Origin of the sequence: Pseudomonas sp. MPFS (assembly GCF_022537035.1) — a bacterium.
GTDB classification, from domain to species: Bacteria; Pseudomonadota; Gammaproteobacteria; order Pseudomonadales; family Pseudomonadaceae; genus Aquipseudomonas; species Aquipseudomonas sessilinigenes.
Window position 1 is genome coordinate 4,546,385 of sequence record NZ_CP066123.1, and the last position, 230,686, is coordinate 4,777,070.

The window sequence follows — 230,686 nt, forward strand, 5'->3', positions numbered from 1 at the left end:
CTTGGAACTGGACAGGCGCCTCGGTCGCTAGGCGCAACCGAGACTGGCGGATTGGCGAATCAGCGCTTGGCGGTCTTGCCGAGGGTCGCGCTGTTGTCGTGGATCAGGCGCGCAATCAAGGCATCGGCTTCGCCCAACTGACGGTCGTAGACGTTGGTGCTGAAGGAAGCCTGCTGCGGTGGCTGCTGGGCCAGGACCGGACCGCTCTGGTCCCGCAGGTTGACGTTGACCACCGTCGACAGGCCAACCCGCAGCGGGTTCTTGGCCAACTCCTCGGCATTGATATGAATGCGCACCGGCACCCGTTGCACGATCTTGATCCAGTTACCGGTAGCGTTTTGCGCCGGTAGCAGGGAGAAGGCACTGCCAGTACCGGCACCGAGACTGTCGACCGTACCGCTGTACTTCACATCGCTGCCATAGATATCCGCCTCGATGTCCACCGGCTGGCCGATGCGCATGTCGCGCAATTGGGTTTCCTTGAAGTTGGCGTCGATCCACAGCTGGTCCAGGGGAATCACCGCCATCAGGGCCGTACCCGGCTGGACCCGCTGGCCCAACTGCACAGTGCGCTTGGCCACATAACCGGTAACAGGCGCGATCAGGGTGCTGCGGGCATTGTTCAGGTAGGCCTGGCGCAGTTGCGCAGCGGCCGACTGCACATCCGGATGGTTGGAAACCACGGTGTCGTCCACCAGGGCGTTGGTGGTGGCAAGTTGCTGCTGGGCATTGGCCAGGGCATTTTGCGCGGTGGTCAGGTCATCCCGGGCATGGGACAGCTCCTCCTGGGAAATCGCTCCGCTGGCCGCCAGGTTCTTGCGGCGACTGAAGTTGTCCTGGGCTTTTTGCACCTCGGCCTTCTGCGCCGCCACCTGGGCCCGCATGCCATCGACATTGCTGTACAGGCCGCGCACCTGGCGCACGGTACGGGCCAGGTTGGCCTCGGCGCTCTGCAGGCCGACCTGGGCATCGTTAGGGTCGAAGTTGATCAGCACCTGGCCTTCGTGCACCAGGTCGCCATCATCGGCACCAATGCTGACCACGGTACCGGTGACCAGCGGAGTGATCTCCACCACGTTGCCATTCACATAGGCATCGTCGGTGTTCTCGTTCCAGCGGCCATAGAGTTCATGCCAGGCGAATACGCCCAATCCGCCCAGGATGACGATAGCGGTCAACCCCAGGAGCATCATCTTGCGCTTGCGCGGATTGGCGTTGTCCGGAGTGCTTGCAGTGTTTTGAGTGTCGGCGTTAGCCATGACAAATACCTCGAATTATGGAGTCTGCAGGACGGCGGTCGGGCTGGCCGAAGCCAGGTTCTGGGCATCGAAGCCGCCCCCCAGGGCTTGCATCAACTGGATCGACAGATCGATCTGCTGGGCATTGAGCGTGGCCAACTGGCGCTGGGCCTGCAGCAGTTGCTGCTCGATGCTCAGCACATCCAGATAGTTGCCAATGCCGGAGCCGTAGCGCTGGACCACGGTGTCGTAGGAGTCCTGGGCAATATCGGTCGCATGTTGCTGGGCACCGATCTGCCGCCCGATGTCGCGCAACTGGGCAACGCTGTCGCTGACATCCCCCAGGGCCGTCACCAGGGTCTTGTTGTATTGGGCTACCGCCAGGTCATAGTCGGCATCCCGGGCGTCGAGACTGGCCCGCAGGCGACCGCCATCGAAAATCGGCAGCGAGACCGTCGGGGCGATAGTGAAGAACCGGCTGGCCGAGCCGAACATCGCGTCTCCCAGCAACGACTCGGCACCGGCGCTGGCGCTCAGGTTGAGGTTGGGATAGAAGCGGGTCTTGCTGGCATCGATGTCCTTGCTCGCCGCCTCCACACGCCAACGGGCCGCCACCAGGTCGGGACGACGGCCCAACAACTCGGCGGGCAGGGTCGATGGCAAGGCCACGGCACTGGCTTGCAGGACTTTCGGCCGGCTGATCTCGTCAGCCCGGCCCGGGCCTTTGCCCAGCAGCACGGCCAGGGCGATCTTCGCGCTCTGCAGTTGTTTTTCAGCATCGATCAGGCTGGCCTGGGCACCAGCCTCCAGACTCTCGGTCTGTTGATACTGGTATTGACTGTCGATCCCGGCACTCAGGCGCCGCTGGCTGAGCTCCAACATCTGCCGGGTACGCTTGAGATCCTCGGCGGCCAGGTCATGGACAATATGGGCATGCCCCAGGTCGCTGTAGGCGCGGGCGACATCGGCGGCCAGGGTCAGGCTCGCGGCCTGGCGATCGACCTCGGCGGCCCGGGCCTGGCCCAATGCGGCTTCCCAAGCGGCACGCTGGCCACCCCAGAGATCGAAGTTGTAGTTGAAGCTGGCGCTGATGTTACGCACCGTGGAGTAGGCACCACCCTGGCCACGCGGGTCCTGGTCACGAGCCAGGCGCGAACGGCTGGCACCGGCCTTGGCATCCAGGGTCGGCATTCTTTCAGCATCGGCAGCGTAGGCGGCAGCGCTGGCCTGGTGGGCCCGGGCACTGGCGATCTGCATATCCGGGCTGTCCCGCAGGGCTTCCTGGATCAGGCCGTCGAGCTGGCTGTCGCCCAGGCTCTTCCACCAGTCGCTGCGGGGCCAGGCCGCTGGCGACAGCGACACGCCATTTAAGGCCTTGCCGGTGGCCAGGCTTTGCGCCGACAGGCTCACACCCTCGGTATCCAGGCCGCTGTAGTTGGCGCAACCGGCCAGGCTCATGGCCAAGAGCACCAGGCTGACACGCGTGCGCAAGACTTTACTGCTCATTTAGCACCTACCCGCTGGATGGTGATCGGGTCACCCGCTGCCAGCAAAATTTTCTTCAGGATCTGCTCTAGCGTGCCCAGCTCCTCGGGCGTGATCGCCCCCACCAACTGGTTCATCGCTTCGGCACCGATGTGTGGCAGCCGATCCGCCAGCTTGCGTCCTTCTTCCGTGAGTAACAGTTGCACTTGGCGCCGATCGCCTTCCGAGCGTTTGCGGGCAAGAAAATCCTTTTGTTCCAGGCGGTCGAGCATGCGGGTCATCGAGCCGCTGTCCAGCGACAGGTGACGGCACAGCTCGGCCGGGGTATCGACATCGAACTGCGCCATGATGATCAGCACCTTGAACTGCGCGGCCGTGATGCCATGGGGTTCCATGTGGGTGTCGATGATCCGGTCCTTGAGCAAGGCCGCACGTCCCAGCAGCAACCCGAGATGGCAATTGTGAAAGTTGTCCGGCTGGAAATGCTTCATCTGACCACCGTTAGCTGCCTAGGCAGGGATAATGTGTCGAGATGTTACTGCCTAGGCAGCGAATGTCAACGTAATAATTAGCATGCTCTTTATTTGCAGGATGAACGCAAGCTCACAGTGGCCAGGAACCACTGCGCGAGCCCTCAGGGAAATGCAATCGAGAAAGGGCCCTGGGGCCGCCGCACTGCGGATCGATACAGGTCCTGTGGACCTTGGCGCATGCGGCGGCGACAGGGAGCGCGAGGCTAGAAGTCGCGTTTGTAGAAGATGTCCAGGGAGCTGGCGAAGCCGCTCGCGGCCTCCAGGTAGACCTTCTTGCTCAACTTGTAGCGCAGGGCAATGGTGCTGGCTGGCTCGAAGACGCCCACACCGTAGCGCAGGCTGAGCTTCTCGGAGATGCTGCCACTGGCCACCACGCTCGTCGCGTTACCAGAGCCCTGGGTGTCCAGTTGGAAGTCCTGGATCCCCAGGTTCTTGGCGATACCGCCGGTCAGCTCCGCACTCCCCATCAAACCCAGGCCAAGGGCGGCCTGGGCCAGCATGTTGTTGTCTTCGCCGTTGGAGCTCAGTGGCCGCCCCAATACCAGATAAGACAGGGCCTGCTCCTGGCCCATGGCCGGTTCGGAGAAAATCTGGGTCGTCGGCTGTTCGGCGCTCCCGCTCAAGCGAATCCCGGCAATCACATTGTCGGTCTGGCGCACCGCCTCGATATCCAGGTACGGCTGGTCGATCGGCCCGGCGAACAATAGCCGCGCCCGCCGCACGGTCAGGCGCTGGCCGTAGGCGCGATAACGTCCATCGTTGAGCCACAGCTCGCCGCGGGTATCCAGGTTGTCGCCAATATGCACATGACCTTGCAGGTTGGCGGTCAGGCCGAAACCGGAAAACGCCAGCTTGTCCTGGCCGACCTCCACATCGATGTTCATGGCCATGGCCATGGGCGCCTTGCCCTCGACGGCCTGCTGGCCAACGATCACCGTGTCATCGGAAACCTTGACCGTCGATGGCGGCAGTTCACGCACGGTGATCTGCCCCTTGGGGATCAGGACCTTGCCGACGACCGCCAGCTTGTTGTCCTGCAACGAGATTTTCAGGTCGGGCGCCACTTCCAGCGCGGCATAGGGCTCGACCGTCACCGGCAGTTGGGTCCCCTTGAGATTCAGGTCCACCAGCAGTTCGCGGCCCCAGGCGATATTGCCGTTCAGGCTGCCCTGCCCGTTCTTGCCGCCTTTCCAGCCGCCATCCAGGCGTACGCTCTCCCCCATGATCTGCGCTGTGAGCTGCAAATCCTCGAGGCTGGTGGGCAGCTCGGAACCGGAGACCTGGCCTCCAGTCAGCTGCAAATTGCCATTGACCTGCGGAGCCAGGAGGCTGCCGGACAAACGGCCACTGCCATTCAAGCTGCCGCTGAGCTTCTCCACCATGGGCACGAAGGGCCGCGCCACGGACAGGTCCAACCCGCTGAGGCGAAAGTCACCCGATAGCGGCTTGTTCTTGGGTAACGGATTGATCTGGGCCTGGACCATCAGCTCCCCGAGCTTGCCACCGACGAACTGCAACTGGGTGTCGATGCGCCTTGGAGCCAGGCGGGCGTCGAGCTTGAGGGCCTGATAGGGAAAGTCCAGCCATTGGTCCTTGTCCTTGACCCGCAAGGTACCGCCACTGGCATCCAGCAGGATCTGCCCCTTCGGGCCGCTGGCCGGCAAGTCCAACTGCACATCGGCGTTGAGCAGGCCCTTCCAGGCAAAGTCCTTGGGCAACCACTGGGCCAGGCTGTCGATGGGGAAGCGCTTGAGGTGATAGCGCAGTTTCGGGTCGGGCATCAGCCGCTGGTCTTCGCCACACAGGCTGGCGTCACCGCTGATCCAGCAATGGGCACCAAAGTTAAGCGTGCCGCTGGCCAAGCGCTCCAGCTTGGCCGGGCTTTGCAAGGCCCAGTCCTGGCCACCGCTGTGCACTTCGCCGCTGGCCAGGCGCCCACGCCAGTTCCCCTGGTCCAGGGCGCCGTCCAGGCCCAGGGCCAGTTTCAATAGCGGACCTTGCAGGTCCAGTTGCAGCTTCTGCTTCTTGATATCGCCCTGGCCCGACAGGGTCAGGGTGCCCAGGGAAGTCTCTGCGACCTGGATCCCGCCACCCTTGAGATCGAGCTGGGCCTTCTGCCCCGCATCGAGGCTGGCATCGAGCTTGAGGCTCTGCAGATGGTTATCGGCAAAGGCCAGTTGCTGCCCGGAAAGATCCACCTTGCCCTGCGGGGCCTTGAGGGTTCCTGCCAGGTCGAGTCGACCGTTGAGCTGGCCACGCAACTGCGGCCAGAGCTGGCCCAGGCGCGGCATCTTGATATCCAGCTGGCCACTGATTTTCTGCTGCAGGCTCGCCGAGCCATTGACCCGGTTGTCCCCGAGGCGAATGTCCAGGTTGCCCAGTTGCCATTGCTCCCCTGCCCCATCGGCCTTGGCCAGCAGCACCGCAGGCTGGCCGCGCAGGCGTCCCTTGAGGTCCAGATCGGCATTGAGCTTGAGTTGCTGGTTCTTCAGTTCGCCCTGGCTGCGCAACGGGCCGGCCAGGGTACCGGGCAGCTCGGCCAGCCAGTAGGCAGGGTTGATCGCCGATAGTTCCAGGGCCGTATCCCAGGCCACACCGTCGGCAAATTGCAGGTTCAGGTGCCCTTCGGCCTTGCCCTGGCCGGCAGTGAGTTGCAATTGCGGCAGGTAGAGCTTGCCCAGGTCGCCACTGAAGGGGCTGGCCAGGCTGAAAGCCCCCGCCGGACCATCCAGGTCGCCCTTGAAGTTGCCCAGGTAATTGCCATCGCGATACGCCACCTCGGCGTTGAACTTGCGCAACGCCACGGCCGGTTCGTCGATCGACGGATAAAGGCGATGCCAGGGGAAATCCAGCCAGGCCAGCCGGGCCTCGGCAGCGAACCCTTCGGTCCAATCCAACTGCCCGTCGAGCCTGAGGCTTTGCTTGTCGTTGGCCACCAGCTCCAGCGTCGAGATCTGCGCGCCCTTGGCGTCGACCTTGCCTTGCAACGACAAGGCCACGGGCCCCTGCTCAGCTGGCAGGCTGGCCTTGCCTTCAAGCAGGTAGCCATTGTGCAGGTCGCCCTTGCCGGTGAGTTCCAGCTGGTTCAGTTGCAACGTGTCCGGCAAGTCGGCACTGGCCTTGAAGCCATCGGCAGTGATCCGCACCTGGGCCGGCAGGTTCTGCACCAGGGGTTGCAGCTCGCCCGTCAGCCGTCCTTGCAGGTAACCGCTACTGTCGGCGTGCAGCGTGAGGGTCTTGAGCAGCTCGCCGTCGACCTTCAAGGCCAGGTTCCAGGGGTCTTTGCCAGGGGCTGGCAGGCCCAGCCTGCCCTCGGCCGCCAGGGGCCAGTCGCCACTGGGTTGCAGCAGGCCGGACAGCTCCAGGCTCAGGTCGTCACGCTGCAGGTGCAACGTGTCGATGCGCATGCCCTCGCCCGTCCAATGCGCCGACAATTGCAGCCCCTTGAGTTGCTCGCTGCCATCGAGCAACAGGCTGCCAACCCGGACCTGGCCCAGCTCGATGGCCAGCGGCAGGCGCAACTCCGGCAGGCTGATGGGCCCGGAGCTGTCGTCGCTACCGGGAGCGAACTGCAGGCTGACCTGCTCGGCCTCCAGGCGTTCGATGCACAGGGCCATGCGCAACAGGCAGGCGGGGGACCAGGCGAACTGCACCGTATTGATCTCGACCCGGTTGCCATCCAGCTCCCACAGCAGGCGCTCGGCGTGCCATTGGCCACCCAGGCGCCCCTCGAAACGATCCACGCTCAGCCCCGGCACCTGGCCCAGGGCCCAGCGACTGCCGGCCTGGGTCCCGAGAATGGAGGCCAGTACCAAGATGACCAGGATCACCAGCGCAAGGATCGCCAGCAACGTTATCTTCAAACCACGCGTCAAAGCTCTGGCCCCATGGAAAAGTGCAAACGTATGCCGCCGTCGTCATTCATGGCGTGAGCCAGGTCGACACGGATCGGACCGACCGGCGACACCCAGCGCACACCGACCCCGACCCCGGTCTTCAAGCTCGGCAGCTCCAGTTTGTCGAAGGAGTTGCCCTGGTCGATGAACGTCGCGATCCGCCATTTTTCAGCAACGCAGTACTGATACTCGACGCTGCCGGCCATCATGTAGCGGCCACCGATACGGTCGCCCCGGGAGTTTTTCGGTGACAGGCTCTGGTAGTCGTAGCCTCGCACGCTCTGGTCGCCACCGGCGAAGAAGCGCAGGGATGGCGGTATCGACTTGTAACCGTTGGTGGCGCTGCCGCCGAACTGGATCCGCCCGAGCAAACGGTGATCGTCCCAGACGGTGGTCAGGCCCTTGAGCAGGACCGTGCCGTACAACAGGTTGGTATCGGAGCCCAAGCCTTCCTTGGCCAGCTTGGTATCGAACTGGATGCGGTAGCCATTGTGGGGGTCGATGCGGTTGTCACTGCGCAGGTACGAATAGGTGAGGCCCGGCATCAGCAGGTTGCTCAAGCCCGAGTCGTCGCCCAACCGGTACTCTTCCCGTTGGTACTTGAGCGATACCACTCGCTGCCAGCCACTGGGCAACTTGCTGTGCCATTCAGGCCCCAGGGTCACCAGCTTGCTCAGGGTGTCGGTACCGGAAATTTCTTCGTTCTGGTACCCGCCGGCAAAGCGCAGCTTGTCGGTCAATGGTGGGTCCAGCGGAATGTCGTACCACAGGCCGACGTTCTGCCGCGGCTGGGAAACCTCGGCTTCCCAACCGTAGCTGTGGCCTTGCGGGTTGACCCAGTGCCGGGTCCAGTTGGCCTTGACCCGGGGCCCGACGTCGGTGGAGTAGCCCAGGCCCAGGCCCATGGTCCTTGGCTTGCGGGTTTCGAGCTGGACGGCCACCGGGATCACCTCGTGCTCGGCGGCGGTGGGCGCGGCGTCTACCCTCACCCCCTCGAAATAACCACTGGATTGCAGGGCGCGGTTGAGATCGGCGATCAGCTCGGAGTCATAGGGCGTTCCGGACTTGAACGGCACCATGCGCCGCAACAGGTCTTCATCGAACAGCGAATCCCCGCTGAAGCTCACCTTGCCCAGGGCGTAGCGCGGCCCGCTGTCGTAGACCAGCTCGATATCCGCCACGCCGGCCTGGGGGTCCACCCGCAGTTGCTGGCGAGTAAAGCGCCCACTGAAAAAGCCATAGCGCGAAGCCTGGTTCTGGATCAGGCGCTTGGCATCTTCATAGCGCCCATGGTTGAGCACCGAGCCAGGCTTGAGCTGCTCGCTGTCGGGCGTACGAAAGGACTTGAAGGAGGCTGCCGGGCCTTCGACACGAATGGTCACATCCCGCAGGTGCACCGGCTCGCCAGGGTCGATGCGCAACAGCAGGCGCGGCTTATCGCCGCCCCGCACTTCGCTGGAGATCAATGGCTGGTAGTAGCCCAGGGCCTGGGCGGCTTTCTTGGCTTGCTCCTCAGCACCCCGGCTGAACCTCAGCAGGGCTTCTTCATCTCGATCACCAAGATCGCCGATATAACCTTCGATATTGGCCTTAAGCTCATCGTTGGCAGGTTTTACCCTGACAGCCAATTCGCTCTGCGCCAGCGCCGCACAGCTTGTGAACAACAGCAAAAAGCCGCTGGTAAATCTTCCGGAAAACTTCATAGGCGCGGATGCTATCACGAGCTTGGGAGGGCGATAGAGCGCTCAGGGACAAGGAAAGTTCGATTCAGCCCATTGCTCTTTGCAAGTGCTGCGGACTGGGGTGGAAAAACACATGCTCGCGCACCGGCCCCACCGCCACCTCACCGATCTCCTGATAACCCTGGCGCTGGTAGAACGCCAGGTAGCGGGGATTGCCGGTATCCAGCACCACTCCCCGAGAATGCTCGTCCACGGCACACCAATTGTGCACGGCCTCCAACAGTTGCTCGCCAAAATGCTGCCCCTGGAACTGCGGGTGCACTCCCAGCAGCGGCAGAACATGCAATGCATCGCTAGGCAGGCAGGCCCGGACGGCATCGTGATAGTCCAGGTAGCGCCGGGTGCATCGCAAGCCGGTGCTGAGCACCATGCGCATTCTCCAGGCCCAGCTTTCGGTGATCCCCAGCCGACGTTGTGGTGGAGCGATGAGGGCGATGCCGATCAGTCGGTCGTTGACCAACAGGCCAATGGCCGGCAGGTCCTGCATGAAGTGCTGCTTGACCAGCTCGCGTACCGTGGCCCGCACCCGCTGTTCATAACCGGCCCGCTCGGACTCGAAGATGAAGCCGAACGTCGGTTCATGGCGATACGCATGGTAGAGCAGCGACCGCGCTTCACGGGAATAGCCGCTGTCGAGCATATGGACATCGGCAATGACATTGCTGGCATCAGGCATGACGGTCACTCCCTTGGGTCCGGCGCAAATGGCCGTGTACTTGTATTACGAGCCTTGCGCGCCGCTGATCGTTCCCGCGCCCAAGGACATTAGCAGTGCATCGGCGACGCCGCCACGCTGGTCGATCCGGACGTTGTCAGCTAGCATCGTTGTTTTGCCAGGACCGCCGACCATGAAGATCGTCTCGTTCAATATCAACGGGCTGCGCGCCCGCCCCCATCAGCTGGCGGCGCTGATCGACAAACACCAGCCCGATGTCATCGGCCTGCAGGAAACCAAGGTCGCCGACGACCAGTTCCCCCTGGCCGAGATCCAGGAGCTGGGTTATCACGTGCACTACCATGGGCAGAAGGGTCACTACGGTGTCGCACTGCTCTCGCGCCAGGCACCGCTGGCACTGCACAAGGGCTTCGAGAACGACGAAGAAGACGCCCAGCGTCGTTTCATCTGGGGTACCTTCGCCGATGCCGATGGCACCCCGGTGACCATCATGAACGGCTACTTCCCCCAGGGCGAAAGCCGTGACCACCCCACCAAGTTCCCCGCCAAGGAGCGCTTCTACAGCGACCTGCAACAGTTGCTGGAAAGCCGCTTCAACAATGAGCAGCCCCTGGTGGTCATGGGCGATGTGAACATTTCCCCGGAAGATTGCGATATCGGCATTGGCGCCGACAACGCCAAACGCTGGCTCAAGACCGGCAAGTGCAGCTTCCTGCCGGAAGAGCGCGAGTGGATGGCACGCCTGAAGAACTGGGGCCTGGTGGACAGTTTCCGCCACCTGAACCCCGAGGTGGACGACCGCTTCAGCTGGTTCGACTATCGCAGCCGCGGCTTCGAGGTGGAACCCAAGCGCGGCCTGCGCATCGACCTGATCATGGCCTCCCGGGGATTGTTGCCACGGATCAAGGATGCCGGAGTCGACTATGACCTGCGAGGCATGGAGAAACCTTCTGACCATGCGCCGATCTGGCTCGAGCTGAGCTGATTGCCAGGCACAAAAAAGCCCATCTGACGATGGGCTTTTTTCTACCAGTTTACAGCTGGACGCGCTGGACTCGGTCAGTGGTGCCGGCGCTGGCAATCTCGCCGATGGCCCTCTCCAGGGACTCTTCCGAATCGTACAGGTGACTGGTGAGGATCACCTCATTGCCGGACTTGAGCTTGAAATATGGCTTGCCGCCCGCCGAAATTTTCTTGACGTAGCGCTCGGCGAAGGAGCAGTGTGCGCGGAACAGGCCGAGGGCTGCCTCGGCACTGTCCCGGCAGGGGTAGCGGTCGCTTTGAAGCATGGTCTGCGCCTCCTTTGTCTTGAGCAAGAATCTGCACGCACCACTGCCATACTGCTTCAGTTCAAACCAGGCACTCATTTGCAACTCCTTTGAAAGTCACGAGAACTGGCAGCTCCACGCTGCCGGGGCATCTGCGGGGATGACGCGTTGGCAGTCGCCCCAATCCCCTACAGACAAAGTTGTCCACTCTACGTAGGCCTCAAAGGCTGGTCTTTAGGAAAGATCTCAAAAAATCTAGAGAAAACAGCTATTTATAGCGTAGGACTTTCGCCATTTATTGAAGGCAAGCGCCCTTCGTCACATCCCTGTCACCTCCCTGACTTAATCTCGCCGGCACGTACCTCTTCCTCTATATAGAAGGCCAGTGCCACCATGCCCCGCGTTGCTTCCGCCAGTGAACGAGATATCTGGTGCAGGACCATCAGCCTGTTCCTGATCGGCTTCATTTGTTATGCCCTGCCCTGGTCGGCATTCGCTGCCCTGCCCCTGGTTGCGGATAACGCGGCGGTCCTGCGAATCCAGGGCTCCAACACCATTGGGGCACGGCTCGGCCCGGCACTGGCCAAGGGCTTGATGGAGCAGCAGGGCCTGCGCGACATCAAGATCCTGGCAAACAGCAAGGACAATGAGCAGCAGATCGTCGGCCTGACGCCCCAAGGCCGCCAGGTCCGGATAGACGTGGCCGCCCATGGCTCGAGCACCGGCTTTGCCGCCCTGAAGAACACCCGGGCCGACCTGGCGGCCTCATCGCGCCCGATCAGGGACAGCGAGCTGGTGGAACTGGAAAGCCTCGGCGACCTGAAAAGTCCTGGCGCCGAGCAGGTCATCGCCATCGATGGCCTGGCGATCATCCTGCATCCACACAATCCCCTAACCCGCCTGAGCACCGAGCAACTGGCGCGCCTGTTCAGCGGCGAGGCCAAGACCTGGGAAGAATTGGGGGGGATCGGTGGCCCGGTTCATCTCTATGCCCGGGATGATCAGTCCGGCACCTACGACACCTTCAAGGAACTGGTGCTGGGCGGACGCGGCAAAAGCCTGAGTGCCACAGCAAAACGCTTCGAGTCCAGCGAACAGCTATCCGATGCAGTCAGCCAGGACCCTCAAGGCATCGGTTTCATCGGCCTGCCCTACGTGCGCCAGGCCAAGGCGGTGGCCATCGCCGACGGTGACTCGCAGCCCATGCTGCCACTCAACAGCCTGATCGCCACCGAGGACTATCCGCTGTCGCGTCGGTTGTACCTGTACCTGCCACCCACTAGCCAAAACCCCTGGGCCGAGGCCCTGGTCAACTTTGCCCAAAGCGCCAAGGGACAGGCCATCGTGGCCGCCAATGGCTTCGTCGCCCAGACCGTACGAGCCATGAGCGTGACGCCCAGCTCGCAGATGCCCGAGGCCTACCAGGCCCTGACCCGGGAGGCCCAGCGCCTGAGCGTGAACTTTCGCTTCGAGGAAGGCAGCGCCAACCTGGACAACAAGGCCCGCCAGGACCTGAACCGCGTCCTGGACTACCTGCGCCAGCACGGCAAGATGACTCGCCAAGTGACCCTGGCCGGATTCGGCGATGACAAGAGCGACCCGAGCCGGGCCGCGCTGCTGTCCAAGTTGCGGGCCATGGCGGTGCGTCGGGAGCTGGTGAAAAGTGGTGTGGTGTTCCGCGAAATTCGCGGCTTCGGTGCGCAACTGCCGGTAGCGGCCAACACCGCCGACGAGGGGCGAATCAAGAACCGGCGGGTGGAGGTCTGGGTCTACTGAAACAACGCTCGCTACCTGTCGGCAAGTTGCACCGACAGGTAGCGCAGTCGCCTGGTCAGTGGCCGCCGCTGCGCATCAATTCGCGGGGCACGTACTTGCCGATCTCGTACTTGCCGATCGCCGCGCGGTGCACTTCATCCGGACCATCGGCCAGGCGCAGGGTACGCTGCATCGCATACATGTAGGCCAGCGGGAAGTCATTGGAAACACCGGCCCCGCCATGGATCTGGATCGCCCGGTCGATCACCCGCAGGGCCACGTTCGGCGCCACCACCTTGATCTGGGCAATCTCGCTCTTGGCCACCTTGTTACCGACGGTATCCATCATGTAGGCCGCCTTGAGGGTCAGCAGGCGCGCCATGTCGATCTCCATCCGCGAATCGGCGATCTTGTCGATATTGCCCCCCAGCCGGGCCAAGGGTTTGCCGAACGCGGTGCGGTTCACTGAACGCTTGCACATCAGCTCCAGCGCACGCTCGGCCATGCCGATCGAACGCATGCAGTGGTGGATGCGCCCCGGGCCAAGGCGCCCCTGGGCGATCTCGAAACCACGCCCCTCGCCCAGCAGTACGTTTTCATAGGGCACGCGGACATTGTCGAAGATCACCTCGGCATGACCATGGGGCGCGTCGTCGTAGCCAAAGACCGGCAGCGGACGGACGATCTTCACCCCGGGGGTATCCACGGGCACCAGGATCATCGAGTGCTGCTGGTGGCGCGGCGCATCCGGATTGCTCAGGCCCATGAAGATCAGGATCTTGCAACGTGGATCGCAAGCGCCCGAGGTCCACCACTTCTTGCCATTGATGACCCATTCATCACCATCGCGTACCGCCCGGGCCGCCATATTGGTGGCATCGGACGAGGCCACGTCCGGTTCGGTCATGGCGAAGGCGGAGCGGATCTCGCCACGCAGCAACGGTTGCAACCAGCGCTGCTTCTGCTCCTCGTTGGCATACCGCACCAGCACTTCCATGTTGCCGGTGTCGGGGGCCGAGCAGTTGAAGGGTTCCGGACCAAGCATCGAGCGCCCCATGATTTCCGCCAGAGGTGCGTATTCCAGGTTGGTCAGCCCGGCCCCCAGCTCGGACTCGGGCAGGAACAGGTTCCACAACCCTTCGGCCTGGGCCTTGAGCTTGAGCTCTTCCATGATGGCGGTCGGCTGCCAGCGGTCGCCTTCGGCAACCTGGCGCTCGAAGACCGCTTCAGCCGGATAAACATAGGCATCCATGAACGCGGTGACGCGCTCACGCAGTTCCTGGACCTTGGGGGAATAGGCGAATTCCATGGGCAGCTCTACCTCTAGGCAAACGGGTGTGGAGGGACTGAAATCGATGCTAGTTCAGCTACGAAAATTTACCTAGCCTATTCTCAGCGTGTATTAACATTCATCACCGATATATGATCGGCTGATTCTGCAGGCTCCCAAGCCGCCCCCTCACGTGCCCGTAACGGCCCCTCGCCGAGGCCAACAATAAGAGTGCAGCGCCATGAATCTGAGCAAGGTAGACCTCAACCTCTTCATCGTTTTCGACGCGATCTACACCGAAGCCAACCTGACCCGCGCCGGCCAGATCGTCGGCATCACCCAGCCAGCGGTGTCCAACGCCCTGGCCCGCCTGCGCGAAACCTTCAATGACCCGCTGTTCGTCAGGACCGCCCAGGGCATGGTGCCGACCCCCATGGCGCAGAACATCATCGGCCCGGTGCGCAACGCCCTGTCGTTGCTGCGGGTCTCGGTCCAGGAGAGCCGGATCTTCAACCCCTTGCAGGCGGTGAAAACCTACCGCATCAGCATGACCGACCTGACCGAGGCCGTGATCCTGCCACCGCTGTTCCAGCGCCTGCGGCGCCTGGCGCCGACGGTGGCGATCGAGAGCTTCCTCTCCAAGCGCCGGGAAACCACCAAGGAACTGGCGGCCGGCCGGCTGGATTTCGCCGTGGATGCGCCGCTCAACACCGACCCCCAGGTGCGGCACGTCAAGCTCATGGAAGACCGCTATGTCTGCGCCATGCGCAAGGGCCACCCTCTGGCGGGCAAGGAGAAGTTCACCCTCGACGACTACCTGTCGCTGGCCCATATCCATATCTCCAGCCGACGCAGCGGCCTCGGCCATGTCGACCTGGCCCTGGGCAAGATGGGCATCCAGCGCAAGATCGCCCTGCGCTCCCAGCATTACCTGATGGCCTCGCTGGTCCTGCAGCAGACCGACATGGTCATGACCGTTCCCGCGCGCTTTGCCCGGCGCCACGACCTGCAGGCTTTCAACCTGCCGGTCAACGATGTACCGGCGGTGGAAACCCATCTCTACTGGCACGAAAGCACCGACCAGGACCCGGCCAACCGCTGGATGCGCGAGCAGATGATCGAGCTGTGCCAGCACGTCGCCGTCCAGGAGAAGAAACTCGACCAACAGGCACTTTGAGCCTCGATGTTCGCCAACCCCGCTCCTGCCAATGCCCGCAGGAACCGGGGTGCCCGCGCAGGCGCTGCGCGGGGGATTGCTTGACGTATACGTCAACCTGCCTTTAGCTTAACGCCAAGTCCTATCTTGAGCGCCTCCATGAGCAGCCAGACCTACAGCATTTCCGACCTCGCCCGCGAGCTCGACATCACCACCCGGGCCATCCGCTTCTATGAGGAGCAGGGCCTGCTGGCCCCCGAGCGCCGGGGCCAGGAACGCATCTATTCGCCGCGGGACAAGGTCAGCCTGAAGCTGATCCTGCGGGGCAAACGCATCGGCTTCTCCCTGGCCGAGTGCCGCGAACTGATCGAGCTCTACGACCCCTCCAGCGGCAACCTCAAGCAACTGCACAGCATGTTGGCGAAGATCGCCGAGCGCCGCGAACAACTCGAACAGCAACTGCTGGACATCGAACAGATGAAGCTGGAACTCGACACCGCCGAGGAGCGTTGCACCCAGGCCCTGCAGCAAACCATCCAGAACCAGAACAGCACTGCCCAATAACCTGCGCGAGCAAACGGTTCGCACCGGCATCCGCCATCATTCAGAGAAGGTGAACCCCATGTCCCTCCCCAGCCACGTACGCCTGGTCGAAGTCGGCCCGCGCGACGGCCTGCAAAACGAAGCCCAGCCCATCAGCGTCGACGACAAGGTCCAACTGGTGGACGCCCTGAGTGCCGCAGGCCTTGGCTATATAGAAGTCGGTAGCTTCGTCTCGCCCAAGTGGGTACCGCAGATGGCCGGCTCGGCCGAGGTTTTCGCCCGCATCCAGCGCAAGCCGGGAGTGGTCTATGGCGCCCTGGCGCCCAACCTGCGCGGTTTCGAGGATGCCCTGGCGGCCGGGGTCAAGGAAGTCGCGGTGTTCGCCGCGGCCTCGCAAGCCTTCTCCCAGCGCAATATCAATTGCTCCATCAGTGAAAGCCTGGCGCGCTTCGTGCCGATCATGGACGCCGCACGACAGCACGGCATCAGCGTGCGCGGCTATGTGTCCTGTGTACTGGGCTGCCCCTATGAAGGCGAAGTGGCTGCCGAGCAAGTGGCCGCGGTTGCCCGCGAGCTCTACGCCATGGGCTGCTACGAAGTCTCCCTGGGCGACACCATCGGCACCGGTACTGCCGGCGCGACTCGCCGGATGTTCGAGGTCGTGGGTGCCCAGGTCCCCCGAGACAAGCTCGCCGGGCACTTCCACGATACCTACGGCCAGGCCCTGGCCAATATCTACGCCAGCCTGCAGGAAGGCATCGCGGTATTCGACAGTTCCGTCGCCGGCCTGGGCGGTTGCCCCTACGCCAAGGGCGCCAGCGGTAACGTCGCTACCGAGGATGTGCTGTACCTGCTCGATGGCCTGGGTATCCATACCGGTGTCGACCTGGAGCAGTTGATCCAAGCCGGGAATCGCATCAGCCAGGTAGTGGGACGCCCCACCGGCTCACGCGTGGCCAAGGCACGTAGCGCCCAATAGAAGCGATGTGCGGCCGGTGTGTTACCGGCCGCTCTGGAATGGGGCAGTAACGAGTAACACGGAAACAGTTTGTTGATTTTCTTACGATACAGATTGTCCTACAAAATCATCAAGCTATTGATTTTAAAGGACTTTAAAAAGTTGGCACGGCTTCTGCTATCTCTATGGCATAACAAGAATAAAAAGCTGCAAACCTAATAAAAATAAGACGTAACGACTCTGACATAACAAAAACAACACGGCAGAGACGCAGCTAACAGATTTTTTTGGAGAAGGTGCACTGTGCGGGACGGCTTGCAAGAGTCATCCGCAATCGGTCAGAGAACAATAAAACTACCCCTGAGGTAGCTCCCGAACCGGTTGGATCGCCCTGGCGACACATTGAATCAGCGCTCAAAAAAATACGTTTGCTCTTGATCCCGGATGGGGACCGCCAAAAACAGCGGTAAAGGGCCACGGTCGACAAAAACAACAACAGGCCGCCCCTCAATAATAAAAAAAGAGCACGCAACGACAAATTAAAGGGGAGCTTCGGCTCCCCTTTGTGCTTCCTGCCTTTCGTGTTTTCCCGCCCGGCCCGCGTCAGGGGCGGGCACCGGGAGCGATGCCAGCCCCTGAGGCGATCATCCCTTGCCCAGGTGCTCGCGCAACTCCTCGGTGCTGATTTCCCGCATGCGGAACTTCTGGATCTTGCCGGTCACAGTCATCGGGAACTCTTCGACGAACTTGAAGTAACGCGGCGTCTTGAAGTGTGCGATGCGCTCCTTGCACCAGCTCTGCAACTCCAGCTCATCGGCCGAACGCCCGGGGTGGAACTTGATCCAGGCCACGATCTCCTCGCCATATCGAGTGCAAGGCACCCCCACCACCTGCACATCGGCCACCGCCGGGTGGGTGAAGAAGAATTCCTCCAGCTCCCGCGGATAGATGTTCTCGCCACCGCGAATGATCATGTCCTTGTTGCGCCCGGCAATACGCACGTACCCCTGCTCGTCCATCGTCGCCAGGTCGCCGGTGTGCATCCAGCCGGCCGGGTCGATGGACTCGCGGGTGCTTTCGGGGTTGTTCCAGTAACCGAGCATCACGCTATAGCCCCGGGTGCAGAGCTCGCCGATGGCGCCACGTGGCAACACATTGCCGGCCTCATCGATGATCTTGCTTTCCAGGTGCGGCTGAGTGCGCCCCACGGTGGTCACCCGCAGTTCCAGTTCGTCGGCCGGGCCAGTCTGCAGCGATACCGGGCTCGTCTCGGTCATGCCATAGGCGATCTGCACCTCGCTCATGTGCATCTCGCCGATCACCCGGCGCATTACTTCGATCGGGCAGGTGGCGCCAGCCATGATCCCGGTGCGCAGGCTCGACAGGTCGAACTCAGCCCGGCGGAGCTGGTCGAGCATGGCGATGAACATGGTCGGTACGCCGTACAGCGCGGTGGCCCGCTCCTGGGCCACCGCTTCAAGGGTCAGCAGCGCATCGAAGGCATCGTTGGGGTAGATCATAGTGGTGCCATGGGTGACACAGCCCAGGTTGCCCATGACCATGCCGAAGCAGTGGTACAGCGGCACCGGAATCACCAAGCGATCGGTAGCGGTGAGCCCCAGGCTCTCCCCGACCATGTAGCCGTTGTTGAGAATGTTGTAGTGGCTCAGGGTCGCGCCCTTGGGAAAGCCGGTGGTGCCCGAGGTGTACTGGATGTTCACCGGCTGATCGAAATCCAGGCTGTCCTGGCGAGCCTGCAACTGCTCGGCGCTGGCGCCGGCAGCCAATGCACTCAGTTGCGACCACGGCAGGAACCCCGACGGTGGCTGGGCATCCAGGCTGATGACCCCACGCAGCTCTGGCAACAGTTGGCTGTGCAATTGGCCAATGGACTGTTCAGCCAGTTCCGGCAGCAACCCTTGGAGCATGCCGTGGTAATCGGACGTCTTGAAGGCCCCGGCACAGACCAGCCACTGGCAGCCGGACTGCTTGAGCACGTATTCCAGTTCGGCAGCGCGATAGGCCGGGTTGATGTTCACCAGGATCACGCCGATCTTGGCGCTGGCGAACTGGGCAATGCACCACTGGGCACAGTTGGGAGCCCAGATCCCCAGGCGGTCACCGGTCTTGAGCCCCAGGGCCAGCATGGCCCTGGCATGCAGATCGACCGTCTCGCGCAGTTGCTGCCAGGTGTAGCGCAACTGCTGGTGGCGGACCACCAGCGCCTCGCCCTGGGGATGGGCGGCGACGGTGTTGTCGAAGGCCTGGCCGATGGTCAGCGCCAGCAAGGCGCGGTCTTGCGTACCACGGGTGTAGCTGCGATCCGGCTGGGAACCCGAGTGTTCCATGACGACCCCTATTGTCTTTATTAGTGGGTGTTCAGGAGCCTGGCCGATGGTGCAGGCAAGCCGGACTCCAAGCGAAAGCCTGGTTACTCTGGCGCAAGTTGACGTTTACGTAAAGGGCGATTGACAGCCATCCGGCGCAGGTTTACGTTAACGTAAAGGTGAGAGCCAGGCAGCGCCGCTCTCCGCGTCTCGTTCCTCGATAAAAACAAATTTTGAAGGTGCCCCGCCATGAGTTACCCGACCCTGAACTTCGCCCTCGGTGAAACCATCGACATGCTGCGCCAACAGGTCCAGGCCTTCGTCAAGGCGGAGCTGGCGCCAAGGGCGGCACAGATCGACGCCGACAACCTGTTCCCCGCCGACATGTGGCGCAAGTTCGGCGACATGGGCCTGCTGGGCATCACCGTGCCGGAAGAATACGGCGGTGCCGGCCTGGGTTACCTGGCCCATGTGGTGGCCATGGAAGAAATCAGCCGCGGCTCGGCCTCGGTGGCCCTGTCCTACGGCGCCCACTCCAACCTGTGCGTCAACCAGATCAACCGTAACGGCAACCATGAGCAAAAGAGCAAGTACCTGCCCAAGCTGATCAGCGGCGAGCACATCGGCGCCCTGGCCATGAGCGAACCCAACGCCGGCTCCGACGTGGTGTCGATGAAGCTGCGCGCCGACAAGCGCGGCGACCGCTTCGTACTCAACGGCAGCAAGACCTGGATCACCAACGGCCCCGACGCCAACACCTACGTGATCTACGCCAAGACCGACCTGGAAAAGGGCCCCCACGGCATCACCGCGTTCATCGTCGAGCGCGACTGGAAAGGCTTCAGCCGCAGCAACAAGTTCGACAAGCTGGGCATGCGCGGCTCCAACACCTGCGAGCTGTTCTTCGATGACGTCGAGGTGCCGGAAGAGAACATTCTTGGCGTGCTCAATGGTGGCGTGAAGGTACTGATGAGCGGCCTGGACTACGAGCGCGTGGTGCTCTCCGGCGGCCCGACCGGGATCATGCAGGCCTGCATGGACCTGGTGGTGCCCTACATCCACGACCGCAAACAATTCGGCCGGAGCATCGGCGAGTTCCAGCTGATCCAGGGCAAGATCGCCGACATGTACACCCAGCTCAACGCCAGCCGTGCCTACCTGTACGCGGTGGCCCAGGCCTGCGAGCGTGGCGAGACCACCCGCAAGGACGCCGCCGGGGTGATCCTCTACTCCGCCGAACGCGCTACCCAGATGGCCCTGGATGCGATCCAGATCCTCGGCGGCAATGGCTACATCAATGAATTCCCGGCCGGACGCCTGCTGCGCGACGCCAAGCTCTACGAGATCGGCGCCGGCACCAGCGAGATCCGCCGCATGTTGATCGGTCGCGAACTGTTCAACGAAACCCGCTGAAGCAGCTTCAAGCAGAAAGCTACAAGCAGCAAGACAAACAGCGATGCGCGCTTGCAGCCACAACACTGAACATTCTTGCAGCTTGAAGCTTGAGGCTTGATTCTGCGCGAGGAGTCATGATGATCCTGAAGTCACAGTTGAACACTAAATCACCAGAGTTCGTGCAGAACCGGAGCGCCATGGCGGCCCAGGTCGATGCCCTGCATACCCTGCTGGCCCAGGTCCAGCAAGGCGGCGGCGCCAAGGCCCAGGAGCGCCATACCTCCAGGGGCAAGCTGCTGCCCCGCGAGCGGATCAATCGCTTGCTCGATCCCGGTTCGCCGTTCCTCGAGGTCAGCCCACTGGCAGCCTATGAGGTCTATGGCGAGGACGTACCCGCCGCCGGAGTGATCGCCGGCATCGGCCGGGTGGAAGGCGTGGAATGCATGATCGTGGCCAACGATGCCACGGTCAAAGGCGGCTCCTACTACCCGCTGACCGTAAAAAAACACCTGCGCGCGCAAACCATCGCCCTGCAGAATCGCCTGCCCTGCATCTACCTGGTGGACTCCGGCGGCGCCAACCTGCCGCGCCAGGACGAAGTGTTTCCGGATCGCGAGCACTTCGGGCGGATCTTCTTCAACCAGGCCAACATGAGCGCCCAGGGCATCCCGCAGATCGCCGTGGTCATGGGCTCCTGCACCGCCGGCGGCGCCTACGTGCCGGCCATGGCCGACGAAGCGATCATGGTCCGCGAGCAGGCCACCATCTTCCTCGCCGGTCCACCACTGGTGAAGGCCGCCACCGGCGAAGTGGTGAGCGCCGAGGACCTGGGCGGGGCCGACGTGCACTGCAAGGTTTCCGGCGTGGCCGACCACTATGCCGAGAGCGATGAGCACGCCCTGGCCCTGGCGCGGCGCAGCGTGGCCAACCTCAATTGGCACAAGCAGGGCCAGTTGCAGCAACGCACGCCGATCGCCCCGCTGTATGAGCGCGATGAGCTGTATGGCGTGGTACCGGCCGATCCCAAGCAGCCGTTCGATGTGCGCGAAGTCATCGCGCGCCTGGTGGACGGTTCGCTGTTCGATGAATTCAAGGCGCTGTTCGGCACCACCCTGGTGTGTGGCTTTGCCCATCTGCACGGCTACCCGGTGGCGATCCTGGCCAACAACGGCATCCTGTTCGCCGAGGCGGCGCAAAAAGGCGCGCATTTCATCGAGCTGGCGTGCCAGCGCGGCATCCCGTTGCTGTTCCTGCAGAACATCACCGGCTTCATGGTGGGCCAGAAGTACGAAGCCGGCGGCATCGCCAAGCACGGTGCCAAGCTGGTGACGGCGGTGGCTTGCGCCCAGGTGCCGAAATTCACCGTGATCATCGGTGGCAGCTTCGGTGCCGGTAACTACGGCATGTGCGGCCGCGCCTACGATCCACGCTTCTTGTGGATGTGGCCCAACGCGCGGATCGGCGTGATGGGCGCCGAGCAGGCCGCCGGCGTGCTGGTCCAGGTCAAGCGCGAGCAGGCAGAACGTAGCGGACAGGGGTTCGACGCGACCCAGGAAGCCCAGATCAAGCAACCGATCCTCGACCAGTACGAGCACCAGGGGCACCCCTACTACTCCAGCGCCCGGCTGTGGGACGACGGCGTCATCGACCCGGCGCAGACCCGCGAGGTGCTGGCCCTGGCGTTGTCCGCGTCCCTCAACGCCCCTATCGAACAGAGCCGTTTCGGCGTGTTCCGCATGTAATCCTGCGCGAGAAGATCATGAGCGACTTCAATACCCTGGAACTGCTGCGCGACCCTCGTGGCTTCGCCACCTTGTGGCTCAGCCGTGAAGAAAAGAACAACGCCTTCAACGCCGAGATGATCCGCGAACTGATCCTGGCCCTGGACCAGGTGCAAGGCGATCCCAACCTGCGCTTCCTGCTGCTGCGCGGCCGTGGCCGGCATTTCAGCGCCGGCGCCGACCTGGCCTGGATGCAGCAGTCGGCCGAACTGGACTACAACACCAACCTCGACGACGCCCGGGAACTGGCGGAGTTGATGTACAACCTGGCCAAGCTGAAGATCCCGACCCTGGCCGTGGTACAAGGCGCGGCCTTCGGCGGCGCCTTGGGCCTGATCAGCTGCTGCGACATGGCCATTGCCAGTGACGACGCACAATTCTGTTTGTCGGAAGTGCGCATCGGCCTGGCCCCGGCGGTGATCAGCCCGTTCGTGGTCCAGGCCATCGGCGAACGCGCCGCCCGGCGCTATGCCTTGACCGCCGAGCGCTTCGACGGCCCGCGTGCGCGAGACATCGGCCTGCTGGCCGAGAGCTACCCGGCGGCAGAGCTGGAACAGCACGTCACCCGCTGGATCGACAACCTGCTGCTCAACAGCCCCCAGGCCATGCGTGCCAGCAAGGACCTGTTGCGTGAAGTGGGCAACGGCGCCCTGACCACCGCCCTGCGCCGCTACTGCGAGAACGCCATCGCGCGGATCCGCGTCAGCCCCGAAGGACAGGAAGGCCTGCGGGCGTTCCTGGAGAAACGCCCGCCCAGCTGGCAGGCCGAGACCACGACCAAGGAGTCCCGCTGATGAGCGCGCCGATCCTAGATACCCTGCTGGTGGCCAACCGTGGCGAGATCGCCTGCCGCGTGATGCGCACCGCCAAGGCCCTGGGCCTGACCACCGTGGCCGTGCACAGCGCCACCGACCGCGATGCCCGGCACAGCCGTGAAGCGGATATCCGCGTGGACCTGGGCGGCAGCAAGGCCAGCGAAAGCTACCTGCAGATCGACAAGCTGATCGCCGCCGCCAAGGCCAGCGGCGCCCAGGCCATCCACCCCGGTTATGGCTTTCTTTCCGAGAACGCCGGTTTCGCCCGGGCCATCGAGGCCGCCGGGCTGATCTTCCTCGGCCCACCGGCTTCGGCCATCGACGCCATGGGCAGCAAGTCGGCCGCCAAGGCCTTGATGGAAACCGCCGGCGTACCGTTGGTGCCGGGCTACCACGGCGAGGCCCAGGACCTGGAGACCTTCCGCAACGCCGCCGAGCGCATTGGTTATCCGGTGTTGCTCAAGGCCACCGCCGGTGGCGGTGGCAAGGGCATGAAGGTGGTGGAAGACGTCAGCCAGCTGGCCGAAGCCCTGGCCTCGGCCCAGCGTGAAGCACAGTCGTCGTTCGGCGATTCGCGGATGCTGGTGGAGAAATACCTGCTCAAGCCCCGCCATGTGGAGATCCAGGTCTTTGCCGACCAACACGGCAACTGCCTGTACCTCAACGAGCGCGACTGCTCGATCCAGCGTCGCCACCAGAAAGTGGTGGAAGAAGCCCCGGCCCCAGGCTTGAGCGCTGAACTGCGCAAGGCCATGGGCGAAGCTGCGGTACGCGCGGCCCAGGCCATCGGCTATGTCGGGGCCGGTACCGTGGAATTCCTGCTCGACGCCCGTGGCGAATTCTTCTTCATGGAAATGAACACCCGCCTGCAGGTGGAGCACCCGGTCACCGAAGCCATCACCGGCCTGGACCTGGTGGCCTGGCAGATCCGTGTGGCCCGTGGCGAAGCCCTGCCCATGACCCAGGAACAAGTGCCGTTGCTGGGCCATGCCATCGAAGTACGCCTGTACGCCGAGGACCCGGGCAACGACTTCCTGCCGGCCACCGGCCGCCTGGAGCTGTATCGCGAGTCCGCCAGCCGCCCTGGCCGGCGCGTGGACAGCGGCGTCGAGGAAGGCGACAGCGTATCGCCGTTCTACGATCCCATGCTGGGCAAGCTGATCGCCTGGGGCGAGGACCGTGAACAGGCCCGCCTGCGCCTGCTGAGCATGCTCGATGAGTTCGCCATCGGCGGCCTGAAGACCAACCTGGCGTTCCTGCGCCGGATCATCGCCCACCCGGCCTTCGCCGAGGCCCAACTGGACACCGGCTTCATTGCGCGCCACCAGGAACACCTGCTGCCGGCAGCCCGGGAGCTGGGCGAGGACTTCTGGCAAGCGGCGGCGCACGCCTTCAGCCAGGGTCTTTCGCAGCGCGAGCGCCAGGACGATCCGCACTCGCCCTGGGCGGTGCTCGATGGCTGGCGCAGCGGCCTGCCGGCACAGATAGCCCTGCACTTGAGTGCCGATGGACAGGACCGGGCCATCAGCCTGGGCGCCCCTGGCAGCGACTACAAGTTGCAGGGCGAACGCCTGCTGGTGGAGCAACAAGGCGTACGCCGTGAGCACCGGGCCATCCGTCGTGGCGACACCCTGTACCTGCACTGGCAGGGCAACATGCACAGTGTTACCGCCTACGATCCGATCGCTGCGGTCGATGCCAGCCACAGCCAGCACGGTGGCCTCACCGCCCCCATGAACGGCAGCATCGTCCGGATCCTGGTGGAGGCCGGACAACAGGTCGAAGCCGGCGCGCAACTGGTGGTACTCGAGGCCATGAAGATGGAACACAGCATCCGCGCGCCCCATGCCGGGATCGTCAAGGCGCTGTATTGCCAGGAAGGCGAGATGGTCAGCGAAGGCAGTGCGCTGGTGGAGCTGGAACAGCCAGCCTGATGACAAACACCCGCCGCCAGGCGGGTTGTGGCCTTAGCGCACGCAACATGATCGATCGATGCACCCTTGGCTGGCGATCAGCCAGGGGGCGCATCGCGGCCGTCAGAGTGGAAACAGGTTGTCCACGATAAAGTCCACGAACACCCGGATCTTCGGTGACAGGTGGCGGCTGGACGGCCACAGTACATGGAACACCATTTCTTCCTGGATATGACCCTCCAGCACCGTGACCAGGCGGCCTTGCTGCAACTGCGCCCGCACGGCGATTTCAGGCACGCAGGCCAGCCCCAGGCCCTGCTCGGCAAAACACAACTGCGGATCCAGGCTGTTGCTCACCATGCTGGCTGGCAGCTCGAGAGCGGGCATATGGGCCGGACGACCCAGGGGCCAGGCATCCAGCTTGCCGGTACTGGGGAACCGATAGAGCAGGCAGGCATGGTGCATCAGGTCTTGGGGCTCGAGTGGAATACCCGCCTGCTGGAAATACCCTGGCGCCCCCACGACGACCCTGCGACAGGCTCCCAGGCGCCGGGCAATCAAGCGCGAGTCACTGGGTATACCCGTACGGATGACGGCATCGAAGCCTTCCTCGATGACATCCACCAGCCGATCCGAGTAGTCGATGTCCAGCTCGATATCCGGATAGCACCGCTTGAACTGCGCAAGCTTGGGCATGAACAGCGTCCCGACCGAGGGCAGGCTGATGCGCAGCCTGCCGCGAGGCGCTTCGCGGGTCTGCATCAACTCGGCTTCGGCGGACTCCACCTCGGCCAGGATACGGCGACAGCGCTCCAGGAATAGCGTGCCCTCCGGCGTCAGGCTGACCGTACGGGTGGATCGGTGGAACAACCGCACCCCGAGCCGCTCCTCCAGTCGGGCAATGGCCTTGCTGACCGCCGAGGCCGAGATGCCCAATTGCCGCCCCGCGGCCGTAAAGCTACGGGATACGCTGACCCGGACGAACATATCGAGAGAACCCAGGTTCTCCATATTGCACCGCCTTATTGATGACTCAAACATCACAAATGTTTTTAACTTTATCTTATTTCTCTTTTATTCCTAGGCTTGCAGCATAGGGCTGGCGTGCTCGATGAAGAGCCGTACCTACTTTGAATTCAGGAACGGATGGATGAATCAGATGACTGCATCTGCATTGCACGAGGGCAGCGAGCGGCTGCCGATGGGGGGACTGCTGGCCTTGGCAATGGCAGCCTTCATTACCCTGTTGACCGAAATCATGCCGGCCGGCTTGCTGTCTTCTATCGCACAAGGGCTAGCAGTATCCGAAGGCCTGGCCGGCCAGTTCATCACGGCCTACGCCGTGGGGGCCCTGGTGGCGGCCATTCCGATCACCTACCTGACCCAGGGCATGCGACGGCGGCCTTTGCTGTTGGTGGCGATCGGTGGCTTCGCCCTGGTCAACCTGGTGACGGCGCTGTCCGGCCACTACGGCATTTCACTGGTGGCACGCTTTATCGCGGGGGTGTTCGGCGGCATCGTCTGGTCGTTGCTGGCCGGTTATGCCGTGCGCATGTCACCGGCACGCTTCAGCGGCCGGGCGATCGCGATTTCGGGAGCCGGCGCAACCCTTGCGCTGGTATTGGGCGTGCCATTGGGCACACTGCTGGGGCGGGCCATCGGTTGGCAGGGTGCCTTCGGCCTGATGAGCGGGTTGGCCGTGCTCCTCATCGCCTGGGTACTGGCCGCCGTACCGGACTTCCCGGGACAGGATCACCCACAGCGCCAGTCCCTGGCTGGCGTCTTCATGAAAACCGGTATCCGCTCGGTGCTGTTCGTGGTGCTCAGCTTCGTGGTGGCCCACAACATTCTGTACATCTATATCGAGCCGCTCCTGCAATCTTCGGGCTTGTCCGCGAAGGTGGACGTCATCTTGTTTGTCTTCGGCTCGGGCTCCATCGTCGGCCTGTGGATCGTCGGGGTCATGGTCGACCGCCGGCTGGCACGCCTGTCCATCGCCAGCATCAGCCTGTTTGCCGTGGCTGCCCTGATACTCGGCCAGTGGGGCGACAGCCCGGCCATGGTCTATCTGTCCGTTGTGCTGTGGGGGGGCGCCGTCGGAGGCTTCGCGACGATCACGCAAACCGCATTGTCACGCTTTGCCGGCAATTCGGTGGACGTGGCCCAGTCCATGTACACGACCGGCTGGAACATCGCAGTAGCCACGGGCGGGATCGTCGGCGGCCTCTTGCTGGATCGCACGGGCCCCGCGTCCTTCGCCTGGGTGACGATTGGCATCCTGGTCACTTCTTTACTGGGCACGGTCCTGGCCATGAACAGGGCCTTGGCACGCCAGGGTCGATAGAAGGTCCTCCAGCGGCCTAGCCCGGAATGCAAAAAGCCCCTGCCTGAAACCAGGAAGGGGCTTTGCCGATTGATGGCGACTGCGTCTTCAGAACTTCGCGGTCGCTTGTACGACGACGCCAATGACCCGGCATTCGTCGCTGTAGAGCATCTTCGGGTAAGTGGGATTCAAAGGCACCAGGTAACGCTGGCTACCTTCCTGCACCAGCTTGCGAAAGATCGCCTCGCAACTGCCGGGGCACTGCACGACCACCAGTTTGCCCGGCTCGGCCGCAATGGCCGGATCGACCAGGATCAACATATCCTGGCTGATGCTCAGGCCACTGGGGGCGATCATCGCGTCACCGACCACCACCAGCCAGAACGCCGCGCCCTGGGACTGGTAATCGGTCAACTCGTAACGCTCCGGCACATAGGACGGCTGGCCATCCTCGCGGACTTCACCGGCATTGCGCCAATCGCTGACGGGATAACGGAAGTACGGGTTGTACTTGTGCAACAGCGAAGGCTGGTCCTCCAGGGGCTCGCCATCGTCGCCGACCATGGGTTTCTCACGAACCACCAGCACCACTTCCAGGAACCCCATGCCGATCTCTTCCAGCACTCGGTTCATGTCCTCGATCTTGGGCTGGCGCCGCTTGCTCAGCCAATGGCCGATGCCGCCTTGGGACATGCCCAGGCGCTCGGCGAGCTTTTCCTGCGTGACCTTGCGGCCTTTCATGTTGGCCTTGACCAACTCGATCCATTTATCCATGGGCGGAACAATACGTTGTGTATTTCCCGCCTCAACACACAAGTTGTAGTATTTGAAATGGCGTCACAATTACAATACGTATTAACCTACCCCCTGCCCCCTCTTTCCTTTCATCCAGACAAGGCAGAATTCATGAACACAAGCAGCAAGGACGTGCCGGAACTCGAGACAGAGGCCACATTAAGTTCGCTCAAGGGCAGCCACGCGGCGCGGCGAGCGATGGACTACTACCTCAACCCAACCCCAGGCGAAGGGGAAAAGGAGGAAAAATTCTTCGAGATCAGGAGCAACCTCAGCAGCGAGGAAGCCATGATCCATGCATCCGACCTGCTACGTTGTGCGGCCGCTACCGCCTATGACGCAGCCAGCGGCCTGCGCGGCCCCAATCGTGACCTGGCGTTCTCGGTGGTGCATATGATCGACCTGGCCAAGGCCCTGGTGGACAAATCCCTGGAAGGCCAGCGGTCGTGAGTCGAATTGACGTGCATGCCCCAGCTGGCAAGCGCCAGGAACGGGGAAATCAGGAATGGGAAAAAAATTTCCAACAGGCAGGGAAAAACATTTGACTTGCAAATGATAATGATTATTATTGCAAGCAACTGATCGCGAGATCGGTCGATAGCCCAAAGGACCTTAGGTCGGACCTTTGGATTATCTCCTCATCAGGCTAATCACGGTTTTTGACCCGGCTTTTTGCCGGGTCTTTTTTTTGGCCAGTTTCTCTGGCTTGGCTTCAGGCTAATGAAGACTGGGTACTGCTAAAAATAATGGCGGCGATGATAGCAAAAGAATGTCCTTTTGCAAGAGAACGCCTGTCGTAAACCGCTCTGGAATCTCAATGTAGCGCTTGAGAATCAATCGCATACACACTAAGCTTCACGAGCGTCAAGGACGACGCCCCCCTTCTTTTACCCCCTCCGATGTGTAGAGTAACGGTCACAACAATCCTGTACAGGAACCAACCATGACCGTGGGCAATCACTCTTCTTTCCATATCAGCGCTGATTTCGACAGCGGCAACATCGACGTACTGGACACCAGCAACCCACTACAGGTGCAACTGGCCATCCGCCCGGATACCCAGAGCCCGCATTTCCAGTGGTTTCACTTCAAGGCCAGCGGCCTGCATATCGGCCAGGAGCACTGGTTTCGCCTGACCAATGCCAGCCAGTCCTCCTATGGCAAAGCCTGGACCGGCTATCAGGCCGTTGCCTCCTATGACCACGTGAACTGGTTTCGCATCCCCACGATCTTCGAAGGCGACGCCCTGCGCTTCAATCTCGAGGCCACCCAGACCCACGCCTGGTTCGCCTACTTCGAGCCCTACAGCCGCGGTCGCCACGACTGGCTGATCGAGCAAGCGATGAACAAGGCCGGCACCGAGCTGCTGGCGGTGGGCAAGAGCGTCGAAGGCCGGGACATCCAATTGCTGCGCAAGGGCACGGGCGCCCCTGGTCAGCGCAAGATCTGGATCATTGCCCAGCAGCATCCCGGCGAGCACATGGCCGAATGGTTCATGGAAGGCGTGATCGAGCGCCTGCAGCGTCACGATGACCAGGAACTCAATGCCCTACTGGCCAAGGCCGACCTGTACCTGGTGCCGAACATGAACCCGGACGGCGCCTTCCACGGCAACCTGCGTACCAATGCCAAGGGCCAGGACCTCAACCGCGCCTGGCAGAGCGCCAGCCAGGAACTCAGCCCGGAAGTCCTGTTCGTCCAGCAACAGATGGAACAGTACGGTGTCGACCTATTCCTCGATGTTCACGGCGACGAGGAGATCCCCCACGTGTTCACCGCTGGCTGCGAGGGCAACCCAGGCTATACCCCGCACCAGGCCAGGCTGGAAGAACACTTCCGCAGTCATCTCAAGCGCCAGACCCGGGATTTCCAGACCACCCACGGCTACACCCGCGACAATCCCGGCCAAGCCAACATGACCCTGGCCTGCAATGCCGTGGGAGAGAAGTACGGCTGCCTGGCACTGACCCTGGAGATGCCGTTCAAGGACCACGACGATGCTCCCAATCCGCTCACGGGCTGGTCGGGCAAGCGCTCCATGCAACTGGGCAAGGACGTCCTGAGTACCCTGGCCGACCTGGCCGATAGCCTGCGCTGACGCCGGACGACGACTGCGCGATCCCTTCGCGCAGTCGTGCCAATCTCAAGCCACCGGTATGCGCAAACAGTCGTCCGGCCCCAGCAGCCGACCATCGGCGGAGCGCAACTCCAGGGCTCGCAGCGGTTGCCGGGTCTGGCGATCGACCAGGCGCGAATGCGCCTCCCCCTCCTCGTAGAAGAATGCCTCGCCCCATTGGCGCAAGCCAATGATCAGCGGGAACAGCCCCCTGCCCTTGTCCGTCAGCACGTACTCCTGGTAGGCGCTGCCATCGGAGGCTGGTATCACCTCCAGCACGCCATGCTCCACCAGGGTCCGCAAACGCGCGGAGAGGATGTTCTTGGCCATGCCGAGGTTGCGCTGGAATTCGCCAAAACGACGAATGCCGTCAAAGGCATCACGCACGATCAGCAAGGACCACCAGTCGCCAATGGCATCCAGGGAACGGGCCACCGGACATTCGGCGTCTGGCAGGCGGGTGCGTTTGACCATGGTGCAGGTGCTCCGATTGCGCTGGAAAGTGGTTGCAATATAAAACCATGATCACTACCGTACAACTGGTTTCATAATGAAACCCATACGGAGTGCGTCATGTCACATCCACCAGCAACGCCCCTGCTCTCGCCCAAGATCGTCCTGCTGTTCGCCACGGCCTGCGGCCTGGCCGTGGGCAACGTCTACTACGCCCAGCCGTTGCTCGATGCCATGGCCCGCTCCTTCGGCCTGGCACCTGCCACGGTGGGCATCGTCATCAGCCTGACCCAGGTGGGCTACGGTGTGGGCCTGCTGTTGCTGGTCCCCCTGGGGGACCTGGTCAACCGGCGCCGGCTGATCGTCAGCCAGACACTGCTCTCGGTCGTGGCCCTGCTGGCCGTGGCCCTGGCCCCCAATAGCGCGTGGTTGCTACTGGGCATGGCCGGCATCGGCTTGCTCGCCGTGGTGACCCAGGTGCTGGTGGCCTACGCCGCGAACCTGGCCCAACCGCAACAACGTGGGCACGTGGTCGGCATGGTCACCAGCGGCGTGGTACTGGGCATCCTGCTGGCACGCACCGTGGCCGGCACCATGGCCGACCTGGCAGGCTGGCGCTCGGTCTACCTGCTGTCTGCCGGGCTGACCCTGCTGGTGGCCCTGGCGCTCTGGCGCGTCCTGCCGACCACCGAGCAAGCGCCTGCCGTCCAGGGCTACGCGAAGCTGCTGGGCTCAATGCTGCAGTTGTTCAAGGAAGAAAAGGTCCTGCGCGACCGGGCGGTCCTGGCGATGTTGACCTTTGCCGCGGCCACCACCCTATGGACTCCGCTGGTGCTGCCGCTCAGTGCCGCACCGCTGTCGCTCAGCCACACCGAGATCGGCCTGTTCGGCCTGGCCGGCGCGGCGGGCGCCCTGGGCGCGGCGCGAGCCGGACACCTGGCCGATCGCGGCCTGGCCCAATGGACCAGTGGCCTGGCCCTGGGCCTGATGCTGCTGTCCTGGCTGCCCATCGCCTTCACCCAATCGTCCCTCTGGGCCCTGTTGCTGGGAGTGATCGGCCTCGACCTCGGCCTGCAGGCCATCCACGTCACCAGCCAGAGCCTGATCTACAGCGTGCGTCCCGAGGCCCAGAGTCGCCTGGCTGCCGGCTACATGCTGTTCTATTCCATCGGCAGTGCCAGTGGCTCCATTGCCGCCACCACCACCTACGCCTGGAGTGGCTGGATCGGCGTCTGCCTGCTGGGCGCCGGTATCACCGCCGTGGCCCTGGGCTACTGGCTGTGGAGCCTGAGCCCGCAGCAGGCTCGCGAACGCACCTGCGCAGAGCCACCTCAGAACCCCACGTCCAGCACCACGTTGTCCAGGTAGGTGCCGGCCGGCGGCGTGTTCTGGTCGGTATAGATCCTGGCGTTGTAGTTGAACACCTGGCTACCGGTGCCCAGGCCGTTGCCGGGATTGACCTCGGCATCGGTACTGGAGCGCCGGGCACTGCCGACGCTGCCCCAGCGGGTGGCCCCGGCACTCTTGAAGATGTCATAGGCCAGGTAATTGCCACTGGAGACCATGCGCCGCCGACCGCCAACGCTGATCGGGTTCTGGCCGTCGCTCAAACCCACGGTATAGGCACTGCCCTTGGTACAGGCCAGGTTGATGGTCTGGCCGCTGACCGTGGCGAAGGCACTGACCACCGGTGCGCTGCCGAAGCTGATGTTGGGTGCGGTGATCACGCAATCATTGGACACGGTCATGTTCACCGTGAGGCTCTGGGTACCACTGCCGACATCCCGCCCCAGGCAGACGCCCAGCAGGCCGATTCCCGAGCAATAGTTCCAGCTCCAGAAGATGCTCAGGTTCTCGGTATAGACCCCCGCCGCGACATTGCTGCCGGTGACGGTACCCAGGTAGATCGGCACCGTCTTGGCCACCGTGGGGCTGCCCAGCAGGCCCAGCAGGTCGATGATCGAATTGCGGGCGAAGTCGAACGCAGTGCCCCGGGTAATGGGATAGCTGGTGCTGTTGTTGGCATACAGGGTGTAGTTGATGACATCGCCGGTGGGCCCGACCATGCCGCTGGTGCTGGAGGTGATGGTGGCGTAGAAGTGGTCGGTGGTGGCCAACAGCGACAACAGCGAGCCGGTGCAGCTCAGGCCCGCATTGGTGGTGGAGGCCGGCTGGGAAGTGGTGCGCACCAGGATCGAGCTCACCGTACCGAAGCTCGCCGGGACCGTGCTGACCGTACTGCACAAGGCCTGGGCCGATGTTGCCAGCAGGCCCGCCACCAGCCCCAACAGCCCTTGCACCCCCGCTTTGCTCCCTACTCCCTTGAGATCCACCTTGCACACTCCTTCGCATCGTGTGGCGACAGTCATTGGCAGACCAACGGGCCGATCAATGGCACCTGCTGCTGTTGCATATCGATATCGAACTGCACCTGGCAGCCCTTGCCGTCCGCCAGGCCCACCTCCAGGGTGTTATGCGCCGAGAGGTTCTCCAGGTACACCAGGCCATCCCAGCCCACCACCGCCCGCGCCCCACTCGGCTGGTGAGTGACGGTACTGCCCAGGGGCAGTTCCTGCTGGTGGGCATCCACCAGGACGATGCTGGCGGCGATCACCCGGGTCAGCGGAAACTCCAGCAAATAGCCGCTGCCACGGCGTACCGCGACCCGTTGCTCGACATTCGGGCTCTGCACATTGCTCGGCAGGTTCAACGGATCGATCTCGTACTTGCCGCGGTAGTAGGCGCTGCTCCAGGGCACCAGCAGATGGCCGTTCTGGTCGGTCTGGCCCACCCGTTGGTTCTCATAGCGCACCGGGATGTCCTTGTAGCCACCGGTGCTGACCACCACGAACGCGTCGTCGATACGGTTGGCGGCGAACACCTGGCGGTCCATCCACACCAGCGAGCCACTGGCATCGGCCCAGCGCGTCTCGGCTTCACGCGTGCCATAGACCCCGGCCTGCAGGCGCACCGACTGCAAGCGCCAGGTGACATCGGCCTGGCGATAATCCGGGCCATCGCCGGTGGCATAACCGAGGTTGTAGCCCACGCCGCCCTCCAGCGGCACCGAGCGGCTGAAGTTGACCCGCTGGCGATTCTCCCCATTCTTGCTGCGCTCGTTACTCAGGCTCAAGCTGCCGTGCAGGTCGAACGGGATCACCAATTGCGCCTGCATGGCCCACTGGCTATTGCCGATTTCGCGGTTGGCCGACAGATAGAAACTGCTGTTGTGCCACAGCGGCTTGCTCCAGGTCAGGTTCAGCAAACGGGTGCGGGTCGCGTCTGCCGCGCGCACATCGAAATACCCCGCCCCCAGGCTGCCGAAGCGCTCCAGGTTGAGGCTCAGGGTCAGTTGTTCGCTGCGCTGGCTGAGGCTGGTGTAGGGCCTGTCGACCACCGTCAGGTCGGCGTATCGGTCGCGGCGCTGCATGCGCTGGTAGGCCAGGCTGTAGCGCTGGCTGTTGTATTGGTAGCCGAAGCTCAATTGCTGGCCACCGCTGCCGTCGAAGCGGCTCTGGCTGAGCGCGGTGTTGAGCACGCCGAACTGCCCCAGCCGCAGGTTGCCCCCCAACCCGCCCAGGGCCAGGGACTGCGAGCCCTCGGCATGGCTTTCCAGGGTCAGGCTGTCGCTCAAGCCATAGCGCAGGCTGGCGGACGTCACCCCCGGGCCATAGCTGAAGTCCCGCAGCGTGTAGTCCCGGCGCAAGGTCCCGGCAGCCACCGAGAAATCCGTCAGGCCCTCCTGCAACAGGGTGCTGGTGACATAGAACGGCACCGTGGTGGAGACCTGCCGCCCCAGGGCATCGGTGGTGACCACCACGGCCTCGCCGGCGCCATTGATGAAGGGGATGTTGGTCAAGGTATAGGGGCCAGGTTGCAGTTCGGTGCTGCTGGACTTGTAGCCGTTGATGAACAAGTCCACCGAGGACGGTATCGCAGCCTCCCCGGCGAACTGTGGCAAGGGATAGGTCACCAGGTCCGGGCGCACGCCGAAGTCCCGGGACACCTGCACCCCACCCAGGCGCACCGAACTGCTCCAGGGCAAGGCGCCGCTGACCACGTCGCCGGCCTCGTAGGTGAGCAAGCGCTCGTCATCGGAAAAGCGCCAGGTGGTGTCATAGCGCCGATAGCCGTTGTTCAAGGACAGGTCGCGAGCCCCGGACAGGGTCCGCCGGTACTGCCCGGTATTGGACAAGGTGCCCCAGGAGTCGAACAACCGCACCTCGTTGCCCGCTGCCAGGTAGGTCCCGCCATCGTCGGTGTCGTTCAGGTACAGGTCATAGTTGAGCACTGCGCCGAAACTGCTCAGCGCCGGGGTCCGCGGATAAACCTGGCGACTGCCGATGAGTTGCTCTGGCAGCCAATCCGGCGGCACGTCCAGCAACAAGCGCTGGCCCTGGCTGTCATAGTCGCTGTGCAAGCCCGGCAGGGCTTCGAGATCGACGTCTCGATCCAGCGCCTGTGGCAGCTTGACGCCGGTCTCCCGCAGGGCCTGGGCCTGCATGTACAACCGTCCCGCCCGCTGCTCCACCGCCACCACCTTGCCTGTGTCCATTTGATTGATCACCAGCTCCAGGAACAACTGTGCATCGGCCATCGACTCCATGTTCGCCGGTGGCGGGGGCAGCTCACCGGCCTGCAGAGGCGCGGACAGTGCCAGGCCCCACAGGCCTGCGAGCACTCCACTCCAGCACCGGAAACGACGAGCCGGGTCCTGGCTCATGGCGGGTTCAAGTCCATCTATGGACATCTCCATCCCTGGGCGGAGGCGCTACTGCGGGCGCCTCCGTCCGTACCTCCCCCTTGCCGCCAGCATCCGGGTGGCGATCAGCCCACCGCTCAGCGTGAAGGCGGCAGGTCCTGGACCTGCGGTGCACCATTGATTCGCAGTTGCAGGTTCGCATCGCTCGCCAGGGTCTGCGGCAACGGCCAGCGCATCACGGCCCCAGGCAACACGTAGCCCAACAGGCCCGGCGCCAGGGGACGGCTCTGCCCGCCCTGCTTGAAGGCAACATCCGTCAGCCGCGCATGCACAGCCCCCTGGTTACGCATTTCGAGGAAGGTCTTGCCCTCGGCGTTCACCTTGCGCCAACTCAGGTTCGGCACGCCGATGCTCTTAGGGTCCCTGGCCCGGGTCGTATCCTCCTTGCTCCACAGCCCCGCGCCATAGGCGAACAGCGGCACCGAATAACGCATCTGGAAACGGATGGCGGCCACGCTCTTGGCCTCCTCCTGGGAAGTGGCGGGCGTGGGGGAAGGAATCTCGTCGATGATGATCCGGTACGCCAGTTCCTGCCCCGGCGCAATGTCCCGGGTCCGGGTCAGGCGCACCAGTTGCTTCTGCCCGGGCTCGATCTTCGCCACCGGCGGGCTGCCGATGACATCGCGCTGGTTCTGGTACTGATCGGCAAAATCGCTCTGGCTCCAGGCGAAGACCCGGATCTGCAGGTTGGCAGTCTCGCTGCCACGGTTTTCCAGCCACAACGCGCTGGCCTGCTGGTCCGCCTCCAGCACCGGATCGATAGGCCAGATCAATACCGAACTGGCGGCCCAGGCTCCCGGGGCGCCGGACAACAGCCCGGCCAGTATCAGGTAACTGCAGGCCCGCAGGCCCCGTACAGATAAACGCATACTGCTACTCCTTGTCCGCCTGCCGGCTGGTCGTTGAATCGCCCCATCACCACGACAGCTGCACCTGCAGCACATCGCTGTACGTCCCCCCAGGCTGATTGCCCGGCAACTGCACCTGTCCATAGATCGGCAGGCTGATGTTATTGGCATCGCTGTAGGCCACCGCCACGCTCTGGCCGATCCCCAGGCTCTGGCTGTAGGCCGCATCCCGAAACAACTTGTACGCCACGCGGGCGGTACCGCTGGCGATCTGCATGTTCCGCCCGCCGTTGTTGTATTGGCCTCCATCCACCGTCATGTTCAGGGTCACCCCCGGGGTGCACTGCAATTGCACGCCACCGGTCAGGGCCACGTTCACCGTGGCGGTGGACAACGCCGACTGTGTACCGAATGCCAGGCTGCCGTAGTTGCTGACGCCCCCCACCACCAGGCAACCGGCAACGATGCTCGCGCTGACCTGGAAGCTCTGGCTCAGCGCTGCCCACACCGGCCAGGACAAGGCGCTGATGCCGGCCAGGGCCAATGCGGCAACGCCATGGCGGGCCATCGCATCAGAAACTCAACACGACCGAAACGGTATCGGTGTAGGTACCCGCCGGCAGTCCCGCCTTGCCTGTGGCCTTGCCATAAAGGTTGACGCTCTGCGCAGCCCCAGTGCTGGCGCCCAGGTTGATCACGCCATTGATCGCCACCAGCTGGGTATGGGCCGAGTCGGTGTACAGGTCGTAGGGCACGTAGTTGGCCACGCCGTCGTACAGCGCCCGGGTCCCGCCGGTGGATTTACCGTCGTTGATCCCGGCGGCAATCTTCAAGGTCGGTGAAGTGCCGCTGGAGCACTGGATCGACAAGGCCCCGCCGCCGCCCTGCAAGACCTGGGCATCCGCCTCGGTGAACAGGCTGTTGGTGGTGCCGAAGTTCAAGGCACCGAAGTTCAGGCCAGTGGTACCGCCCACTCCATTGACCAGGCAACTGCTGGTGAGAATCAGCGAAGCGCTGATCTGCCCGGTCACGGTGGTGGCGGCCTGGGCCTGGTTGAACAGGATCAGGCCCAGCAATGTCAGGCCCAGCCTGGATACGAATGCGTGCATCATGTGCGACCCCTGAGGCTTGTTCCGTCAAGCGTGAAGATCAGAGCAGGTATCGCCCCGCCCCGAATACCGGTATCAGAAGGTCAATTGCACGGACACCGTGTCGGTATAGGTACCCGCCGGCAGCCCGGCCTTGCCCACGGCCTGGCCATAGATGTTCACGGTCTGCGCCACGCCGGTGCTCGGCGCCAGGGCGATCACGCCGTTGATCGCCAGTAGCTGCGAATGCCCGGCATCGGTGTACAGGTCGTAGGGCACGTAGTTGGCCACGCCGTCGTACAGCGCCCGGGTCCCGCCGGTGGACTTGCCGTCGTTGCTGCCCCCCTGCACGGTGAGGCTCGGCGTGGTGCCGGCCGAGCACAGGATCGACAAAGCGCCGCCCCCGCCCCCCAGCACCTGGCCGCTGGCCGTGGTGAACAGGCTGTTGGTGGTGCCGAAGTTCAGGGCGCCGAAATTCAACCCGGTGGTACCGCCCACCCCGTTGACCTGGCAACTGCTGGTGAGGATCAGGGTCGAGGTGATCTGCCCGGTGACGGTGGTCGCTGCATTGGCCGTGGAGGCCATGAGCAGGCCCAGCAATGGCCAACCGATTCTGGATACAAGCGCGTGCATGGTGTACGTCCTCTCGTGGTTTACCAATCCAGCGTGATGGTCAGGGTGTCGGTGTAGACCCCTGCCGGAACCGCGCGGGTATTCGCGACCACAGAGCCGAACACCGGAATGGGGATCCGGCTGCCGCTGCTCACTGCGAAATTGCGCTGCTGGCCGATGCTGTAGCTGTCGCTACCGGAAGCATCGACGAACAATCGATAAGGGATGGTCAGGCGTCCATTGCTCAGGCGCCGGGTCGTACCGTCGCCATTGAGGCCGCCGTTGATGCTCACCGTGAAGCCGGTGACCGAGGGATTGCAAGCCACCTGCAACTGGCCGTCGGCACTGTTGGTGAGGCTCGCCTTGATCGGGTTGACCCAGGTCGGCCCCTGCTGGCCGAAGTCGAGCATGCCCGGGTCCGTGACGGGGTGGGTGGCGGAACCACCGCTACTGACCTGGCAACTGGCGGTGATCACCAGGCGCGCCTGGAACTGCCCACTGATGGCCGCTTGCGCATCGTCGACCACCAGGCACAGCGAACCCAGGGCGATGATCGTCCAGGTCTTGCCTTTCATTGCACCCATCCCGGTTCCATCAGGACTCCCATCCGAGCCGCCCAGCCACAACGGCTTCTTCCTGTTCTGCCCGGGTCCCCCGTGGCAGCGTTAACGACCCTGGCCCTACCAGGTCAAGGTCACCTTCAATACGTCGGAATAGCCCCCGGCCCGGGGAATCTCGGCCAAGGGCTCGATACGCCCGTACAGGGGCAGGTCCACCGTGCCGGAATCCGGCACCCGGCCGCTGACCGGGACATTGACCGGCAACGGGATACGTCGCGCCGGGTCCTGGTAGAGACGGTAAGGGATCGGCTTGCCGGAAGAATCATCGCCAGCCAGGTAGCGCACTTCACCGACGCCACCGTGCAGGCCGCCATCGATGCGCATCTGGTAGGGGGTATCGGGATTGCACTCCAGGCGTGGCTGGCGACTGCCACCCAGCGCCGCGCCCAATGGGCCGCGGGAATCATCCAGCCGTGCGGTGATACCGAAGTCCAGGGTGCCGAGCTGGGCCACCCCGGCGTCGCGCTGTTGCCCCACCAACTGGCAGCCACGCGCCACATCGACCCTGACCTGCACCTGCAAGTCAGCGGCTCCTGCCGTTACGCCGAGCAATGCGCTCATGACTGCCAAACCCTTACATCCATTCAAGGCCTCGATTCCCTGATGAGAAGCATTAGCTGCCATGAGGTTAGCAACCCGGGCCAAAACCGCCAGTTAGCGTATTGATACGCACGGCGGCACTGCCCGGGCGAGTTTGCCCTGCCACCCATGCCTTTTCGAGATTGCTCGGTGGCAGCTTTTCTATTGGTCAAAATGACACAGCGCTTTTAAGGTGGGCAGCCAGGAACCACCGGGGTAACCACCATTGGCCGCTTTACCGCCAACCTCCACTTCGACCCGCTCGCTCTGGCAGCGCTGGTTCGCCAGAAACTCCCGCCAACACGGGCATGGCGCCCAGCTGATCCACGACTACTTCCACCACAAGGCACAGGAACTGGGCTACACCCTGGGCCAGGGCCAACTGCGGGTGATCGACAGCCTGGCCAGCCAGGCGCAAGCCCTGCTGCACAACCCCCATCAGCTTCAGAGCCTGTACCTCTATGGCGCGGTGGGCCGGGGCAAGAGCTGGCTGCTGGACGGTTTTTTTCGTGCCCTGCCCATCGCCGAGAAACAGCGCCTGCATTTCCATGACTTTTTCACCCAACTGCACCAGGGCATGTTCCGCCACCAGCAGCGGGGCGATACCCTTGAGGCCACCCTCGACGAGTTGCTCGAAGAGTGCCGGGTACTGTGTTTCGATGAGTTCCATGTCCATGACATCGGCGATGCCATGCTCATCAGCCGGCTGTTCAAGGCCCTGTTCAAGCGCGGCATCCTGCTGTTGGTGACCTCCAACTATGCGCCCGAGGGCCTGTTGCCCAACCCGCTGTATCACGCTCGCTTCAAGCCTGTGATCGACTTGATCAACGCACGCATGCAAGTCCTGGAAGTCGGGGGCGACCAGGATTATCGAACCCAGGCCCGGACCCACGACCAACAGGCCTTCACCCGGGGCCAATACATATGGCCCGGGACCCAGGCCCAGCGCCAGGCACTGCAGCTACCCGAGCGCCATGTCCCGGCCACCCTGCTGCCGGTCGGTAGCCGCCAGTTGAGCGTCCGCCAGGTCCGCCAGCGCAGCATTCGTTTCGAGTTCGCTGATCTCTGCGAACAACCCACTGCCGTCATGGACTACCTGGAACTGAGTCGGCGCTTCGACACCTGGATCATCGACGAGCTGCCAGACCTGCAAGCCTGCTCGATCGCCGCCCAGCAGCGCTTCGTCAACCTGATCGACGTGCTCTACGACCAGGACAAGCAACTATTGCTGATCGGCCAACGCCCACTCACGCAAAGCCTGGGTGGCCAGGCCGTCGACCTGGCCCGCACCCGCAGTCGACTCGGACAATTGCAGCAGATTGGCCCAGAGCCCGTACTTGCCTGAGCAAGCGAACGCGCCAATGGCTATCATGTGCGTCCTTTCCCGGGGTTTAGGCCCTTTTCCTTTCGAGTGTTGACGCTGTTCATGGATACCCTTGCCCAACTGCGGGCCGGCCAGCTGGCCGGCATCAAGCGCCTGGACCTGTCCTGTGGCCTGACTGAATTCCCCCGGGAGATCTTCGATCTCGCCGACTCCCTGGAGATCCTCAATCTCAGCGGCAACGCCCTGCGCAGCCTGCCCGACGACCTGCACCGGCTGCCCCACCTGCGCATCCTGTTCTGCTCGGACAACCTGTTCAGCGAACTGCCCCAGTGCCTGGGCCGTTGTGCACACCTGAGCATGATCGGCTTCAAGGCCAACCGCATCGAACGGGTTCCGGCCGCCGCCCTGCCGCCCCAGCTGCGCTGGCTGATCCTCACCGACAACCGCATTGAGGAACTGCCGGACGAACTGGGGCGGCGCCCGCTGCTGCAAAAACTCATGCTGTCCGGCAACCGCCTGAGCGCGCTGCCGCAAAGCCTGGAGCAGTGCCAGCGCCTGGAGCTGCTGCGGATCGCCGCCAACCGCCTGACCGAACTGCCGCCGTTCCTGCTGGCCTTGCCGAGCCTGACCTGGCTGGCCTATGCCGGCAACCCACTGGAATCCCAGGTCGATGCCGCAGCCCTGGCATCCACACCCAGCATTCCCTGGGAGCAACTGGTGCTGGCACAGCGCCTGGGCGAAGGCGCTTCCGGGGTGATCCACCAAGCGCAGTGGCAGGCTCCCGGCCAGCCGCCACGGGCCGTGGCGGTCAAGCTGTACAAGGGCCAGATGACCAGCGACGGCTCACCGCTACACGAAATGCATGCCTGCATCAGCGCCGGGCTGCACCCCAACCTGATCCGGGTCGAGGGCCGCATCACCGGCCACCCCCAGGGCCAGGACGGCCTGGTGATGCAGCTGATCGACCCCAGCTATGCCAACCTCGCCGCGCTGCCGAGCCTGGACTCCTGCTCCCGGGACGTCTACCCGGAAGGCGTCCGCTACAACGCCACGGTCATCCTGCGCATGGCCAGGGGCATCGCCTCGGTCGGTGCCCATCTGCACGCCCAGGGCATTACCCACGGCGACCTGTATGGCCACAACACCTTGTTCGATGCCCAGGGCGACTGCCTGCTCGGGGACTTTGGCGCGGCCTCCTTCCACACCCAGGACGACACACCCCAGAGCCAGGCCCTGCAACGCCTGGAAGTACGGGCCTTCGGCATCTTGCTGGAGGAATTGCTCGATCGCCAGGATGGCTCGCTGGCCCCGGCGCAGCACCAGGGCCTGCGGGAACTGGTGCAACGTTGCCAGCAACCGCACGTCCTGGCGCGCCCGGCTTTCGAGCAGGTGATCCGCGAGTTGGACAACCTCTAGAAACGACTTCGCCGGCCAGCAGGCCCCCTTGCGGGAGCCCACTGGCCGGCGAACGAACCGTGCGGCGCGGCTTAGCCAGCCAGGCCGACGAACATATCCTGGACGTCGTCGTGGTTATCCAGGCCTTCGAGGAACGCCTCGACTTCGGCCATCTGCTCATCGCTCAGGCCACTGACCGGGTTCTTCGGCTGGTAGCCCAGCTTGGCCGACAGCACGGTGAAGCCTTGCTCCGGCAGGGCCTTCTGTACGGCGTCCAGGTCCGCAGGCTCGGTCAGGAACAGGGTCGCGCCCTCTTCGCCCGGCTCGAAATCCTGGGCGCCGGCCTCGATGGCCGCCAGCTCCGGATCGGCATCCGGGGTGTCCGGCGAGGCTTCGATCATGCCCACGTGGTTGAAATCCCAGGACACCGAACCCGAAGCGCCCAGCTGGCCCTTGCGGAAGGCCACGCGGATTTCCGCTACGGTGCGGTTGACGTTATCGGTCACGCACTCGACGATCAGCGGCACCTGGTGCGGGGCGAAACCTTCGTAGGTCACGCGGTGGTACTGCACGGTCTCGCCCAGCTGGCCCGAGCCTTTCTTGATCGCACGCTCCAGGGTTTCGCGAGGCATCGAGGCCTTTTTCGCTTGCTCGACCACCAACCGCAGGTGGGCGTTGGTGGCTACATCAGCGCCGTTGCGTGCAGCGATGGTGATCTCCTTCACCAGCTTGCCGAAGATCTTGCCCTTGGCATTGGCTGCTGCTTCTTTGTGTTTAACCTTCCACTGTGCGCCCATTACTCACTCTCTTTGATCTATGGCGTCGAGTTGGATTTGGCCGACGCGAGGCGCAAGTTTATACGTCCTCTGGGCCCTGATCGACCAAAAAGTCAGTAACCCGTCGCCTGGCCCGGGCTCGCGGCAATCGGGCCAGGCGCTCAGCAGGGCAGGACGCCTCAGGAACGCAGGGGCTTGGCCAACAGGCGCTCGCCAGGGACCGCCACAGGCTCTGGCTCACTCCCAGTGGGGCGGCTGTTCCAGAATGGCACCAGCAACAGCGCCGCCACCAGGGCGCAGCCGGCGAACAGCAGGAACACCGTCACCGTATCGAAGTAGCCCGGCAACAGGCCGCCGAGGATCGCCCCCACCGAACCGCAACCGTTGACGAAACCGGCCGCCGTGGCCCCGGCCCCGGCCGCGCCGAAATCGATGGCTGCCGCGCCGCTGATCATCGAGTCCGGTCCGTACAGGGTCAGGCCCATGACGAACAGCAGCGCCACCACCAGCGCCACGCTGCCGCTATGCAACGCACCCATGAACAGTCCCAGGCTCAGGGTCAGGGCCAGCAAACTGAGGACACAGGCCGGCATGCGCCGGGCGCCGAACAGCTTGTCCGAGGCCAGGCCGATCATGATCGGCCCAAGCAAGCCGGCCAGCTCGAAGGCCGTGGGCACGATCGCCGCGCCGACCTTGCCCACCGAGGGCATCTGCTCGTAGACGATCACCGGCCCCCATAGCAGGATCGCGTAGCGCGCCGGCTTGAGCAGGAAGTAGGCCAGCCCCAGCACCAGCACCGTGCGGTTGCGCAAGATCGCCCGCAACGGCGCCCAAACCCCAAGGCGGCAACCCTGGGCAGGTTCCTGGGCCGCGGGCTCCTCCTCAACCGCCGGGAGGCCCACGTCCTGCGGGGTATTGCGCTGGAAGATGAAGAACAGCAATGCGGTCACACCCACCACCGCGGCGCTGGAGATGAACGCCGCATGCCAGGTCCCCACCAGGGTGTAGGCCCACCAACCGGCAAAGGGCGAGGCCACCAGGCCGCCAAAGGCGTAGCACGAACTCCACAGCCCCAGGACCCGTCCCCGTTGCTCGGCGGGAAAGAAACTCCCGATGTTCTTGCACAACCCCGACCAGCCGGTGGATTGCGCCAGCCCCTGGACCAGCATGCAGGTGGCGAACACCGGCAAGGTGGCGAAACTGCCCATGACCAGCGCCGCGATGGCGGAAATCAGCAGGCCGCCCAGTACCACCACCCGCGGGCCGAAGCGGTCGGCGAACATGCCCCAGGTGAACTGCCCCACGGCGTAGGCCGCCAGGTAGATGGCATCGAGGTTGGCCATGGCCATCTTGTCGAGGGTGAAGTCGGGATCGTCGGCGATCCCCAGCTTGGCGACGGAAAAGGCTTTGCGGGTGAAATAGAACGCCGCGTAGGCGATCCAGGTGATGGCGAAAATCTGCACGCGCCAACGTTTGATGGTGCCGATCTGCTTGTTCATCGTGATTCTGACCTCAGGGTGAGTGTGCCGGCAGGATGCAAAGCAAACGCCTGTGTTTTTTGTTGTTGAGCACGGCGGCAAGGCCCTTGTGGCGGGCGCTGCCGGTCAGACGGGGCCTGTTGCGCTCCCGGGCGGGAGGTTGCGAGCGCACGCACAGGCCCCAGGCCCCGATGGCGGTCGACCGACCGGTCACCGGGCCTTGAAAGATGGAAGCAATTAGCAATTAATAAATGAAATCGATTTATCGTATTTCAAATATAAGCCCAGCTTGTAAGAGGCCCTCGCCATGTCGGTTTCCCATGCACAGTTGAAAGCCTTCCATGCCGTGGCCGTGCACGGCAGCTTCACCCGGGCCGCCGAACGCCTGTACCTGACCCAACCGGCCATCTCCGACCAAGTGCGCAAGCTGGAGGAGCGTTTCGGCGTCCTGCTGTTTCATCGCAACAAGCGCTCGGTGCAGCTCACCGACCTCGGGCAGCGATTACTGGCCATCACCCAGCGCCTGTTCGTCGCCGAAGCCGAAGCCAAGGAGCTGCTGCAGGATTCCCAGGCCTTGCAGACCGGCAGCCTGGTGCTGGCGGTGGATGCGCCAGTGCACGTGCTGGCGCAGGTCGCCCGCTTCTGCCAGTTGTATCCGGGGATCAACGTGCGCATCGAGACCGGCAACACCGACGAATCCCTGCTGCGCCTGTTCAGCTACCAGGCCGACCTGGCCCTGCTGGGACGCGAGGTGGACGATGAGCGCCTGTGGTCGCTGACCCTGTGCAATGACCCGATGGTGGCGTTCGTCTCGCGCAATCATCCCTGGGCCGGGCGCCAGTCCATCTGCCTGGCCGACCTCGACGATACGCCCATGGTGCTGCGGGAAACCGGCTCGGTGACACGCCAGATCGTGGAGGCGGAAATGCACCGTGCCGGGCTGCGGATCCGCCCGGCGATCCAGGTCGAGGGCCGGGAAGCGGCGCGCGAAGCGGTGGTGGCGGGTATCGGCGTGGGCGTGGTGTCGGCGGCGGAATTCGGTGCCGACTCGCGGATCTGCGCCCTGCCTATCGTCGACTGCCAGCAGCGCATGACCGAAACCCTGGTGTGCCTGCGCGAACAGCGCTCGCGACGGATCGTCGCCACCTTCCTCGACCTGGTGCTCGACAGCCAACCGTCCTCCCTGTAGCCGCTGTCGAGCCACGGCGAGGCTGCGCGAAGGTCCGCAGGACCTTGCCCCGCGCCTGCTACGCAGCCGTACACAGCCTGCGGCAGCGGCTATAGGGCTTGCGGGGCGAGGCCGAGGAAGGCCTGGATCAGCCGCAGTTCCCGGCGCCGCTCCAGGCAACCGATCATGTGCTGGTTGACCAGGCCCGCGCCACGAAGCGGTACCACCCGCACCCGTGGGTCGTGGCCCACTTCCTGCGAGCTGACGATCCCGACCCCCAGGTGCGCCGCCACCGCCTCGGTCACCGCCTCGCGACTGTCCAGTTCCAGCAGCACCCGGGGCTGCACCTTGGCCAGGGTGCACGCCCCGTCGAAGGTGCGGCGGGTGATGGAGCTGGGCTCGCGCAGCACCATGATCACCTGGTCCAGTTGCTCGATGGCGATGCCTTCGGCCAGCTCCAGCCACTCATGGCCCTGGGGCACCAGGGCGCACATCCGCGACTGCCCGAGGCTTTGCAGGTGCAGGCCCTTGCGCTCCTCGACCTCGGTCAGCACCGCCACGTCGGCATGCTCCGAGAGCAACGCGGCCAGGGTCTCCTGGGCGTTGCCCAGGCGCAGGTTGACAGTCACCCCCGGATAACGCTCGCGCAGGCGGGCCAGCATCGGCATGACCACGTGCGGGCCGTCCGCCGCCACTTCCAGGCGCCCGGTCAGCAGCTGGCGATTGGCCTCGAGCATGGCCTGGGCTTCTTCGGCGAGGCCGAACATCGCCCGGGTGATGGCCGCCAGCTTGGTACCCTCCTCGGTCAGCTCCACCCGCCGGGCGGTACGTCGCAGGAGGGTGATCTGGTAGTGCTCCTCCAGGGCCTTGACGTGCCCGGTGACCGCCGGCTGGCTGATGAACAGGCGTGCGGCGGCCCGGGTGAAGCTGCCTTCACGGGCCACGGCATCGAACGCACGCAGTTGGAAAAAATTCATATCTATCGGCCTCACTTATGGCAGGCATAACAACAAACAATTTGATTGATAATAAGGCAAATTGCAATTTAGTCGCCGTAGCTTGCTCCCATCATCTTCGAGGACACAGCATGAGCATCGCCGAGCCAATCCTGCTTACCCCCGGCCCCCTGACCACTTCCGCCCGTACTCGTCGGGCGATGCTGGTGGACTGGGGCTCCTGGGATCGCGACTTCAACCAGCTGACCGCCAGCCTGTGCGAGCAACTGCTGGCCATCGTCAACGGCCAGGCCACCCATCACTGTGTCCCCCTCCAAGGCAGCGGCACCTTCGCCGTGGAAGCCGCCATCGGCACCCTGGTGCCCCGCGATGGCAAGGTCCTGGTGCTGATCAATGGCGCCTACGGCCAGCGCCTGGCGAAGATCTGCAAGGTCCTGGGCCGCGCCTACAGCACCTTCGAGACCGCCGAAGACCAACCGACCACCGCCGCCGACGTCGATCGCCTGCTGGCCGCCGACAACGCCATCAGCCACGTGGCACTGATCCACTGCGAAACCAGCACCGGCATCCTCAACCCTCTGCCGGAAATCGCCCAGGTGGTCGCCCGCCACGGCAAGCGCCTGATCATCGACGCCATGAGCTCCTTCGGCGCCCTGCCGATCGATGCTGCCCAAGTGCCGTTCGAGGCCCTGATCGCCGCTTCCGGCAAGTGCCTGGAAGGCGTTCCGGGCATGGGCTTCGTCTTCGCCGAGAAACACGCCCTGGCCGGCGCCGAAGGCAACTGCCACTCCCTGGCCATGGATCTGCACGACCAACAGGCCTATATGACCAAGACCGGCCAGTGGCGCTTCACCCCACCGACCCATGTGGTCGCGGCCCTGCACGAAGCCCTGGTGCAATACAACGAAGAAGGTGGCCTGCCGGCACGTCACCAACGCTACGCCGACAACTGCCGGACCCTGCTCGAAGGCATGGCCAAGCTCGGCCTGCGCAGTTTCCTGCCCAGCCAGATCCAGGCGCCGATCATCGTCACCTTCCATGCCCCGCGTGATCCGCGCTACCAGTTCAAGGACTTCTACGAACGCGTCAAGGCCAAGGGTTTCATTCTCTATCCGGGCAAGCTGACCCAGGTGGAAACCTTCCGCGTCGGCTGCATCGGCGTGGTGGGGCCTGCGGGCATGCAATCGGCAGTGGACGCCGTGGCCCAGGTGCTGCGGGAAATGGAAGTGCTGGATATCTGATCGCCCCGACACCGTGCCCGCCGGGCACGGCCCGAACCCATTCGGCGAGCGTCCTCGCCTCTTGTACAGGTCCTTGAACGATGAACTACACCAACCCCAACCAGCTGCAAGCCGCGATCCTCGACTGGGCCGGCACCGTGGTCGATTTCGGCTCCTTCGCCCCGACCCAGATCTTCGTCGAGGCCTTCGCCGAGTTCGATGTCCAGGTCTCCATCGAAGAAGCCCGCGGCCCGATGGGCATGGGCAAGTGGGACCATATCCGCACCCTGTGCGACCTGCCGCAAGTAGCGGAGCGCTATCGCAAGGTCTTCGACCGCACCCCGACCGACGCCGACGTCACCGCCATCTACGAGCGCTTCATGCCGTTGCAGATCGAGAAGATCGCCGAGCACTCGGCCCTGATCCCCGGGGCCCTGGAGGTCATTGCCAAGCTGCGTGAGCAAGGCATCAAGATCGGTTCCTGCTCCGGTTATCCGAAGATGGTGATGGACCGGGTGGTGGCCCTGGCCGCGACCAACGGCTATGTCGCCGACCACGTGGTGGCCACCGACGAAGTGCCCAACGGCCGCCCCTGGCCCGCCCAGGCCCTGGCCAACGTGATCGCCCTGGGTATCGACGATGTCGCCGCGTGCGTGAAGATCGACGACACCGTGCCGGGGATTCTCGAAGGCCGCCGCGCCGGGATGTGGACCGTGGCCCTGACCTGCTCGGGCAACGCCCTGGGCCTGACCTACGAGGGCTACCTGGCACTGGCCAGCGATACCCTGGCCAGCGAGCGCCAGCGTATCCACAAGCTGTTCGAGCCGTCGCGCCCGCACTACATGATCGACACCATCGCCGACCTGCCCCAGGTGATCGCCGATATCAACCAGCGCCTGGCCCGGGGAGAAATGCCCCAGGGACAATAAGCCCATCGATCAAGAACGACAGAACGGCGACATTCACCCGTCGCCGTTTTTTTTCATCGACTTGAGGCCAGAACCACCGTCCAAGCGACGAAAGCCCCCGGCACGCCAGGCAAACCTAAAAAAACCGGCTTACAGTTAAAGCACTCCGTCGCTCAAGAACGGAGGCTTCAGACCTGATGACCGAGGAATCCCGTATGCCGTGGAAAAACACCGAGGCGCGCTATAGCACCATGACGATCGCCCTGCACTGGCTGATGCTGGTGCTGTTGGCCGTGGTCTACGCCTGTATCGAATTTCGCGGCATCTTCCCCAAGGGCAGCGGCGGTCGCACCTTGATCACCGAGGCTCATTTCATGCTCGGCCTGACCGTATTCCTGCTCGTCTGGCTGCGGCTGTTCGCCCGGGCCCAGGGCGTGGCACCACGGATCGAGCCCACGCCGCCGTCATGGCAGAGGCTGCTGGCGACGCTGATGCACTGGGCGCTGTACCTGTTCATGATCGCCATGCCGCTGCTGGGCTGGCTGACCACCAGTGCCAAGGGGCACCAGGTGATGTTCTACGGCCTGGACCTGCCGTTGCTGCTGCACGAGGACAAGGCCCTGGCCAAACAGCTCCAGGGCTGGCACGAGTTGCTGGGCACTCTGGGCTACTGGCTGATCGGCCTGCATGCCCTGGCGGGGCTCTATCACCACTATGTGATGCGCGACAACACCCTGCAGCGGATGTGGCGCCAGCGCGGTCAGGCCTGACCGGTAAATCCGCGGCGTCCCTGCAACCCTCCGGTGTGGACGAAGATCAACCGACAACCCGGTGCGAAGCGCCCGGCCCGGACCTGCTCGTAAAGGGCCAGCAGGGCCTTGCCGGTGTACAACGGCTCCAGCGGTAAGCCGCTGGCCTTTTCGGTCTGCTCGATGAACGCCTCCAGCTCCCGGTCCACCTTGGCGAAACCGCCACGGCTGGCGTCCAGCAAGGCATAACCTTCGAGCGCCCTGCCCGCCTCCCCCAGGATACCGGCGACTTGCTGTGGCACTCCGTGGTCCATCGGCACCGCCAGGGCACCCTGCACCGGGTGCGCACCGGCCTCGGCCAGGACCAGCCCGGCCAGCGTGGTACCCGTACCGGCGGCCAGCCACCAACCGTGATAATCGCTCCAGCCCAGGGCCGGCAGTTGCGAGCGCACCTGCTCCAGCAGCGGCACGCAGCCCAATGCACCGGCCAGGCCGCCGCCGCCCTCGGGTGCCGGGTACAGGTCGGGGTACTGGGCCTGCCAGGGTGTCCAGAAGCCCGGTTGGTGGCGCGCCCGGTAGCCGCCGTAGCCAAGCCAGTGCAACTGCATGCCGAAGCGCTCCAGGTCGAGCACGGTCGGGGTGTCCTGGCGCTGCCCGCGCAACAACCCGACCGTGGCGAAGGCGAAACGCTGGCCGGCGGCGGCCAGGGCATGCAGGTGATTGGAATGGGCGCCGCCGAGGCTGATGATGCCCCGCGCACCCTGGCGGCTCGCTGCCTGCAGGTGGTGGTTGAGCTTGAACCACTTGTTGCCGCTGATCAGCGGATCGATCAGGTCCAGGCGCAGTACCGCCACCTCGACCCCGGCCTGGTGCAGCCAATCCAGCTCCAGTCGCTGTAGCGGCGCCTGGGGCAAACGATCGAAGGACTCGGCAAGGGACATCGCGGGCAACTCGGCAGACAGGGACGCGCATTCTAGCAACCCTGGACAAGATCGCCGGCCCCAACGAGACAGGCTTCGTGTAGCCGCTGCCGAAGGTTGCGCAAAGGACCGCAGGGCCTTCAGGGGCGAGGTGCAGGGGGCGAGGATCGCCGTGCCCCTGCGGGGCAGGTAAGGAATCGCGGCCGTCAGAGGCCAAGGGGAAGGTGCAGGGATGGAAGATCGTCGGCCCCCTGCGGGGCAGGCGCAGCCTTCGGCAGCGGCGACAGGGCCGCTGCCGAGGCCGGAGGGATCAAAGTTCGGCAGCCAGGCGCGAACCCTGGTTGATGGCGCGCTTGGCATCCAGCTCGGCCGCCACATCGGCGCCACCGATCAGGTGCACGTTCTGCCCCGCGGCCACCAGGCCATCGTGCAGTTCGCGCAGCGGGTCCTGGCCGGCGCAGATCACCACGTTGTCCACCGGCAGGACCTGGGGCTCACCCGCTTCGCCGATGCGGATATGCAGGCCGGCATCGTCGATCTTCAGGTACTCGACGCTGTTGAGCATCTGCACCTGCTTGTTCTTCAAGCCAGTGCGATGGATCCAGCCGGTGGTCTTGCCCAGGCCGTCGCCGACCTTGCTCTTCTTGCGCTGCAGCAGGAACACCTGGCGCGCCGGAGCATGGGGTTCGGCCTTGATCCCGGCGATGCCACCGCGAGCCTGCAAGTGGGTGTCGATGCCCCACTCCTTCCAGAACGCCTCGCGATCCTGGCTGGTAGCCACGCCCTGGTGCACGAGGAACTCGGAGACGTCGAAGCCGATGCCGCCAGCACCGATCACCGCGACCTTCTGCCCCACCGGCTTGCGCTCGAGCAGCACGTCCAGGTAGCTCAGGACCTTGGCGTGCTCCACCCCGGGAATCGCCGGCACCCGTGGCGCGATACCGGTGGCGAGGATGATTTCATCGAAACCGCCGGCCACCAGTTGCTCGACATCCACCCGGGTATCCAGGCACAGCTCGACGTGGCTGGTCTGCAGCTTGCGCTTGAAGTAGCGCAGGGTCTCGTAGAACTCTTCCTTGCCCGGCACGCGCTTGGCGATATTGAACTGGCCACCGATCTCACTGGCCGAATCGAACAGGGTCACCTGGTGCCCACGCTCGGCGGCCACGGTGGCGGCGGACAAACCGGCCGGGCCGGCACCGACCACGGCGATCTTCTTGATCTGCTGGACCGGCAGGTAGTTGAGCTCGGTTTCGTGGCAGGCGCGGGGGTTGACCAGGCAGCTGGTCAGCTTGCCGCCGAAGGTGTGGTCCAGGCACGCCTGGTTGCAGCCGATGCAGGTGTTGATCTCGTCGGCACGGCCGGCGGCGGCCTTGTTGACGAAGTCCGGATCGGCCAGGAACGGCCGGGCCATGGATACCATGTCGGCATCGCCCTCGGCCAGGATCTGCTCCGCCACTTCCGGGGTATTGATGCGGTTGGTGGTGATCAACGGGATGCCCACCGAACCCCGCAGCTTGGCCGTGACCTTGCTGAACGCAGCGCGCGGCACCTTGGTGGCGATGGTCGGGATGCGCGCTTCGTGCCAGCCGATACCGGTGTTGATGATGGTGGCGCCGGCCTTCTCGATGGCCTGGGCCAACTGCACGATCTCTTCCCAGGTGCTGCCGCCTTCCACCAGGTCGAGCATCGACAGGCGGAAGATGATGATGAAGTTCGGCCCTACCGCTTCGCGCACCCGACGCACGATCTCCAGCGGCAGGCGCATGCGGTTCTCATAGCTGCCGCCCCAACGGTCGGTACGGTGGTTGGTATGAGCGGCGAGGAACTGGTTGATGAAGTAACCCTCGGACCCCATGATCTCGACGCCGTCGTACTCGGCCTTCTGGGCCAGGGTCGAGCAGGTGACGAAGTCGCGGATCTGCTTCTCGATGCCTTCCTCGTCCAGCTCCTTGGGCTTGAACGGGTTGATCGGCGCCTGGATAGCGCTGGGCGCGACCTGCTTGGGGCTGTAGGCATAGCGCCCGGCGTGCAGGATCTGCATGCAGATCTTGCCGCCGGCCTCGTGCACCGCGCGGGTGACGATCAGGTGCTTCTGCGCCTCTTCCTCGGTGGTCAGCTTGGCGGCCCCGGAATACACCCCGCCCTCATCGTTGGGGCCGATGCCGCCGGTGACCATCAGACCCACGCCGCCACGGGCGCGCTCGGCGAAATACGCCGCCATGCGCTCGAAGCCGCCCGGCTTTTCTTCCAGGCCAGTGTGCATGGAGCCCATCAGGGTCCGGTTGCGCAGGGTGGTGAACCCCAGGTCGAGGGGGGCCAGCAAATGCGGGTACGGGGCAGCAGCCATGGCGTCACTCCAGATCGGGCTATCACGGTAGGTGCGAAAGCTCTGCGGCTTCCGTCGGTAGTGCGGCACAGACTAAAAGCACACCGGCTGTAGGCTCAATGACCGTAACTGACAAGTTATTGATCCAAACGTACAGCAGCCCTTGGCAAGCGCCGGCTGCCGCCCTACCCTAGTCGACGAATCCTGCACACGGTTGCCAACTGTTTTCCCATGCGCAAACTTCTCTACATCACTTTCGCCCTGGCGCTGATCGCGGGCCTCACCAGCTACGGCGTGTGGACCCGCGATCGCCCGGGAGCCCATTACCTGTCGGACCTGCGTATCGAGCTGGCGGTGGACCAAGGCGTACCCAGCGAACGCGGCAACCTGCTGGCGATCCAGCCGGAGCTGTTTCCCACCGACTACCAGAACATCGAACGCCTGCACCGCAAGCTCGCGGCTTACCTGCAACAGGCCCGCGAGCGTGGCCTGGTCAATGCCAAGACCGTGGTGGTGCTGCCGGAACATATCGGCACCTGGCTGATGGTCAGTGGCGAGAAGAACGAGTTGTACCAGGCCACCACCTTGAAGGAAGCCATGAACTGGCTGGCGGTGAGCAACCCGCTGCCGTTTCTCAAGGCCTTGATTGGTGCCAAGGGCGATAGTCGCGTCGACGATGCGCACCTGCGCATGAAGGCGAAGAAAATGGCCAAGGACTACCAGCTGTTGTTCGGTGGCCTGGCCAAGGAGTTCCAGGTCACCCTGGTGGCCGGCTCGATTGTCTTGCCCGATCCCAGCGTCAACCAGGGCAGCCTGCAGATCGGCAGCGGTGCCCTGTACAACAGCACCCTGGTGTTCGGCAGCGACGGCCTGCCCATTGGCCAGCCGCAACGCCAGATCCATCCCACGGCCTCCGAAAGCGGTTATATCCACGGCGATGTGCGTGAGTCGATAGAAACTTTCGATACGCCTGCCGGGCGCCTCGGGGTGCTGATCGGCAGTGACAGCTGGTACCCCGACAACTACCGCAAGCTCGACGAACAACAGGCACAGCTGATAGCGGTGCCGGCCTTCATCATGGGCAAGGGCCGCTGGGAACAGCCTTGGCGCAGCGACAATAGTGCAGCGCTGGGAGCCATGGCGCCGGGGACCAGCGAAGGTGCTGCCTGGCATCATCTGACCCTCACCAGCCGGGCGCCACAGAGCCTGGCCGGCCATGGTGCAAGCGTGTTCATGCGCGGCCAGTTCTGGGACCTGGGGACCAGTGGCCAGAGCTTTCTCAGCAACGCGGGCCAGATCTTTGCCGACGACGGCAGCCGCGGTGCCCGCCTGCTGAACCTGTGGTTGTAGCGCCATGCGAAACACGCCGATGCGCCTGGGCGACCTGTCGGTGGGGTTTGTCCACAGCCTGGCCGATGCCATTCGCAGCCACGACCTGGACCCGGTGCCTCTGCTGGAGCAATACGGCCTGGACAATGCGCGGCTGGCCGAAGCCGGGGCGCGCTTGTCGATCCCCCGCTACATGCGCCTGGGCCACGGAGCGATCCAGCTCACCGGCGATCCGGCCCTGGGCCTGCGCATGGGGCGCCTGAGCCGCCTGAGCCAGGCCGGCCTGGCCGGTGTCACCGCCGCCCAGGCCCCGACCGTACGCGAAGCGGCGCGTTGCCTGACCCGCTTCGAAGCCCTGTACGGGTCCAACTATCGCGGCCAATCGAGTTTCTGCGAGGATGCCGACGGAGCCTGGCTGCGTTTCTACTCCATCAGCCCGTACAACGCCTATAACCGTTTCGTGGTGGATTCGATCATGTCCGGCTGGCTGCAACAGTTGTCCAGCCTGGCCGGGCAAACGGTGCATGCGCAAAGGATCGACATCGAGTTCGAGCAGCCCGACTACCACCAGGCCTATGCCCTGCTCGGCCCTACTGCGGTGCACTTTGGCGCCGAATGCAACCAGCTGCGCCTGGACCGGGCCAGCCTGGTCCTGCGCAACCCCGAGCACTGCCCGAGCACTTGGCGCCATCTGCTGCAATTGTGCGAAAGGGAACTGGAACAACTGACTCGAACTCGCAGCCTGCGCGAGCGCATCACTCAGTTGCTGGGACCGTTGCTCAGTGGTGGCCGGGAACCGGACCTGGAGGAAGTGGCCGCACGCTTGAAACTGCCGACCTGGACCTTACGCCGCAAACTGGCGGAAGAAGGCACGCAGTTCCGGGCGATTCTCAATGACACCCGGCGCGACCTGGCCATGACTTACATACGCGATACCGAACTGGCGTTCGGCGAGATTGCCTATCTGTTGGGCTTTGCCTCGGCCGAGGCATTCCAGCGGGCCTTCAAGCGCTGGAGCAACCAGACTCCCGGGGAGTTTCGTCGCAGCCACCGGCAGTTCGGCTAAAAAAAAGCCACCGGCCTTACAGCTCGGTGGCATCGTCTGCGGGTTCCAGAGGATCCAGCTCGAAAGCTTGATACTCCAGCAGCTCTTCTTGGTAATCGTCCATGGAGACTCCTTTTCCGTTGATTGAATGGACCTGCGCTCGTTAGCCGCCAGGGTCAGCATAAGTTGCCGGGATGACAGGAAAAATACTACCCCCTAGGTCAAGATTTCTGTCATTGAAACGTAACGACCCATGAAAAATTTAGCGGGCAGCCACTATCGCCCGCTTGAGCGGCAAGCGGCGACGCTGTCGACAAAGGACGTATCTGCTGGAAAAGCCAGGCCCGAGCGACCGGAAGCTGCGATGGCGGTGGACCGCCATCGCCGTGGCGCCTCAGCGCGGCAATGCCTGGATCGGCTCGGAGGGCGGTGGCAGCGTGCTGGCGGGAGGAGGAGTAATGACGGGCGCTGGAGCGAGCACATCGCTTGCCGGCGTTGGCTCGCTTGCTGGAACCGGCACTATCGGAGCCGCCTGCACCGGGGGCACCACGGGCTGCGACATGCTCGGCTCAGGCTCGGCAACCGGGGTCACCGGAGTACTTGGGGCCGGCGAAGGCACCGCCAGCGGAGCAGGTGCAGGCTGGGGCTCTGCCTTGGCCGGGGGCTGGGCCAGGCTGTCCGGCTTGTTCTCAGGGACCCCGAGATCGGCCTTGGGCTTGTCCTCGACATGGGTGGCAGCCTTGGTTTCCTCAGGCAGGAACAACTCCAACAGGGCAAAGTAGCGCTCATAGAACTTGGCGGACGACACCGTCTCGCTGGCCACCTTGACCATCGAATCGTCGGTGGAGCCGATCGGCATCGATACCGACCCCAGGACCCCGACCCCGAGACTCGCCGAGTTGTTCAGCTTCTTCAGGGCATAGCGGTCCTGCAGGGCGTTGGCGAACACCGTCGAGCGACGACCGCCGGTCCCGTCCTTGGCGCAGACAATGTTGAAGCTGATTTCCAGGTGGGTCTCGCCGGTCTGCTGGAAGCTCTTGTGACCACTGACCAGCTTCGGATCATTGCTGGTGATGATGTAGCCCTGGCTCAGCAGTGCGCGCCGCGCAGCTTCACAGGATGCCGTCTCGCTGACCGCATAGTTGCGCGAGAACGTACCCGAATCGTCGAAGCTTTCATGCTCGTAGATGGCCGTCTTGTGCGATGAACAACCGGCGACCGCGGACAACAGCAATACCCCGGCGGCCGAGCGCAGGTGAAATGATCTAAACATCGAGAATCCTGAGGAAAACGCTTCGGCGCGTATTGTGCTACAGATCAGCATCGCGCAGTTCGGCTAATTGATGGCGTTGATCTCACGCAAGGTTACTGACCACTGTTTACCGGAAAAAGTCGCTCGCTCAAATGTTCGATCAGCACTCGCAGCTTCGCAGCGGCATGCCGGCTCGACGGCCACAGCAACCAGAAGGTGCCGTTGAATTCCAGGTATTCGTCGAGTACCACCTGCAGCTCTTGGCGCTCGATGGCGGAACGCACCATGAAGTCCGGCAAGCAGGCAATGCCCAGGCCGCTGCGGGCTGCTTGCTCCAGTGCTTCGGTGGAGCTGCTGGTCAAGCGAGTCGGCAACAGCGGTTCAGGCTGGTGGAGCCGAGGCTTGAATGGCCAGGCCTCAAGCTTGCCGGTGTGATGGAAGATGTGCCGCAGGCAGGCGTGCTCATGCAGCTCCTGGGGCGATTGGGGCAACCCGCGGGCCTGGAAGTAGCCGGGGCTGCCCACCAGCACCATGCGAAAACGTCCCACCTGCCGGGCCAACAAGCGTGAATCCTTGGGGTTGCCGGTGCGTACCACCAGATCGAAGCCCTCTTCCACTACGTCCACCATGCGGTCGGACAGGTCGACATCCAGCTCGATCTGCGGGTAGCGCAACATGAACTCCGCCAGCACCGGCATCAACAGGCTATGGGCCTGGGGCGCGCTGATCCGCAGTTTGCCCACGGGGGCACTGGCCGAATCGCATAACTGGAATTGCGCCAGCTCGACCTCGGCGGCAATCCGGCGGCAACGCTCAAGGAGCCCCGCCCCTTCGGCGGTAAGGCTGATACTGCGGGTGGTGCGATGAAAGAGGCGGGTTTCCAGCCGCTCCTCCAAGCGCGCAATGCTTTTGCCCACGGCCGAGGACGACACCCCCAAGAGGCGTCCGGCCTCGGTGAAGCTGCGAGTCTCCGCCACCTGCATGAACACCGGGATACTGCCCAACCAATCCATTGTCGACTCCGGAATTAAGGACCTGGATGTCCGATAAGTTCGGAACCTTAGCCTATTTTTCCCTCATGGGCAGCGCCCTACCCTGTATCTCCCTTTCCACCATGGAGCCTTCCATGAATCGCCCAGTCGATGCCTGCGAGCTGCTGCCCCCTGTCACCGAAACCTCTGAACGCCTTCCCGTCGGCGGCCTTCTGGCCCTGGCGAGTGCAGGCTTCATCACCCTGTTGACCGAAGCCATGCCGGCCGGATTACTGCCACAAATGAGCCAGGGTCTTGAGGTCTCGCCGCCCCTGATCGGGCAACTGGTCACCCTGTATGCCCTGGGTTCGCTGCTGGCGGCAATTCCCCTGGTGACCCTGACTCAAAGTTGGCGACGGCGCCCCCTGTTGCTGATCGCCATTGGCGGGTTCGCCATCGTCAACAGCATCACCGCTCTTTCCAGCGACTACAGCCTGACCCTGGTCGCCCGCTTCTGCGCTGGGGTCTTCGCCGGTTTGCTCTGGGCCCTGCTCGCCGGCTACGCCAGTCGCATGGTGGCGCCTCACTTGCAGGGACGGGCGATCGCCATGGCCATGCTCGGTGCGCCTGTCGCGTTGTCCATCGGTATTCCGGCGGGAACCTTGCTCGGCAACATGGTGGGTTGGCGCATGAGTTTCGCCATCATGACGCTACTGACCCTGGGGTTGGTCCTCTGGGTACTCCGGCAGGTGCCGGACTTCCCAGGGCTACGCCCCCAGAAACGCCTTCCCCTGCGCCGGGTGCTGGCATTGCCGGGCGTCAGGCCGGTGTTGTTCGTGACCTTCACCTATGTGTTGGGCCACAACATTCTCTACACCTACATTGCGCCCTTTCTTGAACCCGCCGGCCTTGGCGGACAGATCGAACGTGTGCTGCTGGTATTCGGCCTGGCCGCCCTGCTGAGTATCTGGGCGATCGGCTTGCTGATCGATCGCTGGCTAAGGGCACTGGTGCTGGTCAGTTGCCTGCTGTTCATCGCCTCGACCCTGCTACTGGGGTTGCTGCCCCAGGGACCGACGACGATCTATGCCGCGACGGTGATCTGGGGCCTTTCGTTCGGAGGTATTCCCACCCTGTTGCAGACCGCGCTGGCCAAATCTGCTGGTGAACATGCCGACGCCGCGCAATCGATGCTGGTGACCTTGTGGAACCTGGCGATCGCCGGGGGCGGCCTGGGCGGCGCAATGCTGCTCCAGGGACCGGGGGTGACCAGCTTTCCCTGGGTGATCGGCGGCCTGTTGCTGATGGCCCTGCTGGTAGCGATTGGCGCCAAGCGACAAGGGTTTGCGGTTTACCGCTAACCGCTCACGGAGAGGATCATCCCCGCAAAAAAAAGGTTCTTCACGGAATCCCGGGAAACAGAAACAAGAACGCCGATTTGATAGATGATGTTAGTGCGAACAAACACATCTAAAAAACCGGCGTTCTTATGCGCGATGTTAATACGTTCCTTCCGTTTTGGGAGGGTTTTTCTGTGGTCGCCATCAAACCTGAGGGTGGCGCTTTACAGATCGATCTCGTCCCTCTGAGCACTCGCTTTCCCATCTGCAGCGGCTGCAACGAGCCCAGCACAATCACCCATGAATACTGTCAGCGCTTCATCCGAGACCTGCCCATCCTTGGACAACCGGTGCGGCTGAACGTCGAGCTCAGGCGAGTTGGATGTGCCGCCTGCGGCAAACGAATGGAGGGGGTCAGCTGGCTTGACCGCTACTCCCGGATGACACGCCGCTTGGCTGAAACCGTCATCCAGACCTGTCGACGACTGCCTACCTTGCATGTGGCTCAGCTATTCGGATTGCACTGGGATAGCGTGCGACTACTGGAGCGACGGGCTCTACAGATGGAACTGGATGCGCTGCCTGCAGCCCGCCCCAGGCGCTTGGTCATGGACGAGTTTGCCCTGTTCAAAGGGCATCGCTACGCCAGCGTCGTGCTGGATGCCGATACCCGTCGGGTGCTCTGGATTGGCGAGGGACGCAGTCGCGCCGCAATCAGGCCTTTCTTCGAGGAGTTGGGGCTTGAGGGTTGTGCACGGATTGAAGCGGTCGCGATGGACATGAATACCGCGTTTGACTTGGAGGTACGCCAGCATTGTCCCCAGGCACGGGTGGTCTACGACCTGTTTCATGTGGTGGCCAAATATGGGCGAGAAGTGATTGATCGAGTACGGGTCGATGAAGCCAACCGCCTGCGTCATGACAAGACTGCACGCAAGGTCATCAAGCAAGCGCGATGGCTGCTGTTGCGGAACCCGGAGAATCTCCAGAGTGCAGATCAACAGGTGCATTTACAGGATCTGCTGGCTGCCAACCAGTCGTTGATGACGGTTTATCTGATGAAGGCAGAGCTCAAAGCGCTGTGGTCGCCCACCACTGCTTGGGGCTGGCGATCAGCGTGGAAACAGTGGCTGTGTCTGGCCGATGAAAGCGCGATACCCGCTCTGAAGCAATTTGCCAAACGTTTGAAGGGCTACTGGCGCGGCATCGTTAGCCGGGTGTGCTGGCCGATGCATACCGGGCAACTGGAGGGGATCAATAATCGGATTAAGGTCATCAAACGGATGGCCTACGGCTACCGGGACAGCGAATTCTTTTTCATGAAGATCAAGAGTGTCTTTCCCGGTAATCCGTGAAGAACCAAAAAAAAGACCCCGGCTTTTAGGCCGGGGTCTTTTCAACACAGGGGAACAGGCATCAGTAACGCTTGATATCCGCCTGGTTTTCCAACTGCTTGCGATAGGCCGCAAAGTCTTGCTGGCCTACGCGCGAGGCCAGGAAGCGGCGGTATTGGGCCTTCTCTTCGTCGGTCGGCGCCACGGCTTCGTTGACTGCATCGAGTTGCAGGACCAGCAGGTTGCCATTAGGCAAGGTCACGCTGGTGAAGCTCGGCTTGTCCTTGGATTCAGGCTTGCTCATGCGGAACAGGGCCTGCAGCACAGTCGGGTCGATACCTTCCTGGCCACGGGTCACGGCCTTGGCGACCTTCCAGTCCTGGCCATCCACCGGCTTGTTCAACGCGACCTTGCCATCACGCAGGCTGGCGATCAGCTCTTCAGCCTTGGTCTTGGCAGCAGCACTGGCGTGCTCCTTGGCCAATTGCGTACGGATGGCCGTGGCGACGCTTTCCAGAGGCAGTTGCTCAGGCTTGCGATGCTCCTTGGCGCGCAACACCACGACGGTCTCCGGATCCAGCTCGATGGCGGTGCTGTTGGCACCTTCATCCAGGACTTCGGTGCTGAAGGCGGCCTGTACTACGGCACGATTGGCGGCAATACCGTCACCACCCTCGCGACCGAACGGCGCGGAGGTATGTATGGTGAGCTTCAGGTCCTGGGCTGGCTGGGCCAGATCGGACGCTTCGAACGACGAGTCTTCCAGTTGCTTGGTCGCATCGACGAAACGCTGCTCGACCTGCTGGGCCTTCAGCTCACGGGTCAGCTTGTCCTTGAGGCTGGCGAAGCTCGGCACTTGTGGTGCTTCGACGCCCAGCAGCTTGATCAGGTGATAACCGAAGTCGGTGCGCACCGGAGCGGAAACCTGGTCCTTGTCCAGCGCATACAGGGCCTTCTCGAAGGCTGGGTCGTAGACGCCAGGGCCAGCGAAGCCCAGGTCACCGCCATTGTTGGCCGAACCTGGATCCTGGGAAAACTCCTTGGCCAGCGCCTCGAAGCTTTCACCCTTGGCCAGGCGCGCCTGGATCTCTTCGATCTTGGCCTTGGCCTGGGCCTCGTTCATCTTGTCGTTGACTTCGATCAGGATGTGCGCGGCACGACGCTGCTCGGACAGGTTGGCGACTTCCTTCTGATACAGCGCTTGCAGGTCCTCGTCCTTGACGCTGACCTGGTCGAAGAAAGCGGCCTTCTTCAGCTCGATGTAGTCGATCACGACCTGGTCAGGCGTCATGAACTCCTTCGCGTGCTGGTCGTAGTAGGCCTTGACCTCGTCATCGGTCAGCTTGATCGCGGCCGGGTCGGCCTTGACGGTCAGGGAAGCGAAGTCACGGGTCTGCTTCTCCAGGCGGGCGAATGCCAGCACCTGGGCATCCGTGACGAAGCCACTGCCTGCCAGCCCAGCGCGCACCTGACCGATCAGCATTTCCTGGCTGAGCATCTGGCGGAACTGTAAGCGGGTGTAACCCAGTTGGCGGATAACCTGGTCGAAACGATCAGGGCTGAACTTGCCCTCGACCTGGAATTCCGGCGTCTGCAGGATCACCTGATCCAATGCCCCTTCAGAGAAGGCGAACTTGGAGTCCTGGGCACCTTGCAACAACAGCTTGCGATCGATCAGCCCCTTCAGGGCAGCTTCACGCAGCATCTTCTCATCGAGCAGAGAGGCGTCGAAGTCCTTGCCCAACTGTTGCATCAGCTGACGACGTTGCATGTCGACGGCTTGGCTCAACTCGTTCTGAGTGATCTCCTCACCGTTGACCTTGGCCGCATCCTGGTTATGGGTAGTGGCCTTGAAAATGGCATCGAAACCGGTCAACGCCAACAGTGCGACGATGACCCCGATGATGGTTTTGGCAATCCAGCCTTGTGAATTGTCCCTGATATTCTGCAGCATGCGTCCCCCAGAAACGGCTGTACTTCTGTTTTGAGCAACCGTGGAGCGTGGGTAGAGTCCGGATAGAAGAAAGGCGCATCCGAGGATGCGCCTTCTCGTAACTGGCGGAGCGGACAAGAGCTGAACCTGCGACCCTCGGCGTGAACCGGTTATGTACCGGTCAACTGGCGCCCCGCTGCCAGATCAGGCATGACCCGACCCGGATGGGCAAAGACCCTTGAAGAAACTTAGTTAACGGCTTCTTTCAGTGCTTTACCGGCTTTGAAACCTGGCTTTTTAGCAGCAGCGATTTCCAGAGTCTTGCCGGTCTGTGGGTTGCGGCCGACACGAGCTGGACGATCAGTTACGGAGAAAGTGCCAAAACCAACCAGAACAACAGAGTCACCGGCCTTCAGAGCGCCAGTAACGGATTCGATTACTGCATCCAGCGCACGGCCAGCAGCAGCTTTCGGGAGATCAGCAGATGCAGCGATAGCATCAATCAGTTCCGACTTGTTCACTCTAAGTCCCCTTATATATCTATGAGTATGATTCTAAGTTTTTTGGTGAAAGCAAAAACGAGTGCTGAATGGCCTACAGGCACTTAAGAGCCGCTTTATAACAAGGGCTCTAAAAAGCTGTCAAGGAAGCCCCCCAGGCTAATGCGTATTAATGCGTGCTAATTCTTTCCTTAGAGTCAGACTCGCGTTTTTCGTCCTTTGCAACTATCTCGGGAGCCACATCCGGCAAGGGCTCCGGCGCGTATTGCAGCGCAATTTGCAGGACTTCGTCAATCCATTTAACGGGTTTGATCTGAAGATCCTGCTTGATATTGTCAGGAATTTCTTTCAAATCGCGAACATTCTCTTCAGGAATGATCACGGTCTTGATTCCACCCCGATGCGCCGCCAGTAGTTTCTCTTTCAAACCACCGATGGCCAATACCTGACCACGCAGTGTGATCTCGCCGGTCATTGCCACATCGGCTCGCACTGGAATGCCGGTCAAGGCCGATACCAGTGCAGTGCACATGCCTACGCCCGCGCTTGGGCCATCTTTCGGGGTAGCCCCTTCCGGCATGTGGATATGGGTATCGCGCTTCTCGTGGAAGTCCAGGGGAATCCCCAGGCTCTTGGCACGGCTACGCACTACAGTCTGTGCGGCGGTGATCGACTCGACCATGACATCGCCCAAGGAGCCGGTCTTGATCAGTTGCCCCTTGCCAGGCACTACTGCGGCCTCGATGGTCAGCAACTCACCACCGACCTGGGTCCAGGCCAAACCGGTGACCTGGCCGATCTGGTCTTGCTGCTCGGCCAATCCATAACGGAACTTGCGCACGCCCAGGAAGTGCTCCAGCAGGTCGGAGGTGACCTTCACCGAGAAGCGTTTCTCCATCGCATGCTCTTTCACCGCCTTGCGGCAGACCTTGGCGATCTGGCGCTCCAGGCCCCGTACGCCGGCTTCACGGGTGTAGTAGCGGATGATGTCGCGAATCGCGTCAGAATCGAACTCCAACTCGCCCTTCTTCAAGCCATTGGCCTGAATCTGCTTGGGCGAAAGGTACTTGATCGCGATATTGATCTTCTCGTCCTCGGTGTAACCCGGCAGACGAATCACCTCCATCCGGTCCAGCAGGGCTGGCGGAATATTCATCGAGTTGGAGGTGCAGAGGAACATCACATCGGACAGGTCGTAGTCGACTTCCAGGTAGTGATCGTTGAAGTTGTGGTTCTGCTCGGGGTCCAGGACCTCAAGCAGGGCCGAGGCTGGATCGCCACGCATATCGCTGCCCATCTTGTCGATTTCATCGAGCAGGAACAGCGGGTTGCGTACCCCAACCTTGGTCATTTTTTGAATCAATCTTCCCGGCATCGAACCGATATAGGTTCGACGATGGCCACGAATCTCCGCTTCGTCCCGCACACCGCCCAGGGCCATGCGCACGAACTTACGATTGGTGGCATTGGCGATCGATTCCGCCAGGGAAGTCTTGCCGACCCCAGGAGGACCGACCAGGCACAACACCGGGCCGCGAATCTTCTTCACACGTTTTTGGACCGCGAGATACTCGAGAATCCGTTCCTTGACCTCTTCAAGGCCATAGTGGTCGGCATCGAGGATATCTTCGGCACGCGCCAGATCGAGGCGTACCTTGCTCTGGGCCTTCCACGGCACCTGAACCAGCCAATCGATATAGGAACGAACCACTGTCGCCTCGGCAGACATCGGCGACATTTGCTTGAGCTTGTTCAGCTCAGCCTGGGCCTTGGCCATGGCATCCTTTGGCAGGCCAGCAGCATCGATGCGCTTTTTCAGCTCCTCGATTTCGTTGTGGCCTTCGTCACCATCGCCCAACTCTTTCTGAATGGCCTTCATCTGCTCATTCAGGTAGTACTCGCGCTGGCTGCGTTCCATCTGCTTCTTGACGCGGCCACGAATGCGTTTCTCCACCTGCAGCAGGTCGATCTCGGCATCCAGCAGTGCCAGGACATGCTCTACACGAGCGGAGAGATCGATGATCTCGAGAATTTCCTGCTTCTGCTCGATCTTCAGCGCCATATGCGCGGCCATGGTGTCCACCAGGCGGCTTGGCTCATCGATGCTGTTGAGAGAGGACAACACCTCGGCAGGGACTTTCTTGCCCAACTGTACATATTGCTCGAACTGCGACAGCAGGCTGCGCACGAACACTTCCGACTCGCGGTCGGGAGCATCCACTTCATCAATCAGGGTCACTTCGGCGCGGCAATGACCGTCGACTTCGCTGAAACGCTCGACAGCGCCACGTTGCTCGCCCTCAACCAGCACCTTCACGGTGCCATCAGGCAACTTGAGCAATTGCAGGACGGTGGCAATGGTACCTACGCGATAGAGTGCATCCTCACCGGGATCGTCATCAGCAGGGTTTCTCTGAGCCAGCAGGAGAATCTGCTTGTCGCCCGTCATCGCTGCCTCAAGGGCTTCGATCGACTTCTCGCGCCCCACGAACAGCGGGATAACCATGTGCGGATAAACCACGACATCACGCAATGGCAGGAGAGGCAATTCGATGGTTGTCTTCATGATTTCGCCTCTACGGCGGCCTTACGGCCGAAAACTGGTGGAAGTAAGCTTGAAACCAAGATGGGGGCTGCCTGGAAAAAAAACAAGCTAAAGACAGCACTTTAAAGACGCTAAAAACAAAGGGGCCCGAAGGCCCCTTCTTTCAATCCGACAGCATGCCGCTTAAGCGTCTGGCGCTGCCTTGGCCGTCGGCTCACTGTTCTCATAGATGAACAGTGGCTGGGACTTGCCTTCAATAACGCTTTCGTCGATCACTACTTTACTCACCTCGGATTGCGAGGGGATCTCGTACATAGTGTCGAGCAGTACGCCTTCGAGAATCGAACGCAGGCCACGAGCACCTGTCTTGCGCTCGAGAGCCCGCTTGGCTACTGCCTTCAAGGCGTCAGAGCGGAACTCCAGATCGACACCTTCCATCTCGAACAACTTGCCATACTGCTTGGTCAAGGCGTTCTTCGGTTCGGTGAGAATCTGGATCAAGGCTGCTTCATCCAGCTCATCCAGCGTCGCCAGAACCGGCAGGCGGCCGACGAACTCAGGAATCAGGCCGAACTTGACCAGGTCATCAGGCTCCACTTCACGCAGTGATTCGCCGACCTTCTTACCCTCTTCCTTGCTACGCACTTCGGCATTGAAACCAATGCCGCCGCGGGTGGAGCGGTTCTGGATAACCTTCTCCAGGCCAGAGAATGCACCACCGCAAATGAACAGGATATTACGGGTATCGACCTGCAGGAATTCCTGCTGCGGATGCTTGCGACCACCTTGAGGCGGAACGGAAGCGACCGTGCCTTCGATCAACTTCAACAGGGCTTGCTGAACACCTTCACCAGAAACATCCCGGGTAATCGAAGGGTTATCAGACTTGCGGGAAATCTTGTCGATTTCATCGATGTAGACAATACCCATCTGGGCCTTTTCCACATCGTAGTCGCACTTCTGCAGCAGCTTTTGAATGATGTTCTCGACGTCCTCACCCACGTAACCGGCTTCGGTCAGGGTGGTGGCGTCGGCGATAGTGAAAGGTACGTTCAACAGGCGTGCCAGGGTTTCCGCCAATAGCGTCTTGCCCGAGCCTGTAGGGCCGATCAGCAAGATATTGCTCTTGCCAAGTTCGACTTCGTCGTTCTTTTTGTCACGCTGGTTCAGACGCTTGTAGTGGTTGTAAACCGCTACTGCCAGAACCTTCTTTGCACGCTCCTGACCAATCACATACTGATCAAGGATGCCGCTGATTTCTTTAGGCGAAGGCAATTTATGCGCGCTGCTTTCGGCCTGTGCTTCCTGCACCTCCTCACGGATGATGTCGTTGCACAAGTCGACGCACTCGTCGCAGATAAAGACCGAGGGGCCGGCAATCAATTTGCGTACTTCATGCTGGCTTTTGCCACAGAAGGAGCAATAAAGCAGTTTGCCGTTGTCCTCGCCGTTGCGGGTGTCAGTCATTCGATCGATCCAAATCCGATAGGCTTGCAACACAAGATGAAGGCAATTGCGGGCTTTTTCAAGTCCGCAGGCGGCCGGTCAAACCAGCCGCCTACATTTGAGTTGCTTAGGCGGGCATTTGACGCTTGCTGATAACGGAGTCGATCAGGCCGTACTCCGCTGCGCGCTCAGCGCTCATGAAGTTGTCGCGCTCGGTGTCACGCTCGATGGTTTCCAGGCTCTGGCCCGTGTGATGGGCCAGCAGCGAGTTCAAGCGCGAGCGGATGTGCAGGATTTCCTTGGCGTGGATGTCGATATCCGACGCCTGGCCTTGGAAACCGCCGAGCGGTTGATGGATCATCATGCGCGAGTTGGGCAAGCAGTGGCGCTTGCCTGCCGCGCCGCCTGCAAGCAGGAACGCACCCATGCTGCACGCTTGGCCAATGCAGATAGTGGAAACATCAGGCTTGATGAACTGCATGGTGTCGTAGATCGACATCCCGGCGGTCACCGAACCACCCGGCGAGTTGATGTAGAGATGGATGTCCTTGTCCGGGTTCTCCGCTTCAAGGAAGAGCAGCTGCGCCGCGACCAGATTGGCCATGTAGTCTTCTACCGGACCGATCAGGAAGATCACTCGCTCCTTGAGGAGGCGCGAGTAGATATCGTAGGCACGCTCGCCGCGAGCGGACTGCTCGATAACCATCGGGACCAGGCCGCCTGCGGCCTGGATGTCAGAACTCTGCTGATAATAAGAATTGCGGGACATGTCCTGCAGTCACTCCCAAATAGTCATGTCTTGAATACGCATAAGCCAGCGCGAAGGCTGGCTTATGGTGTTTGCTTCGAACGAGAAAAGATCAGTCGGCTTGAGGTGCTTCTACCGGCTTGACCGCTTCTTCGTAAGAGACCGATTTGTCGGTCACGCTAGCTTTCTGCAGAACAGTATCCACAACTTGTTCTTCCAGCACAACCGAACGGACTTCGTTCAATTGCTGCTCGTTCTTGTAGTACCAGGACACGACCTGCTCAGGCTCTTGGTATGCCGAAGCCATTTCCTGGATCAGTTCGCGAACACGAGCGTCATCAGGCTTCAGCTCGAACTGCTTGACCACTTCGGCAACGATCAGACCCAGTACTACGCGGCGCTTGGCCTGCTCTTCGAACAGCTCAGCTGGCAGCTGATCCGGCTTGATGTTGCCACCGAACTGCTGAACAGCCTGGACGCGCAGACGATTGACTTCGTTTTCCAGCAGCGCCTTCGGTACTTCGATCGGGTTGGAGGCCAGCAGACCGTCCATAACCTGATTCTTCACTTTCGACTTGATCGCCTGGCGCAGCTCGCGCTCCATGTTCTTGCGAACTTCGGCACGGAAGCCTTCCAGACCCGCTTCCTTGATACCGAATTGCGCGAAGAACTCTTCGGTCAGTTCAGGCAGTTTCGGCTCGGAAACGCTGTTGACGGTAACAGTGAACTCGGCGGCCTTGTTGGCCAGGTCCAGGTTCTGGTAGTCCTCAGGGAAAGTCAGGTTCAGAACACGCTCTTCACCAGCCTTGGCACCCACCAGACCATCTTCGAAGCCCGGGATCATGCGACCCGAACCCAGAACCAGTTGAGTCCCCTTGGCGGAGCCGCCAGCGAACGCCTCGCCGTCGATCTTGCCAACAAAATCGATATTCAGCTGGTCGTCTTTCTGGGCAGCGCGGTCGGCCGCTTCGAAACGAACGTTCTGCTTGCGCAGGATTTCCAGCATGTTGTCCAGATCGGCATCAGCCACGTCCGCGCTCAGGCGCTCAACAGCGATACCTTCGAAACCGGCAACAGTGAACTCAGGGAACACTTCGAAAGTGGCGACGTATTCCAGGTCCTTGCCCTTTTCCAGCACCTTAGGCTCAACCGAAGGAGCGCCAGCCGGGTTCAGCTTCTGCTCGACAACGGCCTCGTAGAAGGAAGCCTGGATCACATCACCTACTGCTTCTTGACGTGCGTCAGCCTCATAACGCTGACGAATCACGCTCATTGGAACCTTGCCAGGACGGAAGCCTGGAATCTTGGCCTTTTGGGCAGTCTGCTGCAGACGCTTGTTGACCTGGCTCTCGATGCGCTCAGCTGGCACAGTGATGCTCATGCGGCGCTCAAGAACAGAAGTATTTTCAACAGAAACTTGCATGGATATTCCTCGTTGCACAGACGATTAGCCGGCCGTTTTCCGACCCCAGAATCAAGGGCATGCATTCTAGTGGGTCAAACTCAAGAAGTCACCCTACTGAAAAGGGGTAAAAAGCGGCCAGCAACATGAAGACGGGGACAAAGGCTTCAGCCCCACCATAAGAGCAAACACTACAGATCAAACCCAGCCCCTGCACCAGCCCCTCTATATATAGAAGCAACCAGCCAGCCTCTCGAATACACCGGGTAACAACACCATCAAACCAGAGCAGCTAGCGACCGGAGGAAAGCCGCCTCATCACTTGGACAACCCACCATGCGCACCGCGCGATGCAAACACCCAGAAACGAAAACGGCGCAGCCCCTTTCAGGTGCTGCGCCGTTATCTGCTATTAACTAGCTACTTTATTGGTGCGGACGAAGAGACTCGAACTCTTACACCTTGCGGCGCTGGAACCTAAATCCAGTGTGTCTACCAATTCCACCACGTCCGCGTAACACGCCTCTTAAAGCAAAGGCGCCAGACTATTAATCTGGCGCCTTTTTCGAATATGGGGTGGACGATGGGGATCGAACCCACGACAACAGGAGTCACAATCCTGTGCTCTACCAACTGAGCTACGCCCACCATATTGCGTTACTTGTGCCAAAGCTGCCTAATGGCGCACCCGGCAGGACTCGAACCTGCGACCATCCGCTTAGAAGGCGGATGCTCTATCCAGCTGAGCTACGGGCGCCTTATTAATCTGTACTCTAACTAACGACTACAAACTAATTGCTTCCAGTCGCTGCGAGTTGATCAACAACTCCGCCCGACCTTCTTAACCAGTGCTAGGCTGTGCCCGACAAGTGCGACGAATGTTATAGACGAGCCGTTAGGTCGTCAACTCTTTTTTAAAAAAAATTCATTTAATTAAAGGAGTTAGGGCAATTTGCAGAGCAAGCGCCTTTGCCCTCACGCCCCGGCATGCGAGAATGTGTTCTCTTTTTCTTTCCCTCTCGATGGTTAATCACGCGTCATGACTGCACAACTAATCGACGGCAAAGCGATCGCCGCTAGCCTGCGCCAGCAGATCGCCAAGCGTGTCGCCGAGCGTCGCCAGCAAGGCCTGCGCACTCCCGGCCTCGCAGTGATCCTGGTCGGCAGCGATCCAGCCTCTCAGGTTTATGTCTCGCACAAGCGTAAAGACTGCGAAGAGGTCGGCTTTCTTTCCCAGGCCTACGACCTGCCCGCCGACACCACCCAGGAAGACCTGGCAGGCCTGATCGATCGCCTGAACGATGACCCGAACATCGATGGCGTCCTTCTACAATTGCCACTGCCCGAGCACCTGGACGCATCACTGTTGCTCGAGCGCATCCGCCCGGACAAGGACGTGGATGGTTTCCATCCTTATAACGTCGGCCGCCTGGCACAACGCATCCCACTGCTTCGCCCCTGCACGCCAAAGGGCATCATGACCCTGCTGGAAAGCACAGGTGCCGACCTGTATGGCATGGATGCGGTGGTGGTCGGTGCGTCCAACATCGTTGGTCGCCCAATGGCCATGGAGCTGTTGCTGGCCGGCTGCACCGTGACCGTGACCCACCGTTTCACCAAGGACCTGGCCGGTCACGTCGGCCGCGCCGACCTGGTGGTTGTAGCAGCCGGCAAGCCTGGCCTGGTCAAGGGTGAGTGGATCAAGGAAGGTGCCATCGTCATCGATGTCGGCATCAATCGCCAGGAAGACGGCAAGCTGGTGGGCGACGTGGTTTATGAAACCGCCCTGCCCCGCGCAGGCTGGATCACTCCAGTGCCCGGCGGCGTAGGCCCCATGACACGTGCCTGCCTACTGGAAAACACCCTGTACGCAGCCGAGTCGCTGCACAGCTGAGTGTCCTTGCGCACACAAAAGCCCGCCATCGGCGGGCTTTCTTTATTCTGTAACACCACAGTATTTACCTCCCCTTATCGCTGGCGACTTCTAGCCCGGCGCCTGCCATTCGATCCAGACCGACAATGCACTACCGTTCAGGAGAAAATCGGTTTTTTTCTTGGTTTTTAAGGGTTTTCGGCTGACTGCTGAAGAGCAATCGACAGTTCTTCCGCCATACTCATAGAATGTAACGTTTTTCCCAAAAAGCCCGTTGCAAAACGGCATATCCATTCTATCGAGTCCACCGGCGTGAAAATTCGTCTCTCCATCCTCAGCTTGTTGTTTGCTGTGTCCGGCACCCTACTCATGCACAGCGTCGACGCCGCCGAAACTACCGCGGTCCCAAGAGACACGTCACAACTGCACATCGCCTCTGGTAGCGCCCTGCTGCTCGACCTGCAAACCAACAAGGTCATCTATTCCAGCAACCCTGACGTCGTGGTCCCCATCGCTTCGGTCACCAAGCTCATGACCGCCATGGTGGTGCTGGACGCCAAGCTGCCCATGAACGAATACATTTCCGTGAACATCAGCGACACCCCGGAAATGAAGGGCGTGTTCTCTCGAGTCAAACTCAACAGCGAACTGAGCCGCCGGGAAATGCTGCTGATCGCCCTGATGTCCTCGGAAAACCGTGCAGCCGCCAGCCTCGCCCATCACTACCCAGGGGGCTATGCCGCGTTCATTGCGGCGATGAACGCCAAAGCCAAGTCCCTGGGCATGACCCACACTCGCTATGTGGAGCCCACCGGCCTTTCGATCCATAACGTTTCCACCGCACGGGACCTGAGCAAGCTACTGGTGGCAGCGCGCAAGTACCCCCTGCTGAGCGAGTTGAGCACCACCAAGGAAAAGACCGTGGCATTTCGCAAACCCAACTACACGCTGGGCTTTCGTAATACCGACCACCTGGTCAACAAGGAAAAATGGGACATCAAGATCACCAAGACCGGGTTCACCAACCAGGCTGGCCATTGCCTGGTGCTGGTCACCAGCATGAGCAATCGCCCGGTAGCCCTGGTGATTCTCGATGCCTTCGGCAAGTACACGCACTTCGCCGATGCCGGCCGAATCCGCAACTGGGTGGAAACCGGCAAGAGCGGCTCGGTACCGGACGTAGCCTTGCGCTACAAAGCGGAGAAAAACCTCAAGAACCGCCAGGCCGGAGCCACCCAGGCATCCCACTGAGCTCCCCTCGCATGATCACAACGGCGCCCATGGGCGCCGTTGTCGCGTTCAACCGATCAGTGACCGTCCAAGGCCTTGGTGGCCCGTGCCGCCGCTTGCTCCTGGCCCGCCTGGGCCAATTCGTCAGCGGCCTTCAGCCAACGCTGGCGATCGACGGCCGCTGGCAACTGGTTCGGTGCCTGGATCAGGACTGCAAAGCTGCCAGCGTCCTTCCAGGCCGATTCGAACGCACCGAACTCCATCAACTGGCGGCGACTCTTCGCCCCGCGCAGCAGCACCGTCTGCTTGTCTCGGTTATAGCCGGCCAGTACGGCGTAGCGCGGTTGCGCCCAGAATGCCGCCCCCTCGGTGAACCGCACCATCACTGGATACCCTGCCGCAACCTGGGCCAGCAGCGCAGGCAGGTTGTCATCCAGGGGATAAACCACCATGCCGTATTCCCTGGCCAGTTTTTGCATGTTCTGTGGCAGTTGTGCCTCGGCACCCGGCAAGTGCAGGGGTTTGTCCAGCAGCCCCGGGGTGATCACGATCCCCTGTTGCGACAGCATCCCGGCCAGGGCCCCCGGCCCGCTCTGATACATCTCGCCACTGAAGAACGGCACACTGTTGAGCTCCACTCGCTCCGGCAGGCGCTGAATCTGCGGCTGCACGCTGCCTGTACAACCGACAAGGCCCAACACACAGGCACTGGCCAGCAGCGCCGCTCGAAATCCAGGAAATACCCGCACCATCATTGCTCTCTATATCAGGCGCCGGGCAGTCCTCTTCCGGCTGGGGCCCTGATCATAGGGCGCTTGAGGACGGGGGTATAGCGTTTGACGACAGTTAATCGAAAACCATAGAGCGAACTGTTCGAGGACTCTCGACTATTGGTCAATAGCCTGAAACACAGAGACTACTAGACTGTCTTCTAGTAAGAATCGTGCCCCGCCAAGGGGTATGGAAGGAGGCACACATGAGCCTGACAACGACGATCCTGATGCTGATCCTGGGCTGGCTGGCAGTTGCCGGTGCCATGCTCTGGGGCGTACTGCGCATCGTCCGCCGCCATCACCCGCCCCGGCAGTCGCCCGCAAGCATCACCCCAGCAGAGAAAGAGCACCGAAATCCCGCGACCGCTCACTGACCGAACGTGCCCCCCCATGAAACGACCGCCTGGCTCCAGGGAGCACAGGCGGTCTGCCGTGGGCTAGATCCTGCGATCAAGCCTCGGACTGTGCGGCCTGGCGCTTTTCCCGGGCCCGACGAGCCAGCATGTTCAAGCATTCGATAGCCGCCGAGAAGGCCATCGCCGCATAGACATAGCCCTTGGGCACATGGGCGCCGAAACCTTCGGCAATCAGTGTCATGCCGATCATGATCAGGAAGCCCAGGGCCAACATCACGATGGTCGGGTTGTCATTGATGAACTTGGCCAGCGGCTCGGCAGCCAGCAACATCACGATCACCGATGCCACCACGGCAATGATCATGATCGGCAAGTGCTCGGTCATCCCCACCGCAGTGATGATGCTATCGATGGAAAACACCATGTCCAGCAGCAGGATCTGGCCGATGGCAGCGGCAAAGCCAATCGCCACGCCAGGAGTCGCGACTTTTTCCTCCTCTGGCTTGGAATCCATGCTGTGGTGAATTTCCGTGGTGGCCTTCCACACCAGGAACAAGCCACCGGCAATCAGGATCATGTCCTTCCAGGAGAAGCTCTGCCCCAGCACCTCGATCACCGGCTCAGTGAGCTGGACGATAAAGGCCACGGTGCTCAGCAGCGCCAGGCGCATGAACAGGGCCATGCCGATCCCCAGGCGCCGCGCCTTGGCTCGATGCTGCTCCGGCAACTTATTGGTAAGGATGGAGATAAAGATCAGGTTATCGATGCCAAGCACGATCTCCATCACCACCAAGGTAGCCAGGGCCACCCAGGCAGTGGGGCTGGCGGCGAGCTGTAAAAGGTAATCCATGGGTCAATCCCGACTCGGTTGCATGAAAGATCAGATTTCCTGGGACGACTCGGCCTGCTTGGCGCTGTCATCGGTTTTCTTGTCCTTGCCGACACCACTACCAGCCGCATCGCTCAATGCTTGCTCTGCTGCCTTGTGGGTATCGTCGATCGCTTGCTTGGCTGACTGTGCCGCCTTGTCCAGCACCTGCTGGGCACTCTTTTCTGCCTGCTCGCAGCCCGCCAGGGTCAGCATAGACAGGGCCAGCACGATAGCTGAGCCCAGGGGTTTGAATGACATGCCGATTTCCTCGATAGAACGCACAGGACCAATGAGAGCCCTGTCGATGGCGAGGCATTCTATGGAGCGTAACAGTTCAGGAAAATTCGTATTTATTGCAGCTATACTTCGGTTTTTACGAATAGTTAATCGTCATGCTCAACTACCGCCAACTGCACTACTTCTGGGTTGTAGCCAAGACCGGCAGCATCGTACGGGCCTGCGAGCAGCTGAACCTGACCCCGCAAACCATCAGCGGACAGATCAGCCTGCTGGAGCAAACCTATGGCGTCGAACTGTTCCGCCGCGTAGGGCGCCAGCTGGAACTGAGCGAAGCCGGGCGCCAGGCCCTGCCCTACGCCGAACAGATGTTCCAGCTCGGTAACGAACTGCAAGCCATGCTCCGCGCCCGTCCCGACGAGCAGCAGATCCCGTTCCGGGTCGGGGTCGCGGACGTGGTGCCCAAGTCCATCGTCTATCGACTGGTCGCTCCGACCATGGAGCTCAGCGAGCCGATCCGCCTCACGTGCCGCGAAGACAAGCTCGAACGCCTGCTGGCCGACCTGGCCATCCAGCGCCTGGACCTGGTGATTTCCGATAGCCCGATGCCGCCCCACCTGGATATCAAGGGCTACAGCCAGAAACTGGGGGAATGCGGAATCAGCTTCTTTGCCACCCAGGAACTGGCGCGCCTGCACGGCGCCAACTTCCCTCAAGGACTGCATGGCGCCCCCTTGCTGATCCCCGGCCAGGAAACCGTGGTCCGCAGCCGCCTGTTGCGCTGGTTCGCCGAACAGCAGCTACAACCACGAATCATCGGTGAATTCGACGACAGCGCCCTGATGCAGGCCTTCGGCCAATCCGGCAGCGGGATCTTCATTGCCCCCAGCGTGATTGCCGATGAAGTCCAGCAGCAATACGGCGTGCAGTTGATAGGCCAGACCGACGCCGTGGCCGAATCGTTCTATGCCATTACCGTGGAGCGCAAGGTCAAGCACCCCGGGATCGTTGCCATTACCGAGGGCGCGCGACGGGAACTGTTCACGCCCCTCGGCCACTGATCAGGAAGCGCAGGCCTGTGGCGCCTTCACCTTCATCAACACCAGCGCCAGGGCAATCGACAGCAGGATGAAGCCTGCCGCCGCGAACCCCAGGTGCCCCAGGCCCAGGGTATCGATTACCCGGCCGCCGACCATCGCCCCCAGGCCGACCCCGATATTGGCTCCGGCGATGTTCAAGGACGCGGCGAAAGCCGGAGCTTGTGGGGCTGCCTTCATCATCCGCACATGACTGACCAGGAACATCGCCGCCTGGGTCATGCCCCAGATACCCATGGCCGCGGCCAGCCCCAGGGTCGAATGAATGCTCGGTACCAGGGCCACCATGCCCCCCATCATGAGGGCACAGAACACCATCGAGGCAATCAGCGGATGGCGATCGACAAAACGCCCCCCCAGGGAGTTGCCGATCAGGCCTACCGCACCGAAGCCCATCAGGCACCAACCCACCAGCGTGCCGTTGAAACCGGCCAGGCGCTCAAGGATATCCGCCAGGTAGGTGTAGGCCGTGAACATACCGCTGAATACCAGGATCGACAGCAGCACATGCCCCTGCATCAGCGGACTGCGCAGGATAGCGAACTGCGAGCCCAGGCTGGCCTGTTCGTTGTGCACCGAAGTCTTCGGCAGATAGAGATACAACAGCAGCGCCTTGGCAAAGGCCACCAGCGCCAGGATGGCGAATGCACTGCGCCAGCCGAAGAGATCGGCGATCAGGGTCCCCACGGGAATTCCGAATACCGTGGCACAGACGATGCCGAAACCGATCTTGGAAATAGCCCGCCCGGCCTCGTCCGGCCCGACGATATCCACCGCGGTTTCGCTCGCCAGGGCCCAGAACACCGGCAAGCCCAAGGCCGGCACCAGCCGTGCCAGGGCCATCACCCAGATGTTCGGTGCCATCGCGGCGACGGTATTGGACAGCCCGAACAGCACCAGCACGATGATGAACAGCGGCTTGCGCGGAAAACGCGCGCAGTAAGCGGTCAGGAACGGACCGAAGGCGGCGACGGTGAAGGCGAACAGCGTCACCAGCAAGCCGGCCTGGGACACACTGACCTGCAAGTCCCGGGCAATGGCTGGCAACAGGCCAACGATCACGAATTCCGTGGTCAGGATGGTAAAGCCCGCAGCCGATAACAGCAGGATGGGAAACAACATGCAAAACTCCAGCGACGACGGATGACAGCGACGGCCCGGAGGGCGCGCTGACCGGATAGGAAAAATGGGGATGGCGAATCTTAACAGAGTGGATACAGGTCAAGGCAACCGCGTTATCCAACTGATCGACACGGCAAGTGGCAGATCGTCACATCCACACGGGAAGCCGGGCCTGCTGTGATAAAGTCCGCCCCTGCCCCCAAAACAGGCGGCTCGACACTCGATGGTCGTCCTGCCTGCCTGTTGCTTGTCCGACCGCGGCCTTGCGTGGCGGTTCCACTTTGGGTCAGTTTCCGGCCCAGGGTCGCTGCATGCACTGCACATTAAAAAAATAGAGATACCGTTTATGAACGCTTCACCACCGTCCTTCCTGCAATCCCTCAAGCGCCTGAGCCTGGTGACGCAGATCGTCATCGGCCTGATTGCCGGTATCCTCCTGGCACTGCTGGCGCCTGAGGTGGCCAAGTCCACCACTTTCGTCGGCAAAGTGTTCGTCTCGGCGCTCAAGGCCGTGGCACCGATCCTGGTATTCGTGCTGGTAATGGCCTCGATCGCCAACCACAAGCATGGCCAGGAAACCCATATCCGCCCGATCCTGGTCCTCTATCTGCTCGGCACCTTCGCCGCCGCGGTGGTGGCCGTGATCGCCAGCGCCCTGTTCCCCTCTGCCCTGGTGCTGTCCACCCACGACGTGACCATCAGCGCACCGGGCGGCATCAGCGAAGTGCTGCAAAGCCTGCTGCTGAGCGTGGTGGACAACCCGGTCAGCGCCCTGATGAACGCCAACTTCATCGGCATCCTGGCCTGGGCCATCGGCATGGGCGTGGCCATCCGCCATGCCGGTGAAACCACCCGCAGCGTGCTCGAGGACCTGTCCAACGGCGTCACCCTGATCGTGCGGGTGGTGATCCGCTTCGCGCCCCTGGGGATCTTCGGCCTGGTGGCCTCGACCCTGGCCACTTCGGGCTTCGATGCGCTGCTCGGCTACCTGCACCTGCTGGCCGTGCTGATCGGCTGCATGCTGTTCGTGGCCCTGGTGATGAACCCGCTGATCGTCTACTGGAAGATCCGCCGCAACCCGTTCCCGCTGGTACTGACCTGCCTGCGCGAAAGCGGCATCACCGCGTTCTTCACCCGCAGCTCGGCAGCCAACATCCCGGTCAATCTGGAGCTGAGCAAGCGCCTGGGCCTGCATGAGGATACCTATTCGGTATCCATTCCCCTGGGCGCCACCATCAACATGGCCGGTGCGGCGATCACCATCACCGTGCTGACCCTGGCTGCCGTGCACACCCTGGGTATCGCCGTGGACCTGCCCACCGCCGTGCTGCTGAGCGTGGTGGCCGCGATCTGTGCCTGTGGCGCTTCCGGCGTCGCCGGCGGTTCGCTGCTGCTGATCCCCCTGGCTTGCAGCCTGTTCGGTATCCCCAGCGAGATCGCCATGCAAGTGGTGGCCGTGGGCTTCATCATCGGCGTCCTGCAAGACTCGGCAGAAACCGCACTGAACTCCTCCACCGACGTGCTTTTCACCGCAGCAGCCTGCATGGCCCAGGAAGACAAGGCACAAGCCTCGGCCTGATCCGCAGCACGAAAAAGCCCGGCCAGGTCGACCCTGGCCGGGCTTTTTTCATTCATCCAGAAAAGGCGCTAACGCCTCAGAATGCCCCCATGTAGTCACGCTTGCCGACCTCTACGCCGTTGTGACGCAAGATCGCGTAGGCAGTGGTGACATGGAAGAAGAACTGCGGCAGGCCATAAGTCAGCAGGTAGGACTGGCCGCTGAAGCGCTTCTCTTTCGGCGTGCCCGGACGGGTGACGATCTCGATGCCTTCCTTGCCGTCGACCTGGGACGGCTGGATGCCATCGATAAAGGCCAGGACCTTGGCCAGCAGCGCCTGCAGGTCAGCGAAGCTGGTCTCGCTGTCGTCGTACTTGGGCAGCTCGACCTCGGCCAGGCGCGCCGAAACGCCCTTGGCGAAGTCCACGGCGATCTGCACCTGGCGCACCAACGGGAACATGTCCGGGTACAGGCGCGCCTGCAACAGCGCATTGGGCTCGATACCCTTGGCCGTCGCATGGGCCTCGGCCTTGTGCAGTACATCGCTCAGGGCCTTGAGCATTTGCTTGAAGACAGGAACGGAAGCGGCGTACAGGGAAATAGTCATGACAATCTCGATCAGAGGTGGTGGGAATACAGCGCGCGAGGATTATAGCCGCAGCCATTGCCCGGGTGGGTTTATCCGCCCGGCCCCTGGCGATACTGGCTTGGAGCGACGCCGAACCAGCGCTTGAAGCTCTGGGAGAAACTCGACAGGTCGCTGAAGCCGAGCCTTTGCGCCACCTGGGTCAGGCTCAGGCCAGGATTGCCCAGCAGTTCCAGGGCCTGGCGACGCCGATGCTCGGCCAGCAATTGACGATAGCTGCTGCCCTGCTCCTGCAAGCGTCGTTTCAAGGTCCGTACGCTGGTGCGGTTCAGGCGAGCCATGGCTGGCAGGTCCGCAACGGCCCCCGCTGGTAGCGCATCCAGATGCTGGCGCACCTGGGCCACCACCCCCGGGTGCATTTGCCGCTGCTCCAGCAGCTGCCTGCACATCTGTTCGCACATCGATACCGTCACCGGATTGGCCTGGGGCAAGGAGCGGTGCAACAAGCGCCGGTCGAATACCAGGCTGTTGCTCTGCGCCCGATATTCGGGACCCACGCCGAAAATCTTCCGCGACTCTCCAGCCCCCCGTGCACAGGCGGCGCACCGCAACGGGTGATCCGCAGCAAGCGGAAATCCTCGCCGACAATCTCCTTCATCAACACGGCCGCGGCCGCCATGTCCCGCTCCAGCAGAAAGCTTTGCAGCGCGACATCGGCCACTGCCGGCTCACCGAAGGTCAACACGCCCACCCCCGGCTCCTGGTGATAACCAATACTGGCGAAGGCATAGGTCAACGGCAGGAAACGCAAGGCCAGGCTCAACGCATCCGCCGGGGTCGCACTGCTGATCAGGCCGTAGCCGAACAAGCCATAGGTGGAAAAGTGATAGCGCAGCCCTACTTCGTGGCCCAGCCCTGGTGGATCCCCCAGCAACTCCAGCAGATTACCCACCAGCCGCAACTCCTGGGCCGCCGACAACAGACTGTTGGGGTCCTGCAGTTGCGCCATGGACAGCCTCGAACCCGCCAGCAGGCGTGCCAGGGGCAGGCCCCGCTCACGACCGAAGTTAACCAGCAGCAAAGCGCTGGAAGGTCCGCGAGTGAACGACTGAATGCTCATGGGCTGACTCATCCGGTGACGATTTGGCCCAAATACTAAAGCACTTGTCACGTTGCAGCATGGGGTCCATGAGCGATTGCCTCCATGCTTGACCCCCATCGGCGCCGCACTCTCGATCCAGGGGCGCGGTACCGCACCACACAACAAGAACAACGAGGTCGTCATGCCTGCACCCATCACTGCCAAGAACCCGGAGCACGACTCCAGCATCCCCCTTGAAGCCATCATCATCGGCACGGGCTTCGGCGGCCTGGGCATGGGCATTGCCCTGCGCAAGGCCGGGGTCAGCCGCTTTCTCATCCTGGAAAAAGGCCAGGACGTCGGGGGCGTCTGGCGCGAGAACACCTACCCCGGAGCAGCCTGCGACGTGCCTTCGCACCTGTATTCGTTTTCCTTCGAGCCCAACCCCAACTGGTCCCGGGTGTTCGCGCCCCAGGCCGAGATCCACGACTACCTGCAACACTGCGCCCGACACTACGCCCTATTGCCCCACATCCAGTTCGACAGCGAAGTCAGCCATGCCGAATTCGACGACAGCCAGTGCCTGTGGAAAGTCAGCTGCCGCAATGGCCAGTCGTACCTGAGCCGGCTGCTGGTCAGCGCCACCGGCCAGCTGAGCCGCCCCGCCCTCCCCAGGCTGCCAGGCATGGAGAGCTTCACCGGTCATGTGTTCCACTCCGCCCACTGGGATCATCACTATCCCCTGGCCGGCAAGCGGGTCGCGGTGATCGGTACCGGAGCCTCGGCCATCCAGTTCGTGCCACAGATTGCCGATCAGGTCGCGACGCTCAAGGTCTTCCAGCGCTCGCCGGCCTACATCATGCCCAAGGCCGATCGCCCCTACAGGCCAGAAGAACTGCAACGCTTTGCCCGCCATCCCCTGTGGATGAAGCTGGTACGCGCGGCTCACTACCTGCATTTCGAATCCCGCGCCCTGGGCTTCACCCGCCTGCAAGGCCTGACCCGCTGGGCCGTCGGCATACCTTTCCAGAAACTGCTGAAGGCCTCGGTGTCCAGCCCCGAACTGCGACGCCAGATGACCCCGGACTATCCCATCGGCTGCAAGCGCATCCTGCTGTCCAACGACTACCTGGCCACCTTCGACAAGCCCCATGTCGAACTGCTGACCCAAGGCATCAAGCGAATCACCGAACAAGGCATCGAGACCCTGGACGGCCAACGGCACGAAGTAGACGCCATCATCTATGGCACCGGCTTCGCCGCCACCGAGTTTCTCTCGCCCATGCGCATCACCGGACGCCTAGGGCAAGATCTCAACCAGGCCTGGCAGCAAGGTGCTGCCGCCTACCTGGGACTGAGCGTGCCGGGCTTCCCCAACTTCTTCATGCTCTACGGCCCCAACACCAACCTGGGGCACAACTCCATCATCTACATGCTCGAAAGCCAGATATCCCACGTGATGAAGGCTCGCCGTGCGCTCCTGGCCAATACCGCCCGGACCCTGGAGGTGGACCCACAATCCCACCAGCGCTTCCAACAACGAATCCAGCGGCGCCTGGCCACCTCGGTATGGAGCGGGTGCCAGAGCTGGTACGTAGACCCGAACGGCCACAACAGCACCAACTGGCCGGGTTTCACCTGGAGCTATCGCTGGCAGACCCGCCATGCCGGGCTGGCGGCCTACCAGTTCTCCAGCCCCCTGGATGGCGACCGAGCAACCGACGGGCAACGAATAGCGGCCCCCGGGGATTGGCTGGAACGAGGCAATGCGGCCTTCCTGCGACTCTTCCTGCGGGCCAGCTTCAGGGCCTTGATCGGCCCGCCCCGGCTTCTGGCCAGCCAGCGCAAGATCGTTGCCGGCCTGTCCAGGCTGATGCCTGGAGGTTGGGGAGTGAACCGTCACCGCAGCCGGCTGGGACATATGGCACTACAGATCGTCGAACCCAAGGCCAGCGCCGCCAAAGGGGTCATCCTCTACCTGCACGGCGGCGCCTTCTGCCTTGGCAGCCCCGACACCCACTACAGCATCACCAGCCGACTGGCCAAAGAAAGCGGCTGCGCGGTATGGGCACCGGATTACCGGCTGGCCCCGGAGCATCCCTACCCTGCTGCGCTGGAGGACTGCCTGGCCTGCTACGACGCCATCCGCGCCCAGGGCTACCCGGTAGAGCGGCTGCTGATTGCCGGGGACTCCGCCGGCGGTGCCCTGGCCCTGGCACTGGCCCTGGCCTTGAAGGAGCGCGGCGAGGGCATTGCCGCCGGCTTGCTGCTGCTCTCGCCGGTGACCGATCCGACGCTGGCCGGCGTCAGCATGCAAAGCCGCCAGGCCACGGACCCGATGATCCGCCGCGACTGGCTGGAGCAGGCCTTGCAGGCCTATGCCGCAACGCCACAGACGCTGCTGCACCGCCCCCTGGAAGCCGACCTGCGAGGGTTGCCGCCGATGCTGATCCAGGTCGGCGACCAGGAGGTGCTGCTGTCCGATTCCACACGCCTGGCCGAACGCGCCAGGGCATCGGCGGTGCCTTGTCAGTTGCAGATCCACGAAGGCCGTTGGCATGTCTTCCAGTTGCAGGCCTTCTACCTGCGTTCGGCCAGGGCCGCCCTGCGCGACCTCGCCCGCTTTGCCCGCCAATGCCTGAAGCGGGACAGTACAGACACCAGCGCACAAGACCGGGCGCCCAAGGCACAAACCCTGCCGACGCCATGACGCCCATTCGCGCGCCCCTGGCCAGGGGCGCGGCTTTTTTTAAGGCACGACCACGCGCCCTTGGAGGCGCCAGCACCCCGTGTAACCAAGTTCTGATGGCCAGGGGCCGCTTCTACAGGTAAAACAGAGCCCCTCGCAACCGGCCACCACGGCCATGGACCGCCCAGCCCACCCAACCCCACAGGCTGGGGTCGCCGCGCCTCTCTCCATCAGTTACCAAGGGACCTGTACTCATGAGCAGCGAACACGAAACTCCCAGCGAAGCACTGCGCCTTGGCAATGCCGAAATCCGCATCCTGGGCTCATTGATCGAAAAACAGGCCACCAGTGCGGAAACCTATCCCCTGACCCTCAATGCCCTGGTGATCGCCTGCAACCAGAAGACCAGCCGCGAGCCGGTGATGAACCTGACCCAGGGACAAGTCGGCCAGAGCCTGCGGACCCTGGAAGCCCAAGGTTTTACCCGCCTGGTGATGGGCAGTCGCGCCGACCGCTGGGAGCAGCGCCTGGACAAGGCCCTGGAACTGGTGCCAGCGCAATTGATCCTGTGCGGCCTGATGTTCCTGCGGGGCCCGCAGACCGTGAACGAACTGCTGACCCGCAGCGGGCGCATGCATGACTTCGAAGATGCCGAGCAAGTGCTGCATCAGCTCGAACGCCTGGTGGCCCGGGGCCTGGCCCTGCATCTGCCGCGCCAGTCCGGCCAACGCGAGGATCGCTACACCCACGCCCTGGGCGACCGCGCGGAGATCGAAGCCATTCTCGCCGCCCGCGGCAGCCCGGTGGAGCGCAGCACCGGTGGCGCAGTCGCCCTGGAACGCATCGAGGAACTGGAGGCGCGGATCGCCGCCCTCGAGGAGCGCCTGGCTCGCCTCGAAGGCTAGACCGTCAACAAACCGAAGGCGGCGCCAAGGGCGCAGGCCTTCGGTGGCCTGCACCCGTTGTGCCGGGGATCAGGCCCGGGCGTAGGCCACGGCCTTCTGGAACTGCTCCTGGCTGGGACGCACGCCGGTGTACAACACGAACTGCTCCAGCGCCTGGATGGCGATCACTTCCAACCCGGTGATCACCCGCTTGCCCTGGGCCCGGGCCTGTACGATCAACGGTGTTTCGGCCGGGATCGCCACCACATCGAACACCGTGTCCGCCGCGGCGATCGCCTCGGCCTCAAAGGCCAGCTGCTGGGCTTCGGGCCCGCCGCTCATGCCGATCGGCGTGACATTGACCAGCATCTGCGGCCGCAGCGCCCCCAGTTCGGCTTGCCACCGATAGCCCAGGGAGCTGGCCAGGGCACGCCCGGCCACCTCGTTGCGAGCAACGATCACACCGTTGTCATAACCCCCATCGCGCAAGGCACTGGCCACGGCCTTGGCCATGCCACCACTGCCACGCAAGGCGAAACTGCACGTCCTGGGCACGGCATGGGCCGCCAGCAACTGCGCCACGGCAATGTAGTCGGTGTTGTAGGCCTTCAAGTGGCCATTGGTGTTGACGATGGTATTGATCGAGGCAATGGCCTGGGCCGATGCATCCAGCTCATCCACCAGGGCGATGCAATCCTCCTTGAACGGCATGGAAACGCCGCAGCCACGAATGCCCAATGCACGGATTCCACGGACCGCACCCGGCAGGTCCTGGCTGCTGAAGGCCTTGTAGTAGAAGTTCAGCCCCAATTGTTCATACAAGTGGTTGTGAAAGCGCAGGCCGAAGTTCCCCGGACGCCCGGACAACGACATGCACAACTGGGTGTCTTTATTGGGGTTCATTTGCATCTTCATCTCCTCGCTTGGCACTTTCGGATAGACGGGATTGGCCAGCCACCCCGCTTGTGCCTGATCATATCGGCGCTTGTTCAACGGCCTCGAACCGTCCAGGGATAACGGTAAAGAGACCGGTACAGACCTTACACAACATTTACTCAGCGACTGTGCAGAATTTGCGATAACCGCTGTCTTAGAAGTATCCCCGCGTCAGTTCTTGGGTCTGGTGCAGACCATAAACGCAGGGGTTGAACCGAGGAAAAACCATGATCTCCAAAATCCCAAAGATAGCCCTGCTCATGGGTGCACTCGCTGTCGCAGGCCAGGCATCCGCCCACGGTGGTGGCTGGGTCGGCCCCGCTGCATTGGGTGCTGTTGTCGGCGCTGCCGTCGTGGGTTCGGTGATCGCCAACCAGGATCGCCCCGTCTACGTACAGCAGGCACCGGTGTATGTGCAACCGGCGCCGGTGTACGCCGCCCCGCCGCCCCCTCCGGTCTACTACCAGCCGGCACCGGTCTATGTGCAACAACCGGTGTACTACCGCCCGGCACCGGTCTACTACGGACCACCCCGTGGCTACTATGGCCACCCGCATTACTACTACGGCCCCGGTCGCTGGTAAGCGACAGCAGGATCAAACGACAGGCCCCGCCCCACAAGCGGGGCCTGTTGCATTCTGCCATCAGCCAGATGTCTGAATAATTCTGGAAGATGTCGTGACTGGAACAGTACTTGCGTTTAAATCCGGCAATAGTGTGCCGATCCCAAGGCCGCCCAGCTCGACACGGGATTGTCATGTTTGTGTCATTTGCGGGCTGCAAGATCGATCCAGTCCGATCATCCAAGGCCCATAACAACAAGGACGCCCCCCATGCCTACGCAAAATCCGCACCGCGTTGCCGGCCTCTGCACTTCCAGCCGGGTCTATGACGCCCTGACCGAACTCAAGCACCTGGAAGGCCATCGCAGCGCCAAGTTCCTCTCGCTGCTGGCACAAAACCTGGTGCGCAAGGGCCTGCTCAACGAACAGGAAGTGCTGCATATGCTCGACCAGGTCGTGGACTGAGCGCGACCTGTTGCCGATCATCACCTGCGCCCAATCGATGTCCACTATCGACCAGGGTGATTTTTCGTAGCACTGGGCGCTTTGTAAGGTAACCCCCACGCAAAAGGAGGTTCCCATGTACAAGCACCAGATCATGTCCGTCGTCGGCAGCGCCGTCCCCGCCCCACTGAGGGCCATGGGGTTGCTCGCCTGCTGGTACTTGGTACGCGATGGCGAAACCATCAGCGGCCCGCTGATGTCCCTGCCCGCCGCCCAGGCCCTGTCCCGCCAGCTCGACACCAGGGTGTTGCACGCCTAGCCAACCGACGAGGCCGGATGACCGTCGCACCCAAGGCTTTTTCTGCTCCAGGCATAGACGCAGGTCAATAAACCCGAGCGAGCACTGGCTTACCCTCGCGACCTTTTGCGATCGACAGCCCCATGACGCTCCTGGCCAAACCCGAACTCCTGGCTCCCGCCGGCACCCTGAAGAACATGCGCTACGCCTTCGCCTACGGCGCCGATGCGGTATACGCCGGGCAACCGCGCTATAGCTTGCGGGTACGCAACAACGAATTCGACCACGCCAACCTGGCGCTCGGCATCCAGGAGGCCCAGGCCCAGGGCAAGCGCTTCTACGTGGTGGTCAACATCGCCCCGCACAATGCCAAGCTCAAGACCTTCCTCAAGGACCTGGCTCCGGTCATCGAAATGGCTCCCGATGCACTGATCATGTCCGACCCCGGCCTGATCATGCTCGTGCGCCGACACTTTCCGGCCATGCCCATCCACCTCTCGGTCCAGGCCAATACGGTGAATTGGGCCAGCGTCGAGTTCTGGCAGCAGCAGGGCCTGAGCCGGATCATCCTGTCCCGGGAACTGTCGCTGGAAGAGATCGAGGAGATCCGCCAGCAAGTGCCGGGCATGGAACTGGAAGTCTTCGTCCATGGCGCGCTGTGCATGGCCTACTCCGGCCGCTGCCTGCTCTCGGGCTACATGAACAAGCGCGATGCCAACCAGGGTACCTGCACCAATGCCTGTCGCTGGAAATACAAGGCCGAGCCGGCCACCCAGGACAATCTCGGAGACATCGTCCAGACCTGTGAACCCGAGCCGACCCTGGGCCTTGGGGCGCCCACCGAGCAGGTCTTCCTGCTCAGCGAAGCCAACCGCCCGGATGAGCTGATGCCAGCCTTCGAAGACGAACACGGCACCTACATCATGAACGCCAAGGACCTGCGGGCCGTGCAGCACGTAGCCCGCCTGACCCGCATGGGCGTGCATTCACTGAAGATCGAGGGCCGCACCAAATCCCACTTCTATTGCGCACGTACCACCCAGGTCTATCGCCGGGCCATCGATGATGCCGCCGCCGGGCGCGAATTCGACCGCAGCCTGATGAACGATCTGGAGTCCCTGGCCCAGCGTGGCTATACCGAGGGTTTCCTGCGCCGCCATGTGCACGACGAGTACCAGAACTACCAGAACGGCAGCTCGGTCTCGGAGCGCCAGCAGTTCGTCGGCGAGCTTACCGGAGAGCGCCGTGACCGCCTGGCAGAAGTGAAGGTGAAGAACCGCTTCGCCCTGGGCGACCACATGGAATTGATGACCCCCAAGGGCAATTTCCACTTCGACCTGCACGAACTGCAGAACATCCAGGGCCAGGCCATCGAAGTCGCACCGGGGGATGGCCATACCGTCTACCTGCCGATCCCCGACCAGGTGGACCTGCGTTTCGGCCTGTTGATGCGCGACATCGGCGCTTGAGCCCCTCTCGTCGACCCCTTCAGGGTGCCGCCGGCCGCTAGCCGGCGGCGCTCACGCCACCAGACGCACACCGATTTCCCACGCCAGGCTCGCACTGGGCGCGCTGGGCTGGATATGCTTGGCTCGAAAACGCATGGCTCACGGAACACCAAACCGTGCCAGCGTTGCAGAACAACAACGACCACTGCCCAGGAATGTTGTGCTCATGCCCGACACCATCGTGCCCCGCCCCGCCGCAGAAGCGCCGGCCAAACCCATGGAGCAACGGCTGGAATTGCGCCACCTGCGCTATTTCAAGGCCGTGGCCGAAGAGCTGAGCTTCACTCGGGCCGCCGCGAAGTTGCACATGGCACAGCCGCCCCTCAGCCAACAGATCAAGCAATTGGAAGAAGACCTGGGAGTCGTCCTGTTCGAGCGCCAGGGCCGCCCCTTGCGCCTGACCGCGGCCGGCCGGCAATTCCTGCTCAAGGTCCGGGGCATCCTCGACGATGTCCAGTCCAGTGTCAGGGAGGTCCGCGAACTCGCCGAAGGCCATGGTGGGCGGCTGTCCATCGGTTTCGCCGGTTCGGTCATGTACAACAAACTGCCGGAGCTGCTCGGCCTGTTCCGCCAATGTTATCCAGGCGTGGAGCTGGAGTTCAGGGAACTGCTGGCGGCACAGATTGGCCCGGCGCTGCTGGCGCGTGATATCGACCTGGGGCTGGCCCGCCCGGCCCTGGAGGACGACCCGGCATTTCAGCAACGCCTGTTGCTCCAGGAGCCGCTGGTGGTGGCCGTACCGACAAGCCATCGCCTGGCAGGCCGCGAAGACATCGCGATCCAGGACCTGGACCAGGAACGAACCGTACTCTACCCGCGCTTCCCGCTGCCCAGCCTGACCGACCTGATCCAGAGCACCCTGGAACGGCTCGGCGTACACCTGCACCTGGTGCAGCACGTCGAGAACCTGCAGGCCGCCCTGGGCCTGACCCGGGCCGGGGTGGGACTGACCTTCGTGCCGCAGAGCGTCGGGGCCGAGTTACGCCAGGGCATCGTCTTCCTGGCTATCCGCGACAACCCGCTGTTTTCGCCACTGAGCGCGGCCTGGCTGGCAGGCACCAGCAGCGCCCCGCTGCGTAACTTCCTGCCCTTGTTGAACCTGGTAAGCAGCGTCCCATCCCCCCTGCCCTAGGCAACCCTGCCCATACCTCGATCGTCTGCAAGCATATGCAGCCGATATTGGACGCCACCGCAGTGGCTACATAACCTGCAGGTCAGTTCCCCGGGCCCTTGATATCCCAGGACCAGGCCCTCGCTACCCGCCAGCCCTCAATCACGGAGCCGTAGATGCAGGCATTGCCAATCGCCCACCGGACAGGAATCGAGCCTGACGAACGCCTCGACGCAGGCATTGTGTGAGCGGCTTGCCTGCCACCCTGGGCAATCGGCCGGATCGACTGATCTGCGCGCTGTTCCTCGTGCTCTGGTCGTCCGGCTTCGCCATCGTCAAGGTCGGGCTGCAATACAGCAGCCCGATGATGTTCCTGTGGTTGCGCTATGTAATCGTGGTGCTGGTGCTATTGCCCGTGGTGCTGGTGCAGCGCCCGCCCCTGCCCCGGGGCCGGCCCCTGCTGGCGATGATCGCCAGTGGCGTGCTCATGCAGTGCGTGTACTTCGCCGGGACCTACCTGGCCATCGACGCCGGGATCAGCGCCGGCCTGCTGGCACTGATCGTCTCGCTGCAGCCGGTGGTGATCGGCGTCGCCTCGCCCTTGCTGCTGCGCACGCCAGTAGCCGGTCGCCAATGGCTGGGGCTGTTGCTGGGATTTTTCGGGGCGGCGGTGGTGATCCTGGCCAAGTCCGGCGTGGAACGCTTCACCGCGCTGGGCATGGGCCTGGCCTGGCTGTCGCTGCTGGGCTTGAGTGCCAGCGTACTGCTGGAGAAGGCCTCGACCCCGCAGCCCATCGTTCTTTCGCTGTTCAGCCAGTACCTGCTGGGCATGCTGCTGGTATCGCCCCTGGCCTTGACCTTCAACGCCCAGCCGCTCCAGTGGAACTGGGCCTTCGTCGGCGCCCTGGGCTACCTGTCGTTCTTCAATTCGTTGCTGGCGATCGCCTTGCTGATGCTGCTGGTACGGCGTAACGAGGCCGCCAGGGTGTCGGCGGTGTTTTTCCTGGTGCCGCCCGGCGCGGCCCTGGTGGCCTGGCTGCTGTTGGGCGAACCGATGCCCTGGCTGGCGTGGGGCGGTGTGGTACTCGCCGCCCTGGGCGTGCGCCTGTGCAGCGCGCCCTCGCCAGGCAAGCCATTGCTCAAGTGATCGGCAGGACGGCCTGAGGCCAAAGGGGAGCCAGCGCGGCTCCCCGGGCGGGAATGCTGCTCAGAGCACCATGGCCGCGACCCAGCCGAAGGCCAGCAGCGGCAGGTTGTAGTGCAGGAAGGTCGGGACCACGGTGTCCCAGATGTGGTGGTGCTGGCCGTCGATGTTCAGGCCCGAGGTCGGCCCCAGGGTCGAGTCCGAGGCCGGCGAGCCGGCGTCGCCCAGGGCCCCGGCGGTGCCGACGATGCAGACGATGGCCACCGGGCTGAAGCCCAGTTGCACGCACAGCGGCACGAAGATCGCCGCCAGGATCGGCACGGTGGAGAACGACGAGCCGATGCCCATGGTCACCAACAGGCCCACCAGCAACATCAGCAGCGCGCCCACGCCCTTGCTGTGGCCGATCCAGCTGGCCGAGGCTTGCACCAGGCTGTTGACCTCACCGGTAGCCTTCATCACCTCGGCGAAGCCCGAGGCGGCGATCATGATGAAGCCGATCATGGCCATCATCTTCATGCCTTCGGTGAACAGCTCGTCGGTCTCGCGCCAACGCACGATGCCCGACATCGAGAAGATCAGGAAACCGCACAGGGCACCGATAATCATCGAGTCCAGCAGCAGCTGGATGACGAACGCGGCGACAATGGCCAGGCCCGCCACCATCAGGGTCCGCGGGTTGTACTGCACCTCCACCTGCTCGACCTTCTCGATCCGGCCCAGGTCGTAGACGCGCTTCTTGCGGTAGCTGACGAACGCCAGCAACAGGCCGCAGACCATGCCCAGGGCGGGAATGCCCATGGCGTGGGTGACGTTGACCTGGCTGATGTCGACACCGCTGCGGGCGACGTTGGCCAACAGGATCTCGTTGAGGAAGATGTTGCCGAAGCCCACCGGCAGGAACATGTAGGGGGTGATCAGGCCGAAGGTGATGACGCAGGCGATCAGGCGCCGGTCCAATTGCAGCTTGGTCAGCACATAGAGCAGCGGCGGCACCAGCAGCGGGATGAAGGCGATGTGGATCGGCAGGATGTTCTGCGAGGCGATGGCCACCACCCACAAAAGGCCGATCAGCAACCATTTGACCTGGCCGCCGCCATTGGCATCCTGGCGATCCACCAGCAGCAGGATCTTGTCCGCCAGGGCATGGGCCAGGCCGGACTTGGCGATGGCCACGGCGAAGGCCCCGAGCAAGGCATAGGACAGGGCCACCGTGGCCCCGCCGCCCAGGCCGCTGTTGAAGGCCTTGAGCGTGGCCTCGATCCCCAGGCCGCCGGTGAGGCCGCCCACCAGCGCGCCCACGATCAGGGCGATCACTACATGCACGCGGGACAGGCTGAGCACCAGCATCACGCCTACCGCGGCAATTACTGCGTTAATCATCGTTACCTCATTACTGCGGGCAAAAGCCGCGCAAAAGCCAGTGACCGACCGGAGGGCAGCACGCTGCCGACATCGGGATGAAAGAGCTTGTTATTAGAGGGCGCGCACTTTGCAGCAGTGGGCCCGGCTTGTCAAAACCGCGGCCCGGCGCCCACCGGCACCCGGCTTCGTGTAGCCACTGCCGCAAGCTGCGTAAGGCCCGCAGGGCCGCATGGGTCGCAAGAGCGCTGAAGGTCCTGCGGACCTTGTCGCAGCCTCGCGGGCTCGGCAGCGGCTACACAGATGAGGGGTGACGGATTTCGAACGCCCGTTTAAAGAAACCCGACCAACGGCCGCTACAGTGCAAAGTCTCAGATATTTATCGAATAAAGGACGTCTCCATGTCGCTCAGACAACTCTCCATCCAATGGAAGATCACCTTGCTGGCCGGACTCTGCCTGTTGGGCATCGTGTCGCTGTTGGTGGGGCTTTCGCTGTATCGCATGGAGCACAGCTCCGAGATGGTCAAGGCCTCGAGCATGGAGATGCTCAACGAAGCCGCCCAGGCCCGGATCGAAGCCCAGGGCGAAGTCCAGGCCCTGGGGATTCGCCAGCAGTTCATGGACGCCTATCAGTACGGCCACGGCTTCTCGCGCCAGGTGCTGTTCCTGCGTGAACAGGCCGAGAAACGCTTTCTCGACGCCTTCGACCTGCGCGAAGACCTGACCCGCCAGGTCAAGTCGGCACTGCAGGCCAACCCCGACCTGCTGGGCCTGTCCCTGGTGTTCGAGGGCAATGCCCTGGATGGCAAGGACAGCCTGTTCAACGGCCAGACCGAACTGGGCAGCAACGAGAAAGGCCGCTTCGCCCTGTACTGGTCGCAGCCGACCCCGGGCCAACTGACCGCCATGGCGCTGCCGGAAAGCGACATGAGCAACACCCGCACCGGCCCCAGCGGCCAGCCGGCCAATGCCTGGTTCACCTGCCCGCGCAGTACCCTCAAGCCCTGCGTGATCGAACCCTACTTCTATGACATCAACGGCCAGAAGGTGCTGATGACCAGCATCGTCTTCCCGCTGCGGGTGGACGGCAAGGTCATCGCCTCGCTGTCGGTAGACATCAACCTCAACAGCCTGCAAGCGGTCAGCCAGAACGCCAGCCGCAAACTCTATTCCGGCCAGACCAGCGTCAGCATCATAAGCCCCGAGGGCCTGCTGGCCGGCTACAGCCCCGATGCCAGCAAGCTCAGCCAGCGCCTGGACAGCGTCGACAGCGCCAACGGCGCCGAGCTGATCCGCCAGCTGGCCAGCAGCACCCAGACCCGCAGCCTGCACAACAACCACGAACTCAAGGTGCTGGCGCCGTTCACCCCGATTCCTGGCGGCAAGCCCTGGGGCGTGCTGCTGGACGTACCGGAAAAGGTCCTGGTGGGCCCGGCCGAGGCGCTGAAAAACGAACTGGATGCCAGCAACAGCAGCGGCACCCTGATGGAGCTGGGCCTGGGCCTGCTGGCCGCGGTGATCGGCCTGCTGCTGGTGTGGCTGATGGCCCGCAGCGTGACCCGGCCGATCCTCGGCGTGGCCAGCATGCTGGAAGACATCGCCAGCGGCGAAGGCGACCTGACCCGCCGCCTGGCCTACGACAAGCACGACGAACTGGGACAACTGGCCGGCTGGTTCAACCGTTTCCTGGACAAGCTGCAACCGATCATTGCCGAGGTCAAACGCTCGGTGCAGGATGCCCGGGGCACCGCCGACCAATCCTCGGCCATCGCCACCCAGACCAGCGCCGGCATGGAACAGCAGTACCGCCAGGTGGACCAGGTGGCGACCGCGTCCCACGAGATGAGCGCCACGGCCCAGGACGTGGCCCGCAGCGCCGCCCAGGCAGCCCAGGCCGCACGGGATGCCGACCAGGCGACCCAGCAGGGCCTGACCGTGATCGACCGCACCACCCGCAGCATCGACCTGCTGGCCGCCGACATGAGCACCGCCATGGGCCAGGTCGAAGGCCTGGCCAGCGACAGCGAACAGATCGGCTCGGTGCTGGAGGTCATCCGCACCATCGCCGAACAAACCAACCTGCTGGCTCTCAACGCCGCCATTGAGGCAGCCCGGGCCGGGGAAGCCGGTCGTGGCTTCGCGGTAGTGGCCGATGAAGTGCGCAACCTGGCCCAGCGTACCCAGGAGTCGGTGGAGGAAACCCGCCAGGTGATCGAACAGTTGCAAAACGGCACCCGCGACGTGGTGGCCTCCATGGGCAACAGCCATCGCCAGGCCCAGGGCAGCGTCGAGCAGGTGGAACAGGCCGTGACCGCCCTGCGCCAGATCGGCGATGCGGTGACGGTGATCAGCGACATGAACCTGCAGATCGCCAGCGCCGCCGAACAGCAGAGCGCCGTGGCCGAGGAAATCAACAGCAACGTCGCCACCATCCGCGACGTCACCGAATCGCTGTCGGAACAGGCCAACGAATCGGCACGGGTCAGCCAGTCGCTGAACAGCCTGGCCAACCAGCAACAAAGCCTGATGGATCAGTTCCGCGTCTGATCCCCGTAGCCGCCGCCGAGCCCGCCAGGTTGCGACAAGACCCGAAGGGCCTTCGGTGCCATCGAAGGCGGCGTCCCCTTCGGGATCGATCGCCGCCTTCGACAGCGGCGACACCCCCAGCCCGCCACCCGGCAGCAGCGGACAGTGACACCTGGCAAGCTCAGCGCCGGGGCAGCTCGATCTCGACCCGCAAGCCGCCCAGGGGGCTTTGTCCCAGGCTCAGGCGACCGCCCCAGGCCTCGACGATATCGCGCACGATCCCCAGCCCCAGCCCATGGCCGTCGGTCTGCTCATCCAACCGGGCGCCACGGCTGAAGACCTCGTCCCGGCGCTGTTCCGGAATCCCCGGGCCGTCATCGTCCACGGCCAGGCAGAAACCCGCGGCTCGCTCCTCGACACTCAGTTGCACCTGCGCATCCGCCCACTTGCAGGCGTTGTCCAGCAGGTTGCCCAACAGCTCCAGCAGGTCCTCGCGATCCCAGGGCAGGCGCAGCCCCGATGCCGCGTGGTAGCTGAGTTCCAGGTGCTCGCCATGGATCATGTTCAAGGTCGCCAGTAACCCCGGCAACTCGGCATCGCACTCGAACAACGCGCCGGGTAGCGCATCGCCGGCCAGCCGCGCCCGGTTCAATTCGCGGTTGAGCCGCGACTGCACCTGCTCCAGCTGCTGCAAAAGAATCCGCCGCACCTCCGGCTGGGCCGCCAACTTCGGCCCCGACGCCAGGCTCAGCAACACCGCCAGGGGCGTCTTCAGGGCATGCCCGAGGTTGCCCAGGGCATTGCGCGAACGCTTGAGGCTGTCCTCGGTGTGGGTCAGCAAATGGTTGACCTGGGCCACCAGCGGCTCCAGCTCCACCGGGACCTGGGCATCGAGTTGCGAGCGCTGGCCCATCTGCAACTGGGCGATTTGCTCACGGGCGGTTTCCAACGGACGCAACGCCCGGCGCACGGTCAGGCGCTGCAACAGCAGGATCAACAGCAAGCCTGCCAGGCCCAGCCCGAGGCCGATCTGGCGCATGCGCTGGAAACTCTCGCGCACGGGGGTGTAGTCCTGGGCCACGCTGATGGAAATCGATTGCCCCAGGCGCTTGTAGTCACTGCGCAACACCAGCAGCTGCTGGCCTTCAGGCCCCAATTGCAAGTTGCCTTGCAGCCCGGCTTGCTCCAACTGCGGCAGCTCCTGGTCCCACAGCGAACGGGAACGCCAGTGCACATCGGCGAAGTCGATGCGAAAGTAATGCCCGGAGAACGGTCGCTGATAGGCCGGCGACAACCGTCGCTCGTCCAGTTGCAACCCTTGCGGGCCACGCACCAGGGCCAGCAGCAGGCTTTCGCTGTCGTTGCGCAGCCCGGCCTCCAGGTAGCGTTGCAGGCCTACCTCGAACAGCCACAGGCTGGTCTGTGCCAGCGCCAGCCCGACCACCAGCATCACACTGACCAGGCCCAGGCTCAGGCGGCGCTGGATCGACCTCACGAAGCCGCCCCGCCGAACAGATAGCCCTGGCCCCGACGGGTTTCGATGACGCTGCGCCCAAGCTTGCGCCGCAGGTGGTTGACGTGGACTTCCAAGACATTGGAATCGCGCTCGGTCTCACCGTCGTAGAGGTGTTCGGCCAAATGCCCCTTGGAGAGGATCTGCTGCGGATGCAGCATGAAGTAGCGCAGCAGGCGAAACTCCGCAGCCGTCAGTTGCACGTCCTGGCCATCGCGGACCACGCACTGGCGCCCCTCGTCCAGGTGCAGGCCGGCAGCCTGCAGGGTTTGCTGGTTGGCCTGGCCATGGGAACGGCGCAGCAGGGACTGGACCCGCAGGTGCAGTTCCTCGGGATGGAACGGCTTGCTCAGGTAATCGTCGGCACCGGCCTTGAGCCCTTCGATACGCTCGGCCCAGGAGCCCCGGGCCGTCAGGATCAGCACCGGGGTGGCCAGGCCCTCGGCACGCCATTGGCGCAGCACATCCAGGCCCGGTACACCGGGCAGGCCCAGGTCGAGGATGATCAGATCGTAAGGCTCGCTGGCCCCCTGGTACAGGGCATCGCGCCCATCGGCCAGCCAGTCCACGGCATAGCCTTGGCGATTCAGCCCTTCGAGCAATTCGTCGGCCAGGGATACATGGTCTTCCACCAGGAGCAGGCGCATCAGTCATCTTCCTCGTCTTTCAACAGGCGCCCGGTGGCGGCGTCCAGGTCCAGCTCGCGGACCACGCCGTCCACGGTCAGCAGTTCCACTTCGTAGATGTACACATCGTGCTTTTCCTCCAGCTCGGCCTCCAGCAACTTGGCCCCCGGATAACGATCCATGGCCTGCTGCAGCAACTGTTCCAGAGGCAGGATCACCCCCTGCTGGCGCAGGCGCAGGGCCTCGTCCTGGTCCAGGTCGCGGGCCAGGGCCAGCGAGCAGCACAGCCATAACGCCAGGGCTGCCCGGCTGCCGATGTGCAATCTGCGATTCATTAGGTGTCCTGATGATCCTTGAGTACCTGGCCGCTCACGGCGTCCAGCTCCAGGTCCCATTCCAGCCCCTGTGGGTCACGCAGCTCGACCTGGTAGATGTACTTGCCGTACTCCTCTTCCAGCTCGGTTTCGCCGATGCGTGCTCCAGGGTGCCGGGCCAGGGCCGTGGCATTGAGTTTTTCAAAGGACACAATGGTACCAGCGTCGCGCAGCCGCAGGGCCTCGTCGGGCCCCAGGTCGCGGGCATGGACCAGGCCCACGGTCATGGCAATCAGGCTGGCGCCCAACAGGGCACTGAGGGTTTTCATGGCAAGTCTCCAGGTCGGTGGCCAATGGCGCCAAGATACCCGTGACAACTTAATTGAAACTGAATGGCCATTTGCGCCTGACAGAACTTTCATTCGGCCCGCGGTGCCAGGGTTCTCTATACTCGACGGCTGATCCGTAAGCGAGCCCGGTATGCCTGCCATCCATATCAAGTTTCCCGCCCTGACCCTCAAGGCCGGCCCCCGGGCCCTAGCGCGCATCCGCCGCCAAGGTCTGCACGCCGGGGAAGTCGGCACCTTGCCGGGGGCCGCCGGCGGCCCCAAGGCCCTGGGCATCCAGGGCCTGGACCTGGCGCTGTTCGGTGAGTGGCTGCCCGCCGTCCCCCGCGAGCGTTCGCTGATCGGCGCCTCGGTGGGCTCCTGGCGGTTCGCCAGCGCCTGCCTGCCCGATGCCGCCGAAGGCATCCGCCGCCTGGGCCAGCTGTACAACGCCCAGAGCTTCGCCAAAGGCGTGACCATGGCGCAGATCAGCCAGAGCTCGCGACAGATGCTCGACGACCTGCTCGAAGGCCGCGATGCCAGCATCCTCGACAACCCCCAGTACCGGCTGAACATCATGGTGGTCAAGAGCCACGGCCTGCTGGCCGATGACCATCGCGGGCGCCTGGGCCTGGGCTTGTCCTCGGTGATCGCCGACAACCTGCGGGGCCGCGCGCGCCTGTCGCGGCACTTCGAGCGCCTGGTGCTGCACGACCCGCGCCTGGCGCCGCCGCTGCACGCCCTGGAAGACTTCCCGTCGCGCTTCGTCCCCTTGGATCGCGGCAACCTGCGCCAGGCCCTGCTGGCCTCGGGCTCGATCCCCATGGTCATGCAGGGCGTACGCGAGCTGCCTGGCGCCGGGGCCGGCACCTTCCGCGACGGCGGCCTGCTGGACTACCACCTGGACCTGCCCTACAGCGGCAGCGATATCGTGCTCTACCCCCACTTCACCGACCGGGTGATCCCCGGCTGGTTCGACAAGACCCTGCCCTGGCGCCGAGCCAGCCCCGAGCGCCTGCGGGACGTACTGCTGCTGGCTCCCTCCCGGGAGTACCTGGCGCGCCTGCCCTACGGCAAGCTGCCGGACCGCAACGACTTCAAGCGCTTCATGGGCGACGACGCCAGCCGGCAGAAATATTGGCGCAGCGCCATGGACGAAAGCCGGCGCCTGGGCGACGAGTTCCTCGAACTGGCCAGCCAGGATCGCCTGGGCGAACGCCTGCAAAGCCTCTGATGCCCGGCATGGCTGCGGATTGACCCTTTAGTCAGGGTTTTTCCGCAAGCGGTGGGGCAAGCTGATAGACTCGCCGCCTGCCTCATTTCGCCCCAGGGCGATGCCATCCGACAGAGCTGACCGACACCGTGGAAATCTTCAAAGAATTTACCTTCGAATCCGCCCACCGCCTGCCTTTCGTGCCCGAGGGCCACAAGTGCGGCCGCCTCCATGGCCACTCGTTCAAGGTGGCGATCCACCTGAGCGGCGAGGTGGACCCACACACCGGCTGGATCCGCGACTTCTCGGAAATCAAGGCGATCTTCAAGCCGCTGTACGAGCGCCTGGACCACAACTACCTGAACGACATCCCCGGCCTGGAAAACCCTACCAGCGAAGTCCTCGCCAAATGGATCTGGAATGAGCTCAAGCCGCTGCTGCCGGAACTCAGTGCCATTCGTATCCACGAAACCTGCACCAGCGGCTGCATCTATCGCGGCGAATAAGCCCGCAAGGGCCGGGGAGCAAGCGCCTGGCCCAGCCCACCGTACGGCAGGCTCACACGTACCGACGTTCAGGCCTATGCTTGCCCCGTCTCCTCGACTGCCGAGCATCCGCGCCATGCCATCGATCATTCGCCCAGCCGTACCCGACGATCTCCCGGCCATCGAAAGCATCGCCAAGAGGGCCTATGCCCCCTACATCGCTCGAATCGGTCGCCAACCGGCACCGATGCTCGAGGATTATTCGTGCCTGGTGCTGGCAGCCCAGGTCTGGGTACTGGAGGACCAGCAAGCCATCGCGGGCTTCATTGTGTTGCTCGATGCCCAGGAAACGCTGCTGCTGGACAACCTTGCGGTCAGCCCCGAGGCCCAGGGGCGTGGCTATGGCCGCCAGCTGCTGGCCTTCGCCGAACAGCAGGCCCTGGCCGCCGGCCACAGTTGCGTGCGCCTCTACACCAACCAGGCCATGAGCGAGAACATTGCCCTGTACGGTCGCCATGGCTACGTCGAGACCCATCGCGCAGTGGAGAACGGGCTGCACCGGGTCTACATGAGCAAGGCCCTGGACTGATCCGCTCGATCGCGACAAGCAGGCCTGCCGCCCCGGCCACGGCCGCCAAGGCTTGATCCTCGCCTCTTGAACCCTTAAAACAACGACCTTCGCCCTAGACCCTCCAGGAGCCCATCATGGAAAGCAGTTGGCTGACCCATGCCAAACGCTTGCAAGCCATCGCCTCGACCGGCCTGCATTTTTGCAAGGACATTCACGACCGCGAGCGCTACCAGGAGATCGCCGATATTGCCCACCAGATGCTCGCGCAACTGGGCAATGTGCCGCTGGAGCGCATCACCGGGCTGGTATCGGACTTCGCCCAGCGCTATTCGACGCCCATGGTGGAAGTGCGCGGCGCACTGATCGAGGACCACAAGATCCTCCTGGTACGGGAGATGGCCGACGGTCTCTGGGCCTTGCCCGGCGGCTTTGCCGACGTCGGCCTGTCGGCCAGCGAGAACGTGATCAAGGAAATCCACGAAGAGGCCGGGATCGAGGTGGCCGTACGCGGCCTGTACAGCGTCCGGCACAAGGCCAAGGGCCCCTACAAGGCCGACCATCGCGACTTCTACAAGCTGTATTTTCTCTGTGAGCGCCAGCACCGTGCTGCGCCAGTGGCCGGCAGCGAGGCGAGCGAGGCCGCCTTCTTTGCCCTGGACCAACTACCGCAGCTATCCCAAGGACGCACGGTGGAGCGGGATATCCGCGAGGCGTTCGACTTCCACCAGGGCAAGACCGTGCAGGTGCAATTCGACTGAGCACCCTCTGATGTAAAGTGAGCTTGACACCGTCATTCGCCCCACCTAATGTAAAGCTCACTTTACATAAGGAGATCGCTCATGGGCGCCAAGCGCTATATCGTGGAATTCACCCTGACCCTGCTGGCCTATATCGCTTGTGTCTTGCTCAGCAGCCATTGGCTGGCGGATATGGAGCCAGGCCCGGGCAAGATCGCCCTGGCCCTGGTACCGGTAGTACCGATGATCGCCATGGCCCTGGCGGTCGTCCGGCAGTTGCGGCGCCTGGACGAAATGGTCCGGCGCGTCCAGCTCGAGGCCCTGGCCCTGTCCTTCGTCTGCACCGCGCTGATCACCTTCAGCTACGGTTTCCTGGAGACCGTCGGCCTGCCCAGGCTCTCGATGTTCTACGTGTGGCCGCTGATGGGCCTGATCTGGGCCCTGGCCACGGTGGCCGGCATGCGGCGCTACCAATGAACAACCAGGTACGCGAACTGCGCACCCGGCAAGGCTGGTCCCAGGCTGAACTGGCTACCCGGCTCGGGGTTTCACGGCAAACGGTGAATGCCATCGAGACCGGCCGCTACGACCCCAGCCTGCCCCTGGCCTTCAAGATCGCACAGGCCTTCCAGATGCCCATCGAAGGCATTTTCAGCCCTGACCCGGATTGACCTGGCGTAGGGCACGCCAAGCCGATCCAGCCCGGGTTGCACCGTTTTACAGCGACAGAATCGATCGCACCGGCCCGGGCATTGGCTATAACTGCTGGGTCGCCCTGAACCCGGCGGCGAGCACCGGCCATCGCTTCCCAGGATTGGCACGGCACCTGCAAAAGCGTGGTACCACTCAGACCAGGGACAGGCCATGACCCAGCACGCACCCGGCAACGACTACCCCTTGAGCGAAGTCCCGCAGCATGCCCGCAAGGGCCTGGCCTCCATGGCCATGGTGCTGCTGGGGTTCACCTTCTTCACCGCGACCATGTTCGCCGGCGGCAAGCTGGGGGTGGCCTACGACTTCACCACCCTCTTGACGGTGATCGTCCTGGGCAACCTGCTGCTGGGGCTGTATGCCGCGAGCCTGGGCTATATCGCCTTCCAGAGCGGGCTCAACTCGGCACTGATGGGACGCTTCTGCTTCGGTGAGCGAGGCAGCAAGCTCAGCGACCTGATCCTGGGATTTACCCAGATCGGCTGGTACGCCTGGGGCACCGCCACCGCGGCGGTGGTGCTGGGCAAGTACCTCCACCTGGACCAGGGAGCGGTGCTGGGCTTGATGCTGCTGTTCGGCATGGGGTTCTGTGCCACGGCCTATATCGGCTACCGCGGGCTGGAGATTCTCTCGTGGATCGCCGTGCCGGCCATGGGCCTGTTGCTGATCCTGTCCATGGGCGTCGCCACGGCCAGGATCGGTGGTCTCGACGGCCTGCTCGCGGTCGTGCCCAGTACCAGCCTGGACCTTTCCACCGCCATCACCCTGGTCTTCGGCACCTTCGTCAGTGGCGCCACCCAGGCCACCAACTGGACCCGGTTCTCGCGCTCGGCCAAGGTCGCCATCAGCGCCAGCCTGATCGGCTTCTTCATCGGCAACGGCCTGATGGTGCTGATCGGGGCCTATGGCGCCATCGTCTACCAGCAGCCGGACGTGGTCGAAGTGCTGCTGTTGCAGGGCTTTGCCATGGCCGCCATGGCCATGTTGCTGCTGAATATCTGGAGCACCCAGGACAACACCATCTACAACTTCGCGGTGGCCGGCTGCAACCTGCTGCGCACCGACCGACGCAAGACCGTGACCCTGTTCGGTGCCGTGATCGGTACCCTGCTGGCGATGCTCGGCATGTACGACCTGCTGGTGCCCTACCTGATCCTGCTGGGCACGGTGATCCCACCCATTGGCGGCGTGATCATGGCCGACTTCTTCTATCGTTGGCGCGGTCGCTACCCGCGCCTGGCCGAGAGTTCGCTGCCTGCTTGGAACTGGCCTGGCCTCGGGGCCTACGCTGCCGGCACCCTGGCGGCCTTCGGCTCGCCCTGGATCGCGCCCCTGGTGGGCATCGGCGTCGCAAGCCTGGGTTATGTCCTGCTCAGCGCGATGCTCGGCGGCCGCGCACCGGTGGTGGTCGATGCCGGTTGAACCCGAGGTTGCACGCAGGCTTGTTCCCTCGCCACGCCACGGGTCTATCATGGCCCGCACTTGTCCAATGATCGCCGGACCAGGGGCTAGCCCCGGATCTGGCGACTGACCGCCTGATCCAAGGAGCCGTCCCGATGTTGATCACCAACGCCCGCCTGCGCCACCGCGAAGGCCTGCACCAACTGCACCTGGAGCATGGCCGCATCGCTCGCATCGTCCGCCAGGCCCCCGATAGCCCAAGCCCCCTCCCGGCCTTTGGCCCGGAGCACCTGGATGCCGGCGGCAACCTGGTGGTGCCGCCTTTCGTCGAGCCACACATCCATCTGGACGCCACCCTGACCGCTGGCGAGCCACGCTGGAACATGAGCGGCACGCTGTTCGAAGGCATCGAGTGCTGGGGGGAGCGCAAGGCCAGCATCACCGCCGAAGACACCCGCGCCCGGGCCCACAAGACCCTGCGTGCCCTGGCGGCCCATGGCATCCAGCATGTGCGCACCCATGTCGATGTCACCGATCCCGACCTGACCGCGCTCAAGGCCATGCTCGAAGTCCGCGAGCAGGCCCGGCACCTGGTGGACTTGCAGATCGTCGCCTTTCCCCAGGAAGGCATCGAATCGTTCCGCAATGGTCGCCAACTGATGGAACAAGCCATTGGTCTTGGGGCCGACGTGGTGGGCGGCATCCCGCATTTCGAATACACCCGCGACCAGGGCGTGAGCTCGGTGAAGTTCCTCATGGACCTGGCCGAACGCACCGGCTGCCTGGTGGACGTGCATTGCGACGAGACCGATGACCCGCACTCGCGCTTTCTCGAGGTGCTGGCCGAAGAGGCCCGCAGCCGCGACATGGGCTCGCGGGTCACCGCCAGCCACACCACGGCCATGGGTTCCTACGACAACGCCTACTGCGCCAAGCTGTTCCGCTTGCTGGGGCATTCCGGGATCAGCTTCGTCTCCTGCCCGACCGAGAGCATCCACCTGCAGGGCCGCTTCGATACCTTTCCCAAGCGCCGCGGGCTCACCCGGGTCAAGGAGCTGCTGGATGCGGGCATGAACGTCTGCTTCGGCCAGGATTCCATCGTCGATCCCTGGTACCCCCTGGGCAACGGCAACATCCTGCGAGTGCTGGAAGCCGGTTTGCACATCTGCCACATGCTCGGCTACAGCAACCTGCAAAGCGCCCTGGACCTGGTCACCGACAACAGCGCCAAGGCCCTGGCCCTGGGTGAGCGCTACGGCCTGGAGGAAGGACGCCCGGCGAACCTGCTGATCCTGTCCGCCGACAGCGACTACGAAATGCTCCGCAGCCAGGGCCTGCCGCTGTACTCGATCCGCCACGGCAAGGTGCTGATGCAACGCCAGATGGCCCAGGTGCAGTTGCAGGACACCGCGCTGTAGCCCCAGGGCCGCGGCGCAGCCTCGCCAGCTCGGCAGCGGCTACAGGGGAATGCGTTGGGCGGTGCCGAACAGGCTCACGCGATGCAGGACTGCGTCGCGCTCCTCCAGGCGCAGCGGCGCGGTGCCGCCCGGCATCACCACCTGCACCTCGCCGGCCTTGACCCAACCCACTCGCCAGGCGGCGCAGGCCACGGCACTGGCACTGGTGCCGGAGGACGCCGTCGGCCCCTCGCCCCGCTCGAACACCCGGGCCACGATGCGCTGCGCCGACTCGCGAACCGCCCATTGCAGGTTGACCCCGGCCGGGCACGGCTCGCCACTGCCCACCGGCAAGGCGAAGGCCGTGGCGGTCAGGCCCTCGGCCAAGGGCGGCTCAAGCATCTGCCGGTTGTCCGGCAAGGCGCTGGGCTCATCCACCAGGGTCACGCAATGGGGATTGCCGACCCGCACGAACTGGCTGTATTCCCATTGCGGGTTCAGCGCCTGCAACGGACCGACCTGGCTCAGTTGGCGTCCATTGAACGTCACTGCCTCGACGCCCAGGGCCGCCACCGCCTCGGGGCCGAACGCCGGTTGCCCGAGATCCAGCCAGAAGCCCTGCACACCCGCCACCTGGGCTGGCTCCACGGCCGTGGTCACTGGCGAGAGGCCGGCGCCCTGGTCGTGATGGACCTGCAACAGGGTCTGCCCCGGGTCCTGCAGCAGCCCTTGCTCGGTCAGGGCCTGGGAGAAGATCGTCAGGCCGTTGCCGCTGCGCTCGGCCAGGGTGCCGTCGGTGTTGACGATCAGCAGGTCGAACGGCGCCGCCTCCTGGAATGGCCCCACCAACAGGCCATCGCTGCGGTGGGCCTTGGCTCCGGCCGGGCGGCTGCCCGGCGCCCAGTCGCACAAGGCGGCGATGGCCTGCTCGGCCCATAGCCGTCGGTCCCGCGCCGCCTGGGCCGCTGTGCCCGGCAGGGCCACCCCCAGGCGCCGCAACGCCGCCGGCGAGACCACGCCATAGATATTGCCCCGTGCATCGTAGAACGCCGCCATCGCCCATCTCCGGAAAAAACCAGCCGCTGACAGTACGGCCAATGCCACGGCTGTACCAGAGGGGAGATCAGCGAATCGGCAGGGCCATCGGCCGGATCGGCGCCGCATCGGCACCACGCAACTTGAGCGAGGCACCGATAAAGGCGAACTGGTAGACCTTGTCCCGGGCCAGGCCCTCGAGATTCACCAACTCCATGATCGGCGCGCCCTGCATCGCCAGCAGGTAGGTGTGCAATGGCAGGTAGTTGCCCTCGATCTCGGACGGGAAGGTCTCGAAGCTCAGGTTGTCGGCCCCCACCACCATGGCACCGCCCTCTTCCACCAGGAACTTGGCGGCATCCAGGCTCAGGCCCGGCGGGTTGGCCATGTACACCTGGGCGTTCTCGTAGTCACGCATGCGCCCGGTACGGATCAACACCACATCGCCCTTCTCCAGGGCCACCTTCTGCTTGGCCAGGGCCTGCTGGAGGTCGGCGCGGGTCACCCGATAGCTGTCGGCCAGCTGGTCCAGGCCCTTGGCCGCGGCCACATCGATCATCACCCCGCGAGCAATGATCGGTGGCAGCTTCTCGGCCCCGGTGACGTTCCAGCCCCGGTCGCCCAGGTGTTGGTCGGCGCGGAAGCCGTTCCAGATCTTGCCGTTGAGCCCGAAGTGGTTGAGGGCGTCGATATGGGTGCCCATGTGGGCGTACATCGACACCGCCGAACCGCTGTAGCTAACGTGCTGGTTCATTGGCTCGCCGACCTGCATCGGGTCGGCGATCACATTGCCGTGGGGGGTGTGGGTCATCCACATCTGGTACGGCGGATCGCCGGCAGCCTGCCAGCTGGGCATGCCGACGAAGTAGTCCACCGCCAGGTCGTAGGCCTGCTCGCCACTGACCCGGGACATGATCGCCGCCCGCGATTGTGGGGTGATCAGGTTCAGGCGGCCGATCTCGTCCTTCGGCCCCCAGGGGCTGATGCCCACGTCTGGCTGCTGCGCGGTGGCGGCGCTGCAGGCGGCACTGATGAGCGACAGGGCCAGGACCCCGGGAAGGATTTTCGACATTGCGCGGATACCCATGACAACACTCCTTTGAAGTAGAGGTGGCCATGGTATTGGTCGCTTATTCAGAGATAATCAGCCAATTGGTGAATAGATATTCAACTTAAGGGAAACAATATGGATGTACTGATGGCCATGCGCACCTTTCGCCGGGTGGTGGAACGCGCCAGTTTCAGCCTTGCCGCCACCGACCTCGGGCAGTCCACCGCCGCGGTGAGCAAGCAGGTCCGGCAATTGGAGGAACGCCTGGGCAGCTTGTTGATCTTGCGTACCACTCGACGCATGAGCCTGTCGGAAGCCGGGCAAAGCTACTTCACCGAGTGCTGCCACCTGCTGGACGAACTGGACGCCCTGGAGCGCGCCACCCAGGCCGGGTCGAGCGAGCCTGGCGGGCGCCTGCGGGTCAACGCGCCGCTGTCGTTCGGGCTCAAGGTGCTGTCGCCGATCCTGGTGGCCTTCATGCAGCGCTATCCGCAACTGCACGTGGACCTGACCCTCAACGATCAGGTGCTGGATGTGGTGGGTGAAGGGTTCGACGTGTCGCTGCGGATCCGCCGCCAACTGGAAGACTCATCGCTGATCGCCCGCCACCTGGGCCAGGTCGAGCAGGTGATCTGCGCCGCGCCGGGCTATCTCCAGGCCCAGGGCACGCCAGTGGGCATCGCCGACCTGCACTCGCATCGCTGGCTGGCCTATCGCCTGGCCGAGCATCCCGGGCGCTGGCAACTGGAAGGTCCCGAAGGCCACACCCGGCTGGAGCTGCCGGTGCATTTCGCGGTGGACAACAGCCTGATGCTGGCCGACATGCTGGTGGCCGGCCTGGGCATCGGCGCCCTGCCCGGTTTCGTCGCCCAGCCATTGCTCGACAGCGGTCAATTGTTGCGGGTACTGCCCGACCAGAGCCTGCCCAGCCGGCACATCTACGCCCTGTATCCTAGCCAGCGGCACCTGTCGCAGAAGGTCCGGGTATTCGTCGACTTCCTGGTCGAGGCCTTGCAGCAGCCTTGAAGATCAATCAACGGTGGGCACCTCCAGCCCGACCTTGACCCGGTTCATCGCCACCAGGGTCTTGAAGCGCTTGACGTTGTGGTTGTCGAAGAACAGCTCGCGGGTCAGCTGGTTGTACTGGGCCATGCTGCGCACGCAAAAGATCAGCACGAAGTCGCACTCGCCCGCCACGTAGTAGCACTGCTGGACCTGGGGGCAGGCCTGGAAGCTGCGCTTGAGCGCATCGTGCTGGTCGATCCGCTCGCTCTCGACTTCCACCTCGACGATGATGCTCAGCTCATGGCCCAGGGCATCGGGGGCGACCACTGCGGTATAGCGTTCGATCACCCCCTCCTCGGCCATGCGCTTGAGACGGCGGTTGACCGCCGCGGTGGACAGGTTGACCCGCAACCCCAGTTCGCTCTGCGCGGTGCTGGCATCGCGCTGCAGCTCGGCGAGCAGCTTCAAGTCGTAGGCGTCGAGGCTGGTGGTCATGGCGGGGCTCCGGATACGGCACGGGGGAAGTGGAATGATATTGCGCAAAAGCGCGCGATTATGCGCAACGAACGCGCTGCCTGCGCAAGTTTGTTCCGGCCTGCCGCAGCGATCCAATGACAACCTCAGGGCGCTCGCCAATTCCTGGGCCTCCCCCTGGGAATACTTGCCCGGGCGAGACTGCCTCTGCTCGACGCCCCTGGGGTGATCAGCCACGAGGCGAATCGCGGTCAGGCCCCATAGGGTTATTTCTGCAACCTTGGCTCGCCAGATTTGTCACAATCCCCGACTCGACCGCACGGGTGACCTGCGCTACCTGGCGACCGGTGGCGGATTACCCTGGTATCCGTTCGCCCATGCTCCTGACCAATAGTGAAGACGCCACCGACACCGGGCCCTACCAGCACAGGGTCGGCGAGACGGCACGATCGGCGGTCCCCCGCACGATGCCCGGCCAGCAAGGATTTTTATGACTGCCAGCAACACCCACTTCCAGGCCACCCCCGGCCGCCTCGAACAGATGTCCACCCGCGTGGCTTATTTCATCGCCGGTTTCGGCATCGCCGCCTGGGCTCCGCTGGTGCCCTACGCCAAGAGCCGAGCCGGACTCGACGAGGGCACTCTGGGCTTGCTGCTGTTGTGCCTGGGCGTAGGCTCGATCCTGGCGATGCCCATCGCCGGCGCCCTGGCCGCGCGCCATGGCTGCCGGCGGGTGATGGCCGTTGGCACCTTGCTGATCTGCATTGCCCTGCCCTTGCTGGCGACCCTGGCGTCGGCGCCGTCGCTGATGTTCGCCCTGTTCATGTTCGGCGCCGGGCTCGGCACCGTGGACTCCACGGTCAACCTGCAAGCGGTGATCGTCGAGCGAGCCAGCGGCAAGACCATGATGTCGGGGTTCCACGGCATGTTCAGCCTCGGCGGGATCGTCGGCGCCGCTGGCGTCAGCGCCCTGCTGGGCCTGGGTTTGTCGCCCCTGGGAGCGACCCTGGCGGCGGTGGTACTGATGCTCCTGGCCCTGGCCAAGTCCGCACCGCACATGCTGCCCTACGGCAGCCAGAGCTCGGGACCGGCCTTTGCCGTGCCCCACGGCGTGGTGCTGTTCATCGGGTGCCTGTGTTTCGTGGTGTTCCTGGCCGAAGGCGCGGTGCTGGACTGGAGCGCGGTGTTCCTCACCGCCGAGCGCGGCCTGGACACCGCCTACGCCGGCCTGGGTTATGCCGCCTTCGCCCTGACCATGACCGCCGGGCGCCTGACTGGCGATGCCATCGTCCATCGCCTGGGCGCCCGTCGGGTGATCTTCATCGGTGGTGCCACCGCGGCGGCCGGCATGCTGCTGGCCACCCTGGCCCCGGCCTGGGAAGCGGCGCTGCTGGGGTACGCCCTGGTGGGCGCGGGGTGCTCGAACATAGTGCCGGTGCTGTACACCGCAGTGGGCAAGCAGAAAGTCATGCCCGAGGCCATCGCCGTCCCGGCCATCACCACCCTGGGTTACGCCGGCATCCTCGCCGGGCCGGCGGTGATCGGCTTCATCGCCCATGGCAGCAGCCTGAGCGCAGCCTTCGGCCTGATTGCCGCGGCGCTCTTGGCAGTGGCCGCCAGCAGCAAGGTGCTCAAGGTCTGAGCCCCCGGCCATGTAGCCACTGCTGAGCCTGCAAAGCTGCGCACGGGGCGCAGCACCCGCAGGCCTCGCACCCCGCGTACCAGGCCCGACGCGCCGACAACACCAGCGTCTGCTGCGCAGCCGTACGCAGCCTGCGGCAGCGGCTACACGAATCCAGCAGCGGCGGCACGTCTCAGAAGCCGACGCTGGCCTGGATGAAGAAGGTCCGTGGCGCGCCGACGTAGATCCCCGAGTTGTTGTCGCTGGAGCGGGTGAAATACTGGCGGTCGAAGACGTTCTTCACCCCGGCTCCCAGCTTGAGGTTCGACAGCTGCGGACCGAAGTCATAGCCACCACGGATGTTCCACAACACGTAGCCGGGCATGTCGCCATACTGGCCGTCGGCGCTGCCATCGGTGATGTAGTTGCCGCTGAAGGAGCCGTTGGCATTCACGCCTGTACCCGGAGAACGTTGCCTGGACTGGGCGAAGGCATCGATGTTGTAGGTCCAGCGATTGATGTCGTAGCGCAAGCCGGCAGTGGCCACTTGGCGCGAGTAGAACGGCAGGTCGCGGCCCTTGAAACCAGGAATCTCACCTTCGTAGCTGGCCCGGGTGTAGGTGAAGCCGGCGTTGGCGCTCAGGCCCTCGAGACGCGGGTCCAGGCTCCCCAGGTTGTAGTGCACAGAGGTTTCCACACCCTGGTGCTTGGTAGCACCGAGATTGGTCCAGCCCACGTCGTTACTGATGTACTGCAGCTCGTCGTCGAAGTCGATGTAGAACAGCGTCACCTCGCCCCCCCAGACATCATCGTTGTAGCGCGTGCCGATTTCGTAAGTCTTGGCCTTCTCCGGGCTCAGGCCGTTGGCGGTCTGGTCACCCTGGCCGCCCTGGCCCAGTTGGAAGTACTGCAGGCTGCCAAAGGACGTCTCGTAATTGGCGAACAGCTTCCACGCATCGGACAGGTGATACATCACGCTCAGGGCCGGTAGCGCCTCGTTGCTGTCGATGCTGCGGCGCTTCTCCTGAACGCGTATGCCGTTGGTTCCCGGCACCGGTCGGTCATGCCACCGAGTGCTGATGTCCTCGAAGCGGATCCCAGGGGTGATGGTCCAGTTGCCGACGTCGATCTTGTCGTCGATGTAGTAGGCATGGGCCTCGGTGCCGCCGGTACGGTCCTGGTAGACGTGACCATCGGAATCCTTGGTCGGCACCGGCTGGTTGTTCACCAGGGCGACGCGGCTGGCTTGCTCATGCATGCCTTCCTTCAGGTAGCGATAACCCACACTCACCTCCTGGGTGGTGGGCCCGAGGTCGAACACATGGGACACCCGGGGCTCGATGCCGAAGGTGTAGTAGGTGCGCGGATAGGACACCAGGGTCTTCTGGTCGCGGGCAGCGATGTTGCTGCCGCGGAAACTGTCGGAGTAGTAGGTCAGCACCTCGAACTGGGTGCGGTCGTCCACCTGGCGCAGGTACTTGAAGGACAAGTCCTTGCGCCGGCCACTGAAGTTGTCCCAGTCCCGGTCGGAGTCGTAGGGGTGGGCATCGTACTGCTTCTGGGTCAGGCCGCCGGGCATGTCGGCGGTGGCATCGTAGTAATGCAGGTTCAGCGAGAAATCGTCCTGGTCGGTGGGCGCCCAGTGGGTCTTGAGGATCACGTCGTCGATGTCGTTGCCGTTGTTGCGCTCGCGATAACCGTTGCCATTGACCCCGGAATACAGCAGCGCCACCCCCAGGCCGTTGTCGGCGGTGCCGCCGAGAAAGGCCGTGTCGATATGCTTCCAGCCGCCACGCTGGGAGGTTTCCAGGGTCGTGCCGATTTCCCCGGTGGCTTTCTCCGGGATGGCCCGGGTCACGAAGTTGATCACCCCACCGACGTTCTGCGGCCCGTAGCGTACCGAACCGGCGCCACGCACCACATCGATGCTGTCCAGGTTGCCCGAGGAAATCGGCGCCATGGACAGCTGCGGCTGGCCGTAGGGCGCGAAGGCCGCCGGCACGCCGTCGATCAGCACCGTGGAGCGCGGCGACAGGCGCGAGGTCAGGCCGCGCACACCGACGTTCAGGGCGATATCGCTGCCGCCGGTACCGTTGGCGTCCTGCACCTGCACCCCCGGCACCCGGCGCAACACATCGCCGACGTTCATCGCGCCCTGCTCGACCATGGCCTCGCGGCGGATCACCGTACGTGCCCCCGGATGGTTCTGGACTTTCTCGGCATCGGCATCGGCCAGCCAGTCGCCCACCACGCTGATGCTGGTGGAGTCCAACTGCAAGGTACCGGCGGCGGCAGCCGGGGCCGGGCTCAAGGTCACCGAACTGCCGTCGATCCGGTACTGCAGGCCGCTACCCTGGAGCAACTGGCCCAGGGCCTGCTCCGGGGAGAGGTTGCCATCCACCGCCGGGGCCTGCTTGCCAGCCACCAGCTCGGGGCTGAAGAACAGTTGCAGCGAAGTCTGCAAACCCAGCTGGCCCAGGGCCTGGCCCAAAGGCTGGGACTGGATATGGATGGCATTGGCGCCCTGTGCGGCCTGGGCCTGGGGCAATGCGGCCGACACCGCCAGGGCCAGCGCCAGAGGCAGCCAGCGGCGGGTGGGCAAGGGTGATACGGCAGGAAGAACGGTTATTTTTGTCACGTCGGCGGCTGTCCTGTGGATCGCACCAGGGTGCGTCTGTTAATGCAAACCAGTTGCGTTGGACAAGAAGACGACGAACTGAAAAAAAACCTGAATCTAACGGGAAAAAATTTCCTGGCTACCGTCGGCCCGGGTGCGTACCGCCACCGGCAGGATGCTCGGCAGGGCTTTGAGCAGGGCGTCGGTGTCATCGGACTTGAATACGCTGGTCAGGCGCAACTCACCCAGCGCCGGACTGGCCAGGTGCAGCGGCGGCTGGCGGTAGCGCGCGACCTCGGCCAGCACATCGGCCAGCCGGGCGTTGTCGAACACCAGCTTGCCGTGGCGCCAGGCCGTCGAATTCTCGGGATTCACCGCGTAGGCCGTGGCCACCCGGCCCTGGGCGTCGACATGGGTCCCAAGGCCCGGAGTCAGGGTGATGAAGTCATCGGCGCCAGCCTGCCGGCCCTGGACCTTGACCCGCCCCTGGGCCACCACGACCCGGGTCTGTTGCGGATCGCGGCGCACGTCGAAACGGGTCCCGGTCACCGTGACCTTGCCCGGGCCGGCATTCACCACGAAGGGTCGGGCGCTGTCGTGCTCGACGCTGAACAGGGCCTCGCCCTCCTCCAGCTCCACCAGGCGCTGGTCCTGGGCATAACGGACCTGAAGCCGGCTGCGGCTGTTGAGTTCGACCTGCGAACCGTCGGGCAAGGCCACCAGGCGCCGCTCCCCCAGGGCGGTGGCGAAGCTGGCGCTATAGGAAGTCGTCGGGCCCAGGCCGCTGAACGTACCCAGGGCCACCGCCACGACCAGCACCGCAGCCGCCGCGGCCACACGCAACCACGGGCGCCGCCTGCCGGTAGCCGCAGGCTCGGCGCACAGGGCCTGCAAGCGCGCCGCTGGCACCAGCTCCGCAGCGGCCCATAACGACTGCAACACTTGCCACTCATGGTGGTGTTGCGGGTGTTCGGCCAGCCAGTGCTGGAAATCCGCCTGTTGCTCCTGGCTCAGCCCGGGCTCTTGCAGACGCACGAACCACTGCGCCGCCTCATCGCGAACCTTGGCCTGTCCACAGGCACAAGCGCGGCTGTCCATCATGCGGATTCCTGTTTGGCAGAGGGTGAAGAAGCCTTGCGACTCATGGCAGCGGCCCATCCAGGCGCTCGCGCAGGTGCCGCAGGGTGCGGATCATATACTTTTCCACCATGTTTTTTGACAGCCCCAGGCGCTCGGCGATCTCGGCCTGGGTCAGGCCCTCGATCTTCTGCCAGACGAACACCTTGCGGCAGTTCACCGGCAATTCCCCCAGGGCCCGTTCGACCGACGCAGCCAACTGCAACGCCTGCATGAAATGCTCGGGATCGCCGCTGGGCGACACGCCAAGCTGGGCCTGGTGTTCTTCCAGGCCCGCGCGCCGGTCTTCACGGCGAAAGGCATCCACGGCGATATTGCGCGCGGTCTGGTGCAGGTAGGCCCGCGGCTGTTGCACGCTGGCGGCGTCGGACTCCAGCACCCGGACGAAAGTGTCATGGGCCAGGTCCTCGGCCTGCTGGCGATTGCGCAAGCGCCGGGTCCAGGTGCCGATCAACTCTTCGTAATGCTCGAAAAAGCCTGGTCTGCGGGGCGGCTTAGCTGTCATCGCGATGCGCTGGAAAGGTGGGGCGTGAATAGTAATGCTTCGCATTAATGCCGGCAATGGACTTGCCGACCGCTCGCCTCCTAGCGGCTATAGAACCTTGGTGGTTCGACAAACAGGTGGGTCTGCCCGGCCACCAGCCAATCCCCCAGGCACGGTTGCAAGTGGGCCAGGCAATGCAGCAGTTGCCACGCCTGGGCATAGGGAAAGTCCAGCAGGCGCAGGCTCAGTCCCATGTCGCCCTCCCCTGGCGGATGCTGCGCACGCGCAGGTTCCAACCGAGATTGAGCCCGGCGGCGGCCAGCAGGATCGCAGCGCCGCCCAGGACCTGTAGCCAGCCCAGTCGGTGGCCGAAAACCAGCCAGTCCACCAGCACCGCCACCAGCGGATAGATAAACGACAGGGCCCCCACCAGTACCGTGGACAGCCGCTGGATGGCGCCATAGAGCAAGGTCGACATCAAGCCGGTGTGGACCACGCCGATGGTCACCAGGTAGAACCAGGCCTCGCCGGCGGGCGCTGGCAGCGAACCCAAGGCGAAAGGCGCGCTGAGCAGCATGCCGAGCAGCATCTGCAGCAGCACGATCAACGGCGCCGGGACTTCGCGCAGATGCTTGGTGGTAGCCGCGGCGATGGCATAGAAGAAGGCCGCGCCCAGGGCCAGGAGGATGCCAAGCAGGTAGTCGCCGCCGACCATTCCCGAGGCAGGCCGGGCACCGACGATGAACAGCATTCCGGCGAAGGCCAGGGCCAGCCAGCCGAGCTTGCCCGGCGTCAGGCGCTCGCCGAACAGCAATGCCCCCAGGCCCACCAGCATGAACGGCTGGGTGTTGTAGACCACGGTGGCCACGGCGATCGAGGCCTGGCTGTAGGCACTGAACAACAACACCCAGTTGAGCATCAGCGCACAACCGCCCAGGGCGATCAGCGCCACCTGGCGCCCGCTCAAGCGCAAGCCACGCAACAAGCCCAGGCCGGCGCAAGCCAGTAACATCGCCAGGGCGCCGAACACACAGCGCCAGAACACCACCACCCAGGGGGACTGGCCGGAACCGACCACCAGCCAACCCACAGTGCCCGAAATCAGCATGGCCCCAAGCATTTCCAGGGTTCCGCGAGTCTTCACCTTCATCCCATCCCTCTCGATCACAGGCGCTCGGACATGGACGGGTGTGAGAAACTCCGACGCAGGGCCAGCGAAATCCATTAAAACGAACAATTATTCGACATAATGAACACCGACATTTATGCCCGTCAAGGATCTCAAGGATGATTTAATAGACGTTATGAACGATAAAACGAACGAAATGAACGAACTCTCCCCCATCGGCCTGCTGGCCCATGCCATCAAGCGCGAGCGCCTGAACGCCGGATTATCCGTTTCGGAACTGGCCAAGCGGGCCGGGGTGGCGAAATCCACCCTGTCGCAACTGGAAGGTGGGGTGGGCAATCCCGGCATCGAGACACTGTGGGCCCTGGCCATGGCCATGGGCCTGCAAGTCACCAAGTTCCTGGAACAGCCCGCCCCGCAACTGAAGGTGATCCGCGCGCACGAAGGCGTGACCGTGCACGCCGAGGACGCGCCCTATGCCGCCACGTTGCTGGACAACTGCCCGCCGGGGGCGCAGCGCAACCTGTACCGGGTGCTCGCCCAGCCCGGTCGGCCACGGCAGTCCAGCGCCCATCCACCGGGCACTGTGGAACATGTCTTGCTGTGCCGCGGACGAGCGCTGGCCGGTCCGCTGGAGCAGCCCCTGAGCCTGGAGCCCGGGGACTACATCAAGTACAGCGCCAGTACCCCGCATCTGTTCGAAGCGCTGGAACCGGACACCCTGGCCCTGGTGGTGATGGAACATCCCTGATCAGCGCAACCCAGTCCCACGGCGCAGGTATTTATCTGTGCCGTCGAGTCTGGAATCATGCCCCCTCTCCCTACAGGATCGAGCCCCGATGCCACTTCTACCGCGCCTGGCCAGCACCCTGCTCGGGGTGCTGCTGGGCAGCCTGGCCGCCCACGCCGCCCAGGCTCCTGAGCCGCATATCTACTACAGCCTGGTGCCCGGGCATTACCTGTTCATCGGCAAGGAGCCGGACGGTGGGCCGACATATTCCGGCACGGCGGTGATCCGCTTCGAAAACCAGGCCCTGACCCTGGTCAAGACCCTCAATGGCCAGACCACCACGGCCATTGGCAAGGTGGAGCGGGCGGTGATGGGCGAGGCCGAAGTGTTGCGCTTCAGCTGGCCGGGGCACAGTTCCACCTGCCTGGTGCGGGGTGACCTGGACAACTACTCGCGCCTGACCTGCTACTGGGTCAAGGCCGGGATCGAACACCTGGAGCCGGGCCTGGAAGCCTACTTCCCGACAGAAACCTGGCCTGGCCACCAGCCCGAGTGATGGCCGCCCCCGCCCCTACCAGTTGTGCTGGTTATTGCGCGACGGGGCGAGCAACTGGCGGGCCAGGTTGGCCGCTGCCAGGGGCGATGCGCTGTGCAGCAACGGATACCCCCAGAACTTTTCATAGTTGCCGGCAAAGGCCTCGACCCCGGCCTGGGCCTCAGGCTCCGGGGCGATCACGATCATGGCCTTGATCCAGCGCTGGATCGCGGCCTTGTTGCGCTTCATCCACAGCGCCCCTTGCTTGAGCAAAGCCTTGCTCTGCTCGCTGGCGCGCTCCTGTGGATCTGGCATGCCCTCGCTCAACAGGACGAAGGCATGGCCGCGCTCCATGAGTTGCTCGAGTTGCTGGAAGGGGTCGGTTTCAAGATCCGGACCGGGGGCGACGTTGCGCATCCAGACCAGTGGGAAATGCTGGTGATCGAAGTACATGGGACACCTCATGATGGCTTTCAAACAAGAATGCTTATCATCTTCGAGAGGCAATCTGTCCGCATCAGTCAAGATCGACAAGTTATTGATCAATCCAGCCAAAGATCGCCGCCAGGCCGTCGCTTCGTGTAGATACCGTCTTGCCCGTTACCGGGCAAGCGCCAATTTCGGGTCATAAGGATGACCCGACTTGAGCACGCCAAATACGATGTGCAGCATCTTGCGCATCACCGCACAGACGATCTGTTTGCCCGCTTTACCCTTGGCGCGCAGCCGCTCTTTCATCGCCATGAGGGGCTCACTCATGTTCATGGCGGTGATGCTGGGTAGGTACAACGCTCGGCGGATACGCCCCGAACCAGCCTTGCTGATCAGCGTGCGGCCCTTGAATTTGCCGGATTCGGCCAACTGCGGATTCAACCCCGCAAACGAGACTACGGCCCGGGCGCTACGAAACTCCTTGAGATCGCCCAGTTCGGCCAGGATCACTGACGCGGTCTTCTCGCCGATACCGTCGATGCTCAACAGCAGATCCCGTTTGCCCCGCAAGTCGGGATCATCGTCGACATGCTGCTTGATCATCTGGCGGGTCTGGACGATGTCTTTTTCGATGTGGCTGATGTGCGACTGGATCGATTCCTGAACCACCGTATCCGCCACTTCCTGGCGATTACGTTCCATCTGCAGCATCTCCTGCAGGTCGTCCAGGCGTCGCAGCAGGACCCGTAGCCGGCGGATCGCCACAGGCTCCGGCGCCCAGGGCGTCAAGGGTGACTCGTGCTTGGCCTGGGCAAAGGCGGCCAGCAACTTGGCGTCCACCTTGTCGGTCTTGTAGTTGATTCCTTCGCTTTTCTTGAAGTAATGGACCCGGGCTGGGTTGACCACGATGACTTCGTAACCCTGGTGGTACAGGTGCTCTGCCAGGGCTTCGTGATAAACGCTGGTGGCTTCCATGACGACCCTGGCGTCGGGCTGCGCATGCAACTTGAGCCACTGGTCGAGCTGGGCGAAGCCCTCGGCATTGTTGGGAATCTTGCCGCGTGTGCGGTACTTGCCGTTGGGCAGAGGCGTGGCGACATCGAATGTGTTCTTGGCGATATCGATCCCGATGACGTTAGACATATTCTCTTCCTCGTATGCGCGGGTTGAGGATCATCCATCACTCGGTCTCAGCCTTGTTGATGCGAGCTACCGTGCGATGCAGGGCTCAGGATACCGTTCGGACTTAGCGAGTGAGGTTGAAGAGGAGGAGCTCAATCTACAGTGCAGGCTCAAGGCCTTAGCCGCTGCCCGGCTTCATTCCTCTTCCTCGATGATCAGTCGAGAACTATCGCGTGTGTAGACGCGATAGTCGAGATACAAGCCGCTGCCGCAGGCTGCGCACGGGCGCGTAGCGCTCGCAGATCCCGGGTGGTCGGGCGAGCGCTGAAGGCCCTGCGGGCCTTGGCGCAGCCTCGCAAGCTCGACCGCGGCGACAGGAATAGGCGTGAAGCGCAATTACAGGTCGCTGTCCAGGGCCTGGCGGCGCTCGGCGAAAAAGCGTCCCGGCGGCTGGCCCACCGCCTTCTTGAACATGCGGATAAACGCACTGGCGCTGTCGTAGCCCAGGGTCAGCGCCACCCGCTCCACCGAATCACCACGCCCCAGTTGCTTGAGCCCCAGCAAGATATGCAACTGGCGCTGCCAACGGCCAAAACTCAACCCGGTTTCGGCCAGGATCAGGCGGCTCAGGCTGCGTTCGCTAAGACCGATCAGCTCCCCCCACCGCTCCAGGCTATGGCGTTGCTGCGGCTGTTCGAGGATCTGCTGGGCCAGGCGGCGCAATTGAGCATGCCCAGGCATGGGCAAGTGGATCTGCTCGCGCGGGGCAACGGCCAGCTCGTCCAGGGCCACCGCCATCAACCGCCCCTCGGCGCCGTCCAGGTCGTAGAGCTGCGGCAACTGCGCACAACGGCGCAAAAGCTCCTGCAGCAACGGCGACACCGCCAGGGTACAGCAGGCATCAGGCAACTCCCGGGCCTGCTCCGGCTCGACGAACAGGCAGTAACCCTGGGCATGCTCCAGCCCCTGGACCCGGTGCGCGACCGCGCTGGGAATCCAGACGGCGCATTGCGGTGGCGCCAGCCAGAGACCCTCGGCGCTTTCGCAACTGAGCACCCCGGCCAGGGGGAACAAGAACTGCGCCTTACGGTGGCTGTGCCAGGGTCGCTCCCAGCGCTCCTCCTGGGCCGAGATGCGCAAGGCGCACACCGGACGCGCGATGGCGTCCGGGTCCTGGATCTGATCCTGCTGGTCGAACTCGGGCATGTCGGTCCCTGCAACGGTTGTCTCGGTTGCCCGCCGCCCCAGTGGGCGGTATGGCAAGGCCGGCCATTGTGCCGGGGGGCCAGTCCTCAGCCAACCGCGGCACGACCCCAGGCAGGCCTAGCGGTAGTAACCATAGCGGTAGCAGCAATGATGATAGTGCCCGGGGTACACCACGCAGCCGCCCAGGGACAGCAGAGTGGCCATGACCAACAGCAGTGCGATACGGCGCGTCATGATCGATTCCTCATGGGTTCGTCGAGATGGCCGGGGATGTGCCCCGGATATCGCTTGAACGTGATGAGCACGGTATTTCCGTCGCCCTGGCCAGAACATTCCCAGCCACGTGCCTGGCTGAACCCGGGTTGAATCATCCGCCGAAAAATATTTCATCGCGCCGCGACGGATTGCGCCGCCATCTATCGTTGAACCCATCAGCTGCGTGCATCAGCCAACGCAGGCCTGAAGGAGTCATCATGAAGCTTGCCCGTTTCCTGTTGCTGGTCCCCCTAGCGCTCAGCGCCTTGGCCAGCAGCCCCTCATTCGCCCAGACCGTGATCATCCAGCAGGCCCCACCGCCCATGCGCTACGAAGCACCGCCCATGGCTCGCCCCGGCTACGCCTGGGACCGCGGGCATTGGCGCAGCCTCGCAGGCTCGGCAAGCGGCTACAGGCTGGCCTGCTCCAGCAACCAGCCCTTGAACGCCCCCATCGCTGCGGTTTCCGCCCGGGACTGCAGGCGGGTCAACCAATAGCTGCCCGTCACGATGCCAATGGCAAAGGGTTGCTCGATTGCGCCACTGGCCAGTTGACGCTCGAACATCAGGGGTGGCGCCAGGGCTACGCCCAGGCCTTGCAGGGCGGCCTCGAGCATGCCCAGGGACGAATCGAAGACGATGCTCTGGGGCAACAGTGCCTGGGCTCCCAGGCCGGCTGCCTGAAACCACTGCGGCCACTCATCGGTACGGTAGGAGCGCAATAGCGTCTGCCCCAGCAAGTCCGCCGGGGCCTGCAAGTGCTGGGCGATCTCCGGAACGCACAACACCGACAATGGCGCCTGCATCAACTGCACCGCATCGGTGCCATGCCAGGCCCCGCTACCGAATCGAATGGCGTAGTCCAGGCCCTCGGCCGCCACGTCCACCCGATTGTTATTGGTGCTCAAACGCAGGTCGACATAGGGAAAACGCGCCTGGAAGTCACCCAGGCGCGGCAGCAGCCAGCCCACCGCGAAGGTACCCACCGCCCCCACCGTCAGCACCTCGCGGTAGTGCCCGCCATCGAAACGACCCAGGGTCTGGGCGATGCGGTCAAAACACTCACGCAGCACCGGCAGCAACGTCTCACCCTCACTGGTAAGCATCAGCCCACGGGGCAGGCGCTTGAACAACGCGACATTGAGCTGGGCCTCCAGGCTCTTGACCTGGTGGCTGACAGCCGCCTGGGTCACGCACAGCTCGATGGCCGCGCGAGTGAAACTCAAGTGGCGCGCCGAGGCTTCGAAGGCCCGTAGCGCATTTAACGGAAGATGTGGACGCAGCATGCTCATACCTTAGTTTTTCTAATAGCTCCTGCGAAATATCGTCGTTTGTCGACGCTACGCAGACGGCCTAAATTGGCCTCGCTCGACCAGCGCCTCCCCCACCAGGAAACCTGCTCGAGCCTGCCTCCAGGAGGCTATCCAGATTTTTCGAAAGCTAAAGGACAGCGAAGGTTCCTGCGGCAAAAATAACCAAAATACAGGGAAAAACACACAATCATGCGACAAATAACCTTGAGCGGACTGACCATGGCCAGCGCCCTCACGCTGCTCATCGGCTCCTCCCAGACCCTGGCCGGGACCCACCTGAACAGCCCGTTGAAATCCGGCATAGACGCCACCATCCGCCCATTGATGCATCAGCAGGGCATTCCCGGCATGGCGGTGGCGGTCATTGTCGATGGCCAGCGACATTACTTTAACTACGGCGTTGCTTCCAAGGACAATCAGCAGCCGGTGGACAACGACACCCTGTTCGAGGTGGGTTCGGTGAGCAAGACCTTCACCGCGACCCTCGCCGGCTATGCCCAGGCCAACGGCAAGCTGGCCCTGCAAGACCCTGCCAGCCAGTACCTGCCGGCCCTGCGCGGCAGCGTCCTGGACACGGTCACCCTGTTGCAGTTGGGCACCTACACCGCCGGCGGCCTGCCCTTGCAGTTTCCCGACGAGGTTCAGGGAGAGGCCAAGACCCTGGACTACTACAACACCTGGAAGCCCACTTTCAGCCCAGGCACCCAGCGCCAGTACTCCAATCCCAGCCTCGGCCTGTTCGGCTACCTGGCTGCCCGCAGCCTCGGCCAACCGTTCGACGAGCTGATGGAGCACACGCTGTTCCCTGGCTTCGCCCTCAAGCACAGCTATATCAACGTGCCCAAGGACCAACTGGATCACTACGCCCAGGGTTACGACAAACAGAACCGTCCAGTACGCGTCGGCCCTGGCCCCATGGACGCCGAAGCCTACGGCGTGAAGACCAGCGCCCCGGACCTGCTGCAGTTCGTTGCCGGCAACCTGCAACCGGAACACCTCGACCCGCTCCTGCAAAAGGCCGTGGCCAGCACCCAAAGCGGCTACTACCAGGTCGGCGACATGACCCAGGGCCTTGGCTGGGAGCGCTACGCCTACCCCGTCTCCCTGGTCCGACTGATGGCCGGCAACTCGTCGCAGATGGCCCTCGAACCCCACCCTGTGCAGTGGCTGACCCCCGCCCAACTCCCCAAGGCCAACGCGCTGTACAACAAGACCGGCTCCACTAACGGTTTCGGTGCCTACGTGCTGTTTGTCCCAAGCAAGCAGATCGGCATCGTGCTACTGGCCAACAAGAACTACCCCAACGAGGAACGGGTCAAGGCTGCCCATGCGATCCTCGGTTTGCTGGAGAGCGCCCGCTAGCGAACACACCGCAACCGATCGCCGGACACCACGGGGCCAGTAGCGCCTCGTGGTGTTTTCCTTGTGTCGGCGTCCACCAGGCCTAGAATCAATCCAGCACTGTCGACCACGGGCCTGCGCCGGGTGATGCCGCGCTGAACCTTCCACGGCGTTTTCCGGTCGATAACTGCAACCTGGCCAGGGTTGCCGGCGCACATGCGCAGGCAATCACCCAGGCACCTCAGCCGCCGGAGAGACGCCCTGTGATAACGACAATGCAAATCGCCAGAATCAAAGCCTGGGGCGCCCATGGCTTCACCGCCACCGGGGTGGTCAGCGCCCTGCTGGCGACCCTGGCGCTGTTCGACAACCAGCCCAAGGCCTGCCTGTTGTGGCTGGGGGTGGCACTGTTGGTGGACGGTGTCGACGGTTCCCTGGCCCGCAAGGTCAAGACCAGTTCGGTGCTGCCCAACATCGACGGCTCGGTGCTGGACCTGGTGATCGACTACCTGACCTACGTGTTCATCCCGGCACTGTTCATCTATCGCTACATTCCGCTGCCGGAATACAGCGCCTTGCTGGCCACCTCGCTGATCCTGCTGTCGTCGCTCTTGTGTTTCTGCAACGTCAACATGAAGAGCCACGACAACTACTTCCAGGGCTTTCCCGCCGCCTGGAACGTCGTCGCCCTGTGCTTCTACCTGATCGAACCCGGTCCCTGGACCACCCTCTTGAGCATCTTCGTCCTGGCCCTGCTGACCGCGACCCGGGTGCAATTCCTGCACCCGTTCCGGGTTCGCAAGTGGATGCCGGTGAACATCATCGTGACCTTCGTCTGGCTGCTCAGCGGCGCCTTGCTGATCCTCGGCCATCCGCAGCACAACCCGGCGATCATGGGCCTGTGGCTGGCGGCCTCGGCCTATTTCCTCGGGATCTGCCTATGGCGCTCGGCACAGGAATGGCTGGGCAAGGGGGCTTGAAGCGACACCGGGCCTGGCGCCCGGTGCGAATGATCGCCAGGCACGAACGGCCCGGCGCGACAACTCAGAACGCCAGTTTGTAGCCGATGGAGAACAGCATCACCGCCAGGCATGGGCGCAGGATTTCATCGGATACCCGGCCCGTCATATGGCTGCCAAGCCAGATCCCGGGCAGCGAGCCCATCAGCAGGAAGCCCAACAAGTGCCAGTCCATGTTGCCCATGCTGGCGTGGCCCAGGCCAGCCACCAGGGTCAGGGGTACGGCATGGGCAATCTCGGTGCCCACCAGGCGCTTGGTGGCCAAAAACGGATAGAGCAGGAACAGCGCGACGGTACCCAGGGCCCCGGCACCGATGGAGGTCAGGGCGACCATGGTGCCCAGGATCAGGCCTGTGACCACGGTCAGGCCATTGAGCCCGCCTGGGCTGGGACGGTAGTCACCGCCATGGCGCTGGGCAAAGGCCATGAGTTTCTTCTTGAAGACAATGGCCAGGGCGGTCAGCAGCAGGACCACGCCCAGGCCTTGCTTGATCACCGCGTTCAGGGCCTGGGGGTCGGTATGCAGGTTCTTCAGGAACCAGAGGGTTACCACCACTGCCGGTACGCTGCCCAAGGTCAGCCAGCCCGTGATGCGCCAGTCGATATTGCGGTTCTTCTGGTGCACCAGTACCCCGCCGGACTTGGTGATGGCGGCATACAGCAAATCGGTGCCCACGGCAGTGGCTGGATTGATCCCGAACCAGAGCAGGATCGGGGTCATCAGCGAACCTCCCCCCACCCCGGTCATACCCACGATGAACCCGACAATCAGGCCGGCGACGACAAAACCCAAATTACCCACATCCATCAAATAAAGCCCTACAGATCACGCGGCCAGGTAAAAAACTGGCGCAGCATAGCGGCTAAAACTTATGACCATTTATATGAATAAAATCTAACGTTATAACCAGCCCTTGAAACGCAATGCACCCAGAGCATGGAAAAGCCTTTTGCGTTGCGCCCGCCACAACCCCTGGCAATCGACAGCGGCCTCGCCCCTTGCGCCTGACTGGCGCCGTTTTCAGTCCTGCAATGAGCTTGCGTACCTCTGCTCCCTGGCATCCGGTATTCTGCTGGGCGCTCGCCGGGGCAGGCCCATCGCCGCGCCCGGGCTCGCCCCATTCCCCCAAGGAAGGTCCATGACAGCCGACGAGACCCCGTACCAGACCGAACAGCAGCGCATTCGCTTCAGGCGCCTGAAACTGCACCAACACGCGCCCGAAGCAGGCAACCGGGGGCTGGCACTGTCCGGTGGCGGCATCCGCAGCGCCACGTTCTGCCTGGGGGTCCTGCAGGCGATGGCGCGAGCCCAGGCCCCCGGCCAACCAGCCGCCAGCCCGGGGGCTCCTCCTGCGGAAAACAGCCTGCTGTCGCGTTTCGACTATCTCTCCACGGTCAGTGGCGGTGGCTATATCGGCAGTTTCTTCTCCAGCCTGTTCCTGCCCGGGCGCCTGCGGGACAAGGCTCCCCTGGAGCCGGAAACCCAGGCCGCCCATGACGCCTACCAGGCGCTGCGTTTCGAGCCACCAGGGCGTATCAGCACCGGCGTCGACTACAGCGAACGCCCGGTAGGCCAGGGCCCTGCGGCCTGGCTGCGGGAAAATGGCCGCTACCTGACGCCTACCGGTTCCGGCGACATGCTCTACGCCCTGGCCATGACCTGGCGCAACTGGCTGTCATTGCATGCCATGCTCGGGATGCCGATCCTGCTGCTGCTCAGCCTGCTGAGCCTGTTCCAGGTGCTTAGCCAGGCCAGCCTGTTGCTGTGGCCGCTGATGGCTGCCCTGCTCTTCGCCTTGCCCTGCGCCGTGGCCTACTGGCTGGTGATTCCCCATGGCGACCTGGACCAGCCCCCGCGACTGGACAACGGCGCATACCGCAGCTTGCTGGTCATCGTCGCCGGCCTCTGGGTTGGCGGCGGCCTGGCCTATGCCCTGGCTCAATGGCAGGCAGCGGGAGGCCTGGCCCTGGCTGCCGCCCTGGTGGGTAGCAGCGCACTGCTGATCACCCGGCAACTGGTGCGCCACCTGGCCAACGATCGCGACCCGGGCCGCAACAGCACGTGCAGCAATTGCGTGCGCAACTATCGGGTACAGGTCACCCGGGCCCTGGGCCGGGCCATGGCGGCAGTGCTGGTGCTGGGTTTCCTGGCATTGCTGGTGACCGCTGCCCAGGCCCTGTACGAGTACCTGCAGGCTTACCAGGCCCTGGGCACCATGGCATCGCTGGCCCTGGTGATGTGGCTGGTCCGGCGCCTGGTCGTGCTCAAGGACGAGAAGCCGCTTCCGGGCTGGATGCGCAAGCTGCCCCTGGATGTCCTCGCACTGATCGCCGGAGGCCTGCTGCTGACCTTGCTGTGCCTGTGCTGGGCGTTGCTGGTGCAATGGGTCGCCCACGATGGCGGCACGCCGTCCTACAGCACGGCCACGGCCTGGCGCCTGTTGCTCCTGAGCCTGCTGGCCGCCTCGCTGGTTTGCGTCAGTGGACGCTTCATCGGCTTTCTCAACACCTCCTCACTGCACGCCTTCTACAGCGCCCGGCTGACCCGTGCCTACCTGGGGGCGTCCAATGGCCGGCGCTTCAACGGGCCGGCACGGCAACGCCGAACCTACCTGAGCGTGGCCGAACCGATGTCCAGCGACGACCTGTCGTTGCAGCAGTACTACGCCACGCCCAGCGCCGGGCCGGTGCACCTGATCAACGTCACCATGAACCTCACGGTGGACCCTGCCGAACAGCTGGTCCAGCGCGACCGCAAGGGCCAGCCGCTGTGCATCGCGCCGAATTGGGCCCCGGCCCTGGAGGGGACCTCCGGCCTTTGCGAAGGCCCGGCGGAAGGCTACACCCTGGATGGCAAGCCCTACCGCCGCGACCTGCACCACACGCCCTCCTCGGAGATCATGCAGCCCCTGAGCCTGGGCCAATGGATCGGGGTGTCCGGCGCGGCCTTCAGCACTGGCCTGGGCCGTGCCACCAGCCTGGGCATGTCGCTGGTGCTGGGCCTGGCCAACGTGCGCCTGGGGATCTGGTGGCCCAGCCGCTTCCTCGACCCTGGCCAGCAGCATTGGGTCCGGCAGGACCTCAAGCCCTGGACCTACTACAGCACCCAGGCCTATCTGTTCTATGAGTTGACTGCGCGCTTCCACGGCTACCGTCGCGACTACCAGTACCTGTCCGACGGCGGGCATTTCGAGAACACCGCCACCTATGAACTGCTGCGCCAGGGACGCCAGGTAAAGCTGATCGTTACCTGCGATTGCGGCTGCGACCCCGACTACCGCTTCGATGACCTGGCCAACCTGGTGCGCCTGGCGCGTATCGACCAGGCCCTGGAGATCCGCGAGGACCCGGGCGTGCTCCAGCATCCACTGCTCAAGACGGTGTTCGCCAGCCAGGAGCAGTTCCGCCAGCCACCTGGCGCCGACAGCCGCCAATGCGCGCTACTGCTCAATGTGCATGCCCATGCGCCGGGCTGCGAGAGCGGCATCGCCGCCCAGCCCCATTGCCGGATTCTGGTGCTCAAGCCGCGCCTGATCGCCGGGCTGGCCCCCGACGTGTGCAATTACGCCCGCAACAACCCGGGCTTTCCCAACCAGAGCACCGTGGACCAGTTCTTCGACGAAGCGCAGTTCGAGAGCTACCGGCAACTGGGCCTGGAGATCGGCCGGACGCTGTTCGGCCAGGAGGGACAAGCCAACGAGATAGCCGAGGCCCTGTGGCGCTATCTCGAGGGTGAAGCAGCGCTCTAGCTCAGCGTGGCTGGTACGCCTTGACCGCCTCCAGCCATTGCGCCTGAAGGCGCTCCTGCTGCGGGTCGATGCCCTGTTCGGCCAGCAGCGCCAGGTGCCGCTCCACCTCGCCGAGCATCTGCCCATGGGCACTGGAGTTGGCATCGAGCTGGTGCATCTGGCCCAGCCCCAGGTGATAGAAACGCAGCAATTTGAGGGCCGCCGGATCGCGGGCGGCCACCCCGGCGGTGACCTGGTGCATGACGTTGGTCACCCGCATCAGGCTGCGCTTGAGGCGCCAGCCATAGACCGCCGCCGCCATCCAGGGTTGGCTCCAGAACACACTGCGCACCAGGGCGATGCACACCAGCAGGCCGACGCCCACCCCAGTAGCGTTCCAGACCAGGTTATCGCCGCCACCCTGGCCGAACAGGGCCACGGCGGCACTGGAGAACAGCATGGCCAGGGCCATGAACACCAGGGCGACGATCAGGGTGCTGCGCCGGGTCTGCCGACGGTAGAGCTCAGGGTCCTGGGGGGTGATGACGAACATGGGGCGATGGACTCCACTGGCAAGGAAATGGGCGGGCATTATCACCGCTGCCGATCGTTGCGGTGACGAAAATCGCCAGCCTGGGCAGAAATATCCCCTCGGCTTGATCCAGGTCGGTATTCACCGCTATCGCTCCCGGGGCCGACGGGGGCGCAATGCGCGCCCCAGGCGCCGCCAGCCCAGCACCACGCCACTGACGCTGATCAGCAAGCCACCGGCACTGAACAGCAACATCCACAGGTCCCACAGTGGTCGCTTGCTCAGCAGCGGCAGCCAGTCCCAACTGTGCAACAGGGCGAACAGCCAGCGCGAGGCACGCCGTGGCTGGTCCAGCTGGCCCACCACGGCGCCGGTGTAGAGATCCAGGTGCAACCAGGTCCGGGCCGGATCGTCGAAGCGCACCCGCAGTGCCGGCAAGCGCTGCTCCAGATGGCCGAGCATGCTCTGGGGCTCCCGGGCGTAGTAATAGAAGTCATAGGCCTGCAGTTGCTCGACCTGCAACGGTTGACCAGGGCTGATGGCCTGGGCCGCCTGTTGCAGGGTGCGGGGCTCGAACCGCAGCAGCACCCGGTCCGCGGCCATGTCCAGGATCCGCGTGCGCCCGGCGCCGTCGTAGCCGATCACATAACCCTGGCCGGCAATCATTCGCCACTCCAGCTCCCGGGCCTGCAGGCCATCGTCGGCGAAGCGCTGCAAGACCTGCCCGGCGGTCACGGGGAACGCCCCGGCATCGAGGCTTGCTCCCTGATAAGCCGCAAGCGACAGCGGTCGGGCACTGCTGAAGACCGTCCACGGGTTCATCGACATCAGGCCACTGAAGATCCAGGTGATGGCGAGTACCCCGAACAGCAAGCCGCCCAGGTGATGCCAACGGGCAAAGCCCTGGTAGGGCGAGCGCGAGCCATTGCGATAGGTACGGCCAAAGCGCCAGCGCATCAGCCCCACCGCCAATCCCAGGACCGCCATCAATGTCGCCCCCAGGGACAGGTAGGTGACGATCGGCCCCCAGGCACCATCGATACCGATGCCACGCAATGCATACAGCCAATGCAGCCAGGCACCGATCCAGTTCCAGGCCCGTTCGTTGGCGGTGGCATCGCGCACCACTTCGCCGGTGCTACCGGAGACATACAGCAACCGATCCTCGGCATCGGCCACCGCCACCCGATGCAGCGGCCGGTCGCCATCCAGGGCCCGGGACAGGCTCCAGGTGTCCTGCTCGACCACGCCACGCTCGCTCGCCGCCACCCCGGGAGCGAACTGGTGGGCCGCGGCCAGCGCCTGGGGCCAGTCGGTGGGTGGAATCAGCTGCGCGCTCCGGGCGTCCACCGCCAGCTTGCGCGCTCCGGGATATTCCAGGACATAACGCGGGGTTCCGACCACCGTGAGCAGGCGCAGGCTGGTCGGCGCTTGCCCGTTGCCGGCGGCCGCCAGCACCCGCTCCAGGCTGGCCCCCGCCTCGTCCAGGACCAGGGGCGGCAAGTGCGCCAGGCGTTCGGCGGGAGTCAACTTGGGATAACCGACATACAGCATCACGGCGCCGGAGATGAACCACAGGGCCATGAACAGGCAGGCGACGATCCCCAGCCAGCGGTGCCAGAGGTACAGGTAACGCTTCATCACATCGATCTCGCAGCGATGCGGGACACCACGGGCGCCCCGCCGGTTCAGGTCAGAAGCGCGTTTGCAGCGCCAGCTCGAAGGTCCGCGGCGCCCCCAGGTACAGCTGGGTCGGCGCGGTGCTGCGGGCGTACACCCGGTCGGTGAGGTTGCGTACCCGGGCGGTGACCCGGGTATCGGCATCGACCCGATAGCCGACGAAGGCGCCGAAGATCGCGTAGCCCGGTGCATAGCGGGTGTTGGCCGCGTTGGCGTACATCGACGACACATAACGGCTGTCGGCCCCCACCTGCCAGGACGGGGCCAGGTCGTAGGTCAACCACAGGTTGGCCACCTTCTCGGGAATGTTGGTGGGACGGTTGCCCTTGCGCGATACCGGCCGGCCGCCGACGTTTTCATAGAACTCGTCGTACTGTGCATCGACATAGGCGAAGTTGCCTTCGGCCAGGAGCTTGGGCGTGACCCGCAACGACGCCGCCAGCTCGACCCCTCGGGAAGACTGCTGGCCCACCGGCTGGCTATTGCCGGGGTTGGCCGGGTCGGTGGTGGACAGGTTCTTGCGTTCGATACGGTAGGCCGCCAGGGTGGCCGAGCCGCGCCCTTCGAGGAAGTCGAACTTGCTGCCGATTTCCCACTGGTTGCCGGTGCTCAGGTCGAAGTCGCGCACCTGGCCATAACTGGCGGTGGTGAGGACCCCAGAGGGCGGATCGGCGGCAGTGCTGTATTGCACATAGACATTGGCCGTCGGGGTCAGCTCGTAGACCAGCCCCAGGCGTCCGGTGGTAGGCCGGTACTTGCGCTGAAAGAACGCCGGGTTGGCAGCGTTGACGGCCCGGTAGTGGGTCACTTCCAGGTCGATCTGGTCATGGCGCAGGCCGCTGAGCAAGGACAGGCGCTCGCTGAGTTGCAGGCGGTTTTCCAGGAACAGCGCCCAGGTATCCACCTGGTTGCGCCGGTTCTTGTCGAAGCCGCGGCGCACTCCGGGCAGTTTCCAGAAGCTGCCGGGCTCGAAGCGGTCCGGGTCGACCTTGTCCACCGGGTCTGGCAGAGACAGCGGGTAGTTGCTCATGACGTTGTGGCTGTAGTCGATGCCCGCCGACCATTGGCTGTCCAGGCCGAACACATTGTTCTGATGCAGCAGTTCGAAGCGATTGCCGTTGAGCTCCTGGGCATGGCGCTGGAGCAAGATGCCGGAACGGATCACCTGGGAGTTGTCGGCGTTGTAGGCGTAGTTCTCGACGTTGCGGTATTCGCGATCGGCGTTGTAGTGGTACAGGGTGTTGCGCAGCGAGGTGGCGTCATCGACCTGGTAGTCGATGATCGAGCGCAACCAGCGCACCCGCTGCTCGTAGCGACCGTCGTCGACGTTGTAGTTCTCGAAGCGCCGGCTGCGCTGCACTTGCATCTTGCCCTCCAGCGGTGCCAGGGCCGGGGTCCCCCAGTAGGGACTGTCGACGCGCTCGTCCTGGTATTCGAAGGCCAGGGTGTGGGAGAGCTGGTCGTTGATATCCGTCAGCAGGGAAAAGGCCAGGGTCCAGGCATCGCGTTGCTCGCGGTCGATGTAGCCGTTGCTGGTGCTGTGGTTGAAATCCAGGCGCGCGTAGTGCCGGGGGCCTGGCCCGGCGTTGAGGGCGTGGTTGAAACCCAGGGACAGGTCACGGCTGTCGTAGGAGCCGTAGCTGATCCGCCCTTCGTTGAACGACTCGCTGCGCGAGGCCAGCTTGGTGATGTAGTTGATGGAGCCGCCCACGGCCCCAGCGCCGTAGAGAAAACTCGAGGGCCCGCCCACCGCCTCGACCCGATCGTAGATCCAGCTGTCTACCGGTCGCGCGGCGATGGAGTCGTACTGCACGCTGATGCCATTGAACAGCTGGGTGATTTGCGGACCGGAGAAACCGCGATAAGACACGAACCCCGGGATACCCGGCGACGAAGCGGCGTTCATGCCCGGCATGCCCAGTAGTACATCCTGGGTCGTGGCGGCGCCGCGCTGCTCGATCTGCTGGCGCTCGACCACGCTGACCGACGCCGGGGTCTGCCTGGGAGTCAGGCCCAGGCGCGAACCGGTGGTGCCCTGGGTATCGAGTTGCAGGCCGAACTTCTTCTGTTCATCGGCGCTGATGCGCATCTGCGGCAATTCCAGCGTGCCCTCGGCCAGGGCGTTGAAAGACAGGGCGCAGCACAGCGCCGCGCAGCTTGGAGAGCGATACAGGTACTTCATAGTCTCGGACTCGGAAAAGACCATCGAATGCCGCCCGCCCGTGGCCACGCGAACGCGCGCATGGCAACAGGCCAGGGACGGCAGGGAGGCGACCGTGATGGGGCGCCGGGGAGCCAGGTCAGCTCAGAGGGGGAGCCCGAGGGTTGAGAGGCGGCCAGCCATAGCGTGGCGGCGCCTTGTCATGTTGCGCGACCTTGGGTCGTTGCGGGCGCTGGCGGCGCAACAGCCAGGCCAGGCAGAACAGCAGCCCCAGGCCCAGGGTGACGGCCGAGCACAGCGGGCAGACCAGGGTATTGAGCCAACCGGCACCGGCCTGGTCGCTGAAGTCGGTGTCCACCGCCGGGCCCTGGTTGCCCAGGGCGGAGCAGAACTGCCCGCCTACGCCATTGAGTTCCAGCCCGGCCACCTGGCCATGACCCAAGCCGCAGACGAACACGTTGAACAGCACGCAGAAATACAGCGTCCAGGCAACGTGGCGGCGATAGGGCGAGGTGCGAGTCATGGGGCGCAAGGTTAACAGCCGGCAACGCCGTGGAAAATCACCGTTACATTTTTCCTGAGCACGCTCCCCAGCGCTTCGTGTGGCGGCTGCGTACGGTTCGGTACGAGCCGCCAGGGCTTACGCGGTCAACCTGAAACACCGCGCTGGCGGGCGCTCATTCGCGGTCCAGGGATTTTACCGCCAGGATGCTGCCCGGCATCGAGTACAGCGCTCGCTCGGTGGTACTGCCGATCAGCCGGCCGAAGCCGCTGCGGTGCACGGTGCCCATGACCACGGCGTCCACCAGGTATTCATCGACGAACTGGGCGATGCCCGGGACCGGTGGCCCCATGATGAAGTGGCGGAATTCCTGAGGTACGTTGTGCTCATCCCCCAGGCGCTCGAACTCCTGGTGCAGGGAGTCGCGCAACTCGTCCAGGCAACTGACGCTCCAGGCCGTGGAAGCCACCGGCGCCACGCCGTCGAGCATTGGCATCAGGTCATAGGCGTACAGCAGGTGCAGTTGCGCGTCGCACTGCAAGGCCAGGGCATGGGCGGTGCGGATGATCTGGGCATTGAGGCCGCTGATCTGGGTATCGGACTGGGCCGGGTCCACCGCCGCGACGATCCGCCGTGGCAGGTTGTTCGGCGCATCGTTGACCAGGTGCACCGGCACCGGGGCGTCGCGCAGCAGGTGGCAGTCCAGTGGTGTGACGAAGACCCGCTTGAGCGCCGATTCCAGGGTCACGTCCTTGATCAGCAGGTCAGGCTTGAACTCGGCGATGTAGTCCAGCATGTCCTTGAGCACCTGGGTGCTCCAGATCACCTGGGTGCTGACTTCCACGCCCTGCTCGCGCATCCATTGCGCCTCCACCTGTAGCCAGCGCTCATGGCGTTGCAGATAAGCCTGGCGCTCGCTGTCCTCCAGGTGTTCTTCCCACAGGTAAGTGCGCGCTGGCGGTTCGACGAACACCAGGGCATGCAGCTTGGCGCCACTGGCCCGGGCCAGGGCGGCGGCCCGCCGGGCCGCGGGAGACTGGTGCTGCTGGGGATCGGCGATCAGCAGCAAACGCTGGTACTGGCTCATGGTGCACCTCCTTGTTGGGCAGTGGCCTTGAGTGTCGAGCCTGGCAGCCACGGACGCCTTGATACGCATCAACGGCGCCAGCGCTTCTCCATAAAGACTAGCGGCGCAAGCCCGGCAAGCACAGCAACAGGGCCATTGCGCCGCATAGGCACAGGCTCGCCCCCAGGGCCTGGCCCCAACCCACCAGCAGCAATCCGGCACCGATCAACAAGTAATAGAACAACCCGAACAGGGCCCCGGCGCTGCCCAGTCGGTCGCTATAGGCCGCCAGGGCCGAGCCGAGGATATTCGGGATTGCCAGGCCGAAACCCAGCACCACTGCGCCCATGGGCAACACCAGCCACAGGCTGTGTTGCAAGGCCAGCACCCCCAGGCCTCCGGCCAGCACCGCCAGGGCCGCCAGCACCAGCAGCCGGGCACTCTGCCAGCCGCGTCCGAGCAACCAGCGATTGCACCAGGCACCACAGCCGGAGCCCAGGGCCAGCAACGCGCCGCTGTAGCCGAACCATTGCTCGCCCTGGCCCAGTTGGCGGAACAGGAAGGGGCCGAGGCTGTAGTAGCTGAGCAAGGCAATGTTGAACGCCGCCACCAGCAGCGCCGAACGCCAGATACCGGTATCGCGCAGCATCTGCCACAGGGTCCCGGCCAGGGGCGCCAGGGGCTGGGCCGGCGGACGGGTTTCCGGCAGCGCTCGGACACAACAGGCCAGCAATATCAGGGCCAGCACCAACAGCGCGCCCAAGGCTCCGCGATACCCCAGGGCCTGGGTCAGGCCCGAACCGACGAACAGGCCAATGGCCGGGCTGGCCGCCAGCACCATGCCCACCATGGAGAACACCCGGGCCAGTTCACGCCCCTGGAACAGGTCCCGCAACAAGGTCTGGGTCACCACCGAGCCAGCCGCCACGCCCATGGCGGCCAGGGCCTGGCAACACAAAAAGGCAGCGAAGTCGTTGGCCAGCAGCCCCAGGCACTGGGCCAGGGCATACAGGGCCAGGCCGCCCAGCAACGCCGGGCGTCGGCCCCAGCGATCGCTCAGGCGGCCCCACAATACAACGCCCGGGGCAAACCCCAGGATGAATACCGAAAGGCTCTGGGCCGCCTGTTCCGGGGGCACGCCGAAGGCCTGGCCGACATCGGCCAGGGCTGGGCTGTAGAGGGTCTGGGCGATCTGCGGGAACATCAGCAAGATCATGGCCAGGGGCATTAAGGTACGGGGATTCATCAGAGTGCTCGGCAAGAAAAACATGCCGGCGATTCTAGGCAGGCAGCATTGGCGTATTATCGAAGCCCTGCCAATAAACATCGGAAATCAGACAACCATGGCATGGATCGAGCCCCAGGCCCGCTTCGACCCGGACGCCTTCACTGCCCCGGTGGTCGGCATCGCCGCAACCCTGGGCGACCACGATTCCGGCCTGCACCAGCACCGGCGCGGCCAGTTGCTGTACACCCGCCAAGGCTGCACGCGCATTACCCTGGCCGACCGCCTGTGCCTGCTGCCGCCCTCGCGAGCGGCATGGATACCGTCTGGGGTCCGGCATCGCGCCCAGATGCAGCAAAGCGTGGATTACCGCTCACTGTACTTCTGCCCCGAACTGGCCCCGCGGCTGCCCGCGGAGGTGGCGGTGATTGAGGTCACCCCATTGCTGTACGCGGTACTGGAGCCCATGGCCCAGGCTGCCTTCGATTGTGACTGGGGCCAGGGGCGCTACCCGCACCTGCTGGGCTTGTGCCTCGAGGAAATCGCTACGGCTTCGCGCCAACCGCTGTCCTTGCCCCTGCCCCGGGACAAACGCCTGCAACCTCTGCTGGACGACCTGCAAAGCCTGCCACCGGAACTGCAAGTGCTCTCGACCCGGGTCGGTGCCAGCAGCCGGACCATCGGCCGCATTTTCCAGCGCGAGACTGGCCTTGGTTACCAGCAATGGCGGCAGCAATGGCGGTTGATGCGCGCTATCGAATTGCTCGCCACCGGGCGCAGCATCAGCTACAGCGCCTTCGAATTGGGTTTTGCCAGCGACAGCATCTTCATCGCCTTCTTCAAGGCCATGACCGGTACCACGCCCCGCGCCTACTTCAAGTGAAACTCGACGCTTCAGGCCTGGGGCAACTTGCGAAAGCCCACCGCCAGGCGATTCCAACTGTTGATGGTGGAAATCGCCATGCTCAGGTCGACGCATTCGCTGGGGCTGAACTGGCTGGTCAGCAACTCGTAGTCGGCGTCCGGTGCCAGGGTCTCGGCGAGCCGGGTCAGGGCTTCGGTCCAGGCCAGGGCGGCACGCTCGCGAGGGGTGAAGAACGGGCTTTCGCGCCATACCGCCACGGCGAACAGGCGACGCTGGGTTTCGCCATGCTTGAGGGCATCGACGCTGTGCATGTCGACACAGAAGGCACAGCCATTGATCTGGGACGCTCGCAGCTTGATCAGTTCGACCAGGGATTTCTCCAGGGGCAGTCGCGAGACCGCAGCCTCCAGGGCGAGCATGGCCTTGAGGGCCTCGGGCGAGGCGGTATAGAAATCCAGGCGTGGTTGCATGAGGGGAAACTCCGGGTCAGTGAGGATGCCGCCACGTTACGCCAGCCCCTGGTCATGACCCATGACCAATCCCTGGGAACTTGGCTAGACCAATACCTGGTGCTTCGTGTAGCCGCTTGACCTGCTGGCCCGTGTCGCCCGCTCGGTTTATGCAATAGGCCCGCGAGCGCGTACCGGCAGGCGCTGCCTCGCCAGCTCGGCAGCGGTTACAGGGATTGACGCGGCTGCGAAATGGTCGGTCGGCGTGCCTCAGGTGCGGCTACGCAGCCATTGCATGAAGCCTTTCCTGGCCACTGGCTTGGGCAGTGCCTGGGTCAGGCTCTGGGCCATATGCCGGCGGAAATCCAGCAGGTTCTTCATGGCGTCGTTGATATCGTGGCGGGCATCCAGGCACGGCTTGAGGAATTCATTGTCGATGCGATACAGGCTGCAGAAAGTCTTGGCCGAGAACTGCGCCAGGGTCGCCTCCTCGGACACCACCCCGGCCTCGCCGATCACCTCGCCCGGCCCCATGCGCCCGGCCTCGAACGGCTGGCCTTCGCGCTGCATGGTCACCGACACCACCCCGGACTCGATGATGAACAGATGATCGCTGACCTCGCCGGCCGGCAAGATGGTCTCGCCGGAGCGAAAGGTCTGCAATTGCATGTTCTGGCTGAAGGTGTCCTTCTCCTCCTGGCGCAGGGTGGAGAAGATGCTCGAGGTATCCAGCAATGCCCGGGGCCGGGACAAGGCCACCGGCTGGCTGGTTTCGGTACTGGACAACAATCTGACGCCACTGGCCTGCAGATGACGGAACGCCAGGTCGAACAGTTGGTTACGCACTTCACGCTTCTGCCCCATGCTGGCGACGAAACCGCTGATCTCGTATTCCGCGCCACTGCTGCTGGTGCTTTTCATGGCCACGCTGGCAGCCGGACTGGCGAGCAGGAAGCGGCAACCCAGGGTCGCCCGCTCCAGGGCCTCGATCACTTTCTGCGGGCGGGCATGGGGGCTGACCTGCAAGCTCACCGACAGTCCGTGGACATCGCTGGGCCGGCTGAAATTGGTGATCTTGGCCTTGGAGGCCAGGGAGTTGGGAATCACCACCATGCTGCCCTGGGAGGTCTGCAGCCGGGTCGCGCGCCAGTCGATGTCCACCACCCGCCCTTCGGTGCCGTCGATGGCGATCCAGTCATCGATCTGGTAGGGCTTGGTGGTGTTGAGCACGATCCCGGAAAACAAGTCGCTGAGGGTGCTCTGCAGCGCCAGGCCGACGATGATCGCCAGCGCCCCGGAGGTGGCCAGCACCCCCTTGACCGGCAACTCCAGCACATAGGCCAGGGCCGCGATGATGGCGATCAGGAAAATCACCGCCCCCATCAGGTCCTGCAGCAAGCGTCCGGTATGGCCGACCTGCTGCATCATCAGGGTCCCCAGCAGCACCGTCAGGGTCCGTGCGCCGAACAGCCACCAGCCAATCTCCAGGCCGGTCGCGGCCAGGTGCAACGGTATGTCGTCCGGCCAGGGCGCGGCCTGCAAAGGGTTCATGCCCTGGTTGAACAACATCAGGCTGTAGAGGCAGAAGATCAGGACCCGTACCGCCAGCTTCCAGTACTCGCCGCGGGCGCCTATCACTCGCCACAGCACGATATCCAGGAACAGCAGGAACAGCGCGGCCAACAACGGATGGTCGGTGAACAGGGAAAACATCGAGGCGCTCCGGCAAGACGAGGACGGCAAGATCGCACGAAAGGGCTTGCAGCAGGTATAGCCGCAAAAACCGGGCATGGAGGGGAAGAGGTAAGCCGCCGGGATACGACGGCTTCAGGGGCCTATCAGGTGTAGCCGCTGCCGCAGGCTGCGCACGGCCCGGCACGAGTCGCCCAACCTGCCTGCGCGATGAACCGGGGTACCGCGCAGCGACGGGTGCTGCCAGCCTCGCGGGCTCGGCAGCGGCTACCAGGACTGGCTTACTTGCCCTGGGTCAGGGTGTTGTAGCTGGTCATCAGGTTGCGGTAGTCGGGGATGTGGTTGGAGAACAAGGTGCCCAAGCCCTCGATGTCGTTGCGCCAGTCACGATGCAGCTCGCAGGCCAGGCCGAACCAGGTCATCAGTTGGGCGCCGGCGGCGGACATGCGGTTCCAGGCCGAGTCGCGGGTCAGCTCATTGAAAGTGCCGGAGGCATCGGTGACCACGAATACCTCGAATCCCTCCTCCAGGGCCGAAAGCGCCGGGAAGGCCACGCAGACTTCGGTCACCACTCCGGCGATGATCAGCTGTTTCTTGCCGGTGGCCTTGACCGCCTTGACGAAATCTTCGTTGTCCCAGGCATTGATCTGGCCAGGACGGGCAATGTACGGCGCATCGGGGAACAGCGTCTTCAGTTCGGGCACCAGCGGGCCATTGGGGCCAGTTTCGAAACTGGTGGTGAGGATGGTCGGCAGCTTGAAGTACTTGGCCAGGTCGCCCAGGGCCAGGACGTTGTTCTTGAAGCGATCGGGGTCGATATCGCGCACCAGCGACAGCAAGCCGGCCTGATGGTCTACCAGCAGAACGGCAGCGTTGTCCTTGTCCAGGCGTTTGTAAGCAGTAGTCATGATGAAGTCCTCGCTAATGATCGATGCCGGGCAATCCGGCCTGAGTGAAGCCCGTGCCCACACCACCCGAAGGTGGCGGGCGCCGGGGTGTAGCGCGCGACTGGCAGAGCCTAGTTGCCCCTGGTCGTCGCGCAAGCGCTGCCGATCAGTGATCGTCAGCGTCCATCTGGCCGAAGCGTCCCGATTGGAAATCGACGAAGGCCTGATGAATCTCCTCTTCGCTGTTCATCACGAACGGACCATGGCCGACGATGGGCTCGTCGATGGGTTCGCCGCTGAGCAACAGCACAATCGCATCGTTGTTGGCTTCCAGACTGAGCTGCTGGCCATCGCGGGCCAACAGCGCCAGCTGCCCCTCACGCACCGGTTCCTGGCCGTTGACCAGCAAGGTGCCACGCAACACTACCAATGCCGTGTTACGTCCCGAGTGCAGCTCCAGGTCCAGATGCTTGCCGGCCTCCAGGCGGATGTCCCAGACATCGATCGCAGTGAAGGTCCGGGCCGGCCCCTGGCGACCAGCGAACTGGCCAGCGATCAGGCGCAGGCTGCCGGCATTGCCCGGCAACGGGATCTGCGGGATGTCGCTGGCCAGGATGGTCTGGTAGCCGGGCGCCGCGAGCTTGTCCCGGGCCGGCAGGTTGACCCACAGCTGGACCATCTCCAGGTTGCCGCCGCGCCGGGCGAACTCGGCCGAATGAAACTCCTCGTGGAGAATCCCCGAGGCGGCGGTCATCCACTGCACGTCGCCGGGGCCGATCTTGCCGCCGCTGCCGGTGGAGTCGCGGTGCTCGACCTCACCGTCGTAGACGATGGTGACGGTTTCGAAACCGCGATGGGGATGCTGGCCGACCCCGCGCCGGGCGCCGGTAGGGCTGAACTGCGCGGGACCGGCATGGTCGAGCAACAGGAATGGGCTGATGTGCTGGCCCATCTGGTCGTAGGAAAACAATGTGCGGACCGGAAAGCCGTCGCCGACCCAGTGAGGCCTTGGACTGGTGTAGATACCGATGATGTTTTTCATGTGGTCCTCCAGAACTTTCTGATGGACACACCTTAAAACCGATACCTTTGCCACGCTAGACTGCAAAAATCGCCCTTAGCGTTCTATTTGGAGAACGATGTTGGAAGATCTCAATACGCTCTATTACTTCACCCAGGTGGTGGAGCATCGTGGTTTCGCCGCCGCCGGGCGGGCCCTGGACATGCCCAAGTCCAAGCTCAGCAGGCGTATCGCCCAACTGGAGGAACGCCTTGGCGTACGCCTGATCCAGCGCACCAGCCGGCACTGCTCGCTGACCGAGATCGGCCAGGAGTACTACCAGCGTTGCCTGGCCATGCGCGTGGAAGCCGAAGGCGCGGCGGAAGTCATCGAGCGCAATCGTTCCGAACCCCAAGGCCTGGTACGGGTGGCTTGCCCCACGGCGCTGTTGAACTCCTGGGTGGGGCCGATGCTCACCCGCTTCATGCTCAAGTACCCGTTGGTGGAATTGTTCATCGAGAGCACCAATCGCCGGGTGGACCTGATCCACGAGGGGTTCGATATCGCCCTGCGGGTGCGTTTTCCGCCCCTGGAAAATACCGATCTGGTGATGAAGGTCCTGGGCAATAGCACTCAGTGCCTGGTGGGGCACCCGGATGTACTCCGGCATTTTTCGAACCCGCCCTCACCCGCCGATCTCAGCGGCCTGCCGAGCCTGCATTGGGGCGCGGCGCAGCGTGACTACCAATGGCAACTGCTGGGTCCGGAGGGCGCCGAGGCGCTGATCCGCCACCACCCCCGAATGGTCACCGACGATCTGATCGCCTTGCGCCATGCGGTGCTGGCCGGCATTGGCATCGCTCATTTGCCCAAGGTCGTGGTACGCGACGACCTGGATGCCGGGCGCCTGCGGGAACTGGTGCCCGGCTGGGCGCCACGCTGCGGGATCGTCCATGCCATTTTCCCTTCACGCCGGGGCCTGCTGCCGTCGGTGCGCAGCCTGATCGACTTCCTGGGCGATGAATTCAGCCGTAGCGACATGGCGTGAGCAAGACACGGCTGGAAATGGCCGGTCCATGGCGGAAATGCCCCTGTGCAGATAAATATTTCAATCATAATATTTCTTCGAGACATCAGGACCCCATCGAGGAAACGCCATGCAAAGCCCATCACGCGACACCCTGCTAGCCCAATGGCAAGATCAGGAACTGGCCATGCGCACCCGCCTCGCCGGCCCTGGCAGCCTGCCCCTGGCCCAGGTCAGCGAGCTGACGCCACAAGAGTTCTTCGAGGGTATTGGTAACGGTGAGCTTCCCTCGCCGCCTATCGGCACCTTGCTGGACTTCGTGCCCATCGAATGGTCCAGCGGCCTGTTCGTGTTCCAGGGCACCCCGGATGCACGCCACTACAATCCACTGGGCACTGTCCATGGCGGCTACGCCGCGACCTTGCTGGACTCCTGCATGGGTTGTGCGATCCACACCCGCCTGCAAAAGGGCCAGGGCTACACCACCCTGGACTTGCGCATCAGCTACGTGCGGGCCTTGACCGCAGACAGCGGCCCGGTACGGGCCGAAGGCAAGATCGTACACCTGGGCCGCAGTACGGCCCTGGCCGAAGGGCGCATCTATGACGTGGACGGCCGCCTGTACGCCACCGGCAGCACGACCTGCATGATCCTCCAGCCCAGGGGCTGAACTAGCTCGGACTCGGGCCTGCCAGGGCCCGATACCCGGGTGGATCGATCAACCGCATCAGTTGCCCGAGCGCCTCGCGATCCGGCAACTGGGCATGGCTGACATGGAGACTCTGGCGCCGGTGGCTGGCCAGCTTGGGCCAGCCCGGGCAGTCGTAGATCAGCACCTGGTGCAATTGCCGGTTGTCCATGCAGAAGTCCAGCAGGTCGAATGCGCCCGGCACGCTCAAGGTCGCGCTGATGATCGCCAGGTCGAACGGGGCGCTGGCGTACTCCACCAGGGTCAGCAACTCCTCCAGCCGATGCACGGGGGCGATCCGGTAGTAACTCAGCTGGTTGAGGGCTCTCTCGATTTGCAGCCGATGAAAATGCTGATTGTCGGCAATCAGTATGCGCAGTGTGGTGTTGGCCATTCTTCTGATCCTGTGGCGAAGTAGCGACCGGCCGAGGCCGGCCTGTCCTCCTGAACCGGTAGAAGGCTGGAGCAAGCGTCCACGGGCTTGCCATGAGATCGTTCTGAAAACCGCTCCGGCTCGGTCCTGCCATCGGCCTTGCGCACAGGCCGAAGAGTCACGGTCCCACGTCGTCTGGATATGTTACAAAAGATCCGAACCTACACTCACTCGGTGGTGCTGGGGCTCCAGAAGGCCTGTTGCACCAAGGGCGATCCCGAGAGCCGGGCCACCAGCGCATCCAGTTCGTCACCGTCCACCGAGGTGGTGGCCAGGGTCGCTTCGATCTCCACCTCCTCATTGCCAAAGGCGTGCACATCGACATCGCTGGCCGGGTAGTTGCAGCGCGCCAGTTCGGCCTCCAGCAGGGCAAACACGGCCTTCTGCTTGGAGCGCTGGGCAATCACATAGACGATATTGGTCACCTCCGCAGACACCACATCCAGAGGCTGGCGGTTGATGTTGTTGACGATGGGCCGCAGCAGGGTATTGGCCGCCAGCACGAACAGGGTGCCGAGCAAGGCCTCGAGGATCAGGTCGGCACCGGCACAGGCCCCTACCGCCGCCGATGCCCAGAGCGTGGCAGCGGTATTCAGCCCTCGTACATTGCCCTCCTCGCGCATGATCACCCCGGCGCCGAGGAAACCGATGCCCGAGACCACATAAGCCACCACCCGTACCGCGCCCTCGGCACCGCCCAGGCGGTTGGCCATGTCGACGAAGATCGCCGCCCCCACCGCCACCAGCACGTTGGTGCGCAACCCGGCGGTGCGCTGGCGGAACTGGCGCTCGAAACCGATCAGGCCGCCAAGGATGAACGCTGCGCTGAGGCTGACCAGGGTATCGATCAGCGAATCCAGGTTGATGTTGTGCAGGGCTTGCATGGAAAAAATCCTCTTGGCTACAAGCGGCAAGCTACAAGCGGCAAGTTACAAGCAATGCGCCGCACACTTGAAACTTGCCGCTTGTAGCTTGCCGCTGCCCTGCTATTGCCAGCCGAAGCGCCGTACGTAGAAACCCTTCACCGCCTGGGTCAGGGCCATGTAGGCCACGAGGATCAGCGGCAGGAACAGGAAGTACAGCGGTGGCAAGGCCTGCAGCTTGAAGTAATGGGCCAGCGGGCCCATCGGCAGGAAGATTCCCACGGCCATGATGATCCCGGTCATCACCATCAGCGGCATGGCCGCCCGGCTTTGCAGGAACGGTATCTTCGGCGTGCGGATCATGTGCACGATCAGGGTCTGGGTCAGCAGCCCCACCACGAACCAGCCGGATTGGAACAACGTCTGGTGCTCCGGAGTGCTGGCGCCGAACACATGCCACATCAGGGCAAAGGTGGTGATGTCGAAGATCGAGCTGATCGGCCCGAAGAACACCATGAAGCGCCCGACATCGGCCGGCTGCCAGCGTTGGGGCTTTTTCAGCATCTCGTCGTCGACGTTATCGAAGGGAATGGCGATCTGCGAGATGTCGTACAACAGGTTCTGCACCAGAAGATGCATGGGCAGCATCGGCAGGAACGGAATGAAGGCACTGGCCACCAGCACCGAGAACACGTTGCCGAAGTTGGAGCTGGCGGTCATCTTGATGTACTTGAGCATGTTGGCGAAGGTCCGGCGCCCTTCCAGCACGCCCTCCTCCAGCACCATCAGGCTCTTTTCCAGGAGGATGATGTCCGCCGCTTCCTTGGCGATATCCACCGCGCTATCCACGGAAATACCGATGTCGGCGGTACGCAGCGCCGGCGCGTCGTTGATGCCGTCGCCCATGAACCCCACCACGTGCCCATTGGCCTTGAGCAGGCGGACGATGCGCTCCTTGTGGGTCGGGGTCAGCTTGGCGAAGACATTGGTGGTTTCCACCGCCTTGGCCAGTTGCTCGTCACTCATGCGCTCGATGTCGTTGCCCATCAGCAGGCCCTGTTGCTCCAGGCCCACTTCTCGGCAAATCTTGGCGGTCACCAGCTCGTTGTCGCCGGTCAGCACCTTCACTGCCACGCCATGCTCGGCCAGGGCCTTGAGGGCCGGGGCCGTGCTTTCCTTGGGCGGATCGAGGAAGGCCACGTAGCCAATCAGGGTCAACTCACGCTCATCGGCCAGGCTGTAGGTATCGCGCCCCTCAAGCATGGGCCGTGCGGCTACCGCCACCACCCGCAGGCCTTCCTCGTTGAGGTCGGCGGTCACCTGGCGAATCCGCGCCAGCAGCGTATCGCTCAGGGCCTCTTCGGCATCGCCATGACGCACATTGCGGCACACCGCCAATACCTCCTCTACCGCACCCTTGCAGATCAGCAGATGGGGCTGGCCCTGCTCCGCCACCACCACCGACATCCGCCGGCGAGTGAAGTCGAAGGGAATTTCATCGACCTTGTGAAACGCCGTACCGACCGCCAGTTCACGCTGGATCTCGACATGTTCGAGCACCGCCACGTCCAGCAGGTTCTTCAGCCCGGTCTGGTAGTAGCTGTTGAGGTAGGCCAGCTCCAATACGTCGTCGGACTCCTCGCCCCACACATCGACATGGCGCGCCAGGAAAATCTTGTCCTGGGTCAGGGTGCCGGTCTTGTCGGTGCACAGCACGTCCATGGCGCCGAAATTCTGGATTGCATCCAGGCGCTTGACGATGACCTTCTTGCGCGACAAGAACACCGCGCCCTTGGCCAGGGTCGAGGTGACGATCATCGGCAGCATTTCCGGGGTCAGGCCCACGGCGATGGACAGGGCGAACAGCAGCGCCTCCATCCAGTCGCCCTTGGTGAAGCCATTGATGAACAGCACCAGCGGCGCCATGACGAACATGAAGCGGATCAGCAGCCAACTGACCTTGTTGACCCCGTTCTGGAACGAAGTTGGCGCACGGTCGGTGGCACTGACCCGCTGGGCCAGGGCGCCGAAATAGGTGCTGTTGCCGGTGGTCAGGATCACCGCCGTGGCGGAGCCGGACACCACGTTGGTGCCCATGAACAGGATGTTGTCCAGGTCCAGGGGGTTGCTGGTGTCGGCATCCTGCTGGCGCGGGAATTTCTCCACCGGCATGGACTCACCGGTCATTGCCGCCTGGCTGACAAACAGGTCCTTGGCACTGAGCACCCGGCAGTCGGCGGGAATCATGTCGCCGGCCGAGAGCGCGATCAGGTCACCCGGCACCAGCTGCTTGATGGGCAGCTCGATGCGCTGCGGTCCCTTGGCCTCGGCAGCGGCCCCCAACAGGCGACCGAGCATTGGCGCGGCCTGGGACGGCGTATCCGGACGCATCACGGTGGCGGTATTGCTGACCATGGCCTTGAGGGCATCGGCTGCCTTGTTCGACTTGGCCTCCTGCCAGAAGCGCAGCAGGGTCGAGAGCACCACCATGGAGAAAATCACCGTGGCCGCCTTCATGTCCTCGGTCAGCCAGGAGATCACTGCCAGCAGGGTCAGCAGCAGGTTGAAGGGGTTCTTGTAGCAATGCCACAAGTGAGTCCACCAGGGCAGCGCCTGCTCGTGCTCGACTTCATTGAGGCCATGGCGCTCACGCAGGACCTCGGCTTCCGCGGTACTCAAGCCATCGGTATGGCTGCCGAGCTGGTCCAGCAGTTGCGCCGCGTCGCTGTTGGCCGCCGCGACCAGGGTTTGCGCCAGGGTTGGCGGTACATCGCGACTGACACTGGCGTCGCTAAAGCTTTCCAGCAGGGCCAGGCGCCGGAAGTGCCGGGCGAAATGCCGGGTCCGCAGGAAACCGGCGAAGAATTCTTTCAACAGGGTGAGCTTCATGATGACTCCTGCACGGCCGGTGCTTGGCACAAGAACGGCCGCGTTGAAACGAAACAGTCAGGGAGATGGAACAAGGCAGGATCGGGCTCACGCCCGAGGCAATCGCCCCATCAGGGATGGGCGATGTTGCTGGCGATGCTGACGGGTAAATCCCATGGCTGTTCCCCTGGACGGACGGCACTGGAAACACCACAGGCAGGTACCGCCGGATCAGGTGCAAGGCGCATCGAACGCCCACCCAAGACCGGCCCGCAGGTCCGTGGAACCTGCGCGTCGAAGCAGCCGCGACACAGCACCAGGCCGGGTCGGACATCGATCGGAGTCATCAAGAAGGGAAATCGGGACGACCAGAACAGGTCGCGACCGGAATGCCGCCTCTCGCTGGATGGCGAGACAACGGCAGGAATCAAGGCTGCGCGTTATCTTGCCGGGACCGCGCCGGTTATCGAGACCGGCTGACTCCTGTCACTCGAACAAGTACCCACACTGGGCCTCCATTGATTGAAAACGCGCGCAGCTTACGCCGCACCTTTTATAGAGTAAACCTGGGAAAAAACCTTGCCGGGGGGAATTGAAAAATTCTTCAGCGCAGGTTCAGGAAGGGATAAAACATGAAGCTTTCATGACCACGGCGGCCGCTACCGCAGGGCTGCGGCAGCGGCCGGCGCATCAGCTGGCGGTGGCCAGCAGCATGTCGCGAACCGAGCGGCTGTGACCGCGGGTCTTGCCATGCTCGTACAGCGAATCGGCGATCTCCTGGGCGCGGATCGGCAGCACCGACAAGAGGGTATCACTCAAGCCGTGGCTGGCCTGGCTGAAGCCCTGCAGGTAGACACCGGCCTTGCAGCGCTCGTCAGTGATCAGGCGGTAGTTGCGATCCACCTCGAAGTCACCCAGGTAGGCCTGCAGCGGCGCCAGCAGGTCGCGGTACAGGTTGCGCTCGTAGCCGGTAGCCAGGACCACGGCGTCGTAGTGGCGCACCTCACGCTCGCCACTGGCGCCATGGCGCAGGATCAGCTCGATGCCCAGGTCGGTGGCGGTGGCCTTCTCGACGGTGGTCAGGGTGCGGAACGCATGGCGCGGAACACCGGAGACCTTCTGGCGATAGAAAATCCCGTAGATGCGCTCGATCAGGTCGATGTCCACCACCGAGTAGTTGGTGTTCTGGTACTCGCTGACCAGACGCTCGCGCTCGCTGTCGTTCTGCTGGAACACCAGGTCGGTGAAGGCCGGGGAGAACACTTCGTTGACGAACGGACTGTCGTCGGCCGGCTTGAGGGCCGAGCCACGCATGATGATGTCGGCCTGCACCGAGGGGAAGCTGTCGTTGAGATCGATGAAGGCTTCCGCGGCGCTTTGCCCGCCACCGATGATGGCGATGTTCATCGGTTTGCCGTTGACGCAAGGCTGTTGGGCCATGCGCTCCAGGTACTGGGAATGGTGGAAGACCCGCGCATCGCCCTTGAGCCCCTTGAACAGTTCCGGAACCCGCGGCGTGCCACCGGTGCTGACCACCACCGAACGAGTGGTGCGCACCTGCTCGGCGTCCTGGGCGTCGCGGGAGATCACCCGCAGCGCCTCGACCTGCTGGTTATGCAGCACGGGCTCGATGCCCAGCACTTCTTCACCGTAGCGACTGTGCTCCTGGAAATGCCCGGCCACCCAGCGCAGGTAATCGTTGAACTCCATGCGGCACGGATAGAAGGTGCCCAGGTTGATGAAGTCCACCAGGCGCCCGTGGTGCTTGAGGTAGTTGACGAAGGAATAGGGACTGGTTGGGTTGCGCAGGGTCACCAGGTCCTTGAGGAAGGAAATCTGCAGCTCGCTCTGGGTCACCAGGGTGTTGCCATGCCAGCGATAGTCCGCCTGCTTGTCGAGGAACACCGCGTCCAGGGGGCCGTGCTCCTGCCCGCGCTCTTGCAGCGCAATGGCCAGCGCCAGGTTCGAGGGGCCGAAACCGATACCGATCAAATCGTGAACGTGGGCCGATGCAATTGCCTGTGTCATTTCCAGTGTCCTCTGGATAAACCGCCTCAACGCGGGGGATAAAGTGTCACGGTGACCCGACTGGCCCGCGAAGGTCAGCAGATCGTCTGTTGAGTAGGGACGAGGACAGTGAAAAAAAATTTAACTAAATAAGACGCACTGCGCTTGGCCTATTGGGCCTCCCACTGGCGCAGGCGAACCCGGCAGTGTTTCATCGCATTGACGATGTGTTTTTCCACCAGGCTGCGGGAAATGCCCAATTGCTCGGCGATCTGCGAGTGGGACATGCCCTCGAGCTTGCGCAGCAGGAAACTCTCGCGACACAGCCGGGGCAGTTCCGCCAAGGCCCGCTGCAGCATGTCCAGGCGCTGGCCCTGGTCCAGGCTGGTTTGCGGCGACGGGTTGAAATAGCGCTCTTCGTTGTCCAGCACCTCAAGCGGCTCCGACTGGCGCAAGGCATTGCGCCGATGGCCATCGATCACCAGGTTCAGCGCCGTGCGGTAGAGAAACGCCCGCGGCTGCTCGATGGGCGTATCGCTCGTACGCTCCAGCACCCGGACGTAAGCGTCGTGCACTACATCCTCGGCCACCTGGCGGTTACCCAGCTTGGCATGGAGGAAGCACATCAGCTCGCGATAGTAACTTTCCAACATGGCTCCCAACCGCCCCCATGACGGTTATTTCCTTGAGCGAGACCGACGTTAGCCGGTTGGCCCGGTGATTCAATGATGGCAGTTTTGAACCAGCGTAATTTATAGTAATTCTCATATAGATTTAAAGTACCGCAGAGTCGCAGTGGGTTTATTTCGCTATCCGGGCAGCTGTAACGCCATATGTCGGCAGTTAAATTCCCCCTGCGGCCTCTCGTTTACCTGACAGCTTCCCGTCCCTGCCATTTGCCCGGCAGTCGGCAACCGGCCCGCAACACGCGGCCCACTGCCCCGACGGGCCAATACCTCTGGCCGGAACCCTGCATGAAACGTCCTCGAAACTCCCGACGCGCCCTGCTTGCCGCACTCTGTGTGATCCCCATCGTCGCCATCGCCGCCTGGAAGTTCATTCCGTCAGGGCGCGACCAGTTCAGCACCGTGCAAGTGCGCCGGGGCGATATCGAAAGCAGCGTCACAGCCCTGGGCACCTTGCAACCGCGCCGCTATGTGGATGTCGGCGCCCAGGCCTCCGGGCAGATCCGCAAGATCCATGTGGAAGCCGGTGACGCGGTAAAAGAAGGCCAGTTGCTGGTGGAAATCGACCCCTCCACCCAACAGGCCAAGCTCGATGCCAGCCGCTTCGCCATCGAGAACCTGCAAGCCCAGTTGCAAGAGCAATACGCCCAGAACCAGTTAGCCCGGCAGAAGTACCAACGCCAGCAGAACCTTGCCGCCGGCGGTGCGACCCGCGATGAGGACGTACAAACCGCCCAGGCCGAACTCAAGGCCACCCAGGCGCGGATCGACATGTACAAGGCGCAGATCCGCCAGGCCCAGGCCAAGTTGCGCAGCGACCAGGCCGAACTGGGCTATACCCGCATCTATGCGCCGATGTCCGGCACCGTGGTGGCGGTGGATGCCCGTGAAGGCCAGACCCTCAACGCCCAGCAACAGACCCCGCTGATCCTGCGGATCGCCAAGCTGTCGCCGATGACGGTCTGGGCCGAGGTGTCGGAGGCCGACATCGGCCACGTGAAACCCGGCATGAGTGCCTACTTCACTACCCTGAGCGGCGGCGGCCGGCGCTGGACCAGCACCGTACGGCAGATCCTGCCGATCCCGCCCAAGCCATTGAATGAAACCAGCCAGGGCGGGGGCAGCCCCAGCAGCACCAGCAAGCGTGGCAGCGGCCGCGTGGTGCTCTACACCGTGTTGCTGGATGTGGACAACTCCGACAACGCGCTGATGGCGGAGATGACCACCCAGGTGTTCTTCGTCGCCGACTCGGCCAAGGACGTACTCACCGCGCCCATCGCCGCACTGCAGGACGGCGATGCTCCCGGCCAGCAGATTGCCCGGGTCGTGGCCAGCAACGGCGCCATCAGCGAGCGCAAGGTCCGGGTCGGCATCAGCGATCGCCTGCGGGTGCAGATCCTCGAAGGCTTGAGCGAAGGTGACCACCTGCTGATCGGCCCTGCCAACGGCAGCGGAGGTTGAATGCAAACGCCCCTGATCGACCTGCGCAGCATCCGCAAATCCTATGGTGGCGGCGACAGCCCGCAGGTGGATGTCCTGCGCGGCATCGACCTGTCGATCCATGCCGGGGAATTCGTGGCCATCGTCGGTGCCTCGGGCTCCGGCAAGTCGACCCTGATGAACATCCTCGGCTGCCTGGATCGACCGACCTCCGGCGAGTACCTGTTCGCCGGCGAGAACGTCGCCCGGCTCGACAGTGACGAACTGGCCTGGCTACGCCGGGAGGCCTTCGGCTTCGTGTTCCAGGGTTATCACCTGATTCCTTCGGGCTCGGCCCAGGAAAACGTCGAGATGCCGGCGATCTATGCCGGCACCCCGGCCGCCGAACGCCACGCCCGCGCTGCCGCCCTGCTGGAGCGCCTGGGCCTGGGCAGCCGTACCGGCAACCGCCCGCACCAATTGTCAGGTGGCCAGCAGCAGCGGGTGTCCATCGCCCGCGCGCTGATGAACGGCGGCCACATCATCCTCGCCGACGAACCCACCGGCGCCCTGGACAGCCACAGCGGCGCCGAGGTCATGGCCCTGCTGGACGAACTGGCCAGCCAGGGCCACGTGGTGATCCTCATCACCCACGACCGCGAAGTGGCTGCCCGGGCCAAGCGCATCATCGAGATCCGCGACGGCGAGATCATCAGCGACACCGCCGATACCGACCCTAGCGTGCAAGCCAGCGCCAACGCCGGCGCCCTGCAGGCCGTGGACCTGCGCCAGCGCCTGGCCGATGGCAGCGAACCTACTGGAGCCTGGAAAGGCGAGCTGGTGGAAGCGGTGCAGGCGGCCTGGCGAGTGATGTGGCTCAACCGCTTCCGCACCGCCCTGACCCTGCTGGGGATCATCATCGGCGTGGCCTCGGTGGTGGTGATGCTGGCGGTGGGCGAAGGCAGCAAGCGCCAGGTAATGGCGCAGATGGGGGCCTTTGGCTCCAACATCATCTACCTGAGCGGCTACTCGCCCAACCCCCGAACCCCAGAGGGCATCGTGACCCTGGATGACGTCGCGGCCTTGGCCGCCCTACCACAGGTAAAGCGCATCATGGCGGTCAATGGCGCAAAAGCCGGGGTACGCTTCGGCAATGCCGACTACATGAGCTACGTGGGTGGCAACGACACCAACTTCCCGGCGATCTTCAATTGGCCCGTCGTCCAAGGCAGCTATTTCAGCGAAGCCGACGAACGCTCTGCCGCGGCCGTGGCGGTCATCGGCCACAAGGTCCGGGAAAAACTGCTCAAGGATGTGGCCAACCCCATTGGCCAGTACATCCTGATCGAAAACGTGCCCTTCCAAGTGGTTGGCGTATTGGCGGAAAAAGGTGCGAGTTCCGGCGACAGCGATAGCGACGACCGTATCGCTGTGCCCTATTCCGCGGCCAGCATTCGCCTGTTCGATAGCCGCGATCCGCAATACGTGGCAATCGCCGCGGCCGATGCAAGTCGGGTCAAGGAAACCGAGCGTGAAATTGATGAGCTCATGCTGCGCCTGCACCACGGCAAGCGCGACTACGAGCTGACCAACAACGCCGCGATGATCCAGGCCGAGGCCCGGACCCAGAACACCCTGTCGCTGATGCTCGGCGCCATCGCCGCCATCTCCCTGCTGGTCGGCGGTATCGGCGTGATGAACATCATGCTCATGACCGTGCGCGAGCGCACCCGCGAGATCGGCATTCGCATGGCCACCGGTGCCCGCCAGCGGGACATCCTGCGCCAGTTCCTCACCGAGGCGGTGATGCTCTCGGTGGTCGGCGGACTGACCGGCATCGGCGTGGCCCTGATCATCGGCGGCGTGCTGATCCTCAGCGAAGTGGCGGTAGCATTTTCCCTGGCCGCGGTACTCGGCGCCTTCGCCTGCGCCCTGGTCACCGGCGTCGTCTTCGGCTTCATGCCGGCCCGCAAAGCTGCCCGGCTCGACCCGGTCACGGCCCTTACCAGTGAATGATCGATCGATGAAGACCACCCTGACCCTGATAGCCGCCAGCGTCTTGCTGGCGGCCTGCAGCAGCTCCACCCCACACCCGGATAGCGGCCTGCAAGCACCAAAGGCCTGGCAGGCCCCCTCCCATCGCGAAGGCCAGCAGCAAGACCCACGCTGGTGGGCCCGTTTTGGCAGCCCGGAACTGGACCGCCTGATCGCCGAAGCGCGAACCGGCAGCCATGACCTGGCAGCGGCGATGGCCCGAGTGCGCCAGGCCCAGGCCAGCGCCATCGTGGCCGGCGCCCCGCTCCTGCCCTCGGTCGAAGGCAGCTTCAATGCCAGCCGGCAAAAGCGCATGGGTGGCAAAGGCAGTAACCAGCAGGACAGCACCAGCAGCGACAGGACCGTGAATACGTTCGACGCCGGGCTGAGCGCCACTTATGAAGTCGATTTCTGGGGTGGCAGACGCGCGGCCCGCGATAGCGCCGTGCTCGGCGCCCAGGCCAGCGAATTCGACCGGGCAACGGTAGAGCTGACCCTGCTCAGCGGCGTGGCCAACAACTACGCCCAGCTACTTGCGCTGCGGGAACAGACCCGGATCGCCGAGCTCAACCTGGCCAACGCCCAGCGCGTCCTGCGCCTGGTCCAGACCCGCTACGACTCAGGCTCGGCCACGGCCCTGGAACTGGCCCAGCAAAAGAGCCTGGTGGCAGCCCAGCAACGCCAGGTACCGCTGGTGCAGCAGCAGGCCGAAGAAGCCCTGATCACCCTCGCCACCTTGCTCGGCCGGCCAGTGCAGAGCCTGGCCCTGAACGCACAACCTTTCGCCGAGCTGACCTGGCCGGACATCGATGCCGGGGTGCCCAGTGAGTTGCTGACCCGCCGCCCGGATATTGCCAGCGCCGAAGTCCGGCTCGCGGCAGCCCAGGCCGATGTGAGTGTGGCCCGGGCTGCCATGCTGCCCACCGTGACCCTGACGGCAAGGCTGGGCTCGAGCGCCAACAAATTCGACGACGTCCTGCGCAACCCCTTCTACAACCTGGCTTCCGGCCTGGTGGCACCGATCTTCAATGCCGGGCGCCTGAGCGCGGAGCGCGACCGGGCCACGGCGCGCCAGGAAGAGCTGCTGGAGACCTATCGCGGGGCGATCATCAACGGCTTCGCCGATGTGGAAAAAGCCCTCAACAGCATTCGTGGCCTGGACCAGCAACGGCAATGGCAGAGCGAGGAGCTGGAACAGGCGCAACGGGCGTTCGATATCGCCCAGAGTCGCTACCAGGCCGGGGCCGCAGACCTGCTGTCGGTCCTGGACACCCAGCGCACCCTCTACGCTGCACAGGACCAGAACGTGCAACTGCGTCTGTCGCGATTGCAATCGAGCGTCGCGCTGTACAAGGCACTGGGAGGCGGTTGGCAGGCATCCACACCAGCCACGCGCTAGGTCCTGCGGAGCAAGTCGCTGGGCGGCTGGCGAAGCCTTGTGCATCGCCAGCCACCAGGACAACCGGTCGGTTGTTCGCCTAGAATCGACGGTTCGCCACCCCTCCCAGGAAGAGCACCCGATGCCCCTCAGAACCGAGCTGGACGAGCCATTGGCAGAAGCCGTATCAGCGCTGAAAGAAGCCTTCCCGGACGGTGTCGCGCCCTCCGACTACCACGCCCTGCTGGCCGTCCTGTATGAACACTTTTCAGATCGCAACCTGGCGCAAGTCGTTGCGCAGCTGACCCAGCGGGACCCCGCACTCGTGCTGAACGACATCCACCAGGCCGTGACCCTCGCGAAACCCAGTCCGCAGGCGATCGCATCGCTGAACACCCACCTGCACCACCACGGCGTCGCCAAGCTCCTGGCTGACGACTGAATACCCGACGCATCGACGGACCGGCCAATGGATTTCGACGACTTCAAGCAACTGCTGGACCACCAGCGCAAGGCCAACCCCATCTGGTTCGAACTGCCCTCGGACAGTCTCGCCAGCGAAGCTGCAATCATCGAATTTGAAAAGGCCATGGCGCTGCGCCTCCCTGCTCAATACCGGCATTTCCTCAAGGTATGTGGCGGCGGTTACTTTGCCTTGGGAATCGTGTACTCGCTGGACCAGGCCAGCGATTTCAACCTGGGTAGAAACAACAGCGCCGGCAGCAGCCATTTGCTGTTTTCAGACAATGGCTGCGGCGACTTCTACGGCTTCGGGATAGAAAACGGCCAATGCCTGGAGCAGGTGCTGTTTTTCGACCACGGCCTGGAACAATGGCAACAGACCCGGTACCCAGGACTGTTCAGCTTCCTGGCCGACACAGCCCTTGCCAACTAACTCCTCTGCCTGCCAGCACCTCAGAGCTTCAGGTGCTGCGCATACCAGGGCCGCCGCGGGGCGCGCTTGAGCAGCTCCGGTACCTCTTCATCGCGACTCAGGGCAATCCGCAACGCCAGCTTCATGACCTCCTGGTCCATCTCCAGCGACATTTCCCCAGGGGCATTACCCAGCGGCCCACAGCCATGGGTCGAGGCCCCCAACCACGGATCGTCTACCTCCACCCAACGCCCCGGCGCGAACCAAGGCACGCCATTGACCTCACGCCGTAGTACTTCACCCGGGTGATAGCGTTCGTGGGCACGAAACCAGTCGTCGATCCGGTCATCGATCCAACCATGAAACTTCCAGAACACCGGATGGACGTGGGACGAAAACGGGTCACCAAGGAAATCATTCGGCGCCAGGTACCAGCGCCCGGCGAAGTCCGAGGACATGCGCGCCTCCATCACCGGCATACCATTGGAAGGATCACGAGCAACATCCGCCCAGCGCATATGCAGCCAGTCATGCATGCCCAGCTCGATCTCGGAACCAAATTCGCCCAAGGTCATGCGACTCAGATATTCCGGATCCTGGTACTGCGACTCCCAAACCTGGAAGTTGCCATAGAAGGCCGCATCACTCTTGAGACCATGCAGCCACTGGGTGAACTCTTCATCATCCTCGGATACCCAGGCAGGGGGCACCGAGCAGCCATCACGGTTCTCGTAGTAACGAATGAAAGCCTGTCGATCCTGCTCAAGGCGAGCTGATGGCTGCGGTATCTGGCGCCACGACACCAAGTCAGGTTGTAGCGAGCGTGCATGCAACAACATGTGCCGATGCATGAACAGAAAATCGATACCTGAGGCATTGCGATGCTTGCGCCGCCCGCGAGCGCCGCGCTCATGCTTCACCGGCCCCGGCTGCCAACCAAGCCCGCGCAGGCTGTTGCGCTTTTCCTTGGGCAAGGTATGCCAGCGATCACGAGAGGCGTGCCAGAGCTGATGAAACAATCGGTGCTGTGCAGAGACCAACCATGCCAACAAGGCGGGACTCAGGCCAGCCTGCTCTCGTGCCGCGGGGAAAGGCCGCTTGCGAGCGACGAAACGCCCGGCCGGTACGGGAGCCAAGGGAGCAAGCTGCAAGGACTGCACACTACCACTCAAGGTACCAGCGCCAGCATTACCCCAACTCGCCCAGACTTCATCGAGCACTACCCGGCACTCATGAGAGGGAGAACCGGCAATCTGTCCATCGGGATACAGCCGCCAACGCAGCTTCGCAGCGTCCACCGAGGCCAGGTCACCCAAGACCAGGAACGCCTCTCCCTGATCATCACGCAGACTTTCAGGACGTCCCAGGAAGCCCCGCAGGCCACGCCCGGCAGGCCCAGCATCGAGCAACAGCTCACAACCACGGCGAGGCAGGGCGTGAGGGCCATCGGCGTCCAGGAACTCGATATCCCAGATACCTCGCAAGTGATCGGCAAGGCGTATCCCTGGATCCTGGGCCACCTCCAGCTTGGCTTCACCTGGGGTGATTTCCTGCTCTTCCTTACGGCGAACATCCTGACGCAGCAGTTCCTTCTGGGTATAGATCGCCACGGGGATAGCCGCCCCCGTCACCGCCAGACCGGTCAAAAATCCTCGTCTCGAAAACCTCATCGCTCTACCTTTATCCAGTGGCGCGTCACGCATCTAGCTAGAACGTTGGATTTGCAGGGAAATTTACCGGCGCGCCGAATCCGGATGGCTAAATTTGCCACCCACCAGCTCGTTTATCGCGGATAGATGTGCACAAAAAGGTCGGGCCTGTAAGCGCAGCCTCCTCACGCCCGACCCCGTCATCAGCCCGCCTGCGACTGGGATAGCAATGAGCAAAATATCTGGAAAGAAAACCCTCTACCTGAGCCTGCTGATACTGATCGTCGCCGCCCTCGGGGTTGGGGCCGGAACGGCCTGGCATTACTACTGGAAGGATCGCGTGTCCTACCCCAATGAAATCGTCAAGCACGCCAACGACCTGCAAGAACGCATCATCTCTTTCGACAGCCATATCACCGTACCGCTGGACTTCGGCACCGAGGGCAGCGAAGCGGACAAGGACACTCATCGTCAGTTCGACCTGGTAAAGGCCGGACGCGGCAGGATGTCCGGAGCCGCCCTAAGCATCCTCGCCTGGCCGGAGATGTGGAACGGCCCCAACGCCCCCCACCATCCCACTACTGGCTTCATCGAAGAAGCTCGTCACCAGCGCGAGACCCGTTACCGGATCATCCAGGGCATGGTGCGCGACTTCCCCAACCAGGCCGCCATTGCCTACACCCCCGCTGACCTGCGCCGCATCGCCTCCGAAGGCAAACTGGCTGTCGTGATCAGCCTGCTCAACGCCTATGCCATGGGGAACGATCTCGACGAGCTGGACAAGTGGGCCGCCCGCGGCATGCGCCTGTTCGGCTTCAGCTATGTCGGCAACAACGACTGGGCTGACTCTTCGCGCCCCTTGCCATTTTTCAATGACACCCGGGACGCGCTCGGAGGTCTCTCGCCCATCGGCAAGCAGGCTGTGGAGCGGCTCAATGACCTGGGAGTAGTAATCGACGTTTCGCAAATGTCCAGCAAGGCCCTGGAGGATGTTGCAGCCCTGACCCGAGCTCCGATAGTGGCCTCGCACTCCGCCCCCAGGTCGTTAGTGGATATCCCACGCAATCTCAGCGACAAGGAACTGCAAGTCATCAAGGCTACAGGAGGCGTCATTCAGGTAGTGGGGTTCTCCACCTACCTGCGCCCACTCAGCCAGCCGACCCTGGACAAGCTGAACGCACTGCGCCAGCGCTTCGATCTGGGCCCACTGCAAGGACTGGAAAACGCCCTGATGCCAGGAGACGCTGTCATCACTATCTGGCCGGAACAACGCTTTGGTGAATATGCCAGTTCGCTGTACGGCATCCTCGACGAAGAACCCAAAGCGAGCCTCAAGGACTATGTCGATGCCATCGACTACACGGTGAAAAAGGTCGGAATCGATCACGTGGGCATCAGCTCCGACTTCAACGAAGGTGGCGGCGTCAACGGCTGGATGAGCGTGGCGGACAACCGCAACGTCACCGCAGAGCTGATTCAACGCGGCTACACGGACATCGAGATCGCCAAGCTCTGGGGTGAGAACTACCTGCGCGTCTGGGAACAAGTGCAGAAGCTGGCCAAGCCCGTCAAGACCTCCATACAACCCGGCACCGCCGGTTGAACCATGACCATGAGAATTCCCGTGACCAATCGCCGGACCTTCCTCAAGCAAGCAGGCCTGCTGGCCGCAGCCATGCCTCTGGGCAACCTAGCGTTAGCCTCCACACAGGCGGCCCGTCCGCCAGCAACCAGCACTTCGACATGGAACCAGCTGCGCCAACTATTCGATCTTGACCCTGACTATATCCATCTCTCCAACTTCCTGATCACCTCACACCCCAGGCCCGTACGCGAGGCCATCGAGAAATACCGCGCGGTGCTGGACCGCAACCCTGCGCTGGCGATGGACTACGACACTGAGTACACCTGGCAGCGCGAAGCCCAGGTACGCGAAAGTGTGGGTCGTTACCTGCAGATCAAACCCACCCAGATAGCCCTGACCGGCAGCACCACCGAGGGCCTGGCCATGCTGTATGGCGGCATCCACGTGCGTCCTGGACAGGAGATACTGACGACAGTGCATGAGCACTACTCGACCCGGAATGTGCTCAAGTACCGGACCCAGCGCGAAGGTACCCAGGTGCGTACGATCGAGCTGTTCAAGTCTCCCCACCACATGTCCACCGATGAAGTACTGGGGAACATCGAGCGCAATATTCGCCCCAACACTCGCGTACTGGGCATGACCTGGGTGCAATCGGGCAGCGGCGTCAAACTGCCCATAGGCGAGATCGGCCAACTGGTGGAGCGTCACAACCGCAACCGTAACGAACACGAACGGATCCTGTACTGCGTCGACGGTGTACACGGGCTCGGCGTGGAAGACATCAGCTTCGCCGACCTCAATTGCGACTTCTTCGTTGCTGGCACCCACAAATGGATGTTCGGCCCCCGGGGCACCGGGATCTTCTGCGCCCGCTCGGAAAAACTCGAGCACCTGACCCCGATTACGGCGACGTTTTCCGAGAACAAGGATTTCGCCACCATCATGACCCCCGGCGGCTATCACAGCTTCGAGCACCGCTGGGCCGTGGATCAAGCCTTTGAACTGCACATGCAACTAGGCAAGGCCAATATCCAATCACGCATCCATGAGCTCAACAGTTATCTCAAGCAGCGACTGCTGGAGTATCCCGGCATAGAACTGGTGACCCCACTGAGCCCAGAGCATTCGGCCGGCTTCACCTTCTTCCGCGGCAAGAACCTGGACACCGATGCCACTGCCGCCTGGCTGATCAAGAACCGCGTCCTGGTCGACGCCGTGTACCGCGATGCAGGGCCGGTGGTTCGCATGGCCCCCGGACTACTCAACAGCGAGGAAGACATCGACCGCACCATAGACCTGCTAGGCAAGCGCTTGCGCGGCAAGACCTCCTGACCCTGTCTTTTTCTTACATTGAAGGTTATTGATTGATGAAACCCGTCGCCTACTCCTCCCTGGCCGCGCTGATTGGTTGCCTGATCAGCCTCAACGCACAAGCAGTGGAACCACCCAAGCCCGGCAGCGTGTTCAAAGACTGCAAGAACTGTCCGGAAATGGTAGTGCTGCCCGCCGGCAGTTTTGTCATGGGCACCCCCGAAGACGAAGTCGGCCGCGAACCCGATGAAGGCCCACAACATACCGTGACCTTCAAGAAAGCCTTCGCCATGAGTCGCTTCCACGTAACCGCCGCCGAGTTGGATGCCTATATCCGCGAAGCGGGGGCCGTGGTCAAGGATGGTGATGACCGCCCCGGCCGCCTGTGCAAGGCCAGCAAACCAAGCTACGCACAAGGACCGCGCCAGCCCGCCGTATGCGTAGACTATTCCGACGTCCAGGCCTATGCCCAATGGCTATCGAAGAAAACCGGCAAGCATTATCGAATGGTCAGCGAAGCCGAACGTGAATATGCCGCACGGGCGGGCAGCACCGGCTCCTTCCCTTTCCCATTCGATGAGGAAGGCCAGTACCAAATCACCAAGCATGCCAATACCTATGGCCCCAAGGACGGGTACAGCTATAGCGCCCCAGTGGGCAGCTACCCACCCAATGCCTTCGGCATGTACGACATGCACGGTAATGTCTATGAGTGGGTGGCCGACTGCTGGCATCCGGACTATGTCGGAGCTCCCACCGATGGCAGCGCCTGGATGGAGGCATCGGGAGGCGTTTGCCTTGACGCCCAGATCCGCGGCAATGATTGGGGTGAAGCACCGGTATTTTCACGCTCGGGCAATCGCAACAGTCGCAAGCGCGAAGTCCGTGGCGATTGGCTGAGTTTCCGGGTGGTGCGCGAACTTGAACAACCAGGGGCCAGCCACCCGTGACAAGCTCGCTCGACGGTGGTCAAGCGCGATACAGCGCTTGACCACCGTCAGCCTCAGACCTAGGCCAGGGGCTGGGCAACCTGTTGCGGCTCAAGCTGCTTGGCCAACAACGCCAGCCCCTCGTGCAAGGCCGGGAACAGGCTGTTGTTGAAGTTGTTCCAGCGCAATTCGAGGATGGTGTCTTCAGGGGAAATCTCGGTATTGAGCACGTCGTGGAAGACCTCGCCGGAGTCGATACCATTGTCCACGTAGTGGAAGGAAGCCCCGGTCAGGTACAGCGGCTCGGTCGGTACGGTCTCCCGGGTCGCCCAATCCACCACCTTCTCGCCCCGGGCGCCATACAAGGCATTCCAGGTGGCATAGGCACCGCGGCGCTCATAGGGCGACTCGATGCGGGTAATGCCCGGGTGGATGTTCATGATCCGCCGGGCGAACGGCGCACCCGGGCGCACCAGCTCGTCGAGGATCACCAGCAAGCCATCCAGCACCACGATATCGGCCTTGAGCTCCACCAGGGTGTCGTACAGGCGACGCTCGAAGTCCTGCTTGCCGGCAATGTGCTCGGCGCTACCGCGCGGATGGCGGCGATAGGTAGACGGCACGCTCAGCAGCAGGTCGTTGACCAAGCGCCCCTGCACGGCGAGGTCCGCCGGATACAGCCACTGGCGCCCCGGCTGGTAGGCGAAGCCATAGTCGCTTACCAGCTTCTGGTCCCGTGGCGACTGCTCGTCATCGTCGTAGACCACGCCCACCAGGTTGTAGGCCTCGCCCAGGGGCGTCTGGTTCAACGCCTCCACCAGGGACTCCAGCACCGATTTCATGTAGCGCTCGTGGTCCTTGTAGGCCACCGGCTGCCCCGCCTTGTCGGCCGCGGCGTTTCGCAGGGACCAGACATACACCAGATTCTTCTTCGTCATTCGTTCGCTCTCGCTCAATGGATCAGGCACTGCGTCGATACACGTGCGCCCACAGAACTAGAACGAACCAGGCTCCGGGCAATTTATCCGGGACGCCTGCGCCCGGCGGTGGCCGACAAAGCTAAATAGTCGCCGCGACGCTTCGTTTGTTCAGGGGTAAGGGTCCGTGTGCCCGACCCTCTATCCACTCTCTGGGAAGTACTTATGACCGACCCCAAGCGCGGCGCCTTCAAAGGCCTGCTCGCATTGCTCAGGCCCTTTCGCAGCATAGTGCTGGTTTCCGTTGCCCTGGGCATGGCCGGTGGCCTGGCTATCACCCTGCTGCTGGCCACCATCAACAACGCCTTGCATTCGGCCGGTGGCATGACCCAGGGCGTGGTCCTGACCTTCGCCGCACTCTGCGCATTGGCCCTGGTCAGCTCGATCGTCTCGGACGTCGGCACCAACTACGTGGGCCAGCGGATCATCGCCGCCCTGCGCAAGGACCTGGGAGAGAAAGTGCTCTCGGCGCCCATCACCCAGATCGAGCGCTACCGCTCCCACCGCCTGATCCCGGTACTGACCCACGACGTCGACACCATCAGTGACTTTTCCTTCGCCTTCACCCCCCTGGCCATTGCCGCCACGGTCACTTTGGGCTGCCTGGGCTACCTGGCCTACCTGTCGGTACCGATGTTCCTGATGATGGTGGTAGCCATCATCATCGGCACCAGCGTGCAACTGGTGGCGGGTGGCAAGGGCATCAAGGGTTTTGATGAGGCCCGGGACCACGAGGACGAGTTGCAGCGGTATTACAACGCCATTGCTTCGGGCGCCAAGGAACTGCGCATCCACCGACCACGGCGTTTCCGCATGAACACCCATCGCATCCAGGAAACCGCAGATCGCATCAGCGATATCCAGGTGCGCTCGGTGAACATCTACATCCTGGCCAAGAGCTTCGGTTCGATGCTGTTCTTCGTCGTCATCGGCCTGGCCCTGGCCATGCAGGCCTACTACCCGAACCCGGACCCCGCAGTCATCACCGGCTTCGTACTGGTGCTGCTGTACATGAAGGGGCCACTTGAACATGTGGTCGGTTACCTGCCTATCGTCGGCAAGGCAAAGATTGCGTTCGCCCGCATCAGCGAGTTGTCCGAGCGTTTCTCCTCCCCCGAACCGCACCTGCTGATGGACGACAGCGAAGCGCCGCAAGCGGTAGTGCACAGCCTGGAACTGCGCGAGGTGCGCTACAGCCCTCCAGCGGTCGAGGGCAGCGAACCGTTCCACCTGGGACCGATCAACCTGAGCATCAAGCAGGGCGACATCGTGTTCATCGTCGGCGAGAACGGTTGCGGCAAGACTACCCTGATCAAGCTGTTGCTGGGCCTGTACCAGCCCCAATCCGGGGAGATCCGCCTCAACGGTGAAACCGTGACCGACCAGGCCCGGGACAACTACCGACAACTGTTCACCACGGTATTTGCCGACTACTACCTGTTCGACGACCTGGTCCAGGGCAACGCCGGCAAGTCGCTGGATGTCGCCACCCAGTACCTGAACCGCCTGGAAATCGCCCACAAGGTCAGCGTCAAGGATGGCGCCTTCACCACCACCGACCTGTCCACCGGCCAGCGCAAGCGCCTAGCCCTGGTCAATGCCTGGCTGGAAGAGCGCCCGGTGCTGGTGTTCGACGAATGGGCCGCCGACCAGGACCCGGCCTTCCGGCGGATTTTCTATACCGAGCTGCTGCCCGATCTCAAGCGCCTGGGCAAGACCATCATCGTGATCAGCCACGACGATCGCTACTTCGACATTGCCGACCAGTTGGTGCGCATGAAGGCCGGACGAGTCCTGACTGAACTGCAACCGGCGTGATTGTTTCCGGTTTATGGCAAGTGGTGCGTCCTATTACAGGAATTGAGAATCACTAGCATTAGCAACCATTACATCTGCCGGATCTACAAGAGCATATGAGCATGCCCGCACAACATCGTTTGTCTCCTTTGACGAAAGCGCTACTTTGCCAAGCGTTCTCGCCAAAAATGGCTTCCCGCACCTTGGGTCTGGCCTTGACCTTGCCCTTGATGGCGCAGGTTCAGGCCCAGGAAATCCAATTCAGCATTGCCTCGCAATCCATGGCCTCTGCCCTGCAAGAATTCGGACGCCAGGCCAACATGCAAGTGCTCTACAGTCCCGACGATGTGGAGGGCAAGCGCAGCAACGCCCTCAGCGGCAGCTATTCGCCGGAGCGGGCCATCGCGGCCATGCTCAATGGCACGGGGGTGGCCTACACCCTCAAGGGCAACTCGATCACCATTCTCAATCGTGCCACCGTCGGCTCGCTGGAGCTGGGAACCAGCACCATCAGTGGCCAGAGCCTGGGAGTCACTACCGAAGACACTGGCTCCTACACCACGGGTCAGATGCAGACCGCCAGCAAACTCGCGCTATCGGCCCGGGAAACCCCGCAGTCGGTCACGGTCATCACCCGCCAGCGCATGGATGACCAGAACATGAAGTCCCTGGAAGACGTACTCAGGGCTACCCCCGGCATTGCGGTGACCAAGGCAGGCCCGCAACGCTCGACCTTCTATTCCCGCGGTTTCGCCGTCGAAAACCTGATGACCGACGGCCTGCCCAACGACTTGAGCCACTACCTGACCCGAGACATGAACTCCGCTCCGGACATGGCAATCTTCGATCGAGTAGAGGTAGTGCGTGGCGCTACTGGCATGATGCAAGGTTCGGGTAACCCGTCTGCGGCGATCAACATGGTGCGTAAACGTCCAACCGCCACACCACGGGTCACCATCACCGGTAGCGCCGGCAGCTGGGACAACTATCGTACTGAGTTCGATGCTTCCAACGCGCTCAACGAAAGCGGCACCTTGCGCGGTCGCGTGGTGACCGCCTATCAGACCAAGGACAGCTTCCAGGACTTCGTCAGCTCCGAGCGTTCGGTGTTCTATGCCATCACCGAGGCGGACCTGAATGAAAATACCACCTTCACCTTCGGCGCCTCCAACCAGAACGCTAACAACAACAGCGCCTGGGCCGGCCTGCCCGTTGGACGTGACGGCAGCGACCTACATCTTAAACGCTCCAGCTACCTGGGCAGCGACTGGGAATATTGGGACCAGGACAACACCACCGCGTTCACCCGACTGGAATACCGCTTCGCCAATAGCTGGAAAATGCTTCTGGCCGCCAGCAAGAGCTGGTCGGACCTGAAAATGCACGGTTCCATTCCGCTGCGTATGGGTACCAACTACGACGAATTCGGCCAGAACATCGGGCGTTACGAATACGAAGACCAGCAGAACAGCTATGACGGTTATGTCACCGGTCCCTTCTCGCTGTTCGGGCGTACCCACGAGTTGGTGGTCGGTGCCAGCAGGCGTGATCTTTCGTTCAAGGGCAAGGGCAACCCCATCGACCTTGCGACCCATACCAACATCTACAACCCCAGCGGCATCCCCAAGCCAGACATGAGCGCCACTCCCTGGGTACAACGCCGTACCAGCGACGAAGAAGCGGCCTATGTCACTACTCGCCTGAGCATTACCGACGACCTGAAACTGATTCTCGGCGGCCGACTGGACTGGTACGACTATGACGTCTACACCGCCTGGAACGGCAAACCCTACTCTTCCAGCCGCCCCAATAAAGTGACGCGTAATCTGACCCGCTATGCAGGCGCCATCTATGACCTGGACCAGCACCATTCGGTCTACGTCAGCTACACCGATATTTTCAAGCCGCAGACCGAGCTCGATGCGTCCAACAGCGCAATCAAGCCTATCGAGGGCAAGAACTACGAGATCGGCATCAAGGGCGAATACTTTGATGGCAGCCTGAATGCCAGCGCGGCGATTTTCCGTATCGATCAGCAAAATCGCGCCAAACAGCTGAACTCCAATCAATGTACTCCGCGGGGAACCACATGCTATGAGGCAGCAGGTGAAGTACGCAGCGAAGGCATCGACCTGGAAATCAACGGTTCGCTGATACCTGGCTGGGAGTTGGGCGCCGGCTATACCTATGCTGCCGCCAAGTACACCAAGGATAGCGACAAGAACAAGGAAGGACGCCTGTTCAGTACCGACATCCCTCGACACATTTTCAAGGTGTTCACCACCTATCAGCTTCCAGGCGACCTCAATCGCTGGACCATTGGTGGTGGCATGTATAGCCAGAACACCATCTACAACAAGGGCACCAACAGTGCAGATGGCCCACCACCATACGACTACCGCATAGAACAGAAGGCCTACACCCTGGTCGACCTTATGGCCAGCTACAAAGCCACGGAAAACCTGGACGTTCGCCTGAACCTGAACAACATCTTCGACAAGCGCTACTACCGGACCATCGGTAGCAACACTGACTATGGCAACAACCTGTACGGCGATCCGCGCAACGCCATGGTCACCGTCCGCTGGTCCCTCTGATCCCTCCAACCTCGCCAGAGACCGCCCTCGACCAGGGCGGTCCCCATGGCACCGCACCAACGGCATCAGCCTGATACCGTCCTCGAACGGTCTGCGGCCTCTGCTCCTTAGCGATCTATCTCCCTGTTTTCGATTCCCGGGACAAGCGCTCAATACAACGCGCTAGCGCCTTCGTTGCCGGAGGTTGCAAGTAGCCGACTGCACGCGGGATGAATGGCTATCGGCTCAGCATCCAAACCACTCCAGTGCCTGAATGAAAGAGAAGGTGTGCGACCTACTCCACCTGCAGCCGGTGCCATACTCCAGAAACGACAAAGGCCTGGATCGTTGCCGATCCAGGCCTTTGTCGGTGGCTCAGTTCAAGCAGCTCAACAACCGCTCCTCGAAGCTCTCCAGCAAGCGAAGATCAGCGACCATTTCCTCATGGCGGGCCAACGTCCTGAACGAATCCAGGACCTCTCTGCCAAGCACTTCACTTCCCATGGCCCGCTCCATTCGCACAATCTGCTTATCCTGATAATCACGGGACCACCACAGTTGTGGCACAACCTGCAATGGACGATAAACATAAGCTGCGGACAAGCTGCTCAAGTCATTGAATACGCTACTGACCAACGAAGCATCGAACTCGGCCTTGAACAGCCCCACCACCCGATCCAGCTCGCCGGGAGCCAGGGGGATATTGCCGGCTACCCAGCCATGGATGCTCTGCCAGTCGAGCTCGGCTTCGCGCCTCAAGCGGCTTTCGATCATCTCCGCACTGCCCGGGAACTGCTGGCAGAGCTTGTCGATGATCGCCTGCCACTCGGACTCGGCCGTCACAGTGACTGGCATCTCCTGCGTCTGGACCTGATCGTCCCCGGCGCCCTGAGGCGGTGTCGGGTCGAGCAGGCCGAGGAAACGCACCGTCTCTCCCGCCGCCTCCAGTTCGCTGGCCACGTCCATGGCAATGGAGCCGCCCAGGGACCAGCCTGCCAGGTAGTAAGGACCTGTCGGCTGCACCTGGCGGATGTTGGCGACATAGCGCTCGATCATGGCCTGCCATGAAACCTCGCTCCAGTCGGTTTGCAGGTAGGCCTGGTGCAGCACGCCATACACCGCGCAACGGTCGCGCAACTGCGCCGCCAACGGCAGGTAGCCATACACGCTGCCCCCCGCCGGGTGGAAGCAGAACAGCGGCTGGCCAGAACCGCCCAGGGCGATGACATTCTGCGCACTGTCGGGATGACCGGCTGCGATCAGGCCAGCCAGTTGCCCCACGGTCGGCGCAGTGAACAGCGCATTGATGCTCAGTTGCACAGCCAGTGCCTGGTTGATGGCGCCGATCAGGCGCAAGGCATCCAAGGAATGCCCACCCAGCTCGAAGAAGTTGTCGTCCAGGCCCACCTGATCGACGCCCAGCACCTGGCTCCAGAGGGCGGCGACCTGCTGTTGCAGCTCGCTCTGTGGAGCGATGTAGGCGTGCTGCAACAGGCTGGCATCGGCCTTGGGCAGGGCCTTGCGGTCCAGCTTGCCATTGGGGCTCAATGGCAGCATTTCGAGGAACAGCAGGTGCGCCGGCAGCATGTAGTCCGGCAGCACCTCCTTGAGGGCCCCCTTCAATTGCTCGCGCAATTGCGCCTGGGCCTCGGGCGTATCGGCCGCCACCTGCGCGGCTGGCACGACGTAAGCCACCAGTTGCGGCCCGCTCGCACCGTCCTGGGCCAACACAATTGCCTCGCGTACTTGAGCCAGCTCCAGCAGCCGCGCTTCGATCTCGCCCATCTCGATGCGGAAACCGCGGATCTTCACCTGGTGGTCGATGCGCCCGGCGTAGTCGATCACGCCTTCGGCGTCATAACGGGCCAGGTCGCCGGTGCGGTACAGACGACCGCCATCGCTGCTGAACGGATCGGGAATGAAACGCTCGGCGGTCAGGCCTGGGCGGTCGTGGTAACCCCGGGCCAGCAGGTCGCCACCAATCATCAGCTCGCCAATCACACCGTTGAGCGGCAGGTTGCCGCTGTTGTCCAGCAGGTAGATGGAACGGCCTGGCAGGGCCTTGCCCAGTGGAATCACCGCCGGCAGCGGCTCGGTCCCCTTCAGGTAGGCACCGCAGTCATGGGCCGTGGCACTCACGGTGGCTTCGGTAGGCCCGTAGGTGTTGAGCAGGCAGACCTGATCCAGGCCGGCCTGTTTCCACGCCGCCACGCCTTCCGCCGGCATGGCCTCGCCCCCCAGGTTGAGCTGACGCAGGCGACCAAAGTCCCGCGGCCCCTTGGCGGCGAAGTCCTTGCCCAGCATGAACCAGTAGGCAGTGCTCAAGTCAACGATGCTGATGCCTTGCTCGATCAGCTCGCGGTAGAAGGTCTCGCTGTCCCACAGCTCCTTGCCGCGAATCACCACCGAAGCACCACGGATCAGCGCCGGGTACAGCTGCTCGACAAAGGCATCGAAGTTGAAGGTGGAGAACTGCAAGCCACGGTCCGCAGCCGTCATGTTGAAATAGTTGGCGGTGGCCCGTGCGTGCTGGCTCAAGGCATTGTGGGTAATCCCCACGCCCTTGGGCCGGCCGGTGGAACCGGAGGTGTACATCACGTAGGCCAGGTTTTGCGCGCTGCTGCGTTCAGGCGGGTTGCCCTGCGCCATACCGGCCAGCCAGACGGGAGCCTGGTCCAGGCACAGGTACGGCACCGCGAGGCCATCCTGCAAACGCTCCAGCAGCGGCGACTGGGTCAGCAGCAACTGGATGCCACTGTCCTGCATCATGTAGTGCAGGCGCTCCTGGGGGTACTCGGGGTCCAGCGGCACGTAGGCGCCGCCCGCCTTGAGCACCGCCAGCAGGCCGACAATCATGTCCAGCCCGCGCTCCACGGCGATACCCACCCGCACATCCGGGCCCACGCCCTGCTCGATCAGCTTATGGGCCAACTGATTGGCCCGCTGGTTGAACTGGTCATAGCTCAGTTGCTCACCGGCGCACAGCAGCGCCACGGCATCCGGAGTGCGCGCGGCCTGGGCTTCGATCAACTGGTGGATATTCAGGTCCCGGCCCACTTGGCCGGCCGCCCGGCGGGACTCTTGCTCAACCGCCGCCCGTTGCCCGTCGCTGAGCAGCGAAAGATCTCCCAGGCACTGTCCGGGGTTACCGATCATGGCCAACAGCAGATGCTGCAGGCCCTCGGCCAGTTGCCGGATCACTGCGCCACTGAAGTGCTGGTACGAATAGCTGTAGTCGAACGACAAGCGTTCAGCGACGAACACCGACAACGTCAGCGGGTAGTTGGTCTGCTCATGATTGCCTACCGCGCCAAATTGCAGCTGTGCCGGCGAGCCTTTCTCCAGGGCTTCGGACACCGGGTAGTTCTCGAACACCAGGATGTTGTCGAACAGCGCCTCGCCCCCAAGGCCGGCCCAGCGTTGCACGTCATACAGCGGCGTGTGTTCGAAATCGCGCAGGGCCAGATTGCGCTCCTGAACAGCCTGCAACCAGTCGCTGACTGACAACTGCGGACGCGGCGCGGCCACCACCGGCAAGGTGTTGATGAACAGCCCGATCTGCTGCTCCACACCCTTGAGTTCTGCCGGCCGGCCAGACACGGTGGCGCCGAACACCACCGTGTCCTGTCCGGTGCAGCGTTGCAGCAATAACAGCCAGGCGGCCTGCACCAGAGTGTTGACCGTGACCTTCTGCTGGCGGGCAAACTCGCCCAGGCTGCGGGTCTGGGCCTCGTCGAGGGTACAGCCATGGCTGCCATGGCCCTCCTCCAGCGGTGCGCGTGCACCGCCAGCAAAGGCCTGGGCCAGACGGGTCGGCTCATCCAACCCCAGCAGTTGCTGTTTCCAGAAATGCTCACTGAGGGTTGCGTCCTGGCGTTGCAGCCAGGCGATGTAGTCGCGGTAGCGCCCGGTCAGGTGCTGCGGCAATTGACCGGCATAGCGTTGCAGTACTTCACCGAGCAACTGCGAGTTGCTCCAGCCATCCATCAGGATGTGGTGGTTGGTGTAGATCAGGTGGTAGCGCTGCTCGCCAGTGCGCACCAGGGCCAGGCGCAGCAGGGGCGCAGCGGCCAGATCGAAACCCCGTTGACGCTCGGTCGCCGCCAAGGCGTCCAAGGCTTGCGGGGTCTGCTGCGTCGAGCGCCAGTCGTGCTCGGCACACTCCAGGCCGACCTGCTTGTACACCACCTGGATCGGCGCCGGCAGTTCGCCTTGCCAGAGGAAACCGCTGCGCAGGATGTCATGGCGCTCGATGGTTGCCTGCCAGGCCTGGCGGAAGCGCTGGGGATCGAGTCCGTCCACGTCCACTCGTAGCTGGTTGATGTAGTCGCCACCCTCCTCTTGATAAAGGGTATGGAACAGCATGCCTTGCTGCATCGGCGACAGCGGATAAAGGTCCTCGACCTTGGCCAGGGCCAGCGGCAAGCGGTCCAGCTGTCGCTGGCTCAGGCCGGCCAGAGGGAAGTCCGATGGCGTGGCGCCACGGTGCTCGGGCTGGCTGCAGTGCTCGATCAGCGCCTTGAGCTCCCGGGTGTAGTCATCCGCCAGGTGCTGGATGGTGGCGCTATCGAACATCGCCCGGCTGAAGTTCCAGCCCAGGCTCAGCTCACCGCCATAGACCTGACCATTGAGGGTCAGCCAGTTGCCCTGGGGTGCGAGCAGGCTTTGGTCGTCGCCCTTGGCCTCATTGGCCGGGGCAAACCATGCCTGCTGGTCATCGAAACTGCCGTCGAACTGACCCAAGTAGTTGAAGGTGATGCGCGGCACCGCCAGCGCAGCCAGGGTCTGTTGTGCGGCCTCATCACCCAGGTAACGCAAGACGCCAAAACCTAGGCCCTTATTCGGTACCGCGCGCAGTTGCTCCTTGATGAACTTGATCGAGTCGGCCAGGGCCGGCTGCGGCGTCAGCTTCACCGGGAACACGCTGGTGAACCAACCCACGGTGCGGCTCAGGTCGATGCTGTCGAACAGCTCCTCACGGCCGTGGCCTTCCAACTGCACCAGGGCGCTGTCCTGGCCGGTCCAGCGGGTGATGACCCGGGCCAGGGCGGTGAGCAGCAGATCGTTGATCTGGGTGCGATAGGCCGCCGGCGCGTCCTGCAACAGGCGCTGGGTATCACCCTTGTTCAGCCGGGTTTCGACACTGCTCGCGTGCTGATTCTGCAACCCGTCGTGGCCGTGATCGCAGGGCAGGTTCGATTCGACACCCTGCAACTGCGCCTGCCAGTAACCCAGCTCTTGCTGCAACGCCGCGCTGCTGGCATAGGCCTGCAACTGCCCGGCCCAGGCCTGGGTCGAGCTGGACTTGGCCGGCAGCACCTGATTGCCCAACAGGGCTTGCAGATCCTCCAGGAGAACTCGCCAGGACACCCCATCCACCACCAAGTGATGGACGATCAGCAACAGGCGCTGGCTCTGGTCGGCCAGGGTGAACAACACGGCCCGCAGCAGCGGCCCCTCCTGCAGGTTGAGACTGCGCTGGGCCTGCTCGGCAAACTGTTGCAACGCCTGGGCGTCGGCGACATTGGCCTGCCACAGCAGTTGCACCGGCTCATCGGCATCGGCAAAGGCTGCGCTCCACGTGCCCTGATGTTCGGTAAAGCGCAGGCGCAGAGCATCGTGCTGCACCGTCAGGGCCTGCAAGGCGCTTTCCAGGGTCTGGGCTTGCAGCGCCTGTAGCGGTTTGAGCAGCACCGACTGGTTCCAGTGATGCCGTTCCGGCACCGGTGTCTCGAAGAACCACTGCTGGATCGGCAGCAGCGGCATCTGCCCACGCACCGGACCCTGGTCGATCTGCAAACCGCCCTCGCCCTGCTCCGCCACCGTGGCCAGCCCCTGCACCGTCTGGTGCTGGAACAAGTCCTTGGGGGTGAAGCGGATACCGGCCTGACGGGCCCGACTGACCACCTGGATCGAGATGATCGAGTCGCCACCCAGCTCGAAGAAGTTGTCGGTGACGCCCACCTGCTCAAGCTTCAGCACATCGGCCCAGATCGCCGCGATCTGTTGTTCCAGTTCGTTCTGCGGCGCCACATAGGTCTGCTGCATCAACTGCGCATCGACCTTGGGCAGTGACTTGCGATCCAGCTTGCCGTTTGGCGTCAGCGGCAGCGCTTCGAGGAACAGCAAATAAGTCGGCACCATGTAGTCCGGCAGGCTCTCGCGCAGGCGCGCCTTGATGCTTTCGCGCAACTGCGCCTGGCGCTCGTTGCTCGACGCCACGTCAGCGTCCACCGGCACGATGTAGCCCACCAGTTGCTGACCGCTCGGCCCGGGCTGGGCGATTACCGCCACTTCCAGCACCGGGTCCTGCTCCAGCAGGCGTGCTTCGATCTCGCCCAGCTCGATACGGAACCCCCGCACCTTGACCTGATGGTCGACACGGCCCACATATTCCACCAGGCCGTCGGTACGGTAGCGCGTCAGGTCACCGCTGCGGTACAACCGGGCACCGGTGGTGCTGTAGGGGTCAGGGATAAAACGCTCGGCCGTCAGCCCCGGACGATCCAGGTAACCCCGGGCCACGCCCAGGCCCCCCAGGTACAGCTCACCCGCTACGCCCACCGGCAACAGGTTGAGGTTGGCATCGGCCACATAGGCACTCCGATTGCCGACGATATTGCCGATAGGCGCATAGGCCGCATCGCACGGATCGCCCGCCTTGGCCTTCCAGATCAATGGCGTAACCACCGTCTCAGTCGGGCCGTAGCCGTTGAAGATGTACTTCGGACGCAGCACTCGCCATGCCAGATCGTAACTGGCCTGGGGCACCGCATCGCCGCCAAAGCAGTAGACCCGCACCGCCGGCGGATTGCCGTCGCGCTCGGCGTGCACCGCCAGTTGTTGCAGGTACACAGGCGGGAACACGCCCACGGTGACGCCGTAGCGATGCATCTGTTCGTAGGTGAATTCCGGCGACCACACACTATCGTCGCGGATCAGCACGCTGGCACCGTAGATGAGCGGGTGCATCCAGCCTTCGTGGGAGCCGTCGAAGGCGAAGGACATGAAGTGCAGCTCGCAATCCGCCGGGCTCATTTCATAACGCTCGCCGGTGGCCAGGCTGTGCATGGCCAGCGGGCCGTGGGACACCGCCACGCCCTTGGGCAAACCGGTGGAGCCGGAGGTGTAGATCACGTAGGCGAGGTTTTCCTCGGCCAGTTCCACCTGCGGACTGGTCACCGGGTAAGCCGCAAAATCAGCCGCGCCTTCGACGCTGAGGGTCGGCAGACCCTCAGGAATCGGCAAGCGATCCAGCAAGTGGCTCTGGGTCAGCAGCAGCCACGCGCCACTGTCTTGCATCATGTAGCGCAGGCGGTCCTGAGGGTACTCGATGTCCAGCGGCACATAGACCCCACCGGCCTTGAGCACGGCCAGGAAAGCCACCATGATTTCCGCGCAGCGCGGCATGGCGATGGCCACCCGCACCTCCGGGCCAACGCCCTGTTCGATCAGCTTGTGCGCCAGTTGGTTGGCCTGAATATCCAGCTCGCGATAGCTCAGGCGCTGCTCGGCGAAGAACACCGCTGGCGCATCCGGGGCCTTGGCCGCCTGATCGGCGAACAGCTGGTGGACGAAACGGTGGGTCGGGTAGACCACATCGGTGTGGTCCCAGTCCTCGCGGATACGATGCTGCTCGTCCTGCGTCAGCAATGGCAACTCACCCAGGCCGGTTTGCGCATGCTCCATCAGGCTCAGCAACAGGCCCTGCAAGTGCCCACCCAACTGCACCATTGAAGGTTCGGAGAAAGATTCACGGGCATAGATGAACTCGAACGACAGGCTCGCCCCCAGGTTCACCGCGACGGTCAGTGGGTAGTTGGTCTGCTCGTGGTTGCCCACCGCGCCAAAGCGCAGTTGCGCCGGAGCGCCTTTTTCCAGGGCCTCGGACACCGGGTAGTTCTCGAACACCAGGATGTTGTCGAACAGCGCATCCCCACCCAGCCCGGCCCAACGCTGCACTTCGTACAGTGGCGTGTACTCAAAGTCGCGCAGGGCCAGGTTGCGGTTCTGCACCGCCTGCAACCACTGGCTCACGGTCATGTCCGGGCGTGGCGTGGCCACCACCGGCAAGGTGTTGATGAACAAGCCCACCTGCTGCTCTATGCCCTTGAGCTCCGCGGGGCGCCCCGCCACCGTGGCGCCGAACACCACGCTTTCCTGCCCGGTGCAACGTTGCAGCAACAGCAGCCACGCCGCCTGCACCAGGGTGTTGACCGTGACCTTCTGCTGCCGGGCAAATTCGCCAAGCCGAGCCGTCTGTGCCAGATCCAGCTCGCGATGGTGCTTGCCGTGGCCGGTGCCGGCCGCAATGTCCGCGACCCGGGACAGCGCCTGGGTCAGGCGGGTCGGTTCATCCAGCGTCTGCAGTTGTTCTTTCCAGAAGCTTTCACAGGCCTGGGCATCCTGGCGTTGCAGCCAGGCGATGTAATCCCGGTAACGGCCCGGCGCGTGGCTCGGCAGTTGACCGGCATAACGTTGCAGCACTTCGCCGAGCAACTGCGAATTGCTCCAGCCGTCCATCAGGATGTGATGGTTGGTGTAGATCAGGTGGTAACGCTGCTCGTCGATACGCACCAGGGTCAGGCGCAACAAGGGCACCGCATCCAGCTCGAAGCCACGCTGGCGCTCGGCGGCGGCCAGGGTCTCCAGGGCTTCCTGCTGCTGCGGCTGGCCGCGCCAGTCATGTTCGGTGCAGTCCAGGGCAATGTGCTTGTGCACCACTTGCAGCGGCGTCGACACCTCGCCCTGCCAGATAAAGCCGGTGCGCAGGATGTCATGCCGATCGATGGCCGCCTGCCAGGCCTGCTGGAAGCGCAGCGGATCGAGGCCGTCCACGTCGACCCGCAGCTGGTTGATGTAGTCGCCCGCCGCCTGCTCGTAGAGGGTATGAAACAGCATGCCCTGTTGCATCGGCGACAGGGGGTAGAGGTCTTCGACACCGGCCATCGACACCGGCAGGCGATCCAGTTGCTGCTGGTTCAGGCCCGCCAGCGGGAAGTCCGACGGGGTCGCGCCCGCCTGCTCCGGTGTGCAGCAATGCGCCACCAGCGCCTTGAGTTCCTCGGCATAGTCGTCGGCCAGCCGCTGCACGGTGGCGGTATCGAACATCTGCTGGCTGAAGGTCCAGTTCAGGCTCAACTCGCCGCCATAGACCTGGCCATCCAGGCTCAGCCAGTTGCTCAGCGGGGCGAGCGGGCTCTGGTCGTCGCCCTTGGCTTCACCGCTGGGTTTGAACAGGGAATCCTGCTCGTCGAAACTGCCGTCGAACTGGCCCAGGTAGTTGAAGGTGATACGCGGTACAGCCAGGGCTGCCAGGGTCTGCTGCGCCTGAGCATCCCCCAGGTAACGCAGGGCGCCAAAGCCGATGCCCTTGTTCGGCACCGCCCGCAGCTGTTCCTTGATGAACTTGATCGAATCAGCCAGGGATGCCTGGGGCGTGAGCTTCACCGGGAACATGCTGGTGAACCAGCCTACGGTGCGGGTCAGGTCGATGCTGTCGAACAGGTCTTCGCGGCCGTGGCCTTCCAACTGCACCAGGGCACTGGCTTCACCGGTCCAGCGGGTGATGACCCGGGCCAGGGCCGTGAGCAGCAGATCGTTGATCTGGGTGCGGTAGGCCGCCGGGGCATCCTGCAGCAGGCGCTGGGTATGGGCCTTGTCCAGACGTGAACTCAGGCTGCTGGCGTGCTGGTTCTGCAATGCGGTCACCGGGCGGTCCAGCGGCAGGCTCGACTTGACACCCTGCAACTGGGCCTGCCAGTACTTGAGTTCTTCCTGTAGCGCCGCACCTTGGGCATAGGCCTGCATCTGCTCGGCCCAGGCCTGGGTCGAGCTGGTCTTGGCCGGCAACGCCAGGGTCTGGCCGGCGCTGAGTTGAGTGTGGGCCAGTTGCAGATCCTCCAGCAGGATCCGCCAGGACACGCCGTCCACCACCAGGTGGTGGATCACCAGCAACAGACGCTGGCTGCCGTCCGCCAGGCTGAACAACACGGCCCGCAGCAGCGGCCCGTCCTGCAGGTTCAGGCTGCGCTGCGCCTCGATCGCCGGCTGCTCCATGGCCTGGGCGCTATCCACCGCAACCTGCCAGAGCAGCTCCGGCCGCTGGCTGGCATCGGCAAAACGCGCCGACCAGCCATCAGCCTCCTGGCGGAACTGCAACCGCAAGGCGTCATGCTGCACCCGCAGCGCCTGCAAGGCGCTCTCTACCACTTCGGCACACAGCGGCTGGACCGGTTTGAGCAGCACTGACTGGTTCCAGTGATGACGTTCGCTCATGGGCTGCTCGAAGAACCACTGCTGCACCGGCAGCAGCGCAGTCGCGCCACGCACCGGGCCCTGGTCGATCTGCACCCCGCCTTCGCCCTGCTCGGCCACCGCCGCCAGCCCCTGTATCGTCTGGTACTGGAACAGATCCCGCGGGGTGAAGCGGATACCGGCCTGCCGCGCGCGGCTGACCACCTGGATCGAGATGATCGAATCACCGCCCAGTTCGAAGAAGTTGTCGGTCGCACCCACCTGTTCAAGCTTCAGCACATCGGCCCAGATCGCCGCGATCTGCTGCTCCAGTTCGCTCTGCGGCGCCACATAGAGCTGCTGCATCTGCTGGGCGTCGACCTTGGGCAGGGCCTTGCGGTCGAGTTTGCCATTCGGGGTCAGGGGCAGCGCTTCGAGGAACAGCAGGTACGCCGGCACCATGTAGTCCGGCACGTGTTCCTTCAGCGCAGTCTTGATGCTTTCGCGCAGGGCAGCCTGGGCTTCCCCTGCCACCGCCATAGCGGCATCGCTCGGCACGATATAAGCCACCAATTGCTGGCCGTTCTCACCGTCATGAGCCAGGACAAAAGCCTCGCGCACCGCTGCCTGCTGCACCAGCCGCGCTTCGATTTCCCCCAGTTCGATACGGAAGCCGCGAATCTTCACCTGATGGTCGATACGGCCGATGTACTCGATCACCCCATCGGCGCGGTAACGGGTCAGGTCGCCGGTGCGGTACACCCGGCCACCGTCGCTGGAGAACGGATTGGGCACGAACTTCTCGGCGGTCAGCCCTGGGCGTGCCAGATAACCGCGAGTCACCCCGGCACCAGCCAGGTACAGCTCACCGGCACTGCCCACCGGCATCGGTTGCAGGTCCGGGCTGAGGATGTAGCTCTGGGTATTGCTGATGGCCCGGCCGATATTCGCCTGCCCTCCCGCCTCGCGCCGGGTGTAGGTCGAGTAGGTGGTGTCTTCCGAAGGGCCATACAGGTCGTAGACATGCACCAGCCCCGCCTGTTGGTAGAGGCTGTCCACCAGGGCCTGTTTCAGCGGCTCACCCGCCAGGTTGATGATCCGTACGCTAGGCGGAATCTGCCCGCTGCGCTGCAGCGCGGCAATCGCCGAGGGCACGGTGTTGATCAAGCGCACCCGATCACGATCCACCAGCTCCGGCAGCTCCAGGGCGTTGCGGGCCAGGACGATGGAGCCGCCGCTGGACAGGGTCACGAACAGCTCCCACACCGACAGGTCGAAGCAGATCGAAGTCGAGGCCAGCACCCCTTGCAGGTCTTCGCTGCTGTACACACGTTGCGACCAGTCGATCAGCGCCAGCACGTTGCGGTGGGCAATCGCCACGCCCTTGGGCAGGCCGGTGGAACCGGAGGTGTAGATCACGTAGGCCAGATTGTCTGGCGTACCTCGCGGCGCCGGATTATCTATCGAGTAGCCGTCCAGCCAGCCCGGCTGGGCATCCACTTGCAGGGTCTGCAAGGACTCCACGGACGGCAGCAGCGACAGCAATGCGCTTTCGGTCAGCAGGATCTGCGCCTGACTGTCGCGCAGCATGTGCTCCAGGCGATCCTGTGGATAGTCCGGGTCCAGGGGCACATAGGCGCCACCGGCCTTGAGCACCGCCAACAGCGCCACGACCATTTCAGGGGTGCGCTGCAAGGCCACGCCGACCCGCACTTCAGGCCCCACACCCAGCTCGATCAGCTTGTGCGCCAGACGGTTGGCCCGGGCATTGAGCTCCCGGTAGCTCAGGCACTGGCCGGCAAATAGCAGGGCTTCGGCGTCGGGAGTTTTCTGGACCTGGGCTTGCACCCACTGGTGTACAGAGTGCTCGCCGACAAACTCGCCGGTGGCCGGGGTCCACTCGTGCAGCAGCCGGTTCTGCTCGGCAACCCCCAGCAGCGGCAAGTCCCCCAGGCGCTGCCCGGGTTGCTGGACAATGCCCTGCAACAACTGCAGCCAGGACTGGGCCAGACGCTCGATGGTGGATGCCTCGAACAGGTCGGTGGCGTAAGTCAGCGAGGCCCACAGGCCGTCCTCGGCTTCGAAGGTATCCAGGGTCAGGTCGAACTGCGCGGCGCGCCCCTGCCAACTCAGGGTCTCGATGCTGAGGTCGTCCAGGCGCTGGCTCTGCCCGCCCTTCTTGACCGCGGTCTGGTGGTTGAACATCGCCTGGAACAGCGGGCTATGGCTCAGGCTACGCTCGGGACGCAAGGCTTCCACCAACTGCTCGAAAGGCAAGTCCTGGTGGGACTGGGCCATCAGCGCGGTCTGCTTGACCTGTTGCAGGAAATCTCTGAAACCCAATTGCCCATCGATCTCGGCCTTGAGTACCTGGGTATTGACGAAGAAGCCGATCAGGCGCTCGGTCTCGACCCGATTGCGGTTGGCGGTTGGCACGCCGACGCGGATGTCCGCCTGGCCGCTGTAGCGGTGCAGCAGGACCTGGAACGAAGCCAGCAACAACATGAACAGGGTCGCCCCCTCACGTTGCGCCAGTTGCTTGAGAGCGACCCGCAGATCTTCCGGCAACGGGATATCGAGCAACGCTCCGCGATAGCTCTGGATCGCCGGACGAGGATGATCCAGCGGTAGCATCAGCAGCGGCTGCTCTCCGGCCAGTTGTTCCAGCCAGTAACCCAACTGCCGCTCACGCTCGCCGGCATCCATCCACTGGCGCTGCCAGTTGGCATAGTCGGCGTATTGGATCGGCAGGTCCGGCAGGCTGACCGTACGTCCTTGGCGGTAACCGGCATAGAGCTGGATCAGTTCGTCAACCATCACCCCCATCGACCAACCATCGGAAACGATGTGGTGCTGGGTCAAGACCAGCACATGTTCGTCTGCCGCTACCCGTAGCAATCTGGCCCGCAACAGCGGGCCATTACGCAGATCGAAGGGCGGCTGGCTCTTGCTATCGGTCAGTGCATGGACCTGAGCCTCGTAAGAAAGGCCGCCGGCGTGCAATTCGATGATCTCGATAGCCAACGGCGCAGGCGGATGGACCACTTGTACTGCAATGCCATCTTCTTCGGAAAAAGTAGTACGCAGGGTTTCATGCCGGGCAATCAAACTATCGAATGCATGATGCAAGGCTTCAAGGTCCAGTTGCCCCGTCAAGCGCAACGCCGTGGTGATGTGGTAGGCGGTGCTATCGGGCTCCAATTGCCAGAGAAACCATTGGCTTTCCTGGGTATAGGAGAGAACCGGCGCCTCATCGGCGCCACGACTGCAGATAGGAGCGATACCAAAGAGGTTGATGCCCTTTTCTTTAAGCAAAATCGCCAGGGCTTTTCTTTCTTTGGCAGAAAGCGTGCCTACCGAGTCGATTAAAGCTTGCATGTACTACCTCTCCTAAGAAATTATTTTTTCAAGATCATCGGGAGATAAACGTTTGAGAGCCTCCAAAGATTTAGCTAATTCGTCCTGCAGCGAAGAAGTTGTCTGCCGCAGGGCCTGAACCTTCTCGACAAAGGCCGCGAGGCTCTCCGCACCGAACAGCGACTTGATGGGAATATCCACGCCGAACTGCTGCTTGACCCGGGTCACCACCTGGGCCACCAGCAGGGAATGGCCGCCCAGCTCGAAGAAGTTGTCGGTCATGCCCACCCGATCCAGCTTCAGCACATCGGCCCAGATCGCCGCAATCTGCTGCTCCAGTTCGCTCTGCGGCGCCACATAGACTTGCTGCATCTGCTGGGCGTCGACCTTGGGCAGGGCCTTGCGGTCGAGTTTGCCATTCGGGGTCAGGGGCAGCGCCTCCAGGAACAGCAGGTACGCCGGCACCATGTAGTCCGGCACGTGTTCCTTCAGCGCAGTCTTGATGCTTTCGCGCAGGGCCGCCTGGACTTCCCCTGCCACCGCCATTGCGGCATCGCTCGGCACGATATAAGCCACCAGTTGCTGGCCGTTCTCACCGTCATGAGCCAGGACAAAAGCCTCGCGCACCGCTGCCTGCTGCACCAGCCGCGCTTCGATTTCCCCCAGTTCGATACGGAAGCCGCGAATCTTCACCTGATGGTCGATACGGCCGATGTACTCGATCACCCCATCGGCGCGGTAACGGGTCAGGTCGCCGGTGCGGTACACCCGGCCACCGTCGCTGGAGAACGGATTGGGCACGAATTTCTCGGCGGTCAGCCCTGGGCGTGCCAGATAACCGCGAGTCACCCCGGCACCAGCCAGGTACAGCTCACCGGCACTGCCCACCGGCATCGGTTGCAGGTCCGGGCTGAGGATGTAGCTCTGGGTATTGCTGATGGCCCGGCCGATATTCGCCTGCCCTCCCGCCTCGCGCCGGGTGTAGGTCGAGTAGGTGGTGTCTTCCGAAGGGCCATACAGGTCGTAGACATGCACCAGCCCCGCCTGTTGGTAGAGGCTGTCCACCAGGGCCTGTTTCAGCGGCTCACCCGCCAGGTTGATGATCCGTACGCTAGGCGGAATCTGCCCGCTGCGCTGCAGCGCGGCAATCGCCGAGGGCACGGTGTTGATCAAGCGCACCCGATCACGATCCACCAGCTCCGGCAGCTCCAGGGCGTTGCGGGCCAGGACGATGGAGCCGCCGCTGGACAGGGTCACGAACAGCTCCCACACCGACAGGTCGAAGCAGATCGAAGTCGAGGCCAGCACCCCTTGCAGGTCTTCGCTGCTGTACACACGTTGCGACCAGTCGATCAGCGCCAGCACGTTGCGATGGGCAATCGCCACACCTTTAGGCAACCCGGTGGAGCCGGAGGTGTAGATCACGTAGGCCAGATTGTCTGGCGCACCTCGCGGCGTCGGATTGTCTATCGAGTAGCCGTCCAGCCAGCCCGGCTGGGCATCCACTTGCAGGGTCTGCAAGGACTCCACGGACGGCAGCAGCGACAGCAATGCGCTTTCGGTCAGCAGGATCTGCGCCTGACTGTCGCGCAGCATGTGCTCCAGGCGATCCTGTGGATAGTCCGGGTCCAGGGGCACATAGGCGCCACCGGCCTTGAGCACCGCCAGCAGCGCCATGACCATTTCAGGGGTGCGCTGCAAGGCCACGCCAACACGTACTTCAGGCCCGACACCGAGTTCGATCAACTTGTGCGCCAGGCGGTTGGCCCGGGCATTAAGCTCCCGATAACTCAGACACTGGCCGGCGAACCACAGGGCCTCTGCCTCCGGGGCAGCCTGCACCCGGGCCTCGACCAGTTGCTGCACGCAGCCATCGCTAGGGAACTCACCGGCGACCGGGGCCCACTCGTGCAGCAGTCTGTTCTGCTCGGCAGCACCCAACAGCGGTAAGTCTCCCAGGCGCTGGTGCGGCTGCTGGACAATGCCTTGCAACAACTGCAGCCAGGACTGGGCCAGACGCTCGATGGTGGACGCCTCGAACAGGTCGGTGGCATAGGTCATGGAAGCCCAGAGGCCATCGTCGGACTCGAAGGTATCCAACGTCAGATCGAACTGGGTACTGCTCTCCTCGCCACTGAGCATCTGCACTTGCAAGCCGGGAATCACCAAGCCCTGGTCATCCTGACGGACAGCGGCCTGATGGTTGAACATCACCTGGAACAATGGGCTGTAACTCAGGCTACGCTCCGGTTTGAGGGCCTCCACCAACTGCTCGAAGGGCAGGTCCTGGTGCTCCTGGGCATCCAGGGCGCAGCCTTTGACCTGACGCAGAAAGTCGCTAAAGCTCAGTTGCCCGTCGACCTCGGCCTTGAGCACCTGAGTATTGACGAAGAAGCCGATCAGACGCTCGGTCTCGACCCGGTTGCGGTTGGCAGTCGGCACCCCGACGCGGATGTCCGCCTGGCCACTGTAGCGATGCAGCAGTACCTGGAACGAGGCCAGCAACAGCATGAACAGCGTGACCCCTTCGCGCTGGGCCAGCAGTTTCAGGGCTCCCGGCAAGGCGCCGTCCAGGCTGATGCCATGGCGCGCGCCCTTGTGGCTTTGCTGCAACGGCCGCGGATGATCCAGGGGCAGGTCCAGCACCTGGGCGCCGCCTTCCAGTTGCTGCAACCAGTAATCGAGCTGCCGCTCGCGCTCACCGGCCTCCATCCATTGCCGTTGCCAGGCCGCGTAGTCCGCGTACTGCACCGCCAGCGCCGGCAACTCGGCCTGCTGCCCCTGGCTATGGGCGCCATAGAGCTTGATCAGTTCCTCCACCATCAACTGCATCGACCAGCCATCGGAAACGATGTGGTGCTGGACCAGCACCAGTACATGCTCGTCCGCTGCCAGGCGCACCAGGGTGGCCCGCAGCAACGGTCCCTGGCGCAGGTCGAACGGCTGACGTACCTGGGTGTCGATGACCTGCTTGATCAAGTCATCGGTGTTGCCGGCCTCCACTAGCAGGGACAAGTCCTGCTGGCTGATGGGCAAGCGGGCCTGGGCCGCGATCACCTGTGTCAGGCCCTGGGCGCTCTCGACAAAGTGCGTGCGCAAGCTTTCATGGCGGGCGATCAAGGCATCGAAACTGCTTTGTAGGGCCTGGCTATCCAGATCGCCACGCAGGCGCAGGGCCATGGGGATGTGATAGGCGCTGCTGTCAGAATCCAGCTGCCAGAGGAACCACTGGCGTTCCTGGGCATAGGACACCGCCAGCGGCTGTTGCCGATCTACCAGGGAAATCGACTGGAGTTGCTGGGTGGTTTCCGGCCCCAGCAGGCGGACGAAATCTTCCAGCGACTCACCTTCGAACAGCAGCTTGAGCGGCGCTTCGATCCCCAGTTCCTGGCGGATACGCGACATCACCTGGGTGGCCAGCAGCGAATGGCCGCCGAGCTCGAAGAAGTTATCGCTCAAGCCAACCTGTTCCAGTTTCAGTACCTGGGCCCAGATTCCGGCCACTTGTCGTTCGCGCTCGCTGCGCGGGGCCACATGAGCCTGCTGCAACAGGCTGCCATCAATGGGCGGCAAAGCATTGCGATTGAGCTTGCCGTTGGCAGTCAGAGGCAACGCCTGGAGGAACAGCACATGAGCCGGAACCATGTAACCCGGCAGATGCTCGCGCAGCCCGGCCTTGATATCGTCCCGCAGCGGCAGTTGCTCCGAGACCAGATCCTGGCTGTTCCAATCCAGGCCAGCGGGCACCACATAGGCCACCAACTGCGGACCGTCCGGCCCCTCCGGGGCCAGCACCACCGCCTCGCGTACCCTAGGCAATTCCAGCAGCCGCGCTTCGATCTCCCCCAACTCGATGCGGAAACCGCGGATTTTCACTTGATGGTCGATACGACCGATGTAGCCGATCGAACCGTCTGCCTGGTAGCGCGCCAGATCGCCGGTACGGTAGAGCCGTCCACCAACCTCACCAAACGGGTCCGGGACAAACCGCGCTGCGCTCAAGTCACCGCGATTCAGGTAGCCCCAAGCCAACCCGGCACGCCCGATATACAACTCACCGACGCAGCCCTTGGGCACCGGTTGCAGGTTGCCGTCCAGCAAATACCAGGACATGTCGGGAATCAGCTCGCCGATTGGGCTTGCTCCCGCCAGGCTCAGGTCCGCCCGGGACAATGGACGGTAGGTCACATGCACCGTGGTTTCGGTGATGCCGTACATGTTCACCAGCTGAGGACGCTGATCGCCGAAACGCTGGAACCAGGGGTGCAGGGTATTGACCTCCAGGGCCTCGCCACCGAACACGATGTAGCGCAACCGATGCTCCGGCTCGGCGTTACAGGCCACGTGCATCAATTGACGGAACGCCGACGGCGTCTGGTTGAGTACGGTCACGCCCTCGGCGCAAAGCAACGGGTAGAAGTCCTGGGCCGAACGCGCCACCTCTTGAGGCACGATCAGCAACCGCCCGCCGTACAGCAAGGCACCGAAGATCTCCCAGACCGAGAAATCGAACGCATAGGAGTGGAACAGGCTCCAGACATCCTCGGAGCCGAACTGGAACCACGCCTGGGTAGCCGCGAACAGACGCAGGACGTTGTGGTGCGGTTGCAAGGTGCCCTTGGGCTTGCCGGTGGAGCCGGAGGTATAGATCACATAGGCCAAGTCCTCGGGTGTTACCCCAACTTCGGGGTTGTCGGTCCGATAGCCGTCCAGTGGCTGCTCCAGCAACCAGGTGCGGCCGGCAAACGCCGGCAAACCCTGCTGCAGGTGCTCCTGGGTGAGCAGCAGCGCAATGGCGCTGTCATGCATCATGTGCTGCAGACGATCCTGGGGATAAGCCGGGTCCAGCGGCACATAGGCACCGCCAGCCTTGAGAATCGCCAGCAAGCCGATGACCATCTCCAGGCTGCGCTCCACCGCCAGCCCCACCAGGACATTGGGCCCCACGCCCTGTTCAATGAGCTTGTGCGCCAGGCGGTTGGCCCGCTCGTTGAGCTGCTGGTAGTCCAGGCTCTGTCCGCCGAAGGTCAGAGCCATGGCCTGAGGCGCCCTGGCGGCCTGGGCCTCGATAAGCTGATGGACACAGGCCCGGGAAGAGAATGCCTGCTGCTGCGGGTTCCACTGGCCAAGGATCTGCGCCTGCTCATCGGCCTCGAGCAAGGGCAACAGGCCGATGCGCTGCTGCGGCTGGCGGACCACGCCTTGCAGCAACTGACGCCAATGGGTGGCCAGGCGCTCGACGGTGGCGGCGTCGAACACATCGCAGGCATAGACCAGGGACGCGGCGATCCGGCCCTGGGTTTCCACGGTGTCCAGGGTCAGGTCGAACTGCGCCGACTGCCCCTGGGAATCCAGGGCCTCGATGCTCAGGCCCGGCAGGTTTAGGGGTTTACCTGTGCCCGCCGCTTCCACCTGATGATTGAACATCACCTGGAACAGCGGGTTGTGGCTCAGGCTGCGCTCCGGCTGCAAGGCCTCCACCAATTGCTCGAAAGGCAGGTCCTGGTGCGCCTGCGCCGCCAGGGCGGTCTGGCGCACCTGCTGCAGCAACTGGCTGAAGGACATCTGTCCGTCGATCTCGGCCTTGAGCACCTGGGTGTTGACGAAGAAGCCGATCAGGCGCTCGGTTTCGACCCGGTTGCGGTTAGCAATGGGCACACCGACGCGGATATCGGCCTGGCCGCTGTAGCGGTGTAGCAGAGTCTGGAAAGAAGCCAGCAACAGCATGAACAGGGTCACCCCTTCCCGCTGGGCCAGGCTGCTCAGGGCTGCACTCAACGGCTGCTCCAAAATCAGCTCCAGGCGCCCGCCCCTATGGCTTTGCACCGCGGGGCGCGAGCGATCCAGAGGCAGCTCGAGCAAGGGTTGCTCGCCACCCAGTTGCGCAGTCCAGTAGGCCAGTTGTCGCTCCTTTTCACCGGCCTCCATCCAGTGGCGCTGCCAAATGGTGTAGTCGGCATACTGGATCGGCAGCGCCGGCAACGGCGCCGGCTGCCCTTGGCAGTAACCGATATAGAGCGCGATCAGCTCCTCCACCATGACCTGCATCGACCAACCATCGGAAACGATATGGTGTTGGGTCATGACCAGCACATGGTCATCCTCGGCCACTTGCAACAGGCCGACCCTGAGCAGCGGCCCCGCCAGCAGGTCGAACAACTGCCGGGTCTGGACCTGGACGAAGTCCTGCACGGCCGTGTTGATCTGCAGCTCGCTCGACTGTGCCGGCAGCGACTGGCGCACCAACTCCAGGGACGCCTCGGGGGCGACCACCTGTGCTGCCGCATCTTCATCCTCGACAAAATGCGTACGCAGGCTTTCATGCCGGGCGATCAGGCTGTCGAAGCTGCGCTGCAGGGCCTCGACATTCAATTTTCCACGCAGTCGCAGAGCCTTGGGAATGTGATAGGCAGTGCTCTGCGGCGCCAGTTGCCAGAGGAACCACTGGCGTTGCTGGGCATAGGAAAGCGGTATGCGCTCCTGGCTCAGCCGTACCTCGGGAATCGGCAGGTTGGCCGGGGAGATGCCCTGTTCGAGCATTTTCTGCAGGTAGACCTGGCGCTTCTCCAAGGGCAAGAGGATGAAGCCCTTGACGATTTTCAACGCGGTGGTGTTGTCCATTACACAGCCTCCATTTCGTCAAGTAACAGCTCCAGCGCACTCAGGTCGGCGCTTTGCACCTGACCAGCAGCCTGTTGCAACTGGTTGACGAACAGCCCCAGGGTTGGAAATTCAAACGCCATCTGCACGCTGACCTGACGTCCAAGCTTGAGCTGGACTCGAGAGACCATCGAAGTTACCAACAAGGAATGTCCACCTAGTTCAAAGAAGTTATCGTTCATACCCACCTGCTCGACCTCGAGCACTTGGGCCCAGATCGCCGCGACCTGTTGTTCCAGCTCGCTCTCTGGGGCTATGTAGGCCTGCTGCCACAAGCTGGCATCTGCCTGTGGCAGGGCCTTGCGGTCCAGCTTGCCGTTGGGGCTCAACGGCAAGGCCTCGAGGAACAGCAAGTGGGCCGGCAACATGTAGTCCGGCAACACCTCTTTGAGCGCCGCTCTCAGTTGCTCGCGCAACTGCGCCTGGTCTTCCTGGCTATCCGCTGCGACGCCGGCGGCCGCCACCAAGTAAGCCACCAGTTGTGGCCCACCAGCCGCCTCCTGGGCCAGGACCACTGCTTCGCGCACCTGCATCTGTTCCAACAACCGCGCTTCGATCTCGCCCATCTCGATACGGAAACCGCGGATCTTCACCTGATGGTCGATGCGCCCGGCGTACTCCACCACGCCATCGGCGTCATAGCGGGCCAGGTCGCCGGAACGGTACAGGCGCCCACCATCGGTGCTGAACGGGTCAGGAATGAAGCGCTCCGCCGTCAACCCCGGACGATCGTGGTAACCACGAGCCAGCAGCTCACCGCCAATCATCAGCTCGCCGGTGGCACCGCTGAGGGTCAGGTTGCCACTGTTGTCCAGCAGGTAGATGGAGCGACCCGGCAAGCCCTTGCCCAGAGGGATCTGGCTTGGCAGGGCTTCACCGTCCTGCAGGTAGCGACTGCAGTCATGGGTGGTAACACTCACCGTGGCCTCGGTGGGCCCATAGGTGTTGAGCAGGCAGGCGTGCTTCAAGCCGGCCTTCTTCCAGGCCGCCACACCTTCGGCCGCCATCGCTTCGCCACCCAGGTTGAGCTGGCGCAGGCGCCCGAAGTCACGGGGTTCACCAGCAGCAAAATCCTTGCCCAACATGAACCAGTAGGCGGTGCTCAAGTCGACGATGCTGATACCCTGCTCGATCAACTCGCGGTAGAAGGTTTCGCTGTCCCACAGCTCCTTGCCGCGAATCACTACCGAGGCGCCGCAGATCAGTGCCGGATACAGCTGTTCGACAAAGGCGTCGAAGTTGAAGGTCGAGAACTGCAGGCCACGATCTGCTGCACTCATGTTGAAGTAATCACGAGAAACCTGGGCATGCTGGCTCAAGGCGCTATGACTGATACCCACGCCCTTGGGCCGGCCAGTGGAACCCGAGGTGTACATCACATAGGCCAGATTGTCGGCTTGCGCCCGTGGCGATGGATTTTCCAGGGAATAGCCTTCAAAGCCCTGCTGATACGAGTCCAGGCACAGATGGGGTATTTCTACGGCCCCGCGCAGGCGCTCCAGCAACGGCGACTGGGTCAGTAGTAGCTGGATCCCGCTGTCCTGCATCATGTAGTGCAGGCGATCCTGGGGATATTCAGGGTCCAGGGGTACATAGGCGCCGCCCGCCTTGAGCACCGCCAGCAGGCCGACGATCATCTCCAAGCCACGCTCCACCGCGATACCAACCCGGACATCCGGACCGATGCCCAGTTCGATCAGCTTGTGGGCCAACTGATTGGCCCTCTGGTTGAGCTGGCCGTAACCCAGTTGCTGGCCGGCGCATAGCAGTGCCAGCGCATCCGGAGTCTGCTCGGCCTGGACCTCGACCAACTGCTGGACGCAGAGCGGCGACAGATGTCGCGCCGGGATACGACTACGCTGCTGCTCGATCAAGCCACGTTCGGTGGCGCCGATCAAAGACAGTTCGCCAATGCTGCATTGCGGCTGCTCCACCATGACCATCAGCAACTGCTGCAGATAAGCCGCCAATTGCTGGATATTCGCCTGGCCGAAATGCTCCAGGGCATAGCTGTAGTCGAACGCCAAGGTCTGCCCCAGGTAGACCGACAGCGTCAGGGGATAGTTGGTCTGCTCATGGTTGGCAGCTACGCCAAAGCTCAATTGCGCCGGAGCGCCTTGCGCAAGGGCCTCGGATACCGGGTAGTTCTCGAACACCAGGATGTTGTCGAACAGAGCCTCGCCTCCCAGACCGGCCCAGCGCTGTACTTCGTACAACGGTGTGTGCTCGAAGTCGCGCAGGGCCAGGTTGCGCTCCTGCACCAATTGCAGCCAATCGCCGACCGGCATGTCCGGACGTGGCGCGGCCACCACCGGCAAGGTATTGATGAACAGGCCGATCTGCTGCTCCACGCCCTTGAGTTCCGCCGGGCGGCCAGACACCGTGGCACCGAACACCACCGTGTCCTGTCCGGTATAGCGCTGCAACAGCAGCAACCAGGCCGCTTGCACCAATGTGTTGACCGTGACCTTCTGCTGTCGAGCGAACTCGCTCAAGCGCTGGGTCTGTTGCAGGTCCAGGTGCTGCTGATAGGCGGCGTAGCCTTGGCCAGTCGGAGCCTGATCGCTACGGCTAATGGCCTGGGCCAACCGGGTCGGTTCATCCAGGGTCGCCAGTTGCTGCTTCCAGAAATGCTCGCTGAGCGTTGCATCCTGACGTTGCAGCCAGGCGATGTAGTCGCGATAGCGCCCGGGCACCTGGCTGGCGAACTGTCCTGCATAGCGTTGCAGCACTTCACCCAGCAATCGCGAGTTGCTCCAGCCATCCATCAGGATGTGGTGGTTGGTATAGATAAGGTGGTGGCGTTTCTCACCGGTACGCACCAAGGTCAGGCGTAGCAGCGGCGCGGCCAGCAAGTCGAAGCCACGCAGGCGCTCTTCCTCGGCCAAGCCATCCAGGGCTGCTGGCGCGAACTCGGTTGCCCGCCAGTCATGCTCGACAAAGTCCAGGTGGGCGCGCTTGCTCACTACCTGGATCGGCGCGGGCAATTCGCCCTGCCAGAGGAAACCGCTGCGCAGGATGTCATGGCTGTCGATGGCCGCCTGCCAAGCCTGGCGGAAACGCTCAGGCTCCAGCCCATCCACGTCCAGCCGCAGTTGGTTGATGTAATCGCCCGCGCCCTGCTCGTAGAGGGTGTGGAACAGCATGCCCTGCTGCATCGGCGACAGTGGATAGAGGTCTTCGACCTCTGCCAGCGCCAATGGCAGTTGGTCCAGTTGCTGCTGGTTCAGGCCCGCCAACGGGAAGTCCGAAGGGGTTACACCGCGGTGCTCGGGCTGGCTGCAATGCTCGATCAGCGCCTTGAGCTCTCGGGCGTAGTCATCCGCCAGGCACTGGATGGTCGTGCTATCGAACATGGCCTGGCTGAAAGTCCAGCCCAGTTTCAATTGGCCGCCATAGACCTGGCCGTTGATGCTCAACCAGTTGCCTAGTGGAGCCTGGGCGTCCTGATCGCGACCCTTGGCTTCAGCGCTCGGGGCAAACCAGGCATCCGGCTCGTCGAAGCTGCCGTCGAACTGACCCAGGTAGTTGAAGGTGATGCGCGGCACCGCCAGCGCAGCCAGGGTCTGTTGTGCGGCCTCATCCCCCAGGTAACGCAAGACGCCAAAACCTAGGCCCTTGTTCGGTACCGCGCGCAGTTGCTCCTTGATGAACTTGATCGAGTCGGCCAGGGCCGGCTGCGGCGTCAGCTTCACCGGGAACACGCTGGTGAACCAACCCACGGTGCGGCTCAGATCGATACTGTTGAACAGCTCCTCACGGCCGTGGCCTTCCAACTGCACCAGGGCGCTGTCCTGGCCGGTCCAGCGGGTGATGACCCGGGCCAGTGCAGTGAGCAGCAGGTCATTGATCTGGGTGCGGTAAGCCGCTGGGGCATCTTGCAACAAACGCTGGGTATGAATCTGGTCCAGCTCGGTGCTGACGCTCAGTGCATCCTGGAGCACTGTCTGGCCGGTGGCCCGATCACAGGGCAAGTCCGACTCTACGCCTTGTAGCTGCGCCTGCCAGTAACCCAGCTCCTGCTGCAACGCCGCGCTGCCGGCATAGGCCTGCAATTGCCCAGCCCAAGACTGGAAAGAACTGGTCTTGGCCGGCAGCTTGATGGCTTGCCCGGCAGCTTGCTGCGCCAAGGCTTGCTGCAGATCCTCCAGCAGCACTCGCCAGGACACTCCATCCACCACCAGGTGATGGATAGCCAGCAACAAGCGCTGGGAGCCGTCTTGTAGAGTGAAGAGCACTGCACGCAGCAAAGGCCCCTGTTGCAGCTCGAGGCTGCGTTGCGCCGCATCGCACAAGGATGGCAGCGAACCTTCGGTGACATTGTCCGCCAGCCACAACAACGCATCGGTTTGCATCGCTGCCAACGGCGCCGAGGTCACTTGCCCCAGCGGCGTATAAGTTGCGACCCAGGCTGGGGTTTTCTCAACAAAATTCAGCCGCAGGCCGTCGTGATGTTCGAGCAAGGCATGCAACCCCTGCTCCAATGCCTTGGCGCTCAGGGTCTTCAATGGCTTGAGCAGCACCGACTGGTTCCAGTGATGCCGTTCCGGTACCGGTGTCTCGAAGAACCACTGCTGGATCGGCAGCAGCGGCATCTGCCCACGCACCGGGCCCTGGTCGATCTGCAAACCACCCTCGCCCTGCTCCGCCACCGTGGCCAGCCCCTGCACCGTCTGGTGCTGGAACAGGTCCTTGGGGGTGAAGCGGATTCCCGCCTGGCGGGCACGGCTGACCACCTGGATCGAGATGATCGAGTCGCCACCCAGCTCGAAGAAGTTGTCGGTGACGCCCACCTGCTCAAGCTTCAGCACATCGGCCCAGATCGCGGCGATCTGTTGTTCCAGCTCGTTTTGCGGCGCCACGTAGGTCTGCTGCATCAGCTGCGCATCGACTTTCGGCAGCGACTTGCGGTCCAGCTTGCCGTTCGGTGTCAGCGGCAGTGCTTCGAGGAACAGCAGGTAGGTCGGCACCATGTAGTCCGGCAGGCTTTCCCGCAGGCGGGCCTTGATGCTCTCGCGCAGTTGCGCCTGGCGCTCGTTGCTCGATGCCACCTCGGCGTCCACTGGCACGATGTAGCCCACCAGTTGCTGGCCGCTCGGCCCTGGCTGGGCGATCACCGCCACTTCCAGCACCGGGTCCTGCTCCAGCAGGCGCGCTTCGATCTCGCCCAGTTCGATACGGAAGCCCCGCACCTTGACCTGGTGGTCGACACGCCCCACGTACTCCACCAGGCCGTCAGTACGGTAGCGCGTCAGGTCACCGCTGCGGTACAACCGGGCACCGGTGGTGCTGTAGGGGTCAGGGATAAAGCGTTCCGCCGTCAGCCCCGGACGATCCAGGTAACCCCGGGCTACGCCCAGGCCACCCAGGTACAGCTCGCCCGCCACGCCCACCGGCAACAGGTTGAGGTTGGCATCGGCCACGTAGGCGCTGCGGTTGCCAACGATGTTGCCGATCGGCGCATAAGCCGCATCGCACGGGTCCCCCGCCTTAGCCTTCCAGATCAACGGCGTAACCACCGTCTCGGTCGGGCCGTAGCCGTTGAAGATGTACTTCGGACGCAGCACCCGCCACGCCAGGTCGTAACTGGCCTGGGGCACGGCATCGCCGCCGAAGCAGTAGACCCGCACCGCCGGTGGGTTGCCGTCGCGCTCGGCGTGTACCGCCAGTTGTTGCAGGTACACCGGCGGGAACACACCGACGGTGACGCCGTAGCGATGCATCTGTTCGTAGGTGAATTCCGGCGACCACACACTATCGTCGCGGATCAGCACGCTGGCGCCGTAGATCAGCGGGTGCATCCAGCCTTCGTGGGAGCCGTCGAAGGCGAAGGACATGAAATGCAGCTCGCAGTCCGCCGGGCTCATTTCATAACGCTCGCCGGTGGCCAGGCTGTGCATGGCCAGCGGGCCATGGGACACCGCCACGCCCTTGGGCAAGCCGGTGGAGCCGGAGGTGTAGATCACATAGGCCAGGTTTTCCTCGGCCAGATCCACCTCCGGGCTGGTCGCAGGATAGGCCGCAAAATCCGCCGCGCCTTCGACGCTGAGGGTCGGCAAACCGTCCGGGATCGGCAAGCGCTCCAGCAGGTGATCCTGGGTCAGCAGCAGCCACGCGCCGCTGTCCTGCATCATGTAGCGCAGGCGATCCTGGGGGTATTCGATATCCAGCGGCACATAGACCCCGCCGGCCTTGAGCACCGCCAGGAAGGCCACCATGATCTCCGCGCAGCGCGGCATGGCAATGGCCACCCGCACCTCCGGGCCCACTCCCAGCTCGATCAGCTTGTGCGCCAGTTGGTTGGCTTGCGTATCCAGCTCGCGATAGCTCAGGCGCTGCTCGGCGAAGAACACCGCTGGCGCATCCGGGGCCTTGGCCGCCTGGTCGGCGAACAGTTGATGGACAAAGCGGTGAGTCGGGTAGACCACATCGGTGTGGTCCCACTCCTGGCGAATGCGCCGCTGCTCGTCCTGGTTCAGCATCAGCAGCTCGCCGATCGCTTGCTGCGGCTCGAGCATGCCCTGCAGCAGGTTTCGCCAATGATCGGCAAGACGCTCGATAGTCGAAACCTCAAACAGCTCGCCGGCGTAGATGAACGATGCATTGATCCCCGCGTCAGTCTCCAGGGTCTCCAGGGTCAGGTCGAATTGCGCCGTGCCGCCCTGAAGGACCATTTCTTGCGCCACAAGCCCTGGCAGGCTGGTGCCATCGGTACTTTCTCCGGCGATGCTCAAATGGTTGTACATCACCTGGAACAGCGGGTTCTGGTCCAGCGCACGCTGCGGCTTGAGGGCATCCACCAGGCGATCGAATGGCAGGTCCTGGTGGGCCTGGGCGGCCAACGCGGTCGCCTTCACCTGGCGCAGCAACTGCCCTACGACGAGGCTCGGCGCCAGGTCGACGCGCATGACCAGGGTGTTGACGAAGAAACCCATCACGCCTTCCATTTCCTGGTGGCGTCGATTGCTCACCGGAACCCCGATGCGGATATCCGGTTGATCCGAGTAGCGATGGAGCAAGAGCGCGAAGGACCCGAGGAACAGCTGGAACAGCGTCATGTCGTGGGCCTGCGCCAAGCGGCGCAGCCCTTGCTCCAGATCCACCGGCAAACGCAACCCCAAACGCTCCTGCCGATGGCTGACCAGCGCCTGGCGCGGGTGATCCACCGGCAGCTCCAGCACCGGGTGCTCCAACCCCAGTTGCTCGCGCCAGTAGTCCAGCTGGCGCTGCTGCTCTCCTTGCTCGAGCCAGGCCCGATGCCAGCTGGCATAGTCGGCGTACTGCACGCTCAACTCATCGAACTGCGCAACATGTCCCTGGACGAAGCCGCGGTAGAGCGCAACGAATTCCCGCGCCAGCACACTCATGGATGCACCATCGGAAATGATGTGGTGCAGCGTCACCACCAACAGGCAGTCCTGCTCCGCAATCTGCAGGACGCGGGCCCGACACAGCGGCCCGCGCTCCAGATCGAACAACTCCTGGGTCTCTGCCAGGGCGCGAGCCCGGATCGCCTCGTGGGACAGGCCCGGGGCAAGACTCTCCCAAGCCAGGGCAATCTCGCCCTGAGGGTGTACGACCTGGCACAGGGAGTCCTGGTTCTGGGTAAAAGTGGTGCGGAAGGCTTCATGACGCTGCACCAGGACCTGGAAGGTCTGCCGCAGTGCCTCCGGGTCCAATACCCCCTGGAGCCGCACGATGATCGGTGTGTGATAAGCAGTGCTGTGCGGGTGCATCTGCCAGAACAACCACTGCCGCTGCTGGGCATGGGACACCGGCAGCGGCACCCCACGCTGCACGGCCTCGATGGCCGGCAGGCTAGCGGCGGCACAGTTCTGCACCTGCTCGACGAACTCGTCCAGGCGCGCCGTCTCGAACAGCACGCGCAAGGGCACATCAGCCGACAACAGCCGCCGCACGCGAGAGATAATCTGGGTCGCCAGCAATGAATGGCCGCCCAGGGCAAAGAAGTTGTCACCCAGGCCTACGCGCTCGACCTTGAGTACCTCTTGCCAGATCGACGCAATCCGCTGTTGCAGTTCGCTGACCGGCGCCACATGGACCTCGACCGATACCTGCTGTTGCAACGCAGGCAGTGCCCGCATATCCAGCTTACCGTTCGGAGTCAGTGGCATGTGCTCCAGCGCCACGAAATGCATGGGCACCATGTAGTCCGGCAACGTTGTGGCCAGTTGCCGGCGAATCTCCTGCCAGGCCTCCTCCGCCACCAGCCCCCCGGCCAGTACGACATAGGCCGCCACTTGCGGCTCATCGGCCGGCCGCACCACCTGCGCCACCGCATCCTCGACCCCGGGCAGTTGCTTGAGGGCAGAGGTGATCTCACCCAGCTCGATACGGTAACCACGAATCTTCACCTGATGGTCGATTCGCCCCAGGTAATCGAGCATGCCATCGTCCAGGTAACGCGCCAGATCCCCGGTCCGGTACAGGCGTTGGCCATCGCTGAAGGGGTCAGGGACAAAGCGCTCGGCAGTCAATGCCGCCCGGCGATGATAGCCACGCGCCAGCCCAGCTCCGCCCACGTAGAGCTCGGCAGGAGTGCCAGCGGCCACCGGTTGTAACGATGCATCCAGTACATGGGCACGCACGTTGGCCAGGGGCAATCCCAGGGGCACCACAGCCCGCGCATCATCCACCACGTCAGCGGCCATGGTCAGGGCGCCCACCGTGGTTTCCGTCGGGCCGTAGTGGTTGAACACCGCGCATTCTGGTGCCAATGCCTTGATTCTCGCGACCAGCCCGGTGGGGCAAGCCTCCCCTCCCAGTACCAGGCACTGCCTTGGCAAGGAACGCGCCGGCTGCTCGCACCCCATCAGCGCCAGCAGATGCGAAGGGACGATCTTCAACACGTCGATCTGCTGCACATGCAGATAGGCCGAAAAGGCCTCGGCATCCAAGCCGGTATCCAGATCGATGATATGCAGGCAACTACCGGAGCACAGGGCGCCGAACAACGTGGTATGCCCCAGGTCGGCGGCAATGGTCGAGACCACCGCCATATTGCGCGCAGCCCCCAGGGGCAGGCGCTGGATGATCGCCTGCACGTAGTTGGCCAGGGCTCCATGGGAAATGCTGACCCCCTTGGCCGTGCCAGTGGAACCTGAGGTGTAGATCGAGTACGCCAGGTTCGCCGCCTCGACCCGCGGTAGCGTGGCCGAATGGCCGACAATCGGGGCCCAGTTATCCGGGCGGTCCAGCAACAGGACACCGACCTGGCTCGCCACGGGCAAACGATCCTGGACCCGGGACTCGCTCAACAACAGACGCACGCCACTGTCCTCGAGCATATGGCCCAGGCGTTGTTCGGGATATTGCGGGTCCAGCGGCACATAGGCACCACCGGCCTTGAGTACCGCCAGCAAACCGACCACCATTTCCAGCGAGCGCTCCACGGCGATGCCCACCGGCACCTCCGGCCCCACTCCACGCGCCAGGAGAGCCACGGCCAGTCGATCGGCTTGCTGTTCCAGCTCGCGGTAGGTCAATACGCGCTCACCGAATACCAGGGCCGGCGCATCGGGCTGCAAACGAACCTGCTCACTGAACAGGTCGAGCACCGAATCGGCGCTGAATGACTGGACCATTCCGGCGCCCCGATCCAGGGTTTCGCGGACCTGGCCGGCATCGAGTAGCGTCAGCTCGGCAATCGCCGAGTGCGGCTCGCGCACCATCGCCCACAGCAGGTTCTGCCAATGCCCCGCCATGCGCTCGATGGTCGACTGCTCGAAGAGCTGGCAGTCGTAGGTAAAAGCCGCTTGCAGGCGACCACCACGCTCGAAGGTATCCAGCGTCAGGTCGAATTGTACGGTTCGCTCGTTGCGTGGCAGTGCCTGTACCTCCAGCCCCGAACGACTGCGCAAGGCGGCCAGTTCGGTAACTTGCGGCTGATGGTTGTAAAGCACTTGGAACAAGGGGCTGTGGCTCAGGCTGCGCTCCAGCTGCAACGCCTCCACCAGGCGTTCGAAAGGCAACTCCTGATGAGCCTGCGCACCCAGGGTGGTCTCGCGGATATCGGCCAGCAATTGCTCGACCGTCACCTGCAGGCTCAACTCCGTACGCAACACCTGGGTATTGACGAAAAAGCCGATCAAGCCTTCGGCTTCCTGGCGCGTGCGGTTGGCGATCGGCACACCGACACGGATATCCTGCTGACCGCTGTATCGAGACAGCAGCAGCTTGAACCCAGCCAACAATACGGCAAACAGCGTCACTCCCTGCTTGCGGGCCAAGCCCCCCAACTGCTGGGCCAGGGAAGGGTCCAGGTCGAGGTCCAGACGGCGCCCCTGACGGCTGGAATGGGCCTGGCGCGGATGATCGGTCGGCAGTTGCAGAACCGGATGCTCGTCCCCAAGCTTCGCCCGCCAGTACTCCAACTGCCGCTCCTGCTCTCCCGCCTCCAGCCAGCTGCGCTGCCACAAGGCATAGTCGCGGTACTGGATCGGCAAGGCCTGGACATCAAGGGATTCACCCTCGACCAAAGCATCGTAGGCACGCAGGAATTCCTCGATCAGCACCCCCATCGACCAACCATCAGCAACGATGTGGTGCAAGGTCAGGAGCATGACATGCTCCTGCGCGCCCAACTCCAACACACAAACCCGTAGCAACGGCCCTTGCTGCAGATCGAAAGGCCGGCGAGCCTCGGCATCGGCCCGCAGCTGTACTTCAGCCTCGCGCTGCTCGGGAGCGAGCCCACACAGATCCTGGTGGTCGATAGCCACCCGGGCCTCCAGGATGACTTGCCGAGGCTCGTCTTCTTCCAGACGAAACACCGTGCGCAGACTCTCGTGGCGGTCCAGCAACCAATCGAAGGCCCGGGCCAGCAGCCCGCGATCTAAAGGCCCTCGCAGGCGGACAGCGTTCGGCAGGTTGTAGGCGGCACTCTGCGGATCGAGCTGCCAAAGGAACCACATGCGCTGCTGCGCATAGGACAGCGCCTGGCGGCCAGGTACAGCGACCTCCGCAGGAATAGGCAGCAGAGAGAAATCGACACCTTCCTTGTCCAGCGCCTTCAAGAACAGCCGACGCTTTTCCAGCGGCAGTTCAATGAATCTGCGGGCGAGCTTCAAGGAGTCTTCTGCATTCATCGGGAGTCATCCGTACTTACTTGTTGGGTATCGGGCACTAGCCCAGTCATCCCTACGGAACGGATGAAGCCCCGGAAAAATTAACTCCGCGCACCGCCCAAACGACCAATGCGCATGCCTCTACAGGCCACTGGAGGGTCAGCGGCGGCGGTAAATCCACCCAGTAATCCTTCGTTTCTTCTTCAATCCTTCCAGCAGCAGGTAATGCTCATGTCTTCCGCCCAATCGCTGACCGACATCCTCGCCCAAGGCTTGCGCAAACTGACCGGTATCGACCGACCAAAACCCAAGGGCTACCGGGTGATCAACGTCGAACTCAAGCAGCGCATTGCCCTCAGCCCCTCCCTGGTGCGCCTGGTATTCAGCGGCGATGACATCGCCCAGGCCCGCACCCTGGCCCCGGACCAGCGCATCAAGCTGCTGTTTCCCGCGGCCGACGGCAGCCCCCCGCAATTGCCGGTGGAGGGCGACTGGCATGCCGTGCGGCGCAAGCTGCCGAGCGAGCAGCAACCACCGATGCGCACCTACACCATCCGAGCGCTGCGCCTGCAACCGGCGGAGCTGGATGTGGACTTCGTGCTGCATGGGATCAATGGGCCGGCTTCGAGCTGGGCCACTTGTGCCCGACCAGGCGACCACCTGCAAATGGTGGTGCCGAACAAGGCCTTCAGTGGCGACCCCGGCGGTTATGAATGGATTCCACCAAGCGGCATCCGCAAGGTTTTGCTGATGGGTGATGAAACCGCTCTGCCTGCCATTGCCGGGATTCTCGAAGAACTCAAGCAATACCCGGACTACCCGGATGTGCAGGTGTTCATCGAGGTCCCCCACGAACATGACTGCATCGAGCTGGGCTGCCACCCGCTAACCCGGTTGAACTGGCTGCCTCGCGACCTGCTCGACGCCCAGCATGGCGAACCCTTGATCCATGCCGCTCGGGAGCTGGCCGAGCTGCCACCACCCAGCGCTGGAAGACGACCGGTCAAGAATGCCGGGCGCGACGAACAGGAACGTCCTTGGGAAACCGCAGCGCCAGCGGACAACCAGTTCTATGCCTGGGTCGCCGGCGAATCGGCCACGGTGATGAAGATCCGCCGCCACCTGATCAACGAACGCGGCCAGGAGCGGCGCAACCTGACCCTGATGGGTTATTGGCGCATGGGCACTTCGCTGGGTTGATCCGCGTCGCAGGGCCACGCCCTGCGACGCTTGAACCGCCTGTAGCCCTTAGCGGCTACAGGGACATGGCGACTTGTGGCTGGTGGCGGCGCCGATGCACCTCAAGGTGCCCCTTGATCAGGCTCAGCACCCTGGCCTCATGTTCATGGATGAAGAAATGCCCACCGGCGAGCATGTCCACCGAGAACCCGCCATGGGTCTCCTTGCTCCAGCCGATCAACTGTTCGGTGGTGGCGCGATCGGCCCTGCCGCCCAGCACGTGCACCGGGCAATTGAGCAGCGGGCGTTGCAGTGGACGGAAGCGCCCGCACAACAGGAAGTCGGCCCGCAGGATCGGTAACGTCAGGTTCATCAACTCCCGGTTGGCCAGCACTTCCTCACTGGTGCCGTTGAGGGTGCGCAATTGCTCGATCAGTTGCGCATCGGTCTTGGGTTCGGCAAAACCTCGGTCGTATTCGGTGCGCAAGGTCGGTGCTGCGGTTCCCGAAGCGAACAGCGCCACCGGTTCCGGGCAACCCAGGGCCCGCAGGGCATGGGCCAGTTCACAGGCCAGCAAGGCCCCCAGGCTGTGGCCGAACAAGGCATAGGGCGCACGCAAAGTGTCCCGGATTTCCAGGGCCAATTGCCCGGCCAGCTCACGCATGTCGGTGTGAAAGGGTTCGGCGAAGCGGGCGCCACGCCCGGGTAGCTCTACCGGCGACAGGTGCAGCCACTCCGGCAATTTGCGCCGCCAGCGGCTATAGACCATGGCACTGGCTCCGGAATACGGCAGGCACAGCAGGTTCAACTGGGTCACGGTTATCCCTCGACAAATGATCGCTCGGCACGCCCCTGAAAACCGATTGGGCCAGCCCAAACCGGGGGTGATTCACCTCGGTGGCTCGGGACCTTTTTCCAGGGGCTGCACAAGCAAAACGCGATACGCCCGAGACAAATTAGTCCCGATTGCCCTCAACGCAAACGCCGATAGCTTTGCAGCGCCGCGCCCAACACCACCCCTCCACCGGCCAGGGCCAGCCAGAAACCGCTGCGGGCACCGAAGTGATCCACCAGGGCGCCGGAACCCGCCGCCCCCAGGGCCACGCCAATACCCAGGCCGGTGACCAGCCAGGTCAAACCCTCGGTGAGCTTGGCCGGCGGCACGATACGCTCCACCAGGGCCATGGCCACGATCAGGGTCGGAGAAAAGAACAGCCCGGCGACGAACACCGCCAGCGACAGGCCGAGGACGTTGCTGGCCAGCAACAACGGCAAGGTGGTGACGGCCGTGGCGATGCCGCTGTACATGAACAAGCGGGGCAATGGCGTGGACAGTTTCAAGGCCCCGAAGGCGATACCCGCCAGGCACGAACCGGTGGCGTACATCGACAGCACGATGCTCGCCGCCGCCGGTTGCCCCTGTTGCTGGGCAAACGCCACGCTGACCACGTCCACCACGCCGACAATGGTGCCCATGGCCGTCATCAGCAACAGCAACATGCGGATCTGCCCGGAACGGATGATCGACCCCGAATGCTCTTCGTCATGGGGATGGACCGGCGGCTCGGTGGATTTCTGCACCACGAACAGCCCTACCCCCAGCGCCAGCATCAGCAGCGCCACTAGCGGCCCGGCCTCGGGAAACAGGCCGACGCTGAGGCCGACCGAGATCGGCGGGCCGACGATGAAGCACACCTCGTCCAGCACCGACTCCAGGGCGTAGGCGGTCTGCAACTGCGGCTGCCCTCGGTACAACTCGGTCCAGCGGGCCCGGACCATGGCCGACATGCTGGGCATGCAACCGGCGAGGGCGGCAAAGAGGAACAAGGTCCAGTGCGGGGCCTGCAGGCGCGTACACAACAACAGCGCCAGCAATGCGCCGCCACCCAGTCCGGCCGCCACAGGCAAAACCCGGCCCTGGCCGAAGCGGTCCACCAGGCGCGAGACCTGGGGCGCACAGAATGCCGTGGCCAGGGCGAAGGTGGCCGCCACCGAACCGGCCAGGGCGTAGCCGCCGTGCAACTGCGCCAGCATGGTGATCAGGCCGATGCCGGTCATGGAGATCGGCATGCGCGCGATCATCCCGGCCAGCACGAACGCCCGGCTGCCGGGGGCCTTGAACAACTCGCGGTAGGGGTTTGCCATGTACAACGACTCCTTATGGGTCCTCAGGGCGGCTTTGCAGTAGCTACACATACGCCGCGTATGTTAAAAAGCATGAAAACATACGCCACGTATGTCAATCCATCATGTGTTGGAGAATTGTTTTCATGAGCAGCCGCCCGCGCGCCGAAATGATCGAGGCCACCCGCGCCAAGCTGATTGCCAGTGCCCGCCTGGCCTTTGCCCGCCTGGGCTACGCCAAGACTTCCATGGACGACCTGACCGCTGAAGCCGGGTTGACCCGAGGTGCCTTGTATCACCACTTCGGTGACAAGCAAGGCCTGCTGGCCGCGGTGGTGGAGCAGATCGACAGCGAGATGGACGCCCGCCTGGACCAGGTCAGCGACCAGGCCGGTGATCCCTGGGAGGGTTTTACCCAGCGTTGCCGGGCCTACCTGGAGATGGCCCAGGAGCCGGAAATCCAGCGCATCGTCCTGCAGGACGCCCGGGCCGTCCTGGGCGAACGCCTGCCGGACCAGGAACACTGCATCGACTCCCTGGGCCAGCGCCTGCAAGCCCTGGCCGAGGCCGGGATCATCAGCCCCGCACCGAGCCAGGCCTTGGCCCGCCTGGTCAATGGCAGCCTTGTGGATACCGCGCTGTGGATCGCCGCCGACGCAGCGCCCGGAAAACGCCTGGAACAAGCGCTGCAGGGCCTGGAACTGCTGTTGCGGGGATTGCGCGCCAAGCCCTGAGTGAACTCCCGGGGCGCTGCGCAGGTCAGCTCAACAGAAGCCGGGCGTCCTCGCCCGGCCTGACCTTCGCCCCGCCCATCGCCTGTGGCATGGGCCTGAACCCGGAGTCTTGCGACCATGGCCGAGCAGCATCCTGCGACCCAGCGTCCCATCGACGCCCACGGCATCATCGGCGACATGCGCAGCGCCGCCCTGGTGGACGACCAGGGCAGCATCGACTTCTTCTGCTGGCCGGAATTCGACAGCCCGACGATCTTCTGCGCCCTGCTGGACAGCCCCAGCGCCGGGATCTTCCAGCTGGCGCCGGCGCTGGCCAATGCCCGCCGCCAGCAGATCTACCTGCCCGACAGCAACGTCCTGCAGACCCGCTGGCTGGGCAACGAAGCGGTGGTGGAAGTCACCGACCTGCTGGCCATCGATGAAGACGTCGAGCTGTTGCCGCTGCTGATCCGCCGGGTCCGAGTGGTCAGCGGCCGGGCCAGGCTGCACCTGCACTGCGCGCCACGGCTGGATTACGCCAGGGCCAGCACCCAGGCGCGGATGGACGGCGCCGCGGTGTGCTTCCAGGCCCCTGGACAGCCCGGCCTGCGCCTGGTGGGCGACCGGCCGCTGCAGTTGGAGCAGGACGCGGCCGTGGCCGAATTCGAGCTGGAACAAGGCCAGAGCGCCGAGTTCATCCTCGGCGGCAGTGACGATCCGCGGGTACAGTGCGGCGCCGGCGACCTGCACCTGAGCCGCACCCTGAGGTTCTGGCGCGACTGGATCGGGCGCTCCAACTACCGCGGGCGTTGGCGCGAGATGGTCAATCGCTCGGCCCTGGCGCTCAAGCTGCTGACCTCCAGGCGCCACGGCGCGATTCTCGCCGCGGCGACCTTCGGCCTGCCGGAAAGCCCGGGCGGGATACGCAACTGGGACTACCGCTACACCTGGGTCCGCGATGCGTCGTTCACCGTCTACGCCTTCATGCGCCTGGGCTACGTCGAGGAAGCCAACGCCTACATGCGCTGGCTGCGCGGACGGGTCAGCGACTGCCATGGCAAGCCGACGAAACTCAACGTGCTGTATGGCATTGACGGGCGCCAGGAACTGCCGGAAATGGAGCTTGCGCACCTGTCCGGCCACGGCGGCGCACAGCCGGTACGCATCGGCAACCAGGCCTACGAACAAGTGCAGCTGGACATCTTCGGCGAGCTGCTGGATGCGGTGTACCTGGTGAACAAGTACGGCGAAGGAATCTCCCACGAGGGCTGGAAACACACGGTGCAGGTGGTGGACCGGGTCTGCGCCGGCTGGCAGCACAAGGACGTGGGAATCTGGGAGATGCGCGGCGAGCAGCATCACTTCCTGCATTCGCGGCTGATGTGCTGGGTGGCGGTGGACCGGGCCATCCGCCTGGCCTCCAAGCGCTCGCTGCCGGCGCCCTTCGCCCGCTGGGACCAGGCCCGCCAGGCCATCTACGACGACATCTGGAGCCAGTTCTGGAACGAAGAGCGCGGGCACTTCGTCCAGCGCATCGGCAGCACCGCCCTGGACGGTTCGATGCTGTTGATGCCGCTGGTACGCTTCGTCGGTGCCCGTGATCCACGCTGGCTGTCCACCCTGGAGGCCATCGAGAACAGCCTGGTGCGCGACGGCATGGTCTATCGCTACCGCAACGACGACAGCCGGATCGACGGCCTGGACGGTACCGAGGGCGCGTTCGCCGCCTGCTCGTTCTGGTACGTCGAATGCCTGGCCCGGGCCGGGCGCCTGGAGCAGGCGCACCTGGAGTTCGAGCAATTGCTGCGTTATGCCAACCCCCTGGGCCTGTACGCCGAGGAGTTCGACCCCCACGGCCGCCACTTGGGCAATACGCCCCAGGCCCTGACCCACCTGGCGCTGATCAGCGCGGCCTGTTTCCTCGACCGGCGCTTGAGCGGCGACAAGGAGGTCTGGCAACCTTGAGCGCCGCCTGTGAGCACAGGCGCCCTCCTCCCCGGCCCAATGGATGTGCCCATGCCCGACTCACCGATCATCGCCGTGATGATCCACGCCGCCGACTGGCGCGCCGCCACTGACTGGTACGCCCAGGCGTTTCCCCAGGCCCGCCGGGTGCGGCATGAGCCCGATGATTTCGGGCACCTGCAACTGGGCGAGCTGGCCCTGGAAATCGTCCCCAGCGACGCCAAGGTCGGCCAGGGCCCGGCGGGCAGCGTGGTGTACTGGCGCGTCGCCGACCTATCCGGTGAACTGCAGCGCCTGGAGGCCCTGGGCGGTCGCTTGTATCGCGGCCCCATGGCCATCGAAGGTGGCGAGTGGATCTGCCAGGTGCAGGACCCCTGGGGCAACTGCATCGGCCTGCGCCAGCCGGCGCCCTTGGCCTGAGGTGAAAAATGGCGCTCCTCCTTCAAGCAGCGTGTCCACAGCACCGACCTGCAAGTGAAGCCGGTGCGGCGAGCGACACCGCGCTAGAATCCGCCCCTCGACTTTCCCCTGGAGCCCCCTCATGAGCCTGGAGTTGCACCTTGAAGCCGACAAACGCCTGACCACGGCGCTGCTCGGCCGTCTGCTGGAGGGTCTTGCGGGAGCCGAAATGGCCCCAGCGTCCGGAGGCCTGCAGGCGACCTTCCCATCAGGGCTGAGCCTTGACAACGAGGATTCGAACCTGGAGCCCGAAATCCGCGCCGAAGACCGCAAAGGCTGCGACTTCGCCGTCGGCCTGCGCTGCTACTTGCGCATCAAGGGCCCCGAACCCGAGGGCCACAGCGCCCTGGATGACCTGCGACGACTGCTGGACAGCATTGCCCAGAACAGCGAGGCGCTGTTCATCCTCTCGTTCCAGTACGAATCCACGCTCTACTGGCGCGACGCCGACGGTCTGCATGAAGCCTGAGCCACGAAACCACCACGAGTGACACCACCCCGATGAAAACACTGGTCGCCCTGTTTGCCCTGCTGTTCAGCAACGTCGCCCTGTGCGCCTCGTTCAGCGACTCCCCCGAAGCTCTGGTGCGCCAGTTCATTGCCGACTATCAGCAGTGGAGCGACAACGCCAGCGCACGCCAGCCGGTGGACGCGCCCCTGCAATCGCTCGACCTGGCGCAGCAGGAGTACGCCCGGTTGCTGGCCAAGTTCTGCCTGCCGGGCTTCCAGGGCCAGCCGATTGCCTTCACCTCCCCGGCCAGCCACGGCACGGGCTATGAGCAAGTTCTCTCGAGCAGCCGTACCGGTGATCGCGCGCTGGTGAAAACCCGGGCGATCACGCCCGGTACGGGGTTTGCCGCCGATTATCACTACCAGCTGATCTTCCGTGACCAGCGCTGGTACCTCAGCGAAGTGTTCTACGTGGACGATGAGGGCCAGTACGAATCGCTGTAGATCACCTGCAAGCCATTTTTGCGCTAGGGTGTTGCGAGCCACCGAATACCGGAGTCGCCATGCCCAGCCCAGCCGCCCTGCATCACGCCACCACTGCCAGCCTGCATATCGCCTACGAGGAACACGGCCCGCGTGGTGGCGAGCCGGTGATCCTGCTGCACGGTTTTCCCTACGATCCACGGGCCTACGACGAGATCGCGCCGCCCCTGGCCGAGCGCGGTTATCGAGTGATCGTGCCGTACCTGCGCGGCTATGGGCCGACGCGCTTCACCCACCCGGGGATCATGCGTTCCGGGCAACAGGCGGCACTGGCCCAGGACCTGCTGGAGCTGATGGATGCCCTGCAACTGCCCACGGCCACCCTGGCCGGCTACGACTGGGGCGGACGCGCGGCGTGCATCGTCGCGGCCCTCTGGCCGCACCGGGTGCGCGGCCTGATGAGTGCCGACGGCTACAACATCCAGGACATCGCCAAGGCCTGTGAGCCCCGGGCTCCGGAAACCGAGCTGCGGCTCTGGTACCAGTACTACTTCAATACCCAGCGCGGGGTGGATGGCCTGTGCGCCAACCGCCGGGAATTCTGCGAGCTGCTGTGGCGCCTGTGGTCGCCGACCTGGCAACAAGGGCCCGGGCTCTATGGGTTGAGCGCGCCGTCCTTGGACAACCCGGATTTCGTCGAGGTGGTGATCCACTCCTATCGCCATCGCTTCGGCTACGCCCCGGGCGATCCGGCGCTGGAACCCATCGAGCAGGCGCTGCTGGCCCAGCCGCCGATCCAGGTGCCGACCATCGCCCTGTGCGGCGCCGACGATGGCGTCGGCGCGCCGCTGGTGCCGGACCCCGACGGCCCGCAGTTCACCCGCGGTTATGAACGGCGGATCTTGCCCGGGGTCGGCCACAACGTGCCCCAGGAGGCGCCGCAAGCCACCCTCGAGGCCCTGCTGGAGTTGCTGCAAGACGCTTGAAGAGCGCGACTGGCGCACGCCATGGCGGGGGAAAAATCGGTACACTGCGCGGCCTCGATCCCCCCACAGGACATGGAATGTTATCCGCCGCCTCTTCTTCACGCCCTGGCCTGCGCCGGGGCCTGGTGCTCTGGCTGTACGCCGCCGGCGCCGGCCACTTGCTCGCCGGCCTGCTGCTGACCTGGGCCGACCACCAGGCGCTGTTCAACGACTACCTGGCCAGCATCGAACAAGCCTTCTGGGGCGCCGCCGCCCCGGCGCCGGCCCGGGCCCAGCAGGTCTGGTGGCTGGGCCTGTTCGGCGCCACGCTGCAAAGCTACGCCCTGTACCTGCTGGCCCTGGTGTACCTGGGCGATCGCCTGCGCGCGCCGGCGGCCTGGGCCTGGCTGATGGTCGGGATCGTCCTCTGGGCGCCCCAGGACATGTGGCTGTCCTGGCAGGTGGGCATGTCGTCCCATCTGTGGATCGACAGCTTCGCCCTGCTGGTGCTGCTGCCACCTTTGGCCTGGCTGTACCGCCACGACCGCCTTACCTCTCGCTCTCTTTCGTAAAAGGATTTCATCATCGTGGCTGACTTGCCGTTCCTGCAGTGGGCCGTCGCCCTGCTGCTCGCCCAAGGGGTGCTGGGCGCCCTGGACACCCTCTACCACCACGAACTCACCGTGGCCCTGCCGCAACGCCACAGCGCGCGCAAGGAACTGAGCATCCATGCCCTGCGCTCGTGCTTCTACGGCGTGCTGTTCATGGGCATCGCCCACCTGGCGTTCCAAGGCATCTGGGCCTTGGTGATCGCCCTGCTGTTCGCCCTGGAGATCGGCCTGACCCTGTGGGACTTCGTGGTCGAGGACCGTAGCCGCAAGCTGCCGGCCATCGAGCGCATCATGCACACGGTGCTGGCGATCAATGCCGGCGCCTTCTTCGCCTTGTACGGCCTGCAACTGCTGGAATGGTCGCGCTTGCCCAGCGCCCTGGCCCCTATCGACCTGGGCTGGCAGGGCTGGGCCCTGAGCCTGTTCGCCGTGGGCGTGAGCGCCTCGGGGATTCGCGATGGCCTGGCGGCCCTGCGCTTGCAACGCCAGGGGCAGGCGATCAATCCGTTCACCGGCGGCGCAGGCAAGCGGGTGCTGGTCACCGGCGGCACCGGCTTCATCGGCGAAGCGCTGGTCAACCAGTTGCTCGACGCCGGCCACACGGTCAGCGTGCTGGCCCGGGACCCCTTGCGCGCCGCCTACCTGTTCGACGGTCGCGCCCGCTGCCTGCGCTCTTTGGACAAGCTGGGCCACGGCGAAGCGTTCGACGTGATCATCAACCTGGCCGGCGCCCCGGTGGCCGGGCCGCGCTGGTCGGCCAAGCGCCAGGCACAGCTGCTGGCCAGCCGGGTCGGCACCACCGAAGGCCTGCTCAACTGGCTGCAACACGCCCAGCACAAGCCGGCGCTGTGGATCCAGGCCTCGGCCATCGGCTTCTACGGGGTGCGCGATGCCAGCCAGGAACTGGATGAAGACGCCGCGCGTGGCGAAGGCTTCATGGCGGATTTGTGCGCCCGCTGGGAGTCTTCGGCCGAGCCCGCCAAACGCTTCGGCGTACGCCAGGTGGTGCTGCGCCTGGGTATCGTGTTCGGCCCCGGCGGCGCCCTCAAGCCGTTGCTGATGCCCTTCTACTTCGGTTTTGGCGGGCGCATGGGCGATGGTCGGCAGATCATGAGCTGGGTGCACCGCGACGATGTGCTGCAAGTGATGGCCCGCGCCATGCGCGATGAATCCCTGGAGGGCACCTACAACCTGGTGGCCCCGGATGCCGTGAGCCAGGGGCAGTTCGCCGAGAGCGTCGGCCAGTTGCTCAAGCGCCCGGTATGGCTGCATGTACCCGCAGCGCCGGTGCGGGCCCTGGCCGGGGAAATGGCCCAGCTGTTCTTCGATGGCCAGAAGGTGGTGCCGGCGCGGCTGTTGCAGGCCGGCTACCGCTTCCGCTACCCGACCCTGGACAGCGCCCTGCGCGATCTGGCCTGAACCGAGGAGCCTCGATGAGCAAGCCCCTGTTGTACTTGCTGGCGGGCAACGGCAGCGCCAGCGACTGGTGGGACGATGCCGTACCGCACTTTCGCCGTTATCGAGTGCAAACCCTGGAACTGCCGGGGTTCGGCGACAACCCACAACCACCGTGCGACGACCTGGGGCAGTACGCCGAGGCCCTGCTGGCGCTGACCGCCCCGGGCAACGCCATCGTCGCCGTGGGCATCAGCGCCCTGGTGGTGCTGCATGCCTTGCAGCGCCGTCCCGGGCACTTCTCCCGCAGCGTGCTGCTGTCGCCGGTGGGGGCCTTCCTCTGGCAACGGCGCCTGCCGGCGTTGATGTCGCCACTGCCGGTGCGGCTGTTGATCCACCGTTTGCTCGGCCAGCGTCCGGCCTGGTTCGCCCACAAGTTCTCGCGCCAGCGCTGGAGCCCCCAGCAGTACCGGCGCATGGGTGCAGGTTATGCCCGCTGCCGGGCCTTCGTGCCGCTGTGGGAGCAATTGCGGGCCGACACCGCGCTGCCGCTGCTGGAATGGATCGAAGACCCGGTGGAGCTGGTCTGGGGTGATCAGGACCAACTGCTCGGCAGCGCCCAGGCCGCAGCCTGGAGCGCGATCCTGGCCCGCGCCGACCTGCGGATCAGCCTGCGCCCGGGCTGGGGCCACTACCCGTGGATCGATGCGCCGGCCGAGTTCGTCGCCTGGATCGAGGCGCCCAACGATGGCTTCGTCGCCCACACCAAGGGCGGGCGCCTGCATCTTGCACAATGGGCCGGCCAGCCGGTGCCGGCCGCCCTGAGCCTGGACAGCGCCGAGGACCCGCGCCTGCCATCGCTCCTGGCCAGCCAGCCCGATGCCCTGTGGGCCGTGCGTTCCTCCAGCTATGGCGAAGACCAGGCCGACTCGGCCAACGCCGGGCTCAGCACCACCTACCTACGGGTGGCCGCCAGCGAAGTGGCGCAACGCATCAGCGAACTGCGCCGGAGCGGGGTCGAGGAAGTGGTGGTGCAGCGTTTCGTCCAGCCGGTGCTGTCGGGGATCGCCTTCGTGCGCCACCTGGCGGTGGAACTGGAATGGGTCGAGGGCCACCTGGAAAGCCTCGCCGATGGCCAGGCCAGCCCCGAGCGGGCGGTGCTGTCGCGCCTGGGCCAGGCTTGGGAAAGCGGCACCTTTACCACCCGCCACGGCCTGTCTGCCAAGGCCTTGTGGGACTTTCTGCAAGGGGTGCTGAAGGTTTTCCACTACGTCCCCGGCGACATCGAGTGGGCCTGGGATGGCCAGCAACTGTGGCTGCTGCAATACCGCCCAATCAGCGACTACGGCTGGCGCCGGCACCTGACCGCGGCCAACATCGCCGAGATCCTGCCACCACAACCCAGCCGCTTCGTCGAGTACGGCCAGCGCCGGGCAGCGGCCAGCATCCCGGCGATCATGGCCCGCTGGGACAGCCGGGTACTGGAGAACAACGAGCCGTTTACCGCCCTGTTCGGCGGCGCCTCCTACATCAACAACGACCTGTTCCTGGCGCGCCTGGCGGATTGGGGCCTGCCCTCCTCCGGTTATGCCGCCGAAGTCGGTGGCGCGGCCCCGGCCCTGCCCTTGCGGCCCCTGCGCCTGCTGCGCTCGCTACCACGCCTGCTGCGCATGCAATTCATCGCCCGCAGCCACCTGCTGACCCTGGAACCGGGCCTGCGGCGTTTCGAGCGGGAACTGGCGCAACTGCGCGAGGCCGGGGCCTCGGGCCAGCAACTGGCGGACTGGTTCAGCCGCTTCTACGTGTTCGTGGTCCAGGGCAACCTGTGCATCGCCACGGCCTTGGCCAGCAGCGGTGGCGCCCTGCTCGGTCGCCCGCCCACCGCCTACGACAACCTGGAGCACAGCCCCCATCGGTTGCCCTGGGAAACCGATCCCGGCACTGCGCGCCCGGCATGCGCGCCGCTGCCATTGCAGGCGTTCCCAAGCTGGAGCCCGGCCGTCGCCCTGGCCCATCGCCTGGGCCTGCCGGGCATGCGCGGCTACTACCTGCAAGTGCGCGAATGGTACCGGGACAACCTGATGCGCCTCTTCATGGGCCTGCACCATGCACTGCCCGAGGCCGATCGCGACTACTGGTTCGCTCCCCACGAACAGGTGCGCAGTCGCGGTGGCAGCTTCTGGCAGGACGGCCGCGAAGGCAGCGAGCAGGCCAGTGGCTTCATGATCTACCCGGGCCAGGCCCAGGGCATCCTCGGGGTGGACATTCTCCTGGAGGACACCCTCGACCCCGGCCGGCATGCCCACTACCAGCAGGCCCGGGCAGTGATCGCACGCATGGGCGGGCGCCTGTCCCATGGCTCGACCCTGCTGCGGGAACTGCGCAAGCCCTCGGCGGTGCTGCCCCAGGTGGATCCGAACTGGATGGGCCGCGAAGTGCACTATGTCGACGGTCAACTGAACCTGGTCCAGGACTGAGGGTGGCTCAGGAGGATTCCTGGGTGGCGGCGAAACGTTCGCGATAGGCCTGGGGCGTCACGCCCAGGGCCCGCAACACGCTGCGGCGCAGGGTCTCCTCACTGCCAAAACCGCACTGCACGGCAATGCGCTTGATCGACAGGCCAGTGTCGGCCAGCAAACGGCGGGCGGTTTCCACCCGGATCAGCTCGATCGCCCGGGCCGGGGTCTGGCCGGTGTCGGCACGGTAGTGGCGCACGAAACTGCGCTCGCTCATGGCCGCTTGCTCGGCCAGCACCGGCACCGTCAGTTCCCGGTTGAGGTTCTCGGCGATCCAGGCGTGCAGCCCATCGAAACGCCCGCCACCGTTCTGCAGCGCCAGGGTCACGCTGAACTGCGCCTGCCCGCCCGGGCGCTTGAGGAACACCACCAGTTGCCGGGCCACTTCCAGGGCTGCCTCGCGCCCCAGGTCAGCCTCCACCAGGGCCAGCGCCAGGTCGATGCCGGCAGTGACCCCGGCCGACGTCCAGACCGGACCGTCGTTGATGAAGATCGGGTTGGCCTCGACCCGCAATTGCGGATAGGCCTCGGCCAGTTGCTCGCAGCGAGTCCAGTGGGTCACCACCCGCCGGCCATCCAGCCAGCCGCTGGCCGCTAGCAGGAAAGCCCCGGTACAGACCGAGGCCACCCGCCGTGCCGACCCCGCCCGGGTCGCGACCCAGGCCACCAGCTGAGGGTCACGGGCAGCCGCGTAGACCCCGCCGCCACCGGCCACGATCAAGGTATCGCAAGCCTGCTCCAGGCCCGGCAGGGGGTCGGCCAACAACGCCAGGCCCGACGAACTGAGGGTCGCCCCGCCGGGGCTTGCCACCACCCGGGGGTTATAGGGTAACGGCAGCCCCCGCTCGCGGGCCCGGTCATTGGCCGAGGCGAACACCTGCAAGGGCCCGGTGACATCCAGCAACTGGGCGTTGGCAAAAGCCAGGACAAAGACGTTTTTCGCGGTGCTGGGCATGATTGGCGTAAATCGAGGGCAGGTTGGCGTATGCGCCAAATCCTAGAAGGCTAGAGTCAGCTCGTCCACCCCATCGATACAAGGAGCTCGCAATGGCCGTGCAGATCGGTTTTCTGTTGTTCCCAGGCGTCCAGCAACTGGACTTGACTGGCCCCTATGACGTGCTGGCGGCGCTGCCGGATACGCAAGTGCATTTGCTGTGGAAGGAGCCAGGGCCGATCAGCTCCAGTGCCGGGATGCTGCTGCAAGCCACCACTGGCTTCGCCGCCTGCCCGCCCCTGGACGTGCTCTGCGTACCGGGCGGGGCCGGCGTCGGGGCCTTGATGGAAGACCCACAGGTGCTGGATTTTCTCCGCCAGCAGGCCACCCAGGTGCGTTACCTGACCTCGGTCTGCACCGGTTCCCTGGTGCTCGGCGCCGCCGGCCTGCTACAGGGCAAGCGGGCCACCACCCACTGGGCCTACCACGAGTTGCTGGCGCTGCTGGGGGCTATTCCCGTCCATGAACGAGTGGTGCGCGATGGCAACCTGTTCACCGGCGGCGGCATCACCGCGGGCATCGACTTCGCCCTGACCCTGGCCGCCGAGTTGTTCGACCCACAGACTGCGCAGCGGGTGCAGCTGGATCTGGAATATGCCCCGGCCCCGCCCTTCGACGCTGGCAGCCCGGACACCGCCCCCGCCCCCCTGGTGCAACAAGCCCGCCAGGCCACCACGGCCTCCCTGAACAAGCGCCGGGAAATCACCCTGCGCGCCGCCGCCAGGTTGCAGGCCGGCTGATCCGGCACCCTCAGGCGCGGCGTACCGGGCCGTGGCGGTCGCTGGCCAGCAAGGAGTCAATGCCGCCATCGCCATAGACCCGCTCGACCCTGGAGATCACCACCTGGTAACCGGCGTACCAACGCCGGTACTGGCGCTTGGCGGCAAGGTGCCGGGGGTCGCGGGCGAAAGCCTGGATCGATGCCTCGTCCTCCCAGTAGTAGCTGGCGTTGACCAGGCCCTGGCCAGCGTTGGTCCAGGACTGGGCACCGACGAAACCCGGCAGGCTGGCGGCAACTTCGTCGATGGTCGCGCTCAAACGCTGGAACTCTTCGTCGGCCTGGCCGGGCTTGTAGATAAAGGCGGCGATGTACATGCTCGGACTCCATTGGGGAAAAATCAGCTCGGCTGGGTCATCAGCGCCAGGCGCAAGGCCAGGGCCAGCAACACCGCCGCCAGCAGCCAGGACTGCAACCTGGCAACACCTGCCGTACGAGCGGCCAGGCCACGGCCCAGCGCGGCACCAAAGACTCCCAGGCAGGTATGAAAGACGCCGCTGACCAGGGTCAGGACCAAGCCCAGGACCCCCAATTGCCAGGCGATGCTGCCCTGTCCGGGGCTGACGAACTGCGGTAAGAAGACCATGAAGAACAACAGCGCCTTGGGGTTGAGCAGGCTGTTGCCCATGGCCCGGACGAACACCGTGGCCAGCGGCGCCCGGGGCGTGTCGGCAAGGTTCAAGCCCGCCCTGCTGCCCAGGGCCTTCCAGGCCAGCCACAAAAGGTAGGCGACCCCGGCATAACGAATCAGGTCCAGGGCCGGCGGCCAACTGGCCACCAGGGTGGTGACGCCGGTGGCGGTGAGCAGGGTCAGGCAGATATCCGCGACCCCGATCCCCAGCCCCGAAGCTATCCCTCCCCGCCAGCCATAGGCCATGCCCTGGCTGAGGACGAAGGCCATGTTCGGCCCCGGTGACAACAGCAACAACAGTACGGCACCGATGAAGATCGATAGGGTCGTCCAGTCCGGCATGCTTGTGCGCTCCTGCGGGAAAGCCGGTAGATTAGGGGCCCTTCCTGATACAAACAAAAAACTGTTCTAGATACACCGGGAGCCCAGCAATGCGCCGCACTCGCTACAAGGCCATCGTCGATGATTTCGCCCTGCGCATTCGTGCCGGGCAGTTGCCGCCCGGCACCCAGTTGCCCACGGTCCGGGCGCTGATGGCCAGGGAGCGGGTAGCCCTGGCCACCGCCTTGCGGGTCTACCAGGAGCTGGAAGCCATTGGCCTGGTGGTGGGTGAGGCCGGGCGCGGGACCTTCGTACGCGATAGCAGCCTGTGCCGGGGGATGGGCCTGGAGCAGCAACCGGCCAAGGACTGCGAGGTGGACCTGTCCTTCAACTACCCGGCCCTGCCCGGCCAGGAACAGAACCTGCGTGAGGGCCTGCGGGCCATCGCCGCCTCCGGCGACCTGGATGCCCTGCTGCATTCCGCTCCCCAGGGCGGGCGCCTGCACGAACGCCAGACCGCGGCCCGGCACCTGCGCAATCGCGAGATCCGCGTCGGTGCCGAGCAGGTGCTGATCGTCAATGGCGCCCAGCAGGGGCTGGCGGTCAGCCTGCTGGCGCTGCTGCGGCCCGGGGATGTCCTGGCGGTGGACGCCCTGACGTACCCGGGCCTCAAGAGCCTGGCCCTGGTCCACCGCCTGGACCTGGAACCCCTGCCGCAGATCGATGGCCTGACCGACCTCGACGCCTTGGAAGAGCTGTGTCGCCGGCGGCCGGTGCGCGCGCTGTACTGCATGCCCACCCTGCACAACCCCCTGGGCACGGTGATGCCCCTGGCCCAGCGCCAGCGCCTGGTGCAACTGGCCCGCGAGCATGACTTCTGGCTGATCGAGGACGGTGCCTATGCCTTTCTCGCCGAACCGGCGCCGCCACCACTGCAGACCCTGGCGCCGGAGCGCACCTTGTACATCTCGGGTTTGTCCAAGAGCGTCGCCTCGGGGCTGCGCATCGGTTTCATCGTCGCGCCCCCGGCGTTGATCCCGGCCCTGGAACGGGCGATTCGAGTGTCCAGCTGGAGCACCCCGACCCTGACCGTGACCTTAGGTTGCCTGTGGATAGAATCGGGGCTGGTGGACAACCTGGAAGAGCAGAAGCGCCACGACGCCCGCCAACGCCAGCACCTGGCAGCACGGGTGCTGCAGGGTTGCGATTACCTGGCCAACCCTTCGTCCTACTTTCTCTGGTTGAAGCTGGAGGACGGTCGTCGGGCCGACAGCGTGGTGGCGGCCCTGGCCCGGCAGAAGGTAACCGTGACCTCGGCAGATCCCTTCGCCACCACAACCCACACACCCCAGGCGCTGCGCCTGGCCCTGGGTTCGATCAGCCCGGCGCTGCTGGAGCAGGCGCTGCACAAGGTGCACAGCGAAGTCACCCGGTGACCGACCGGAGCCTCGCCGTTGCGGGCTCCGGCCCGATGAAAACCCAGGCGAAAAAAAACCCGCCGAAGCGGGTTTCTTTCAAGACCATCATGACATCCTGTCTGCAGCATCCGTGCTAATGGTCGATCTTCCGTAATCCTGAAGCGCGTCCTGCGCTGCAGTTGTGGGAAGAGATATTAAACATGTACCTGGGTAGGCAGAAGGCGCATTGAAATACAGCGCGTGTAGGAAATTGGCTATAGCGCACCTACGCAATCCCCTAGATCAGCCCGCCAGGGCCTGAACCGCCAAAGCCGCGACCTTGAGCTGGTGCCGGGCCCCCGCTTGATGATCGTCCTGGAGAAACCAGGCGGCGGACAAGCCGCTGAAGGCCAGCACCCACTGCACCAGCCGCTGGGGTTCCAGATTGGCCGCGCAGGCGACCACCCGTACCTGGCGCTCGAAACGCAGGGGATCGGTGGCACTGGGCAGGTCCGGGTTGCAGATCAGGTTGGCAAAGTCGAACGTGCGCTCGCCGTACACGCGCTTGGGGTCGATTACCAGCCAGCCACGCTCGCCGAAATCCAATACGTTGTCGTGATGTACATCGCCATGCAGGACCACTTCATCCCGAGGTGTTGCGAGCAGGTGCTCGGCCATGGCCAGGCTCTGGACGAACAGGCCGCCCTGTTGTCGTGCCGCCTCATGCAGGTCCTTGAACCAGTGGTCCAGCGCCAGCAAGGGTGGCCGGGGGTCAGGCCGTGGCGCATGCAGGCGCGCCAGGGTGGCGCAGACGATCTGGCTGACCGCGTCGTGGTCACCGGCCAGGGCCATGCGCATCAGCGAACCCGGCCCCATGGCCCGCTCCATCAGCAGCGCAACGTCTTGCTGGGCATGTACCCGCGCCGCGCCCTCACCGCCCCACCAGGCCATCAGCCGGTTACCGGCCTGTTCGTCTTCATCCAGGGCGATCTTCAGCATCGCCGGTGCGCCCGTCTCCAGGCGCACCGGCAACAGGCGACTGCCGGGGGTCACGATGGGTTCGCCATCGGCCAACAGGCGCCAGCGTTCAATGTAGGTTGCAAACACAACAGCAGCTCCGAGCGGTCAGCGACAAGCTGCAAGTTTCAAACGGCCCGGGCACCAGCGCAAGGTTGATGGCCCGGCAATCATTGCTGGCGCAGGTAGTTCTCGATGTTGCCCATCTGCTCGTCCCAACCGCGGCTGTTCATGCGAAAGGCCTTGAGCCGGCGCTCGGCGGGAATGGCGTCGAACCCCGATTCGCTGACCCGCAGCAAGGTGCCTTCGGCGTGTTCGTCCAGCTCGAAGCGCACCAGGGTGGTGGGCTCGCTCGAGTAGTCGTGGCCCGGCTCCACGGCATAAGGGTGCCAACGGAAGGAGAACAGCTCCTCGGGCAGCATCTGCTCCACCTGCACCTCCAGCACCAGGTGCTCGTAACCGGGGTAAGTGATGGCGCCACGGGTCCGCTGGCCCGGAGCGAAATGCTCGCCAGCGAGTGTCACGCCGAACCAGCGGCCGAAGCTCTCGGCCTCGCTCAGCGCGGCCCAGACCTGCGCCGCACTGGCCTGGAGCAGGATCTTGCGTTCGATACGATCTGAAGAATTCATAAGCCACCTCCAGTGATGAACACTAGACCGCCCTGGGTCGAGCGCAACCGTCAGTTGCTTGCGGACCGGCCCGGCGGCCATGGATAAAAATGCTAATGTCACCCACCCAACGCTTTTGCAAAGGACCTGCTATGCCCCTCGCCCTCCTCGACCGCTATCGCGGCAGCCTGCTGGGCCTGGCCTGCGGCGATGCCGTCGGTACCAGCGTCGAATTCAAGCCTCGTGGAAGCTTCCCACCCGTTACTGACCTGCAAGGTGGCGGACCGTTCAACCTCAAGCCCGGCCAGTGGACCGACGATACCTCGATGGCCCTGTGCCTGGGGGAAAGCCTGCTACGCAAGGACGGGTTCGATGCCGCCGACCAGATGGGCCGCTACCTGAACTGGTGGCAGTGGGGTTATCTGAGCGCCACCGGCGAATGCTTCGACATCGGCATGACCGTGCGCCAGGCCCTGGCCGACTATCAGGAACATGGCCAGCCCTTCGCCGGTTCCAGCGATCCCTATACCGCCGGCAATGGTTCGCTGATGCGCCTGGCCCCCGTGGTGCTGTTTTTCTACCCTGACCTGGCCCGGGTCCGGCAGTTCGCTGGCGACAGCTCGCGCACCACCCATGGCGCCGCCGAAGCCATCGAATGCTGCCAACTGTTTGCCAGCCTGATCGCCAGGGCCCTGGCCGGCGCCTCCAAGCAGGAGTTGCAGGTGGTGGAGGACATGCGGTTCGAGCAAGCCAAGGTGGCGACCCTGGCGCGCGGTAGCTACCTGAGCAAGGGCCGCGAAGAGATTCGCGGCAACGGTTACTGCGTGGACTCCCTGGAAGCGGCGCTGTGGTGCTTCCAGCACAGCGACAACTACGCCGATGCGGTGCTGGCCGCGGCCAATCTGGGGGACGATGCCGACACCACCGCCGCCATCGTCGGCCAACTGGCCGGAGCCTTCTACGGCATCCAGGGCATACCCGGGCCCTGGCTGGCCAAGCTGCACATGGGCCAGGAGATCCAGGCCATGGCCGACGACCTGCTGGCCGCGGCCCAACGCCAAGCGCCCGCCCGGCCGTTGCACGGCAGTTGCCTGTGCAAGGCCGTGCAATATCAGGTCGAGCGCCTGGACATGCCCATCGGCCACTGCCATTGCCAGACCTGCCGCAAGGCCCACGCCGCTGCCTTTGCCTCCACAGCCGGGGTGATGCGCGAACACTTCCGCTGGCTGCGGGGCCAGGAACACCTGAGCAGCTACCAATCGTCCCCGGGCAAGCTGCGGCACTTCTGCTCGGTCTGCGGTTCCCACCTTCTAGCTGAACGTGCAGGACAACCCCATGTGATCCTGCGGGTAGCGACCCTGGACGATGATCCTGGGCAGATGCCGCAGATGCATATCTGGACCTCCCACGATGTGCCCTGGCTGGCCCATGCAGGCCTGGACAGCTGGCCCGAATGGCAACCCGGCCGCGACTAGACTGCGATTCTTCCCACTGACCGATTGCGAGACCCTCCATGCGCCCAACCCTGATCCTGGCCCTTGCGCCCCTGCTGCTGGCGCCATTGGCCCACGCCGACGAATGCAGCGATGCTCCCGACCAAGCCGCCCTGAACCAGTGCGCCAGCGTCCAGTACAAGGCTGCGGACAAGGAGCTGAACAGCCTGTACCAACAGATCAGCCAGGGCCTGAAGAACCAGGCGCACAGCAAGCAGCGGCTGGTCAGCGCCCAGCGCGCCTGGGTGGCATTCCGCGATGCCGAGTGCGGCTACGCTACCTCGGGCGTGGAAGGTGGCAGCCTCTACCCATTGGCCTATAGCCAGTGCATGACGGCACTGACCAAGGCCCGGGTGGAGAACTTCAAGAACTACCTGAAGTGTGAGGAAGGTGATGTGAGCTGCCCGGTGCTGGGACGGTAGAAGGCGCCTGTCTCCAGCCTCGTTGGACTGTTGCCCCACGCGCCATGTCGTGAAAAACGTCTGGGCCTTGTACGGCGCAGTGGGCTGTACCGGTGGTTTTCTTTGCAATTGGATCTTGCATTTATCCGTCGCCACCGCAGAATCACCCCGCTTTGCCTGGCCGCTTGCGCAGGCAGTGCAATTCCCCCCCTATTGCAAAGGAACCTTCGTTCATGGATAGAAGCGCCAGCGCCCGTCTCGGCTCGCTGATCCTCTCGTTGTCTGCTCTGGCCCTGACCGGATGCAAGGAAGAATCCAGTCCCAAGACCGTGGCCGCCGCGCCTGCCCCGGCACCCGCCGCCATGGTGATTCCCGTGTGCGCCAACGGCGAATGCGCAGTGCTGGACCAGAACGGCTCGGTGCTGGTCGGTGCCGACAACGACTATGAGGCTGTCGTCACCCTGCCCCTGGACAAGAGTTTCCTGTTCGCCAAGGACGGGACCTGGAACCTGGCCAGTGCCGACGGCAAGCAGATCCTGCTGGCCAATTTCACCGATGACCTGCGTCTGTTGACCCCTGGCTACTTCGGCTTTGGCAAGGACGGCAAAGTGGGCGTCATCGACCAGAGCGGCAAGGAAGTCCAGCCGCCGCGTTTCGATGACCTGTACGTCGGAGGCCAGAACGACTTCATCGTCTATGAATTGAACGAGAAACGCGGCCTGCTGGACGCCAAGGGCCAGGAACTGACCCAGGCGCTGTATGACAGCAGCGTGGTGCGCGACGACTTCGCCAAGCGCGGCTGGTGGATGACCGCCGAACGCGGCGAAGAAAAGTGGGCGTTCAACCTCAAGACCCACGAGCAAAAGAAAGTCGCGTTCGACAACATCGACAGCGCCGCCAACGGGTACCTGGTGGTCAGCAACGACCAAGGCAAGTTCCTGGCCGATGCCCAGGCCCAGCTGGTCGGCGGTACCCAGTACTACTGGCTGGGCGTGCCGGGCGAAAGCCGGGTGGCCTTCAGGGAAAAATACGACAGCCCCTGTGGCTACCTGGACTTGCAAGGCAAGACGGTGATCCAGGCCCAGTTCAGCACTTGCGAAGTGTTCGGCAAGCAAGGAGCGCTGGTCACGGCCAAGGGCGCCGATGGCGAAAGCGGCAAGATCGGCATGATCGACCCGCAGGGCCAGTGGAAAGTGCAGCCGGTATACGACTCGGCGGAACCGGCAGGCTTCAGTCCCTACGGCCTGTTCCCCCAGGTGGCCGGCCTGAACCAGATCGGTACCCTGCAAAGCGCGTTCACCGCGACCTACGGCATCTTCGATGTGGACAAGGGTGTCGAACTGTTCAAGCCGACCTACACCAATATCGGTGCAATCACCCCCGACCTGTTCGCCTTCAGCACGCCTGACAGCCCGACCAAGCCGGTCACCCTGTTCGGTGAGGCGACCAAGACCGCCACCGTCGGCCTGATGGACGCCACGGGCAAGGTACTGATGGAGCCAGGCCAATACGTGGACATCCACCTGGACAGCACCGGTCACTACCTGCTGGCCAGCGAAGACACCTCGCCGCTGGCCACCGTAGCGCTGCTGGACATGAAGGGCCAACGCCTGATTCCCGGCAAGTGGCAGGAGCTGGTCATCGATGAAGCCCGTGGCGCGATCTTCGGTTATGCCGTGGAAGGCCTCGGCGACGACCAGACCCGCACCATCAAGGCGCTGTACCGCATGGACGGCACCCCGAGCTTCCAGGTGACCCAGGTCGAATGCGGTGCCGAACAAGTGCTCGATGGCCAGGGCAAGGTGCTGTGGCCAACCAACCCACAAGAGCACTGCCCACAGCCCGACGAAGACGGCCCAGCCGAGGGTTGACCCTTAGTTGAGCGGCCACGGCTGCGATCAAGCCTGCTAGGATGCGGGCTTGATCGATTCAGCCAACCGGCCCAGATGGGGCCCGACAGGAACTGTCTCCCATGCTCAACGCTTTGCTCTTCGACCTTGACGGCACCCTGGCCGACACCGATGCCCTGCACCTGTTGGCCCTGCAACAACTGTTGCAGGAGGAAGAAGGCCGGGACTTCGGCCATGAGGAATTCATGGCCCATGTCAGCGGCCAGGCCAACGCCAACATGTGCCGCTACCTGTTCCCCGAACGCAGCGTGAACGAGCACGAGGCCTTTGCCGAGCGCAAGGAACAGCGCTTTCGCCAACTGTCAGCACAACTGGAACCGATGCCCGGACTGTTGCGCCTGTTGGATTTCGCCGAGCAGCACGGCATTGCTACCTGCGTAGTGACCAACGCTCCACGGGCCAACGCCGAGCACATGCTCAAGGCCCTGGGCCTTGAACAACGCCTGCATCAAGTGCTGGTGGCCGAAGAACTACCCCGGGCCAAGCCCGATCCCCTGCCCTACCTTCGCGGCCTGGAATGCCTGCGTGCCAGCGCCAGTGCAGCCCTGGCCTTCGAAGACTCGGTCCCGGGGCTGACAGCCGCGGTCGGGGCCGGTATCCCCACCTTCGGCCTGGCCACCAGCCAACACCCCCGGACCTTGCTGGAGGCGGGTGCCCACCGGGTTATCCGCGACTTCGACGACCCGCAACTGTGGTCGGAGATCCATCATCGGCTCGGTCTGCCTGCCTAAGGAGCTGCCAGAGCCTGCGCCAGCCACCACTGCAGGCTCTAATGACCCACCACCTGCCAACCACGCACCTCGCACCTCGCACGTCAGCAGCCTGTCCGGTTACGCCGGGTGGGTATCCGCAGCGCCGGCGCTGAACTGCACGGTTTGGCAGGCACGCCGTACAGGCGATGAACTGGCGGTGCAGGGCAAAATACGAAGGAAGTGGGGATTCAAGCGAGGAGTCGGGAGGGAGAAAGGGTGCTCGCCCATTACTTCGGCAGTGGTATCTAAGCCGAAGCCCCCCTTTGGCTGGGCGAGCAGGGAGCCATGTTACGTGGGAGGCCGCAACTGGCTACATCAGATAATTCCTAAAGACCTGTGGGATTCTGGAAAAAACCAATGCGCGTTTTCCTAAACGCGACCTTTTTTTCACAGCTCTTTCACCTCGCCAGCATTAGATTGAGAGCCACTCCTTAACGAATCCCATTTGGCCCGCTCATCGCGGGCTTTTTTTTGCCTGGCGTTCTGCTGCCACCACGCTTGTCAGCGGCCTACGTTGAAATCGCGGATTATCGGCAGCAACTGAGACTACGGCAGCAAGTGCTCTTTCATTGTCTCGAAATGGACATTGCACTTTATGATGGACACCCTTTGTCCTGCCTGGAGGCGATGCATCCATGTCCGACCTGCTTGTAGTTTCGTCCATCGACAGCCTGGCGGTACCGGTCACCAGCATTGCCGTGGATTATCCCAACGGCCATGTGATCCCCTCCCACAGCCATCCCCGCTCGCAACTGGCCTATGCCATCGAAGGCGTGTTGGTGATCGATACCCAATCCGGACGCTGGGTGGTGCCGCCCAGCCGCGGAGTCTGGCTGCAGGCCGGGGTCGAGCACCGGGTGCGCATGCGCGGGGCTGTGCGCATGCGCAGCCTGTTCGTCAACGTCGACGCCATCAGCGACCTACCCGAGAACGACTGCGTGATCGAGGTCTCGCCGTTGCTGCGCGAATTGATCCTGGCCGCCTCCCAGGTCGATGAGCACTACCAGGCCGATAGCCGCGATGGCCGGCTGATGCGCCTGATACTCGATGAAATGCGCTCGCTGCCAGTGTTGCCATTCAGCCTGCCCTGGCCCCAGGAACCGCGCATGCTCCAGGTCTGCCAGGCCCTGGCCGAAGACCCGGCGGACAACCGCACCGCCGAGCAATGGAGCGACCGCCTGGCCATGAGCGCCAAGACCTTCCACCGCCAGTTCCAGCGCCACACCGGCATCACCTTCGGCCGCTGGCGCCAGCAGGCGCGGTTGTTGATGTCCCTGGAGTGCCTGGCCCAGGGCATGCCCGTGGTGCAGGTGGCCCTGCAACACGGCTACGACAGCCAGAGTGCCTTCGCCGCCGCCTTCAAGCGCCAGTTCGGCACCCCGCCATCGGAGTTCTACCGCTGAGCATTCAGGCCCGGCGCAGGAGCAATCCGGCCAGCACGCACAACAACATCGCGGCCCCAGCCAGCAGGAAGGCATCGCTGTAGGCCATGAGCAGGGCATCGCGATGCAACACCCGGTTCATCAATTCCAGGGCCTGTCGGCGCAAGGGCGCGGCCGCCGCCGAATGCAGCGCGCTGGCGTAGTCCAGCGGCACCTGGGCGAGCATCCGCACCCACTCCACCAGACGCTCCTGGGTGGCCTGGGCGAACAGGCTCACCGACTCGCCAATGCGCTGACCATGGAATTTCTCACGCTCCACCACCACCTGGCTGGACAGGGCGATACCAATGGCGCCACCGACGTTGCGCACCATGGAGAACAGCCCCGAGGCCGAACCCACCTGGTCTTTTTCCAACCCCTGGATGGCCATCACCCCCAGCGCCACCACCACCAGCGACTGACCGATGCCACGGATCACCAGCGACGGCACGATGACGTTGACCGAGGCATCGGGGTTCAGGTGCATGTTCATCAGGCAACCGATGCCGGTAATGGCAAAGCCGGCGATGATGATCGTTCGCGCGCTGGTCCAGCGCATCAGGTGCGGTGTAGCGAAGGACATGGCGAACTGCACCAGGCCGTAGGGAATCATCATCAGGCCGATCTGCCGGGCGTTGTAGCCGTGGATCTCGGCGAAGTAGTTGGGCACCAGGAACACCACGCCGAATACCACCGCACCGAAGGTAAATTGCATCAGGCTGGCGATGCCGAAGTTGTAGCGAGCCAGCAGCCGCAGGTTGATCAGTGGCTGCGGGCGACGCAGTTCGATGACCGTGAAGGCCAGCAGGCCGACGCAGGCCAGCACCGCGCAGTTGACGATGAACGACGAGGCCAGCCAATCATGGCGCCCGCCCTCCTCCAGCATGATCTGCAAGGCCGCCAGGCCCACCGCCATGCTGGCGATGCCGCCCCAGTCTCCCTGGCGCAACTTCTCCAGGACCATGGGCTGCGGGCGCACCGACCAGCCGATGGCTGCCAGCAGCAGCAACCCCGGTGGCACTTGCAGGTAGAAGATCCAGCGCCAGGAGTAAGCATCCGTGAGCCAGCCGCCCAGGGATGGGCCCGCCGCCTGGGCGACGTTGTTGGCCACTGCGAACAGCGCCATGCCCAGGGGATGGCGGGCCGCCGGCAGCTCGGTGACGATCAGTTGGAACGACAGCGGGATCAGTACGCCGCCAAAGGCTCCCTGCAGCACCCGCGCCAGGATCAGGCTGTGGATGTTCGGCGCCAGGGAACAGGCGATGGAGAACAGTACGAAGCCGGCGGTACCGACCATCAGCACCCGGCGCATGGAGAACACTGACACCAGCCAGCCGGTCATGGGGATGATGATGATCTCGGCCACCAGGTAGGCGGTGGTGATCCATGAACCCTCCTCGAACGTAGCGCCCAAGGAGCCGCGCACATCCGGCAGCGAGGCGTTGGTCACGTGCACGTTCATTCCGGCCATGAAGCAGCCGACCACGCTGCCCAGCACCGCCACCCAGGTACGCAGGCTGATCGCCGGCACTGCCTCGGCCGCTGGCTCGGCCAAGCGCTCGGCACTAGTCATGGCGGGTATCCACGGTCACCACCACCGACATGCCTGGGCGCAACTCGGCCTGGCGCGGCTGCCCGGGGTCCAGGTGGATGCGCACCGGCATGCGTTGCACGATCTTGGTGAAGTTGCCGGTGGCGTTGTCCGGTGGCAGCAGGGCGAACTGCGCGCCAGAAGCCGGGGCGAAGCTCTCCACCCGACCGCTGAGCCGTTGGCCACCCAGGGCGTCGACCTCGACCTGGGCGACTTGCCCGGGGCGCATGCCGTCGACCTGGGTCTCCTTGTAGTTGGCCACCACGTAGGCCTCCTGGGGCACGACCGCCAGTAGCGGCGCCCCCACTTCCACATACTGCCCCGCGCGCAGGCTGCGTTGCCCGGCGACCCCATCCACGGGGCTGCGCAGCTCGGTACGGGCCAGGTCGATACGGGCCAGGCGCAACTGGGCCTCGCTGCGGGCCACGCCGGCTTCGAGCTTGTCCAGCTGGGCCCGGGCACTCTGCTGCTCGGTATCGAGCACCGCCACTTGCTGGCGGCGCGCGGCCAGGCTGGCCCGGGCAGCGACCAACGCAGCGTCGGCCTGGCGCGCCAGGGCATCGGCGCTTTCCAATTGCTGCACACTACTGACCTGCTGGCTGGCCAGGTGCCGTTGCCGGCGCCCTTCCTGGCCAGCACGCAACGACTCGGCCTGGGCCGCGCTCACTTGTGCCTGGGCTTCGCCGATCAGGCTCTGCTGTTGCTGCTGGCGCGCCCCCAGGTTGGCCAACCGGGCTTGCCCCGTGCGCAATTCGGCACGGGCTTCGCGCAGCACGGCCTCGGCCTGCTCCACCCGTGCCGAGTAATCGCTGTCGTCGATCCGAGCCAGCAGGTCGCCGGCCTTGAGTAGCTGGTTGTCACGTACCTCGACACTGGCCAGGTAGCCGGCCACCCTGGGCGCGATGGTGACGATATCGGCACGCAGGTAAGCATTGTCGGTCACCACCAGGAAACGACCGTTGAACCACCAGTACAGGCTCCAGGCCAGGATCAGCAGCAGGCCCAGGACCAGCCCGGCGTACAGCAACAGGCGGCGTCGGGTCAGGCCATGGATAGGGGAAGCGGAAGTAGAAGCGGTATCGGTCATTGCAGGGACTCGCCAGTGGCTTGAGAGGAGGAAGAGCGAAAGGACGATGCGTGGCTGTCACGGTCCACGGTGGGCAGGATCACCGGCGGGGCATCGCGCCAGCCGCCACCGAAAGCCTTGAATACCAGGACCTGGGCGTCGATCAGTTGGCCGTCGGCCCGCGCCGCCGCGGATCGGGAAGCCACATCGGTGCGCTGGGCATCGAGGTAGTCCAGGGCACTGGACGCTCCGGCGGCGCGGGCCAGGCCGGCCAGGCGCAGGGCCTCGTGGTTGCGTTCGGCCGCCAGCTGCAGGTCCTGCTGGCGCTGCCCGGCGGCCTGGTAGTCGCTCAGGGCCTGGCGCTGCTCCTTGAGCGCCACCAGGATGCTGCGGTCGAATTCCGCCAGCGCCACGCTTTCACGGGCATCGGCCTGGGCGATCCGGGCACGTACTGCGCTGATATTGGGAAAGCTCCAGGACAGCAACGGTCCCAGGCGCCAGACCGAGGCGTCGCGCTCGTCGAAACCGTCAGGATGATGGGCCGAACTGGCGATCCCGACACCCAGGCTGATACGCGGATAGAGCTCGGCCCGGGCTACGCCGATACGCGCCGTGGCCGCCGCCAGCCGACGTTCGGCCTGGCTCACGTCCGGCCGCCGACGCAACATGGCCAGGGCATCATCGCCCGGCAGGCTGGCAATCAGCGCCGGAGGCTGGCGACAGGCTTGCGCCCGGGCCGGCACATCACCCGGCAGGCGTCCCAACAGTACCGCCAGTTCGGCCAGGGCCCGCTGGCGCCCGGCCTCCAGTGGCGGCACGGCGGCGCGCACCTGGCCCACCAGCCCCTCGGCCCGGGCCACGTCCAGGGGCAGCGCGGCGCCGGAACGATGCAGCTCGGCAGTCAGGTCACGGCCCTGCTCCACCAGTGCCAGGGACTGGCGCGCCACATCCAGGCGCTGGCCATAGCTGCAGGCTTGCAGCCAGGCGCGGGTGGTCTCGGCGGCCACCACCACCCGCAGGCCGTCCTCGGCAGCCCTTGCGGCGTCGGCATCGGCCCGGGCCGCTTGCTCCAGGCCATGCAAGCGACCGAACAGGTCCATCTCCCACTGCACATCCAGGCCGATGCCGTAGCGAGTACCGGTGCGGATACGTCGGTTGTCGCCCAGGGCCGCTTCCAGCTGGTCGTCCGCCGTGCTGCCATAACCGGCGTTGGCCGACAACTGGGTCTGCGGCTGGTCCAGGGTATCGGCTTCACGCAACAGGGCCCTGGCTTGCAACAGGTTGGCCGCCGCCGCCCGCAAGTCGCGGTTCTGCCCCAGGGCTTCCTGCACGGCGGCATTCAGCGCCGGGTCCCGGTACAACCGCCACCACTGGTCGTCGGGTTCCGGGGTCGCGGCTGGCGTGGCGGGCAGCTCCAGGGTGGTGCTCGGCGGCCGTTGCGGGCCGACGCTACAGGCGCCCAGCAGGGCGCACAGGGCCAGCACGGGCCCACGATGAATAGGCATGAGGGGGTACTCGATGGTTCGATGCACCTCACTTTAAAAAGGCCCCTGACGACCGTCTAACGAGAATTTCCTTTTAACCATCGCAAAATGGTCATTTTCTGCCGCTCGTCCGACGCTGTGCTATCGAACTGGCATCCCAGGCCTGCCCCAAGGCTGTCGCCCAGCTGAACGAACGTGCGCCAGTCCAGCCACCCCACGAGGCCGTGGATACACTTTGCCACTCCTCCTTTCCCTCCTTTCGATCGATCGCCATGACCGAAGATTTCGAAGTGCCCAGCCCCCACGAACAGCATGTGGAACACGTGAGCGAACAGGCCCATGCCCGCAATGACAGCTTCGCCAGCAAGATCGCCGTCACCACGGCGATCATGGCCACCCTCGGTGCCTTGCTGAGCTACCAGGCCGGCTCCAGCGAGAGCCTGGCGGCGATGGACAAGAACAATGCGGCGATGAAAAAGACCGAGGCGGCCAACCAGTGGAACTACTACCAGGCCAAGTCCAGCCGGCAGAACCTGGCGGAGCTGGCAGCCCACATCCCCGGGGTCGACGCCAAGCACTACAGCATCGAGGCCCAGCGCTACCAGAAGGAAAAGGAAGCCGTGCGCCTCAAGGCCGAAGCCCTGGAAGCCCAGGCCCAGGATTGGGATGAACAGTCCGAAGCCGCCTTGCACCAGCACCATCGCTGGGCCCAGGCGATGATGGCGATCCAGATCGCGATCTCGATGGCGGCCATCACCCTGCTGACCCGCAAGCAATGGCTGGCGCGCCTGGCCTATGGCACGGCCGGGGCCAGCGTGCTGCTGGGGTCGTTGGCCTGGTTGCATATCTAGCGGCGCGCCTGGAAATCCTCGAGGGCTGCCTGCGTTTGCCAATCCGCCCCCCAACCAACCCCGCCACGGGCCGGCGCAGGACCGGGCCGCTCCTGGCAATGGGCCAGCTCGCCCGGCGAACGGCTGCTACGCTCAGCGCGAGCCGGATCCTACCTGCCCGTGCTCCTGGCTCATGGACCTTTACCCCTCAAACCACCAAGAACCTTGAGGAACGCATCATGGGATCAAATGGAAATGATCACGACTACATCCAGTGCGGATGCCACAACCCGGTCTGGGAAGCGCTGAAGCACAGCCTCGACCCGGCCCGCTACATGGCCGGGCTGCCCCGCGAAGCCCATGGCCCGCTGCAGGAGCCGGACGGCGCATCCATCGTCTTCACCAATGGCACCATCTATCCCCTGCGCGAGGGCAATATGGACGACCGGGTCGATGCCCTGGGCATCCATGCCGGCGATGTGGTGGCCGTCGGCACCCTGGCCGAGGTCAAGGCGCGCATGCAGGACTTGAAGCTCGCCTACACCACCCAGGACCTGGGCGGCAGGACACTGCTCCCCGGCCTGGTGGAACCCCATGCCCATATCGTGCAGAGCTGTGCCATGGATGGCTGGTTGAACCTGGGCGCCATCGTCAATGACGTCGATACCGACCCCGACAGCAAAACCTTCAACCATGACGAGCGGCAGAACCAGCGACTGCGCCCCGTCTATGACTGGAACTGGCTCAAGAGCACCATCCAGGCCCAGCTCCCCAAGGACAACTCGACCTGGATCCTCGGGCACATGGTCGACCCGGCGCTGATGCCGTTCAAGGTGGTGCCCGGGGGCCAGAACCAGCTCATCACCCTGGGCTGCGGCTTCGACGAAGAAGTCGGCAACCTGGACAGCATCGACAAGCTGCACCCGATGCTGCTGGTCAGCGCCTCGATGCACACCGCCTACCTGAACAGCGCCGCCAGCGAACGGGTCACCCAGGCCGGGATCACGGTCACTAACGGCACGGTGCAGGAAGAGGATGTGCTCAAGGCGATCCTGGTCATTCCCCTCAAGCAGCAACTGGAGATGCTCAACATCTTCAAGCGCCTGGACCACTACTTCGCCACCGCCGCGCGGCGCGGTATCACCCTGTTGTACGACGCCATGATGGACCCCATCTCCAAGCTGCTGCTGGATGCCTATTTCCTCAACCATCCGCGGACCCTGCGCATCGGCTACGCCGCGGCCTGCAACGGCACGGCCAAGAGCATCAGCCAGCTACCGGCCTATCAGGCGGCCACCCGCGAACAGGCCAAGCGCATGTACCAGGGCTCGGTGAAACTGGTCTCGGACGGCTCCAACCAGGGGCTGACCGGTTACCAGACCGCCGATTACTGCTGCAATGCCGGTACCCGCCCCAAGGGCAACTTCAACTTCTGCGATGAGGGCGAGCAGGATCCGCAAGACCTCCCCGTCACCTACCAGGACCTGGTCCAGGCCGTCGCCGCCAAGGGCTGGCCGCTGATGATCCACGCCAATGGCGACCGGGCCATCGACTTCACCCTGCAGGCCTACCAGAAAGCCTTCGAGCAGGGTGTGGGCCTGAACAAGCGCCACCGCATCGAACACTGCTCGCTGCTCAGCGAAGATCGCCTCAAGACCATGGTCAAGCTGGGGCTGTCGCCCAGTTTCCTGGTGGGGCATGTCGGCTACTGGGGCTACGCCTTCCAGCAGGCGATCTTCGAGAATCGCGCCGACACCATGCTCGACCTGTGCCAGATGGCGCTGGGCAAGGACCTGCGGATCTCCCTGCACAGCGATTGCACGGTCACGCCGCTGGGCCCGCTGCGCTCGATGGAGCAGGCGGTGACGCGCAAGATGGAAGGCCTGCGCCTCCCAGGACAGACGCCTTATGTGCGGGACCCGCAACAGTTGCCGGTGCTCAACCCCGAAGAGTGCCTGACGCGTAAACAAGCGCTGAAGGCCATCACCTACGATGCCGCCTGGCAGTGCAATGCCGAAGCCTGGACCGGCTCCCTGGCTGAGCGCAACTTCGCCGACTTCGTGATCCTCGAGCAGGACCCGCTGGACGAAAACGTCCCAGCCACCAGCCTCCGCGACATCACGGTGCATGAGACCTGGAAAGGCGGCCAGCGGGTGTACTCCAGCAGCGCCAGCTGACACCTCGGCAAGCCCTCTCCCGCAGCACCGGCGATGGTGTTGCGGGACACTCGGGCCGTTGCAGATGCCAACACTCAGGGAAAGGTAAAGGCTCGCGCCAGAGGGCGAGTGCCGTCCAGCCGCTCCCCTGGCAAACACACAGCCAGCGTCTGATCCGGTCAGCAGGCCCAGGCAGCGGCGTCGGCGAAGAAGGCCCGGGCGTTGTCTTCCAGGCTTTCCAGGTGATAACCGCCCTCCTGGACGATCAGGCATGGCAGGCCTAGGCCGCGGATACGCTGGCCCAGGCTGGCGAAGCCGGCACGGGTTACCGCCACCTTGCTTTGCGGGTCCAGCTCGAAGATGTCGAAGCCCAGGGACAGCACCAGCACCTGGGCATCGAACGCCCGTACCGCGGCCAGGGCCTGCTCCAGCCGCGCGAGGAAATCCTCTTCGCTGGCACCGTGGGCCATGGGCAGGTTGAGGTTGTAGCCCTGGCCCGCGCCGCTGCCACGTTCCTCGGCAAAACCGGCGATGCCCGGGTAGAAGTTGGTGGGGTCGCCGTGCACCGAGACATACAGCACGTCGCTGCGCTCGTAGAAGATTTCCTGGATGCCCTGGCCGTGGTGCATGTCGGTGTCGAGCACCGCGACCCGGCTGTATCGCTCCCGCAGCACCTGGGCGGCGATGGCCGCGTTGTTCAGGTAGCAGAAGCCACCGGCAGCCTCGGCCCGTGCATGGTGCCCCGGCGGGCGGCACAGGGCGTAGGCCACCGGTTCGCCATCGAGCAGCGCCCTGGCCCCGGCGATGGCGCTCTGGGCCGACCAGTAGGCCGAGCGCCAGGTCCACTCGCCCACCGGGCAACTGCCGTCGGCCAGGTAGCGCGCGGCCTGGGCCAGGACACCACGCAGGGCATTGGGCTCACGCACGAAGATGTTGGACATGACCTCCTCGCCCCAGTCCTCGGGGATGTCCTTCCAGCGCCGATGGGCCTGTTCGAGGAACTCCAGGTAGGCCGCACCATGCACTGCTAGCAAGGGTTGCAGGCCGGCATCCAGCGGTTGCTCCAGGGCGAAACCCAGGGTGTGTACCGCCTGCACCAGGCGCCGGGCTCGCTCGGGCACTTCCTGGGGCGTGCGCATCTGGCCCCGGGAGAAATAGCTCCGGGGATGGTGAAGCAATTGTTCGGGGTGGAAAAAACTGCGCATGCAAGGCTCCTCAGGCGACCCGGCCGGCACGGGCCAGCACGGCGTTAAGCAGGACATCGGCGCCCTGGCGCACGTCCTCGGGCAAGACATCTTCGGCTTCGTTGTGGCTCAGGCCGCCGACACAGGGAATGAACACCATGGCGGTCGGGCAGTAACGCGCCAGCAGGATCGCATCATGGCCGGCGCCGCTGACGATGGACTGCTGAGGGTAGCCCAGGCCGTCCACTGCCTCCTGCACCGCTGCCACGCAGTCGGCGTCGAACGGCGTGGCCGGGCTGATCCAGTGGCGGCTGATGCGCACCTTGAGCCCCCGTTGCCGGGCGATCTCCTCCAGGCGCTGCTGGACCTGTTGCTCCATGGCGACGATCTGCTCGTCCTGGTGATGGCGCAGGTCGACGGTGAATTGCAGCAGGCCGGGAATGGTATTGCGCGAGGATTTGGCGATGCTCAACTCACCCACGGTGGTCAGGCCCTCGGGAGCGAAATCGGCGGCCAGTCGCTCCACCGCCAGGATCATCTGCGCCGCGCCATACAGGGCGTCCTTGCGCAATGGCATCGGCGTGGTTCCGGCGTGGGCGGCCATGCCTTCGACCTGGATGTCGAGCCAGCGGATGGCCTGGCCACCGCTGACCACACCGATGCTCTTGGCGTTGTCTTCGAGGATCGGTCCCTGCTCGATATGCGCTTCGAAGTAGGCATCCACCGCCCCGCCCAAGGGCCGCTGGCCGGCATAACCGGTGTTCTGCAAAGCCTGGGCGACACTGATACCCTCGGCGTCGCGCACCGCCAACGCTTCTTCCAGGGCCATCGCCCCGGTGAACACCGCCGAGCCGAACATCGCCGGGGTGAAGCGCGCGCCCTCTTCGTTGGTCCAGACCGCCAGCTCCAGCGGCTTGCAGGTGGCAATGCCCTGGTCGTTCAGGCTGCGCAGCACTTCCAGACCCGCCAGCACCCCGTAGACCCCGTCGAAACGGCCGCCTTCGGGCTGGGTGTCCAGGTGGCTGCCGATCATCACCGGCGCAGCCTGCGGGTCGGTCCCGGGGCGCCTGGCGAACAGGTTGCCGATGGGATCGACGCTCAGGCTCAGCCCGGCTTCGCGGCACCAGTGGGCGAACAGTTCGCGACCGGCCTTGTCTTCCTCGCTCAAGGCCAAGCGGCAGCTACCGCCACGGGCGGTGGCGCCGATCTCGGCCATGGCCATCAGGCTCGCCCACAGGCGTTCGCCATTGATCTTCAACATCTTCAGGTTCTCCAGACAGTCAGGCGTGGGATGCCATTTCCAGGCGATGGGCAGCGGCGTGCCGGCGCGCCAGGGCTAGCACGCACAGCAGCGATACAGCGGCGATCAGGCTGTAGAACAGCGCCATCGGCCACCATTGGCCGAGAAAACGATGGGCCAGCCAGGTGCCGATCAAGGGCGTCAGGCCACCGGCCACAGCGCCGCAGACCTGGTAGGCCAGGGAGATCGCGGTGTAGCGCACCCGGGTCTCGAACATGCCGCTGACGTAGCCGGCGATCACCGCATAGAAGGACGCCATGCACACCACCGCCAGGGCGATGCCGAGGATCATCAGCGGCGCCTGGGCCGAACTCACCAGCACGAACATTGGGTATGGCGAGGCCATGGCCAGTAGCGCCACCAGGCACAGGAAGCGCGTGGCGCCGATCTTCTCGGCAACCCAGGCGGCCAGGGGCTGGATGCAGAACTGGATGATCGCCACCACGAATAGGCACTCGAGGATCAGCGACCGGGGAATCTGCAGCTGCTGGGTGCTGTAGGCGATCATGAAGGTGTTGGTGAAGTACACCCCGGCGATTCCCAGGGTGTTGGCGCCGATGCACAGCAGCAACGGCCGCCAGGCGCTGTGCAGGACTTCCAGTACCGGCGCCTGCTCATGGCGGGCAGCCTTGGCGGCGCGCTCGCGGCTGGCGAGGAATTCCGGCGACTCCTCCACCCCCAGGCGAATCGCCAGGCCCACCACCAGCAACAGCGCACTGGCCAGGAACGGCAGGCGCCAGCCCCAGCTCATCAGGGCTTCCTCGGGCAAGCGGGTCACGGCGCTGAACGCCAGCAGCGAGAGGATCAACCCGGCCGGGCTGCCCAGCTGGGCGAAAGAGGCGAAGAAGTTGCGTCGGCCCTTGGGCGCATGCTCGCCGGCCATCAGTACTGCCCCGCCCCACTCGCCACCCACGGCGATGCCCTGGACGATGCGCAACAGGATCAGCAGCACCGGCGCCGTGGCACCGATCTGCGCGTAGGTCGGCAACAGGCCGATGCACACCGTGACCACGCCCATCATCAGCAACGTGATGACCAGGGACTTCTTGCGCCCGATGCGATCGCCGATATGGCCGAAGATGATGCCGCCCAGGGGCCGGGCGAAGAAGCCCACGGCGAAGGTGCCGAAGGCCGCCATGGTGCTGAACAGCGGGTCGCTGGAGGGGAAGAACAAGGCGCCGAATACCAGCGCCGCGGCCGTGGCGTAGATGTAGAAGTCGTACCATTCGATCATGGTGCCGATGAACGCGGCGGCAGCGGCCCGGCGCGGTTGAGGCGAGGCGGAGGACATGGATCAGGCTCCCTTGATTGTTGTTCTGGCAGGAGGACGGTGCAGCACAGGCGCCTTCTGCGGGCGCCGTTGTGGAGTGGATTTATCCGCGGCCGGGGATAATCAGTCAATTTTCTATTGGTTATCTCGATTATTATCCTGGCTTATTATCAAGCCCTCGCCCGCCCCAGAGCCTTCGCCATGTCCGACCACGATGCCCGCCGCTTGCTCAACGACCGCCTGGACTGGAACCTGCTGCGCACCTTCCGGGTGATCGGCCAGGAACTGAGCATCAGCCGTGCGGCGGCGCGCCTGCACCTGACCCAGCCCGCGGTGAGCCAGGCCCTCAAGCGCCTGGAGGAACAACTGGGCCGGCAGTTGATCGCCCGCCGCGGCCCGCGCTTTGCCCTGACCGAAGTGGGCGAGCAGATCTTCGCCCTGGCCGGGGAGATCTACGGCCAGGTGTCCCAGGTCGGCAGCGTGCTGGAGCAGCCCGCCGACGAGGTGATCGGCAAGGTCCGGCTGCTGATCATCAGCCGCATCTGCAACGAACGCTTCGACCAGTTCCTGGCGGACTTTCATCGCCAGCACCCACGGGTCGACCTGGAGGTGGACGTGATGCGCAGTTCGGACATCGTCAGCGCCCTGCAAGAAAAGACCGCGACCCTGGGCCTGAGCCTCAACCGCCGGCCGCAGCCGCGCCTGGAGCAACGCTTGTTCCTGCGCCAGCGCTATGCGTTCTTCTGTGGCAAGCACCACCCGCTGTTCGGCCACGCGGATGTGGCCGAGGGCGACCTGCAACGGGAGAACTTCGTCAGTTTCACCAGCGACCAGATCGGCGGCATGCTCTCGCCGTTGACCATCTTCCGCGACCAGCAGGGCTTCAGCGGACGTATCGTCGCCTCCTCCCCCAGCCTGGAAGAAGTGCGCCGCCTGGTGATCGCCGGGTTCGGCATCGGCTGCCTGCCGGAGCATGTGGTGGCGGCCGATGTCGACAGCGGGTTGCTGTGGCGGCTACCGCCCCACGAGGGCATCGCCGATGTCGACATCCACCTGCTGTGGAACCGCGAGCAGCGCCTGAGCCGCGCCGAGGCGTTGTTCCTCGAACACTTGCAGGCGTGCCTGGACGCTCAGTAACCCAGGCGGCGGTCGGCCAGGTTCAGCAGCGGTTCGCCCGCCTCCAGGCGGCGCAGGTTCTCCGCCACTTGCCGGGCAATGCAATCGTGGGAGGCGGCCGAGGCCATGTGCGGGGTGACGGTGACCCCGGGCAGACTCCACAGCCGATGCTCCGCCGGCAGCGGCTCCTGGTCGAAGACATCCAGCAAGGCGCCGCGCAGTTGGCCACTGGCCAGGGCCTGTTGCAGGTCGTCGATCCGCAGGTGCCCGCCACGCCCGCAATTGACCAGCGCCGACCCTGGCGCCAGCCGGGCGAAGGTGGCATGACCGAGGATGCCCCGGGTCTCGGGCGTCAGGGGCAGCAGGTTGACCAGCAGGTCCAGGCCGTCGAGGAAGCCATCCCGCGCCTCGGCGCCGGCAAAGCACCGCACCTGGGGCAACTGCTTGGCGCTGCGGGCCCAGCCACGCACCTGGTAGCCCGCGCCGGCGAGGTCCTGGGCGATGGCTGCGCCCAGGGAACCCAGGCCCATGACCCCGACCTTGAAGTCCTGCGCCGGCACTTGCAGCGGCCGCTCCCAGCAGTGCCCGGCCTGTTGCCCAAGTACCCGGTCGAAGCCCCGGTGGTAGTGGATCACCGCCCAGCGCACGTACTCGGTCATGCCCTGGCGGTGTCCGGGGTCCACCACCCGGCACACCGGCAATGGCGGGCAGCCTGGATCGTGTTCCAGGTGATCGATGCCGGCCGCCACCGAATGGATCAACTGCAATGCCGGCAAGGCTCGCAGGCTGCCCGGCGGCGGGAACCAGCAGGCCGCCAGCCGTGCCTCGGCAGCCCCGGGGTCATCCGCCAGCAATGCCTGCACCTGCGGCGCACTGCGGGCAAAGGCCTGCTGCAGTTGTTGCAGCAACAGGCGGTCACGGGACAGCAGCACCACAGGGCTCATGACAGGTAGGACTCGCGCTGGTGTTCGATCAGGGTCAGGGCCGCGTCCCAGGCCAGCTCGATGATGTGGTCGGCCTCGTCGCGCTCGAACTGCTCGGCGGTGTGGGCACAGACCTGTGGCGAGGGGTAGTTGAGCACCGAGCCACCGGCCAAGGCCTGTACCTGGGCCTGGCAGGCGCGCTCCAGGAAGTGGATCTCGTGGAAGGCGTGGGCCACGCTGGCACCGCCCACCAGCAGGCCGTGGTTGCGCAGGATCATGGCCTTGTGCGGGCCCAGGTCGGCGATCAGGCGCTGGCGCTCGTCCAGGGACAGGGCGATGCCTTCATAGGTGTGGTAGGCCAGCTTGCCGTAGAACTTCAGCGCGTGCTGGCTGATGGGCAGCAGGCCCTGCTGCTGGGCCGCCACTGCCATGCCCGCGGCGGTGTGGGTATGGATCACGCAATTGAGGTCGGGACGGGCCATGTGGATCGCCGAGTGGATGACGAAGCCCGCGGCGTTGACCCGGTGTCCGCTGTAGTGGGGATCGACGATGCGCCCCTCCTGATCGATGCGCACCAGGTCGCTGGCACGCATGCGGTCGAAGATCACCCCATAGCGGTTGATCAGGAAGTGGTGCTCGGGCCCGGGGATGCGCAAGGTGATGTGGGTGTCGATCAGGTCGGTCATGCGAAAGTGCGCCACCAGGCGATACAGCGCCGCCAGTTCGCAACGGGCTTGCCATTCGACGGCACTCATGTGTTCAGGTTTGCTCACGGATACACCTCTTGGGGAGCGGGTTGGACCACCGGCTTGGCGCGCATGCGCGCCAAGCCGCAGACGCCGATCAGCGACAACGCCGACAGCAGGCTGAAGAACAGCGCCAGGGGC

General features: G+C 63.8%; 181 protein-coding genes, 3 tRNA genes and 1 pseudogene (1 of these 185 only partly in view). 86 read left to right on the top strand and 99 right to left on the bottom strand.

From position 1 onward, the window contains the following. Positions 1 to 59: 59 nt before the first annotated feature. The 6 genes from I9018_RS20845 to I9018_RS20870 form a co-directional block, all read right to left on the bottom strand. Positions 60 to 1,259, bottom strand: a complete 1,200-nt coding sequence (locus tag I9018_RS20845; protein WP_068582558.1) for an HlyD family efflux transporter periplasmic adaptor subunit — start codon at positions 1,257 to 1,259, stop codon at positions 60 to 62. Between the two features lie 15 nt (positions 1,260 to 1,274). Continuing rightward, a complete protein-coding gene (locus I9018_RS20850; protein WP_241107396.1) occupies positions 1,275 to 2,744 on the bottom strand; it encodes an efflux transporter outer membrane subunit in 1,470 nt (489 codons plus the stop codon). Further along, positions 2,741 to 3,214, bottom strand: a complete 474-nt coding sequence (locus I9018_RS20855) for a MarR family transcriptional regulator (protein ID WP_068582552.1) — start codon at positions 3,212 to 3,214, stop codon at positions 2,741 to 2,743. The genes I9018_RS20850 and I9018_RS20855 overlap by 4 nt, the downstream gene beginning before the upstream one ends. 245 nt (positions 3,215 to 3,459) lie before the next feature. Further along, positions 3,460 to 7,131 (bottom strand): translocation/assembly module TamB domain-containing protein, encoded by a 3,672-nt coding sequence (locus I9018_RS20860; RefSeq protein ID WP_241107397.1) that lies wholly within the window; start codon positions 7,129 to 7,131, stop codon positions 3,460 to 3,462. Then, positions 7,128 to 8,855 carry an autotransporter assembly complex family protein gene (locus tag I9018_RS20865; RefSeq protein ID WP_241107398.1) on the bottom strand — a complete coding sequence of 576 codons (1,728 nt, stop codon included), beginning with the start codon at positions 8,853 to 8,855 and terminating at the stop codon, positions 7,128 to 7,130. The genes I9018_RS20860 and I9018_RS20865 overlap by 4 nt, the downstream gene beginning before the upstream one ends. Before the next feature lie 64 nt (positions 8,856 to 8,919). Further along, the gene (locus I9018_RS20870) at positions 8,920 to 9,570 is read right to left on the bottom strand and encodes a GNAT family N-acetyltransferase (RefSeq protein ID WP_068582542.1); all 651 of its coding nucleotides are present in this window, start codon (positions 9,568 to 9,570) and stop codon (positions 8,920 to 8,922) included. Positions 9,571 to 9,742: 172 nt separating this feature from the next. Here I9018_RS20870 and xthA point away from each other — a divergent pair, with 172 nt between their 5' ends. Further along, positions 9,743 to 10,555, top strand: a complete 813-nt coding sequence (gene xthA / locus I9018_RS20875; protein ID WP_068582538.1) for an exodeoxyribonuclease III — start codon at positions 9,743 to 9,745, stop codon at positions 10,553 to 10,555. A gap of 49 nt (positions 10,556 to 10,604) precedes the next feature. Here the strand turns inward: xthA and I9018_RS20880 are convergent, their stop codons facing one another. Continuing rightward, positions 10,605 to 10,859, bottom strand: coding sequence for a YegP family protein (locus I9018_RS20880; protein ID WP_225926507.1), 255 nt, complete (start codon positions 10,857 to 10,859; stop codon positions 10,605 to 10,607). A gap of 372 nt (positions 10,860 to 11,231) precedes the next feature. Between I9018_RS20880 and I9018_RS20885 the strand changes: the two genes are divergently transcribed. Continuing rightward, positions 11,232 to 12,614 (top strand): phosphate ABC transporter substrate-binding/OmpA family protein, encoded by a 1,383-nt coding sequence (locus I9018_RS20885; RefSeq protein ID WP_241107399.1) that lies wholly within the window; start codon positions 11,232 to 11,234, stop codon positions 12,612 to 12,614. Positions 12,615 to 12,669: 55 nt separating this feature from the next. On the opposite strand, the gene I9018_RS20890 is transcribed toward I9018_RS20885, so the two are convergent. Continuing rightward, complete coding sequence (locus I9018_RS20890; RefSeq protein WP_241107400.1) at positions 12,670 to 13,902, bottom strand: acyl-CoA dehydrogenase; 1,233 nt, start codon at positions 13,900 to 13,902, stop codon at positions 12,670 to 12,672. Positions 13,903 to 14,104: 202 nt separating this feature from the next. Between I9018_RS20890 and I9018_RS20895 the strand changes: the two genes are divergently transcribed. The 3 genes from I9018_RS20895 to I9018_RS20905 all read left to right on the top strand — a co-directional run bounded on the left by I9018_RS20895 (position 14,105) and on the right by I9018_RS20905 (position 16,541). Further along, positions 14,105 to 15,040: a LysR family transcriptional regulator gene (locus I9018_RS20895; protein ID WP_068582529.1), complete on the top strand. Its 936-nt coding sequence runs from the start codon at positions 14,105 to 14,107 to the stop codon at positions 15,038 to 15,040. Between the two features lie 138 nt (positions 15,041 to 15,178). Beyond that, entirely contained in the window at positions 15,179 to 15,583 is a 405-nt protein-coding gene (locus I9018_RS20900; RefSeq protein WP_068582526.1) for a MerR family DNA-binding transcriptional regulator, read from the top strand. Between the two features lie 58 nt (positions 15,584 to 15,641). Beyond that, the gene (locus I9018_RS20905; RefSeq protein WP_068582523.1) at positions 15,642 to 16,541 is read left to right on the top strand and encodes a hydroxymethylglutaryl-CoA lyase; all 900 of its coding nucleotides are present in this window, start codon (positions 15,642 to 15,644) and stop codon (positions 16,539 to 16,541) included. A gap of 623 nt (positions 16,542 to 17,164) precedes the next feature. Here I9018_RS20905 and I9018_RS20910 read toward each other — a convergent pair. After that, the gene (locus I9018_RS20910) at positions 17,165 to 18,868 is read right to left on the bottom strand and encodes an AMP-binding protein (RefSeq protein WP_124348084.1); all 1,704 of its coding nucleotides are present in this window, start codon (positions 18,866 to 18,868) and stop codon (positions 17,165 to 17,167) included. 228 nt (positions 18,869 to 19,096) lie between these two features. On the opposite strand from I9018_RS20910, the gene I9018_RS20915 reads away from it, so the two are divergent. The 4 genes from I9018_RS20915 (at position 19,097) to I9018_RS20930 (ending at position 24,772) form a co-directional block, all read left to right on the top strand. Continuing rightward, positions 19,097 to 20,260: an isovaleryl-CoA dehydrogenase gene (locus I9018_RS20915; RefSeq protein ID WP_241107401.1), complete on the top strand. Its 1,164-nt coding sequence runs from the start codon at positions 19,097 to 19,099 to the stop codon at positions 20,258 to 20,260. A 116-nt stretch (positions 20,261 to 20,376) separates the two neighbouring features. After that, complete coding sequence (locus I9018_RS20920) at positions 20,377 to 21,984, top strand: carboxyl transferase domain-containing protein (protein ID WP_241107402.1); 1,608 nt, start codon at positions 20,377 to 20,379, stop codon at positions 21,982 to 21,984. A 17-nt stretch (positions 21,985 to 22,001) separates the two neighbouring features. Then, a complete protein-coding gene (locus I9018_RS20925) occupies positions 22,002 to 22,817 on the top strand; it encodes a gamma-carboxygeranoyl-CoA hydratase (protein WP_068582585.1) in 816 nt (271 codons plus the stop codon). Continuing rightward, entirely contained in the window at positions 22,817 to 24,772 is a 1,956-nt protein-coding gene (locus I9018_RS20930; protein ID WP_241107403.1) for an acetyl/propionyl/methylcrotonyl-CoA carboxylase subunit alpha, read from the top strand. The genes I9018_RS20925 and I9018_RS20930 overlap by 1 nt, the downstream gene beginning before the upstream one ends. A gap of 102 nt (positions 24,773 to 24,874) precedes the next feature. Here the strand turns inward: I9018_RS20930 and I9018_RS20935 are convergent, their stop codons facing one another. Beyond that, positions 24,875 to 25,762 carry a LysR family transcriptional regulator gene (locus tag I9018_RS20935; protein WP_241107404.1) on the bottom strand — a complete coding sequence of 296 codons (888 nt, stop codon included), beginning with the start codon at positions 25,760 to 25,762 and terminating at the stop codon, positions 24,875 to 24,877. A 139-nt stretch (positions 25,763 to 25,901) separates the two neighbouring features. Between I9018_RS20935 and I9018_RS20940 the strand changes: the two genes are divergently transcribed. Beyond that, the gene (locus I9018_RS20940; RefSeq protein ID WP_241107405.1) at positions 25,902 to 27,095 is read left to right on the top strand and encodes an MFS transporter; all 1,194 of its coding nucleotides are present in this window, start codon (positions 25,902 to 25,904) and stop codon (positions 27,093 to 27,095) included. An 87-nt stretch (positions 27,096 to 27,182) separates the two neighbouring features. On the opposite strand, the gene I9018_RS20945 is transcribed toward I9018_RS20940, so the two are convergent. Further along, complete coding sequence (locus tag I9018_RS20945) at positions 27,183 to 27,848, bottom strand: LexA family transcriptional regulator (protein ID WP_068582575.1); 666 nt, start codon at positions 27,846 to 27,848, stop codon at positions 27,183 to 27,185. 132 nt (positions 27,849 to 27,980) lie between these two features. Between I9018_RS20945 and I9018_RS20950 the strand changes: the two genes are divergently transcribed. Together I9018_RS20950 and I9018_RS20955 are read left to right on the top strand one after the other, a co-directional pair. Beyond that, positions 27,981 to 28,319: a DUF3077 domain-containing protein gene (locus tag I9018_RS20950; RefSeq protein ID WP_068582572.1), complete on the top strand. Its 339-nt coding sequence runs from the start codon at positions 27,981 to 27,983 to the stop codon at positions 28,317 to 28,319. A gap of 493 nt (positions 28,320 to 28,812) precedes the next feature. Further along, positions 28,813 to 29,967: a M14-type cytosolic carboxypeptidase gene (locus tag I9018_RS20955; RefSeq protein WP_241107406.1), complete on the top strand. Its 1,155-nt coding sequence runs from the start codon at positions 28,813 to 28,815 to the stop codon at positions 29,965 to 29,967. 45 nt (positions 29,968 to 30,012) lie between these two features. On the opposite strand, the gene I9018_RS20960 is transcribed toward I9018_RS20955, so the two are convergent. Then, complete coding sequence (locus I9018_RS20960; protein WP_068582566.1) at positions 30,013 to 30,459, bottom strand: helix-turn-helix domain-containing protein; 447 nt, start codon at positions 30,457 to 30,459, stop codon at positions 30,013 to 30,015. A 99-nt stretch (positions 30,460 to 30,558) separates the two neighbouring features. On the opposite strand from I9018_RS20960, the gene I9018_RS20965 reads away from it, so the two are divergent. Beyond that, positions 30,559 to 31,806: an MFS transporter gene (locus tag I9018_RS20965; protein ID WP_241107407.1), complete on the top strand. Its 1,248-nt coding sequence runs from the start codon at positions 30,559 to 30,561 to the stop codon at positions 31,804 to 31,806. On the opposite strand, the gene I9018_RS20970 is transcribed toward I9018_RS20965, so the two are convergent. The 8 genes from I9018_RS20970 to I9018_RS21005 all read right to left on the bottom strand — a co-directional run bounded on the left by I9018_RS20970 (position 31,770) and on the right by I9018_RS21005 (position 38,929). Further along, complete coding sequence (locus I9018_RS20970; RefSeq protein WP_241110183.1) at positions 31,770 to 32,738, bottom strand: spore coat U domain-containing protein; 969 nt, start codon at positions 32,736 to 32,738, stop codon at positions 31,770 to 31,772. The two genes, I9018_RS20965 and I9018_RS20970, sit on opposite strands and share 37 nt — an antisense overlap. A 65-nt stretch (positions 32,739 to 32,803) precedes the next feature. Then, the gene (locus I9018_RS20975) at positions 32,804 to 35,161 is read right to left on the bottom strand and encodes a fimbria/pilus outer membrane usher protein (protein WP_241110184.1); all 2,358 of its coding nucleotides are present in this window, start codon (positions 35,159 to 35,161) and stop codon (positions 32,804 to 32,806) included. A 116-nt stretch (positions 35,162 to 35,277) separates the two neighbouring features. Continuing rightward, positions 35,278 to 36,069: a molecular chaperone gene (locus tag I9018_RS20980; RefSeq protein ID WP_241107408.1), complete on the bottom strand. Its 792-nt coding sequence runs from the start codon at positions 36,067 to 36,069 to the stop codon at positions 35,278 to 35,280. Between the two features lie 46 nt (positions 36,070 to 36,115). After that, positions 36,116 to 36,616, bottom strand: coding sequence for a spore coat U domain-containing protein (locus I9018_RS20985; protein WP_068583023.1), 501 nt, complete (start codon positions 36,614 to 36,616; stop codon positions 36,116 to 36,118). A 4-nt stretch (positions 36,617 to 36,620) separates the two neighbouring features. Beyond that, entirely contained in the window at positions 36,621 to 37,157 is a 537-nt protein-coding gene (locus I9018_RS20990; protein WP_068583051.1) for a spore coat protein U domain-containing protein, read from the bottom strand. Between the two features lie 75 nt (positions 37,158 to 37,232). Continuing rightward, a complete protein-coding gene (locus I9018_RS20995; RefSeq protein WP_068583020.1) occupies positions 37,233 to 37,769 on the bottom strand; it encodes a spore coat protein U domain-containing protein in 537 nt (178 codons plus the stop codon). Positions 37,770 to 37,789: 20 nt separating this feature from the next. Then, the gene (locus tag I9018_RS21000; RefSeq protein WP_068583048.1) at positions 37,790 to 38,323 is read right to left on the bottom strand and encodes a spore coat U domain-containing protein; all 534 of its coding nucleotides are present in this window, start codon (positions 38,321 to 38,323) and stop codon (positions 37,790 to 37,792) included. A 105-nt stretch (positions 38,324 to 38,428) separates the two neighbouring features. Next, positions 38,429 to 38,929 (bottom strand): spore coat U domain-containing protein, encoded by a 501-nt coding sequence (locus I9018_RS21005; RefSeq protein ID WP_164487335.1) that lies wholly within the window; start codon positions 38,927 to 38,929, stop codon positions 38,429 to 38,431. 244 nt (positions 38,930 to 39,173) lie between these two features. Between I9018_RS21005 and zapE the strand changes: the two genes are divergently transcribed. Continuing rightward, positions 39,174 to 40,292, top strand: a complete 1,119-nt coding sequence (gene zapE / locus I9018_RS21010; protein ID WP_241107409.1) for a cell division protein ZapE — start codon at positions 39,174 to 39,176, stop codon at positions 40,290 to 40,292. 81 nt (positions 40,293 to 40,373) lie between these two features. Beyond that, the gene (locus I9018_RS21015) at positions 40,374 to 41,687 is read left to right on the top strand and encodes a leucine-rich repeat-containing protein kinase family protein (protein WP_068583010.1); all 1,314 of its coding nucleotides are present in this window, start codon (positions 40,374 to 40,376) and stop codon (positions 41,685 to 41,687) included. 71 nt (positions 41,688 to 41,758) lie between these two features. Here I9018_RS21015 and I9018_RS21020 read toward each other — a convergent pair whose 3' ends face one another. Next, positions 41,759 to 42,463 (bottom strand): YebC/PmpR family DNA-binding transcriptional regulator, encoded by a 705-nt coding sequence (locus tag I9018_RS21020; protein WP_068583007.1) that lies wholly within the window; start codon positions 42,461 to 42,463, stop codon positions 41,759 to 41,761. 158 nt (positions 42,464 to 42,621) lie between these two features. Beyond that, complete coding sequence (locus I9018_RS21025; RefSeq protein ID WP_068583002.1) at positions 42,622 to 43,941, bottom strand: MFS transporter; 1,320 nt, start codon at positions 43,939 to 43,941, stop codon at positions 42,622 to 42,624. A gap of 286 nt (positions 43,942 to 44,227) precedes the next feature. Between I9018_RS21025 and I9018_RS21030 the strand changes: the two genes are divergently transcribed. Then, positions 44,228 to 45,109, top strand: coding sequence for a LysR substrate-binding domain-containing protein (locus I9018_RS21030; protein WP_241107410.1), 882 nt, complete (start codon positions 44,228 to 44,230; stop codon positions 45,107 to 45,109). An 89-nt stretch (positions 45,110 to 45,198) separates the two neighbouring features. Here I9018_RS21030 and I9018_RS21035 read toward each other — a convergent pair whose 3' ends face one another. Then, on the bottom strand, positions 45,199 to 46,065 hold the full coding sequence (locus I9018_RS21035; RefSeq protein WP_241107411.1) for a LysR substrate-binding domain-containing protein: 867 nt from the start codon (positions 46,063 to 46,065) through the stop codon (positions 45,199 to 45,201). A 110-nt stretch (positions 46,066 to 46,175) separates the two neighbouring features. Between I9018_RS21035 and I9018_RS21040 the strand changes: the two genes are divergently transcribed. The 3 genes from I9018_RS21040 (at position 46,176) to I9018_RS21050 (ending at position 48,942) form a co-directional block, all read left to right on the top strand. After that, positions 46,176 to 47,285, top strand: a complete 1,110-nt coding sequence (locus I9018_RS21040; RefSeq protein ID WP_068582992.1) for a 2-aminoethylphosphonate--pyruvate transaminase — start codon at positions 46,176 to 46,178, stop codon at positions 47,283 to 47,285. Positions 47,286 to 47,365: 80 nt separating this feature from the next. Further along, on the top strand, positions 47,366 to 48,193 hold the full coding sequence (gene phnX / locus I9018_RS21045) for a phosphonoacetaldehyde hydrolase (RefSeq protein WP_241107412.1): 828 nt from the start codon (positions 47,366 to 47,368) through the stop codon (positions 48,191 to 48,193). A 194-nt stretch (positions 48,194 to 48,387) separates the two neighbouring features. Further along, complete coding sequence (locus tag I9018_RS21050; RefSeq protein WP_068582987.1) at positions 48,388 to 48,942, top strand: cytochrome b; 555 nt, start codon at positions 48,388 to 48,390, stop codon at positions 48,940 to 48,942. On the opposite strand, the gene I9018_RS21055 is transcribed toward I9018_RS21050, so the two are convergent. Together I9018_RS21055 and I9018_RS21060 are read right to left on the bottom strand one after the other, a co-directional pair. Next, the gene (locus tag I9018_RS21055; RefSeq protein ID WP_241107413.1) at positions 48,933 to 49,862 is read right to left on the bottom strand and encodes a pyridoxal-phosphate dependent enzyme; all 930 of its coding nucleotides are present in this window, start codon (positions 49,860 to 49,862) and stop codon (positions 48,933 to 48,935) included. The genes I9018_RS21050 and I9018_RS21055 overlap by 10 nt on opposite strands. Positions 49,863 to 50,151: 289 nt before the next feature. Continuing rightward, positions 50,152 to 52,191 (bottom strand): NADPH-dependent 2,4-dienoyl-CoA reductase, encoded by a 2,040-nt coding sequence (locus tag I9018_RS21060; RefSeq protein WP_068582980.1) that lies wholly within the window; start codon positions 52,189 to 52,191, stop codon positions 50,152 to 50,154. Positions 52,192 to 52,401: 210 nt separating this feature from the next. Between I9018_RS21060 and I9018_RS21065 the strand changes: the two genes are divergently transcribed. Both I9018_RS21065 and I9018_RS21070 read left to right on the top strand, forming a co-directional pair. Continuing rightward, positions 52,402 to 53,520, top strand: coding sequence for a carbon-nitrogen hydrolase family protein (locus I9018_RS21065; RefSeq protein WP_241107414.1), 1,119 nt, complete (start codon positions 52,402 to 52,404; stop codon positions 53,518 to 53,520). Between the two features lie 4 nt (positions 53,521 to 53,524). After that, a complete protein-coding gene (locus I9018_RS21070) occupies positions 53,525 to 54,565 on the top strand; it encodes an AraC family transcriptional regulator (protein ID WP_241107415.1) in 1,041 nt (346 codons plus the stop codon). 373 nt (positions 54,566 to 54,938) lie between these two features. On the opposite strand, the gene I9018_RS21075 is transcribed toward I9018_RS21070, so the two are convergent. Then, on the bottom strand, positions 54,939 to 55,817 hold the full coding sequence (locus I9018_RS21075; RefSeq protein WP_241107416.1) for a DUF2242 domain-containing protein: 879 nt from the start codon (positions 55,815 to 55,817) through the stop codon (positions 54,939 to 54,941). A gap of 92 nt (positions 55,818 to 55,909) precedes the next feature. Beyond that, on the bottom strand, positions 55,910 to 56,809 hold the full coding sequence (locus I9018_RS21080) for a LysR family transcriptional regulator (protein WP_068582967.1): 900 nt from the start codon (positions 56,807 to 56,809) through the stop codon (positions 55,910 to 55,912). Positions 56,810 to 56,922: 113 nt separating this feature from the next. Here I9018_RS21080 and I9018_RS21085 point away from each other — a divergent pair, with 113 nt between their 5' ends. Both I9018_RS21085 and I9018_RS21090 read left to right on the top strand, forming a co-directional pair. Then, on the top strand, positions 56,923 to 58,128 hold the full coding sequence (locus I9018_RS21085; protein WP_241107417.1) for an MFS transporter: 1,206 nt from the start codon (positions 56,923 to 56,925) through the stop codon (positions 58,126 to 58,128). 128 nt (positions 58,129 to 58,256) lie between these two features. After that, positions 58,257 to 59,462, top strand: coding sequence for an ISL3 family transposase (locus I9018_RS21090; protein ID WP_241107418.1), 1,206 nt, complete (start codon positions 58,257 to 58,259; stop codon positions 59,460 to 59,462). Positions 59,463 to 59,523: 61 nt separating this feature from the next. Here the strand turns inward: I9018_RS21090 and I9018_RS21095 are convergent, their stop codons facing one another. The 9 genes from I9018_RS21095 to I9018_RS21135 form a co-directional block, all read right to left on the bottom strand. Then, positions 59,524 to 61,395 (bottom strand): SurA N-terminal domain-containing protein, encoded by a 1,872-nt coding sequence (locus I9018_RS21095; protein ID WP_124348099.1) that lies wholly within the window; start codon positions 61,393 to 61,395, stop codon positions 59,524 to 59,526. Positions 61,396 to 61,622: 227 nt separating this feature from the next. Continuing rightward, entirely contained in the window at positions 61,623 to 61,895 is a 273-nt protein-coding gene (locus I9018_RS21100) for an HU family DNA-binding protein (protein WP_022639715.1), read from the bottom strand. A 148-nt stretch (positions 61,896 to 62,043) separates the two neighbouring features. Beyond that, positions 62,044 to 64,440 carry an endopeptidase La gene (lon, locus tag I9018_RS21105; protein ID WP_068582956.1) on the bottom strand — a complete coding sequence of 799 codons (2,397 nt, stop codon included), beginning with the start codon at positions 64,438 to 64,440 and terminating at the stop codon, positions 62,044 to 62,046. A gap of 162 nt (positions 64,441 to 64,602) precedes the next feature. Continuing rightward, a complete protein-coding gene (clpX, locus tag I9018_RS21110; protein ID WP_068582953.1) occupies positions 64,603 to 65,886 on the bottom strand; it encodes an ATP-dependent Clp protease ATP-binding subunit ClpX in 1,284 nt (427 codons plus the stop codon). Between the two features lie 106 nt (positions 65,887 to 65,992). Further along, a complete protein-coding gene (gene clpP / locus I9018_RS21115) occupies positions 65,993 to 66,634 on the bottom strand; it encodes an ATP-dependent Clp endopeptidase proteolytic subunit ClpP (RefSeq protein ID WP_068582950.1) in 642 nt (213 codons plus the stop codon). A gap of 91 nt (positions 66,635 to 66,725) precedes the next feature. Further along, complete coding sequence (gene tig, locus I9018_RS21120) at positions 66,726 to 68,036, bottom strand: trigger factor (RefSeq protein ID WP_068582947.1); 1,311 nt, start codon at positions 68,034 to 68,036, stop codon at positions 66,726 to 66,728. Positions 68,037 to 68,444: 408 nt separating this feature from the next. Then, positions 68,445 to 68,529 (bottom strand) — tRNA-Leu (locus I9018_RS21125). A 58-nt stretch (positions 68,530 to 68,587) separates the two neighbouring features. Then, positions 68,588 to 68,663, bottom strand: a tRNA-His gene (locus I9018_RS21130). 32 nt (positions 68,664 to 68,695) lie between these two features. Then, positions 68,696 to 68,772: transfer RNA gene (locus I9018_RS21135), tRNA-Arg, on the bottom strand. Positions 68,773 to 69,054: 282 nt separating this feature from the next. Here I9018_RS21135 and folD point away from each other — a divergent pair. Beyond that, positions 69,055 to 69,909 (top strand): bifunctional methylenetetrahydrofolate dehydrogenase/methenyltetrahydrofolate cyclohydrolase FolD, encoded by an 855-nt coding sequence (gene folD / locus I9018_RS21140; RefSeq protein WP_068582944.1) that lies wholly within the window; start codon positions 69,055 to 69,057, stop codon positions 69,907 to 69,909. Between the two features lie 90 nt (positions 69,910 to 69,999). Here the strand turns inward: folD and I9018_RS21145 are convergent, their stop codons facing one another. Beyond that, positions 70,000 to 70,182: a hypothetical protein gene (locus I9018_RS21145; RefSeq protein WP_241107419.1), complete on the bottom strand. Its 183-nt coding sequence runs from the start codon at positions 70,180 to 70,182 to the stop codon at positions 70,000 to 70,002. Positions 70,183 to 70,200: 18 nt separating this feature from the next. Here I9018_RS21145 and pbpG point away from each other — a divergent pair, with 18 nt between their 5' ends. Further along, positions 70,201 to 71,139 carry a D-alanyl-D-alanine endopeptidase gene (pbpG, locus tag I9018_RS21150; RefSeq protein ID WP_241107420.1) on the top strand — a complete coding sequence of 313 codons (939 nt, stop codon included), beginning with the start codon at positions 70,201 to 70,203 and terminating at the stop codon, positions 71,137 to 71,139. Between the two features lie 56 nt (positions 71,140 to 71,195). On the opposite strand, the gene I9018_RS21155 is transcribed toward pbpG, so the two are convergent. After that, positions 71,196 to 71,870 (bottom strand): peptidase C39 family protein, encoded by a 675-nt coding sequence (locus I9018_RS21155; protein WP_241110185.1) that lies wholly within the window; start codon positions 71,868 to 71,870, stop codon positions 71,196 to 71,198. A 224-nt stretch (positions 71,871 to 72,094) separates the two neighbouring features. Here I9018_RS21155 and I9018_RS21160 point away from each other — a divergent pair, with 224 nt between their 5' ends. Continuing rightward, positions 72,095 to 72,265: a hypothetical protein gene (locus I9018_RS21160; RefSeq protein WP_164487336.1), complete on the top strand. Its 171-nt coding sequence runs from the start codon at positions 72,095 to 72,097 to the stop codon at positions 72,263 to 72,265. A 76-nt stretch (positions 72,266 to 72,341) separates the two neighbouring features. On the opposite strand, the gene I9018_RS21165 is transcribed toward I9018_RS21160, so the two are convergent. After that, the gene (locus I9018_RS21165) at positions 72,342 to 73,097 is read right to left on the bottom strand and encodes a TerC family protein (protein ID WP_068582938.1); all 756 of its coding nucleotides are present in this window, start codon (positions 73,095 to 73,097) and stop codon (positions 72,342 to 72,344) included. 30 nt (positions 73,098 to 73,127) lie between these two features. Beyond that, a complete protein-coding gene (locus I9018_RS21170; protein WP_068582935.1) occupies positions 73,128 to 73,376 on the bottom strand; it encodes a hypothetical protein in 249 nt (82 codons plus the stop codon). 134 nt (positions 73,377 to 73,510) lie between these two features. Here I9018_RS21170 and nhaR point away from each other — a divergent pair, with 134 nt between their 5' ends. Beyond that, a complete protein-coding gene (gene nhaR, locus I9018_RS21175; protein ID WP_068582933.1) occupies positions 73,511 to 74,416 on the top strand; it encodes a transcriptional activator NhaR in 906 nt (301 codons plus the stop codon). On the opposite strand, the gene I9018_RS21180 is transcribed toward nhaR, so the two are convergent. Continuing rightward, a complete protein-coding gene (locus I9018_RS21180; RefSeq protein WP_241107421.1) occupies positions 74,417 to 75,574 on the bottom strand; it encodes an MFS transporter in 1,158 nt (385 codons plus the stop codon). It lies immediately after the preceding gene. A 346-nt stretch (positions 75,575 to 75,920) separates the two neighbouring features. Between I9018_RS21180 and sstT the strand changes: the two genes are divergently transcribed. Next, the gene (gene sstT, locus I9018_RS21185; RefSeq protein WP_068582928.1) at positions 75,921 to 77,153 is read left to right on the top strand and encodes a serine/threonine transporter SstT; all 1,233 of its coding nucleotides are present in this window, start codon (positions 75,921 to 75,923) and stop codon (positions 77,151 to 77,153) included. Between the two features lie 76 nt (positions 77,154 to 77,229). On the opposite strand, the gene I9018_RS21190 is transcribed toward sstT, so the two are convergent. From I9018_RS21190 to I9018_RS21200, 3 genes are all read right to left on the bottom strand, one after another. Beyond that, positions 77,230 to 77,739, bottom strand: a complete 510-nt coding sequence (locus I9018_RS21190) for a DUF1993 domain-containing protein (RefSeq protein WP_068582925.1) — start codon at positions 77,737 to 77,739, stop codon at positions 77,230 to 77,232. Positions 77,740 to 77,810: 71 nt separating this feature from the next. Then, positions 77,811 to 78,275 carry a helix-turn-helix transcriptional regulator gene (locus tag I9018_RS21195; protein WP_241107422.1) on the bottom strand — a complete coding sequence of 155 codons (465 nt, stop codon included), beginning with the start codon at positions 78,273 to 78,275 and terminating at the stop codon, positions 77,811 to 77,813. Then, positions 78,188 to 78,838 carry an AraC family transcriptional regulator ligand-binding domain-containing protein gene (locus I9018_RS21200; RefSeq protein WP_241107423.1) on the bottom strand — a complete coding sequence of 217 codons (651 nt, stop codon included), beginning with the start codon at positions 78,836 to 78,838 and terminating at the stop codon, positions 78,188 to 78,190. Before I9018_RS21200 ends, I9018_RS21195 begins: the two co-directional genes overlap by 88 nt. Before the next feature lie 163 nt (positions 78,839 to 79,001). Between I9018_RS21200 and I9018_RS21205 the strand changes: the two genes are divergently transcribed. Next, positions 79,002 to 81,509, top strand: coding sequence for an alpha/beta hydrolase fold domain-containing protein (locus tag I9018_RS21205; RefSeq protein WP_241107424.1), 2,508 nt, complete (start codon positions 79,002 to 79,004; stop codon positions 81,507 to 81,509). 233 nt (positions 81,510 to 81,742) lie between these two features. Next, positions 81,743 to 82,393 (top strand): DUF480 domain-containing protein, encoded by a 651-nt coding sequence (locus I9018_RS21210; RefSeq protein ID WP_241107425.1) that lies wholly within the window; start codon positions 81,743 to 81,745, stop codon positions 82,391 to 82,393. 69 nt (positions 82,394 to 82,462) lie between these two features. On the opposite strand, the gene I9018_RS21215 is transcribed toward I9018_RS21210, so the two are convergent. Then, positions 82,463 to 83,281 (bottom strand): shikimate 5-dehydrogenase, encoded by an 819-nt coding sequence (locus tag I9018_RS21215; RefSeq protein ID WP_068582915.1) that lies wholly within the window; start codon positions 83,279 to 83,281, stop codon positions 82,463 to 82,465. A 254-nt stretch (positions 83,282 to 83,535) separates the two neighbouring features. Between I9018_RS21215 and I9018_RS21220 the strand changes: the two genes are divergently transcribed. The 6 genes from I9018_RS21220 to I9018_RS21245 all read left to right on the top strand — a co-directional run bounded on the left by I9018_RS21220 (position 83,536) and on the right by I9018_RS21245 (position 88,379). Then, positions 83,536 to 83,892, top strand: coding sequence for a hypothetical protein (locus tag I9018_RS21220; RefSeq protein ID WP_068582912.1), 357 nt, complete (start codon positions 83,536 to 83,538; stop codon positions 83,890 to 83,892). Between the two features lie 249 nt (positions 83,893 to 84,141). After that, the gene (locus tag I9018_RS21225) at positions 84,142 to 84,336 is read left to right on the top strand and encodes a hypothetical protein (RefSeq protein ID WP_011062291.1); all 195 of its coding nucleotides are present in this window, start codon (positions 84,142 to 84,144) and stop codon (positions 84,334 to 84,336) included. A gap of 115 nt (positions 84,337 to 84,451) precedes the next feature. Beyond that, positions 84,452 to 84,634, top strand: coding sequence for a hypothetical protein (locus I9018_RS21230; protein WP_241107426.1), 183 nt, complete (start codon positions 84,452 to 84,454; stop codon positions 84,632 to 84,634). A gap of 122 nt (positions 84,635 to 84,756) precedes the next feature. Next, the gene (gene yegQ / locus I9018_RS21235; protein ID WP_241107427.1) at positions 84,757 to 86,082 is read left to right on the top strand and encodes a tRNA 5-hydroxyuridine modification protein YegQ; all 1,326 of its coding nucleotides are present in this window, start codon (positions 84,757 to 84,759) and stop codon (positions 86,080 to 86,082) included. 205 nt (positions 86,083 to 86,287) lie between these two features. Next, on the top strand, positions 86,288 to 87,253 hold the full coding sequence (locus I9018_RS21240; RefSeq protein WP_241107428.1) for a LysR substrate-binding domain-containing protein: 966 nt from the start codon (positions 86,288 to 86,290) through the stop codon (positions 87,251 to 87,253). A 223-nt stretch (positions 87,254 to 87,476) separates the two neighbouring features. Further along, on the top strand, positions 87,477 to 88,379 hold the full coding sequence (locus I9018_RS21245) for a DMT family transporter (RefSeq protein WP_241107429.1): 903 nt from the start codon (positions 87,477 to 87,479) through the stop codon (positions 88,377 to 88,379). 60 nt (positions 88,380 to 88,439) lie between these two features. Here I9018_RS21245 and I9018_RS21250 read toward each other — a convergent pair whose 3' ends face one another. After that, on the bottom strand, positions 88,440 to 89,756 hold the full coding sequence (locus tag I9018_RS21250) for a Na+/H+ antiporter family protein (RefSeq protein WP_164487374.1): 1,317 nt from the start codon (positions 89,754 to 89,756) through the stop codon (positions 88,440 to 88,442). A 383-nt stretch (positions 89,757 to 90,139) separates the two neighbouring features. On the opposite strand from I9018_RS21250, the gene I9018_RS21255 reads away from it, so the two are divergent. Then, the gene (locus I9018_RS21255; protein WP_241107430.1) at positions 90,140 to 92,287 is read left to right on the top strand and encodes a methyl-accepting chemotaxis protein; all 2,148 of its coding nucleotides are present in this window, start codon (positions 90,140 to 90,142) and stop codon (positions 92,285 to 92,287) included. Positions 92,288 to 92,447: 160 nt separating this feature from the next. Here I9018_RS21255 and I9018_RS21260 read toward each other — a convergent pair whose 3' ends face one another. The 4 genes from I9018_RS21260 to I9018_RS21275 are packed head-to-tail and all read right to left on the bottom strand — an operon-like array spanning position 92,448 to position 95,048. Then, positions 92,448 to 93,761: a sensor histidine kinase gene (locus tag I9018_RS21260; protein ID WP_241107431.1), complete on the bottom strand. Its 1,314-nt coding sequence runs from the start codon at positions 93,759 to 93,761 to the stop codon at positions 92,448 to 92,450. Then, positions 93,758 to 94,426: a response regulator transcription factor gene (locus I9018_RS21265; protein ID WP_068582895.1), complete on the bottom strand. Its 669-nt coding sequence runs from the start codon at positions 94,424 to 94,426 to the stop codon at positions 93,758 to 93,760. Before I9018_RS21265 ends, I9018_RS21260 begins: the two co-directional genes overlap by 4 nt. After that, positions 94,426 to 94,740 carry a PepSY domain-containing protein gene (locus I9018_RS21270; RefSeq protein WP_068582893.1) on the bottom strand — a complete coding sequence of 105 codons (315 nt, stop codon included), beginning with the start codon at positions 94,738 to 94,740 and terminating at the stop codon, positions 94,426 to 94,428. Before I9018_RS21270 ends, I9018_RS21265 begins: the two co-directional genes overlap by 1 nt. Then, complete coding sequence (locus tag I9018_RS21275; RefSeq protein ID WP_068582891.1) at positions 94,740 to 95,048, bottom strand: PepSY domain-containing protein; 309 nt, start codon at positions 95,046 to 95,048, stop codon at positions 94,740 to 94,742. The genes I9018_RS21270 and I9018_RS21275 overlap by 1 nt, the downstream gene beginning before the upstream one ends. A 151-nt stretch (positions 95,049 to 95,199) precedes the next feature. Between I9018_RS21275 and I9018_RS21280 the strand changes: the two genes are divergently transcribed. The 8 genes from I9018_RS21280 (at position 95,200) to codA (ending at position 101,581) form a co-directional block, all read left to right on the top strand. Continuing rightward, positions 95,200 to 96,279: a patatin-like phospholipase family protein gene (locus tag I9018_RS21280; protein WP_241107432.1), complete on the top strand. Its 1,080-nt coding sequence runs from the start codon at positions 95,200 to 95,202 to the stop codon at positions 96,277 to 96,279. Positions 96,280 to 96,407: 128 nt separating this feature from the next. Continuing rightward, positions 96,408 to 96,764: a 6-carboxytetrahydropterin synthase QueD gene (gene queD, locus I9018_RS21285; protein ID WP_022639769.1), complete on the top strand. Its 357-nt coding sequence runs from the start codon at positions 96,408 to 96,410 to the stop codon at positions 96,762 to 96,764. A gap of 115 nt (positions 96,765 to 96,879) precedes the next feature. After that, complete coding sequence (locus I9018_RS21290; protein WP_124348111.1) at positions 96,880 to 97,332, top strand: GNAT family N-acetyltransferase; 453 nt, start codon at positions 96,880 to 96,882, stop codon at positions 97,330 to 97,332. A gap of 116 nt (positions 97,333 to 97,448) precedes the next feature. Beyond that, positions 97,449 to 98,072: an NUDIX hydrolase gene (locus tag I9018_RS21295; protein ID WP_241107433.1), complete on the top strand. Its 624-nt coding sequence runs from the start codon at positions 97,449 to 97,451 to the stop codon at positions 98,070 to 98,072. An 81-nt stretch (positions 98,073 to 98,153) separates the two neighbouring features. Continuing rightward, positions 98,154 to 98,528, top strand: a complete 375-nt coding sequence (locus tag I9018_RS21300) for a hypothetical protein (protein WP_124348113.1) — start codon at positions 98,154 to 98,156, stop codon at positions 98,526 to 98,528. Then, entirely contained in the window at positions 98,525 to 98,722 is a 198-nt protein-coding gene (locus I9018_RS21305; RefSeq protein WP_068582874.1) for a helix-turn-helix transcriptional regulator, read from the top strand. The genes I9018_RS21300 and I9018_RS21305 overlap by 4 nt, the downstream gene beginning before the upstream one ends. Before the next feature lie 193 nt (positions 98,723 to 98,915). Then, complete coding sequence (gene codB, locus I9018_RS21310) at positions 98,916 to 100,184, top strand: cytosine permease (RefSeq protein WP_241107434.1); 1,269 nt, start codon at positions 98,916 to 98,918, stop codon at positions 100,182 to 100,184. Positions 100,185 to 100,318: 134 nt separating this feature from the next. Next, complete coding sequence (gene codA / locus I9018_RS21315) at positions 100,319 to 101,581, top strand: cytosine deaminase (protein WP_241107435.1); 1,263 nt, start codon at positions 100,319 to 100,321, stop codon at positions 101,579 to 101,581. Between the two features lie 39 nt (positions 101,582 to 101,620). Here codA and I9018_RS21320 read toward each other — a convergent pair whose 3' ends face one another. Then, entirely contained in the window at positions 101,621 to 102,616 is a 996-nt protein-coding gene (locus I9018_RS21320; RefSeq protein WP_241107436.1) for a diaminopimelate epimerase, read from the bottom strand. A 67-nt stretch (positions 102,617 to 102,683) separates the two neighbouring features. After that, positions 102,684 to 103,682, bottom strand: a complete 999-nt coding sequence (locus I9018_RS21325) for a cyclase family protein (RefSeq protein WP_241107437.1) — start codon at positions 103,680 to 103,682, stop codon at positions 102,684 to 102,686. 99 nt (positions 103,683 to 103,781) lie between these two features. Between I9018_RS21325 and I9018_RS21330 the strand changes: the two genes are divergently transcribed. Further along, the gene (locus I9018_RS21330) at positions 103,782 to 104,672 is read left to right on the top strand and encodes a LysR family transcriptional regulator (RefSeq protein WP_068582862.1); all 891 of its coding nucleotides are present in this window, start codon (positions 103,782 to 103,784) and stop codon (positions 104,670 to 104,672) included. 3 nt (positions 104,673 to 104,675) lie between these two features. On the opposite strand, the gene I9018_RS21335 is transcribed toward I9018_RS21330, so the two are convergent. Then, a complete protein-coding gene (locus I9018_RS21335) occupies positions 104,676 to 105,146 on the bottom strand; it encodes an Lrp/AsnC family transcriptional regulator (protein WP_241107438.1) in 471 nt (156 codons plus the stop codon). A gap of 469 nt (positions 105,147 to 105,615) precedes the next feature. Between I9018_RS21335 and I9018_RS21340 the strand changes: the two genes are divergently transcribed. Next, complete coding sequence (locus tag I9018_RS21340) at positions 105,616 to 106,767, top strand: MFS transporter (protein WP_068582857.1); 1,152 nt, start codon at positions 105,616 to 105,618, stop codon at positions 106,765 to 106,767. A gap of 172 nt (positions 106,768 to 106,939) precedes the next feature. Here I9018_RS21340 and I9018_RS21345 read toward each other — a convergent pair whose 3' ends face one another. The 5 genes from I9018_RS21345 to I9018_RS21365 form a co-directional block, all read right to left on the bottom strand. Further along, a complete protein-coding gene (locus I9018_RS21345) occupies positions 106,940 to 109,384 on the bottom strand; it encodes a TonB-dependent receptor (protein WP_241107439.1) in 2,445 nt (814 codons plus the stop codon). Between the two features lie 96 nt (positions 109,385 to 109,480). Next, positions 109,481 to 110,464, bottom strand: coding sequence for a FecR family protein (locus tag I9018_RS21350; protein WP_241107440.1), 984 nt, complete (start codon positions 110,462 to 110,464; stop codon positions 109,481 to 109,483). A 40-nt stretch (positions 110,465 to 110,504) separates the two neighbouring features. Next, positions 110,505 to 111,005 carry a sigma-70 family RNA polymerase sigma factor gene (locus tag I9018_RS21355; protein ID WP_185698906.1) on the bottom strand — a complete coding sequence of 167 codons (501 nt, stop codon included), beginning with the start codon at positions 111,003 to 111,005 and terminating at the stop codon, positions 110,505 to 110,507. An 80-nt stretch (positions 111,006 to 111,085) separates the two neighbouring features. Then, positions 111,086 to 111,238 (bottom strand): hypothetical protein, encoded by a 153-nt coding sequence (locus tag I9018_RS21360; protein WP_022639787.1) that lies wholly within the window; start codon positions 111,236 to 111,238, stop codon positions 111,086 to 111,088. Further along, positions 111,229 to 112,134: a DMT family transporter gene (locus I9018_RS21365; protein WP_068582847.1), complete on the bottom strand. Its 906-nt coding sequence runs from the start codon at positions 112,132 to 112,134 to the stop codon at positions 111,229 to 111,231. Before I9018_RS21365 ends, I9018_RS21360 begins: the two co-directional genes overlap by 10 nt. 154 nt (positions 112,135 to 112,288) lie before the next feature. Here I9018_RS21365 and I9018_RS21370 point away from each other — a divergent pair, with 154 nt between their 5' ends. Both I9018_RS21370 and I9018_RS21375 read left to right on the top strand, forming a co-directional pair. Continuing rightward, positions 112,289 to 112,864 (top strand): helix-turn-helix domain-containing protein, encoded by a 576-nt coding sequence (locus tag I9018_RS21370; protein WP_124348119.1) that lies wholly within the window; start codon positions 112,289 to 112,291, stop codon positions 112,862 to 112,864. A gap of 88 nt (positions 112,865 to 112,952) precedes the next feature. Continuing rightward, positions 112,953 to 113,399: a hypothetical protein gene (locus I9018_RS21375; RefSeq protein ID WP_241107442.1), complete on the top strand. Its 447-nt coding sequence runs from the start codon at positions 112,953 to 112,955 to the stop codon at positions 113,397 to 113,399. A gap of 15 nt (positions 113,400 to 113,414) precedes the next feature. Here I9018_RS21375 and I9018_RS21380 read toward each other — a convergent pair whose 3' ends face one another. From I9018_RS21380 to I9018_RS21395, 4 genes are all read right to left on the bottom strand, one after another. Continuing rightward, on the bottom strand, positions 113,415 to 113,831 hold the full coding sequence (locus I9018_RS21380) for a hypothetical protein (RefSeq protein ID WP_068582838.1): 417 nt from the start codon (positions 113,829 to 113,831) through the stop codon (positions 113,415 to 113,417). A 147-nt stretch (positions 113,832 to 113,978) separates the two neighbouring features. Further along, complete coding sequence (locus I9018_RS21385) at positions 113,979 to 114,953, bottom strand: transposase (RefSeq protein WP_241106977.1); 975 nt, start codon at positions 114,951 to 114,953, stop codon at positions 113,979 to 113,981. Between the two features lie 375 nt (positions 114,954 to 115,328). Then, positions 115,329 to 116,138, bottom strand: coding sequence for a helix-turn-helix transcriptional regulator (locus tag I9018_RS21390; protein ID WP_241107443.1), 810 nt, complete (start codon positions 116,136 to 116,138; stop codon positions 115,329 to 115,331). Positions 116,139 to 116,802: 664 nt separating this feature from the next. After that, positions 116,803 to 117,678 (bottom strand): LysR substrate-binding domain-containing protein, encoded by an 876-nt coding sequence (locus tag I9018_RS21395; RefSeq protein ID WP_124348124.1) that lies wholly within the window; start codon positions 117,676 to 117,678, stop codon positions 116,803 to 116,805. 216 nt (positions 117,679 to 117,894) lie between these two features. On the opposite strand from I9018_RS21395, the gene ampC reads away from it, so the two are divergent. Both ampC and pcsA read left to right on the top strand, forming a co-directional pair. Next, complete coding sequence (ampC, locus tag I9018_RS21400) at positions 117,895 to 119,067, top strand: class C beta-lactamase (RefSeq protein WP_241107444.1); 1,173 nt, start codon at positions 117,895 to 117,897, stop codon at positions 119,065 to 119,067. Positions 119,068 to 119,309: 242 nt separating this feature from the next. Then, the gene (pcsA, locus tag I9018_RS21405; protein ID WP_053137528.1) at positions 119,310 to 120,026 is read left to right on the top strand and encodes a phosphatidylcholine synthase; all 717 of its coding nucleotides are present in this window, start codon (positions 119,310 to 119,312) and stop codon (positions 120,024 to 120,026) included. A gap of 64 nt (positions 120,027 to 120,090) precedes the next feature. Here pcsA and I9018_RS21410 read toward each other — a convergent pair whose 3' ends face one another. Then, positions 120,091 to 120,873, bottom strand: a complete 783-nt coding sequence (locus I9018_RS21410; RefSeq protein WP_241107445.1) for a sulfite exporter TauE/SafE family protein — start codon at positions 120,871 to 120,873, stop codon at positions 120,091 to 120,093. A gap of 331 nt (positions 120,874 to 121,204) precedes the next feature. On the opposite strand from I9018_RS21410, the gene I9018_RS21415 reads away from it, so the two are divergent. Further along, complete coding sequence (locus I9018_RS21415; RefSeq protein WP_241107446.1) at positions 121,205 to 123,814, top strand: hypothetical protein; 2,610 nt, start codon at positions 121,205 to 121,207, stop codon at positions 123,812 to 123,814. A gap of 1 nt (position 123,815) precedes the next feature. On the opposite strand, the gene I9018_RS21420 is transcribed toward I9018_RS21415, so the two are convergent. From I9018_RS21420 to I9018_RS21445, 6 genes are all read right to left on the bottom strand, one after another. Next, positions 123,816 to 124,346 (bottom strand): DUF3087 family protein, encoded by a 531-nt coding sequence (locus tag I9018_RS21420; protein WP_241107447.1) that lies wholly within the window; start codon positions 124,344 to 124,346, stop codon positions 123,816 to 123,818. 126 nt (positions 124,347 to 124,472) lie between these two features. Next, entirely contained in the window at positions 124,473 to 125,966 is a 1,494-nt protein-coding gene (locus I9018_RS21425; protein ID WP_241107448.1) for a PepSY domain-containing protein, read from the bottom strand. A gap of 52 nt (positions 125,967 to 126,018) precedes the next feature. Next, positions 126,019 to 128,187, bottom strand: a complete 2,169-nt coding sequence (locus tag I9018_RS21430; protein ID WP_241107449.1) for a TonB-dependent receptor — start codon at positions 128,185 to 128,187, stop codon at positions 126,019 to 126,021. Positions 128,188 to 128,305: 118 nt separating this feature from the next. Next, a complete protein-coding gene (locus I9018_RS21435; RefSeq protein WP_085600105.1) occupies positions 128,306 to 128,689 on the bottom strand; it encodes a DUF2946 domain-containing protein in 384 nt (127 codons plus the stop codon). 154 nt (positions 128,690 to 128,843) lie between these two features. Then, positions 128,844 to 129,755 carry a universal stress protein gene (locus I9018_RS21440; RefSeq protein ID WP_241107450.1) on the bottom strand — a complete coding sequence of 304 codons (912 nt, stop codon included), beginning with the start codon at positions 129,753 to 129,755 and terminating at the stop codon, positions 128,844 to 128,846. Positions 129,756 to 129,852: 97 nt separating this feature from the next. Continuing rightward, positions 129,853 to 130,980, bottom strand: a complete 1,128-nt coding sequence (locus I9018_RS21445; protein WP_241107451.1) for an MFS transporter — start codon at positions 130,978 to 130,980, stop codon at positions 129,853 to 129,855. A 97-nt stretch (positions 130,981 to 131,077) separates the two neighbouring features. Between I9018_RS21445 and I9018_RS21450 the strand changes: the two genes are divergently transcribed. Further along, the gene (locus I9018_RS21450) at positions 131,078 to 131,842 is read left to right on the top strand and encodes a helix-turn-helix transcriptional regulator (protein WP_241107452.1); all 765 of its coding nucleotides are present in this window, start codon (positions 131,078 to 131,080) and stop codon (positions 131,840 to 131,842) included. A gap of 11 nt (positions 131,843 to 131,853) precedes the next feature. Here I9018_RS21450 and I9018_RS21455 read toward each other — a convergent pair whose 3' ends face one another. From I9018_RS21455 to I9018_RS21470, 4 genes are all read right to left on the bottom strand, one after another. After that, on the bottom strand, positions 131,854 to 132,294 hold the full coding sequence (locus I9018_RS21455; protein ID WP_241107453.1) for a carboxymuconolactone decarboxylase family protein: 441 nt from the start codon (positions 132,292 to 132,294) through the stop codon (positions 131,854 to 131,856). A gap of 249 nt (positions 132,295 to 132,543) precedes the next feature. After that, complete coding sequence (locus I9018_RS21460) at positions 132,544 to 133,986, bottom strand: mechanosensitive ion channel family protein (protein WP_241107454.1); 1,443 nt, start codon at positions 133,984 to 133,986, stop codon at positions 132,544 to 132,546. 260 nt (positions 133,987 to 134,246) lie between these two features. Continuing rightward, on the bottom strand, positions 134,247 to 134,873 hold the full coding sequence (gene ycaC, locus I9018_RS21465) for an isochorismate family cysteine hydrolase YcaC (RefSeq protein ID WP_022639815.1): 627 nt from the start codon (positions 134,871 to 134,873) through the stop codon (positions 134,247 to 134,249). 145 nt (positions 134,874 to 135,018) lie between these two features. After that, on the bottom strand, positions 135,019 to 135,894 hold the full coding sequence (locus I9018_RS21470; RefSeq protein WP_241107455.1) for a pirin family protein: 876 nt from the start codon (positions 135,892 to 135,894) through the stop codon (positions 135,019 to 135,021). Positions 135,895 to 135,991: 97 nt separating this feature from the next. On the opposite strand from I9018_RS21470, the gene I9018_RS21475 reads away from it, so the two are divergent. Together I9018_RS21475 and I9018_RS21480 are read left to right on the top strand one after the other, a co-directional pair. Further along, positions 135,992 to 136,900, top strand: coding sequence for a LysR substrate-binding domain-containing protein (locus I9018_RS21475; RefSeq protein ID WP_068582779.1), 909 nt, complete (start codon positions 135,992 to 135,994; stop codon positions 136,898 to 136,900). Positions 136,901 to 137,009: 109 nt separating this feature from the next. Next, positions 137,010 to 137,549, top strand: a complete 540-nt coding sequence (locus I9018_RS21480) for a PaaI family thioesterase (RefSeq protein WP_241107456.1) — start codon at positions 137,010 to 137,012, stop codon at positions 137,547 to 137,549. A 1-nt stretch (position 137,550) separates the two neighbouring features. On the opposite strand, the gene I9018_RS21485 is transcribed toward I9018_RS21480, so the two are convergent. From I9018_RS21485 to I9018_RS21505, 5 genes are all read right to left on the bottom strand, one after another. Beyond that, complete coding sequence (locus tag I9018_RS21485; protein ID WP_241107457.1) at positions 137,551 to 137,961, bottom strand: response regulator; 411 nt, start codon at positions 137,959 to 137,961, stop codon at positions 137,551 to 137,553. 206 nt (positions 137,962 to 138,167) lie between these two features. Further along, a complete protein-coding gene (locus I9018_RS21490; RefSeq protein ID WP_241107458.1) occupies positions 138,168 to 138,884 on the bottom strand; it encodes an MgtC/SapB family protein in 717 nt (238 codons plus the stop codon). A gap of 102 nt (positions 138,885 to 138,986) precedes the next feature. Then, the gene (gene mgtA, locus I9018_RS21495; protein ID WP_241107459.1) at positions 138,987 to 141,752 is read right to left on the bottom strand and encodes a magnesium-translocating P-type ATPase; all 2,766 of its coding nucleotides are present in this window, start codon (positions 141,750 to 141,752) and stop codon (positions 138,987 to 138,989) included. A 669-nt stretch (positions 141,753 to 142,421) separates the two neighbouring features. Then, positions 142,422 to 143,759: a SidA/IucD/PvdA family monooxygenase gene (locus tag I9018_RS21500; RefSeq protein WP_241107460.1), complete on the bottom strand. Its 1,338-nt coding sequence runs from the start codon at positions 143,757 to 143,759 to the stop codon at positions 142,422 to 142,424. A 149-nt stretch (positions 143,760 to 143,908) separates the two neighbouring features. Beyond that, the gene (locus tag I9018_RS21505) at positions 143,909 to 144,391 is read right to left on the bottom strand and encodes a sigma-70 family RNA polymerase sigma factor (RefSeq protein ID WP_277398077.1); all 483 of its coding nucleotides are present in this window, start codon (positions 144,389 to 144,391) and stop codon (positions 143,909 to 143,911) included. Between the two features lie 321 nt (positions 144,392 to 144,712). On the opposite strand from I9018_RS21505, the gene I9018_RS21510 reads away from it, so the two are divergent. The 5 genes from I9018_RS21510 (at position 144,713) to I9018_RS21530 (ending at position 150,150) form a co-directional block, all read left to right on the top strand. Then, positions 144,713 to 145,885: an efflux RND transporter periplasmic adaptor subunit gene (locus I9018_RS21510; RefSeq protein WP_241107461.1), complete on the top strand. Its 1,173-nt coding sequence runs from the start codon at positions 144,713 to 144,715 to the stop codon at positions 145,883 to 145,885. Beyond that, complete coding sequence (locus tag I9018_RS21515) at positions 145,886 to 147,859, top strand: MacB family efflux pump subunit (RefSeq protein WP_124348139.1); 1,974 nt, start codon at positions 145,886 to 145,888, stop codon at positions 147,857 to 147,859. It abuts the gene before it with no gap. Between the two features lie 7 nt (positions 147,860 to 147,866). Beyond that, positions 147,867 to 149,276: an efflux transporter outer membrane subunit gene (locus I9018_RS21520; protein ID WP_241107462.1), complete on the top strand. Its 1,410-nt coding sequence runs from the start codon at positions 147,867 to 147,869 to the stop codon at positions 149,274 to 149,276. Positions 149,277 to 149,397: 121 nt separating this feature from the next. After that, positions 149,398 to 149,697 (top strand): DUF3349 domain-containing protein, encoded by a 300-nt coding sequence (locus I9018_RS21525; protein WP_124348141.1) that lies wholly within the window; start codon positions 149,398 to 149,400, stop codon positions 149,695 to 149,697. A 27-nt stretch (positions 149,698 to 149,724) separates the two neighbouring features. Next, positions 149,725 to 150,150: an SMI1/KNR4 family protein gene (locus I9018_RS21530; RefSeq protein WP_241107463.1), complete on the top strand. Its 426-nt coding sequence runs from the start codon at positions 149,725 to 149,727 to the stop codon at positions 150,148 to 150,150. Positions 150,151 to 150,170: 20 nt separating this feature from the next. Here the strand turns inward: I9018_RS21530 and I9018_RS21535 are convergent, their stop codons facing one another. Beyond that, the gene (locus tag I9018_RS21535) at positions 150,171 to 151,799 is read right to left on the bottom strand and encodes a twin-arginine translocation signal domain-containing protein (RefSeq protein ID WP_241107464.1); all 1,629 of its coding nucleotides are present in this window, start codon (positions 151,797 to 151,799) and stop codon (positions 150,171 to 150,173) included. 208 nt (positions 151,800 to 152,007) lie between these two features. Between I9018_RS21535 and pvdM the strand changes: the two genes are divergently transcribed. Genes pvdM through I9018_RS21550 form a run of 3 tightly spaced genes read left to right on the top strand, consistent with a single transcriptional unit; the run spans position 152,008 to position 155,627 of the window. Then, positions 152,008 to 153,381, top strand: a complete 1,374-nt coding sequence (gene pvdM, locus I9018_RS21540; protein ID WP_241107465.1) for a pyoverdine-tailoring dipeptidase-like protein PvdM — start codon at positions 152,008 to 152,010, stop codon at positions 153,379 to 153,381. A 21-nt stretch (positions 153,382 to 153,402) separates the two neighbouring features. Then, complete coding sequence (locus tag I9018_RS21545) at positions 153,403 to 154,698, top strand: aminotransferase class V-fold PLP-dependent enzyme (RefSeq protein ID WP_124348433.1); 1,296 nt, start codon at positions 153,403 to 153,405, stop codon at positions 154,696 to 154,698. A 35-nt stretch (positions 154,699 to 154,733) separates the two neighbouring features. Continuing rightward, a complete protein-coding gene (locus tag I9018_RS21550; RefSeq protein WP_124348145.1) occupies positions 154,734 to 155,627 on the top strand; it encodes a formylglycine-generating enzyme family protein in 894 nt (297 codons plus the stop codon). A 59-nt stretch (positions 155,628 to 155,686) separates the two neighbouring features. Here the strand turns inward: I9018_RS21550 and I9018_RS21555 are convergent, their stop codons facing one another. Then, positions 155,687 to 156,544, bottom strand: coding sequence for a N(5)-hydroxyornithine transformylase PvdF (locus I9018_RS21555; protein WP_124348146.1), 858 nt, complete (start codon positions 156,542 to 156,544; stop codon positions 155,687 to 155,689). Positions 156,545 to 156,748: 204 nt separating this feature from the next. On the opposite strand from I9018_RS21555, the gene I9018_RS21560 reads away from it, so the two are divergent. Together I9018_RS21560 and I9018_RS21565 are read left to right on the top strand one after the other, a co-directional pair. After that, positions 156,749 to 158,401, top strand: coding sequence for a cyclic peptide export ABC transporter (locus I9018_RS21560; protein ID WP_241107466.1), 1,653 nt, complete (start codon positions 156,749 to 156,751; stop codon positions 158,399 to 158,401). A gap of 95 nt (positions 158,402 to 158,496) precedes the next feature. Next, positions 158,497 to 160,977, top strand: a complete 2,481-nt coding sequence (locus tag I9018_RS21565) for a TonB-dependent siderophore receptor (protein WP_241107467.1) — start codon at positions 158,497 to 158,499, stop codon at positions 160,975 to 160,977. A gap of 354 nt (positions 160,978 to 161,331) precedes the next feature. Here the strand turns inward: I9018_RS21565 and I9018_RS21570 are convergent, their stop codons facing one another. Genes I9018_RS21570 through I9018_RS21580 form a run of 3 tightly spaced genes read right to left on the bottom strand, consistent with a single transcriptional unit; the run spans position 161,332 to position 192,317 of the window. After that, the gene (locus I9018_RS21570; protein ID WP_241107468.1) at positions 161,332 to 174,570 is read right to left on the bottom strand and encodes a non-ribosomal peptide synthetase; all 13,239 of its coding nucleotides are present in this window, start codon (positions 174,568 to 174,570) and stop codon (positions 161,332 to 161,334) included. A gap of 12 nt (positions 174,571 to 174,582) precedes the next feature. After that, entirely contained in the window at positions 174,583 to 181,170 is a 6,588-nt protein-coding gene (locus I9018_RS21575; protein WP_241107469.1) for a non-ribosomal peptide synthetase, read from the bottom strand. Next, entirely contained in the window at positions 181,170 to 192,317 is an 11,148-nt protein-coding gene (locus I9018_RS21580) for a non-ribosomal peptide synthetase (protein WP_241107470.1), read from the bottom strand. The genes I9018_RS21575 and I9018_RS21580 overlap by 1 nt, the downstream gene beginning before the upstream one ends. A gap of 210 nt (positions 192,318 to 192,527) precedes the next feature. Here I9018_RS21580 and I9018_RS21585 point away from each other — a divergent pair, with 210 nt between their 5' ends. Then, positions 192,528 to 193,496: a siderophore-interacting protein gene (locus tag I9018_RS21585; RefSeq protein ID WP_241107471.1), complete on the top strand. Its 969-nt coding sequence runs from the start codon at positions 192,528 to 192,530 to the stop codon at positions 193,494 to 193,496. A 55-nt stretch (positions 193,497 to 193,551) separates the two neighbouring features. On the opposite strand, the gene I9018_RS21590 is transcribed toward I9018_RS21585, so the two are convergent. Together I9018_RS21590 and I9018_RS21595 are read right to left on the bottom strand one after the other, a co-directional pair. Next, on the bottom strand, positions 193,552 to 194,292 hold the full coding sequence (locus I9018_RS21590) for an alpha/beta fold hydrolase (RefSeq protein ID WP_068582609.1): 741 nt from the start codon (positions 194,290 to 194,292) through the stop codon (positions 193,552 to 193,554). A 155-nt stretch (positions 194,293 to 194,447) separates the two neighbouring features. Next, positions 194,448 to 195,620: an MFS transporter gene (locus tag I9018_RS21595; RefSeq protein WP_068582612.1), complete on the bottom strand. Its 1,173-nt coding sequence runs from the start codon at positions 195,618 to 195,620 to the stop codon at positions 194,448 to 194,450. Positions 195,621 to 195,745: 125 nt separating this feature from the next. Between I9018_RS21595 and I9018_RS21600 the strand changes: the two genes are divergently transcribed. The 9 genes from I9018_RS21600 (at position 195,746) to I9018_RS21640 (ending at position 205,117) form a co-directional block, all read left to right on the top strand. Continuing rightward, positions 195,746 to 196,333 (top strand): TetR/AcrR family transcriptional regulator, encoded by a 588-nt coding sequence (locus I9018_RS21600; RefSeq protein WP_241107472.1) that lies wholly within the window; start codon positions 195,746 to 195,748, stop codon positions 196,331 to 196,333. Positions 196,334 to 196,450: 117 nt separating this feature from the next. Next, a complete protein-coding gene (locus tag I9018_RS21605) occupies positions 196,451 to 198,277 on the top strand; it encodes a glycoside hydrolase family 15 protein (protein ID WP_124348155.1) in 1,827 nt (608 codons plus the stop codon). A 51-nt stretch (positions 198,278 to 198,328) separates the two neighbouring features. Continuing rightward, complete coding sequence (locus tag I9018_RS21610) at positions 198,329 to 198,697, top strand: VOC family protein (RefSeq protein WP_124348156.1); 369 nt, start codon at positions 198,329 to 198,331, stop codon at positions 198,695 to 198,697. 121 nt (positions 198,698 to 198,818) lie between these two features. Next, positions 198,819 to 199,205, top strand: coding sequence for a hypothetical protein (locus I9018_RS21615; RefSeq protein ID WP_068582625.1), 387 nt, complete (start codon positions 198,819 to 198,821; stop codon positions 199,203 to 199,205). 32 nt (positions 199,206 to 199,237) lie between these two features. Then, positions 199,238 to 199,690 (top strand): hypothetical protein, encoded by a 453-nt coding sequence (locus I9018_RS21620; protein WP_053138859.1) that lies wholly within the window; start codon positions 199,238 to 199,240, stop codon positions 199,688 to 199,690. A 59-nt stretch (positions 199,691 to 199,749) separates the two neighbouring features. After that, positions 199,750 to 200,655 carry an alpha/beta hydrolase gene (locus I9018_RS21625; protein WP_241107473.1) on the top strand — a complete coding sequence of 302 codons (906 nt, stop codon included), beginning with the start codon at positions 199,750 to 199,752 and terminating at the stop codon, positions 200,653 to 200,655. Between the two features lie 77 nt (positions 200,656 to 200,732). Beyond that, positions 200,733 to 201,206, top strand: coding sequence for a hypothetical protein (locus I9018_RS21630; RefSeq protein ID WP_241107474.1), 474 nt, complete (start codon positions 200,733 to 200,735; stop codon positions 201,204 to 201,206). Between the two features lie 15 nt (positions 201,207 to 201,221). After that, positions 201,222 to 202,664 carry a TIGR01777 family oxidoreductase gene (locus I9018_RS21635; protein ID WP_103327053.1) on the top strand — a complete coding sequence of 481 codons (1,443 nt, stop codon included), beginning with the start codon at positions 201,222 to 201,224 and terminating at the stop codon, positions 202,662 to 202,664. Positions 202,665 to 202,678: 14 nt separating this feature from the next. After that, entirely contained in the window at positions 202,679 to 205,117 is a 2,439-nt protein-coding gene (locus tag I9018_RS21640) for a PEP/pyruvate-binding domain-containing protein (RefSeq protein WP_241107475.1), read from the top strand. A 7-nt stretch (positions 205,118 to 205,124) separates the two neighbouring features. Here the strand turns inward: I9018_RS21640 and I9018_RS21645 are convergent, their stop codons facing one another. After that, positions 205,125 to 206,111, bottom strand: coding sequence for a GlxA family transcriptional regulator (locus I9018_RS21645; RefSeq protein WP_068582638.1), 987 nt, complete (start codon positions 206,109 to 206,111; stop codon positions 205,125 to 205,127). A gap of 92 nt (positions 206,112 to 206,203) precedes the next feature. On the opposite strand from I9018_RS21645, the gene inhA reads away from it, so the two are divergent. Continuing rightward, on the top strand, positions 206,204 to 206,890 hold the full coding sequence (gene inhA / locus I9018_RS21650) for an isonitrile hydratase (protein ID WP_241107476.1): 687 nt from the start codon (positions 206,204 to 206,206) through the stop codon (positions 206,888 to 206,890). A 10-nt stretch (positions 206,891 to 206,900) separates the two neighbouring features. Here the strand turns inward: inhA and I9018_RS21655 are convergent, their stop codons facing one another. Continuing rightward, the gene (locus I9018_RS21655; RefSeq protein ID WP_241107477.1) at positions 206,901 to 207,245 is read right to left on the bottom strand and encodes a DUF4188 domain-containing protein; all 345 of its coding nucleotides are present in this window, start codon (positions 207,243 to 207,245) and stop codon (positions 206,901 to 206,903) included. 23 nt (positions 207,246 to 207,268) lie between these two features. After that, entirely contained in the window at positions 207,269 to 207,901 is a 633-nt protein-coding gene (locus I9018_RS21660; RefSeq protein ID WP_241107478.1) for a LysE family translocator, read from the bottom strand. 89 nt (positions 207,902 to 207,990) lie between these two features. On the opposite strand from I9018_RS21660, the gene I9018_RS21665 reads away from it, so the two are divergent. Next, positions 207,991 to 209,316: a PLP-dependent aminotransferase family protein gene (locus I9018_RS21665; RefSeq protein WP_241107479.1), complete on the top strand. Its 1,326-nt coding sequence runs from the start codon at positions 207,991 to 207,993 to the stop codon at positions 209,314 to 209,316. A gap of 264 nt (positions 209,317 to 209,580) precedes the next feature. Here I9018_RS21665 and I9018_RS21670 read toward each other — a convergent pair whose 3' ends face one another. Both I9018_RS21670 and I9018_RS21675 read right to left on the bottom strand, forming a co-directional pair. Beyond that, positions 209,581 to 210,384: an aminoglycoside phosphotransferase family protein gene (locus tag I9018_RS21670; protein WP_241107480.1), complete on the bottom strand. Its 804-nt coding sequence runs from the start codon at positions 210,382 to 210,384 to the stop codon at positions 209,581 to 209,583. 80 nt (positions 210,385 to 210,464) lie between these two features. Continuing rightward, positions 210,465 to 210,923 carry an SRPBCC family protein gene (locus I9018_RS21675; protein WP_068582651.1) on the bottom strand — a complete coding sequence of 153 codons (459 nt, stop codon included), beginning with the start codon at positions 210,921 to 210,923 and terminating at the stop codon, positions 210,465 to 210,467. 131 nt (positions 210,924 to 211,054) lie between these two features. On the opposite strand from I9018_RS21675, the pseudogene I9018_RS21680 reads away from it, so the two are divergent. The 6 genes and pseudogenes from I9018_RS21680 to I9018_RS21705 all read left to right on the top strand — a co-directional run. After that, positions 211,055 to 211,870: pseudogene (locus I9018_RS21680) on the top strand (ADP-ribosylglycohydrolase family protein); the annotation flags it as partial. Between the two features lie 57 nt (positions 211,871 to 211,927). Then, positions 211,928 to 212,377: a GFA family protein gene (locus tag I9018_RS21685; RefSeq protein WP_346780112.1), complete on the top strand. Its 450-nt coding sequence runs from the start codon at positions 211,928 to 211,930 to the stop codon at positions 212,375 to 212,377. Between the two features lie 38 nt (positions 212,378 to 212,415). Continuing rightward, on the top strand, positions 212,416 to 212,817 hold the full coding sequence (locus I9018_RS21690) for a lysozyme inhibitor LprI family protein (RefSeq protein WP_068582674.1): 402 nt from the start codon (positions 212,416 to 212,418) through the stop codon (positions 212,815 to 212,817). 212 nt (positions 212,818 to 213,029) lie between these two features. Further along, on the top strand, positions 213,030 to 214,667 hold the full coding sequence (locus tag I9018_RS21695) for a WG repeat-containing protein (RefSeq protein WP_068582676.1): 1,638 nt from the start codon (positions 213,030 to 213,032) through the stop codon (positions 214,665 to 214,667). Between the two features lie 101 nt (positions 214,668 to 214,768). Then, positions 214,769 to 215,437 carry an HAD-IA family hydrolase gene (locus tag I9018_RS21700; RefSeq protein ID WP_068582679.1) on the top strand — a complete coding sequence of 223 codons (669 nt, stop codon included), beginning with the start codon at positions 214,769 to 214,771 and terminating at the stop codon, positions 215,435 to 215,437. Between the two features lie 665 nt (positions 215,438 to 216,102). Next, positions 216,103 to 216,861: a helix-turn-helix transcriptional regulator gene (locus I9018_RS21705; RefSeq protein WP_228022328.1), complete on the top strand. Its 759-nt coding sequence runs from the start codon at positions 216,103 to 216,105 to the stop codon at positions 216,859 to 216,861. 4 nt (positions 216,862 to 216,865) lie between these two features. On the opposite strand, the gene I9018_RS21710 is transcribed toward I9018_RS21705, so the two are convergent. The 3 genes from I9018_RS21710 to I9018_RS21720 are packed head-to-tail and all read right to left on the bottom strand — an operon-like array spanning position 216,866 to position 221,041. After that, positions 216,866 to 218,452 (bottom strand): DHA2 family efflux MFS transporter permease subunit, encoded by a 1,587-nt coding sequence (locus I9018_RS21710; RefSeq protein WP_068582688.1) that lies wholly within the window; start codon positions 218,450 to 218,452, stop codon positions 216,866 to 216,868. Next, a complete protein-coding gene (locus I9018_RS21715; RefSeq protein ID WP_241107481.1) occupies positions 218,445 to 219,557 on the bottom strand; it encodes an HlyD family secretion protein in 1,113 nt (370 codons plus the stop codon). Before I9018_RS21715 ends, I9018_RS21710 begins: the two co-directional genes overlap by 8 nt. Continuing rightward, positions 219,554 to 221,041: a TolC family protein gene (locus I9018_RS21720; RefSeq protein WP_241107482.1), complete on the bottom strand. Its 1,488-nt coding sequence runs from the start codon at positions 221,039 to 221,041 to the stop codon at positions 219,554 to 219,556. The genes I9018_RS21715 and I9018_RS21720 overlap by 4 nt, the downstream gene beginning before the upstream one ends. Before the next feature lie 251 nt (positions 221,042 to 221,292). Here I9018_RS21720 and I9018_RS21725 point away from each other — a divergent pair, with 251 nt between their 5' ends. Both I9018_RS21725 and I9018_RS21730 read left to right on the top strand, forming a co-directional pair. After that, the gene (locus I9018_RS21725; RefSeq protein WP_185702191.1) at positions 221,293 to 221,871 is read left to right on the top strand and encodes a DUF4337 domain-containing protein; all 579 of its coding nucleotides are present in this window, start codon (positions 221,293 to 221,295) and stop codon (positions 221,869 to 221,871) included. 218 nt (positions 221,872 to 222,089) lie between these two features. Then, complete coding sequence (locus I9018_RS21730) at positions 222,090 to 224,027, top strand: amidohydrolase family protein (RefSeq protein WP_241107483.1); 1,938 nt, start codon at positions 222,090 to 222,092, stop codon at positions 224,025 to 224,027. A 158-nt stretch (positions 224,028 to 224,185) separates the two neighbouring features. Here I9018_RS21730 and I9018_RS21735 read toward each other — a convergent pair whose 3' ends face one another. Genes I9018_RS21735 through I9018_RS21745 form a run of 3 tightly spaced genes read right to left on the bottom strand, consistent with a single transcriptional unit; the run spans position 224,186 to position 227,781 of the window. Then, positions 224,186 to 225,211: a histone deacetylase family protein gene (locus I9018_RS21735; RefSeq protein WP_241107484.1), complete on the bottom strand. Its 1,026-nt coding sequence runs from the start codon at positions 225,209 to 225,211 to the stop codon at positions 224,186 to 224,188. A 10-nt stretch (positions 225,212 to 225,221) separates the two neighbouring features. After that, on the bottom strand, positions 225,222 to 226,451 hold the full coding sequence (locus I9018_RS21740; RefSeq protein WP_241107485.1) for a Zn-dependent hydrolase: 1,230 nt from the start codon (positions 226,449 to 226,451) through the stop codon (positions 225,222 to 225,224). A gap of 19 nt (positions 226,452 to 226,470) precedes the next feature. Next, positions 226,471 to 227,781, bottom strand: coding sequence for an MFS transporter (locus tag I9018_RS21745; RefSeq protein ID WP_241107486.1), 1,311 nt, complete (start codon positions 227,779 to 227,781; stop codon positions 226,471 to 226,473). A 180-nt stretch (positions 227,782 to 227,961) separates the two neighbouring features. Here I9018_RS21745 and I9018_RS21750 point away from each other — a divergent pair, with 180 nt between their 5' ends. After that, positions 227,962 to 228,897: a LysR family transcriptional regulator gene (locus I9018_RS21750; protein WP_241107487.1), complete on the top strand. Its 936-nt coding sequence runs from the start codon at positions 227,962 to 227,964 to the stop codon at positions 228,895 to 228,897. Here the strand turns inward: I9018_RS21750 and I9018_RS21755 are convergent. The 3 genes in view from I9018_RS21755 to I9018_RS21765 are tightly spaced (each overlapping or abutting the next) and all read right to left on the bottom strand, a layout consistent with a single transcriptional unit that may run on beyond the window. Further along, positions 228,891 to 229,820, bottom strand: a complete 930-nt coding sequence (locus I9018_RS21755) for a glyoxylate/hydroxypyruvate reductase A (protein ID WP_241107488.1) — start codon at positions 229,818 to 229,820, stop codon at positions 228,891 to 228,893. The genes I9018_RS21750 and I9018_RS21755 overlap by 7 nt on opposite strands. After that, complete coding sequence (locus tag I9018_RS21760) at positions 229,817 to 230,572, bottom strand: class II aldolase/adducin family protein (protein ID WP_241107489.1); 756 nt, start codon at positions 230,570 to 230,572, stop codon at positions 229,817 to 229,819. The genes I9018_RS21755 and I9018_RS21760 overlap by 4 nt, the downstream gene beginning before the upstream one ends. Then, positions 230,569 to 230,686: the final stretch of an MFS transporter gene (locus tag I9018_RS21765; RefSeq protein WP_241107490.1), read on the bottom strand. Its footprint extends 1,184 nt past the window's final position; only the last 118 of its 1,302 coding nucleotides appear in the window; the start codon falls outside the window, past its right edge; the stop codon is at positions 230,569 to 230,571. Before I9018_RS21765 ends, I9018_RS21760 begins: the two co-directional genes overlap by 4 nt.

Excerpts from the sequence above, each read along its gene's own strand:
- I9018_RS21215 (WP_068582915.1), bottom strand. The coding sequence starts at position 83,281 with ATGCAAATGAACCCCAATAAAGACACCCAGTTGTGCATGTCGTTGTCC.
- I9018_RS21415 (WP_241107446.1), top strand. The coding sequence starts at position 121,205 with ATGACAGCCGACGAGACCCCGTACCAGACCGAACAGCAGCGCATTCGC.
- I9018_RS20960 (WP_068582566.1), bottom strand. The coding sequence starts at position 30,459 with ATGGTCAAACGCACCCGCCTGCCAGACGCCGAATGTCCGGTGGCCCGT.
- I9018_RS21385 (WP_241106977.1), bottom strand. The coding sequence starts at position 114,953 with ATGTCTAACGTCATCGGGATCGATATCGCCAAGAACACATTCGATGTC.
- I9018_RS21370 (WP_124348119.1), top strand. The coding sequence starts at position 112,289 with ATGAACGATAAAACGAACGAAATGAACGAACTCTCCCCCATCGGCCTG.
- I9018_RS20885 (WP_241107399.1), top strand. The coding sequence starts at position 11,232 with ATGCCCCGCGTTGCTTCCGCCAGTGAACGAGATATCTGGTGCAGGACC.
- I9018_RS21515 (WP_124348139.1), top strand. The coding sequence starts at position 145,886 with ATGCAAACGCCCCTGATCGACCTGCGCAGCATCCGCAAATCCTATGGT.
- I9018_RS21065 (WP_241107414.1), top strand. The coding sequence starts at position 52,402 with ATGCGCAAACTTCTCTACATCACTTTCGCCCTGGCGCTGATCGCGGGC.
- I9018_RS21290 (WP_124348111.1), top strand. The coding sequence starts at position 96,880 with ATGCCATCGATCATTCGCCCAGCCGTACCCGACGATCTCCCGGCCATC.
- I9018_RS20850 (WP_241107396.1), bottom strand. The coding sequence starts at position 2,744 with ATGAGCAGTAAAGTCTTGCGCACGCGTGTCAGCCTGGTGCTCTTGGCC.
- I9018_RS21710 (WP_068582688.1), bottom strand. The coding sequence starts at position 218,452 with ATGACTAGTGCCGAGCGCTTGGCCGAGCCAGCGGCCGAGGCAGTGCCG.
- I9018_RS21155 (WP_241110185.1), bottom strand. The coding sequence starts at position 71,870 with ATGGTGCGGGTATTTCCTGGATTTCGAGCGGCGCTGCTGGCCAGTGCC.
- I9018_RS21530 (WP_241107463.1), top strand. The coding sequence starts at position 149,725 with ATGGATTTCGACGACTTCAAGCAACTGCTGGACCACCAGCGCAAGGCC.
- I9018_RS21040 (WP_068582992.1), top strand. The coding sequence starts at position 46,176 with ATGAGCATCGCCGAGCCAATCCTGCTTACCCCCGGCCCCCTGACCACT.
- clpX (WP_068582953.1), bottom strand. The coding sequence starts at position 65,886 with ATGACTGACACCCGCAACGGCGAGGACAACGGCAAACTGCTTTATTGC.
- I9018_RS20855 (WP_068582552.1), bottom strand. The coding sequence starts at position 3,214 with ATGAAGCATTTCCAGCCGGACAACTTTCACAATTGCCATCTCGGGTTG.
- I9018_RS21050 (WP_068582987.1), top strand. The coding sequence starts at position 48,388 with ATGCCGTGGAAAAACACCGAGGCGCGCTATAGCACCATGACGATCGCC.
- I9018_RS21350 (WP_241107440.1), bottom strand. The coding sequence starts at position 110,464 with ATGATGGACAGCCGCGCTTGTGCCTGTGGACAGGCCAAGGTTCGCGAT.
- I9018_RS21300 (WP_124348113.1), top strand. The coding sequence starts at position 98,154 with ATGGGCGCCAAGCGCTATATCGTGGAATTCACCCTGACCCTGCTGGCC.
- I9018_RS21325 (WP_241107437.1), bottom strand. The coding sequence starts at position 103,682 with ATGGGTATCCGCGCAATGTCGAAAATCCTTCCCGGGGTCCTGGCCCTG.
- inhA (WP_241107476.1), top strand. The coding sequence starts at position 206,204 with ATGGCCGTGCAGATCGGTTTTCTGTTGTTCCCAGGCGTCCAGCAACTG.
- tig (WP_068582947.1), bottom strand. The coding sequence starts at position 68,036 with ATGCAAGTTTCTGTTGAAAATACTTCTGTTCTTGAGCGCCGCATGAGC.
- I9018_RS21725 (WP_185702191.1), top strand. The coding sequence starts at position 221,293 with ATGACCGAAGATTTCGAAGTGCCCAGCCCCCACGAACAGCATGTGGAA.
- I9018_RS21560 (WP_241107466.1), top strand. The coding sequence starts at position 156,749 with ATGACCGACCCCAAGCGCGGCGCCTTCAAAGGCCTGCTCGCATTGCTC.
- I9018_RS21715 (WP_241107481.1), bottom strand. The coding sequence starts at position 219,557 with ATGACCGATACCGCTTCTACTTCCGCTTCCCCTATCCATGGCCTGACC.
- I9018_RS20845 (WP_068582558.1), bottom strand. The coding sequence starts at position 1,259 with ATGGCTAACGCCGACACTCAAAACACTGCAAGCACTCCGGACAACGCC.
- I9018_RS21740 (WP_241107485.1), bottom strand. The coding sequence starts at position 226,451 with ATGTTGAAGATCAATGGCGAACGCCTGTGGGCGAGCCTGATGGCCATG.
- I9018_RS20920 (WP_241107402.1), top strand. The coding sequence starts at position 20,377 with ATGATGATCCTGAAGTCACAGTTGAACACTAAATCACCAGAGTTCGTG.
- I9018_RS21435 (WP_085600105.1), bottom strand. The coding sequence starts at position 128,689 with ATGACTCGCACCTCGCCCTATCGCCGCCACGTTGCCTGGACGCTGTAT.
- I9018_RS20975 (WP_241110184.1), bottom strand. The coding sequence starts at position 35,161 with ATGAGCCAGGACCCGGCTCGTCGTTTCCGGTGCTGGAGTGGAGTGCTC.
- I9018_RS21625 (WP_241107473.1), top strand. The coding sequence starts at position 199,750 with ATGCCCAGCCCAGCCGCCCTGCATCACGCCACCACTGCCAGCCTGCAT.
- I9018_RS21440 (WP_241107450.1), bottom strand. The coding sequence starts at position 129,755 with ATGAGCCAGTACCAGCGTTTGCTGCTGATCGCCGATCCCCAGCAGCAC.
- I9018_RS21190 (WP_068582925.1), bottom strand. The coding sequence starts at position 77,739 with ATGACTATTTCCCTGTACGCCGCTTCCGTTCCTGTCTTCAAGCAAATG.
- I9018_RS21450 (WP_241107452.1), top strand. The coding sequence starts at position 131,078 with ATGGCATGGATCGAGCCCCAGGCCCGCTTCGACCCGGACGCCTTCACT.
- I9018_RS21255 (WP_241107430.1), top strand. The coding sequence starts at position 90,140 with ATGTCGCTCAGACAACTCTCCATCCAATGGAAGATCACCTTGCTGGCC.
- I9018_RS21485 (WP_241107457.1), bottom strand. The coding sequence starts at position 137,961 with ATGGCCAACACCACACTGCGCATACTGATTGCCGACAATCAGCATTTT.
- I9018_RS21055 (WP_241107413.1), bottom strand. The coding sequence starts at position 49,862 with ATGTCCCTTGCCGAGTCCTTCGATCGTTTGCCCCAGGCGCCGCTACAG.
- I9018_RS20945 (WP_068582575.1), bottom strand. The coding sequence starts at position 27,848 with ATGGATAAATGGATCGAGTTGGTCAAGGCCAACATGAAAGGCCGCAAG.
- I9018_RS21355 (WP_185698906.1), bottom strand. The coding sequence starts at position 111,005 with ATGACAGCTAAGCCGCCCCGCAGACCAGGCTTTTTCGAGCATTACGAA.
- I9018_RS21200 (WP_241107423.1), bottom strand. The coding sequence starts at position 78,838 with ATGAGCATTCAGTCGTTCACTCGCGGACCTTCCAGCGCTTTGCTGCTG.
- I9018_RS20880 (WP_225926507.1), bottom strand. The coding sequence starts at position 10,859 with ATGCTTCAAAGCGACCGCTACCCCTGCCGGGACAGTGCCGAGGCAGCC.
- sstT (WP_068582928.1), top strand. The coding sequence starts at position 75,921 with ATGAACGCTTCACCACCGTCCTTCCTGCAATCCCTCAAGCGCCTGAGC.
- lon (WP_068582956.1), bottom strand. The coding sequence starts at position 64,440 with ATGAAGACAACCATCGAATTGCCTCTCCTGCCATTGCGTGATGTCGTG.
- I9018_RS21745 (WP_241107486.1), bottom strand. The coding sequence starts at position 227,781 with ATGTCCTCCGCCTCGCCTCAACCGCGCCGGGCCGCTGCCGCCGCGTTC.
- I9018_RS21655 (WP_241107477.1), bottom strand. The coding sequence starts at position 207,245 with ATGTACATCGCCGCCTTTATCTACAAGCCCGGCCAGGCCGACGAAGAG.
- I9018_RS21685 (WP_346780112.1), top strand. The coding sequence starts at position 211,928 with ATGGCCGACGACCTGCTGGCCGCGGCCCAACGCCAAGCGCCCGCCCGG.
- I9018_RS21395 (WP_124348124.1), bottom strand. The coding sequence starts at position 117,678 with ATGCTGCGTCCACATCTTCCGTTAAATGCGCTACGGGCCTTCGAAGCC.
- I9018_RS21375 (WP_241107442.1), top strand. The coding sequence starts at position 112,953 with ATGCCACTTCTACCGCGCCTGGCCAGCACCCTGCTCGGGGTGCTGCTG.
- I9018_RS20995 (WP_068583020.1), bottom strand. The coding sequence starts at position 37,769 with ATGCACGCGCTTGTATCCAGAATCGGTTGGCCATTGCTGGGCCTGCTC.
- I9018_RS21505 (WP_277398077.1), bottom strand. The coding sequence starts at position 144,391 with ATGTTGGAAAGTTACTATCGCGAGCTGATGTGCTTCCTCCATGCCAAG.
- I9018_RS20890 (WP_241107400.1), bottom strand. The coding sequence starts at position 13,902 with ATGGAATTCGCCTATTCCCCCAAGGTCCAGGAACTGCGTGAGCGCGTC.
- I9018_RS21035 (WP_241107411.1), bottom strand. The coding sequence starts at position 46,065 with ATGAATTTTTTCCAACTGCGTGCGTTCGATGCCGTGGCCCGTGAAGGC.
- I9018_RS21660 (WP_241107478.1), bottom strand. The coding sequence starts at position 207,901 with ATGCCGGACTGGACGACCCTATCGATCTTCATCGGTGCCGTACTGTTG.
- I9018_RS20980 (WP_241107408.1), bottom strand. The coding sequence starts at position 36,069 with ATGCGTTTATCTGTACGGGGCCTGCGGGCCTGCAGTTACCTGATACTG.
- I9018_RS20985 (WP_068583023.1), bottom strand. The coding sequence starts at position 36,616 with ATGGCCCGCCATGGCGTTGCCGCATTGGCCCTGGCCGGCATCAGCGCC.
- I9018_RS20965 (WP_241107407.1), top strand. The coding sequence starts at position 30,559 with ATGTCACATCCACCAGCAACGCCCCTGCTCTCGCCCAAGATCGTCCTG.
- I9018_RS21320 (WP_241107436.1), bottom strand. The coding sequence starts at position 102,616 with ATGGCGGCGTTCTACGATGCACGGGGCAATATCTATGGCGTGGTCTCG.
- I9018_RS21420 (WP_241107447.1), bottom strand. The coding sequence starts at position 124,346 with ATGTTCGTCATCACCCCCCAGGACCCTGAGCTCTACCGTCGGCAGACC.
- I9018_RS21095 (WP_124348099.1), bottom strand. The coding sequence starts at position 61,395 with ATGCTGCAGAATATCAGGGACAATTCACAAGGCTGGATTGCCAAAACC.
- I9018_RS21525 (WP_124348141.1), top strand. The coding sequence starts at position 149,398 with ATGCCCCTCAGAACCGAGCTGGACGAGCCATTGGCAGAAGCCGTATCA.
- I9018_RS21295 (WP_241107433.1), top strand. The coding sequence starts at position 97,449 with ATGGAAAGCAGTTGGCTGACCCATGCCAAACGCTTGCAAGCCATCGCC.
- I9018_RS21430 (WP_241107449.1), bottom strand. The coding sequence starts at position 128,187 with ATGAAGTACCTGTATCGCTCTCCAAGCTGCGCGGCGCTGTGCTGCGCC.
- I9018_RS20930 (WP_241107403.1), top strand. The coding sequence starts at position 22,817 with ATGAGCGCGCCGATCCTAGATACCCTGCTGGTGGCCAACCGTGGCGAG.
- I9018_RS21365 (WP_068582847.1), bottom strand. The coding sequence starts at position 112,134 with ATGAAGGTGAAGACTCGCGGAACCCTGGAAATGCTTGGGGCCATGCTG.
- I9018_RS21750 (WP_241107487.1), top strand. The coding sequence starts at position 227,962 with ATGTCCGACCACGATGCCCGCCGCTTGCTCAACGACCGCCTGGACTGG.
- I9018_RS20940 (WP_241107405.1), top strand. The coding sequence starts at position 25,902 with ATGAATCAGATGACTGCATCTGCATTGCACGAGGGCAGCGAGCGGCTG.
- I9018_RS21225 (WP_011062291.1), top strand. The coding sequence starts at position 84,142 with ATGCCTACGCAAAATCCGCACCGCGTTGCCGGCCTCTGCACTTCCAGC.
- I9018_RS20925 (WP_068582585.1), top strand. The coding sequence starts at position 22,002 with ATGAGCGACTTCAATACCCTGGAACTGCTGCGCGACCCTCGTGGCTTC.
- I9018_RS21335 (WP_241107438.1), bottom strand. The coding sequence starts at position 105,146 with ATGACCACCAGCCTCGACGCCTACGACTTGAAGCTGCTCGCCGAGCTG.
- I9018_RS21610 (WP_124348156.1), top strand. The coding sequence starts at position 198,329 with ATGCCCGACTCACCGATCATCGCCGTGATGATCCACGCCGCCGACTGG.
- I9018_RS21555 (WP_124348146.1), bottom strand. The coding sequence starts at position 156,544 with ATGACGAAGAAGAATCTGGTGTATGTCTGGTCCCTGCGAAACGCCGCG.
- I9018_RS21205 (WP_241107424.1), top strand. The coding sequence starts at position 79,002 with ATGCCTGCACCCATCACTGCCAAGAACCCGGAGCACGACTCCAGCATC.
- I9018_RS21070 (WP_241107415.1), top strand. The coding sequence starts at position 53,525 with ATGCGAAACACGCCGATGCGCCTGGGCGACCTGTCGGTGGGGTTTGTC.
- I9018_RS20905 (WP_068582523.1), top strand. The coding sequence starts at position 15,642 with ATGTCCCTCCCCAGCCACGTACGCCTGGTCGAAGTCGGCCCGCGCGAC.
- pvdM (WP_241107465.1), top strand. The coding sequence starts at position 152,008 with ATGAGCAAAATATCTGGAAAGAAAACCCTCTACCTGAGCCTGCTGATA.
- I9018_RS20915 (WP_241107401.1), top strand. The coding sequence starts at position 19,097 with ATGAGTTACCCGACCCTGAACTTCGCCCTCGGTGAAACCATCGACATG.
- I9018_RS21330 (WP_068582862.1), top strand. The coding sequence starts at position 103,782 with ATGGATGTACTGATGGCCATGCGCACCTTTCGCCGGGTGGTGGAACGC.
- xthA (WP_068582538.1), top strand. The coding sequence starts at position 9,743 with ATGAAGATCGTCTCGTTCAATATCAACGGGCTGCGCGCCCGCCCCCAT.
- I9018_RS21620 (WP_053138859.1), top strand. The coding sequence starts at position 199,238 with ATGAAAACACTGGTCGCCCTGTTTGCCCTGCTGTTCAGCAACGTCGCC.
- I9018_RS21665 (WP_241107479.1), top strand. The coding sequence starts at position 207,991 with ATGCGCCGCACTCGCTACAAGGCCATCGTCGATGATTTCGCCCTGCGC.
- I9018_RS21270 (WP_068582893.1), bottom strand. The coding sequence starts at position 94,740 with ATGAATCGCAGATTGCACATCGGCAGCCGGGCAGCCCTGGCGTTATGG.
- nhaR (WP_068582933.1), top strand. The coding sequence starts at position 73,511 with ATGCTCAACTACCGCCAACTGCACTACTTCTGGGTTGTAGCCAAGACC.
- I9018_RS21340 (WP_068582857.1), top strand. The coding sequence starts at position 105,616 with ATGACTGCCAGCAACACCCACTTCCAGGCCACCCCCGGCCGCCTCGAA.
- codB (WP_241107434.1), top strand. The coding sequence starts at position 98,916 with ATGACCCAGCACGCACCCGGCAACGACTACCCCTTGAGCGAAGTCCCG.
- I9018_RS21085 (WP_241107417.1), top strand. The coding sequence starts at position 56,923 with ATGAATCGCCCAGTCGATGCCTGCGAGCTGCTGCCCCCTGTCACCGAA.
- I9018_RS21015 (WP_068583010.1), top strand. The coding sequence starts at position 40,374 with ATGGATACCCTTGCCCAACTGCGGGCCGGCCAGCTGGCCGGCATCAAG.
- I9018_RS21170 (WP_068582935.1), bottom strand. The coding sequence starts at position 73,376 with ATGTCATTCAAACCCCTGGGCTCAGCTATCGTGCTGGCCCTGTCTATG.
- ampC (WP_241107444.1), top strand. The coding sequence starts at position 117,895 with ATGCGACAAATAACCTTGAGCGGACTGACCATGGCCAGCGCCCTCACG.
- I9018_RS21730 (WP_241107483.1), top strand. The coding sequence starts at position 222,090 with ATGGGATCAAATGGAAATGATCACGACTACATCCAGTGCGGATGCCAC.
- clpP (WP_068582950.1), bottom strand. The coding sequence starts at position 66,634 with ATGTCCCGCAATTCTTATTATCAGCAGAGTTCTGACATCCAGGCCGCA.
- I9018_RS21605 (WP_124348155.1), top strand. The coding sequence starts at position 196,451 with ATGGCCGAGCAGCATCCTGCGACCCAGCGTCCCATCGACGCCCACGGC.
- I9018_RS21090 (WP_241107418.1), top strand. The coding sequence starts at position 58,257 with ATGCGCGATGTTAATACGTTCCTTCCGTTTTGGGAGGGTTTTTCTGTG.
- I9018_RS21275 (WP_068582891.1), bottom strand. The coding sequence starts at position 95,048 with ATGAAAACCCTCAGTGCCCTGTTGGGCGCCAGCCTGATTGCCATGACC.
- I9018_RS21645 (WP_068582638.1), bottom strand. The coding sequence starts at position 206,111 with ATGCCCAGCACCGCGAAAAACGTCTTTGTCCTGGCTTTTGCCAACGCC.
- I9018_RS21630 (WP_241107474.1), top strand. The coding sequence starts at position 200,733 with ATGTTATCCGCCGCCTCTTCTTCACGCCCTGGCCTGCGCCGGGGCCTG.
- I9018_RS21000 (WP_068583048.1), bottom strand. The coding sequence starts at position 38,323 with ATGAAAGGCAAGACCTGGACGATCATCGCCCTGGGTTCGCTGTGCCTG.
- I9018_RS20910 (WP_124348084.1), bottom strand. The coding sequence starts at position 18,868 with ATGGAACACTCGGGTTCCCAGCCGGATCGCAGCTACACCCGTGGTACG.
- I9018_RS21410 (WP_241107445.1), bottom strand. The coding sequence starts at position 120,873 with ATGGATGTGGGTAATTTGGGTTTTGTCGTCGCCGGCCTGATTGTCGGG.
- I9018_RS21030 (WP_241107410.1), top strand. The coding sequence starts at position 44,228 with ATGTCGGTTTCCCATGCACAGTTGAAAGCCTTCCATGCCGTGGCCGTG.
- I9018_RS20865 (WP_241107398.1), bottom strand. The coding sequence starts at position 8,855 with ATGAAGTTTTCCGGAAGATTTACCAGCGGCTTTTTGCTGTTGTTCACA.
- I9018_RS21305 (WP_068582874.1), top strand. The coding sequence starts at position 98,525 with ATGAACAACCAGGTACGCGAACTGCGCACCCGGCAAGGCTGGTCCCAG.
- I9018_RS21700 (WP_068582679.1), top strand. The coding sequence starts at position 214,769 with ATGCTCAACGCTTTGCTCTTCGACCTTGACGGCACCCTGGCCGACACC.
- I9018_RS21480 (WP_241107456.1), top strand. The coding sequence starts at position 137,010 with ATGCAAAGCCCATCACGCGACACCCTGCTAGCCCAATGGCAAGATCAG.
- I9018_RS21475 (WP_068582779.1), top strand. The coding sequence starts at position 135,992 with ATGTTGGAAGATCTCAATACGCTCTATTACTTCACCCAGGTGGTGGAG.
- I9018_RS21265 (WP_068582895.1), bottom strand. The coding sequence starts at position 94,426 with ATGCGCCTGCTCCTGGTGGAAGACCATGTATCCCTGGCCGACGAATTG.
- I9018_RS21080 (WP_068582967.1), bottom strand. The coding sequence starts at position 56,809 with ATGGATTGGTTGGGCAGTATCCCGGTGTTCATGCAGGTGGCGGAGACT.
- I9018_RS21210 (WP_241107425.1), top strand. The coding sequence starts at position 81,743 with ATGAGCAGCGAACACGAAACTCCCAGCGAAGCACTGCGCCTTGGCAAT.
- I9018_RS21535 (WP_241107464.1), bottom strand. The coding sequence starts at position 151,799 with ATGAGGTTTTCGAGACGAGGATTTTTGACCGGTCTGGCGGTGACGGGG.
- codA (WP_241107435.1), top strand. The coding sequence starts at position 100,319 with ATGTTGATCACCAACGCCCGCCTGCGCCACCGCGAAGGCCTGCACCAA.
- I9018_RS21565 (WP_241107467.1), top strand. The coding sequence starts at position 158,497 with ATGAGCATGCCCGCACAACATCGTTTGTCTCCTTTGACGAAAGCGCTA.
- I9018_RS21230 (WP_241107426.1), top strand. The coding sequence starts at position 84,452 with ATGTACAAGCACCAGATCATGTCCGTCGTCGGCAGCGCCGTCCCCGCC.
- I9018_RS20955 (WP_241107406.1), top strand. The coding sequence starts at position 28,813 with ATGACCGTGGGCAATCACTCTTCTTTCCATATCAGCGCTGATTTCGAC.
- I9018_RS21060 (WP_068582980.1), bottom strand. The coding sequence starts at position 52,191 with ATGGCTGCTGCCCCGTACCCGCATTTGCTGGCCCCCCTCGACCTGGGG.
- I9018_RS20950 (WP_068582572.1), top strand. The coding sequence starts at position 27,981 with ATGAACACAAGCAGCAAGGACGTGCCGGAACTCGAGACAGAGGCCACA.
- I9018_RS20895 (WP_068582529.1), top strand. The coding sequence starts at position 14,105 with ATGAATCTGAGCAAGGTAGACCTCAACCTCTTCATCGTTTTCGACGCG.
- I9018_RS21690 (WP_068582674.1), top strand. The coding sequence starts at position 212,416 with ATGCGCCCAACCCTGATCCTGGCCCTTGCGCCCCTGCTGCTGGCGCCA.
- I9018_RS21695 (WP_068582676.1), top strand. The coding sequence starts at position 213,030 with ATGGATAGAAGCGCCAGCGCCCGTCTCGGCTCGCTGATCCTCTCGTTG.
- yegQ (WP_241107427.1), top strand. The coding sequence starts at position 84,757 with ATGACGCTCCTGGCCAAACCCGAACTCCTGGCTCCCGCCGGCACCCTG.
- I9018_RS21380 (WP_068582838.1), bottom strand. The coding sequence starts at position 113,831 with ATGTACTTCGATCACCAGCATTTCCCACTGGTCTGGATGCGCAACGTC.
- I9018_RS21445 (WP_241107451.1), bottom strand. The coding sequence starts at position 130,980 with ATGAATCCCCGTACCTTAATGCCCCTGGCCATGATCTTGCTGATGTTC.
- folD (WP_068582944.1), top strand. The coding sequence starts at position 69,055 with ATGACTGCACAACTAATCGACGGCAAAGCGATCGCCGCTAGCCTGCGC.
- I9018_RS21180 (WP_241107421.1), bottom strand. The coding sequence starts at position 75,574 with ATGTTGTTTCCCATCCTGCTGTTATCGGCTGCGGGCTTTACCATCCTG.
- I9018_RS21755 (WP_241107488.1), bottom strand. The coding sequence starts at position 229,820 with ATGAGCCCTGTGGTGCTGCTGTCCCGTGACCGCCTGTTGCTGCAACAA.
- I9018_RS21460 (WP_241107454.1), bottom strand. The coding sequence starts at position 133,986 with ATGTTTTCCCTGTTCACCGACCATCCGTTGTTGGCCGCGCTGTTCCTG.
- I9018_RS21735 (WP_241107484.1), bottom strand. The coding sequence starts at position 225,211 with ATGCGCAGTTTTTTCCACCCCGAACAATTGCTTCACCATCCCCGGAGC.
- I9018_RS21585 (WP_241107471.1), top strand. The coding sequence starts at position 192,528 with ATGTCTTCCGCCCAATCGCTGACCGACATCCTCGCCCAAGGCTTGCGC.
- I9018_RS20870 (WP_068582542.1), bottom strand. The coding sequence starts at position 9,570 with ATGCCTGATGCCAGCAATGTCATTGCCGATGTCCATATGCTCGACAGC.
- I9018_RS21675 (WP_068582651.1), bottom strand. The coding sequence starts at position 210,923 with ATGAATTCTTCAGATCGTATCGAACGCAAGATCCTGCTCCAGGCCAGT.
- I9018_RS21020 (WP_068583007.1), bottom strand. The coding sequence starts at position 42,463 with ATGGGCGCACAGTGGAAGGTTAAACACAAAGAAGCAGCAGCCAATGCC.
- I9018_RS21615 (WP_068582625.1), top strand. The coding sequence starts at position 198,819 with ATGAGCCTGGAGTTGCACCTTGAAGCCGACAAACGCCTGACCACGGCG.
- I9018_RS21005 (WP_164487335.1), bottom strand. The coding sequence starts at position 38,929 with ATGAGCGCATTGCTCGGCGTAACGGCAGGAGCCGCTGACTTGCAGGTG.
- I9018_RS20900 (WP_068582526.1), top strand. The coding sequence starts at position 15,179 with ATGAGCAGCCAGACCTACAGCATTTCCGACCTCGCCCGCGAGCTCGAC.
- I9018_RS21580 (WP_241107470.1), bottom strand. The coding sequence starts at position 192,317 with ATGAATGCAGAAGACTCCTTGAAGCTCGCCCGCAGATTCATTGAACTG.
- ycaC (WP_022639815.1), bottom strand. The coding sequence starts at position 134,873 with ATGACTACTGCTTACAAACGCCTGGACAAGGACAACGCTGCCGTTCTG.
- I9018_RS21575 (WP_241107469.1), bottom strand. The coding sequence starts at position 181,170 with ATGGACAACACCACCGCGTTGAAAATCGTCAAGGGCTTCATCCTCTTG.
- I9018_RS21220 (WP_068582912.1), top strand. The coding sequence starts at position 83,536 with ATGATCTCCAAAATCCCAAAGATAGCCCTGCTCATGGGTGCACTCGCT.
- I9018_RS21390 (WP_241107443.1), bottom strand. The coding sequence starts at position 116,138 with ATGCCCGAGTTCGACCAGCAGGATCAGATCCAGGACCCGGACGCCATC.
- I9018_RS21520 (WP_241107462.1), top strand. The coding sequence starts at position 147,867 with ATGAAGACCACCCTGACCCTGATAGCCGCCAGCGTCTTGCTGGCGGCC.
- I9018_RS21455 (WP_241107453.1), bottom strand. The coding sequence starts at position 132,294 with ATGCAACCACGCCTGGATTTCTATACCGCCTCGCCCGAGGCCCTCAAG.
- I9018_RS21160 (WP_164487336.1), top strand. The coding sequence starts at position 72,095 with ATGAGCCTGACAACGACGATCCTGATGCTGATCCTGGGCTGGCTGGCA.
- I9018_RS21240 (WP_241107428.1), top strand. The coding sequence starts at position 86,288 with ATGCCCGACACCATCGTGCCCCGCCCCGCCGCAGAAGCGCCGGCCAAA.
- I9018_RS21360 (WP_022639787.1), bottom strand. The coding sequence starts at position 111,238 with ATGGGACTGAGCCTGCGCCTGCTGGACTTTCCCTATGCCCAGGCGTGG.
- I9018_RS21470 (WP_241107455.1), bottom strand. The coding sequence starts at position 135,894 with ATGAAAAACATCATCGGTATCTACACCAGTCCAAGGCCTCACTGGGTC.
- I9018_RS21165 (WP_068582938.1), bottom strand. The coding sequence starts at position 73,097 with ATGGATTACCTTTTACAGCTCGCCGCCAGCCCCACTGCCTGGGTGGCC.
- I9018_RS20990 (WP_068583051.1), bottom strand. The coding sequence starts at position 37,157 with ATGCACGCATTCGTATCCAGGCTGGGCCTGACATTGCTGGGCCTGATC.
- I9018_RS21075 (WP_241107416.1), bottom strand. The coding sequence starts at position 55,817 with ATGTTTAGATCATTTCACCTGCGCTCGGCCGCCGGGGTATTGCTGTTG.
- phnX (WP_241107412.1), top strand. The coding sequence starts at position 47,366 with ATGAACTACACCAACCCCAACCAGCTGCAAGCCGCGATCCTCGACTGG.
- I9018_RS21570 (WP_241107468.1), bottom strand. The coding sequence starts at position 174,570 with ATGCAAGCTTTAATCGACTCGGTAGGCACGCTTTCTGCCAAAGAAAGA.
- I9018_RS21510 (WP_241107461.1), top strand. The coding sequence starts at position 144,713 with ATGAAACGTCCTCGAAACTCCCGACGCGCCCTGCTTGCCGCACTCTGT.
- I9018_RS21425 (WP_241107448.1), bottom strand. The coding sequence starts at position 125,966 with ATGAAGCGTTACCTGTACCTCTGGCACCGCTGGCTGGGGATCGTCGCC.
- I9018_RS21600 (WP_241107472.1), top strand. The coding sequence starts at position 195,746 with ATGAGCAGCCGCCCGCGCGCCGAAATGATCGAGGCCACCCGCGCCAAG.
- I9018_RS21500 (WP_241107460.1), bottom strand. The coding sequence starts at position 143,759 with ATGACACAGGCAATTGCATCGGCCCACGTTCACGATTTGATCGGTATC.
- I9018_RS21720 (WP_241107482.1), bottom strand. The coding sequence starts at position 221,041 with ATGCCTATTCATCGTGGGCCCGTGCTGGCCCTGTGCGCCCTGCTGGGC.
- I9018_RS21280 (WP_241107432.1), top strand. The coding sequence starts at position 95,200 with ATGCCTGCCATCCATATCAAGTTTCCCGCCCTGACCCTCAAGGCCGGC.
- I9018_RS21595 (WP_068582612.1), bottom strand. The coding sequence starts at position 195,620 with ATGGCAAACCCCTACCGCGAGTTGTTCAAGGCCCCCGGCAGCCGGGCG.
- I9018_RS21490 (WP_241107458.1), bottom strand. The coding sequence starts at position 138,884 with ATGCAAGCCCTGCACAACATCAACCTGGATTCGCTGATCGATACCCTG.
- I9018_RS20935 (WP_241107404.1), bottom strand. The coding sequence starts at position 25,762 with ATGGAGAACCTGGGTTCTCTCGATATGTTCGTCCGGGTCAGCGTATCC.
- I9018_RS21025 (WP_068583002.1), bottom strand. The coding sequence starts at position 43,941 with ATGAACAAGCAGATCGGCACCATCAAACGTTGGCGCGTGCAGATTTTC.
- I9018_RS21550 (WP_124348145.1), top strand. The coding sequence starts at position 154,734 with ATGAAACCCGTCGCCTACTCCTCCCTGGCCGCGCTGATTGGTTGCCTG.
- I9018_RS21640 (WP_241107475.1), top strand. The coding sequence starts at position 202,679 with ATGAGCAAGCCCCTGTTGTACTTGCTGGCGGGCAACGGCAGCGCCAGC.
- I9018_RS21145 (WP_241107419.1), bottom strand. The coding sequence starts at position 70,182 with ATGGATATGCCGTTTTGCAACGGGCTTTTTGGGAAAAACGTTACATTC.
- mgtA (WP_241107459.1), bottom strand. The coding sequence starts at position 141,752 with ATGAAGCTCACCCTGTTGAAAGAATTCTTCGCCGGTTTCCTGCGGACC.